173 protein-coding genes, 1 tRNA gene, 4 pseudogenes and 1 riboswitch (1 of these 179 cut by a window edge) are annotated in these 201222 nt (G+C 72.3%); of the genes and pseudogenes, 71 read left to right on the top strand and 107 right to left on the bottom strand.

Annotated elements, in window-relative coordinates; genetic code table 11:
* Positions 1-436, bottom strand: a 436-nt coding sequence (locus IE177_RS25810; protein WP_506005064.1) for a phosphoglucose isomerase-related protein, incomplete at its 3' end; no start/stop codon positions are given.
* A gap of 304 nt (positions 437-740) precedes the next feature.
* On the opposite strand from IE177_RS25810, the gene IE177_RS35630 reads away from it, so the two are divergent.
* Positions 741-902: a hypothetical protein gene (locus IE177_RS35630; RefSeq protein WP_190017814.1), complete on the top strand. Its 162-nt coding sequence runs from the start codon at positions 741-743 to the stop codon at positions 900-902.
* A gap of 215 nt (positions 903-1117) precedes the next feature.
* On the opposite strand, the gene IE177_RS25800 is transcribed toward IE177_RS35630, so the two are convergent.
* From IE177_RS25800 to uvrC, 10 genes are all read right to left on the bottom strand, one after another.
* Complete coding sequence (locus tag IE177_RS25800) at positions 1118-1453, bottom strand: RNA polymerase-binding protein RbpA (RefSeq protein ID WP_003957010.1); 336 nt, start codon at positions 1451-1453, stop codon at positions 1118-1120.
* 215 nt (positions 1454-1668) lie between these two features.
* Positions 1669-1905, bottom strand: a complete 237-nt coding sequence (secG, locus tag IE177_RS25795; RefSeq protein WP_190017813.1) for a preprotein translocase subunit SecG — start codon at positions 1903-1905, stop codon at positions 1669-1671.
* A 108-nt stretch (positions 1906-2013) separates the two neighbouring features.
* Positions 2014-2790 carry a triose-phosphate isomerase gene (tpiA, locus tag IE177_RS25790; RefSeq protein ID WP_190017812.1) on the bottom strand — a complete coding sequence of 259 codons (777 nt, stop codon included), beginning with the start codon at positions 2788-2790 and terminating at the stop codon, positions 2014-2016.
* Between the two features lie 5 nt (positions 2791-2795).
* The gene (locus IE177_RS25785) at positions 2796-4007 is read right to left on the bottom strand and encodes a phosphoglycerate kinase (protein WP_190017811.1); all 1212 of its coding nucleotides are present in this window, start codon (positions 4005-4007) and stop codon (positions 2796-2798) included.
* A 144-nt stretch (positions 4008-4151) separates the two neighbouring features.
* Positions 4152-5159 (bottom strand): type I glyceraldehyde-3-phosphate dehydrogenase, encoded by a 1008-nt coding sequence (gap, locus tag IE177_RS25780; protein ID WP_190017810.1) that lies wholly within the window; start codon positions 5157-5159, stop codon positions 4152-4154.
* Positions 5160-5481: 322 nt separating this feature from the next.
* Entirely contained in the window at positions 5482-8436 is a 2955-nt protein-coding gene (locus tag IE177_RS25775; RefSeq protein WP_190017809.1) for a M14 family metallopeptidase, read from the bottom strand.
* A gap of 153 nt (positions 8437-8589) precedes the next feature.
* Complete coding sequence (whiA, locus tag IE177_RS25770) at positions 8590-9579, bottom strand: DNA-binding protein WhiA (RefSeq protein ID WP_190017808.1); 990 nt, start codon at positions 9577-9579, stop codon at positions 8590-8592.
* The gene (locus IE177_RS25765) at positions 9570-10661 is read right to left on the bottom strand and encodes a gluconeogenesis factor YvcK family protein (protein WP_190017807.1); all 1092 of its coding nucleotides are present in this window, start codon (positions 10659-10661) and stop codon (positions 9570-9572) included. The genes whiA and IE177_RS25765 overlap by 10 nt, the downstream gene beginning before the upstream one ends.
* On the bottom strand, positions 10658-11647 hold the full coding sequence (gene rapZ, locus IE177_RS25760) for an RNase adapter RapZ (RefSeq protein ID WP_190017806.1): 990 nt from the start codon (positions 11645-11647) through the stop codon (positions 10658-10660). The genes IE177_RS25765 and rapZ overlap by 4 nt, the downstream gene beginning before the upstream one ends.
* Positions 11644-13752, bottom strand: coding sequence for an excinuclease ABC subunit UvrC (gene uvrC, locus IE177_RS25755; RefSeq protein WP_190017805.1), 2109 nt, complete (start codon positions 13750-13752; stop codon positions 11644-11646). The genes rapZ and uvrC overlap by 4 nt, the downstream gene beginning before the upstream one ends.
* 532 nt (positions 13753-14284) lie before the next feature.
* Between uvrC and IE177_RS25750 the strand changes: the two genes are divergently transcribed.
* Positions 14285-15232 (top strand): hypothetical protein, encoded by a 948-nt coding sequence (locus IE177_RS25750; RefSeq protein ID WP_190017804.1) that lies wholly within the window; start codon positions 14285-14287, stop codon positions 15230-15232.
* Positions 15233-15271: 39 nt separating this feature from the next.
* Here IE177_RS25750 and IE177_RS25745 read toward each other — a convergent pair whose 3' ends face one another.
* Positions 15272-15694, bottom strand: a complete 423-nt coding sequence (locus tag IE177_RS25745) for a Rieske (2Fe-2S) protein (RefSeq protein ID WP_190017803.1) — start codon at positions 15692-15694, stop codon at positions 15272-15274.
* 280 nt (positions 15695-15974) lie between these two features.
* Between IE177_RS25745 and IE177_RS25740 the strand changes: the two genes are divergently transcribed.
* The gene (locus IE177_RS25740; protein ID WP_190017802.1) at positions 15975-17159 is read left to right on the top strand and encodes a LacI family DNA-binding transcriptional regulator; all 1185 of its coding nucleotides are present in this window, start codon (positions 15975-15977) and stop codon (positions 17157-17159) included.
* Complete coding sequence (locus IE177_RS25735; protein ID WP_190017801.1) at positions 17156-18067, top strand: carbohydrate kinase family protein; 912 nt, start codon at positions 17156-17158, stop codon at positions 18065-18067. The genes IE177_RS25740 and IE177_RS25735 overlap by 4 nt, the downstream gene beginning before the upstream one ends.
* A 185-nt stretch (positions 18068-18252) precedes the next feature.
* Here the strand turns inward: IE177_RS25735 and uvrA are convergent, their stop codons facing one another.
* Positions 18253-21276: an excinuclease ABC subunit UvrA gene (gene uvrA / locus IE177_RS25730; protein WP_190017800.1), complete on the bottom strand. Its 3024-nt coding sequence runs from the start codon at positions 21274-21276 to the stop codon at positions 18253-18255.
* Positions 21277-21500: 224 nt separating this feature from the next.
* On the opposite strand from uvrA, the gene IE177_RS25725 reads away from it, so the two are divergent.
* Together IE177_RS25725 and IE177_RS25720 are read left to right on the top strand one after the other, a co-directional pair.
* Positions 21501-22187: a maleylpyruvate isomerase family mycothiol-dependent enzyme gene (locus IE177_RS25725; RefSeq protein WP_190017799.1), complete on the top strand. Its 687-nt coding sequence runs from the start codon at positions 21501-21503 to the stop codon at positions 22185-22187.
* Between the two features lie 46 nt (positions 22188-22233).
* Positions 22234-22884, top strand: a complete 651-nt coding sequence (locus tag IE177_RS25720) for an MBL fold metallo-hydrolase (RefSeq protein WP_190017798.1) — start codon at positions 22234-22236, stop codon at positions 22882-22884.
* A gap of 409 nt (positions 22885-23293) precedes the next feature.
* Here the strand turns inward: IE177_RS25720 and IE177_RS25715 are convergent, their stop codons facing one another.
* Positions 23294-24154 carry a DUF6551 family protein gene (locus IE177_RS25715; RefSeq protein ID WP_190017797.1) on the bottom strand — a complete coding sequence of 287 codons (861 nt, stop codon included), beginning with the start codon at positions 24152-24154 and terminating at the stop codon, positions 23294-23296.
* 515 nt (positions 24155-24669) lie between these two features.
* On the opposite strand from IE177_RS25715, the gene IE177_RS25710 reads away from it, so the two are divergent.
* Together IE177_RS25710 and IE177_RS25705 are read left to right on the top strand one after the other, a co-directional pair.
* Positions 24670-24945, top strand: coding sequence for a hypothetical protein (locus IE177_RS25710; protein WP_190017826.1), 276 nt, complete (start codon positions 24670-24672; stop codon positions 24943-24945).
* A 260-nt stretch (positions 24946-25205) separates the two neighbouring features.
* The gene (locus tag IE177_RS25705) at positions 25206-26345 is read left to right on the top strand and encodes a PIN domain-containing protein (RefSeq protein ID WP_190017796.1); all 1140 of its coding nucleotides are present in this window, start codon (positions 25206-25208) and stop codon (positions 26343-26345) included.
* 62 nt (positions 26346-26407) lie between these two features.
* On the opposite strand, the gene IE177_RS25700 is transcribed toward IE177_RS25705, so the two are convergent.
* Positions 26408-26662, bottom strand: coding sequence for a hypothetical protein (locus tag IE177_RS25700; RefSeq protein ID WP_190017795.1), 255 nt, complete (start codon positions 26660-26662; stop codon positions 26408-26410).
* Between the two features lie 287 nt (positions 26663-26949).
* Between IE177_RS25700 and IE177_RS25695 the strand changes: the two genes are divergently transcribed.
* Positions 26950-27321, top strand: coding sequence for a hypothetical protein (locus tag IE177_RS25695; RefSeq protein ID WP_190017794.1), 372 nt, complete (start codon positions 26950-26952; stop codon positions 27319-27321).
* A 148-nt stretch (positions 27322-27469) separates the two neighbouring features.
* On the opposite strand, the gene IE177_RS25690 is transcribed toward IE177_RS25695, so the two are convergent.
* Positions 27470-28984, bottom strand: coding sequence for a recombinase family protein (locus IE177_RS25690; protein ID WP_190017793.1), 1515 nt, complete (start codon positions 28982-28984; stop codon positions 27470-27472).
* Positions 28985-29002: 18 nt separating this feature from the next.
* Between IE177_RS25690 and IE177_RS25685 the strand changes: the two are divergent.
* A pseudogene (locus IE177_RS25685) lies at positions 29003-29189 on the top strand (MBL fold metallo-hydrolase); the annotation flags it as partial.
* Between the two features lie 248 nt (positions 29190-29437).
* Here the strand turns inward: IE177_RS25685 and aroQ are convergent.
* Complete coding sequence (gene aroQ, locus IE177_RS25680) at positions 29438-29911, bottom strand: type II 3-dehydroquinate dehydratase (protein WP_190017792.1); 474 nt, start codon at positions 29909-29911, stop codon at positions 29438-29440.
* A 210-nt stretch (positions 29912-30121) separates the two neighbouring features.
* On the opposite strand from aroQ, the gene IE177_RS25675 reads away from it, so the two are divergent.
* Positions 30122-31393 carry an MFS transporter gene (locus IE177_RS25675; RefSeq protein WP_190017824.1) on the top strand — a complete coding sequence of 424 codons (1272 nt, stop codon included), beginning with the start codon at positions 30122-30124 and terminating at the stop codon, positions 31391-31393.
* Here IE177_RS25675 and IE177_RS25670 read toward each other — a convergent pair.
* From IE177_RS25670 to IE177_RS25645, 6 genes are all read right to left on the bottom strand, one after another.
* Complete coding sequence (locus tag IE177_RS25670) at positions 31383-32483, bottom strand: calcium:cation antiporter (protein ID WP_190017791.1); 1101 nt, start codon at positions 32481-32483, stop codon at positions 31383-31385. The genes IE177_RS25675 and IE177_RS25670 overlap by 11 nt on opposite strands.
* Before the next feature lie 134 nt (positions 32484-32617).
* A complete protein-coding gene (locus IE177_RS25665) occupies positions 32618-33607 on the bottom strand; it encodes a TerC family protein (RefSeq protein ID WP_373305178.1) in 990 nt (329 codons plus the stop codon).
* A 236-nt stretch (positions 33608-33843) separates the two neighbouring features.
* On the bottom strand, positions 33844-35817 hold the full coding sequence (locus IE177_RS25660; RefSeq protein WP_190017789.1) for a TerD family protein: 1974 nt from the start codon (positions 35815-35817) through the stop codon (positions 33844-33846).
* Between the two features lie 60 nt (positions 35818-35877).
* Positions 35878-36456, bottom strand: coding sequence for a TerD family protein (locus IE177_RS25655; RefSeq protein ID WP_190017788.1), 579 nt, complete (start codon positions 36454-36456; stop codon positions 35878-35880).
* Between the two features lie 161 nt (positions 36457-36617).
* The gene (uvrB, locus tag IE177_RS25650; protein WP_190017787.1) at positions 36618-38765 is read right to left on the bottom strand and encodes an excinuclease ABC subunit UvrB; all 2148 of its coding nucleotides are present in this window, start codon (positions 38763-38765) and stop codon (positions 36618-36620) included.
* Between the two features lie 40 nt (positions 38766-38805).
* The gene (locus IE177_RS25645; RefSeq protein WP_190017786.1) at positions 38806-39684 is read right to left on the bottom strand and encodes an MHYT domain-containing protein; all 879 of its coding nucleotides are present in this window, start codon (positions 39682-39684) and stop codon (positions 38806-38808) included.
* Between the two features lie 277 nt (positions 39685-39961).
* Here IE177_RS25645 and IE177_RS25640 point away from each other — a divergent pair, with 277 nt between their 5' ends.
* Together IE177_RS25640 and IE177_RS25635 are read left to right on the top strand one after the other, a co-directional pair.
* Entirely contained in the window at positions 39962-40834 is an 873-nt protein-coding gene (locus IE177_RS25640) for a glycerophosphodiester phosphodiesterase (RefSeq protein ID WP_190017785.1), read from the top strand.
* Positions 40835-40874: 40 nt separating this feature from the next.
* A complete protein-coding gene (locus IE177_RS25635; RefSeq protein ID WP_190017784.1) occupies positions 40875-41429 on the top strand; it encodes a methylated-DNA--[protein]-cysteine S-methyltransferase in 555 nt (184 codons plus the stop codon).
* Between the two features lie 15 nt (positions 41430-41444).
* On the opposite strand, the gene IE177_RS25630 is transcribed toward IE177_RS25635, so the two are convergent.
* Positions 41445-41876, bottom strand: a complete 432-nt coding sequence (locus IE177_RS25630) for a VOC family protein (RefSeq protein ID WP_190017783.1) — start codon at positions 41874-41876, stop codon at positions 41445-41447.
* A 98-nt stretch (positions 41877-41974) separates the two neighbouring features.
* Here IE177_RS25630 and IE177_RS25625 point away from each other — a divergent pair, with 98 nt between their 5' ends.
* The 3 genes from IE177_RS25625 to IE177_RS25615 all read left to right on the top strand — a co-directional run bounded on the left by IE177_RS25625 (position 41975) and on the right by IE177_RS25615 (position 45128).
* Complete coding sequence (locus IE177_RS25625; protein WP_190017782.1) at positions 41975-42883, top strand: pseudouridine-5'-phosphate glycosidase; 909 nt, start codon at positions 41975-41977, stop codon at positions 42881-42883.
* Positions 42868-43806: a carbohydrate kinase family protein gene (locus tag IE177_RS25620; protein WP_190017781.1), complete on the top strand. Its 939-nt coding sequence runs from the start codon at positions 42868-42870 to the stop codon at positions 43804-43806. Before IE177_RS25625 ends, IE177_RS25620 begins: the two co-directional genes overlap by 16 nt.
* Before the next feature lie 194 nt (positions 43807-44000).
* The gene (locus IE177_RS25615) at positions 44001-45128 is read left to right on the top strand and encodes a magnesium and cobalt transport protein CorA (RefSeq protein WP_190017780.1); all 1128 of its coding nucleotides are present in this window, start codon (positions 44001-44003) and stop codon (positions 45126-45128) included.
* A gap of 60 nt (positions 45129-45188) precedes the next feature.
* On the opposite strand, the gene IE177_RS25610 is transcribed toward IE177_RS25615, so the two are convergent.
* Complete coding sequence (locus IE177_RS25610) at positions 45189-45830, bottom strand: nucleoside/nucleotide kinase family protein (protein WP_190017779.1); 642 nt, start codon at positions 45828-45830, stop codon at positions 45189-45191.
* A 192-nt stretch (positions 45831-46022) separates the two neighbouring features.
* Here IE177_RS25610 and IE177_RS25605 point away from each other — a divergent pair, with 192 nt between their 5' ends.
* Together IE177_RS25605 and IE177_RS25600 are read left to right on the top strand one after the other, a co-directional pair.
* Positions 46023-46718 carry a DUF2293 domain-containing protein gene (locus tag IE177_RS25605; RefSeq protein ID WP_190017778.1) on the top strand — a complete coding sequence of 232 codons (696 nt, stop codon included), beginning with the start codon at positions 46023-46025 and terminating at the stop codon, positions 46716-46718.
* Positions 46719-46884: 166 nt separating this feature from the next.
* The gene (locus IE177_RS25600; RefSeq protein ID WP_190017777.1) at positions 46885-48372 is read left to right on the top strand and encodes a glutamate synthase subunit beta; all 1488 of its coding nucleotides are present in this window, start codon (positions 46885-46887) and stop codon (positions 48370-48372) included.
* A gap of 104 nt (positions 48373-48476) precedes the next feature.
* Here the strand turns inward: IE177_RS25600 and IE177_RS25595 are convergent, their stop codons facing one another.
* Positions 48477-49010, bottom strand: coding sequence for a carboxymuconolactone decarboxylase family protein (locus IE177_RS25595; protein WP_190017776.1), 534 nt, complete (start codon positions 49008-49010; stop codon positions 48477-48479).
* 46 nt (positions 49011-49056) lie between these two features.
* Between IE177_RS25595 and pdxR the strand changes: the two genes are divergently transcribed.
* Positions 49057-50478 (top strand): MocR-like pyridoxine biosynthesis transcription factor PdxR, encoded by a 1422-nt coding sequence (pdxR, locus tag IE177_RS25590; RefSeq protein WP_190017775.1) that lies wholly within the window; start codon positions 49057-49059, stop codon positions 50476-50478.
* Positions 50479-50640: 162 nt separating this feature from the next.
* Here the strand turns inward: pdxR and IE177_RS25585 are convergent, their stop codons facing one another.
* Entirely contained in the window at positions 50641-50895 is a 255-nt protein-coding gene (locus IE177_RS25585) for a DUF397 domain-containing protein (RefSeq protein WP_190017774.1), read from the bottom strand.
* Positions 50896-51756, bottom strand: coding sequence for a Sco1979 family transcriptional regulator (locus IE177_RS25580; protein WP_190017773.1), 861 nt, complete (start codon positions 51754-51756; stop codon positions 50896-50898).
* Between the two features lie 227 nt (positions 51757-51983).
* On the opposite strand from IE177_RS25580, the pseudogene IE177_RS25575 reads away from it, so the two are divergent.
* The 3 genes and pseudogenes from IE177_RS25575 to IE177_RS25565 form a co-directional block, all read left to right on the top strand.
* A pseudogene (locus IE177_RS25575) lies at positions 51984-52607 on the top strand (ATP-binding protein); the annotation flags it as partial.
* A 326-nt stretch (positions 52608-52933) separates the two neighbouring features.
* Complete coding sequence (locus IE177_RS25570) at positions 52934-53350, top strand: hypothetical protein (RefSeq protein WP_373305177.1); 417 nt, start codon at positions 52934-52936, stop codon at positions 53348-53350.
* A gap of 196 nt (positions 53351-53546) precedes the next feature.
* On the top strand, positions 53547-55490 hold the full coding sequence (locus IE177_RS25565) for an ABC transporter ATP-binding protein (RefSeq protein ID WP_190017771.1): 1944 nt from the start codon (positions 53547-53549) through the stop codon (positions 55488-55490).
* Positions 55491-55502: 12 nt separating this feature from the next.
* Here IE177_RS25565 and IE177_RS25560 read toward each other — a convergent pair whose 3' ends face one another.
* Both IE177_RS25560 and IE177_RS25555 read right to left on the bottom strand, forming a co-directional pair.
* On the bottom strand, positions 55503-55679 hold the full coding sequence (locus IE177_RS25560; RefSeq protein ID WP_190017770.1) for a DUF8839 family protein: 177 nt from the start codon (positions 55677-55679) through the stop codon (positions 55503-55505).
* Positions 55680-55800: 121 nt separating this feature from the next.
* Positions 55801-57777, bottom strand: coding sequence for an FUSC family protein (locus IE177_RS25555; protein ID WP_190017769.1), 1977 nt, complete (start codon positions 57775-57777; stop codon positions 55801-55803).
* Between the two features lie 405 nt (positions 57778-58182).
* On the opposite strand from IE177_RS25555, the gene IE177_RS25550 reads away from it, so the two are divergent.
* Together IE177_RS25550 and IE177_RS25545 are read left to right on the top strand one after the other, a co-directional pair.
* Positions 58183-58602: a RidA family protein gene (locus IE177_RS25550; protein ID WP_190017768.1), complete on the top strand. Its 420-nt coding sequence runs from the start codon at positions 58183-58185 to the stop codon at positions 58600-58602.
* Positions 58599-59054, top strand: a complete 456-nt coding sequence (locus tag IE177_RS25545) for a GNAT family N-acetyltransferase (protein WP_190017767.1) — start codon at positions 58599-58601, stop codon at positions 59052-59054. The genes IE177_RS25550 and IE177_RS25545 overlap by 4 nt, the downstream gene beginning before the upstream one ends.
* 49 nt (positions 59055-59103) lie before the next feature.
* Here the strand turns inward: IE177_RS25545 and IE177_RS25540 are convergent, their stop codons facing one another.
* Positions 59104-59799 carry a uracil-DNA glycosylase gene (locus IE177_RS25540; RefSeq protein WP_190017766.1) on the bottom strand — a complete coding sequence of 232 codons (696 nt, stop codon included), beginning with the start codon at positions 59797-59799 and terminating at the stop codon, positions 59104-59106.
* 94 nt (positions 59800-59893) lie between these two features.
* Between IE177_RS25540 and IE177_RS25535 the strand changes: the two genes are divergently transcribed.
* A complete protein-coding gene (locus tag IE177_RS25535) occupies positions 59894-60622 on the top strand; it encodes an RNA-binding S4 domain-containing protein (RefSeq protein WP_190017765.1) in 729 nt (242 codons plus the stop codon).
* 46 nt (positions 60623-60668) lie between these two features.
* Here IE177_RS25535 and IE177_RS25530 read toward each other — a convergent pair.
* Positions 60669-61096, bottom strand: a pseudogene (locus IE177_RS25530) (hypothetical protein).
* Positions 61097-61279: 183 nt separating this feature from the next.
* Between IE177_RS25530 and IE177_RS25525 the strand changes: the two are divergent.
* A complete protein-coding gene (locus tag IE177_RS25525; protein ID WP_190017764.1) occupies positions 61280-61576 on the top strand; it encodes a DUF6343 family protein in 297 nt (98 codons plus the stop codon).
* A 62-nt stretch (positions 61577-61638) separates the two neighbouring features.
* Here IE177_RS25525 and IE177_RS25520 read toward each other — a convergent pair whose 3' ends face one another.
* From IE177_RS25520 to rpsA, 4 genes are all read right to left on the bottom strand, one after another.
* Positions 61639-62019, bottom strand: coding sequence for a tetratricopeptide repeat protein (locus tag IE177_RS25520; RefSeq protein ID WP_190017763.1), 381 nt, complete (start codon positions 62017-62019; stop codon positions 61639-61641).
* A gap of 50 nt (positions 62020-62069) precedes the next feature.
* Complete coding sequence (gene coaE / locus IE177_RS25515) at positions 62070-62717, bottom strand: dephospho-CoA kinase (protein ID WP_190017762.1); 648 nt, start codon at positions 62715-62717, stop codon at positions 62070-62072.
* A 155-nt stretch (positions 62718-62872) separates the two neighbouring features.
* Positions 62873-63811 (bottom strand): PAC2 family protein, encoded by a 939-nt coding sequence (locus tag IE177_RS25510; RefSeq protein ID WP_190017761.1) that lies wholly within the window; start codon positions 63809-63811, stop codon positions 62873-62875.
* Between the two features lie 179 nt (positions 63812-63990).
* Positions 63991-65484 (bottom strand): 30S ribosomal protein S1, encoded by a 1494-nt coding sequence (gene rpsA / locus IE177_RS25505; protein ID WP_076090117.1) that lies wholly within the window; start codon positions 65482-65484, stop codon positions 63991-63993.
* A 303-nt stretch (positions 65485-65787) separates the two neighbouring features.
* Between rpsA and IE177_RS25500 the strand changes: the two genes are divergently transcribed.
* On the top strand, positions 65788-66687 hold the full coding sequence (locus IE177_RS25500; RefSeq protein WP_190017760.1) for a class I SAM-dependent methyltransferase: 900 nt from the start codon (positions 65788-65790) through the stop codon (positions 66685-66687).
* A 97-nt stretch (positions 66688-66784) separates the two neighbouring features.
* Positions 66785-69307 (top strand): ATP-dependent helicase HrpB, encoded by a 2523-nt coding sequence (gene hrpB, locus IE177_RS25495; protein ID WP_190017759.1) that lies wholly within the window; start codon positions 66785-66787, stop codon positions 69305-69307.
* Between the two features lie 203 nt (positions 69308-69510).
* Here hrpB and IE177_RS25490 read toward each other — a convergent pair whose 3' ends face one another.
* Entirely contained in the window at positions 69511-71277 is a 1767-nt protein-coding gene (locus IE177_RS25490; protein ID WP_190017758.1) for a lytic transglycosylase domain-containing protein, read from the bottom strand.
* A 317-nt stretch (positions 71278-71594) separates the two neighbouring features.
* Here IE177_RS25490 and IE177_RS25485 point away from each other — a divergent pair, with 317 nt between their 5' ends.
* Positions 71595-72473, top strand: coding sequence for a DUF4184 family protein (locus IE177_RS25485; protein WP_190017822.1), 879 nt, complete (start codon positions 71595-71597; stop codon positions 72471-72473).
* Here IE177_RS25485 and IE177_RS25480 read toward each other — a convergent pair.
* Together IE177_RS25480 and polA are read right to left on the bottom strand one after the other, a co-directional pair.
* Entirely contained in the window at positions 72373-72804 is a 432-nt protein-coding gene (locus IE177_RS25480; protein WP_190017757.1) for a hypothetical protein, read from the bottom strand. The genes IE177_RS25485 and IE177_RS25480 overlap by 101 nt on opposite strands.
* Before the next feature lie 350 nt (positions 72805-73154).
* Positions 73155-75881, bottom strand: a complete 2727-nt coding sequence (polA, locus tag IE177_RS25475) for a DNA polymerase I (RefSeq protein WP_190017756.1) — start codon at positions 75879-75881, stop codon at positions 73155-73157.
* Positions 75882-76136: 255 nt separating this feature from the next.
* On the opposite strand from polA, the gene IE177_RS25470 reads away from it, so the two are divergent.
* From IE177_RS25470 to IE177_RS25435, 8 genes are all read left to right on the top strand, one after another.
* Entirely contained in the window at positions 76137-78449 is a 2313-nt protein-coding gene (locus IE177_RS25470; protein WP_190017755.1) for an FdhF/YdeP family oxidoreductase, read from the top strand.
* 53 nt (positions 78450-78502) lie between these two features.
* Entirely contained in the window at positions 78503-78994 is a 492-nt protein-coding gene (locus IE177_RS25465) for a hotdog fold thioesterase (RefSeq protein ID WP_190017754.1), read from the top strand.
* A gap of 82 nt (positions 78995-79076) precedes the next feature.
* A complete protein-coding gene (locus tag IE177_RS25460; protein WP_190017753.1) occupies positions 79077-79493 on the top strand; it encodes a hypothetical protein in 417 nt (138 codons plus the stop codon).
* 571 nt (positions 79494-80064) lie between these two features.
* Complete coding sequence (locus IE177_RS25455) at positions 80065-81303, top strand: branched-chain amino acid ABC transporter substrate-binding protein (protein WP_190017752.1); 1239 nt, start codon at positions 80065-80067, stop codon at positions 81301-81303.
* A 112-nt stretch (positions 81304-81415) separates the two neighbouring features.
* Positions 81416-82348, top strand: coding sequence for a branched-chain amino acid ABC transporter permease (locus IE177_RS25450; protein ID WP_190017751.1), 933 nt, complete (start codon positions 81416-81418; stop codon positions 82346-82348).
* 5 nt (positions 82349-82353) lie between these two features.
* On the top strand, positions 82354-84177 hold the full coding sequence (locus IE177_RS25445; RefSeq protein ID WP_190017750.1) for a branched-chain amino acid ABC transporter permease: 1824 nt from the start codon (positions 82354-82356) through the stop codon (positions 84175-84177).
* A gap of 5 nt (positions 84178-84182) precedes the next feature.
* Positions 84183-85094: an ABC transporter ATP-binding protein gene (locus IE177_RS25440; protein WP_190017749.1), complete on the top strand. Its 912-nt coding sequence runs from the start codon at positions 84183-84185 to the stop codon at positions 85092-85094.
* Positions 85091-85807 (top strand): ABC transporter ATP-binding protein, encoded by a 717-nt coding sequence (locus IE177_RS25435; RefSeq protein ID WP_190017748.1) that lies wholly within the window; start codon positions 85091-85093, stop codon positions 85805-85807. The genes IE177_RS25440 and IE177_RS25435 overlap by 4 nt, the downstream gene beginning before the upstream one ends.
* 114 nt (positions 85808-85921) lie before the next feature.
* Here IE177_RS25435 and IE177_RS25430 read toward each other — a convergent pair whose 3' ends face one another.
* Positions 85922-86581 carry an ANTAR domain-containing response regulator gene (locus IE177_RS25430; RefSeq protein ID WP_190017747.1) on the bottom strand — a complete coding sequence of 220 codons (660 nt, stop codon included), beginning with the start codon at positions 86579-86581 and terminating at the stop codon, positions 85922-85924.
* Positions 86582-86682: 101 nt separating this feature from the next.
* Here IE177_RS25430 and IE177_RS25425 point away from each other — a divergent pair.
* Together IE177_RS25425 and IE177_RS25420 are read left to right on the top strand one after the other, a co-directional pair.
* Positions 86683-86765: transfer RNA gene (locus tag IE177_RS25425), tRNA-Leu, on the top strand.
* Positions 86766-86845: 80 nt separating this feature from the next.
* On the top strand, positions 86846-87634 hold the full coding sequence (locus tag IE177_RS25420) for a helix-turn-helix domain-containing protein (protein ID WP_190017746.1): 789 nt from the start codon (positions 86846-86848) through the stop codon (positions 87632-87634).
* An 11-nt stretch (positions 87635-87645) separates the two neighbouring features.
* Here the strand turns inward: IE177_RS25420 and pyk are convergent, their stop codons facing one another.
* The gene (pyk, locus tag IE177_RS25415; RefSeq protein WP_190017745.1) at positions 87646-89082 is read right to left on the bottom strand and encodes a pyruvate kinase; all 1437 of its coding nucleotides are present in this window, start codon (positions 89080-89082) and stop codon (positions 87646-87648) included.
* 248 nt (positions 89083-89330) lie between these two features.
* Here pyk and IE177_RS25410 point away from each other — a divergent pair, with 248 nt between their 5' ends.
* Positions 89331-91136 carry a bifunctional metallophosphatase/5'-nucleotidase gene (locus IE177_RS25410; RefSeq protein WP_190017744.1) on the top strand — a complete coding sequence of 602 codons (1806 nt, stop codon included), beginning with the start codon at positions 89331-89333 and terminating at the stop codon, positions 91134-91136.
* 74 nt (positions 91137-91210) lie between these two features.
* Here IE177_RS25410 and IE177_RS25405 read toward each other — a convergent pair whose 3' ends face one another.
* From IE177_RS25405 to IE177_RS25390, 4 genes are all read right to left on the bottom strand, one after another.
* Complete coding sequence (locus IE177_RS25405; protein ID WP_190017743.1) at positions 91211-92644, bottom strand: lysine N(6)-hydroxylase/L-ornithine N(5)-oxygenase family protein; 1434 nt, start codon at positions 92642-92644, stop codon at positions 91211-91213.
* Complete coding sequence (locus IE177_RS25400; protein WP_190017742.1) at positions 92641-93996, bottom strand: pyridoxal phosphate-dependent decarboxylase family protein; 1356 nt, start codon at positions 93994-93996, stop codon at positions 92641-92643. The genes IE177_RS25405 and IE177_RS25400 overlap by 4 nt, the downstream gene beginning before the upstream one ends.
* A 279-nt stretch (positions 93997-94275) precedes the next feature.
* Positions 94276-96768 carry an aminopeptidase N gene (pepN, locus tag IE177_RS25395; RefSeq protein WP_190017741.1) on the bottom strand — a complete coding sequence of 831 codons (2493 nt, stop codon included), beginning with the start codon at positions 96766-96768 and terminating at the stop codon, positions 94276-94278.
* 120 nt (positions 96769-96888) lie between these two features.
* A complete protein-coding gene (locus tag IE177_RS25390; RefSeq protein ID WP_190017740.1) occupies positions 96889-97221 on the bottom strand; it encodes a chorismate mutase in 333 nt (110 codons plus the stop codon).
* Between the two features lie 183 nt (positions 97222-97404).
* Here IE177_RS25390 and IE177_RS25385 point away from each other — a divergent pair, with 183 nt between their 5' ends.
* On the top strand, positions 97405-98289 hold the full coding sequence (locus IE177_RS25385; RefSeq protein ID WP_190017739.1) for a hypothetical protein: 885 nt from the start codon (positions 97405-97407) through the stop codon (positions 98287-98289).
* 235 nt (positions 98290-98524) lie between these two features.
* Here IE177_RS25385 and IE177_RS25380 read toward each other — a convergent pair whose 3' ends face one another.
* The 5 genes from IE177_RS25380 to IE177_RS25360 form a co-directional block, all read right to left on the bottom strand.
* Positions 98525-99310: an SDR family oxidoreductase gene (locus tag IE177_RS25380; RefSeq protein WP_190017738.1), complete on the bottom strand. Its 786-nt coding sequence runs from the start codon at positions 99308-99310 to the stop codon at positions 98525-98527.
* Positions 99311-99338: 28 nt separating this feature from the next.
* Positions 99339-100076: a vWA domain-containing protein gene (locus tag IE177_RS25375; protein ID WP_190017737.1), complete on the bottom strand. Its 738-nt coding sequence runs from the start codon at positions 100074-100076 to the stop codon at positions 99339-99341.
* 248 nt (positions 100077-100324) lie between these two features.
* The gene (locus tag IE177_RS25370; RefSeq protein WP_190017736.1) at positions 100325-101788 is read right to left on the bottom strand and encodes a glutamate synthase subunit beta; all 1464 of its coding nucleotides are present in this window, start codon (positions 101786-101788) and stop codon (positions 100325-100327) included.
* Positions 101781-106379: a glutamate synthase large subunit gene (gene gltB, locus IE177_RS25365; RefSeq protein ID WP_190017735.1), complete on the bottom strand. Its 4599-nt coding sequence runs from the start codon at positions 106377-106379 to the stop codon at positions 101781-101783. Before gltB ends, IE177_RS25370 begins: the two co-directional genes overlap by 8 nt.
* Before the next feature lie 385 nt (positions 106380-106764).
* Positions 106765-107496 (bottom strand): VIT1/CCC1 transporter family protein, encoded by a 732-nt coding sequence (locus tag IE177_RS25360; RefSeq protein ID WP_190017734.1) that lies wholly within the window; start codon positions 107494-107496, stop codon positions 106765-106767.
* A 296-nt stretch (positions 107497-107792) separates the two neighbouring features.
* Between IE177_RS25360 and IE177_RS25355 the strand changes: the two are divergent.
* The 7 genes and pseudogenes from IE177_RS25355 to IE177_RS25325 all read left to right on the top strand — a co-directional run.
* Positions 107793-108803, top strand: a pseudogene (locus IE177_RS25355) (ADP-ribosylglycohydrolase family protein); the annotation flags it as partial.
* 449 nt (positions 108804-109252) lie between these two features.
* Entirely contained in the window at positions 109253-110371 is a 1119-nt protein-coding gene (locus IE177_RS25350) for an ADP-ribosylglycohydrolase family protein (RefSeq protein ID WP_190017733.1), read from the top strand.
* 7 nt (positions 110372-110378) lie between these two features.
* Positions 110379-111563 carry an ADP-ribosylglycohydrolase family protein gene (locus IE177_RS25345; protein WP_190017732.1) on the top strand — a complete coding sequence of 395 codons (1185 nt, stop codon included), beginning with the start codon at positions 110379-110381 and terminating at the stop codon, positions 111561-111563.
* Positions 111551-112933, top strand: a complete 1383-nt coding sequence (locus IE177_RS25340) for an ADP-ribosylglycohydrolase family protein (RefSeq protein WP_190017731.1) — start codon at positions 111551-111553, stop codon at positions 112931-112933. The genes IE177_RS25345 and IE177_RS25340 overlap by 13 nt, the downstream gene beginning before the upstream one ends.
* On the top strand, positions 112930-113823 hold the full coding sequence (gene rbsK, locus IE177_RS25335) for a ribokinase (protein ID WP_190017730.1): 894 nt from the start codon (positions 112930-112932) through the stop codon (positions 113821-113823). Before IE177_RS25340 ends, rbsK begins: the two co-directional genes overlap by 4 nt.
* Complete coding sequence (locus tag IE177_RS25330) at positions 113820-115025, top strand: CaiB/BaiF CoA transferase family protein (protein WP_190017729.1); 1206 nt, start codon at positions 113820-113822, stop codon at positions 115023-115025. Before rbsK ends, IE177_RS25330 begins: the two co-directional genes overlap by 4 nt.
* A complete protein-coding gene (locus IE177_RS25325; RefSeq protein WP_190017728.1) occupies positions 115022-115834 on the top strand; it encodes an HpcH/HpaI aldolase/citrate lyase family protein in 813 nt (270 codons plus the stop codon). The genes IE177_RS25330 and IE177_RS25325 overlap by 4 nt, the downstream gene beginning before the upstream one ends.
* 131 nt (positions 115835-115965) lie before the next feature.
* Here IE177_RS25325 and lgt read toward each other — a convergent pair whose 3' ends face one another.
* The 11 genes from lgt to hisI form a co-directional block, all read right to left on the bottom strand.
* Entirely contained in the window at positions 115966-116964 is a 999-nt protein-coding gene (gene lgt, locus IE177_RS25320) for a prolipoprotein diacylglyceryl transferase (protein ID WP_190017727.1), read from the bottom strand.
* 82 nt (positions 116965-117046) lie between these two features.
* Positions 117047-117823: a DsbA family protein gene (locus IE177_RS25315; protein ID WP_190017726.1), complete on the bottom strand. Its 777-nt coding sequence runs from the start codon at positions 117821-117823 to the stop codon at positions 117047-117049.
* A 97-nt stretch (positions 117824-117920) separates the two neighbouring features.
* On the bottom strand, positions 117921-118739 hold the full coding sequence (gene trpA / locus IE177_RS25310) for a tryptophan synthase subunit alpha (RefSeq protein ID WP_190017725.1): 819 nt from the start codon (positions 118737-118739) through the stop codon (positions 117921-117923).
* Positions 118736-120019, bottom strand: coding sequence for a tryptophan synthase subunit beta (trpB, locus tag IE177_RS25305; protein ID WP_190017724.1), 1284 nt, complete (start codon positions 120017-120019; stop codon positions 118736-118738). Before trpB ends, trpA begins: the two co-directional genes overlap by 4 nt.
* A 293-nt stretch (positions 120020-120312) precedes the next feature.
* On the bottom strand, positions 120313-120507 hold the full coding sequence (trpM, locus tag IE177_RS35845; protein ID WP_373305172.1) for a tryptophan biosynthesis modulator TrpM: 195 nt from the start codon (positions 120505-120507) through the stop codon (positions 120313-120315).
* A gap of 21 nt (positions 120508-120528) precedes the next feature.
* Positions 120529-121338: an indole-3-glycerol phosphate synthase TrpC gene (gene trpC, locus IE177_RS25300; RefSeq protein WP_190017723.1), complete on the bottom strand. Its 810-nt coding sequence runs from the start codon at positions 121336-121338 to the stop codon at positions 120529-120531.
* A gap of 149 nt (positions 121339-121487) precedes the next feature.
* Positions 121488-121919, bottom strand: coding sequence for a DUF2752 domain-containing protein (locus tag IE177_RS25295; RefSeq protein ID WP_229816266.1), 432 nt, complete (start codon positions 121917-121919; stop codon positions 121488-121490).
* A 178-nt stretch (positions 121920-122097) separates the two neighbouring features.
* Complete coding sequence (locus IE177_RS25290; protein ID WP_190017721.1) at positions 122098-122355, bottom strand: HGxxPAAW family protein; 258 nt, start codon at positions 122353-122355, stop codon at positions 122098-122100.
* Between the two features lie 184 nt (positions 122356-122539).
* Entirely contained in the window at positions 122540-123178 is a 639-nt protein-coding gene (locus IE177_RS25285; RefSeq protein ID WP_190017720.1) for a TIGR02234 family membrane protein, read from the bottom strand.
* Positions 123179-123245: 67 nt separating this feature from the next.
* Positions 123246-124748: an anthranilate synthase component I gene (locus tag IE177_RS25280; protein WP_190017719.1), complete on the bottom strand. Its 1503-nt coding sequence runs from the start codon at positions 124746-124748 to the stop codon at positions 123246-123248.
* 11 nt (positions 124749-124759) lie between these two features.
* Positions 124760-125161, bottom strand: a complete 402-nt coding sequence (gene hisI, locus IE177_RS25275; protein WP_190017718.1) for a phosphoribosyl-AMP cyclohydrolase — start codon at positions 125159-125161, stop codon at positions 124760-124762.
* A gap of 119 nt (positions 125162-125280) precedes the next feature.
* Between hisI and IE177_RS25270 the strand changes: the two genes are divergently transcribed.
* Positions 125281-125916, top strand: coding sequence for a TIGR03085 family metal-binding protein (locus IE177_RS25270; RefSeq protein ID WP_190017717.1), 636 nt, complete (start codon positions 125281-125283; stop codon positions 125914-125916).
* 13 nt (positions 125917-125929) lie between these two features.
* Positions 125930-126322, top strand: coding sequence for a VOC family protein (locus tag IE177_RS25265; protein ID WP_190017716.1), 393 nt, complete (start codon positions 125930-125932; stop codon positions 126320-126322).
* A gap of 13 nt (positions 126323-126335) precedes the next feature.
* On the opposite strand, the gene IE177_RS25260 is transcribed toward IE177_RS25265, so the two are convergent.
* From IE177_RS25260 to hisD, 10 genes are all read right to left on the bottom strand, one after another.
* Complete coding sequence (locus tag IE177_RS25260; protein ID WP_190017715.1) at positions 126336-127586, bottom strand: MFS transporter; 1251 nt, start codon at positions 127584-127586, stop codon at positions 126336-126338.
* 12 nt (positions 127587-127598) lie between these two features.
* Positions 127599-128186, bottom strand: a complete 588-nt coding sequence (locus IE177_RS25255; RefSeq protein ID WP_190017714.1) for an ArsR/SmtB family transcription factor — start codon at positions 128184-128186, stop codon at positions 127599-127601.
* Positions 128187-128310: 124 nt separating this feature from the next.
* Positions 128311-129066 (bottom strand): imidazole glycerol phosphate synthase subunit HisF, encoded by a 756-nt coding sequence (hisF, locus tag IE177_RS25250; protein ID WP_190017713.1) that lies wholly within the window; start codon positions 129064-129066, stop codon positions 128311-128313.
* 14 nt (positions 129067-129080) lie between these two features.
* The gene (locus IE177_RS25245) at positions 129081-129485 is read right to left on the bottom strand and encodes a RidA family protein (RefSeq protein WP_190017712.1); all 405 of its coding nucleotides are present in this window, start codon (positions 129483-129485) and stop codon (positions 129081-129083) included.
* A 17-nt stretch (positions 129486-129502) separates the two neighbouring features.
* The gene (gene priA / locus IE177_RS25240; RefSeq protein ID WP_190017711.1) at positions 129503-130225 is read right to left on the bottom strand and encodes a bifunctional 1-(5-phosphoribosyl)-5-((5-phosphoribosylamino)methylideneamino)imidazole-4-carboxamide isomerase/phosphoribosylanthranilate isomerase PriA; all 723 of its coding nucleotides are present in this window, start codon (positions 130223-130225) and stop codon (positions 129503-129505) included.
* A gap of 3 nt (positions 130226-130228) precedes the next feature.
* The gene (gene hisH, locus IE177_RS25235; protein ID WP_190017710.1) at positions 130229-130873 is read right to left on the bottom strand and encodes an imidazole glycerol phosphate synthase subunit HisH; all 645 of its coding nucleotides are present in this window, start codon (positions 130871-130873) and stop codon (positions 130229-130231) included.
* Positions 130864-131028, bottom strand: coding sequence for a CG2302 family histidine operon protein (locus IE177_RS25230; protein ID WP_190017709.1), 165 nt, complete (start codon positions 131026-131028; stop codon positions 130864-130866). The genes hisH and IE177_RS25230 overlap by 10 nt, the downstream gene beginning before the upstream one ends.
* Positions 131029-131032: 4 nt before the next feature.
* Positions 131033-131626 (bottom strand): imidazoleglycerol-phosphate dehydratase HisB, encoded by a 594-nt coding sequence (gene hisB, locus IE177_RS25225; RefSeq protein WP_190017708.1) that lies wholly within the window; start codon positions 131624-131626, stop codon positions 131033-131035.
* Entirely contained in the window at positions 131623-132729 is a 1107-nt protein-coding gene (locus IE177_RS25220; RefSeq protein WP_190017707.1) for a histidinol-phosphate transaminase, read from the bottom strand. Before IE177_RS25220 ends, hisB begins: the two co-directional genes overlap by 4 nt.
* Positions 132726-134051, bottom strand: a complete 1326-nt coding sequence (hisD, locus tag IE177_RS25215; protein WP_190017706.1) for a histidinol dehydrogenase — start codon at positions 134049-134051, stop codon at positions 132726-132728. The genes IE177_RS25220 and hisD overlap by 4 nt, the downstream gene beginning before the upstream one ends.
* A gap of 211 nt (positions 134052-134262) precedes the next feature.
* Here hisD and IE177_RS25210 point away from each other — a divergent pair, with 211 nt between their 5' ends.
* The 4 genes from IE177_RS25210 (at position 134263) to ybaK (ending at position 138346) form a co-directional block, all read left to right on the top strand.
* A complete protein-coding gene (locus tag IE177_RS25210; protein ID WP_190017705.1) occupies positions 134263-135840 on the top strand; it encodes an oxidoreductase in 1578 nt (525 codons plus the stop codon).
* A gap of 184 nt (positions 135841-136024) precedes the next feature.
* On the top strand, positions 136025-137077 hold the full coding sequence (locus IE177_RS25205) for a hypothetical protein (protein ID WP_229816261.1): 1053 nt from the start codon (positions 136025-136027) through the stop codon (positions 137075-137077).
* Positions 137078-137088: 11 nt separating this feature from the next.
* A complete protein-coding gene (locus tag IE177_RS25200) occupies positions 137089-137829 on the top strand; it encodes an LON peptidase substrate-binding domain-containing protein (RefSeq protein WP_190017703.1) in 741 nt (246 codons plus the stop codon).
* A gap of 13 nt (positions 137830-137842) precedes the next feature.
* Positions 137843-138346, top strand: coding sequence for a Cys-tRNA(Pro) deacylase (gene ybaK / locus IE177_RS25195; protein ID WP_190017702.1), 504 nt, complete (start codon positions 137843-137845; stop codon positions 138344-138346).
* 428 nt (positions 138347-138774) lie between these two features.
* On the opposite strand, the gene IE177_RS25190 is transcribed toward ybaK, so the two are convergent.
* The 4 genes from IE177_RS25190 to IE177_RS25175 form a co-directional block, all read right to left on the bottom strand.
* Complete coding sequence (locus tag IE177_RS25190; protein WP_190017701.1) at positions 138775-139416, bottom strand: AAA family ATPase; 642 nt, start codon at positions 139414-139416, stop codon at positions 138775-138777.
* Positions 139417-139450: 34 nt separating this feature from the next.
* Positions 139451-140272, bottom strand: coding sequence for an ABC transporter permease (locus IE177_RS25185; RefSeq protein WP_190017700.1), 822 nt, complete (start codon positions 140270-140272; stop codon positions 139451-139453).
* 118 nt (positions 140273-140390) lie between these two features.
* A complete protein-coding gene (locus tag IE177_RS25180) occupies positions 140391-141404 on the bottom strand; it encodes an ABC transporter ATP-binding protein (protein ID WP_190017699.1) in 1014 nt (337 codons plus the stop codon).
* A gap of 82 nt (positions 141405-141486) precedes the next feature.
* Positions 141487-142713, bottom strand: coding sequence for an NYN domain-containing protein (locus IE177_RS25175; RefSeq protein WP_190017698.1), 1227 nt, complete (start codon positions 142711-142713; stop codon positions 141487-141489).
* Positions 142714-142939: 226 nt separating this feature from the next.
* On the opposite strand from IE177_RS25175, the gene IE177_RS25170 reads away from it, so the two are divergent.
* Entirely contained in the window at positions 142940-143116 is a 177-nt protein-coding gene (locus tag IE177_RS25170; protein WP_190017697.1) for a hypothetical protein, read from the top strand.
* A 71-nt stretch (positions 143117-143187) separates the two neighbouring features.
* Here the strand turns inward: IE177_RS25170 and dnaE are convergent, their stop codons facing one another.
* Entirely contained in the window at positions 143188-146727 is a 3540-nt protein-coding gene (dnaE, locus tag IE177_RS25165; protein ID WP_190017696.1) for a DNA polymerase III subunit alpha, read from the bottom strand.
* A 226-nt stretch (positions 146728-146953) separates the two neighbouring features.
* Here dnaE and IE177_RS25160 point away from each other — a divergent pair, with 226 nt between their 5' ends.
* The 4 genes from IE177_RS25160 (at position 146954) to IE177_RS25145 (ending at position 151710) form a co-directional block, all read left to right on the top strand.
* On the top strand, positions 146954-148279 hold the full coding sequence (locus IE177_RS25160; protein WP_190017695.1) for a DUF2252 domain-containing protein: 1326 nt from the start codon (positions 146954-146956) through the stop codon (positions 148277-148279).
* Between the two features lie 67 nt (positions 148280-148346).
* A complete protein-coding gene (locus IE177_RS25155) occupies positions 148347-149030 on the top strand; it encodes a hypothetical protein (protein WP_190017694.1) in 684 nt (227 codons plus the stop codon).
* An 80-nt stretch (positions 149031-149110) separates the two neighbouring features.
* The gene (locus tag IE177_RS25150; RefSeq protein WP_190017693.1) at positions 149111-149929 is read left to right on the top strand and encodes a thioredoxin domain-containing protein; all 819 of its coding nucleotides are present in this window, start codon (positions 149111-149113) and stop codon (positions 149927-149929) included.
* A gap of 110 nt (positions 149930-150039) precedes the next feature.
* The gene (locus IE177_RS25145) at positions 150040-151710 is read left to right on the top strand and encodes an alkaline phosphatase D family protein (RefSeq protein WP_190017692.1); all 1671 of its coding nucleotides are present in this window, start codon (positions 150040-150042) and stop codon (positions 151708-151710) included.
* 4 nt (positions 151711-151714) lie between these two features.
* Here IE177_RS25145 and IE177_RS25140 read toward each other — a convergent pair whose 3' ends face one another.
* A complete protein-coding gene (locus tag IE177_RS25140; RefSeq protein WP_190017691.1) occupies positions 151715-152287 on the bottom strand; it encodes a dienelactone hydrolase family protein in 573 nt (190 codons plus the stop codon).
* Positions 152288-152391: 104 nt separating this feature from the next.
* Here IE177_RS25140 and IE177_RS25135 point away from each other — a divergent pair, with 104 nt between their 5' ends.
* Positions 152392-153498, top strand: a complete 1107-nt coding sequence (locus IE177_RS25135) for a mechanosensitive ion channel family protein (protein ID WP_190017690.1) — start codon at positions 152392-152394, stop codon at positions 153496-153498.
* 56 nt (positions 153499-153554) lie between these two features.
* On the opposite strand, the gene IE177_RS25130 is transcribed toward IE177_RS25135, so the two are convergent.
* From IE177_RS25130 to IE177_RS25110, 5 genes are all read right to left on the bottom strand, one after another.
* On the bottom strand, positions 153555-155141 hold the full coding sequence (locus tag IE177_RS25130) for a Na+/H+ antiporter (protein ID WP_190017689.1): 1587 nt from the start codon (positions 155139-155141) through the stop codon (positions 153555-153557).
* Positions 155142-155241: 100 nt separating this feature from the next.
* Positions 155242-155709 carry a GNAT family N-acetyltransferase gene (locus IE177_RS25125; protein ID WP_190017688.1) on the bottom strand — a complete coding sequence of 156 codons (468 nt, stop codon included), beginning with the start codon at positions 155707-155709 and terminating at the stop codon, positions 155242-155244.
* Positions 155706-156650, bottom strand: a complete 945-nt coding sequence (locus tag IE177_RS25120) for an RluA family pseudouridine synthase (RefSeq protein WP_190017687.1) — start codon at positions 156648-156650, stop codon at positions 155706-155708. Before IE177_RS25120 ends, IE177_RS25125 begins: the two co-directional genes overlap by 4 nt.
* 91 nt (positions 156651-156741) lie before the next feature.
* Positions 156742-157368 carry a signal peptidase II gene (gene lspA / locus IE177_RS25115; RefSeq protein ID WP_190017686.1) on the bottom strand — a complete coding sequence of 209 codons (627 nt, stop codon included), beginning with the start codon at positions 157366-157368 and terminating at the stop codon, positions 156742-156744.
* A 67-nt stretch (positions 157369-157435) separates the two neighbouring features.
* Positions 157436-159136, bottom strand: a complete 1701-nt coding sequence (locus IE177_RS25110; protein WP_308431592.1) for a TraR/DksA C4-type zinc finger protein — start codon at positions 159134-159136, stop codon at positions 157436-157438.
* Positions 159137-159738: 602 nt separating this feature from the next.
* On the opposite strand from IE177_RS25110, the gene ileS reads away from it, so the two are divergent.
* Positions 159739-162882, top strand: coding sequence for an isoleucine--tRNA ligase (gene ileS, locus IE177_RS25105; protein ID WP_190017685.1), 3144 nt, complete (start codon positions 159739-159741; stop codon positions 162880-162882).
* Between the two features lie 179 nt (positions 162883-163061).
* On the opposite strand, the gene IE177_RS25100 is transcribed toward ileS, so the two are convergent.
* From IE177_RS25100 to rsmH, 16 genes are all read right to left on the bottom strand, one after another.
* Positions 163062-164195, bottom strand: a complete 1134-nt coding sequence (locus tag IE177_RS25100; protein WP_190017684.1) for a DivIVA domain-containing protein — start codon at positions 164193-164195, stop codon at positions 163062-163064.
* 52 nt (positions 164196-164247) lie between these two features.
* Entirely contained in the window at positions 164248-164535 is a 288-nt protein-coding gene (locus IE177_RS25095; protein ID WP_190017683.1) for a YggT family protein, read from the bottom strand.
* Between the two features lie 60 nt (positions 164536-164595).
* The gene (locus tag IE177_RS25090) at positions 164596-165237 is read right to left on the bottom strand and encodes a cell division protein SepF (RefSeq protein ID WP_190017682.1); all 642 of its coding nucleotides are present in this window, start codon (positions 165235-165237) and stop codon (positions 164596-164598) included.
* A 127-nt stretch (positions 165238-165364) separates the two neighbouring features.
* Complete coding sequence (locus IE177_RS25085; protein ID WP_190017681.1) at positions 165365-166084, bottom strand: YggS family pyridoxal phosphate-dependent enzyme; 720 nt, start codon at positions 166082-166084, stop codon at positions 165365-165367.
* A gap of 6 nt (positions 166085-166090) precedes the next feature.
* Positions 166091-166819 (bottom strand): peptidoglycan editing factor PgeF, encoded by a 729-nt coding sequence (pgeF, locus tag IE177_RS25080; protein WP_190017680.1) that lies wholly within the window; start codon positions 166817-166819, stop codon positions 166091-166093.
* Complete coding sequence (gene ftsZ / locus IE177_RS25075) at positions 166816-168024, bottom strand: cell division protein FtsZ (protein ID WP_190017679.1); 1209 nt, start codon at positions 168022-168024, stop codon at positions 166816-166818. The genes pgeF and ftsZ overlap by 4 nt, the downstream gene beginning before the upstream one ends.
* Positions 168025-168303: 279 nt before the next feature.
* Positions 168304-169098: a cell division protein FtsQ/DivIB gene (locus tag IE177_RS25070; RefSeq protein ID WP_190017678.1), complete on the bottom strand. Its 795-nt coding sequence runs from the start codon at positions 169096-169098 to the stop codon at positions 168304-168306.
* Between the two features lie 64 nt (positions 169099-169162).
* Positions 169163-170254 carry an undecaprenyldiphospho-muramoylpentapeptide beta-N-acetylglucosaminyltransferase gene (gene murG / locus IE177_RS25065; RefSeq protein WP_190017677.1) on the bottom strand — a complete coding sequence of 364 codons (1092 nt, stop codon included), beginning with the start codon at positions 170252-170254 and terminating at the stop codon, positions 169163-169165.
* A 6-nt stretch (positions 170255-170260) separates the two neighbouring features.
* Positions 170261-171619 (bottom strand): putative lipid II flippase FtsW, encoded by a 1359-nt coding sequence (ftsW, locus tag IE177_RS25060; protein WP_190017676.1) that lies wholly within the window; start codon positions 171617-171619, stop codon positions 170261-170263.
* 68 nt (positions 171620-171687) lie between these two features.
* On the bottom strand, positions 171688-173106 hold the full coding sequence (gene murD / locus IE177_RS25055; RefSeq protein ID WP_190017675.1) for a UDP-N-acetylmuramoyl-L-alanine--D-glutamate ligase: 1419 nt from the start codon (positions 173104-173106) through the stop codon (positions 171688-171690).
* A complete protein-coding gene (mraY, locus tag IE177_RS25050) occupies positions 173088-174158 on the bottom strand; it encodes a phospho-N-acetylmuramoyl-pentapeptide-transferase (RefSeq protein WP_030347870.1) in 1071 nt (356 codons plus the stop codon). The genes murD and mraY overlap by 19 nt, the downstream gene beginning before the upstream one ends.
* A complete protein-coding gene (locus tag IE177_RS25045) occupies positions 174158-175573 on the bottom strand; it encodes a UDP-N-acetylmuramoyl-tripeptide--D-alanyl-D-alanine ligase (protein WP_190017674.1) in 1416 nt (471 codons plus the stop codon). The genes mraY and IE177_RS25045 overlap by 1 nt, the downstream gene beginning before the upstream one ends.
* Positions 175574-175577: 4 nt before the next feature.
* A complete protein-coding gene (locus IE177_RS25040; RefSeq protein WP_190017673.1) occupies positions 175578-177098 on the bottom strand; it encodes a UDP-N-acetylmuramoyl-L-alanyl-D-glutamate--2,6-diaminopimelate ligase in 1521 nt (506 codons plus the stop codon).
* A gap of 166 nt (positions 177099-177264) precedes the next feature.
* Positions 177265-179229 carry a peptidoglycan D,D-transpeptidase FtsI family protein gene (locus tag IE177_RS25035; protein ID WP_308431591.1) on the bottom strand — a complete coding sequence of 655 codons (1965 nt, stop codon included), beginning with the start codon at positions 179227-179229 and terminating at the stop codon, positions 177265-177267.
* A 5-nt stretch (positions 179230-179234) separates the two neighbouring features.
* Positions 179235-179792 (bottom strand): cell division protein FtsL, encoded by a 558-nt coding sequence (gene ftsL, locus IE177_RS25030; RefSeq protein ID WP_190017671.1) that lies wholly within the window; start codon positions 179790-179792, stop codon positions 179235-179237.
* A gap of 42 nt (positions 179793-179834) precedes the next feature.
* Positions 179835-180791, bottom strand: coding sequence for a 16S rRNA (cytosine(1402)-N(4))-methyltransferase RsmH (rsmH, locus tag IE177_RS25025; protein ID WP_190017670.1), 957 nt, complete (start codon positions 180789-180791; stop codon positions 179835-179837).
* A gap of 367 nt (positions 180792-181158) precedes the next feature.
* Here rsmH and IE177_RS25020 point away from each other — a divergent pair, with 367 nt between their 5' ends.
* From IE177_RS25020 to IE177_RS25005, 4 genes are all read left to right on the top strand, one after another.
* Positions 181159-181725: a beta-class carbonic anhydrase gene (locus IE177_RS25020; protein WP_229816260.1), complete on the top strand. Its 567-nt coding sequence runs from the start codon at positions 181159-181161 to the stop codon at positions 181723-181725.
* Between the two features lie 329 nt (positions 181726-182054).
* On the top strand, positions 182055-183131 hold the full coding sequence (locus IE177_RS25015) for an AAA family ATPase (protein WP_373305169.1): 1077 nt from the start codon (positions 182055-182057) through the stop codon (positions 183129-183131).
* Positions 183131-184492: a DUF58 domain-containing protein gene (locus tag IE177_RS25010; protein WP_190017668.1), complete on the top strand. Its 1362-nt coding sequence runs from the start codon at positions 183131-183133 to the stop codon at positions 184490-184492. The genes IE177_RS25015 and IE177_RS25010 overlap by 1 nt, the downstream gene beginning before the upstream one ends.
* A complete protein-coding gene (locus tag IE177_RS25005; protein WP_190017667.1) occupies positions 184489-186873 on the top strand; it encodes a transglutaminase TgpA family protein in 2385 nt (794 codons plus the stop codon). The genes IE177_RS25010 and IE177_RS25005 overlap by 4 nt, the downstream gene beginning before the upstream one ends.
* Positions 186874-186953: 80 nt before the next feature.
* On the opposite strand, the gene IE177_RS25000 is transcribed toward IE177_RS25005, so the two are convergent.
* The 3 genes from IE177_RS25000 to IE177_RS24990 form a co-directional block, all read right to left on the bottom strand.
* A complete protein-coding gene (locus IE177_RS25000; protein ID WP_190017666.1) occupies positions 186954-187337 on the bottom strand; it encodes an SCO2097 family morphological protein in 384 nt (127 codons plus the stop codon).
* 276 nt (positions 187338-187613) lie between these two features.
* Entirely contained in the window at positions 187614-188408 is a 795-nt protein-coding gene (locus IE177_RS24995) for a methyltransferase (protein WP_229816264.1), read from the bottom strand.
* A gap of 195 nt (positions 188409-188603) precedes the next feature.
* Positions 188604-189176 carry an SAV_6107 family HEPN domain-containing protein gene (locus IE177_RS24990; RefSeq protein ID WP_190017664.1) on the bottom strand — a complete coding sequence of 191 codons (573 nt, stop codon included), beginning with the start codon at positions 189174-189176 and terminating at the stop codon, positions 188604-188606.
* A 148-nt stretch (positions 189177-189324) separates the two neighbouring features.
* Here IE177_RS24990 and IE177_RS24985 point away from each other — a divergent pair, with 148 nt between their 5' ends.
* The 4 genes from IE177_RS24985 (at position 189325) to IE177_RS24970 (ending at position 194805) form a co-directional block, all read left to right on the top strand.
* Positions 189325-190176 (top strand): ATP-binding cassette domain-containing protein, encoded by an 852-nt coding sequence (locus tag IE177_RS24985; protein ID WP_190017663.1) that lies wholly within the window; start codon positions 189325-189327, stop codon positions 190174-190176.
* On the top strand, positions 190148-192232 hold the full coding sequence (locus tag IE177_RS24980; protein WP_190017662.1) for a YhgE/Pip domain-containing protein: 2085 nt from the start codon (positions 190148-190150) through the stop codon (positions 192230-192232). Before IE177_RS24985 ends, IE177_RS24980 begins: the two co-directional genes overlap by 29 nt.
* A gap of 47 nt (positions 192233-192279) precedes the next feature.
* Positions 192280-192909 carry a TetR/AcrR family transcriptional regulator gene (locus tag IE177_RS24975; RefSeq protein ID WP_190017661.1) on the top strand — a complete coding sequence of 210 codons (630 nt, stop codon included), beginning with the start codon at positions 192280-192282 and terminating at the stop codon, positions 192907-192909.
* A 387-nt stretch (positions 192910-193296) separates the two neighbouring features.
* Positions 193297-194805 carry a phytoene desaturase family protein gene (locus IE177_RS24970; protein ID WP_190017660.1) on the top strand — a complete coding sequence of 503 codons (1509 nt, stop codon included), beginning with the start codon at positions 193297-193299 and terminating at the stop codon, positions 194803-194805.
* 28 nt (positions 194806-194833) lie between these two features.
* Here IE177_RS24970 and IE177_RS24965 read toward each other — a convergent pair whose 3' ends face one another.
* The 6 genes from IE177_RS24965 to IE177_RS24940 all read right to left on the bottom strand — a co-directional run bounded on the left by IE177_RS24965 (position 194834) and on the right by IE177_RS24940 (position 199683).
* Positions 194834-195736 (bottom strand): SCO2102 family sporulation regulator, encoded by a 903-nt coding sequence (locus tag IE177_RS24965; RefSeq protein ID WP_190017659.1) that lies wholly within the window; start codon positions 195734-195736, stop codon positions 194834-194836.
* A 56-nt stretch (positions 195737-195792) separates the two neighbouring features.
* The gene (metF, locus tag IE177_RS24960; RefSeq protein WP_190017658.1) at positions 195793-196716 is read right to left on the bottom strand and encodes a methylenetetrahydrofolate reductase [NAD(P)H]; all 924 of its coding nucleotides are present in this window, start codon (positions 196714-196716) and stop codon (positions 195793-195795) included.
* A 181-nt stretch (positions 196717-196897) separates the two neighbouring features.
* On the bottom strand, positions 196898-197545 hold the full coding sequence (gene thiE / locus IE177_RS24955) for a thiamine phosphate synthase (protein ID WP_190017657.1): 648 nt from the start codon (positions 197543-197545) through the stop codon (positions 196898-196900).
* A gap of 91 nt (positions 197546-197636) precedes the next feature.
* Positions 197637-198002, bottom strand: coding sequence for an Rv2175c family DNA-binding protein (locus tag IE177_RS24950; RefSeq protein ID WP_190017656.1), 366 nt, complete (start codon positions 198000-198002; stop codon positions 197637-197639).
* A 65-nt stretch (positions 198003-198067) separates the two neighbouring features.
* Positions 198068-199255: an NAD(P)/FAD-dependent oxidoreductase gene (locus IE177_RS24945; protein WP_190017819.1), complete on the bottom strand. Its 1188-nt coding sequence runs from the start codon at positions 199253-199255 to the stop codon at positions 198068-198070.
* 77 nt (positions 199256-199332) lie between these two features.
* Positions 199333-199683 carry an avidin-fold protein gene (locus IE177_RS24940; RefSeq protein ID WP_190017655.1) on the bottom strand — a complete coding sequence of 117 codons (351 nt, stop codon included), beginning with the start codon at positions 199681-199683 and terminating at the stop codon, positions 199333-199335.
* Positions 199684-199736: 53 nt separating this feature from the next.
* Positions 199737-199848, top strand: a riboswitch (TPP riboswitch).
* Between IE177_RS24940 and thiO the strand changes: the two genes are divergently transcribed.
* Both thiO and thiS read left to right on the top strand, forming a co-directional pair.
* Positions 199846-201027, top strand: a complete 1182-nt coding sequence (gene thiO, locus IE177_RS24935; RefSeq protein ID WP_190017654.1) for a glycine oxidase ThiO — start codon at positions 199846-199848, stop codon at positions 201025-201027. Its footprint overlaps the riboswitch before it by 3 nt.
* A protein-coding gene (gene thiS, locus IE177_RS24930) for a sulfur carrier protein ThiS (protein ID WP_190017653.1) crosses the window boundary here: on the top strand, positions 201024-201222 show its 5' portion. Its footprint extends 14 nt past the window's final position; the window shows 199 of its 213 coding nt (coding positions 1-199); its start codon is at positions 201024-201026; the stop codon falls past the right edge of the window. The genes thiO and thiS overlap by 4 nt, the downstream gene beginning before the upstream one ends.

The raw sequence follows: 201222 nt of genomic DNA, 5'->3' as shown, positions 1-201222 counted from the left end.
CGGTGTGACCGGTCCACTCACCCGAACGGACCCGGCCGGCGAAACCGGCCATCTTCTGCAGGACCTCGTGGACCTTCGCCACCACGTCCTCGCCACCGACCTCCACCACCGCGTCCCGCGGGGCCCGCAACGCGGTGTGCAGCACCGCCCGGTCCTCGGTGACGTTGATCCGCTCACCACCGAACATCGCGTCCCGCAGCCCGAACACACCCGTCGCGGCGGCCAGCTCGCGCAGCAGCCGCAGCGTCTCGTCGGTGACCAGGTGCTTGGAGTAGTCGATGTGGAGGTCACCGACCTCGAGGGTGTACCCGGCGGCGCGCTGCGGATCGGCGGCGAACAGGTCCCTCAGATGGGTGCCGGCCAGTTCCTCCCGGTGCTTGGCGAGCGCGGTCCACTCGGGCGTCTGGTTGAGCCTGGTACGGCCGTCTGCGTTCATATCCGACTTCAGCCTTCTTTCCTGCACCTGTGGTGCTGCGTACCTTGCCCCGCTGCCGGTCCCAACCTAATTGATCAGCGTGCGCGAGGAGCGTCCACCGGGTCGTCCACGCGGGCAACAACGGGTACGTCCGGCTTGCGCGCCGGTATCACCACGGTGACGGCGAAGGCGAAGGCGAAGAGGACGGCGGCGAGCAGGGCCGGGCCGTTCGGCCCGTACGGCCTGTACGTACGGGCCGAACGCGCCGCCGAGGAGCGCGCCGAGCGGGGCTCCGGACGTCGAGGAGGTGCGGAAGGCGGAGGCGATGCGGCCCACCATCGCCCCGGAGCCGCGCCGCCACCAGGGCGGCGGCCGCGAGGTACGTGGCCGCGTCGGCGGCGAACGGCATGAAGGCCCCGACCGTCAGCAGCGGCGGCACGAGCGGGGCGGCGAGCCGCCCGCCGGCGGCCCACCGGCGATCTGCTGACCGGTCATCAGCCGTGCGTCGGCCGCGCCCAGCCGCTCGCGGTCCAGTAGAGAGGGCGGCAGGGCCGTGGAGGCGTTGTCCCGACCGCCGCGACGTCTCCCCCTCACGTTCCGCCGATGGGCGAACCGTAGGGGACACCACTGGCAACGGGCCGCCGGCGGCGGTGCGAAACGGCTCCGGCCCGGCGCCCCTGGGCACCCGGCCGGTGAGAACTCCTAGATTTCGCCCCGCAGTTTGGCGAGCGCCTCGGCGAGGATCGCCTCCCCGTCCGCGTCGCTGCGCCGCTCCCGTACGTAGGCGAGGTGGGTCTTGTACGGCTCGGTGCGCGGCGGGTCGGGCGGGTTGTCCCGGTCCTGGCCGGCCGGGAAGCCGCAGCGCGGGCAGTCCCAGGTGTCGGGGACCTGAGCGTCGCTCGCGAAGCTGGGCTGCGTCTCGTGCCCGTTGGAGCACCAGAAGGAGATGCGCAGACGTGGCGCGGACTCGCCGCGCTCGGCCTCGCCCATCGGCCCCGCCCCGACCCGGCTTCCCCGGATCGCGTTGCCACTTGCCACGGTCGTAACTCCCTGCGTGATGGTGCCGCGAAGCGAGTCGGCGTTCCGCTTCGCCGCGAGCGCCTCAGTCTACGTAAGGCCCAACGCGCGTCCAGTGGCCGGAGTTACAACCTCCACACCTAGACGCAAGCCCCATGATAGGCCGCGCTCAGGAGCGCGTACCGAACATGGGGCCTTCCGTACGGAATGTGCGTGAAGCACATGGTGTTCGTGCGTCAGCTGTTCGACTTCATCAGCAGGCCGAGCACGATGATGCACGCGAACCACCCCAGGCCGATCACGATGGTGATCCGGTCGAGGTTGCGCTCGGCGACCGAGGAGCCGCCGACGGAGGACTGCATGCCGCCGCCGAACATGTCGGAGAGGCCGCCGCCCTTCCCCTTGTGCATCAGCACCAGCAGCATCAGCAGCAGGCTGAAGATGATCAGGGCGATCGAGAACCCCAAAACCACGGCTGGACCAACTTCCTCGGACTCGGATGGACGACGGGGGCACAGCAGCTGGGCCGTGCCCCCGCAAGACTACGACGTATCGCCGCTACCGCCTACTCTCAGTGCTGATCACTGGTCGCGGAAGCGCACGATCTTGACGAACTCGTCGGCGTCCAGCGAGGCGCCGCCGACCAGCGCGCCGTCGATGTCGGCCTGCGCCATGATCTCGGCGACGTTGCCCGACTTGACGGAGCCGCCGTACTGGATGCGGATCCTGTCGGCCACGTCCTGCGAGTACAGCTCGGCGAGCTTGGCGCGGATGGCGGCGCAGACCTCCTGCGCGTCCTCGGCGCCGCACACCTTGCCGGTGCCGATGGCCCACACGGGCTCGTACGCGATCACGACGGACTCGGCCTGCTCGGCCGGCAGGTCCTTCAGGCCGCCCTCGACCTGGCCGAGGGTGTGGGAGACGTGGTTGCCCGCCTCGCGGACGTCCAGCTCCTCGCCGACGCACAGGATCGGGGTCAGGCCGTGCTTGTAGGCGGCCTTGACCTTTGCGTTGACGATCTCGTCGGTCTCGTCGTGGTACTGCCGGCGCTCGGAGTGCCCGATCGCCACGAACGTGCACTTCAGCTTGGCCAGCATCGGGCCGGAGATCTCACCGGTGTAGGCGCCGGAGTCGTGCTGCGAGATGTCCTGGGCGCCGTACTTGATCCGGAGCTTGTCGCCGTCGACCAGGGTCTGCACGGAGCGCAGGTCGGTGAAGGGCGGCAGAACGGCGACCTCGACGGCCTCGTAGTCCTTGTCGGCCAGGGCGAAGGCGAGTTTCTGGACGTGCGCGATGGCCTCGAGGTGGTTGAGGTTCATCTTCCAGTTGCCCGCCATCAGCGGCGTGCGGGTGCTCATCGGGGTCAGTCCTCCAGTGCGGCGAGGCCGGGGAGCGTCTTGCCCTCGAGGTATTCGAGGGAGGCGCCGCCACCGGTCGAGATGTGGCCGAATGCGTTCTCGTCGAAGCCGAGCGTACGCACGGCCGCGGCGGAGTCACCGCCGCCGACGACGGTGAAGCCGTCGGTGTCGAGGAGAGCCTGGGCGACCGCCTTGGTGCCCTCGGCGTAGTCGGGGTGCTCGAAGACGCCCATGGGACCGTTCCAGAAGACGGTCGCGGCGTCGGCGAGCTTCGAGGCGTACAGCTCTCGGGTCTTCGGGCCGATGTCCAGGCCCTCCTGGTCGGCGGGGATCTTGTCCGCGTCGACCACGCTGTGCTCGGTCGGCGCCTTGGCCTTCAGGTCCGGGAACTCCCGGGAGACCACGACGTCGACGGGGAGCACCAGCTCCACGCCCTGCTTCTCGGCGCGCTCCAGGTACTCGGTGACGGCCGGGACCTGGTCCTCCTGCAGGAGGGAGATGCCGACCTCGTAGCCCTTGGCCTTGAGGAAGGTGTAGGCCATCCCGCCGCCGATGAGGAGACGGTCGGCCTTGCCGAGCAGCTGGTCGATGACGGCGAGCTTGTCGGAGACCTTGGCGCCGCCGAGCGCGACGACGTAGGGCCGCTTGACGTCGTCGGTGAGCTTCTTCAGGACGCCGACCTCGGTGGCGATGAGGTAGCCGGCGTAGTGGGGCAGGCGGGCCGGGAGGTCGTAGACGGAGGCGTGCCTGCGGTGCACGGCGCCGAAGCCGTCGCCGACGTAGACGTCGGCGAGGGCGGCGAGCTGCTCGGCGAAGGCGCCGCGCTCGGCGTCGTCCTTGGCGGTCTCGCCGGCGTTGAAGCGCAGGTTCTCCAGGACCGCGAACTGGCCGTCGGTGAGGCCAGCGACCGTGTCCTGGGCGGACCGGCCCACGGTGTCGGTCGCGAAGGCCACGGCGGCACCGAGGAGTTCACCCAGGCGGGAGGCGGCCGGAGCCAGGGAGAAGGCGGGGTCCGGGGCGCCCTTGGGGCGGCCCAGGTGCGAGGCGACGACCACCTTGGCGCCCGCGTCCGCGAGGGCCCTGACGGTGGGCAGGACGGCGCGGATACGGCCGTCGTCGGTGATCGTCCCGTCGGCCAGCGGCACGTTGAGGTCGGCGCGGACGAAGACCCGCTTTCCGCTCACGCCGTCGGCGAGAAGTTCGTCGATCGTCTTCATTGAGTGGACTCCTGAGGAGGGCTCTTGATGCCCCTGATCGTATGAGGGCGTGGTCCGTACGCGAGACAGGGCCCGGGCAACGCGACGGTGCGCTGCCCGAGCCCTGCTCTCACTTCAAGGTCCTGCTGCTGTGATCTTCGGCGATCAGAGCTGGTTGCCGACGAAGACCGTGAGGTCGACGAGGCGGTTGGAGTAGCCCCACTCGTTGTCGTACCAGCCGATGACCTTCACGTTCTTGCCCTCCTGGACCATGGTCAGGGAGGAGTCGAAGGTGCAGGACGCCGGGGCGTTGACGATGTCCGAGGAGACGATCGGGTCCTCGGTGTACTCGAGGATGCCCTTGAGCTCGCCCTCGGCGGCCTTCTGGAAGGCGGCGTTGACCTCTTCCTTGGTGACCTCGCGGCCGAGCTCCAGGACGAGGTCGGTGACCGAGCCGGTCGGGACCGGGACGCGCATGGCCATGCCGTCCAGCTTGCCCTTGAGCTGCGGCAGGACCAGCGCGGTGGCCTTGGCGGCACCGGTGGTGGTCGGGATGATGTTCTCGGCGGCGGCACGGGCGCGGCGCAGGTCCTTGTGCGGGAAGTCCAGGATGCGCTGGTCGTTCGTGTACGCGTGCACCGTCGTCATCAGGCCCTTGACGATGCCGAAGTTCTCGTCGAGGACCTTCGCCATCGGCGCCACACAGTTGGTGGTGCAGGAGGCGTTGGAGATGACGTGGTGGTTGGCGGCGTCGTACTTGTCCTGGTTGACGCCCATCACGATGGTGATGTCCTCGTCCTTGGCCGGAGCCGAGATGAGGACCTTCTTGGCGCCGCCGGCGAGGTGCTTGGCGGCGTCGTCCCGCTTGGTGAAGATGCCGGTGGACTCGATGACGATGTCGACGCCGAGCTCACCCCAGGGGATGTCCGCCGGGTTGCGCTCGGAGAGCACCTTGATGGTGTGACCGTCGACGGTGATGGTGTCGGCGGTGTGGGAGACCTCCTGCTTGAGGCGGCCCAGGATCGTGTCGTACTTGAGCAGGTGCGCGGTGGTCGCGGTGTCACCCAGGTCGTTGACAGCCACAACCTCGATGTCCGCCCCCTGCTCCAGCAGGGCGCGGAAGTAGTTACGACCGATGCGGCCGAAGCCGTTGATGCCTACGCGGATCGTCACGAACCGATCTCCTCGTTGGTACGCCGGCCATGCGGTGCCGGCGAGCTCTGTTTGGGATGTCCCCGACCACCACCGACCCTACCTCTCCGAGGGCCCCGCGGTGACATCGAGATGCCGCATACACGGGCAGGCGTTCCGTACCCGCCAGTAGGGGTACGGACCACCTCGGATCGGGGTGCGTTTCCCTCCGTTTTGTTATGGAGTGCCAGTGCCCGGTGGCCTTGATTTCACTCGTTCGTGAGCGGGTCGGCTCACCTGTCGAGTGGCCCCTTCCCGCACTGTTGAGAGGGGGCTGCGCTCACCTGTCGAGTACGGTCCCCCTTCAGCCGTCAAGCGCGCCGAACGCCTTCCTCAGCAGGGCCGTCCGGTCGTCCGCGGACGGCACCTGTTCCAGGCCGAAACCGAGCAGTACGGTGTCGTCGGTCGTGACCGCCGCGTACGTCTGGAACAGGGTTCCGGTGCGCGTCCAGTCCTTCAGGACGGCGGGGCTGCCCTCGGGCGGTCCGGCCGGCCGCCACGCGCCCAGCGACGACTCGAACCCCTCGGTCTCCTTCGCCGTGCCGCCGACCACCAGCGAGGCGTCGTCGGCGAGCACGCCGTGCCCGCCGCTGCCCGGGTCGGTGACGTAGCCGATCGAGACCTCGACGCTCTTCCCGGCGTAGGCGCTCAGGTCGAAGCTCACCTGCCGCCAGCCGTCGGAGCTGCCGGTGAGGCTGTTCCAGGAGCCGGTGCTGCCGCTCGCGGTGCAGGCGGTGCCCGTGAGCGTCAGGTAGTGCCTGAGCCAGGGGTGCTCGCCGATCAGGAACCCCTCCCCGCACTCCGAGGGCACCGCCGTGCTCGAGGCGCCCGACGCCTCCGGCAGCGTCGTCCAGTCGTCGGCGCCCACGGTGTGCGCCTCGACGACCGCGTGGTCGTAGCCGGGTTCGGTGTCCCACAGCAGCCGGGTGCTCAGCGCCGGCTTCTCCGCCGCGCCGACACCGGTCAGGTCGATCGTGCGGGTCAGTCTCTTGTAGGCGTCGTCGGTGTGCACGGCGGCGGCCATGGCGGCGCCGGAGTACGGCCCGTAGGGGTTCACGGTCCCGGCGAACCGGCCCGCGCCCGCGCTCCTGAACTGCGGGTAGGCGGAGACGGGCAGTTCCTCGGAGGTGACGCCGTAGGTGCCGGCCTTGTCCAGCGGGTTGCCGGGGGCGTCGCCGAGGGCGCCGGTGACGCCGGCGAGGCCGCCCGTGCCGGTGAAGCCGGTGGCCCCCTTGGTCGACGTACGGCTGTACGCGCCCAGGTAGTACTGGCTGAAGTCGTCCGACGGGGTGCCGTCGCCGAGGTCGACGTCGCCGCCGGCCAGCTCGCCGGCCTCGATCAGCCTGCCGCCCTCGTTGAGGTAGGCGCGCAGCTGGAGCTGGACCGGGTTGCCCGGGCCGTTCGCGCCGGAGTAGTGCACGACCGTCCGGAAGTGGCCCAGCACGCCGAGCGCGTCCGGGACGCCCTGCCTGGCCACGTCCCACACGATCGCCCGGTGACCGGCCGCCCTGACGGCGTCCGCGTACTTCCGCGCGTGCGCGGCCGCCGTGCCCTCCTCGGCGACGACGAGCGTGTCCGCCCGGGCCCGCTCGGCGACGGTGTAGGTGAAGTGGCTGCTGGAGACCTTCTTCCCGCTCCTCGTCCTCCCGGTGAACCACACCTCGACCCGGTCCCCCGGTCCGCCGCCGCGCACCTCGGCGCGGTACTCGTCGAAGTGGAGGTCGTCGTCACCGCCGTAGGTCTCGCCGCCCTTCCAGCGCCTGAGCGCCTGGTCGCGGGTACGGCCGCCGTTGACCCGGTACTTGAGCTCCTTGTCCCGGACCGCCTTGCGGACGACGGCCGAGACCTCCTGGGACGCGCCCCGGGAGTACGACGTGGAGAACGCGGCCGGGGTGAAGTCGGCCGCGCTCAGACCGACCGTGGAGGCGGGCCTGTCCGGGTGCACGGCCGTCTCGGCGACGGAGAGCGCGAAGGGGACGTTCTTCGCGAACTCCTTCCGGATCAGCTTCTCGTCGTCGGGGAAGTTGAAGACCGAGCGGCAGTTCTCGGCCTTCCAGGCGTCGTCCGGGTCGGCGTCCGACGCGGTCTGACAGGTCGACATCTCAGGCGTGAACATGGCCATCCCGTTGACGTTCGACGCATGTCCGTCCGCCTCGCCGTTGGTGGTGTACAGCTCCGAGGAGACCTGCGGACGGTAGCCGGGGACGGCCGAGTTGCCGGGGGTGCCCGCGAGCGCCTTGTAGAGGACGTCGTCCGGGGTCGGGGTGGCCACCTGCCAGCCGACGCCGTAGAGGAGCAGTTCGGCGGCGGAGTGGTAGTTGATGGCGTACCGGAAGCCGATGCGCTTCTCGAAACCGTCGAGCGCCCTGGTCTCGGGCTCGGACGCGGGACTCGCGCCGCGGTAGGTCTCGCTGGTGGGGCTGGGGGAGGAACCCTCGTCGTCGTAGCCCCACTTGTAGGCGAAGTTGCGGTTGAGGTCGACGCCGTCACCCGTGCCGATGACGCCGTCGCCGTTGACGTCGCGCAGGTTCTTGCGCCAGAGGCGGGTGCCGGAGTCACGGAAGGTGTAGTCGTAGCCGTCGGGGTTGGCCGAGAGCACGAACCACAGTTCCGTGGAGTCGACGATCTTCCTGACGCGCTTGTCGGTCCCGTAGTGGTCCAGGTAGTAGTGCATCAGCCGCCGGGTCATCTCCGGCGTGATCCACTCGCGCGCGTGCTGGTTGGACATGTACAGCACGGACGGCTTGGCGCCGTCCGCCGACTTCTTCGCGTTCCTGGTCAGTCTGAGCGCGAGGATGTCCTGGCCGCCGACGGTGCGGCCGATGGACTCGACCTTGGTGAGACCGGGGTGGGCCCGCGCGGTGCGGAGGATCTCCTCCTTCAGGCCGCCGCTGCCGCTGTAGGGCCGGAACACGCCCTGGGAGGCGGCGCGCAGACGGGCCTCGGCCTTCGCCGGCACGGTGTGCTCGGTGAGGCGGACGCCCTTCTTCTCGAGCTTTCCGGCCTGCTCGTCGGTGAGGTAGACCTCGACGGTGGTCTTCCTGGTCCCGGTCACCCGCTCGGCGAGTTCGTGGCCGTCCTGTCCGGCCTGGAGGAGCAGCGGAACCTGCTTCGGGGTGACCTCCGCGTGGTAGACCTTGACCTGGTCCGGGTCGGACCCGGCCGGTGCTCCGCTTCGCGCCTGGGCGACGGGCGCGAGGCTCGCTCCTCCGACGAGGAGCGCGCCGACGGCGAGGATCGATCTCGCTCTGTGTCTCATGAACCCCCCTACCGGTGGCTCGCCACAGCGGCGAACAGGTTGCCAGGCTCATGTCACTCCATGATCGAGTCAAGGGCGCCTCACGGACACGCGAAAGCCGGTGCGGACCACCCGAACGGGCGTACGCACCGGCGTTTCTGACGTGCTGTCGGGTCAGCCGACCAGGTTGTCCGCCAGCTCCTCGCTGAGGTTGGCCTCCGTGCCCGGGATGCCCAGATCGGAGGCGCGCTTGTCGGCCATCGCCAGCAGACGGCGGATGCGGCCCGCGACCGCGTCCTTCGTCAGCGGCGGGTCGGCGAGCGCGCCCAGCTCCTCCAGGGAGGCCTGCTTGTGCTCCATGCGCAGGCGCCCGGCGGCCGCGAGGTGCTCGGGAACCTCCTCGCCCAGGATCTCCAGCGCCCGCTGCACCCGGGCACCGGCCGCCACGGCCGCGCGGGCCGAGCGGCGCAGGTTGGCGTCGTCGAAGTTGGCGAGCCGGTTGGCGGTGGCCCGCACCTCGCGGCGCATCCGGCGCTCCTCCCAGGCCAGCACCGACTCGTGCGCGCCGAGCCTCGTCAGGAGCGCGCCGATCGCGTCACCGTCGCGGACCACGACCCGGTCCACGGTGCGCACCTCGCGCGCCTTCGCCGCGATCGACAGCCTGCGGGCGGCCCCGACCAGCGCGAGGGCCGCCTCGGGCCCCGGGCAGGTCACCTCCAGCGAGGAGGAACGGCCCGGCTCGGTCAGCGAGCCGTGGGCCAGGAAGGCCCCGCGCCAGGCGGCCTCGGCGTCACAGGTGGCCCCGGACACCACCTGAGGGGGCAGCCCGCGGATCGGCCGGCCCCGGCCGTCCACCAGGCCCGTCTGCCGCGCCAGCTGGTCACCGCCCGCCACCACGCGTACCACGTAGCGCGAGCCGCGGCGCAGCCCGCCGGGTGCCATCACGATCAGCTCGGAGCTGTGGCCGAAGATCTCCAGAATGTCCCGCTTGAGGCGGCGGGCCGCCATCGCGGTGTCCAGCTCCGCCTCGATCACGATGCGCCCGCTCACCAGGTGAAGGCCGCCGGCGAACCGCAGAATGGCGGAGACCTCCGCCTTCCTGCAGCAGGTCCGGGTGACGGGGAGCCGGGAGATCTCGTCCTTCACCGCTGCCGTCATCGCCATGGGCCGATCCTTCCATGCATCCGAAAAATACGGTCGTACGCGGCGGCCAGCAGCTCCGGGTCGTGCCGGGGGCTTCCGTCGGTCCGGGCCACCGGCGCCAGCTCGACCGCGGCTCCCAGCCGCTTGGCGGCCTCGGTGAGCGAGTCGCGGTCGGGCACCGCGGCCTCGTCGGCCAGCACCACGTCCAGGGCGAGTTTAGGGGCGTGTCGCCCCAAAACCTCCAAATGACGCTGCGGGGAGAAGCCCGCGGTTTCTCCTGGCTGCGGGGCGAGGTTCAGGGAGAGGACCTTGCGCGCCTTGGTCACGGTCAGGGCGTCCAGCAGCTCGGGGACGAGCAGGTGCGGGATGACCGACGAGAACCAGGAACCGGGGCCGAGCACCACCCAGTCCGCGTCCAGGACGGCGGCGACGGCCTCCGGGACGGCGGGCGGGTCGTGCGGCACGACGTGCACCGACTGCACCTCGCCCGGGGTCAGGGCGACGGTCGCCTGCCCACGCACGGTGTCGACGTCCTCGGGCCGCATGGGGTCGTGCCCCTTGACCAGTGCCTGCAGCTCCAGCGGCACGGCGGACATGGGCAGCACCCGCCCGTGCGCGCCCAGCAGTTTGCCGACCAGGTCCAGGGCCTGTACGTGGTCGCCCAGCTGCTCCCACAGGGCGACGATCAGCAGGTTGCCGACCGCGTGGTCGTGCAGGTCGCCCTGGGACTGGAAGCGGTGCTGGATGACCCTGGCCCAGGTCTGGCCCCAGTCGTCGTCGCCGCACAGCGCGGCCAGCGCCTTGCGCAGGTCGCCGGGGGGCAGCACGCCCAGTTCGTCGCGCAGTCGCCCGCTGGAACCGCCGTCGTCGGCCACGGTGACGACGGCGGTGAGATCACCGGTGATCCGGCGCAGCGCGGCGAGCGAGGCGGACAGGCCCATGCCCCCGCCGAGCGCGACGACCTTGGGCTGGGCGCCCCTGCGGCGGGCCCGGCCGCCGCGGGCCTCGGCGGGCCGGGCCTCCCGCGCCTCGGCGGCGCGGCTCGAGCGGCCGTCCGGCACCATCCGGCGCAGCCGGCTCAGCCGCCGTGTACGTGCCGTCATTCCCGTCCCATGTCCCGGTGCACGACCACCGTCTCCACGCCCTCGGCCGCGAGGCGCGCGGCGAGCTTCTCCGACATCGCGACCGAGCGGTGCTTGCCGCCGGTGCAGCCGATGGCGATGGTCACGTACCGCTTTCCCTCGCGCCGGTAGCCGGCCGCGACGAGCCGCAGCAGTTCGGCGTAGCGGTCGAGGAACTCCTTGGCGCCGGGCTGGTTGAAGACGTAGGCGGCCACCTCCTCGTTGATGCCGGTGTACGGGCGCAGCTCCGGGACCCAGTGCGGGTTGGGCAGGAACCTCATGTCCGCCACGAGGTCGGCGTCGACCGGCAGACCGTACTTGAAGCCGAAGGACATCACGGTGGCCCGCAGCTCGGGCTCCTCCTCCCCGGCGAACTGGGCGTCCATCTTGGCGCGCAGCTCGTGCACGTTGAGGCTGGAGGTGTCGATCACCAGGTCGGCGTCGCCGCGCAGCTCGCGCAGCAGCTCCCGCTCGGCGGCGATGCCGTCGACGATGCGGCCGTCCCCCTGGAGCGGGTGCGGGCGGCGCACCGACTCGAAGCGGCGGACCAGGGCCTCGTCGGAGGACTCGAGGAAAACGATCCGCCGGGTGACGTGCTTCGCCTCCAGGTCGGCGAGGGATTCGCGCAGGTTGTCGAAGAAGCGGCGGCCGCGTACGTCCACGACGACCGCGATCCGCGCCACGTTGCCCTGGGAACGGGCGCCCAGTTCCACCATGGTGGGGATGAGCGCGGGCGGCAGGTTGTCCACGACGAACCAGCCGAGGTCCTCCAGACACTTGGCGGCCGTCGAACGGCCCGCTCCGGACATGCCGGAGATGATCACCAGCTCGGGGATGGCCGCCTCGTGGGCCCCGGCAGGTGTGACGTCCGTACTCACCTGTGCTCCGCTTTCCTGTACCGGGTGCTGCCGTTCCCCCTCGGCCTGCTGTTCCCGGTCCGCTGTGGGGTGTGCGTCGTGCTCGGTCATGTCTCCTGCCCCCGTCGTTCGTCCGGGAGTCCCGCGGTCACGGGCTCCCCCGAGGAACCCCCCGTCGTCACGGGTTCCTCGTCCTCAATGATCTCTCCGGTCGCCGTGTTCACGGCAGGTGCGGCCGGGGCCGCCCGGGCCAGGGCCGCGGCGATGGTCTCGGCCGTCTTGCGGCCTATACCGGGCACTTCCTGGATCTGCGTGACCGTGGCGGCCCGCAGCCTCTTCACCGAGCCGAAATGCTTGATGAGCGCCTGTTTGCGGGTCTCGCCCAGGCCGGGCACGTCGTCCAGCGGCCCGGTGCGCAGCCGCTTGGCCCGCCTGGTGCGCTGGTAGGTGATCGCGAAGCGGTGCGCCTCGTCCCGGACGCGCTGGAGCATGTAGAGCCCCTCGCTGGTGCGCGGCAGGACCACCGGGTCGTCCTCGCCGGGCACCCAGACCTCCTCCAGACGCTTGGCGAGGCCGCAGACCGCGATGTCGTCGATGCCCAGCTCGTCCAGGGCGCGCCGGGCCGCGGCGACCTGTGGCCGGCCGCCGTCGACCACGACGAGCTGGGGCGGGTAGGCGAACTTCCTGGGACGGCCGTCGTCGTCCTTGAGGGCGCCGTCGATGACGTCCGTGCCGGTGAACGGGGACGCGTTCCCGGCGAGCGCCGCCTCGCCGCCGGTGCCCGCCTGCTCGTCCTCGGCCCACTCCCCCGTCCTCTCCTTCTCTGCGAGGTAGCGGCGGAAGCGGCGGCTGATCACCTCGTGCATGGAGCGGACGTCGTCCTGCCCGGCGAAGCCCTTGATCTGGAAGCGCCGGTACTCGCTCTTGCGCTGCAGGCCGTCCTCGAAGACGACCATGGAGGCGACCACGTCGTCGCCCTGGAGGTGCGAGATGTCGTAGCACTCGATCCGCAGCGGGGCACTGTCCAGGTCCAGGGCCTCGGCGATCTCCTCCAGGGCCCGCGAGCGGGTGGTGAGGTCCGACGCGCGCCTGGTCTTGTGCAGTACGAGGGCCTGCTGGGCGTTGCGCTGCACGGTCTCCATGAGCGCCTTCTTGTCGCCGCGCTGCGGGATGCGCAGCGAGACGTTGGCCCCACGGCGGCCGGCCAGCCACTCCTGGACCGGTTCCACCGGCTCGGGCAGGGCGGGGACCAGCACCTCCTTGGGGACCGCGTCCCCCGACTCCTCGCCGTACAGCTGCTGCAGGGCGTGCTCGACCAGGGCGCCGGTGGTGACGTCCTCGACCTTGTCGGTCACCCAGCCGCGCTGGCCCCGCACCCGGCCGCCGCGCACGTGGAAGATCTGCACGGCCGCCTCCAGCTCGTCCTCGGCGACGGCGACGAGGTCGGCGTCGGTCGCGTCGGTGAGCACGACGGCGTTCTTCTCCATGGCCCTCTTCAGGGCCTCGATGTCGTCCCGCAGCCGGGCGGCCCGCTCGTACTCCATCTCCTCGGCCGCCTCCGTCATCCGGTTCTCCAGACGGCGCAGGTAGGTGCCGGTGCGGCCGGCCATGAAGTCGCTGAACTCCTCGGCCAGCTCCCTGTGGTCCTCGGGGGTGACCCGGCCGACGCATGGGGCGGAGCACTTGCCGATGTAGCCGAGCAGGCAGGGCCGGCCGGTGCGGGCGGCGTTCTTGAAGACGCCGGCCGAGCAGGTGCGCACGGGGAAGACGCGCAGGAGCAGGTCGACGGTGTCCCGGATGGCCCACGCGTGCGCGTACGGGCCGAAGTACCGGACGCCCTTCTTCTTGTGACCGCGCATCACCTGTACGCGCGGGAACTCCTCGTTCATCGTCACCGCGAGGTACGGGTAGCTCTTGTCGTCGCGGTACTTGACGTTGAACCGGGGGTCGTACTCCTTGATCCAGGAGTACTCCAGCTGCAGCGCCTCGACCTCCGTGGACACCACGGTCCATTCCACGGACGCGGCGGTGGTCACCATCGTCCGGGTGCGCGGGTGCAGGTTCGCCAGGTCCTGGAAGTAGTTCGCCAGGCGCTGACGCAGGCTCTTCGCCTTTCCGACGTAGATCACCCGGCGGTGCTCGTCACGGAACCGGTACACCCCGGGACAGTCCGGGATGTCTCCCGGCCTGGGGCGGTAGCTGGAGGGGTCGGCCATGTCTCACACCCTACTGGCGAGCGCCGACACCGCGTCGGGCCTGTGGACAACGCTCGTACCCTCGTGGGCCGCTCCCCGGGGCCCGTGAGCGGCGCCCCCGTACCGAACCGCCGTCCGGCGGCGCCGGCGCTCTCCACGGCTCCCCGCGCCGTCGCGCGGCGGCAGGCCGCCTTCCCGCCGGTCCTCGGCACGCTCGGCAGGCGTGATCCGGCCATGTCGGCCCCGGCCGCCCGCTCCACCCCCACCGCGGACCCGGGGCAACGGCGTCGGTCTGTCCGTATCGCCCGTTCCGGCCGCCCGCGCGAGCGCCCGGTCCGGCCAGGACCGCGCGGCGGCCGGGCCGGGGGTGTTGTCGGGGTCCGGTCAACACGCTTCAATGCACGGGAACCCGGCGCCGTGCCGTCGTACGGACGGGCACGGCAGCCGCAGCGTGCGCAGCCACGGGCGCCACAGCGCTCACGGGGGTGGCCCCGCTCACTCGCACGGACGGTCTGACCAGCCGTAGTGACACCTCACAGAGAGGCCCCTCGGTATGCGGCATGCCACACAGCACGCGGACATCCCCACCGTGGAACTGGACACGGTCCTGCGGGGCGGCCCCTTCCACGTGGCGCTGCGCGCCGCGATCGCCGCCCGGGGACTGCCGCTCCAGCGTGTCCAGCACCACCTGTCGCGGCACGGGGTCAAGGTGGGGGTGACCAGTCTGAGCTACTGGCAGCAGGGCGCCCGCCGTCCGCAGCGTCCGGAGTCGCTGCGCGCCGTACGAGCGCTGGAGGAGATCCTCCGGTTGCCGGACGAGTCGCTGATCCGGCTGCTCGGTGAGGGCGGCGAGCGGGCGGGGGCCGGCGGCGCGGCGAGCCGCTCGTACCGCTCCCTGGTCGAGTCCACGGAGGTCCTGGACGGGCTGCGGGCCGAGCTGGACTGGTTCCTCGACGGGGGGCTGCGGACCCTGGGCCACCATGAGCGGGTCCGGATCGGCGCCCGGCGCGAGCTGGCGGGGCGCGAGGCCCACCACATCGTGCGGGCGCACCACGACGGCGTCGACCGTTTCGTCGCCGTGCACCAGGGTGACCCCGGCAGCAGCCCGCGTGACATGCGGGTACGGGCCCTGGAGAACTGCCGCACCGGTCGTGTCCGCTGGGACCAGGGCACCGGTGTGCTGGTGGCGGAGCTGCTCTTCGGCACCCGGCTCCGCTCCGGCGACACCTTCCTCTTCCGGTACGGCATCGAGGACGGCACGGCCGGGGCATGCCGGGAGTACCTCGACCGTTTCCGCTTCCCCGGCGGCCAGTACGCCCTGCAGGTGCGTTTCGACGCGGCCGCGCTGCCGCTGCGCTGCCACCGCTTCAGCCAGCACTCGGTGGCGGCACCCCGCAGCGGCCGGCAGGAACTGCCCGTCCCACGGCCGCACCACTGCGCCCACGTGGTCGAACCGCGCATACGGCCCGGCATCGTGGGCATCGCCTGGGACTGGGAGTGACCCACTCCTCCTGCCGCCCCGCCGGTCGCGGCCTTCCGGTCAGGCGGCGGGGCCGGCGACGATCCTGCCGTCGGCGGCCTTCACGGACAGCTCCGCCAGGGGCTCGGTGGCCGGGGCCTGCACCACCTCGCCCGTCACGGCGTCGAACCGGCTGCCGTGGCAGGGGCAGATGAGAGTCGTCCCCTCCAGCTTGTTGATCGCGCACTGGGCGTGCGTGCAGACCGTGCTGTACGCCTTGAGGGTGCCGTTCTCGTCGCGGCTGACCACGACGTTGTGCTCCCGGTAGAGCTTGGCGCCGCCCTTCGCGACCTCACTCGCGGCGCCGATGTCGGCCGGCGCGGTCAGGGTGGAGGCCGGGCCGCCCCCCGAAGGCGCGCAGGCGGCCAGGCCGAGCCCGGCGGCCGGGACCGCGACGACCCCTCGAAGAACGGTGCGACGGCTTGGGGACGGGCGGGCGGACATCTGGGCTCCACGGGTCTGAGGGGTGTGCGGGCCGACGATACCGGGACAGACGGACCGCTTCCGGAGCGGGGCGGCCAGGGCGAGGGGTGCACCGCGGAAGGAGGGGCGGACGCGGACGCATGTGACGTAAACGTTTGCGCAAGCGTTTACGCGAGGGCGGCGGATGAGGTAACTTCCCGGCCGTACGGTGACGCCGAGCCGTTCAGGCCGAAGCCGTACAGGCCGAAGCCGTACAGGCCGAAGCAGTTCAGGCGGAAGCAGTTCAGGGAGGGGGAACGCGATGCCCACCATGGCCGACGTCGCCCGGAGCGCCGGAGTCTCCGTGGCGACCGTCTCGCACGTGCTCAACGGCACGCGCCCGGTCCTGCCCCACACCCGCCAGGCCGTGCTGGACGCCGTGGAGGCCCTCGGTTACACGCCCAACGGCCTGGCCCGCTCCCTGGTGACCTCGCGCACCCGCTCCATCGGCCTCGCGGTGTCGGCGATCAGCAATCCGTACTTCACGGAGATCCTCCAGGGCGTCGAGTCCGCCGCTCTGGAAGCGGGATACGGCCTGCTCATCGCCGATCCGCACGACGATCCGCGGCACGAACGCAAGGTCGTACAGCTCCTCCACGAGCGCCGGGTCGACGGCATGATCGTCGCCCCGTCCGCGCACCCCCACGACCTCGTCGGGTACCTGCGCCGCCACGCCGTGCCGACGGTGTTCCTGGACCGGGTGATCGACGCGGGCGTGACGGACGGCGGCATCGCCGACGGTGGTGCGCCGGCCGGTGAGGGCCCTGCTTCCGGGGCCGGAGCGGAGGCCGGGCCCCCGCTGGACGCTCCGTGCTTCGATCAGGCTCCGTGCTTCGATCAGGTCTGCGCGGAGAGCGCCGAACCCACGGCCCGGCTCGTCGCCCACCTCGCGGGACTCGGCCACCGCCGCATCGGCCTGGTCGCGGGCCTGCCCGGCCTGAGCACCACCGGTGAGCGCATCGCCGGCTACCGGGCAGGGCTGGCGGCCGCCGGCCTGGGCCACGACGAGCGGCTCCTCGTGTCCGGCAACTCGGAGGCCGCCGGCGCCGAACGGGCCACGGCCGCCCTGCTGGCCCTGCCCGAGCCGCCCACGGCACTCGTCACCGCCAACAACGCGATGACCATCGGCGCCCTGCGCTCCCTCCGCCGACACGGTCTGGCCGTACCGGACGACATCGCGCTGTGCTGCTTCGACGACTTCGCCTGGGCCGATCTGTTCTCGCCCCGCCTCACCGCCATCGCCCAGCCCAGCAGGGAACTGGGTGCCCGGGCCGTCCGGGTCCTGCTGGACCGTCTGGCCGAGCCGCACCGGCCGGCCCGGACCGTGCGACTGCCGTGCGCGTTCGTGCACCGCACCTCCTGCGGGTGCCCCGAGGGGCCGGTCCCCGGCGAAGACGCCGGACCGGTCGGACCATCCACGCTGCCCGAGAAGGGAACCGCTTCATGATCGTCGTCGCCGGTGAGGCACTGATCGACCTCGTACCGCAGGGCCCCGGCGCCCTCGCGGACCTGAAGCCGGCGCTCGGTGGCGGCCCGTACAACACCGCCGTGGCCCTGGGCCGGCTCGGCTCCCGCACCACGTTCCGCTCCCGGACGTCGTCCGACGCCTTCGGCGAGGCCCTGCTCGACGGGCTGCGGCGGGCCGGCGTCGACGTGTCGGGCGTGGAGCGCGGTGCCGAGCCGACGACCCTCGCGGTGGCGACGGTCGACGCGGGCGGCTCGGCGGCCTACTCCTTCTACGTGGACGGCACCGCCGACCGTCTGTTCTCCGCGTCGGTCCCCCTCCCCGCCGGTACGCGCGCGGTGTCCTTCGGCACCTGCTCGCTCGTCCTGGAACCCGGAGCGAGCGCCTATGAGGAGCTGATGCGGAAGGCGGCCGGGCAGGGGCTGTTCACCGCGCTGGACCCCAATGTCCGGGCGGGACTGATCCCGGACGCGGACGCCTACCGTGCGCGTTTCAGGAGCTGGCTGCCCTCGGTGACGCTGCTGAAGCTCTCCGCCGAGGACGCCGCGTGGCTGGGCGGCACCCCGCGCGAGTGGCTGGCCTCGGGCCCGTCGGCCGTCGTGATCACGCGGGGCGGCGACGGCCTGACCGTGTTCACCCGGGAGGGCGGGGAGTACTCCGTACCGGGTGAACGGGTCGATGTCGTGGACACCATCGGCGCCGGTGACACTGTGAACGCGGCCCTGCTGCACGGGCTGTCCGCTCAGGACGCGCTGTCCGAGAAAGCGCTCGCGGCCCTCGGGGCGGAGGGCTGGACGCGGCTGCTGCGCTTCGCGGCACGCGCGGCGGCGATCACCTGCTCACGGGCGGGGGCCGAACCGCCGTACGCGGCGGAACTGGGTGAGTGGTGAGCGCTCCGCCTCCGCTGTGACGCTGTCGAGGTGCGGCCGGACCGGTGGTGAGGGGATCTGCCCACCTGACGGGCCGGGCCGGCTACCGGTGGAACGAGCGGCGCCCCGCGGGAAGTCCCCACGGGGCGCCGCCTTTCTGACGTTGCGTCAGGCGAGCCGTCGGCATCCGGCGCCTGCCGGTCGCGTCAGGCCTTACGGGCCCGCGTCGTCTTCTTCGCGGGCGCCGTCTTCGTGGCCGCGGCGGCCTTGGCCGTCGAGGTGTTGTTCGCCTTGGCCGTCACCGTCTTCTTCGTGGCCGACCTGGCCGCTGCCGTCTTCTTGGCGGCGCTGCCGCGCGGCGCCTTCACGGGCTCGGCGTCGCTGACGCGGTCGGCGCCGAGGATCTCGCGCAGGAACTTGCCGGTGTGGCTGGCCGGGACCCCGGCGATCTGCTCGGGCGTGCCCTCGGCGACCACCAGACCGCCGCCGGCGCCGCCCTCGGGGCCCATGTCCACGATCCAGTCGGCTGTCTTGACCACGTCGAGGTTGTGCTCGATGACGATGACGGTGTTGCCCTTGTCGACCAGGCCGCCGAGGACCTTCAGCAGCTTGCTGATGTCCTCGAAGTGCAGACCGGTGGTGGGCTCGTCCAGGACGTAGACGGTGCGTCCGGTGGATCGCTTCTGCAGTTCGCTGGCGAGCTTGACCCGCTGGGCCTCGCCGCCGGACAGGGTCGTCGCGGACTGGCCGAGGCGGACGTAGCCGAGGCCGACGTCCTTCAGCGTCCTCAGGTGCCGGGAGATGGCGGGCACGGCCTCGAAGAAGTCGGTGGCCTCCTCGATCGGCATGTTCAGCACGTCGGCGATGGACTTGCCCTTGTAGTGGACCTCCAGGGTCTCCCGGTTGTACCGGGCACCGTGGCAGACCTCGCACGGGACGTAGACGTCCGGGAGGAAGTTCATCTCGATCTTGATCGTGCCGTCGCCCGAGCAGTTCTCGCAGCGGCCGCCCTTGACGTTGAAGGAGAAGCGGCCGGGCTGGTAGCCGCGGACCTTCGCCTCGGTGGTCTCGGCGAAGAGCCTGCGGATGTGGTCGAAGACACCGGTGTAGGTCGCGGGGTTGGACCGCGGGGTGCGGCCGATCGGCGACTGGTCGACGTGGACGACCTTGTCGACGAGGTCGTCGCCGTCCACGCGCGTGTGCCGTCCCGGCACGTTGCGCGCGCCGTTCAGCTCGCGCGCCAGGTGGGTGTAGAGGATGTCGTTGACCAGCGTCGACTTGCCGGATCCGGACACGCCCGTGACCGCCGTGAACACCCCCAGCGGGAAGGACACGTCGATGTCCTGCAGGTTGTTCTCACGGGCGCCGTGCACGGTGAGCTGCCGGGACGGGTCCCGGGGCCGCCGGACGTCCGGGAGCGGGATCGACTTGCGGCCCGCGAGGTACGCGCCGGTCTGCGACTCGGTGTTGGCTAGCAGCTCCTTCAGGGAGCCGCTGTGCACGACCTTGCCGCCGTGCTCACCGGCGCCGGGGCCGATGTCCACGACCCAGTCGGCGACCTTGATGGTGTCCTCGTCGTGCTCCACGACGATGAGCGTGTTGCCCATGTCGCGCAGCCGTACCAGGGTCTCGATCAGTCGGTGGTTGTCCCTCTGGTGGAGGCCGATGGACGGCTCGTCCAGGACGTACAGGACGCCGACGAGGCCGGAGCCGATCTGGGTGGCCAGCCTGATGCGCTGGGCCTCGCCGCCGGAGAGGGTGCCGGCCGCGCGGTTGAGCGAGAGGTAGTCGAGGCCGACGTCGACCAGGAAGCGCAGCCGCTCGTTGACCTCCTTGAGCACCCGCTCGGCGATCTTCTTGTCCCGGGCGTTCAGCTTCAGCCGGCCCAGGAAGTCCGCGCAGTCGCTGATCGACATGGCGGAGACCTCGGCGATGGACTTCTCCATGATCGTCACGGCGAGGACGATCGGCTTCAGGCGGGTGCCCTCGCAGGAAGGGCAGGGCACCTCGCGCATGTACCCCTCGAAGCGCTCACGGCTGGCGTCGCTCTCGGCCTCGCTGTGCCGGCGCTTCACGAAGGGCACCGCGCCCTCGAAAGGCGTGGTGTAGACGCGCTCGCGGCCGTAGCGGTTGCGGTACCGCACCTCGATCTGCGTCTTGTGACCGTGCAGCAGTGCCTTCCGCGCGCGCTGGGGCAGGCCCGCGAAGGGGATGTCGGTGCGGAAACCCAGCGCGTCGGCGAGGGCGCCGATCAGGCGGCCGAAGTAGTCCTTGGTGTGCCCGTGCGACCAGGGGTGGATGGCACCCTCGTCCAGCGACTTGTCCGGGTCGGGGACGATCAGCTCCGGGTCGACCTCCATGCGCGTGCCGATGCCGGTGCACTCGGGGCAGGCGCCGAAGGGGGAGTTGAAGGAGAAGGAGCGGGGCTCCAGCTCCTCGAAGGACAGGTCGTCGTAGGGGCAGTAGAGGTGCTCCGAGAACATGCGCTCGCGCTCGGGGTCGTCCTCGGGGAGGTCGACGAAGTCGAGCACGACCATGCCGCCGGACAGGCCGAGGGCGGTCTCCACGGAGTCCGTGAGGCGGCGCTTGGCGGAGTCCTTCACGGTGAGGCGGTCCACGACCACCTCGATGGTGTGCTTCTCCTGCTTCTTCAGCGTGGGCGGGTCGGACAGCTGGACGGTCTCGCCGTCGACGCGTGCGCGGGAGTAGCCCTTGGTCTGCAGGTCGGCGAAGAGGTCGACGAACTCGCCCTTGCGCTCGCGCACCAGCGGCGACAGCACCTGAAAGCGGCTCCCCTCCGGGAGCTCCAGGACCCTGTCCACGATGGCCTGCGGCGACTGGCGGGAGATCGGGCGGCCGCACTCGGGACAGTGCGGCTTGCCGATGCGCGCGAAGAGCAGACGCAGGTAGTCGTAGACCTCGGTGATGGTGCCGACCGTCGAGCGGGGGTTGCGCGAGGTCGACTTCTGGTCGATGGAGACCGCCGGGGACAGTCCCTCGATGAAGTCCACGTCCGGCTTGTCCATCTGGCCGAGGAACTGCCGGGCGTACGAGGAGAGCGACTCCACGTAGCGGCGCTGGCCCTCGGCGAAGATCGTGTCGAAGGCCAGGGAGGACTTACCCGACCCGGACAGGCCCGTGAAGACGATGAGCGAGTCGCGAGGCAGGTCGAGCGAGACATTCTTCAGATTGTGCTCGCGCGCGCCACGGACGATGAGACGGTCGGCCACGCCGGTCCGCACCTTTCTTGAGAGAAGTGACAGGGGCGAGGCCCCGGTCCTTCTTCAGACTAGGGGGAGCCACTGACAACGCCGGTCGGATTACCCGGTTGCATAACAACCGCCGGCCCTCCAGCATGCCCGACGCCACTCCCGACGATATAGCACGCGCATTCGATTTGCGGGCGAGGTTCGCCACCTTCACCCGAACGTGTCACGCGACTAGGGTCAGCACCATGATTGATCACGCTCATGACCTGGCCCGTGTACGGGAAGCGACCGAACGGCTCCTCACCGCGGTCGCGAAACTGGACAACGCCTCACTCGCCGGGCAGTCACGGCTGCCCGGCTGGAGCCGGGGACACGTCCTCGCCCACCTCGCCCGCAACGCGGACGCGCTCGTGAACGTCCTGCAGGGCCGCCCCATGTACGCGAGCGCCGAGGCGCGGGACGCCGACATCGAGCGCGACGCCCCGCGCCCCCTCGACGTCCACCTCGCCGACCTGCGCGAGAGCGCGGCCCGCCTCCAGGCGGCCGGCGACGTCCCCGCGGACTGGACACGGACGGTGGAGCTGCGCAACGGGATCACCGACTCCGCGTCCCGGCTGCCGTTCCGGCGGTGGGTGGAGGTGGACCTGCACCACGTGGACCTCGGCATCGGATACGAGCTGGAGGACCTGCCGGACGAGTTCACGCTGCGGGAGATCGACTTCCTGGCGCAGCGGTTCTCCGGACATCCCGACGTCCCGCCGACCCGTGTCACCGACGGCACGACCGCGTGGCACACCGGCCGCGGCGCGGACGAGCCCGAGGTCACGGTCAGCGGCCCGCCGGCAGAGCTGCTGGGCTGGCTCGCCGGGCGCCGCGCCCCGGCGGCGCTGGAGGTGGAGGGCAGGACACCGCCGAAGCTGCCGGCGCTGTAGCGCGACGACCACTCCGCCGGGCCGTCCCCGCTATAGGCTGATCACCATGACGTACACGGGAGAGGTCAAGGTCGGCGGACCGGCGGACGTGCACGAGCTGAAAGACCTGATGATCACGAAGATCGCGGTCGGCCCGATGGACAACAACGCCTATCTGCTGCGCTGCCGGGCGACCGACGAGCAGCTTCTGATCGACGCCGCCAACGAGGCGGGGACGCTCCTCGGCATGATCGGTGACGACGGCATCGCGTCCGTCGTCACCACCCACCAGCACGGCGACCACTGGCAGGCGCTCGCCGAGGTCGTCGCCGCCACGGGCGCACGCACCCACGCCGGCCGCGAGGACGCCCCCGGCATCCCCGTGCCGACGGACGTCCTCGTCGACGACGGCGACGTCATCAGGGTGGGACGCGTCGAACTCACCGCCCGCCATCTCGTGGGGCACACACCGGGCTCCATCGCGCTGGTCTACGACGACCCGCACGGCCATCCGCACGTGTTCACCGGCGACTGCCTCTTCCCGGGGGGGCCTGGGCGGACAACACGTCCCCAGGACTTCGAGTCGTTGATGTCGGGCCTGGAGGCGAAGGTCTTCGTACTCCCGGACGAGACCTGGATCTACCCAGGCCACGGCAACGACACCACGCTCGGTGCCGAGCGGCCTCACCTCGGGGAGTGGCACAAGCGGGGCTGGTAGGTCGGCGGCATCGCCGCCCCGGTGCTCTCTAGGGAAATAGCCGCGTCTCGAGCAGTCGGTCGGAGTCAGCAGCCACCGCACAAAAACGGTCAGCCGAAGAGCCCCGCACCCGCCGCGATCGCCGCCTGGACAGCTGCATCGGCACCCGCCGCCGCAGCTGCGGGCAGGGCGGGCGTGACGATGCGTGCGATTCGACGCATGATCCTGCGGCCCCGGGTCGGCTCGGCCCCTTCGCTCTCAAGGGTGTCGATCTCCTCGGCCTCTTCCTGGGAGAGTTCCAGGGTCGACGTCTTCCTGCTCGGTCTTGCTGTACTCGTGCGGCCCGCACACCGGTGGCCGCCACGTGCCATCGATGGTGCGTGCGATCGGGACTACAGCCCCGATCGCACGCACCGTGACTCAACCCACCTCACGCGGCGACGGTGACCGTCTTCGCCTTCCGGCGCTTCGGCGGTCCAAAGGCCGGCCCATGCTTCGGGCCGAACGCGACGGTGTACTCGTACGCGATGTTGTTCGCGAGCGGGATCGAGCGCGACTGTGAGCCGCCGCCGCTGACCGTGTCCTTGATCGCGGAATCCTTCCATACGCCGACCGGCTCCTGCTTGAGGGTCAGCGACAGGGAGGGCAGGTCGATCGTGTCCCAGTTGCGGTGGATCACGATGGCGACCGCCCGCAGCATCATGCCGTCCCAGCTGGTCGGGTCCGAGCCCCAGGCGCCCAGGACCGTCGTAAGCGTCTTGCGCAGGAGACCGTCTGCGGGGTCGCGCATCCCGTGCACCACCTTGAGCGCCTGGATTGCCGAGATGCCGTTCTTCGACGTGCCGCTCGACACATGCAGACCGCAGCTCTCCACGTCCGCGTTGATCGTGACCGCCTCGACCTCCTGCGCGGTGACCGCCACGGCGAAGTTTTCATACGGCTTCACCGCACGGCGGTCGCGGTTCGCGGCTAGGAACAGTTTCGCCTCCTGCTTCTTGGTCAGCCCCTCGTACACCATGCAGTCCCGGAGGAAGTCCGGGCCCTCGATGTCGCGCGCGACCTTGGTGGAGTGCTGACCGTCGAGGAGATAGTCGCCGTCCGGGCGGCGGGAGACCAGCGCGGGGCCGACCACCTCGGGGTCCCAGATCTTCGCCAGGCGGTTGGCCCACTTGGGCTGGAACATGCGCTGCGCGTCGAGGTTCGGGTCAACCCTCAGCTGCGAAACCGGGATGGCCTCGTAGTACTTCTTCACGACCGGCTTGGACCGGATGATCTTGCGCGTGCTGGACACGCATCTCCCTCGGTGTGAGTGGACGTCAGGTGAAGACCACCGTACGCGGAAATATTTCCGCGCGTAGCTTTTTCTCGCGGATAATGAATCCTCGCGGGTGGTGGCGGGGCCGGAGCTCACCCCTTACCGGCAGGGACACCACCTCCTTGACCTGCTGGAACCCTCCTCACAGCCTTTGGCAGCGCCGCGTTGTCCTCGACGGGCGGGTGCTCTGGCCAGCACATCTACGGGTCCAAGATCGTGTGATGGCCTGCCAGAAGGCATGAGAACCGCGGCTTCCGGAGCCAGGGTTTCCACGCCCTCCGCACAGCTCACCAGCCGGTCGGCGCGATCGAGATTGAGGGGATAGCCGACCGCTGCGGATGCCATCACCGACTGCGGCTGGCCCGCCCCGACGCTGGCGGGCATCCTCCATGCATGTCCACTTCACCCATGGAGCGCCCCGTCGTTTACGTCGCTGAGTCCGCCAACTCGGGTCAAAACCTCGGGAGGTCGATGCGGAGCGGGAGGAGTCGGTGATCGCCGAGCGGGTGCTGCACCCACCGGCCGAACAGGACTGGGCCGAGGTCGAGGCCGCCGCCCGGGTGGCTCCGGTGAAGGCGCAGGTGGCAGGGCGAGCGGTGCCGCTGGTTCCGCACCGCGGCGATGACCCGGACGAGACCGGGCTGCCCGATGGCCACCGCAAGATCCTGGCGATCGTTCGGGGCCGCCGATGGTCCGGTGCAGGTCAGGACCAAGCTCGCCGACCGTGGATGGATAGGCACTCGCCGAAAATCCTGCTTCAGAACTGATCTTCAACCGAAGACTTTTGATCACCAGCCGGGATCGTCGGGCCTGCCCCGTACCATCCTGGTCTGCTACGGTTCCGGCTCCGTCGTCCTTGGCCCGGAGTGACGATCAGGGGCGTCAGCGGCTATGCCGCTACAGCGTCCGGACGGCAGGTGTCGCGCAACCCCAGCCGCCGGCGCCCTCATTTCACGTCAAAGCAGCTGCACGCCCGCTCGCCGGCTGGAACCCTTGATCTTGCATCAGCCGGAGGAGGGGGCCAGGCGTGATCATCCTGGATGCATGCACTGTCGAAGGCATGAGCCTTCAGGGAAGCAGCGCCGAACTGCTGCGTGCCCTCCGCGAGATCGGCGTCCAGCGGATAGGCATCCCTTGGCCGGCCATGCAGGAGCTGATCGCTCACAAGACGATGGAGTACAGGGACGCGCACGCCTCCGCATCGAGCGCTCTGAACCAGCTGAACCGCCGTACTCCCTGGGCCGAGCCGCAGAGGCTCCCGGATCTCCAACTGGAGGATGCCCGCGAGCACTGGCGGAACGAGTTCGAGAAGCTCGCCGAGGTCATCCCGGTGAGCCTCGAAGCTCTCCAGGAGAGCATGTTCCGAGAGGCGAACGTCCTGCCGCCATGCAAGACGGCGGGGGCGAAGAAGATGAAGGTCGGAGGTAGGGACGCCGCGATCTGGCTCTCGGCGATCGAGTTCGCCGAACGCAACGAGCAGGAGACGATCTACTTCGTCAGCGGAAACACCAACGACTTCACCCACGGCACCGAATACCCGGAGTTGATGGCACAGGACGTGCTCATGGTCCGCGACCGCTTCGTCCACCTGACTGCGCTCGATGATGTCGTCTCACGATTCGCTCAGCCCTGTGAAGTCGACGCCACCGAGGCAGAGGAAGCTCTCCACCACCCGGAAGCGGCAGCCGCAATCAGTGTCGCCTTGGCGCTCGCCTATCCACGTCAACGCAGCAACAACATGCCCTGGAGCAGCCAGTTCGGGGTCATGGTGGACCCTGCGGACCCCTGGCGGGTGCGTGCGGTCGGGTGGTGGAGGGGATATACGGCGCAGCTGACCGCAGTGGACAAGATCCAGGGCTATCAGATCGGCTGGCACAAGTGGTGCATGGCGACCACTAGTTGGCTTGTCGTCGGCCTCGCGCAGATAGACGGGCGCAAACCGACAGTCGCGGCCAGCACCTGGGAAGTCCGACTGCTTTTCAGCCTCGCCGAGAGGGAAGACGGCACACCGTTCACCATCCTGCGATCTTTTAAGCCCGAAGCCCCTTCGACAGACCGCGACGTCAATACCTTCGGCGCTCTCGTCACGGGTGCGTTGCCGTTTGACGCCGACGCCGACCCATTCGAGGAAGAGATGGCGCGTCTCGAACGGACCTATGTGGATTAGCGCGAGGAGCGAGGACGACTGGGCCGAGCAGCCCTGACTCTGCCCGCGCCCAGCGGTCCCGGTCAGAACAGGGGCAGCGTGTCGATACCGCCCGTGTCTTCCGTCGCCCCGGCGGTACCGAACTCCAGCTGCTGGCCGGGCACGGGCAGGTCCACGATCGCCAGCGACCCCGAGCACGACACCAGCGTGTCGCCGAACTGGGCGCGCCTGTCGGGCGGATCGTACCGCCACAGCCAGCCCTTGCTCGGGCTACCGGCGACCGGGCCGGCCGCGACGGACCGGGTGCGTGCCTTGCAGTGGACGCGGGGCATCTTCACACCGACCAGTGTCCCGGAGCGGCGACGACGCGAGCCGACTACTCAGCCGCTGCACTTGTCGAGCGAGCGAAAGGTCGGCTGCCCAGCAACAGCTCCCTACCGGGGCACTCAGCGCGGTCCGGGTGAAGAACCTCCCGTTCGGGCGCATCGTGAGTTCCGTCCAGACGCCTCTCGCCCTGGAGGAAGCACGGCGCGGAGGAACGCAGCTACCGGCGACGGAGCCCGTGGCACCACGTCAGGAAACCGGGCGTCCTCGTCGGGGTGGCCGCCCCCTCATCACCGATGACTTGCTGCGGCAACTCGCAGAGGTATACCTGGAGGAGACCGCCGAGGAGAAACCGGCCGGCGCCCTAAGACGAGTCGCGGCAAAGTTCGACCGTCCGACGGAGACCATCCGCACGTGGCTCGCCCGAGCATGCAAGGAGGGATGGCTCGCCCCCGCAGTGAAAGGCCGCGCCGGAGGCGAACCCGGGCCCAAGCTGCTCGTGTACCGCATGGCCCACGCCTCCGGCGTAGCCGCCCCCGAGGTGGGAGTGCGCATCCCGAACGACGAGACCGACGCACAGAGGGAAGCACTCGAGCAGCGCATGTACGACTTCGCCTTCGCCGAGGACGCGGGCAAGCTCTGGGAAGACCTCAGAGGGCCCGGCAGCGAATGATCGGCGCTGTTGGCGAGAATCCTCCGGACCGTCCCGTTCGATCACTGCCGTGCGGCTTCACCGCTCAGCGCAGACTCGTTCCGGCGGGTCCGGCCAATTCGCCAACAGGGTCCGAAGATCCTGCCGGGCCCGAACTGCGTCCGCGTGATCAGTCGCCCGTCCGCGCCCAGTGGAGCTGAATGGTGGTCTGGTCGAACCCGGGGCCCCGCCGCGCCACCGGGTGCACCCTCAACCGCAGGCCCAGACCGTCCAGGACCCGCCGCTGCTGCGGCACCTCGAGCGCTTCCCACGTCTCCGCCGACCGTGGCCCCACGAGGCCGTCGAAAGCGTCGAGGTCGAAGGCTGGCCGCAACCGGCGCGCCTCGTTCTGCGCGTCCGTGATCTGCTTCGCCAGCTTCGCCGTGATGCGCCGCAACTGCTCACGGGTGATGATCCCGTCCGCGTAATCGTCCGCCGCCGCCTCCTGGCGTGCCTTCAGCCCCTCTGCCCGCTCCAGGGCGGCCAGGGCCGCCGAGTCATCCCCACGGAAGACCTCGGCCGCCTCGGGCCGCGATAGCACCCCCACGACCAGACGCCCCACGTAGCGGTCGAGCGCTTCCTCGTTCCGGCCGACGCAGCCGCCCGCGTCGCAGACGTACGTCGGCTGCTTCTTGCCCCGGGACGCGTTCCCCCTCAGCGCGACCCGGAGCACCGACCCGCACGGCCCGCACGTGGCCACCTCACCCCACGTCAGCAGGTGCTTCCGCGCCCCCGGCAACTCCCGAACCACGGTCCGCTCGGCGAACAGGTTCCGCAGCTGCGCGTACTGCTCGTCCGTGATGAGCGCCGGCCATGCCGCCTTGTACTCCACGCCCTGGTGCACGCGCAGTCCCACGTTCGCCGGCCGCAGCGCGAGCTTCTTCACGCTGGTCTTGTTCCACAGCGACCCGTCCTCGTTCTGCCCGACAGCCCGGCGCTTGAGCTGCATACCGGCACCGGGGGACGGCACACCGCGCTCGTTCAGGTCAGCCGTGATGCCGATGAGACTGCCGCCAGCCAGCAGGCGGGTGACGATCTCCCGGACAATCCCGGCCTGCACCGGGTCCTCGACGTCACGGAATCCGCTCACCTGGCCTCGCGCGTCGTACTCGTACTGACGCCGCCACCCGTACGCCACGGCGCCGTTCGCCCGGCCCTCCTGGGCGCGCTCCAGGGCGGCCCGGGCCACCCGCTCACTCTTCACCTCGGACTCGGCGGTGTCGGACTCGCCGAGGTTGGCGAGCTGCGACCGGTCCGACGCCTTCGCCATGTTGAACAGGCCGCCCGACTCGAACGCGACCCAGCACCCCGCGTGCCGCAAGTCCTCGATCGCCTGCGCGCGCTCAACACGGCGCCGCCACACGCGCGACGGGTGGTAGCCCGCGACGATTACCCGGACACCGGGTTCCCGGGCAGCCTCAATGGCGTCGGCCATCAGCCGGTCGTATTCGGGGCGTTCCTCGCCCGAGTGGGCGGAGACGTCGTTCTCGATGTACTCGCCGCCGACCTCCCAGCCGTTCTCATCGGAGAACGTGCGCAGGTCGCTCATCTGCCGGCTGACGCCCCGTCGGCGGTCGCGGGGGTCCTCGGAGATCCGCGCGTACAAAAAGACGAGGGTACGGCGCGGGAGCGTCTTAGTGTTCACAGTAGAGAACCCTAGGGATTCCCAGGGGGCGTCGGCAACACCCGCAAGGACCCCGAGGCGTTCGCCAAGCCTCATCCACGACGTGGAGACGAAGATCTTCGGCACGCTGCCGGACGAGACCTGGGTCTACCCGGGCCATGGCAACGACACCACGCTGGGAGCGGAACGGCCGCATCTGCCGGAGTGGCACGCGCGCGGATGGTGAGCGGACCGCGCATGGGGCGCACGTCCAGCGTGCGCGCCCGGCGTGTTCCTCCTCGCGCGCGCCCCGTGTGAACACTTCGCCCGCGCCGGGCCCGTGTGCGCGCTGCCGTACGCCGGTGTCGCGCGGTCAACTGGTGGAAGCCCCGCCGGGATGACGGCTCCCGCGTGGCAGGGCCGCCGGTCTGCCAACCCCGCCCTGGGCCGGCGGCCCAGGGCGGGGCGCACGGACGGAGCGCCGTACGAGGGACCCTAGGGGGTGACCTGTGCCGCCCCCAGCAGAGCGGCGACCCGTTCGACGCCGAACACGTAGCCCTGCACACCACAGCCCGCGATCACGCCGTCGGCGCGCAGTGAGACGTAGGAGTGGTGCCGGAACGTCTCGCGCCGGTGGATGTTGGAGACGTGCACCTCCAGCACGGGCATGCCGTCACAGGTGTTGAGCGCGTCCAGGATGGCCACCGACGTGTGGGAGTAGGCGCCGGGATTGATGACGATCCCGCAGTGGTTCAGCCGTGCCTCGTGGATCCAGTCGACCAGCTCGCCCTCGTGGTTGGACTGCCGGAAGTCCACCGTGCCGCCGTGCCCGGCTGCCGCCTCGGCGCACAGCGCCTCCACGTCGGCCAGCGTGTCCCTGCCGTAGATCTCCGGCTGGCGCTGGCCGAGCAGGTTCAGGTTGGGCCCGTTGAGGATCATGATCGGGGCGTTGGCCAGGGTGCGGGGCACGGTTCCTCCGGTCCGTTCGGGGCGGTGCGTCGGCGACCGCCGCTCACACCCGGTCTATCACGGCGGCCGCGACGGGCGGCCGGCTGTGCGGGCCGTCCCCTCGGCGCGCGCTCCGGCGTCGGTGATCACCACCGCGCGCCCCCGTAACCCCTCCTCACAGCGGGCAGTTGACGCGGCATGCACGCTGTACGCGCCGCCGGCGCCCCGTCCATGCCGCGGCTCGCCGCCGCGTCCCTCGTCGGGACGGCGATCGAGTTCTACGACTTCTTCGTCTACGGCACCGCGGCGGCTCTGGTGCTGGGGCCGCTCTTCTTCCCGACGTTCTCTCCGGTCGCGGGGACGCTGGCGGCGTTCGGGACGTTCGGGGTGGGCTTCGTGGCCCGGCCGCTGGGTTCGGTGCTGTTCGGGCACCTCGGGGACCGGCGCGGACGGCGACCGGTGCTCGTCGTCTCGCTGCTGCTCACCGGAGCCTCGACGGTGGCGGTCGGCTGCGTGCCGTCCTACGGGACGATCGGGGTCGCCGCGCCCGTGCTGCTGCTCGTCCTGCGGTTCCTGCAGGGGCTCGGGCTCGGCGGCGAGTGGGGCGGGGCCGTACTGCTGACCGCCGAGCACGCGCCCGCGAGGCGGCGCGCCCTGTGGTCGAGCTTCCCTCAGGTGGGGCCCGCGGTCGGTTTCGTGCTCGCCAACGGTGTGATGCTCGCGCTGTCGGCGACGCTGTCGGAACCCGCGTTCGCGCGGTGGGGGTGGCGGGTGCCGTTCTGGGCGGCGGGCGCTCTGGCACTGGCCGGGCTGTGGCTGCGCTCCTCGCTCACCGAGAGCCCTCGGTTCCTGGAGATCGACGACCACGCGCGCGTGCCGCTCGTCGAGGTCGTGCGTCACCACGGGCGGCTGCTGCTACTGACCGCCGGGGCGCTGGCTGCGGGGTACGCGGTGTTCTACGCGGTGACGACCTGGTCGCTGGCGTACGCCACGGAGCGGCTCGGGGTCAGTCGCACGGTCATGCTGACCTGCGTCATGGCCGCGGTGGTGGTGAAGGGAGCGCTCACGCCCGTCATGGCGCTGCTCGGCGACCGCTACGGGCGCCGGCCGATGTGCCTGACGGGATGCGCCGCCTGCGCCCTGTGGATGCTCCCGATGGTCGCGCTGCTGGCCACCGGTGAGCCGCTGCTGATGTTCCTCGGCATCCTGGGCGCGCTGCTCGCCTTCGTCACCATGTTCGCGGTGATCGCCGCCTACCTGCCGGAGCTGTACGACGCCCGGGTGCGCTGCACGGGGGCCGCTGTGGGCTACAACCTCGGCGGGATCCTCGGCGGCGCGCTCACCCCGATCGTGGCCACCACGCTCGCGGAGCACGGCGGGCGTGTCCCGTGGGGCGTCGGCGCGTATCTCACGGGTATCTCGCTGCTCAGCCTGGGGTGTTTCGGGCTGCTGCCGGAGACGCGGCCGGCCGCCGCTCCGGCGGCGGAGCCCGTCACGGGTTGATGGCCAGCTCCAGGTAGGCGGCGAACAGCACGAGGTGGACTCCGCCCTGCAGGGGTGTGGCCCGTCCCGGCACCACCGTCAGGGAGCTGACCACCACGGTCAGCGCGAGCAGCAGCATGTGGGTCGATCCGAGGCCGAGGACGAGCGGCCCGGACAGCCACACGGAGGCGAGCGCCACGGCGGGGATGGTCAGGCCGATGCTGGCCATCGCGGAGCCGAGGGCGAGGTTGAGGCTGGTCTGCACCCGGTCGCGGCGGGCCGCCCGCAGGGCGGCGATGGTCTCGGGAAGCAGGACGAGCAGGGCGATGACGACGCCGACGACGGCTTGGTGCAGTCCGGCGGCCTGCACACCCGACTCGATGGTGGGCGACACACCCTTCGCCAGGCCGACCACACCGATCAGCGCCAGTCCGAGCAGGCCGAGACTGGTCCAGGCGGTGCGCGCGGACGGCGGCTCGGCGTGGTTGTCGGCGGCGATGACCTCGCCCTGGCGGGTGATGGGCAGGAAGTAGTCGCGGTGGCGCACGGTCTGGGTGGCCACGAACAGGCCGTAGAGAATCAGCGAGGACAGCGCGGCGAAGGTCAGCTGCACCGTGGAGAACTCGGGCCCGGGTTTGCTGGTGGTGAAGGTCGGCAGGACCAGGCTGAGCGTGGACAGGGTCGCCACGGTCGCCAGGGCGGCGCCGGTGCCCTCGGGGTTGAACACCGCGGTGCCGTGCCGCAGGGACGCGACGAGCAGAGAGAGCCCGACGATGCCGTTGCACGTGATCATCACGGCGGCGAAGACGGTGTCCCTGGCCAGGGTCGAGGTCTTGTCGCCGCCGTCGACCATGAGGGTGACGATCAGGGCCACCTCGATGACCGTGACGGCGATGGCGAGCACCAGGGACCCGAAGGGCTCTCCGACGCGGTGGGCGATCACTTCGGCGTGGTGCACAGCAGCCAGGACCGAACCCGCGAGCACCAGGGTGACCAGGGGGACGACGGCACCGGGCAGGCCACGGCCCCAGGTGAGGACCAGCAGGACGACAGCCAGCGCCGGGACCAGGACCGTCCAGTAGCGGGTGAGCCACCTCGGCCGAGGGATCATGCGGTGATGGTCGCAGAGACGTGCGGGGTTCGCATTCCGTCCTTTTCGGATACCTTCTTCCCTCCGGCGCGGTGGTCCTTACGGCGCGGTGGTCCTTACGGCGCGGTGATCGCCCACCCGCATACCCCGCGTGGTCAGGCGTCGACGTCGTCCTTCGACATGACCTCGCCGCCGCTGGGTGCCGCCTCGGCGGCCGTCTGCCTCCTGGTGGCCGTCAGGCTGGTGATCGTGGTGACGATCAGGACGGCGCAGATCACGCCGAGCGAGACCGGGATGCTGATCTCCGGCACATGGACGCCGGACTCGTGCAGCGCGTGCAGTACCAGCTTGACGCCGATGAAGCCGAGGATGATCGACAGGCCGTAGGACAGGTGGACCAGCTTCTTCAGCAGACCGCCGATGAGGAAGTACAGCTGCCGCAGACCCATGAGGGCGAAGGCGTTGGCGGTGAAGACGATGTACGGGTCCTGGGTCAGGCCGAAGATCGCGGGTATCGAGTCCAGCGCGAACAGCACGTCCGTGGTGCCGATGGCGAGCATCACGACCAGCATCGGGGTCATGACCCGCTTGCCGTTCTGCTGGATCCACAGCTTGGTGCCGTGATACCGGTCGGCCACGCCGAACCTGCGCTCTGTGGCCTTGAGGAGCTTGTTCTCCTCGTACTCCTCGTCCTGGCCGCCGGCGCGGGCCTCCTGGACCAGCTTCCAGGCGGTGTAGATGAGGAAGGCGCCGAAGAGGTAGAACACCCAGGAGAAGCCGGCGATGATCGCGGCTCCCGCGGCGATGAACACGGCCCGCAGGACCAGGGCTATGAGGACGCCGACGAGCAGCACACGCTGCTGGTACTGAGTGGGTACCGCGAACTTCGCCATGATCAGCACGAAGACGAAGAGGTTGTCGACGCTCAGCGACTTCTCGGTGATGAAGCCCGCGAAGAACTCGCCGGCCGGCTGTCCGCCGCCGAAGACCAGAAGTCCCAGGCCGAACAGCCCGGCCAGGGCGATCCAGACGGCGGTCCAGATTCCGGCTTCCTTGACCGACACCTCGTGCGGCTTGCGGCCGATGAAGAAGTCGACGGCGATCAGGGCGGCGAGGCCCACGACGGTGAGGGCCCACAGACCCATGGTCACTTGCACTGCAAACCTCCGGCATCACGTACGGCAAACACATCAGCGTCGTCGCTGCCGGAGGTCTCCTCCACCCGCACGGGGCCGGCGTCCCGGGACCGGAACCGGTCCGTACTGACGGGTGCGCCGCAGTCAGGGAGTACTCCCCTCCGTACGGAAAAGGGTACCCCAATCACCAAGGGAAGGTAAAGGGGTGAGTAAAAGAATGACCAAAGCGCCTGGTCGGCGCCACTTTACTCGCGCTTGGTCCGTGCTCTCGCCACCTCGGCCAGCACCTGCTGGAGGATCTGACTGCCGACCGGCACGAGTGACGGCTCGTACGTCCAGGCATGGCCGACCCAGGGATCGGCGAGGTGGTCGTCGGACACCGGGGTGAGTCGCATCAGCGAACGCCACAGCGGATCGAGCAGGGGGCCGAAGGCCTCCGCGTCCTCGCGGTCCGCGACCATCAGCAGGTGGACGCCGACCGCCGGGCCCTCGTCGGCGAGATAACGCAGCCGGGTCACGGCCCGGTCGTCGAATCCGTGCGGGAAGTCGTTGACGATCAGCAACTGCTGCGCGGTGTCGACGTCGTCCGGCAGCGATGCGGCCGCACCGCCGCGCACTGCCATGTGCGCCAGGTCCACCCGCCGGGTGAGCCTCTCCAGCACCTCCGTCACTCCCGCCGCCCCGGTCGCGGGCGGGGCGGCGAGCACCCCGGCCCCCGTCAGCGGCACCAGCGCCCTGGCTCCGGCGCCGGCCGGGTCCACGACGTGCACGGAGAACTCCCCCACCGGGTGCGCGGCGAGCAGCCGGGCCGCGACCGCGACCGCCGCCTCCATCGCCAGATGCCGCGGCTCGGCGGAGTCGGGAAAGGAGTCGCCGAGCGCCGCCGACGCACCGCTGTCCATCCACAGGCCCCGCTCCAGCGGCAGTCTGACCAGCATCGGGATGCGCAGTGACGGATCCTCGGGCAGGTGGAGGTCGCCCAGCCGCAGGGCCATCGGCGCCTGCTCCGGCACGCGGTAGCCGTGCCAGACGGGGCTGTCCCAGCCGGCGTAGGCGGGCGGGAGCGCGGGCTCGACCACCTCGGATTCGGCGGTGAGCTGGGCGAGGTCGCGGTCCAGGGCCGCGCGCGCCTGGTCGACCAGCTGGGTCCGGCGGGCGTGCGCCGCCTCGCGGGCGGCGTCCGCCGATGCGCCGAGCCGGCCGCGTGGGTCGGCGAGGGCCTGGTCGAGTTCCTTTTCCAGGCGGGTGTCGGCGAAGTCGACGGCACTGCGGTACGCGGCCGTCGTCCGGGCCAGGTCTTCGAACATGCCCCAGACCTGGTTGTACAGGCGCTCCTCCATCGACCAGCCCACGGCGTCCCCCGCGACGGGCTGAGCGGGCCGCCCGTCGGCCGGGGCCGCGGAGGGCGGAGGAGGAGGCGGGGTGCTGTGACGGCGACGCGGGTGCGTGTAGTCGACCGGGCCGGCGGCATCCTGCGGCTGCGGTGCGGGCGCGGGAACCTGGACGTCGTACGGGTTTCCGCCGTCGTGGAGCGAAGGGCGCTGCGGATCGTACGAGAGCGTCGGGCCGGCCGCCCCCGGCACGGAGGACGCGGGCGCCCCCGGAGCGGAGGACGCGGGCGCGGCGGCGTCCTGGGAGGCGGAGGCCTCGGACGGAGCCTGGACCGGGCGGCCCAGGCTCCGGGCCGCCGCCTCCTGGACGGCGGCCGCGAGATCGCCGGCGTCCCGCAGGCCGTGGTCGGCGAGGAGCGCGGGCAGACCGCCCGCGTAGCCCTGGCCCATCGCGCGGACCTTCCAGGCGCCCTGTCTGCGGTACAGCTCCAGGGCGATGACCGCGGTCTCGGCGTCCAGGCCGGTGAGGGTGTAGCAGGCGAGCTCTGTGCCGTCGGCGCCCTCGACCGTGGTGTGCGGAGCGGGAACGGCGCCGAATCCGAGCGGCCCCGCGGAGGGCAGGGCCAGGAACACGTCGACGCGGTGCGCGGTCTCCGGCAGGGCGGCCAGGTCGAGGGCCAGGCGGTGATCGGCGGCGGCCCGCCGGGACACCTCGACGCCGGGCAGTGCGGGGGCGCCGGGGTGGGCCACCCACTGGGGGCCGGGCACGGTGCCGTTCTCGTCGCCGAGCGCGGCACCGGCCACGACCGGCACCCCGGCCGCGATCCGGACCGTCAGCCGGACCTGGGACAGCGCGTGGTTCTGCCCCCGCACCAGCTCGGCCGTCATCGCCGTCGCCCCCCTGCGTCGTTCGTCGTGCGCGCCCGCCCGGGTCCGGGCGGTCCGGTCCTACAGGTGCGGCAGGATCGCCGGCATCAGGTCCTGGAAGGTGCGGCCGTTGGCCGGGGCACCCAGGGCGGTCATCGTCCAGCCCGAGCCCGCCCGGTGCACCTTGGCCATGATCTGGGCGGTGTACTCGCCGCCGCCGGCCAGCGTGTAGCGGGCGAGTTCCTGGCCGTTGGTCTCGTCCACGAGTCGGCAGAACGCGTTCTCCACCTCCTGGAAGGTCTGCCCCGTGAAGGAGTTCACGGTGAAGACGATCTGGTCGATGTGGACGGGAACGCGCTGGAGGTCCACCAGGATCGCCTCGTCGTCCCCGCCCTGACCGATGCCGCCGACGAGGTTGTCGCCGGTGTGGCGCACGGAACCGTCGTCGCTCACCAGGTGGCGGAAGAACACGACGTCGACCGGCGTCTTCTCGGCGAAGAGGACGGCCGAGGCGTCCAGGTCGATCTCGCGCGTGCGGGAACCGAACAGGCCGCGCCGCTTGGCCGCCTGCCAGCCGAGCCCCATGCGGACCGCGGTCAGGGTGGCCCCGTCCTTCTTCTCCAGGCTGATGGCCTGACCCTTGGTCAAGTTGACGGACACGGCTGGTTCCCCTCTCGACGTCCCCTGTTGCCGCCGCGTACTGCGCGGCGGTTGCCTCGAACCCTACGCAGGGGCACCGACAGTGCCGAACCCCGGCCCACGCTTTGTGTCGGTGTTGCAACACTTGGCGCACATCCGGGGTCCGGCACGGGGCGGGAGGCTCAGGCGAGGCCCGCTTCGCGCATCTGGCGCAGCTCCTTCTTCATCTCGGAGACCTCGTCGCGCAGCCGGGCGGCGATCTCGAACTTCAGCTCGGCGGCGGCGGCGCGCATGCGCTCCGTCATCTCCTCGATCTGTCCGGCGAGTTCGGCTGCCGGGCGGTCCGTGGGCACCGCGCCGCCCTTCGCGGATCCGGCGGCCTTGGTGCCCTTGGCACCCTTGGCCGCCTTGTCGCCGAGCGACGGAACGGGCGCCTTGGCTCCCTTGCCGTCCTTGGACTTGCGGTATCCGGACCCGAGGAGCTGTTCGGTGTCGATCTCTTCGCGGGCGATCTGCGCGACGATGTCGTTGATCTTCTTGCGCAGCGGCTGCGGGTCGATGCCGTTGGCCTTGTTGTAGGCGATCTGCTTCTCCCGGCGGCGGTTGGTCTCGTCGATGGCCCTCTCCATCGCCGGGGTGATCTTGTCGGCGTACATGTGGACCTGGCCGGAGACGTTGCGCGCCGCGCGGCCGATGGTCTGGATCAGCGAGGTACCGGAGCGCAGGAAGCCCTCCTTGTCGGCGTCCAGGATCGCCACCAGGGACACCTCGGGCAGGTCGAGGCCCTCACGGAGCAGGTTGATGCCGACCAGGACGTCGTACTCGCCGGAGCGCAGCTCGCGCAGCAGCTCGACGCGGCGCAGGGTGTCGACGTCGCTGTGCAGGTAGCGCACCTGGATGCCGAGTTCCAGGAAGTAGTCGGTGAGGTCCTCGGCCATCTTCTTGGTCAGCGTGGTGACCAGGACGCGCTCGTCCTTCTCGGTGCGCTTGCGGATCTCGTGCACCAGGTCGTCGATCTGGCCCTCGGTGGGCTTGACCACGACCTCGGGGTCGACCAGACCGGTCGGGCGGATGATCTGCTCGACGACGCCGTCGGAGCGTGACAGCTCGTAGGTGCCGGGGGTGGCCGACAGGTAGACGGTCTGTCCGATGCGTTCCTGGAACTCCTCCCACTTCAGGGGGCGGTTGTCCAGGGCGGAGGGCAGGCGGAAGCCGTGGTCCACGAGGGTGCGCTTGCGGGAGGCGTCGCCCTCGTACATCGCGCCGATCTGCGGGACGGTGACGTGCGACTCGTCGATGACGAGCAGGAAGTCGTCCGGGAAGTAGTCCAGCAGCGTGTTGGGCGGGGAGCCGGGCGAGCGGCCGTCGAAGTGCATCGAGTAGTTCTCCACGCCGGAGCAGGTGCCGATCTGGCGGAGCATCTCGATGTCGTACGTGGTGCGCATCCGCAGCCGCTGGGCCTCCAGCAGCCTGCCCTGCTTCTCCAGCTCGGCCAGCCGCTCCCCCAGCTCCTTCTCGATGTCGTTGACGGCCCGCTCCATGCGCTCCGGGCCCGCGACGTAGTGGGAGGCGGGGAAGACGTACAGCTGCTGGTCGTCGCTGATGATCTCGCCGGTGAGCGGATGGAGGGTGGACAGCGCCTCGATCTCGTCGCCGAACATCTCGATGCGGACGGCCAGCTCCTCGTAGACCGGGAAGATCTCGATGGTGTCGCCGCGGACCCGGAAGGTGCCGCGGGAGAAGGCCATGTCGTTGCGGGTGTACTGGATGTCGACGAAGCGCCGCAGCAGCTCGTCCCGGTCCATCTCGTCGCCGACCCGGAGCGGGACCATCCGGTCCACGTACTCCTGCGGGGTGCCGAGGCCGTAGATGCAGGAGACCGAGGCGACCACGACGACGTCACGGCGGGTGAGCAGTGAGTTGGTCGCCGAGTGGCGCAGGCGCTCGACCTCCTCGTTGATCGAGGAGTCCTTCTCGATGTAGGTGTCCGACTGCGGGACGTAGGCCTCGGGCTGGTAGTAGTCGTAGTACGAGACGAAGTACTCGACCGCGTTGTTCGGCAGCAGCTCGCGGAACTCGTTGGCGAGCTGCGCGGCCAGCGTCTTGTTCGGCGCCATCACCAGGGTGGGGCGCTGGAGCTTCTCGATCATCCACGCCGTGGTGGCGGACTTGCCGGTGCCGGTCGCGCCCAGCAGGACGACGTCCTTCTCGCCGGCCTCGATGCGCTTGGCCAGGTCGGTGATGGCCGTCGGCTGGTCGCCGCTGGGCTGGTAGGGGCTGACGACCTCGAAGGGCGCCACCGTGCGTTCGATGTGGGAAACGGGCCGCATGCCATCCACCGTACGACCCCCCACTGACAACGGGTCCGGATCAGCGGTTCTGCGGGGTACGGGAGGGGTGGTGCCGCAGCCGGCGGACCGGCCCGCGGCCCGGGCGGAGAGCGGGGCGGCGCTCGGGGTGGGAGGGGACGTCGGCGGCGGGGACGCCGGCCTTGTGCTCGACGGGCGTGCGGGCCGGCCCGCCCGTGACCATCAGCGGATCGAGGACCACGACCGCGCCCGCGAGGAGCAGGAACGCCAGCGGACCGATCAGCATCGGCACGAGCACCGAGGCCCCCGGGCCGCCGCCGGCGCCGTGCGGGGCGGCGTCGAGGTGGACGCGGAGGGCCGCCATCCCGGTGTAGTGCATGCCGCTGACCGCGAGCCCCATGACCAGGCTCGCGCCCACGCTCCACAGGAAGCCCCGGACCCGGCCGGCGGCCCACAGGGCGGCGGTGGCCGCCACGACCGCTATGGCGACCGAGGCGGCGACGGTGAACGTGTTGTAGGTGAACCCGCCCTGGAAGTGCACGCCCGCCATGCCCAGGTAGTGCATCGAGGCGACACCCAGACCGGTGATCGTCCCGCCGGTGAACAGGGCGGTGCCGGTGGCGCCCCGGTAGCCGACGATGAAGATCCCGATGCCGACCATGACGACGGCGAGGGCGAGGCTCGCGTACGTCGTCGGTGCGTCGTAGTGGAGCGGCGCCCCCTGGATGGTGAAGCCCATCATGGCGACGAAGTGCATCGTCCAGATGCCGGAGCCGATCGCGGCCGCGCCCAGGGCGAGCCAGGCGGGTCTCCGGGCGTGCGTGACCAGCAGGGATCGGGTGGTGCAGCGCAACCCGAGGGCGCCTCCCAGGCAGGCCATCAGGTAGGCGGCCACCGGGGTGACGGCCCCATAGCTGAATCCGTCGACCGTGCCTTGCATCGCGGCTGCCCTTCGCCCTGTTGCGTCCCGGAATATCTGAACAGCGCCCCCGTCCCAGGACCGCGCGGGCGGTCAGGGTTGTCGCTGAGAGTATGACCCCCGCCGGGACGGTCGAACGATTTTCCGGCAAAGAAACACGGCCCTGTCGCAGATGTGCGGCAACGGTGAACGGACCTGGACATCTCCCTCCATTCCGTGGTCGTCGCGCGGGCAGGTGCGGTTGACGCTCCGCTGTCATTCTGTTGCTGTGGGTATTCGCACGACGCGAGGAGTCCGCATGCACACGCGCGTAATGACCGCCACCGCCGTCGCGGTCCTGGGAACGGTGGCGACCATGGTGAGCCCCGCCTCCCGCGCCCTGGCGGGGGAGGTGGCCGTGCCCACGGTGATCGCCCACCGGGGCGCCTCCTCCCACGCCCCGGAGAACACGCTCGCCTCGATCGACAAGGCGGCGCAGCTGGGCTTCTCCTGGGTCGAGAACGACGTCCAGCGCACCAAGGACGGCGAGCTGGTCGTCATCCACGACGACAGCCTGCGGCGCACCACCGACGTGGAGGACGTCTTCCCCGGCCGGGCTCCCTGGAAGGTGAAGGACTTCACGGCCGCCGAGATCGCCCGGCTGGACGCGGGCAGCTGGTTCTCCCCCGCCTACGCGGGCGCCCGCGTGCCGACGCTGAAGGAGTACATGCGCCGGGTCGAGCACAACCACGAGAAGCTGCTTCTGGAGATCAAGAATCCCGAGCTGTACCCCGGCATCGAGCAGGAGACGCTCAAGCTCCTCGGCAACGAGGGCTGGCTGGACCGCGGGCACCTGGGGCGGCTCGTGGTGCAGAGCTTCGACGCCGACAGCGTGCGCACCGTCCATGAGCTGAGGCCCGCGGTCACCACCGCCTACCTCGGCACGCCGACCGTGACGCAGCTGCCTCGGTACGCCCGGTTCACCGATCTGGTCAACCCCTCGTTCACCTCGCTGTCCGCCGGGTACGTCGCGGCCGTGCACGCCTTCGACGGACCGCACGGCAGGCCGCTGAGGATGTTCACCTGGACCGTGGACGACGCGGTCGCCGCGCGCGAGGTCGCCGGTTACGGCGTCGACGGGATCATCACCAACAGGCCCGAGGTGGTGCGGTCGGCGGTGAGCGCGGACTGAGCCGGCGGGCGTTGTCAGCGGCGCGTCGTACCGTGGGCGCATGGACAGCCATGGGCAGGACGGGCAGCGGGTCGTGTGGGCCGTCGTCGGCAGCGACATCGGCCCGCTGATGCTGGCGGCGACACGGGGCGGCCTGGTCAACGTCGTCTTCCACGCCACGGACGCGGTGCGCGACCGGGCCCTGGAGCGGCTGGCGGCCCGCTTCGGCGGTGAACCCGTGGAGGACCCGGACGCGCCGCTGCTGTCCGAGGCGATACGCCAGCTGCGGGCCTACTTCGCGGGCCGGCGGCACTCCTTCGACCTGCCGCTGGACTGGTCGCTGATCTCCGGGTTCAACCGGCAGGTGCTGCGTGAGCTGGCGTCCGGCGTGCCGTACGGCTCCGTGGTGGGGTACGGCGACCTCGCCGGGCAGGTCGGGCAGCCCGGCGGGGCCCAGGCCGTCGGCGCCGCGATGGGCGCCAACCCGCTGCCCGTGGTCGTGCCGTGCCACCGGGTCGTGGAGAGCGACGGCGGCATCGGCGGCTTCGGGGGCGGTCTGGAGACCAAGCGGAAGCTGCTCGCCCTGGAAGGCGTTCTCCCCGAGCCGCTGTTCTGACCGTCCCGGCGCCGGCTACTCGCCGTAGTGCCGCGCCTCGAGGACGTTGCCGTCGGGGTCCCGGAAGTAGAAGTTGCGTCTGGCCTCGCCCCGGGCGCCGAACGAGTCGTGGCCGATGTCGCTCACGGGGACGCCGTGTTCCCGCAGGCGGGCGCGCAGGGCGTCGAACGCTCCGGCCGGCAGGGACAGGCAGACGTGGTTGACGGGGTGGCCCGCGCTGTCGGCCGAGCCGGGCAGCATGCGTGTGCGTTCGGCGGAACTGAGCGGAGCCAGGTCCAGGATGCTCTCCTCGTTGACGCGCACGGACGGGAACGGCGCCTCGCCCGCGGCGAACTCGGCGACCCTCAGCGGTTCCAGACCTACTGACCGCTCGTAGAAGCCAGCGGCGGCGACCGGATCGGCCACCCACAGGACGACGTGGTCGAGTCGCGTGCTGTTGTTCGTCATGCGGCCAAGGCTGGTGGTGTCTCCCACAGGCCGCAAGCGTTTAACGACGGCCGGCGCCCGCCAGGGATGAGGAAGGACCGACGACGGGAGGCGCGCGCGTGGTGCTTGTGGTGTCCGAAGAAGTCCGGGAGGCGATCGAGGCGCGGCGGCCGGTGGTGGCCCTGGAGTCCACGATCATCGCGCACGGCCTGCCGCGCCCGCGCAACCTGCGGGTGGCGCTGGAGCTGGAGGAGGCGGTGCGAAGCGAGGGGGCCGTGCCGGCGACCGTCGCCGTGCTCGACGGGCGCCCCCGGGTGGGCCTGGACAAGCAGCAGCTGGAGCGGGTCGCGAACGAGGAGGGCATCCGCAAGCTGGGCCACCGTGATCTGCCGCTCGCCATGGCGGCCGGGGCCGGCGGGGCGACCACTGTGTCGGCGACGGCGCAGCTGGCCGCGCTCGCGGGCATCCGGGTGTTCGCCACGGGCGGGCTGGGCGGTGTGCACCGTGAGTGGACGGCGACGCAGGACGAGTCGGCCGATCTGCGGCTGCTGGCGCGCACACGGATCACGGTGGTGTGCGCGGGCGTGAAGTCGATCCTGGACGTCCCGGCGACCCTGCAGCGGCTGGAGACCCTCGGCGTGGCCGTCGCCGGGTACGGCACGGACCGCTTCCCCGGCTTCTACCTGTCCGACTCGGGACACCCGGTCGACTGGACACTGAGCACACCGGAGCAGGTCGCCGACGTCATGCGGGCGCAGGAGGCGCTCGGCGGGCCGGAGTCGGCTCTGATCGTCGCCAATCCCGTGCCGGAGGCGGAGCAGCTGGATCCGGGCCTGCACGCGCGCGTGCTCGCCGACGCGCTCAGGGCCTGCGCGGAGCAGGGCGTCACCGGGCAGGCGGTGACCCCGTTCCTGCTGGACCATCTGGTCCGGCACACGGACGGCGCCTCCCTGAGCGCCAACCTGGCGGCGGTCGGCGGGAACGTGCGGCTGGCCGCACGGATCGCGGCGGCGTGGGCCAGGGGGTGACCGCGGGGCGGCGGGACGGGGCGCTGCTGGTCGTCGGCGACGTCGTCACGGACGTGGTCGCACGGCACCGGGGGCCGCTCGCGGCCGGCACCGACACGGCCGCCGTGATCCGGACCCTGCCGGGCGGCGCGGGTGCCAACGTGGCCTGCTGGGCCGCCCACGCGGGCTGCGCGGACGTACGGCTGCTGGGGCGGGTGGGTGCGGACGCGGCCGCGTGGCACGAGCGGGAGCTGGTGGCGTCCGGGGTGCGGCCCCGGCTGGTGGTCGACCCGGAGGCGGCGACCGGCACGGTGGTGTGCCTGGTCGACACGGGCGCGTCGGCCGAGCGCACGTTCCTCACGGACAGCGGGGCGTCCCTGCGGCTGGAACCAGGTGACTGGTCGGACACGTTGCTGGACGGGGTCGCCCGGCTGCACCTGTCGGGTTATCTGCTGTTCACGGAGCCGAGCCGGGCGCTCGCCGAGGTGGCGCTCGCCGCGGCACGCGCGCGTGGTGTGCCGGTCAGCCTTGATCCCGCGTCGGCCGGCTTCCTGGCGGAGCTGGGCGTGACCCGGTTCCTGGCGTTCGCTCAGGCACTGGACGTGCTGCTGCCCAGCCGGGACGAGGCCTGTCTGCTGACAGGGCTGTCCGACGCGGCGGACGCGGCCGCCAAGCTCAGCCGTCTCGTGCCGCTGGTCGTGGCCAAGGCGGGCGCGGAAGGAGCGCTGGTGGCCCGTTCCGGCGCCGTGGCCGCCCGGGTGCCGGCCGCTGCCGCGGTCGCGCGGGACACCACGGGCGCCGGTGACGCCTTCACCGGCGCGTTCCTCGCCGCTCTGGTCGCTGGCGCCGATGCGCGGGAGGCGGCGGCACGCGGGTGCCGGGCGGGGGCGGAGGCGGTGGGCCGGGTGGGCGGAAGGCCGCCGCGTCCGGCCGGCGCGGGCTGAGGCCACCCGGACCGCCCGCGCACACGTGCACGGGAGCCGGCGCTCCGTCGCCGGGCCGAGCCGCGGCCCGGTGCTCCGTCCACAGGCGGGAACAAAGCGGAACGCCCTGTTCCCACAGGCTGATCCGCTCCTCGCCCGCGGCTGGCAGACTTGCCGGGCAAGGCGCGCAAGGAGATCCACGCGAGGAGATCCAGATGACCATGGCTGGGAATCTGCGGAAGGTCACGGGGCTGGGCAGGGTAGGCGGCCTGCGCAGGGTGGCACGGCTGGCCAGGCGGCGGCCGCGCGTGGACCTGAGCCATCCCGCCAGGTCACCGCTGGGCTCGTCGGTGGTGAACTGCGTGACGTACCAGGACGGCGTGCGCGTGCCGGGATGCGCCGACCTGGTGGATGCCGTGCGGCTGGTGCGCAAGAGCGGCGAGGGGTTCGTCTGGCTCGGGCTGCACGAGCCCACGGAGGACGAGTTCGCGGGCGTCGCCGAGCTGCTCGACCTGCATCCGCTGGCGGTGGAGGACGCGGTCGAGGCTCACCAGCGGCCGAAACTGGAGCACTACGGGGACACGCTCTTCGCGGTCTTCAAGACCGTCTGTTATGTGGAGCACGAGCAGCTGACGGCGACGAGTGAGGTGGTGGACACCGGCGAGATCATGGTGTTCGCCGGCCGCGACTTCGTCATCACGGTGCGCCATGGCCGGCACGGCTCACTGGGGCCGCTGCGCGAGGAGCTGGAGGCGGACCAGGGTCAGCTCGCCAAGGGACCGGCGGCGGTGCTGCACGCGATCGCCGACCACGTCGTCGACGACTACCTGAGCGTCACGGACGCGGTGCAGGGCGACATGGACCAGGTCGAGACGGAGGTGTTCTCGGAGAACGGCGCACGGCTCGACCCGGGCCGCATCTACCAGATGAAGCGTGAACTGCTGGAGCTCAAGCGGGCGGTGATGCCGCTGGTCCGGCCGGTGGAGGATCTCGCCACCCGGCCCATCCGGGTCGTGGCCCCGGAGATACAGGCGTACTTCCGGGACGTGCTGGACCACCTGACAAGGGCCAAGGAGCAGATCGCCGCGTTCGACGAACTGCTCAACTCCATCCTGCAGGCGCATCTCGCGCAGGTGACGGTCGCGCAGAACGAGGACATGCGCAAGATCACGGCATGGGCCGCGGTGATCGCCGTGCCGACGATGGTGTGCGGGGTGTACGGCATGAACTTCGACCACATGCCGGAGCTGCACTGGCGGTTCGGCTATCCGGTGGTGATGTCCGTGATGGCGGGGGCGTGCGTGGCGCTGTACCGGGGTTTCCGGCGCAACGGCTGGCTGTGAGAGGCGCCTTCCCCCGGCTCCGGCGGTCGCCGCGCCCGGCTCACCGGGCGGCCTTCCCGATCAGCCGCCCCAGGCGGGATGGCGCGGGTCGTCGGCGCGGACCAGGACGTCCGCCGTTGCGGCCGGGTCCGTCTCGGACTCGTAGCGCTCGAAGGCGGGGAGCGTCCAGTGGTCGGCCTGCGGGGTCCGCCGGCGCAGGGCGCCCGGTGAGAGGAGGACGTGCACGCTGAGGTCGAACGGGAACCAGTGACGCAGCAGGAGGGGGCCGTGCAGCAGCAGGAGCCCGCCGGGGGGCAGCGGGACGTAGGGGCTGCGGGTGGCGCGGTCGGTGGCCGGGTCCCACAGGTCGGGCAGGACCCGGCCGGAGCCTGAGGGGTCGAGCGGGCCGAAGACCTCGCGCCACAGGGCCGCGGTGTCGAACCATTCGCTGTAGTAGGACTCCGCGTCCCGTCGCCCGTGTTCCAGGCGCAGGGAGGCGGGGCGCAGGAAGCCCTCGGTGCCGACCACGAGTGAGGGCCTGCCGCGCACGCGCAGCGCCTGCGCGACACGCTCGGCGAGTTCGCCGGGGCGGGCGGCTGGGGCTCCGTCGAAGCCGGCACGCGTCCAGGCGCCCCCGTCGGCCGGCTCCAGACCGGTCAGCCGGTCCGCGAGCCGTTCGGCGAGCCTGTCCCAGGTGATCGCTTCGAGTCGCACAGGGCCCATGATGCCGAATGCGGCCGAGCGGCCGTCGGGCGCGGGCGGGGACGGGAACAGGAACGGGGACGGAGCCGGGCTCCGGTGCAGCGGCGTGCGCGGGTGCCGTGTGCGGGGCCGCGTGCCGCGTACGGCCTGCGGGGCGCGGGCGTGGGCGGCACGGGCGTGGGAGGCAGGGGCGTGACGGGGAATGTACCGCCTATGGCGCTTCCAGCGACTCCCCCTTCCCCCGGTCGGCTTGTCGTCTTCCAGTCCCGGAAGGGCAAGCGGTGTGCCGCCTGCCGGCGCGGTCCGCTGTCGCTGCTCGTGCTGGAGGACGGAGCACCGCGCTGCCTGGCCTGCGCCGACCTCGGGCACCTGGTGTTCCTGCCGCGCGGTGACACGGCGCTGACCCGCAGGTCGCGGGAGGAGAGCACGCTGTCGGTGGTGGTCGTCCGGTTCAACCGGCGCAAGAGCCGCTACGAACGGCAGGGGGTGCTGGTCGAGGAGGCGGCGCTGGCCCGGGCCGAGGAGCGGTGTCTGGCCGACGCCGAGGCGCGGCGCAGGCGGCGGGCGCGGGACGCGCGGCGCAGGACGGCGGAGGACGAGCGGTTCACGGCGGCGTTCGCGGCCGGGATCCTCCGGCTGTTCCCCGGGTGTCCGGCCGAGCGGGCCGCCGCCATCGCCGCCCACGCGTCCGTCCGGGGCAGCGGGCGGGTCGGGCGCAGCGCGGCCGGGCGGGCGCTGTCCGACGACGCGGTGATCTCGGCGGTCGTGGCAGCCGTACGGCACGTGGACACGCCGTACGACCAGCTGCTGATGGCCGGGGTGCCGCGCCACGAGGCCCGGCGCCGCATCGCCCCCGCCGTGCGCGGCGCGCTGCGGGCATGGCGGGAGCCCGGGGAGGACGTGGGCTGAGGGCGCAGGGGCGGACCCGTGCCGTCCGAGACTCCGGAGAAAGCGCTGTCCACCGCTCTGCGCGGCTGCCGGTGCGGACGTATCGTGGCCGGAAGAGTGCCGCCCGAAGGCGCACGGCCCGTCGTACACCCGGTGCCTGAGGTGCCCGTACGCGAGGAAGACGACCATGGCCGATCCCAAGGGGTTCATGACCACACCGCGCCAGGAGTGGCCGCGGCGGCCCGTCGAGGAGCGGGTGCGGGACTGGGACGAGGTGTACGTCCCGGGCGCACTGCTGCCCATCATCAGCAGGCAGGCCGACCGCTGCATGGACTGCGGCATCCCGTTCTGCCACCAGGCCTGTCCCCTGGGCAATCTCATCCCAGAATGGAACGACCTGGTTTCGCGGGAGGACTGGCGGGCCGCGAGCGACAGACTGCACGCCACCAACAACTTCCCCGAGTTCACCGGCCGGTTGTGCCCCGCGCCCTGCGAGGCGGGGTGTGTGCTGGCGATCAACCAGCCGGCCGTCACCATCAAGAACGTGGAGTGCGCGATCGCCGACCGGGCCTGGGAGGAGGGCTTCACTCCCGCACGGCCTCCCGACCGGCTGTCGGGCAAGACGGTCGCCGTCGTCGGCTCCGGGCCCACGGGACTGGCCGCGGCACAGCAGCTGACCCGGGCGGGGCACACGGTCGCCGTGTTCGAGAAGGACGACCGTATCGGCGGGCTGATGCGGTACGGCATCCCCGAGTTCAAGATGGAGAAGCGGCATCTGGAACGCCGCATCGAGCAGATGCGCGCGGAGGGGACCAGGTTCCGTCCGTCCACGGGAGTCGGGCGGGACGTTCCGGCGGCGGATCTGCGGGCGCGCTACGACGCGGTGGTACTGGCAACGGGTGCGACGGCGTGGCGTGAACTCCCCGTACCGGGGCGGGAGTTGCAGGGCGTACACCAGGCGATGGAGTATCTGCCGCTGGCCAACCGGGTGTGCGAGGGAGATCTGGCGGCCTCGCCGTTGTCGGCGGCCGGCAAGCACGTCGTGATCGTCGGCGGTGGCGACACCGGGGCGGACTGCCTGGGGACGGCGGTGCGCGAGGGGGCGGCGTCGGTGACCCAGCTGGACATCTACGCGCAGCCGGATGCCGAGCGCGACGAGGACACCGAGCCGTGGCCGACCTACCCGAAGATCTACCGCTTGTCGGCCGCGCACGAGGAGGCGCGGGATCTGCGGACGGCGCCGTCGGCGGACGCGGACGCGCGGCTGTTCGCGGCGTCCACGCTCCACCTCACCGGGGACGGCGGCGGCCATGTGCGGTCGCTGCATCTCATGGAGGTCGACGCGCGGCGGCAGCCGGTGCCGGGCACCGAGCGGGAGCTGCCCGCCGATCTCGTGCTGCTCGCGCTCGGGTTCCACGGGCCCGACCGGGAGGACGGGCTGGTCGAGCAGCTGGGGCTGACGCTCGAACCGCGCGGCACGATCGCCCGGGACGACGGCTTCGCGACCAATGTCCCCGGGGTGTTCGCCGCCGGGGACGCGGCACGCGGGCAGTCGCTCATCGTCTGGGCGATCGCGGAGGGCCGGGCGGTCGCCGCGGCCGTGGACCGGTATCTCATGGGCAGTTCGCGGCTGCCGGCCCCGGTCTCCGCGAACGACCGGCCGATGAGGGTGTGAAGGCGGGGGTGTGCGGGTGCGGGTGTGAAGGCGGCGCGCGGCCGGAGCCCCGGACCCGATGACCGGCGGTCCGGGCTGCTCAGGCCCTTCGCGGACGCCTGCCGTCAGCGGCGCCGCTCGTCCGTCCCCGCCACCTTGCCCGTGGCCAGCGCCACCCGGTTCCACGTGTTGATCGCGAGGATCAGTGCGAGGACGTGGCCGAGCTCCTCCTCCGTGAAGTGCGCGGCGGCTTCGGCGTAGAGGGTCTCGGGGACACCTGCGTCGGCGATCAGCGTCACCGCCTCCGTCAGCGCGAGGGCCGCCTGCTCCCTCGGCGTGAAGAAGTGACGGGCCTCGCGCCAGACGGCGACCATGTGGAGCCGGTCCTCGCTCTCGCCGGCCTTGCGGGCGTCGTTGGTGTGCATGTGGAGGCAGTAGGCGCAGCGGTTGAGGTGGGAGGCACGGATCTGGATCAGTTCGACCAGGGCGGGGTCGAGGGCCGAGCGGGCGGCGGCGTCGAAGCCGACGAGGGCGCGGAACACCTTGGGGGCGGCCTTCGCGAAGTCCAGGCGGCTGCGGGCGGCTTCGGCCTCGGTGATCCCGGAGGTGGCGTCAACGGCGTTGTCGATCAGGGCGGTTGCGGTGGTGTTCGTCGTCATGCCTTCAACCTAGGTCCCGGAAAGACCCTCTGTAGGGTGCACTTCCATGACGGATTCATGGGTCAATTCCGCGGAGCGGATCGGGATCGACCTGCACCTGGAACTGTCGGCGCCGGGCGGGCGGCGGGCGGCGCTGATCGGCGCGCTGCGGGAGGCCGTCCGCAGCGGGCGGCTCGTGCCGGGCACCCGGCTGCCGCCGTACCGGTCGCTCGCCGCGGATTTGGGCGTGGCCCGCAACACGGTGGCCGACGCGTACGCGGAACTGGTCGCGGAGGGCTGGCTGACCGCCCGGCAGGGCTCGGGGACGCGGGTCGCGATGGGGGTGGAACCTCTGCGGCGCGCCGTGAGGACACCGGTGAGGACGCCCGCACGCGCGCGTGGGCCGCGGCACGATCTGCGGCAGGGTGCGCCGGACGCGTCGGCGTTCCCGCGGGCGGCCTGGTCGGCCTCGTACCGGCGGGCGCTGCAGGCGGCGCCGAGCGAGGCGTTCGGACCTGGGGACCCGGCCGGACGCCGGGAGTTGCGGGAGGCGCTGGCGGAGTACCTGGCACGCGTGCGCGGGGTGCGTACCGAGCCGGACCGCATCGTCCTCTGCTCGGGGTTCGCTCACGCGCTGCGGCTGCTGTTCGGCGCGGGCGCGGGCGGAGTGCTGCGCGGTCCGCTGGGCGTCGAGTCGTACGGGCTGGGCTTCCACCGGGGACTGCTCGCTACGGCCGGTGTGCCGACGAGGCCGCTGCCGCTGGACGAGGACGGGGCACGGGTGGAGGAGCTGGGGCGGGAGCGGGCGGTGCTGCTCACGCCGGCGCACCAGTTCCCGACCGGAGGCCCGCTGCACCCCGGGCGCCGCGCCTCGGTGATCGACTGGGCCCGGGCACGGGAAGCGGTGGTGCTGGAGGACGACTACGACGGGGAGTTCCGGTACGACCGCCGTCCCGTCGGCGCGCTCCAGGGCCTCGATCCCGAGCGGGTGATCCACCTCGGCTCGGTCAGCAAGAGTCTGTCACCGGCGCTGCGGCTCGGCTGGATGGTCCTGCCGGAGCGGTATGTCGAACCCGTCCTCGCGGCGAAGGGCGAGCGGGAGGCCTGGGCCAGCGTGCCGGACCAGCTCGCACTCGCGGACTTCGTGGTCTCGGGTTCGTACGACCGGCATGTGCGGCGCATGCGGCAGCGGTACCGGCGCCGACGCGACCGGCTGGTGGCCGCGCTCGCCGCGCACGCACCGCACATCCGGGCGACGGGGATCGCGGCCGGGCTGCACGCGGTACTGCGGCTGCCGCCGGGGACGGAGCGGTCCACGGTGAAGGCCGCCGCCTGGCAGGGCATCGCCCTCGACGGCCTCGCCGCGTTCCGGCACCCGCGGTCGTCCATGACGGCGGGTGACGGTCTGGTGGTGGGGTACGCGGCCGCCGCCGAACACGCCTACGAGGCGGCGCTGGAGGCGCTGTGCGGGGTGCTGCCGCCGGAGTGACGGCAGGGGCGGCGGAGGTGGCTCTGCGGGCAAGCGCCGTGAGGGGCCGCCGACGGCGGCCCCTGGCGTTTCCCTGCGGAGCGGTTGTCGCGAGCGGTTGTTGAAGCGTTGACCCACACTCAAAATGCCCGTCGGCTCGGCGCGTCCGCGCCGCCGGCGGGTTCAGGACAGCAGGAAGTCGGCCTCACCCGCCTTGGCGCCCTCGATGAACGCGGTCATCTCGTCCGTGGTGTAGATCAGCGCCGGCCCGTCCGGGTCGGTCGACTGGCGTACGGCGATCCGGCCGTCGGCCAGCTTCATCGCCTCCAGGCAGTTCCCGCCGTTGCCGCCGCTCCAGGGCTTGTGCCACCCCTCGCTGCCCAGCTCCCGCGCGGGCATGCCGTTGTAGACGCGTCCGCGCGGCTTCATGCGATCCATTCACAGCTCCTTGCGGAGATCCCGGAGGATCTCCTTCGTGCGTTGTGCCGTAGCGGCCTGCGCCGCCATGCGGTCCATGACCTCGAGGTGGGTCGCCACCTCGGTGCGCGCGTCCAGGTAGACGGCGCCGGTCAGGTACTCGCTGTAGACCATGTCCGGCAGTTCTGACATGGCAAAGCGGAACAGCACGAAGGGCCCGTACGTCCCCGGGTGGGGCCCGTTGGCGAACGGGGCCACCTGGAGCGTCACATGGGGCAGCTTCGTGGCCTCGAGCAACTTGTCGACCTGCGCGCGCATCACCTCCGGGCCGCCGACCCGGCGGCGCAGGGCGGTCTCGTCCATCACCGCCCAGAAGCGGGGGGCGTCGGGACGGGTGAGCAGGTCCTGGCGTTGCATGCGCAGGGCGACGTGGCGCTCGATGTCGTCCGGGCTGGTCTGGCCGATGGCGCCCGACATCAGCACCCCGCGCGCGTAGTCCTCGGTCTGGAGCAGGCCGGGGACGAAGTGCGGCTCGTAGGAGCGGATGAGGGCGGCGGCACCCTCCAGGCTGACGTACATGGAGAACCAGCCCGGCAGGATGTCGTGGAACCGCTGCCACCAGCCGGGGCGATTGGCGTCCTCGGCCAGCTGGACGAACAGCTCGGCCTCGTCGTCGGGGACGCCGTAAGCCTTCAGCAGGAGTTGCAGGTAGGGGATTTTGAGGGCGACCTCGGCCATTTCCATGCGGCGGACGGTGGCGGGGGCGACGCGCAGGACGCGAGCGGCCTCCTCACGCTTGAGCCCCGCGCGTTCCCGCAGGTCCAGCAGGCGTCGGCCGAGGACCACCTGACCCACCGTCGGCGCGGACCGCGGTTCGCTCACGCTGCCACCTCCACCGAAAGCTCCGCCGAATGTTTCCCGACAGCCCTGCGGCGCCATTCGAAGGTTCATTCGAAGACCGGTCCGGTTCCCCGATGACCCCAATTGGCGCCGCTTGACGTGTTGTTGCGAGCAGTGTGCCACGGCCTTCGACCGAGTCACATGGCACTCTGCAAATTTCAGAGTGACACTTGCCAAGTGTTCACGGCGGGGAGATAGTGGCAAGCGTGATGCCGTCCCCGCCCTTAGGAACAGACGCCGCCGCAGACCGTTCCGGTCTGGGTGCCGATGGGAGTTCCCCCGCTCGAGCATGTTCGGGTGCGGGCGCGGGAGCGACCCCCGCGGCAGGCGCCGCCCGGCGCGGGTTCCGCTTCGAGCTGGCCGCGCATCCGGGTTCCGTCGCGCAGGCCAGACGCCTGGCGCACGCCCGGCTGACCGGCTGGTCGGTGGGCGCGGACACCTGCGACAACGCCGCTCTGGTCGTGTCCGAGCTGGTCACGAACGCGATAGTGCACACCGCGAGCAGCCGTGTCGTGTGCGAGCTGCACGACCACGACGACACCGTGCGCATTGCCGTGCGCGACGAGGGCTGTGCCCCCGGCGAACCTCACACCGCCGCGCAACGGCCCGATGAGGAGCACGGGAGGGGACTGTTCCTGGTCGACGCACTGTGCCGGGCCTGGGGCGCTCAGGAGCACGGCCCCGGACTGCTGGTCTGGGCCGAGCTGGCCCGCCGGACCGACGCGGCCCCCGAAACCGCCGAGCCGCGCAACGACCTGGGCTGGGGCGCCCGCCCCAAGCCGGGCCGCCCGGACGACTCCGGCCAGGACGACCCGGCGGAAGCCCGCCGCCGGCCACCGGAGCAGCACCGGCCCCCCGGTGCGGACCACCCCCCGCACGCGCCTGAGCAGCGCGGACACGCGCACCACGGAGGCCCGGAGCAGCACCGGCGCCCAGCCCCCGAACAGCACCGGCGCGCCGCCCCCGGGCCCCAGCCCCTGCACCGGACGCCGGAGCAGCACGGGCACGCGGGCCGCGGCGACCATGTGAGCCCGGAGCAGCACCGCACCGGGGAGCGGCCGTGACCGGCCCCGGGGCCTTCGACCGGCGCGGCGGGAGCGACTGCGACCGGCACCGGGCGGCCGGATCCCCGCAGTGCGAGGCCGCCGGTCAGGAGCGCGTGGGTCCGGACGGGCCGATCGGCCTGGACACCCTGGTGCGGCTCCAGCGCCGGCGCCCGGCACCGGACGCGACCCGCCGGCTGCCGATGCCGGACGGCATGACGGCCCCGCTCGGCTGTGACGCCGTGGCCGTTCCCGACCGCCTCGGCCCCCTGGTCGTACCGCGGCTCCCCCGGCTGGGCTGTGTGTACGCCGACGGAAGCCGCTGGTGGTGGATCGTTCCGGCGGATTCGGACTACGCCCTGCCCTGGCCGTCGCCCGCCCAGTACGCCCCCGGCGCCCTCGTCACCGGCACCGCCCGGCTCATCCACCGCCCCGAGGGACCGGCACCGTACACCCCGCCCATCCCGTTGTACCTGGCCCTGTGCCGGGTGACGGGAACAACCCCCGACTGGTCGAGTGCCGTGTCGGCCTAGGGACGGCAATTGCCCCGCCGCTTCCCTCCGCACACCCGCCCCGCCGCATCCCTCCCCGCACGCGCCCTGCGCCTCGCGCCGCAGCGCTCGCATGCCCCGCGCCCCTTCCACGCCCCCGCTCGCCTCCGCTCGCGCCCTGCACAGGCACGGGGTGCGCCCGCGATAGTGGCCGTTCCGTCACGGTGGGGAGGTCAGGGTGGGGAAGAGACGGGGGGCGGCCGAGCCCGTGGTGTCGGACTCGGAGCAGTTGCTGTTCGGGGGACTGCTGCGGTACGACACGGGCTGGAACAAGCACTCGGACGCCTTCCTGCAGCTGAACTTCCGCGCGATGGTGGTCCGCCTGCCCGGCATGCTGGTCTCCAGCCTCCGGCTGGCCCGGCAGGCCGACCCACGGGCCGCTCGCACCGTGCTGGCCGCCGAGGTCGGCCGGGGCGCGGCCCAGGCGGTGGGCCTGCTGGCCGTGAACAGCGCGCTCGGCGAGCTGCTCACCGGACCGGACATCGCTCAGCGGCTGCGCTCGGCCGCGCCCGCCCTGATCGTCGTCGCCGCCGTGATGCTGGTGACCGCGCTGCTGCGGGCGGCCACCACCTACGCCACCGGCCGGCTCGAGCCCAAGGTGGAGCGGGTGGCGACCGAGCTGTACCTGGAGCGGGCGGCCAACGTGGAGCTGGCCGCGATCGAGGACCACGCCTTCCACAAGCTGCTGGACACCGCGCGCTACGGCGCCCGGTCGGCCCGGCGCATGATCGGCTTCGGCACCGAGGTGATCAACGCGATGATCTCGCTGATCGCCGCGGCGGGCGTGCTGACCGTGCTGCATCCGGCACTGCTGCCGCTGCTGGTCACCATGACCCTGCCCAGCGCCTGGAGCGCGCTGACCAACGCCCGGCGGCGCTATGAGTCGTTCCACACGTGGGTGCAGCACGCCCGTGCCGGCGAGCTGATCAGCAGCCTGCTCACCGAGCCGGACGCGGCTCCGGAGGTCCGGGTGCACGGGGTGGGCCCGTTCCTGCTGCGGCACTTCCGGGCCATGTCGGAGACGGCGGAGGCGGAACAGGCCCGGCTGGCCCGGCTGGCCGCCCGGACCGGGCTGATCGCGGCGGCCTGGACGGGCCTCGCCACGCTCGCGACGTACGCCACGCTGGGCGCGCTGCTGCTGGCCGACGCGATGGCCCTGTCCGTGGCCGGTACCGCGGTGCTGGCGATCCGGACCGGCTCGGCCAGCCTGGACACGCTCGTGCTGCAGATCAACCAGCTGCACGAGGAGGCCCTGTTCGTGGGCGATCTGGAACGGCTGTACGCCGAGGCGGCCGAGCGCGCCATTCCCACGGGCGGTGAGGCCCTCCCGGAGGACCCGGCGGAGATCCGGTTCGAGAACGTCACGTTCAGCTATCCGGGTGATGCCGCCCGGCCGGCCCTGGACGACGTCACCCTCACGCTCCCCGTGGGCCGGATCATCGCGCTCGTCGGCGAGAACGGCTCGGGCAAGACCACACTGGTCAAGCTGCTCGCGGGCCTGTACACACCGGACCGGGGCCGGATCCTCTGGGACGGCGTGGACACCGCGCGGGCCGACCGGCGGCTGCTGGCCGAGCGCATCGCGATGGTGGCGCAGGACTTCAAACGCTGGCCGTTCACCGCCCGGGTGAACGTGGCCGTGGGCCGCCCCGCCGCGCCGATGACGGAGGAGCGGCTGGCCGCGTCGATCGCCGAGGCCGGCGCCGGGGAGGTGGTCGCGGATCTGCCGCGCGGCCTGGACACCCTGCTGGCCCGGCACTTCAGCGGCGGGCACGAGCTGTCGGGCGGGCAGTGGCAGCGGCTGGGCATCGCCCGGGCCGCCTACCGGCGCGGACAGATCCTGATCGTGGACGAGCCGACCGCCGCGCTGGACGCCCGGGCCGAACTGGAGGTGTTCGAGAAGATCCGGGCACTGGCGGGCAGCGGGCAGACCGTCGTCCTGATCACCCACCGGCTGGCCTCGGTCCGGCATGCCGACGTGGTGCACGTGCTGGAGCACGGGCGGCTGGTGGAGTCCGGCTCCCCGGAGGAGCTGCTGGCGAGGGGCGGCGTCTACGCCGAGCTCTACGCCCTGCAGGCGGATCAGTTCGGTGCGACGGTGCCGGCGCCGAAGCCGGCCTGAGCCGGCCCGGCGTCACTCGACGGCGACGCCCCCGCGGACGATCACCAGGAACGTGTCCGTGGCGAGGTCCATGACGACTTCGGCCGGCAGGCCCTCCAGACGCCGTGCGTGGGCGAACTCCTCCGCGGGCCAGGATCCCCGCGGACCACCGGCGGGAAAGCGTTCGAGCACCGTTCGCCCGTTCACCATCTCGCACCTCCAGAAGCGTTGTACCTGTTGGAGTGAACGCTCCGGAGAGGGAAAAGGCCTCGCTCGGTGACCGGACTGAGACATTGCCGACACGCCTTCGGCGCGGACCGTGAGAGTCCGTTCACGTGGTGACACGAACCGCACGCTCCACATCGACGACGGGCGGCGACAGCGGCAGCACGCCGTGCGCCCGCAGCTCTTCCAGCGCCTCCCGCAACTGTTCACGGTGGCGGGCGGTGAGCCTGCCGGTGTCGTCGAGGTGGACGGCGCAGGCCGTGGTCGTGTCCACGAGCCGTTCCAGGAGGACCGCGACGGCGTCCGTGCCCTCGGTGTGCCTGGCGAGGGCGGGCAGTTCGGCGGCGGCCACGGCGATGGCGGTACGGGCCTCGGCGAGGGTGCGGTAGGCCTCCCGGCGCAGCGCCCACCGCTCTGCGCGGTCGCCGGACGGGCGGAAGCCACCAGGCGGGCCGTACTCACCCGCGAGAGCGGCCGCACCCGAGGAAGCGGACTCGCCCGAGGGAGCGACGGAGTCACCCGACTCGCCGACGACGTGCACGAGGTAGGCGTGTGCGGCGTCACCGGCCACGGTGAGCCGGGACCGCACCCCGCCGCCGCGCTGCCCCGGCATCGGCAGATGCCCGACGATCAGCACCAGCCCGCAGGCCAGCATGGTCTCGCCGATCCGGCTGACGGAGGCTTCGGGCTCTCCCCCGACCATGACCAGCGCGAGCACGAGGACGGTGATGACGGCGGTCAGAGCGCCGAAGTGCCGGGTGGCGAGCGGGACGGCCGCCCCGCACACCGCGACCAGCGCGATCAGCCCCTCCGGCCGCGGCAGCAGCGCGGCGAAGCCGGCGAACACCACGGCGCCCAGCACGGTTCCGGCGGCCCGGCACAGCACACGGGAGGCGAGCGGCCCGAGATCGGGCTTGACGAGGAAGACGGCGGTGGCGGGCAGCCAGTACCAGTGCTGGTGATGCCCGTACCAGCGGGCGTGGTGCAGGGCCTGGGCGATGGCCGCGCTGCCGCCGAAGCAGAGGGCGACCCGCAGCCCGTACTCGCGTCCGCCCGCGCCGAACGCTGCCCGCACCGCGTTCTGCACGCTCCGCCGCCGGGCGAGCAGCCGGTGGTGCGTGCCCTCGGCGCGGTCGAAGGTCGCCGCGGCGCGCAGCAGGGCGTCGTCGAGGGCGCGCAGTGCCGGGGCGGACCGGTGCGGGGCGGGCAGCGGGCCGGCGCCGGTGTTGCCGCGCACGGCGGCGGCGAGTCGCCGGGCACCTTCCGCCGCCCGTGCCGCGACGGGCTCCCCGGCCCAGAAAAGGGCGGTGGCGGCCTCGGCGAGGGGCAGCGCGGCCGCGTACTGGGCGCGCAGCCGGCGCTCCGCGGCGGAACTGGCGTACCGGCGCAGCCGGGGCCCGGCCAGGGCGTCCTGGGCATGGTCGAGGGCGGCGGTGAGCGCGGCCCGCCGGGCGGTGGCGTGCTCGCCGCCCACGGAGTCGACGAGCGCGGCGATCGCGTCGTAGACGCCGGCGACCGCCGCCCGCTCCCCGTCGAAGCGGAAGTCCCCCGCGAGCGAGCCGGGCGTGGGCAGGACGAGCCGGAGCAGGATCAGCCAGCCCGCGCCGGCGAGGAAGGCGAGGGCACGCTGCCAGCCGCTCTCGGCCGCCGGCATGCCGGCACCGACGGCGGCGGCGACCAGCAGCTGGGTGCCCGCGGCGGAGGCGACGGGCCCGACCGCGCTGAGGGCGCCGGCGGCCAGGCCGAGCCCGGTGAGCGCCAGGGTCAGCGGTACGGCGGACATCCCCTGCCCCGCACACGTGCCCACGAGCAGCCCGAGGGCCCCGGCCAGGGCGGGCACGCCGAGCCGCTTGACGGAGGCGCGCCGGCTGCCGGGCCGGTCGTTGATCCCGGCGAGCATCGCGGCGATGGCGGCGATCACCCCGGCGGCCGTCCGTCCGCCGAGCACACCGGCGAGCAGCAGCGGGCCGGCCGCGAGCGCGCCCCGCGTCATCGCGCTCCAGGGCACGGGACCGCGCTGGGCACGGAGGGCGTGGGCGAGCCAGGGGGGTGCGGCGGGCCGGGACACGGGGCTCCTGTTCATTCGGGGGCGGGGTGCCTCCGGACGACAGTGGCCGGGCTGTGTTCCACGGGTCGGTGCCCGCGAGGGGGCTGCGACGTGTGGACACCCACGGTACGGCGCGTTCCCCGGATGAGCGAAACCATCACGTTTCAGTGAGGTGAAAGGTGCCGGGGCGGCCGGTGACCGAAGGAGCGCGGCACCCGGGACGAACGCCTCGCCCCAGCGGTGATCCTTCGGCTCCGGTCGCGGGCCGCAGCGTTGCCGGGCGCCCGCCGGCCGCGAAAACGGGGTGCGCGCGGCCGCACGGGTCGCGGAGGATCGGGAAGCCGTCGTCCCGGCCCCGCCGCCGTGCCCCGACGTCCCGCACCCGTCCCGACGTCCGCACCCGTTTCCGCACCCGTCCTCCCCCGACTTCCAGGAGCCGCCATGATCCGGCGAGTGACCGCGCCCGGGCTCTTCCCGCCGCCCACCTACTCCCACGCCTCCGTCGTCGAGGCCGGCACGAAGCTCGCGTTCCTCGCCGGAGCCGTACCGCTCGACGAGAAGGGGGACGTCGTCGGTCCGGGCGACCCCGTACGGCAGGCCGAGCGGGTGATCGCCAACCTCCGGGAACAGCTGGCCGCCGTCGGCAGCGACCTGGCGCACGTGGTCGTCACGGAGGTGTACGTGGTGAGCGACGAGCCCTCGGTGCTGTCCGCGGTGTGGGACGTCGTCGAGGCGTCCGGGCTGAGCGGGGGCCCCCACTCCTCCACGCTGCTCGGCGTCTCCTGCCTCGGTTACACCGGGCAGCTGGTGGAGATCACGGCCACGGCGATGGTGCCGGAGCGGACGGGGGGCGACCGGTGACGGGTCCGGTCGTGCTGCGCCGGGCCACGGCGGCCGACGCCCGGGCCGCCGCCGACGTCTGGCTGCGGTCCTTCACCGCCGCGCTGCCCACGGTCGTCCGGCCGCACACCGACGACGACGTACGGGCCTACATCCGGGACGTCGTGGTGCCCCTGCGGGAGACGTGGGTGGCGGAGGCCGGCGGGACCGGCGTCGTCGGCCTCATGGTCCTCGACGGCGACCTGCTGTCCCAGCTGTACCTGGACCCCGGGTGGCGGGGTCGGGGCCTCGGCGACCGGTTCGTCGCACTGGCCAAGGAGCGCAGCCCGGGCGGGCTGACGCTGTGGACCTTCCAGGTCAACAGGCCCGCCCACCGCTTCTACGAGCGGCACGGCTTCACCGCCGTCGAGTTCACCGACGGCAGCGGCAACGAGGAGCGGGAACCGGACGTGCGCTACGTCTGGCGGCCCTGAGCGCATCGGCGGCGACGCCCCCGCCCCCGGTCACCGCCCGCTGATCCCGCTACGGCAGTCCGGCCGCGTCCGCCGCCGTGCGCAGCACCTCGCGCAGCATCTCGGCGGTGAGCCTGCCGGTGAAGGTGTTGCGCTGGCTGACGTGGAAGCAGCCGAAGAGGTCGAGGCCGTCGAGGGCGACCCGGGTGCCGTGGGCGAAGGCCGGGCGGGGGCGGGGCACGGACCAGCCCGCCTCGGCGAACGCGGGCAGCGCGGCCTGCCAGCCGAAGGCACCGAGGACCACCGCGGCCCGCAGCGTCGGGCGCAGCAGCGTCAGCTCCTGGACCAGCCAGGGGCGGCACGTGTCGCGTTCGCCCGGGGTGGGCTTGTTGGCGGGCGGGGCACAGTGCACGGGCGCGGTGACGCGGACGCCGTACAGGCTCAGGCCGTCGTCGATGGCGACGGAGGTGGGCTGCGAGGCGAGCCCCACGTCGTACAGCGCCTGGTAGAGCACGTCCCCGGAGCGGTCACCGGTGAACATCCGGCCGGTACGGTTGCCGCCGTGCGCGGCCGGCGCCAGCCCGATGATCACCAGCCGGGCGTCCGCCGGTCCGAAGCCGGGCACCGGCCGCCCCCAGTACGTCCAGTCGGCGAACGCGGCCCGCTTGGTCCGGGCGACCTCCTCCCGCCAGCCGACCAGCCGGGGGCAGGCTCCGCAGTCCGCGACGCGACGGTCGAGCCGGGCGAGGGCACTGCTGTCGTCCATAAGGCAACCGTAGGGGGCGCAGCACGGAACACGGCGGGTGCGGCCCCCGGAAAACACCTCCGGCTCCTGCGTCCCGTGGAGTTAAGGTCGGGACATGGCTTCCGAGGATGCGGACGAGAACGTGACCCGTGGGACGGGCGGGCCCGGTGGGACGAGCTCTGCCCGGGATGCCGGGGGCCCCGGCACCACCGGCGAGCGTCCGCTCGACCCGAAGGTGGCCGCCGCGGTGGCCGCCGCCGAGGCTTCGGGACCGGCCGCCGGCGAAACGGTGCGCATCGACAGCTGGATCTGGGCCGTACGCCTGATCAAGACGCGCTCCCTGGGGGCCGCCGCCTGCCGAGGCGGCCACGTGCACGTCAACGGCGAGCGGGTGAAACCCGCCTACTCCGTGCGGGTCGGCGACGAGGTGCGCCTGCGGAACGAGGGCCGGGAGCGGATCGTGATCGTCAAACGGCTCATCCGCAAGCGGGTCGGCGCGCCCGTGGCCGTCGAGTGCTACATCGACAACTCCCCTCCGCCTCCGCCCCGTGAGGCCTTCGCCCCGGCCGGTCTGCGCGACCGGGGCGCCGGCCGCCCCACCAAACGCGACCGCCGCGACATGGAGCGCCTCCGCGGCCTCACCGGCCCGGCCGGCCCCGGAGCATACGGCGGGTACGCCGGCTTCGCCGGTCCCGGCGGCCCGGGCCCACAGGGTGGGCCGGGTGGACAGGGCGGACCAGGCGGCCCGGACGGCCCCCGGGGATCAGGGGGAACAGGTGGTTCCCGACGGTCCGGTGGTCAAGGCGGTCACCGGGGATCCGGGGGAGGCTCCCGGGGGCACTAGGCCGGCGTCTGCGGCCGGGCGGACGGCATCGCCGGCCCACGTCCCGCTATGCCGTCGGTACGGCTCTCACCCACATGCCGTCCGCTGTCAGACAGGCGTCCAGCTCCAGTCCCGCTTCCGCCAGCGCCGACTCGAACTGCTCCGCGGTCAGAGGCCGGGACAGGAACGTCTGGGTCCAGACCGCGTCCGGGAACAGGTACTCGGCCCGGACCGAGTCGACCCCGTCTCCGACGGGCTCATGTCGGCGGACTCGTCCACCGCCGTGACCGTGAAGCCGCGTTCCAGCAGGGCGTGGGTCATTCGGCCCACTCCGCTGCCCAGCTCCAGGATGTGCGCGCCGGCCGGTACCGCCGCGGTGATGATGTCCGGCTCGTCGCCCACCGGCAGCCGGTCGTACAGCTCGACCGCGCGTCCGTCCGGGGTGATCGCACCGGGTCCGGTGCCCTCGTGTCCCTCACGCATTTCGACCGTCATGCCCGGACAACGGCCCGTCATCGCACGGCCGTTCCCAGCCGGCCGGCGTTCACTCGTTCGAGCTGTCCGGTCCGGAACGGGAACCATTCCTGCCCGGGACGCCGTGCGGCCGGCAGGTGGGCGCCAGTCCGATTGATGCCCGCCCGCATCGGAGAGTACGTTTCAAGGAGGAGCGGTGATCCGATGCGTACGGGCAGTGAGCCGGTGACCGCCCGCAGTGCACTGCGGGCGCGGTTCTGGCTGAGCGTGTGGGGGCTGGTCTGGGCGACGTTCGGCACGGCGGCCTTCGCGCTCGCCGGGCGCCCGGGCTGGGCGGCGGCCTGCGGGGTGCTGTGGCTGGTGGTCACCCTCGACATGGCCCTGATCCTCAGACACATGCGGCAGGGCCCGCACTACCAGCCGGGCCCGGACGTGCCGCCGTACCGGCCGCCGGACCCGGGACCCCCGTACCAGGGACCGCCCAGGCACCGGCATCCGTGATGCAGGGGCGTGAGCAGGGGCGTGACGGGCCGGTCGAGGACGCGACGCGTGCCGGCCGGCCGTCAGTCGTCGAAGTGGGCCGCCTTCAGGTACTGCGGGTTGGGGTCGAGCGCTGCCGCCAGCCGGAAGTGGCGTTTGGCCTGGTCGGGGCGGCCCTGGCGCTCGTAGGTGCGGGCCAGGGCGAAGTGCGCGAACGCGTTGTCCGGCTCGCGCTCCAGCACGATGGTGAACTCCAGCTCGGCGGGTCGCAGTTGTGCCGCCGCGAAGAAGGCGCGGGCGCGCAGCAGGCGGGCGGCGGTGTTCTCCGGGTGCGCGGCGATCACTCCGTCGAGCAGTTTCACCGCGCCCCGCGGGTCCCGTGCGTTGAGCAGGTGCTCGGCGGCACGGAAGTCGATGACATGCGTCTCCGGTGTACGTCCGGCGGAACCGCTGGTCTCGGGCACGGCGGAATCCTTCCCTCGCTCCGCCGCTTCAACGCCCGCGGGCGCGCCCCTTATTCCGCGCTCCCAGCCCGCGGGCCGGCGTCCCCGCTTCCCTCCCGGCCCGCGTGTGCCCGGCGCACGAGGTCGTCCCACACCTCGGCGACACGCTCGCGCAGCGCGTCCAGAGGCACGTCGTTGTCGATGACGACGTCCGCGATGTCGCGGCGCTGCTCGCGGCTCGCCTGTGCCGCCATGCGCGCGCGTGCGTCCTCCTCGGTCATCCCGCGCAGCCGCACCAGCCGGTCGAGCTGGGTCGTGGGGCTCGCGTCGACGACGATCACGACGTCGTAGAGCGGCGCGAGGCCGTTCTCGGTGAGGAGCGGGACGTCGTGGATCACCACGGCGTCTTCGGGGGCGGCGGTCTCCAGCTCGTGGGAGCGGGCGCCCACCAGGGGGTGGACGATCGAGTTCAGGACGGCCAGCCGGTCGGGCCGGGCGAAGACGATGGAGCCGAGCCGGGGCCGGTCGAGGCTGCCGTCGGCGGCGAGGACGTCCTCGCCGAAGGCCTCCACGACGGCGGCGAGGCCGGGGGTGCCGGGCGCCACGACCTCGCGCGCGATGCGGTCCGCGTCGATCAGCACGGCCCCGTGCTCCACCAGCAGCCGCGACACCTCGCTCTTGCCGGCGCCGATGCCGCCGGTCAGGCCCACTTTCAGCATGAGCGGAAGCTTAGGCCCTGTCGCCGGCGGGACTGTCCCCGGCCCGGCGCTCCCTGCTCTGCCACCCGGCCCTTCCCGCTGTGCCCCGCGGCTCCTCCGGCCGTGCCGTCCGGCCCGTCCCGCTGTGCCGCGCGGTGGGCGTTGAGGGGCCTGTCCTAGCTGTCGCCCTCGCGTTCCGCGAGGAACCGCTCGAACTCGCGGCCGATCTCGTCGGCCGACGGGATCTCCACGGGCTCGGCGAGCATGTTGCCGCGGGTCTCGGCGCCCGCCGCGGCGTCGTACTGGTGCTCCAGGCCCTGGACGAGCGCGGTCAGTTCCTCGTCGCCCTCCTGGATCTGCCGTTCGATCTCCGTCTGCGTCCGGTGCGCGTCCGTGCGCAGGGAATGGGCGACGCCGGGCAGCACCAGCCCGGTGGCGGCCGTGATCGCCTCGAGGACGGTCAGGGCGGCGTCCGGGTACGGGGAACGCGCGACGTAGTGCGGGACGTGCGCGGCGACGCCGAGGACGTCGTGCCCGGCCTCCATGAGGCGGTACTCGACCAGCGACTCGGCGCTGCCGGGCACCTGGGCCTCGTCGAAGGGGCTGCGGTGGCCGGGGACGAGGTCGGTGCGGTTGCCGTGCGGGGTGAGGCCCACCGGACGGGTGTGCGGGACGCCCATGGGGATGCCGTGGAAGTTCACGGACATGCGGACGCCGAGGCGCTCCACGATCTGCCGTACGGCCGCCGCGAACCGCTCCCACTCCACGTCCGGTTCGGGACCGGACAGCAGCAGGAAGGGGGCCCCCGTGGCGTCCTGGACGAGGCGGACCTCGATGGCCGGGACCTCGAAGTCGTCCCAGCGGTCCCGCTTGAAGGTCAGCAGGGGCCGGCGGGCCCGGTAGTCGACGAGCCGGTCGTGGTCGAACCGGGCCACGACCTGGTGGGGCAGTGAGTCGAGCAGCCGGTCGACGATCTGGTCGCCGGTCTCGCCCGCGTCGATGTATCCGTCGAAGTGGTAGAGCATGACAAGGCCGGCCGACTCCTGGGCGAGCGCCATGTCGACCACGGCGAGGCCCTTCGGCTCCCATGCGTACAAACCCTGCGGATCAAGCACTGTGACCGCTCCTCCTCGTGTTCGTCATCGACAACACGGCCGGGATCACGGTCATTCCCATGACACGCCGGTGATCACGGATCAGGACGCCGGGCGAGGATGCGTTCCGGACATGCCGAAGGGCCGTACCCCGGAAGGTACGGCCCTCGGCACTATCGGCTAAGCCCAGCGGCCGGCGATCAGCTCTGGCCGCCGGCCAGCTTCTCGCGCAGCGCGGCAAGCGCCTCGTCCGAGGCCAGGGCACCGGAGGTGTCCGCACCCTCGGAGGAGTACGAACCGCCACCCGACGCGGCCGGAGCGGCGGCCTCGCCGCCCTCGGCGGCAGCGGCGGCGTCGGCCTCGCGGGACTTGATGACCTGCTGCTGGTGCTGCTCGAAGCGCTGCTGCGCCTCGGCGTACTGGCGCTCCCACTCCTCGCGCTGCTTCTCGTAGCCCTCGAGCCAGTCGTTGGTCTCGGGGTCGAAGCCCTCGGGGTAGATGTAGTTGCCCTGGTCGTCGTAGGACGCGGCCATGCCGTACAGGGTCGGGTCGAACTCGACCGAGGCCGGGTCGGCACCGAAGGACTCGTTGGCCTGCTTCAGCGAGAGGCTGATGCGACGGCGCTCGAGGTCGATGTCGATGACCTTGACGAAGATCTCGTCGTTGACCTGGACGACCTGCTCCGGGATCTCCACGTGGCGCTCGGCCAGCTCGGAGATGTGGACCAGACCCTCGATGCCCTCGTCCACGCGGACGAACGCACCGAACGGAACCAGCTTCGTGACCTTGCCGGGCACGACCTGGCCGATCTGGTGGGTGCGGGCGAACTGCTGCCACGGGTCTTCCTGGGTCGCCTTCAGCGACAGGGAGACGCGCTCGCGGTCCATGTCGACGTCGAGGACCTCGACCGTGACCTCCTGGCCGACCTCGACGACCTCGGAGGGGTGGTCGATGTGCTTCCAGGACAGCTCGGAGACGTGGACCAGACCGTCGACGCCACCCAGGTCCACGAAGGCACCGAAGTTGACGATCGAGGAGACCACACCGGAGCGGACCTGACCCTTCTGCAGGGTCGTGAGGAACGTCTGGCGGACCTCGGACTGGGTCTGCTCCAGCCAGGCACGGCGGGACAGGACCACGTTGTTGCGGTTCTTGTCCAGCTCGATGATCTTCGCCTCGAGCTCCTTGCCCACGTAGGGCTGGAGGTCGCGGACACGGCGCATCTCGACGAGGGAGGCCGGCAGGAAGCCACGGAGGCCGATGTCGAGGATGAGACCACCCTTGACGACCTCGATGACGGTGCCGGTGACGATGCCGTCCTCTTCCTTGATCTTCTCGATGGTGCCCCAGGCACGCTCGTACTGGGCGCGCTTCTTCGAGAGGATCAGGCGGCCTTCCTTGTCCTCCTTCTGGAGGACCAGGGCCTCGATCTCGTCACCGACGGCGACGACCTCGTTCGGGTCGACGTCGTGCTTGATCGAGAGCTCGCGGCTCGGGATGACACCTTCGGTCTTGTAACCGATGTCGAGCAGGACCTCGTCCCGGTCGACCTTCACGATGACGCCGTCGACGATGTCGCCGTCGTTGAAGTACTTGATCGTCTCGTCGATCGCGGCGAGGAAGGCTTCCTCGTTACCGATGTCGTTGACCGCTACCTGCGGGGTGGTGGCGGTGGTCTCGGTGCTGCTCGTCATGTGGGAAAGGGCTCCGGTACGGACATTGAAGTCGTAGGTACTGCTTACGCCGGGAGCCCGTTTCGCTCTGCAGAAGCCGGACAGCCAAGGAAGCGCCCCACCAGGAACTGGCGATGGCGCCTCGACAACCGAGGGGACATACAACAGATGCGAGCGCAGCCTGCTACGTCTGAGGTGCGCAGGCCCGCAGCGCAACTTGTAGCATACGGGGGCAGCCGGGCAGGGTCAATGCGCGAAGCGCGCACCCGGGGCGCATCGCCGCAATCCCGGCACGGGAATCCTTCCCGAAGGCCGTGCGGGCCCGTGGGATCGCTTCGGCGAGTCGCCCCCCGGCGGGTTGGACGGAAGAGTACGACGAGGGAGCCCATCATCCAAGAGCCGGAACCTTACGAACCCGGAGAGCCCGAGGGGCCCGAACCGGAGGCCACCCGCCGTGACGCCGGTGTGGCGGAGAGCGCACGGGCCAACCGGGGCTGGTGGGACCGCAACGCCGACGAGTACCAGCACGAGCACGGCACGTTCCTCGGCGACGACCGCTTCGTGTGGTGCCCGGAGGGCCTCGACGAGGTGGAGGCGGAGCTGCTGGGCCCGGCGGAGGACCTCAAGGGCAGGGACGTCCTGGAGATCGGCGCCGGCGCGGCGCAGTGCTCGCGCTGGCTGGCCGCCCAGGGGGCCCGCCCGGTGGCTCTGGACCTCTCGCACCGCCAGCTGCAGCACGCGCTGCGGATCGGCGGGCCGTTCCCCCTCGTCTGCGCCGACGCCGGTGCGCTGCCCTTCGCGGACGCGTCCTTCGACCTGGCGTGCTCCGCGTACGGGGCGCTGCCGTTCGTCGCCGACCCGCGGCTGGTGCTGCGCGAGGTGCGGCGCGTGCTGCGGCCCGGGGGACGGTTCGTGTTCTCCGTGACCCACCCGGTCCGCTGGGCGTTCCCGGACGAGCCCGGCCCGGACGGCCTGTCGGTGTCCTCCTCCTACTTCGACCGGACGCCCTACGTCGAGCAGGACGAGGAGGGCCGCGCGGTCTACGTGGAGCACCACCGCACCCTCGGCGACCGGGTCCGGGACATCGCGGCCACGGGCTTCCGGCTGGTGGACCTGGTGGAGCCGGAGTGGCCGGCCTGGAACACCACCGAGTGGGGCGGGTGGTCCCCGCTGCGCGGGAACCTGATCCCGGGTACGGCGATCTTCGTGTGCGAGCGGGACTGAGACCTCCACGCGCGCGTGCGCGCGCGTCGGCCCGGACCCGGAACCGGCGCACACGCGTGCGTGGAGGTCGTTCCGGCCGTCGTACGACACTGGAGGCGTGATCCGTTACGACGCCCTGGACGCGCTGCCCGTGCGCTCCGCCCTGCCCGCCCTGACCGACGCCCTGGAGGGTCGCGGCACCGCCGTGCTCGTGGCGCCGCCCGGCACCGGCAAGACGACGCTGGTGCCGCTCGTGCTGGCGGGGCTGGTCGGCGACGGTCCCGCCCGGCGGGTCGTGGTGGCCGAGCCGCGCCGGATCGCGGCACGGGCGGCGGCCCGGCGGATGGCGTGGCTGCTGGGCGAGAGGCCCGGCGAGAGCGTGGGCTTCACGGTGCGCGGCGAACGGGCCGTGGGACGGCACACGCGCGTGGAGGTCGTCACGACCGGTGTGCTGCTGCAGCGGCTGCAACGCGACCAGGAGCTGGCCGGCGTCGACGTCGTCGTCCTCGACGAGTGCCACGAGCGGCATCTGGACGCCGACACGGTGGCGGCGTTCCTGTGGGACGTACGGCAGGCGCTGCGGCCCGAGCTGCGGCTGGTGGCGGCGTCGGCGACCACGGACGCCGAGGGGTGGGCGCGGCTGCTGGGCGATGCGCCCGTGGTCGAGGCGGCGGGCGTGGCGCACCCGGTGGAGGCGGTGTGGGCGCCCGCGGCGCGCCCGGTACGGCCGCCGCACGGGATGCGGGTGGATCCCGCGCTGCTGGAGCACGTGGCGTCGGTGGTGCTGCGGGCGCTGGCCGAGCGGGAGGGGGACGTGCTCTGCTTCCTGCCCGGCGTGGGCGAGATCGCGCGCGTGGCCGGGCGGCTGGGTCGGCTGGACACCGTGGACGTGCTGCAGGTCCACGGGCGGGCTCCGGCCGCCGTGCAGGACGCGGTGCTGGCCCCCGGGGCGCGGCGCCGGGTGGTGCTGGCGACGTCCGTGGCTGAGTCGTCGCTGACGGTGCCGGGGGTACGGGTGGTGGTGGACTCGGGGCTCGCGCGCGAGCCGCGGGTGGACCACGCGCGGGGGCTGAGCGGGCTGACGACCGTACGGGCGTCGCGGGCGTCCGGGCGGCAGCGGGCGGGGCGGGCCGGGCGTGAGGCGCCCGGTGTGGTGTACCGGTGCTGGTCGCAGGCCGAGGACGTCCGCCTGCCGGCGTTCCCGGCGCCGGAGATCAAGGTGGCCGACCTGACCGCGTTCGCCCTTCAGGCGGCCTGCTGGGGTGATCCGGACGCCTCGGGTCTTGCACTGCTGGACCCGCCGCCGGGCGGGGCGATGGCGGCGGCACGGGACGTCCTGCGTGCCGTGGGCGCGGTGGACGGCGCGGGCCGGGCCACGGAGGTGGGCGTGCGGCTGGCCCGGCTGGGAGTGCACCCCCGGCTGGGGCGCGCGCTGCTGGACACGTCCGGTGAGGGGGCGGAGGCCGTCGCGCTGCTGTCCGAGGAGGCGCCCCGGGAGTACGGCGACGATCTCGACGAGGCGCTGCGGCGGGCCCGGCGCGGCGGCGACGCCTACGCGGGGCGGTGGGCCGCGGAGGTGCGGCGGCTGCGGGCCGTCTCGGCCGGGTCCTCCCGCCCGCACGCCGACGACCGCCGGACGCGGGCGGACGCCCCGGGTGCGGGGGCCGGTTGGGACGGGGGTGCCGGGCTGGTGGCCGCTCTCGCCTTCCCCGAGCGGGTCGCCAGGTCGGACGGCGGGTCGTACCTCATGGTCTCCGGCACCCGGGCGGAACTCGATGAGGGGTCGGCGTTGCGGGGCGCGCCCTGGATCGTCGTCGCCGTCGCCGAGCGGCCGTCCTCGAAGGGGCTCGCGCGGGTGCGGCTCGGGGCGGCCGTCGCGCAGGACGTGGCGCTCGCCGCGGCCGGCACGCTGTTCGAGGAGCGCGAGGAGGTGCACTGGTCCGGCGGGGATGTCGTGGCCCGCCGGGTGGAACGGCTGGGCGCCGTCGAACTGGCCGTACGGCCGCTGGTGGACGCCGACCCGGCCCTCGTGCGCGCCGCCCTGCTCCAGGGGCTCGGGCAGGAAGGGCTCGGGCTGCTGCGCTGGTCGCCGGAGGCGGAGGTGCTGCGGCAGCGGCTGGCGTTCCTGCGGGCGCACCTCGGGGCGCCGTGGCCGGAGGTGTCGGACGGTGCGCTCCACGCGCGCGTGGACGAGTGGCTGGAGCCGGAGCTGAGCCGGGCCCGGCGGCGGGCCGACCTCGCCCGGATCGACGCGGGGCAGGCGCTCGCACGGCTGCTGCCCTGGGCGAGCGGGGACGCCGCGCGCCTGGACGAGCTGGCGCCGGAGCGGATCACCGTGCCGAGCGGGTCCAGGATCCGGATCGACTACCGGGATCCGGAGCGGCCGGTGCTCGCGGTCAAGTTGCAGGAGATGTTCGGGCTGAGCGAGACGCCGGCCGTGGCGGGGGTGCCGCTGCTGGTGCACCTGCTGTCCCCCGCCGGGCGGCCCGCCGCCGTGACGGCCGACCTCGCCTCCTTCTGGGCGGACGGTTACCGGGGCGTCCGGGCGGAGCTGCGCGGGCGCTACCCGAAGCATCCGTGGCCCGAGGACCCGGCGGGTGCCGAGCCCACGCGGCACACCAACGCCCGGCTGAGGCGGTGACCGGGCCGGGTTCCGCGGTCCGGTGCGGTGGCGGGTCCCGCGGGCGGCGGCAGCGGGCCTCCGGGCGCGCGTGACGGGATCCCTGCCGCGGACGCGCATGACGGTTCCTGCCCGGGCCTCCGGGGGGCCCGCGACGAGAAGGGCGCCCTGCCCGCCGGAGCGGGAAGGGCGCCTTTGGTGTCCTGTGCGGCCCGGTTAAGGGCTCAGGAGGAGGCGGACGGGCTCGGCGAGGCGCTCTCGGGGGCGTCGGCGGCAGCCGCGACCTTCAGCTCCACGGTGAGCGTGGCGCCGCCCGTGGTGGTGACGCGCAGCAGGAAGGTGCCGGTGGTGTCGTCGGCGTACAGCTTCGGCAGCGTGAGCAGCCCCTTGCCGTCCGTCCGAAGACCGGTGAGGGTGCGTACGGGCTTGCCGTCGGCGTCCTTGAAGTAGGGGCCCTTGTCGTTCTCGGTGGTGTCGTCGCCGGACTTGATCAGGGTGGCGGTGGCCGCGACCTTGTCCGCGACGGCGCCCTTGTACGTCGCCTTCACCTGGACCTGGTCGGCGAACTCGCCGCCCGGCACGCAGGTCAGCGGGGTGTCGGCGGTGCGGGCCAGGGTGTCGGCGGCGCGCGCGGTGACCGTGGCCGTGTAGCCGACGCCGGCGACCGGGCGGCCGACGACGGCCGCGGTGACCTTGAAGACGCCGGTCTTCTCGCCCGCCTGGAGCGCCGGGGCGAGGGCGACGCCCTTGGCGTCCGTGGCGACGGTGGCCACCTTCTCGCCGCCGGTGAAGGCGGCGTCGGTGTCACCGGTGATGGTGAACCTGATCCTGACCTTGCCGACGGCCTTGCCGGCCTTGGTCTCGGCGCGGGTGCCGATCCGGTCGCCGAAGGTGTCACCCGCCATCGCGGTGAGCTCGGCCGTGCCCGCGTCCTCCAGGTGGTCCACCGTGTCGGTGGGGGTCTGCGGGGGCGTCGGCGGGACGGGCGGCTTCGGCGGGGTCGGGCGCGGGGTCTCGTTGCCGTCGCCGGGATCGTGCGGCTTCGGATCCGGCTTCGGGTCCGGCTTCGGGTCCGGCTTCGGGTCCGGCTTGGGGGCCGGCGAGGTCCGCGGCGGGTGGGACGGCTTCGGGGACTTGCCGGGCGGGGTGCCGTTGTCGCTGCGGTGCGACGGGATGGTGCCGGTGCCGTCGGGCACGGAGTGCGTGCCCTTGCGGTAGTACTCCAGCCAGTTCAGGACGAGGTTCAGGTAGTCCTGCGAGTTGTTGTAGCTGAGGATCGCGCTGTGCAGGCCGGCGTCGCCGGACATGTCCCAGTCGTTGCGGCACAGGTAGTGGCCGGCGGCGAGGGCGGCGTCGTAGACGTTGTTGGGGTCCTTCGCGCCGTCGTCGTTGCCGTCGCGGCCCGCCCAGGCCCACGTCGACGGGATGAACTGCATGGGGCCGACGGCCTGGTCGTACCGGCTGTTGCCGTCGTACGCGCCGTCGTCGGTGTCCGGGATGAGCGCGAAGCCGTTGCCGTCGAGCTGCGGGCCGAGGATCCGCCCGAGCGTGGTGCCGTCGGCGTCGACCCGGCCGCCGCGGGCCTGGCCCGACTCGACCTTGCCGATGGCGGCGAGCAGTTGCCAGGGAAGGTTGCATCCCGGCTTGGTGGTGCGCAGTTCGGCCTCGGCCCTCTTGTAGGCGTCGAGGACGGTCGCCGGGATGCCCGCCTCGGCCTCGCCCCGGGAGACGGGGGTGTCGATGCTCGACGAGGGGCTCGGCTTGGGGCTCTTCAGCGGCGGCAGGTCCGTGAAGTAGGGCGAGTCGCCGGTGGCGTCACCGCCGCCTGCCGCGTCGGGCACGGGCGAGGACGCGCCCGCCGCCGCCTGTCTGCCGTGGTCGTCGCCGGTCGCCCCCGGAGCCTGGGACGCGGAGAGAGCCGCGACCGCCGCCGCGGCCACGGCGGTGGTCGCCGCTCCCTTGCGCAGCCGCCTGCCGAAATGCGCCGCCATAGAGTGAACCCCTCCCGTGGACGCCGTCGCGTCCGTCTCCGTCCGTCTGCCTCGCTCTGGTGTGACGGTTGACCCGCTGCTCTGGTTGCCCCTGTCGCGTCTTTCCCTGTGCGGGAAGTGTGTCCGACCGTGCGTCAGGCACGCGCCGCAGGTGACCCTACGACAACTCGCTTGGTGAACGCACCGCTTGGTGCCCGCGATTCACCGGTTGGCCGACTGTGGTCGTCGTGCGCGTCGTGTACGGCGGTCCCGCATACTGGACGGGCCTGATCACCGGGTGCGGTGGACGGGCCGACTACCTTTCCGGGGGGCCTGCGTTGCCGTTCACGCTCAGCCATGCGGCGGCCGTGCTGCCCGCGATGCGCCGGGACGCCACCGGCCGGGGCCGGCTGGTGCCGGCGGTGCTCACCGCGGGCTCCTTCGCACCCGACCTGACCTACTACGCGGCGAGCGTCGTGCCGGGCGCGATGGAATTCGGCGCGGTCACCCACTCGTTCGCCGGGGTCGCGACCGTCGACGTGCTCATCGCCTGGGCGCTGGCGGGGCTGTGGCTGCTCCTGCGCGAGCCGCTGGTCGCGCTGCTGCCGCGGGCCCGGCAGGGGCGGCCGGCCGCTCTGCTGCGCTGCGGTGTGCCCCGCGCGCGCGTGCGCGCCGTCCCGGCGGCGTGGTGGTACGTGTCCGCGGTGCTGGGTGCGCTGACCCATGTGGTGTGGGACGCGTTCACGCATCACGACCGGTGGGGGACAAGGCTGATTCCGGCCATCGGACGGGTCCACCCGGCGGGCGAGCCGCTGTACTCCTGGCTCCAGTACGCCTCGTCGGTGGCGGGTGCCGTGGTGATCGTTCTCTTCCTGGTCCGTGCGCTGCGGTGTATGCCCGGCGGGGAGCCGGTGGGGGTGCCGGTGCTTTCCGCGCGGGACCGGTGCGGGGCGCTGGTGGTGATCGGGGGCTGCGCGCTGGCCGGGGCGGTGCAGCGGGCGGCGCGGTGGTGGGGGCACCGGGGTGCGTCGGCGGGGCCGTGGGAGCTGGTGCCCACCCTGTGCTTCGGGGTGGGCACCGGGGTGCTGCTGGGGCTGTTCCTGTACGCCGTCGGGGTCAGGGTGTGGCGTCCGGGCCCGGTTCCGGGCGGTCCTGGGGAGGCCGGGGGACCTGTTGGCACGGTCGCGGCGGACCGGGGGCGGCCGGTCTCTCGGTGAGGGACGCGACGAAGACGGTGAGCGTGTGCCGGGGGCGCGCCCGCGGGACCAGGCTGAGCGCCAGGGCGAGATAGCCGCGGGCCAGTTCGGCCCATGGTCGCCGGTCCAGGGCGCGGTCCGCGCGGGCGGTGAGGCCGGCGAGCCGGCGCCGCAGTCCGGTGGCGGCCCTGCGCGCGGCGTCGGCCGGGTCGGCCGGGATGCGGGCGGTGCTTGCGCCGGCCGCGAGGGCCGGGACCGGCGAGGCGGGCATGGCCTGCGCCGAGACGGTGTCCGCCGCCCAGACCCGGGTGACCGCGTCGGGCGTCCGGCGGTGAAGCATGCGTATACCCATGCCCGCAGTGTTGCGGCTGCGGAGGGCGGGGGGCGTCTCGGCGGGGGCCGTGCGAGTGACGGGCCCCGGCCGTGCGTACGACGGGTCCTGCGGGCAGGTGACCGCGGGTGCAGCGGGATCCGGCCGACGGTGCCGTGCGCGTGACGGACCCGGCCGGGGCCGGCACCCCGCCCACGCGGCGGATGCCCGGATGACCGACGGCAGCCCGCCGACGCGGCAGGCACCGGACCGGTTACCCCGGACGGCACCCCGCCGACGCGGCGGACGGTGGCCGCTGCGCCGGTGGGCACCTCGCCGGCGGCCGGGAGGGCACGTCGGGGCGACGGCCCCTCCCGCCCGGCCGGCACGCGTCAGTGCGCCGCCGACTCCCAGTCCGGGCCCACGCCCACCGAGACGTCCAGCGGGGCGCGCAGCCGCACGGCGTTCGCCATCTCGCGGCGGACGATCTCCTCGGCGGCCGCCCGCTCGCCGGGGGCGATCTCCAGGACGATCTCGTCGTGGACCTGGAGGAGCATGCGGGACCCCAGGCCCGCGTCCCGCAGCGCGCTGTCCACCTTGAGCATGGCGATCTTCACGATGTCCGCCGCCGTGCCCTGGATGGGCGCGTTGAGGGCCATGCGCTCGGCGGCCTCGCGGCGCTGGCGGTTGTCGCTGTTGAGGTCGGGGAGGTAGCGACGGCGGCCGAAGAGCGTCGCCGTGTAGCCGGTCGCCCGGGCCTCGTCGACCGCCCGGCGCAGGTAGTCCCGCACGCCGCCGAAGCGCTCGAAGTACGCGTCCATCAGGCCGCGGGCCTCCGCCGCCTCGATGTTCAGCTGCTGGGACAGGCCGAACGCCGACAGACCGTACGCCAGGCCGTACGACATGGCCTTGATCTTGCGGCGCATCTCCGCGTCCACCGCGGTGGGCGCGACGCCGAACACCTGGGCGGCGGCCGTGGTGTGCAGGTCCTCACCGGAGGTGAACGCCTGGATCAGGCCCTCGTCCTCGGAGAGGTGGGCCATCACGCGCAGCTCGATCTGGCTGTAGTCGGCGGTCATCAGCGACTCGAAGCCCTCGCCGACGACGAAGCCCCGGCGGATCGCCCGGCCCTCGTCCGTGCGGACGGGGATGTTCTGCAGGTTCGGGTCCGTGGAGGACAGCCGGCCGGTCGCGGCCACCGTCTGGTTGAAGGTGGTGTGGATACGGCCGTCGCCCGCGATGGTCTTGATCAGGCCCTCGACCGTGACGCGCAGCTTCGCCTGCTCACGGTGCCGGAGCATGATCACAGGCAGTTCGTTGTCGGTCTGGGTGGCGAGCCAGGCCAGGGCGTCGGCGTCGGTGGTGTAGCCGGTCTTCGTCTTCTTCGTCTTCGGCAGGGCCAGCTCGCCGAAGAGGACCTCCTGCAGCTGTTTGGGCGAGCCCAGGTTGAACTCGTGGCCCGCGGCGGCGTGGGCCTCCTTCACGGCCTGCTGCACCGCACCGGCGAACATCTGCTCCATCGCCTCGAGGTGCGTGCGGTCGGCCGCGATGCCGTGCCGCTCCATGCGGGCGAGCAGGACGGAGGTGGGCAGCTCCATGTCCCGCAGCAGGTCGGCGGCGCCGACCTCCGCCAGGCGGCCCTCGAAGGCCTCGCCCAGGTCCAGGACGGCACGGGCCTTGATCATCAGCGCCTCGGCCTCCGCGCCGTCGTCCGCGCCGAAGGCCAGCTGGCCGTCGGCCGCGGCGGCGGGCCCCAGCTCGCGGTGCAGGTACTCCATGGACAGGGCGTCCAGGTCGAAGGAGCGGCGGCCCGGCTTGACCAGGTAGGCGGCGAGCGCGGTGTCCATCGCGACGCCCTCGACGCTCCAGCCGTGCTCGGCGAGGACACGCATGGCGCCCTTGGCGTTGTGGAACACCTTGGCGCGGCCGGCGTCGGCCAGCCAGGCCCCGAACGCGTTCTCGTCGGCCTCGTCCAGCTCGGCGGGATCGAACCACGCGGCCGCTCCCCCGGGCGCCGCCAGAGCCACCTCGGCGACCGAGCCGGCGCCCAGGGCCCAGGTGTCGACGGTGGCGACGCCCACCGTCCCCGTGCCGTGCTCCGTCAGCCAGCCGGCCAGCTCGCCGGTGCCCAGAACCCGTCCGTCGATCTCCACGCCGTCGGCGGCGACCGGCGTGACCTCGGCCTCCTCCACGCCCGGGTCCACGGCGAACAGACGCTCACGCAGGGACGGGTTGCGGATCTCCAGGGTGTCCAGGACCATCGCGACGGCCTTGCGGTCGTAGGCCATCCGCTCCAGGTCCGCGACCGTCCCCGGCAGCTCGACACCGCGCTCCAGCTCGGTCAGCAGGCGGTTGAGCTTCACCGACTCCAGATGGTCGCGCAGGTTCTGCCCGGCCTTGCCCTTGACCTCCTCGACGCGCTCGACCAGCTCCGCGAACGAACCGAACTGGTTGATCCACTTCGCGGCGGTCTTCTCGCCGACGCCCGGGATGCCGGGCAGGTTGTCGGACGGGTCACCCCGCAGGGCGGCGAAGTCCGGGTACTGCGCGGGCGTCAGTCCGTACTTCTCGAAAACCTTCTCCGGAGTGAACCGGGTCAGCTCCGAGACGCCCTTCGTCGGGTACAGGACGGTGGTGTTCTCGGTGACCAGCTGGAAGGAGTCGCGGTCACCGGTGACGATCAGCACTTCAAAACCGTCGGCCTCGGCCCGGGTGGCGAGGGTGGCGATGACGTCGTCCGCCTCGAAGCCCTCCACCGCGAAACGCCGCGCCCCCATCGCGTCCAGCAGCTCGCCGATCAGCTCCACCTGACCCCTGAACTCGTCGGGCGTCTTGGAGCGGTTCGCCTTGTACTCCGTGAACCGCTCCGAGCGCCAGGTCTTGCGCGAGACGTCGAAGGCCACCGCGAAGTGCGTCGGCGCCTCGTCACGCAGCGTGTTGGCCAGCATCGACGCGAAACCGTAGATCGCGTTCGTCGGCTGGCCGGTCGCGGTCGTGAAGTTCTCCGCGGGCAGCGCGAAGAACGCGCGGTAGGCCAGCGAGTGCCCGTCCATGAGCATCAGCCGGGGACGGGTACCGCCGGGGGTCTTGTCGGTCTTCTTCGATGCTGTCTTCGCCACGTCCCCGATCCTGCCACGCCGCACCGACAGTCCCGACCCGGCGACCGCGCCCGCCACGGCCCCCCGCCCGGCGCACCCCGCGTCGGACGGGGCCCCACCTCCCCCGCCCGGTCCGCCCCACCTCCCCCGCCCGGCCCGCCCCGCTTCCCCCGCCGCCCGGCCCGGACCGCTGTCACCGGCCCGTGGGAGGATCGTCGGCGTACTTCTCGCACACGGTCGAGGTACTTCTCACACGCAGTCGAAGGGGAGCGTGCGATGGCGACGAAGCCGCCCAAGGGTGATCCGGTGCAGGACGCGCCGCGGGTCACGGAGCCCCAGCACGCGGCCGCGGGCCTGCCGGCCGTCGGCCACACCCTGCGCGTCGCCCAGCGGCAGATGGGAGTGCGGCGCACCGCGCTGACCCTGCTGCGGGTCAACCAGAAGGACGGCTTCGACTGCCCGGGCTGCGCCTGGCCGGAGCCCGACCACCGGCACAAGGCGGAGTTCTGCGAGAACGGCGCCAAGGCCGTCGCCGAGGAGGCGACACTGCGCCGGGTCACACCCGAGTTCTTCGCCGCGCACCCCGTCGCGGACCTGGCCCGCCGCAGCGGCTACTGGCTGGGCCAGCAGGGCCGCCTCACCCACCCCATGTACCTGCCCGAAGGCGCGGAGCACTACGAGCCGGTCAGCTGGGAACGCGCCTTCGACATCGTCGCCGAGGAGATCGCCGCACTCGGCTCCCCCGACGAGGCCGTCTTCTACACCTCCGGCCGCACCAGCAACGAGGCAGCGTTCCTGTACCAGCTCTTCGCCCGCGAGCTCGGCACGAACAACCTGCCGGACTGCTCCAACATGTGCCACGAGTCCTCGGGCTCCGCACTGTCGGAGACCATCGGCATCGGCAAGGGCAGCGTCCTGCTGGAGGACCTGCACCAGGCCGACCTGATCATCGTCGCCGGGCAGAACCCGGGGACGAACCACCCGCGCATGCTGTCCGCGCTGGAGAAGGCCAAGGCGAACGGCGCACGGATCATCAGCGTCAACCCGCTGCCCGAGGCGGGCCTCGAACGCTTCAAGAACCCGCAGACCCCCAAGGGCATGCTCAAGGGCGCCGCCCTGACCGACCTCTTCCTGCAGATCCGCATCGGCGGCGACCAGGCCCTCTTCCGCCTCCTCAACAAGATGATCCTGCAGACGCCCGGCGCGGTCGACGAGGAGTTCGTACGCGAACACACCCACGGCTTCGAGGAGTTCGCCGAGGCCGCCCGGACCGCCGACTGGGCCGGGACGCTGACGGCGACCGGTCTCGCCCAGGAGGAGATCGAGGAGGCGCTGCGCATGGTGCTCGCCTCGGAACGGACCATCGTCTGCTGGGCCATGGGTCTCACCCAGCACAAGCACTCCGTCCCGACCATCCGCGAGGTGGTCAACTTCCTGCTGCTGCGCGGCAACATCGGCCGCACGGGCGCGGGCGTGTGCCCGGTGCGCGGCCACTCCAACGTGCAGGGCGACCGCACGATGGGCATCTTCGAACGGCCCGCCCCGGCGTTCCTGGACGCCCTGGAGAAGGAGTTCGGGTTCACGCCTCCGCGCGAGCACGGCTTCGACGTCGTACGCGCCATCCGCGCGCTGCGCGACGGCGAGGCCAAGGTGTTCTTCGCCATGGGCGGCAACTTCGTCGCCGCCTCCCCCGACACGGAGGTGACCGAGGCGGCCATGCGACGGGCGCGGCTGACCGTGCACGTGTCGACCAAGCTGAACCGCTCGCACGTGGTCACGGGCGCACGGGCACTGATCCTGCCAACCCTGGGACGCACGGAACGCGATCTGCAGGGCGGCGGCGAGCAGTTCGTGACGGTCGAGGACTCCATGGGCATGGTGCACGCCTCGCGCGGCCGCCTCGCCCCGGCGAGCCCCCGGCTGAAGTCCGAGCCGGCCATCGTCTGCGGCCTCGCCCGCCGCGTGCTCGGCGAGAGGAGCGTCGTGCCGTGGGAGGAGTTCGCACACGACTACGCCGCGATCCGCGACCGCATCGCCCGCGTGATCCCCGGCTTCGAGGACTTCAACGCGCGCGTGGCCCGCCCGGGCGGCTTCACGCTGCCGCACGCCCCCCGCGACGAGCGCCGCTTCCCCACCGCCACCGGCAAGGCCAACTTCACGGCGGCGCCGGTGGAGTACCCCGAACTGCCCGAGGGCCGGCTGCTGCTGCAGACGCTGCGCTCGCACGACCAGTACAACACCACGATCTACGGCCTCGACGACCGCTACCGGGGCATCACCGGCGGGCGCCGGGTGGTGCTGGTGAACCCGCGGGACGCCCGGGCGCTGGGCGTCGCCGACGGGTCGTACGTGGACCTGGTGAGCGAGTGGAGGGACGGGCTGGAGCGGCGGGCGCCCGGGTTCCGGGTCGTGCTCTACCCGACGGCGCCGGGATGCGCGGCGGCCTACTACCCCGAGACGAACGTCCTCGTCCCGCTGGACGCCACCGCCGACACCAGCAACACCCCCGCCAGCAAGTCCGTCGTCGTGCGCCTCGAGGGCTGCGCGGAGGGCGGGGAGAGGCGTCTGGAACAATCGGCGACCGACTGAGCGTTCGCTCAGCCGACGGACAGACAGGTGTACGACCGAACGGAGCCGGGCCGATGGGTGAGCAGCAGCACGTGAAGTTCCCGCAGGAGATCATCGACGAGTACGCGGCGCTCGGCGTGGACCTGCCCGCCCTGTTCTCGGCCGGCCACCTCGGCACGCGGATGGGCGTGCAGATCCTGGAGGCCGCACCCGAGAAGGTCGTCGGCACCATGCCGGTGGAGGGCAACACCCAGCCCTACGGCCTGCTGCACGGCGGCGCCTCCGCGGTGCTCGCGGAGACCCTCGGCTCGGTCGGCTCCATGCTGCACGGCGGCAGCTCCAAGATCGCGGTCGGCGTCGACCTGAACTGCACGCACCACCGCGGGGTCCGCTCGGGCCTGGTGACCGGCGTGGCCACGCCCGTGCACCGGGGCCGGTCGACGGCCACGTACGAGATCGTGATCAGCGACGAGGAGGGCCGCCGGGTGTGCACCGCCCGGCTGACCTGCCTGCTGCGGGACGCCAGGCCGGGCGGCGAGGCACACGCGCGCCCCGACGGCCGCTGAGCGGACCCCGACGCAGGACCCCGACGCAGGACCCCGGCGCAGGACCATTGCCCCTCGCCGCCCCCGCCCCTAGCTTCGGCACATGGGACGGCGAGGAGGCCCCCGGCCGGGGGCGGCGGGACTGCCGATACTGGGGCCGGCACTGGCGGCCCTGCTCTGCGTGACGGGCTGCGACCGGCCCGCGGACCCCCCGCACCCCACCCCCGTTCCCGCGCCCACCCGGGCCACCGCGTCCCCGCCCTCCGACGCGGACCTGTGCACCCGGCTCGTCGCGCACTGGGCGCGCGCCGCCCTCGACAGCGGCACCTACGGCGACTACCAGTCGATGGGCCTGTCCAACGGGCAGTACGACATCCTCAGGGACGTCGTGACCGCCGCGCGGGCCGTGCGGCGACGACAAGGCCTTCCCGCCGCACACGACCTGATCGACCGTCAGGCGGGACAGGCCTGCACCGAGCGCTACCGCCACGGAGCACGGACCGGGGGCCCCTGGACCTGAGCGGCACCGGCCCGCCCGGACCGGACGAGGGCCGCGACGGCCCCTCCCGCGCCCCCGCGGACAAAAGCGGGTTCCCACCGCAAGATCACCAAAAGCATGCACGTGACGCAATGCGGAAAAGTACCGGGGAACGCCGGGCTCCCTTTCCCGGAAGTAACTGAGCGTATATACGCGCGCAATACAGAATCACGGATTCCCCCACGATCCACGCCGCGCACAGGACCCTCGGCACGGCCTGGAAGTCGCCTGCAGCAACAGAGTTAAGTAATCACCAAAACCCCCGAGACACCTGAACGCATCGCGGTGAGTCCTGCAGGTTCTCACCATGCGGACAGGGCGAAACGGCTCGAATTCCGCCGTTCCCCCCACCGCGTACCGCTCTGCATTACCTCGTGTCATAACAAGAGCGTCACAGCCTTGGCCAGACACTCCTCCACGTTCCCCACACACGCCTAGAGTCACGGCCAGTCACCGCGCCGTCGGATTCCCACTCCGACCCGACACACTTCGGACAGGCGCGCGGCTCGACCGTCTCCACGGGGATGCGGTCGTCCAGCGGAAAGGACTGATCGTGCGTCAACGTTCGCTCATCGCCATCACCGCCGCCCTGGCGGCGGGAGCACTCACCCTCACCGCCTGCGGCTCGCGCGACAGCGGCGACAAGGGCTCGGACTCCGGCAACGGCGGCGGCACCACCGTCGTCATCGGCGTCGACGCCCCGCTGACCGGCGACCTGTCCGCACTCGGCCTGGGCATCCGGAACTCGGTGGACCTCGCGGCCAAGCAGGCCAACAAGAAGAACTACGTCAAGGGCGTCACCTTCAAGATCGAGGCCGCCGACGACCAGGCCCAGCCCTCCTCCGGCCAGTCGAACGCCACCAAGTTCGTCGGCAACAAGGACGTCCTCGGCGTCGTCGGCCCGCTCAACTCCTCCGTCGCCCAGTCCATGCAGAAGGTCTTCGACGACGCCAAGCTCGTCGAGGTCTCGCCGGCCAACACCAACCCGGCACTGACCCAGGGCGACGACTGGCAGAAGTCCAAGACGCGGGCCTACAAGTCCTACTTCCGCACCGCCACCACCGACGCCATCCAGGGCCCCTTCGCCGCCCAGTACGTCTACAAGAAGGCCAAGAAGACCAAGGCCTTCATCATCGACGACAAGAAGACCTACGGCGCCGGCCTCGCCGCCACCTTCACCGACGAGTTCAAGAAGCTCGGCGGCAAGATCGTCGGCACCGAGCACATCAACCCCGACACCAAGGACTTCTCCGCGGTCGCCACCAAGGTGAAGAACTCCGGCGCCCAGGTCGTCTACTACGGCGGCGAATACCCCCAGGCCGGCCCCCTCAGCAAGCAGATCAAGGCCGCCGGCGCCAAGGTCCCGCTGGTCGGCGGCGACGGCATCTACGCCGACGACTTCATCAAGCTGGCCGGCGCCAAGGGCGCGGGCGACCTCGCCACCTCCGTCGGCGCACCCGTCGAAACCCTCCCCTCCGCCAAGGAATTCGTCGCCAACTACAAGGCGGCGGGTTACAAGGAGGCCTACGCGGCCTACGGCGGCTACTCCTACGACTCCGCCTGGTCCATCATCGAGGCCGTCAAGAAGGTCGTCGACGACAACGGCGGCAAGCTCCCCGACGACGCCCGCGCCAAGGTCACCGCCGCCATGCAGAACGTCTCCTTCGACGGCGTGACCGGCAAGGTCTCCTTCGACGAGTACGGCGACGCCACCAACAAGCAGCTCACCGTCTACTCCGTCAACGGCAACGCCTGGAAGGCCGTGGACTCCGGCACCTACAACGGCAGCTGACCCACACCCGCACCAGCCGAGCCGCGCGGGGCGCTCATCAACACTGGCGCCCCGCGCGGACTCGCATCCGGTCACATCCGTCGAACTTTCCGAACGTCTCGGAGGACATGCGGTGAACGAACTGCCGCAGCAGCTGGTCAACGGCCTGCTACTAGGATCCATGTACGGGCTGGTCGCCATCGGCTACACAATGGTCTACGGCATCGTCCAGCTCATCAACTTCGCCCACGGCGAGATCTTCATGACCGGCGCCTTCGGCGCACTCACGGTCTACGCATACGTACTTCCCGACGGCACCTCCATGTGGGTGGCCCTGCCGCTGATGCTCATCGGCGCCATCCTCGTCGCCGTCACCGTCGCCGTCGGAGCGGAACGGTTCGCCTACCGCCCCCTGCGCAGCGCCCCCCGCCTCGCCCCCCTCATCACCGCCATCGGCCTCTCCCTGGCCCTGCAGCAGGCGGTATGGGCCTGGTACCCCGGCGCCAAGTCCGCCCGCACCTTCCCCAGCATCCCGGGCGGCCCCTTCGAGATCGGCAACGTCACCATCCAGACCGGTGACATCTTCCTCGTCGCCGCCGCCCCCCTCAGCATGGGCATCCTCGCCTACTTCGTGATGCGCACCCGCACCGGACGCGGCATGCAGGCCACCGCCCAGGACCCCGACACCGCCAAGCTCATGGGCGTCAACACCGACCGCATCATCGTCATCGCGTTCGCCCTCGGCGCCACCTTCGCCGCCGTCGGATCCGTCGCCTACGGCCTCAAGTACGGCCAGATCGACTTCCGCATGGGCTTCATCCTCGGCCTCAAGGCCTTCACCGCGGCCGTCCTCGGCGGCATCGGAAACATCTACGGCGCCATGCTCGGCGGCCTCGTCCTCGGCGTCGCCGAAGCCCTGTCCACCGCCTACATCGCCGACATCCCCGGCATGGACAAGTTCGGCAGCCAGTCCTGGGCAGACGTCTGGGCGTTCGTACTCCTCATCCTCGTGCTCCTCTTCAGGCCACAAGGCCTGCTCGGCGAGCGCGTCGCGGACAGGGCGTGACACCGATGACCACACAGACCACCACAGCGGAAACCCCCAGCACCCCCACCGCCGCACAGACCAGCCTCATCGGCCTGCCCGCACCACTCGGACGGGCACTGGCCACCGCCGGCGGCGCCCTCACCATCATCTCCACCTTCCTCGCCTGGACCTGGACCGCCGCCTTCCCCGGCGACCTCACCGTCTACGGCTACCCCGGCGGCCTCCAGGTCCTCGTCCTCATCGGCGGCGCCCTCACCACCCTCTTCGGCCTCGCCTCCTACGGCATCAAGGGCCTCAGCCTCCTCACCCCCGGCAGCGCCGACAGCGCCGTCAAGACGGCCGCACTCGGCACCTTCGCCACCGCCTGGTACACCGTCATCGCCATCAGCACCGACCTCGGCGGCGTCGTCAACCTCGAACCCGGCGGCTACGTCGTCGCCGCCACCACCCTGGCCGCCCTCATCGGCGCCCTCGCGCTGCCCTTCGAGCGCCCCCAGCCCGAACTCGCCGACCCCGACGACACCGGCTGGGAGAAGTTCCGCCACCAGAGCCGCCAGAACTGGAACACCGTCAAGGCCGCCTTCGCCGCCAAACCCCCCGCCCCCGCGGCCAAGCTCCCGGCCTACGCCGAGATCCTCGTCATCGTCGCCGCCATGGCCCTCGGCCTCACCGTCTTCACCTACGGCATCGGCACCGAGTACGACCAGCTGTTCATCGGCTTCCTCATCACCGCCGGCTTCGGCTTCGCCGCACTCGCCAAGGCCGGGCTCGTGGCCCGGGTCTCGGCGATCACCGCACGCCACCGCAACAGCACCATGGCCGGCGCCTTCATCGCCGCCGCCGCCTTCCCCTTCACCCAGTCCGACGACCAGTACGCGACCATCGGCGTCTACATCCTGATCTTCGCCACCGTCGCCCTCGGCCTCAACATCGTCGTCGGCCTCGCCGGCCTCCTCGACCTCGGCTACGTCGCCTTCCTCGGCGTCGGCGCCTACACCGCCGCCCTGGTCTCCGGCTCCCCCTCCTCCCCCCTGCACGTCCAGTGGCCCTTCTGGGCCTCCGCCCTCCTCGGCGCCGCCGTCGCCATGGTCTTCGGCGTCCTCATCGGCGCCCCCACCCTCCGACTGCGCGGCGACTACCTCGCCATCGTCACCCTCGGCTTCGGCGAGATCTTCCGCATCACCGTCCTCAACATGGACGGCACCTCCGGACCCGACGTCACCAACGGCTCCAACGGCATCTCCTCGGTCCCGAACCTCAACATCCTCGGCTTCGACCTCGGCCAGGAACACCAGATCCTCGGCACCACCGTCGGCCGCTTCGCGAACTACTTCCTGCTGATGCTCCTCATCACGCTCGTCGTGGTCGTCGTCTTCCGGCGCAGCAGCGACTCCCGCATCGGCCGCGCCTGGATCGCCATCCGCGAGGACGAGACCGCCGCCCTCGCCATGGGCATCAACGGCTTCCGCGTCAAGCTCATCGCCTTCGCCCTCGGCGCCTGCCTCGCCGGCCTCGCCGGCTCCGTCCAGGCCCACGTCACCTACACCGTGACCCCCGAGCAGTACCAGTTCGCACACGTCGTCCCACCCAACTCCGCCTTCCTCCTGGCCGCGGTCGTCCTCGGCGGCATGGGCACCATCGCCGGACCCCTCGTCGGCGCCGCCCTCCTCTACCTCATCCCCGCCAAGCTCCAATTCCTGGGCGACTACCAGCTCTTCGCCTTCGGCGTCGCGCTCGTAATCCTGATGCGCTTCCGCCCCGAGGGCCTCATCCCCAACCGGCGCCGGCAGCTCGAGTTCCACGAGGAGACCGAAGCGCCCGCCGTCCTCAGCAAGGCAGGGGCCTGACCACGATGACTACCGACACCACCACCAAGGACGCCGCCCCCGGCGCCACCGCCCCCGGCCAGACCGTCCTCGACGCCCGCGGCGTCACCATGCGCTTCGGCGGACTCACCGCCGTACGCAACGTCGACCTCACCGTCAACAGCGGAGAGATCGTCGGCCTCATCGGCCCCAACGGCGCCGGCAAGACCACCTTCTTCAACTGCCTCACCGGCCTCTACATCCCCACCGAGGGCGAAGTCCGCTACAAGGGCAACGTCCTGCCGCCCAAATCCTTCAAGGTCACCGCCGCCGGCATCGCACGCACCTTCCAGAACATCCGGCTCTTCGCCAACATGACCGTCCTGGAAAACGTCCTCGTCGGCCGCCACACCCGCACCAAGGAAGGCCTCTGGTCCGCACTGCTGCGCGGCCCCGGCTTCCACCGCGCGGAAAAGGCCTCCCGCGAACGGGCCATGGAACTGCTGACGTTCGTGGGCCTCGAGAAGAAGTCCGAACACCTCGCCCGCAACCTCCCCTACGGCGAACAGCGCAAACTCGAGATCGCCCGCGCCCTCGCCAGCGAGCCCGGCCTGCTCCTCCTCGACGAACCCACGGCCGGCATGAACCCCCAGGAAACCCGCGCCACCGAGGAACTCGTCTTCGCCATCCGCGACATGGGCATCGCCGTCCTCGTCATCGAGCACGACATGCGCTTCATCATGAACCTCTGCGACCGGGTGGCCGTCCTCGTCCAGGGCGAGAAGCTGATCGAAGGCGACAGCGCAACCGTCCAGGGCGACGAACGGGTCATCGCCGCCTACCTCGGCGAACCCTTCGAGAACGCGCCCGGCGACGACGAGGTCGCCGAGGTCGAGGCCGCCGAAGCGCACGCCGAGACCACAACGGACGCCGCGCCCGGCAAGGAGAACGACCGATGACCGCACTGCTCGAAGTCGAGGACCTGCGAGTCGCCTACGGCAAGATCGAAGCCGTCAAGGGCATCTCCTTCAAGGTCGAAGCCGGCCAGGTCGTCACCCTCATCGGCACCAACGGCGCCGGCAAGACCACCACCCTGCGCACCCTCTCCGGACTGCTCAAGCCCGTCGGCGGCCAGATCAAATTCAACGGCAAATCGCTGAAGAAGATCCCCGCCCACCAGGTGGTCTCCCTGGGCCTCGCCCACTCCCCCGAAGGCCGCCACATCTTCCCGCGCATGACCATCGAGGACAACCTCCGCCTCGGCGCCTTCCTGCGCAGCGACAGACCCGGCATCGAGAAGGACATCCAGCGCGCCTACGACCTCTTCCCCATCCTCGGGGAACGCAGGAAGCAGGCCGCCGGCACCCTCTCCGGCGGCGAACAGCAGATGCTCGCCATGGGCAGGGCACTCATGTCCCAGCCCAAACTGCTCATGCTCGACGAACCCTCCATGGGCCTGTCACCGATCATGATGCAGAAGATCATGGCGACCATCGCCGAACTGAAGTCCCAGGGCATGACCATCCTGCTCATCGAGCAGAACGCCCAGGCGGCACTCTCCCTCGCCGACCAGGGCCACGTCATGGAAGTCGGCAACATCGTCCTGTCCGGCACCGGCCAGGACCTGCTCCACGACGAGTCCGTCCGCAAGGCCTACCTCGGCGAGGACTGACCCCCACACGCGGCGAGGCCCGCGCCCCCTTCTCCGGGGCACGGGCCTCGCCGTACGACTGCGGCACGAGCGGCACGGGCGGCACAGGCGGCGAAGGCCCGCAAGGACCGACGCTCAGCCCTTCTTCGAGGCCTTCTTCTCCTCGCTGTCCGCGATCACGGCCTCCGCCACCTGCTGCATCGACATACGACGGTCCATCGACGTCTTCTGGATCCACCGGAACGCCGCCGGCTCCGTCAGCCCGTACTCCGTCTGCAGCACGGACTTCGCCCGGTCCACCAGCTTGCGGGTCTCCAGCCGCAGCGTCAGGTCGGCGACCTCCTGCTCCAGCTGCTTCAGCTCCGTGAACCGGGACACGGCCATCTCGATCGCCGGCACCACGTCGCTCTTGCTGAACGGCTTCACCAGATAGGCCATCGCACCGGCGTCCCGCGCCCGCTCCACCAGGTCGCGCTGCGAGAAGGCGGTGAGCATCAGGACCGGCGCGATCGACTCCTCGGCGATCTTCTCCGCCGCGGAGATGCCGTCCAGCTTGGGCATCTTCACGTCCAGGATCACCAGGTCGGGCCGGTGCTCACGGGCCAGCTCGACGGCCTGCTCACCGTCCCCGGCCTCGCCGACGACGGTGTAGCCCTCCTCTTCCAGCATCTCTTTGAGGTCGAGCCGGATCAGGGCCTCGTCCTCGGCGATGACGACACGGGTCGTCAGCGGAGGCACGTGCGACTTGTCGTCGTCGGGCACGTCTACGGGCTGGGGCGACTCGGGGGCGGTCACGGGGGCTCCTTGGTACGGGCCGGGCAGGTTCTGCTGCCTATGCAGCCTACCTAGCGGCGGGGAGCTGTGGTGACCCGGTATGCTTCCGTGCAGCCAGTCCTGCCGGGTTGGTGGAACGGCATACACGGAGGTCTCAAACACCTCTGCCTGAAAGGGCTTGCGGGTTCGAATCCCGCACCCGGCACCTCCGAAGCGGAGGATCACGTTCGCGTGGTTCTCCGCTTTTTGCGCGTGTCGTCAGGGTCGGTGACACAGAGTGGCCGCATGCACCAGCACGGCACAGATTTACGAATGCGTGCCCTGACCCTCCTGCGCGACGGCGCGAGCAACGCAGACGTGGCGCGCAAGCTCAGGGTGCCGCCAGGAACCATCAGCTACTGGAAGCACCAGGACCGGGCGAAGCGCGGTGAGTGTCCTGGCAGGCCCGTCCCCCAATGCCCCCGGTGCCACGGGCGCAAGCTCGATGAGCCTGCATACAGCTACCTGCTGGGCCTCTACCTCGGCGACGGCCACATCATTCAGAACAGGGCGATGCGCTGTCCAAGCCTGTCCGTGGCATGCGATGAAGCATGGCCAGGCCTCATGGAAGCCTGCGCGAGCGCTATGCGCTCCGTGTTTCCGGACAACTCGGTCTGCCGTGTCCGCCGAAAAGGCTGCCGCGAGATCAAGCTGTACTCAAAGCACATATGGTGTCTCTTTCCCCAGCACGGTCCCGGCAAGAAACACGAGCGGCGTATCGCCCTCGAGCCCTGGCAGCAGGAGATCATCGACGAACACCCGTGGGAGTTCGTCCGAGGTCTGCTCCATTCCGACGGGTGCCGCGTCATCAACTGGACGACTCGCATCGTCGCCGGTGAGCGCAAGCGCTATGAATACCCCCGGTACTTCTTCACCAACCTGTCCGACGACATCCGGCGGCTCTACACGGACACGCTCGACAAGCTCGGTATCACGTGGACCCACTGCACGCGCAACGGCAACCCGTACAACATCTCCGTCGCCAAGAAGGCCCACGTGGCCCTTCTCGACGCGCACGTCGGCCCCAAGCACTGATCCCCGGTCCTCTACTTCGGGCTGTCGTCCTCCCCGATGTGGTGGACGCGGACCATGTTCGTCGCGCCGGAGACGCCGGGTGGGGAGCCGGCCGTGATGACGACGACGTCGCCCTTCCGGCAGCGGCCGTACTTCAGCAGCAGTTCGTCGACCTGGTCGACCATCGCGTCCGTGGAGTCCGCCTGCGGGCCCAGGAAGGTTTCCGCACCCCAGGTGAGGCTGAGCTGGGAGCGGGTGGCCGGTTCGGGGGTGAAGGCGAGCAGGGGGATCGGCGAGCGGTAGCGGGACAGGCGGCGGGCGGTGTCGCCGGTCTGGGTGAAGGCGACCAGGAACTTGGCGCCGAGGAAGTCGCCCATCTCGGCGGCGGCGCGGGCGACGGCGCCGCCCTGGGTGCGGGGCTTGTTGCGTTCGGTGAGGGGTGGCAGGCCGGCGGCGAGCATGTTCTCCTCGGCCGCCGTGACGATCCTGGCCATGGTGCGCACGGTCTCGACGGGGTAGGTGCCGACGCTGGTCTCGCCGGAGAGCATGACGGCGTCGGCGCCGTCGAGGACGGCGTTGGCGACGTCGGAGGCCTCGGCTCGGGTGGGCCGTGCGTTGCCGATCATGGAGTCGAGCATCTGGGTGGCGACGATGACCGGTTTGGCGTTGCGTTTGGCGAGCTTGACGGCGCGTTTCTGGACGATGGGCACTTGTTCGAGGGGCATTTCGACGCCGAGGTCGCCGCGGGCGACCATGAGTCCGTCGAAGGCGGCGACGATGCCGTCGAGGTCGGCGACGGCCTGGGGTTTCTCGATTTTGGCGATGACGGGGAGGCGGCGGCCCTCGTCGTCCATGATGCGGTGCACGTCCTTGGCGTCGTCGCCGTTGCGGACGAAGGAGAGGGCGACGATGTCGAAGCCGGTGCGCAGCGCCCAGCGCAGGTCGTCCTCGTCCTTTTTGGAGAGGGCGGGGACGGAGACGGCGACGCCGGGGAGGTTGAGGCCTTTGTGGTCGGAGATGACGCCGCCTTCGAGTACGCGGGTGTGTACTCGGGGGCCGTCGACGGTGGTGACTTCGAGGCAGACCTTGCCGTCGTCGACGAGGATGCGTTCGCCGGGGGTGACGTCGGCGGCGAGGCCGGCGTAGGTGGTGCCGCACTGGTGGCGGTCGCCTTGGGCGCCGTCTTCGACGGTGATGGTGAAGGTGTCGCCGCGTTCGAGGAGTACGGGGCCTTCGTGGAAGCGGCCGAGCCGGATCTTCGGGCCTTGAAGGTCGGCGAGGATGCCGACGCTGCGGCCGGTTTCGTCGGCGGCTTTGCGTACGCGCCGGTAGCGCTCCTCGTGTTCGGCGTGGGTGCCGTGGCTGAGGTTGAAGCGGGCGACGTCCATTCCGGCTTCGACGAGGGCTTTGATCTGGTCGTACGAGTCGGTGGCGGGCCCCAGAGTGCATACGATTTTCGCTCGGCGCATGGTTCGAGCCTAGGCCTTACCGGCGGGTAGAGAATCCGGGCCGCATGTCGTCTCAACAACCTTTGCGTGAAGGGTTGTTGACAAGTGTTGAAGTGTGCGACGGGTCGCTCCTTTGAGCGATTCGGTGGGGTGACGCGTGGGGGTCCGGGGAAGTGGTCACCAGATCGCAACCTTCCGGACCTGTTGCGTTAGGTCATGCCCAGGTCAGAATCTACGCGCGTTGTTGATCTGGCCGAGGAGACCGGGAGATGCCGTTGAACCGCCGGAAGTTCCTGAAGAAGTCCGCCGTCACCGGGGCGGGAGTGGCGATCGCCGGCGGGGCGGCGGCTCCGGCGGCCGAGGCGGCGGAGCGGGCCAGGCCCGGGCACCCCGCGAAGCGGCACTCGCTGACCGTCATGGGCACCACCGACCTGCACGGTCACGTCTTCAACTGGGACTACTTCAAGGACGCGGAGTACTCCGACAAGGCCGGCAACGCGATGGGGCTGGCCCGGATCTCCACCCTGGTCGACCAGGTGCGTGACGAGAAGGGCCGCTGCAACACGCTGCTGCTGGACGCCGGTGACACCATCCAGGGCACGCCGCTGACGTACTACTACGCCAAGGTCGACCCGATCACCGCCAAGGGCGGTCCGGTGCACCCGATGGCGCAGGCTATGAACGCGATCGGCTACGACGCGGCGGCGCTCGGCAACCACGAGTTCAACTACGGCATCGAGACCCTGCGCCGGTTCGAGGAGCAGCTGGACTTCCCGCTGCTCGGCGCCAACGCGGTCGACGCGAAGACGCTTCGGCCCGCCTTCCCGCCGTACTTCATCAAGACGTTCCACGTGCCGGGCGCCAAGCCGGTCAAGGTCGGTGTGCTGGGTCTGACCAACCCGGGTATCGCGATCTGGGACAAGGCCTACGTCCAGGGCAAGCTGAAGTTCGAGGGTCTGGAGGAGCAGGCGGCCAAGTGGGTGCCGCGGCTGAGGTCGCTGGGCGCTGACGTGGTCGTGGTGTCCGCGCACTCGGGTACGTCGGGCACGTCGTCGTACGGGGACCAGGTGCCGTACGTGGAGAACGCGGCCGCCAACGTGGCCCGGCTGGTGCCGGGCATCGACGCGATCCTGGTGGGTCACGCGCATCTGGAGATCCCGGAGCTGAAGGTCGTCAACGAGAAGACCGGGAAGACCGTGGTGCTGTCGGAGCCGCTGTGTTACGCCGAGCGGCTGACCCTGTTCGACATCGAGCTGGTGTTCAGCAAGGGCCGGTGGGAGGTGGAGTCGGTCTCGGCGTCGCTGCGCGACTCCGCCGCGGTGGCCGACGACCCGAAGATCACCAAGTTGCTGTCGGACGAGCACCGGAAGGTCGTCGCGTACGTCAACCAGGTGGTGGGCCGGGCGACGCAGACGCTGACCACGGTCGACGCCCGTTACAAGGACGCTCCGATCATCGACCTGATCACCAAGGTGCAGGAGGACGTGGTCGGGGCGGCGCTGGCGGGGACGGAGTACGCCTCGCTGCCGGTGATCGCCCAGGCCTCGCCGTTCTCCCGGACCTCTCAGATCCCGGCGGGCGATGTGACCATCCGGGACCTGTCGGGTCTGTACGTGTACGACAACACGCTGGTGGCGAAGCTGCTGACGGGTGCGCAGGTGCGGGCGTACCTGGAGTACTCGGCGGAGTACTACGTGCAGACGGCCGTCGGTGCGCCGGTGGACGTGGAGAAGCTGACGAACGCGGGTGGCCGGCCGGACTACAACTACGACTACGTGTCGGGTCTGTCGTACGACATCGACGTGTCTCGGCCGGCCGGTTCGCGGATCAGGAACCTGACGTACAAGGGGGCGGTGCTGGACGACGGGCAGCAGTTCGTGCTGGCGGTGAACAACTACCGGGCCAACGGCGGCGGTGCGTTCCCGCATGTGGCGACGGCCAAGGAGCTGTGGTCGGAGTCGACGGAGATCCGTACCCGGATCGCGGAGTGGGTCACCGCGAAGGGTGTTCTGGACCCGAAGGACTTCGCGTCGGTGGACTGGCGGCTGGTGCGCGAGGGCACGCCGGTGTTCTGAGGGGGTTGAGGGGGGTTGTGTTCACGGCGTCGGCGCTCGCGTGCCGGCGCCGTGGGCGTGTCCGGGGTCGTGCGTCAGGCCTGTCCGACGAGCGGGGTGAGGTGCTGGGGCTGCTGCCTGGCGTGGGGGGTGCGGGTGGCGGGGTCTTCGAGGCCGAAGGTGGTGAAGGCGGTGCGGGCGGGCAGGGGGTACTGCTCCTTGCCGGTGATGGAGTTGAGGATGGTGGCGCTGCGCCAGGCGGCGAGGCCGAGGTCGGGGGCGCCGACGCCGTGGGTGTGGAGTTCGGCGTTCTGGACGTGGACCGAGCCGGTGACCGAGGGGTCGAGGACGAGGCGGAACCGGTCGTCGATGCGGGGGCGTCCGCTGCTGTCGCGGCGCAGGTAGGGGTCGAGTCCGGCGAGGAGGTGGTCGAGGGGGCGTTCGCGGTAGCCGGTGGCGAGGACGACGGCGTCGGTGGTGAGGCGGGTGCGGCTGCCTTGCTGGAGGTGTTCCAGGTGGAGTTCGATGCGGCTGGTGGCGATGCGGCCGGCTGTGCGGACCTGGACGCCGGGGGTGAGGACGGTGTCGGGCCAGCCGCCGTCGAGGGTGCGTCGGTAGAGCTCGTCGTGGATGGCGGCGAGGGTGCCGGCGTCGATGCCTTTGTGGAGTTGCCATTGGGCGGCGACGAGCCGGTCGCGGACGGGTTCGGCGAGGGCGTGGAAGTAGCGGGTGTAGTCGGGTGTGAAGTGTTCGAGGCCGAGTTTGGAGTATTCCATCGGTGCGAATGCTTCGGTGCGGCCGATCCAGTGCAGTTTTTCGTGGCCGGGTGGCCGGTGGCGCAGCAGGTCGAGGAAGATTTCGGCGCCGGACTGTCCGGAGCCGACGACGGTGATGTGTCCGGCGGTGAGGACGGTGTCGCGGTGGTCGAGGTAGTCGGCGGCGTGGATGACGGGGACGGTGGGGGTGTCGGCGAGGGGTTCGAGGGGTGCGGGCACGTGGGGGGCGGTGCCGATGCCGAGGACGATGTTGCGGGTGCGGGTGCGGCCGCGTGCCTGGGTGTTGCCGTGGGTGCCGGTGTCGGTGGCGGTGTCGAGCCGGGTGTAGTCGACTTCGAAGAGGTCCTGTTCCGGGTTCCAGCGGACGGCGTCGACCTGGTGGTTGAAGCGTAGGCCGGGCAGGTTCTGTGCGACCCATCGGCAGTAGGCGTCGTATTCGGCGCGCTGGATGTGGAAGCGCTCGGCGAAGTAGAAGGGGAAGAGCCGTTCGCGGGTTCTGAGGTGGTTGAGGAAGGTCCAGGGGCTGGTGGGGTCGGCGAGGGTGACGAGGTCGGCGAGGAAGGGCACTTGGATGGTGGCGCCGTCGATGAGCAGGCCGGGGTGCCAGTCGAAGCCGGGGCGTTGTTCGTAGAAGACGGCGTCGAGTTCGGCGAGTGGGTGGGCGAGTGCGGCGAGGGAGAGGTTGCACGGTCCGATGCCGATGCCGACGAGGTCGCGTGGGGGTGCGTCGCGGTGGGGTGGGGGGATGGTCACGGGGTTGTTCCTTCTGCGAGTTTCAGCAGTTGGGCCAGGTCGTCCGGCCGGGTGTGGGGGTTGAGGAGGGTGGCTTTGAGCCAGAGGCGGCCGTCCATGCGGGCGCGGCCGAGGACGGCGCGGCCTTCGTGGAGGAGTGTGCGGCGGATGGTGGCCACGGTGGTGTCGTCGGCGTCGGTGGGCCGGAAGAGGACGGTGCTGATGACGGGCCGGTCGTAGAGCTCGAAGCGGGGGTGGTCGTGGATGAGTGCGGCGAGTTCGCGGGCGCGGGCGCAGACCTGGTCGGTCAGGTCGGCGAGGCCGGTGCGGCCGAGGGTTTTGAGGGTGACGGCGATCTTGAGGATGTCGGGGCGGCGGGTGGTGCGCGGGGAGCGGCCGAGCAGGTCGGGGTATCCGGCTTCGGTGTCGTCGTCGGCGTTGAGGTAGTCGGTGTGCTGGTGGAGTGCGGTGAGTTCGCGGGGGCGGGCGACGGCGAGGAGGCCGGCGGCGATGGGCTGCCAGCCGAGTTTGTGCAGGTCGAGGGTGACGGTGTGGGCGGCTTCGAGTCCGGCGAGTTTGTCGCGGTGGCGGTCGCTGAACAGGAGGCCTCCGCCGTAGGCGGCGTCGATGTGGAGGCGGGCGCCGTGGGCGGTGCACAGTCCGGCGATCTCGGGCAGTGGGTCGATGAGGCCGGCGTCGGTGGTGCCGGCGGTGGCGGTGACCAGGTGGGGGCCGGGCTGGGCGGTGAGGGTGTCGTGCAGGGCGGCGGGGTCGAGGATGCCGCGTGGTGCTGGGACGACGGTGGGGTCGGGCAGGCCGAGCAGCCAGGCGGCGCGTGGCAGGGAGTGGTGGGCGTTCTCGCCGCAGATGAGCCGGGTGTGGGGGCCGTGTGTTTCGCGGGCGAGGAGCAGGGCGAGTTGGTTGGATTCGGTGCCGCCGGTGGTGACGAGGGCGTCGGCGAGTCCGGTGGTGTGGGCGAGGGCGCGGGTGACGGCGGCTTCGAGGGCGGTGGCGGCGGGTGCCTGGTCCCAGGAGTCGAGGGAGGGGTTGAGGGCGCTGGCGGCGAGGTCGGCGGCGGTGGCGACGGCGAGTGGTGGGCAGTGCAGGTGGGCTGCGCAGAGGGGGTCGGCGGGGTCGGCGGAGCCTTCGGCGAGGGCGTGTACGAGGGCGTGCAGGGCGTCGGGGTCGCCGGTGTCGGGGAGGGCGTCGCCGAGGGTGTCGGCGATGCGTGCGGCGACGGTGTGCGGGCCGCCGGCGGGTAGTGGTCCGCCGCGTGCGCGGTTGCCGTCGGTGAGTGCGTCGAGGACGGTGGCGAGGAGGGGGCGCAGGGCGTCGGGGCCGTCGGGGCCTGAGGCGAGGGGCGGCGTGCGCATGGGTTTTCCTCCGGGGCGCGGGGGCGGAGGCTTCTGTACGGAGGTTCTTCGGGGACCGTCGCGTACGGGGGCTTCCAGTTTGTACGGGTGGGGGTCCGTTGTCCCGGATGCCTGGTGATCAGTACCCGAAAGTGTGTACTGCCGCGCTCGGAGGGGGTGTTGGGGCGTGGGGGTGGGCCGGTCCGGCGGGGGTGCCCGCTCCGCCGGACGGGGCCGGGTGTCAGGGGTGGCCGGCCGGTCCGTCGCCTGGTCGGCGGGGACCGGCCGTGCCGTGTGTGGTTACGCCTGGGGCGCTTCGCCGCGCACGCGCAGGGCGCGGGTGAGGTCGTCGAGCCGGTCGGCGAGGGTGCGGCGCAGGGCCGGGGTGGGGTCGGCGTCGCGCAGGCATTCTTCGCCGAGGCGCAGGGTTTCGGTGTCGACGGCGTGGGCGGGGAAGGCCCAGTTGCCGGCGGCGACGGCGATGGCGGGGCCGCGCCGGGCGGCGACGGTGACGGCGTCCTGGTAGAAGCGCGGTACGTACTCCTGTACCAGTTCGGCCTGTTCGGGCTGCCAGAAGCCCTGGGCGGTGGCGGTGAAGAGGTAGTTGGAGAGGTCGTCGCCGGTGAACATGGCTTCCCAGGCGGTGCGCTTGGCGTCCGGGTCGGGGAGGGCGGCGCGGCAGCGGGCGGCGCCTTCCTGGCCGCTGGCGCTCGGGTCGCGTTCGAGCTCGGCGGCGATGGCGGCCTCGTCGGTGGCGCCGAGTACGGCGAGCCGGGCGAGGATGCGCCAGCGCAGTTCGGGGTCGAGTTCGGGTCCGCCGGGCACGGTGCCGTCGGCGAGCCAGGCGGCGATGGTGTCGGGGTGGGCGGCGACGCCGATCAGGTGGCGTACGGCGATCAGGCGGAGGCCGGGGTGGTCGCCGTCCTCGGTGCGTCGCAGGAGGTCGCGGCAGAGGGAGGTGAGGGTGGCGAGGGCTGCCGGGCGGTCCGCCGTGTGGAGGTAGCGGTCGGCGATGTGGGTGGAGGCGAAGGCGAGGACGCCCTGGGTGACGGCGAGGTCGGTTTCGTGCGGCAGGTGGGTGCGGGCGATCTCCAGGTAGGCGGTGGGCGGGAGTTCGCCGTCGCGGACGGCGTCGCGCAGGGCGTTCCAGACGACGGCGCGGGTGAGGGGTTCGGGCAGGCCGGACAGGGAGCTGCGGATCGCTTCGAAGGAGCCGGTGTCGAAGCGGATCTTGGCGTAGGTGAGGTCGCCGTCGTTGAGGAGGAGCAGTGCGGGGCGTTTGCCGATGGGGTGGGGGTCGGTCTGCGGTACGTCGAGGTCGAGGCGTCGTCGCAGCTCGAGCCGGCCTTCGTCGGTGACGGCGTGGTCGTAGAGGCCGGCGGTGAGGCGGTGGGGGCGGCTGCCGGTGCGGTCGGCGGTCAGGGTGCAGGTGCCTTCGGCGGCGGTGACGGCGGGGGTGAGGGTGTCGACGCCGGTGGTGCGCAGCCAGTTGTCGGCCCAGGCGTGGACGTCGCGGTCGGTGGCCGAGGCGAGGGAGTCGATGAAGTCGGCGAGGGTGGCGTTGGCGAACTTGTGGCGGGTGAAGTGGGTGTTGATGCCGGCGAGGAAGTCCTTCTCGCCGAGCCAGGTGGCCAGCTGGCGCAGTGCGGAGGCGCCCTTGGCGTAGGAGATGCCGTCGAAGTTGAGCAGGGCGGAGGCCGTGTCGTCGACGGCGTCGGGGGCGACGGGGTGGGTGGTGGGCCGCTGGTCGGCGTCGTAGCCCCAAGCCTTGCGGGTGACGGCGAACTCGGTCCAGGGGTCGGTGAACCGGGTGGCTTCGGCCGTGGTCTGGTAGCCCATGTATTCGGCGAAGGACTCGTTGAGCCAGATGTCGTCCCACCACTTGAGGGTGACGAGGTCGCCGAACCACATGTGGGCCATCTCGTGGGCGATGACCATGGCGCGGGTCTGCCGTTCGGTGTCGGTGACGGCGGAGCGGTAGACGAATTCGTCGCGGAAGGTGACCAGGCCGGGGTTCTCCATGGCGCCCGCGTTGAATTCGGGGACGAAGGCCTGGTCGTAGGAGTCGAAGGGGTACGGCTCCTCGAACTTCTCGTGGTAGCGGTCGAAGCAGGCGCGGGTGATGTCGAGGATTTCGTCGGCGTCGGTGTCGAGGTGGGGTGCGAGGGAGCGGCGGCAGTGGATGGCGAAGGGCAGTCCGCGGTGTTCGGTGCGTACGGAGTGCCAGGGGCCGGCGGCGACGGCGACGAGGTAGGTGGAGATGAGGGGGGTGGTGGCGGCCTGCCAGAGGCCGTCGCCGCGGTGTTCGGTGATTCCGTTGGAGAGGACGGTCCAGCTTTCGGGTGCCTTGACGCGGACGTCGAAGACGGCTTTGAGGTCGGGCTGGTCGAAGGCGGCGAAGACGCGCTGGACGTCGTCCATGAACATCTGGGTGTAGACGTAGGTCTCGCCGTCGCTGGGGTCGGTGAAGCGGTGCATGCCCTCGCCGGTGCGGGAGTAGCGCATGACGGCGTCGACGTGCAGCTCGTGCTCGCCCGCGGTGAGGTTCTTCAGCGGCAGCCGGCCGTCGGTGGCCGACTCGGGGTCGAGGGGCCGGCCGTCGAGCGTGACGCTCCGCAGCTCCACGGGCTTGAGTTCGACGAACGTGTCCCCGTCGGACCGTGCGGTGAACCGGATCACGGTGCGGGAGTCGAAGGTCTCCTCACCGGTGGTGAGGTCCAGGTCGACGGTGTAGCGGTGGACGTCGAGGAACTGTGCTCGGAGCTGCGCCTCATCGCGCGTGAGTACGGACATGCAGGCCATGCTGCCTGATGAGGGCGGTACCGCACAGGGGCGGACCGGTACACGGCGTTTGTCCGGTACGCGCCCCCCGTCCGGTGGTGATCGTGCCGGGCTTCGCCGGGGTGGCCGGGTTCAGTGCCCGTTGGTGTCCTCGGCGATGCGCTCGTGGTGCCGGATCACCTCGGCGATGATGAAGTTCAGGAACTTCTCGGCGAAGGCCGGGTCGAGCTTGGCGCTCTCGGCGAGGCGGCGCAGCCGCTCGATCTGCCGGGCCTCGCGGGCCGGGTCGGCGGGGGGCAGCTGGTGCACGGCCTTGAGTCTGCCGACCTGCTGGGTGGCCTTGAATCGTTCGGCGAGCATGTGGACGACGGCCGCGTCGATGTTGTCGATGCTGTCGCGCAGCCGAGCCAGTTCCTGGCGGACCTCGGGGTCCACGTCGCCGGTGCCGGTGTTGCTGGTGGTCATGGGCGCAACCCTAGGGGGTTGCCGGGCTGTGTCCGTTCGGTGTCCGGGGACTGGATGGCGGGTCGGCGGGGCGGGGAGCACGGGCGCCGCGGCGGGGGACGCGGTCGCCGGCCGGTGCGGGTGGGTGGTCGTCCGGCGTCCTACAGTGGGACCGGGGGTTCCGGCGTCTTCGGGAGTGCGGGCGTGGCGAACGGCGGCCCGGTCGAGCACGGCTTTCCGCATCTGGAGACGGTGCGGGAGGCCGTCACGGCGCTGTACAGGCGCCTGTCCCGGGACACGGTGCAGACGTTCTCGGTGAGCGTGGCCCCGGCGGACGTGGCCTTCTGCGACACCGACGACCTGCATCTGGGTGCGCAGCGCGTGGCCCGTCAGATCGTGCGGCACTTCCGGCTGCCGGACGCCCGGCTGATCGTGGGGTTCCGGGAGATGACGCATGCGGCGAACGTGGAGCTGACGGCGGGTCCCGAGTACTTCGTCGAGCTGAACGACCGTTTCCGTACGCATCGCGGGGACATCGGGGCGGCGCTCGCGCACGAGGTGGCCCACGTCTACCTGCACCGTCTGGGTCTGGCGTTCGGGCGCACGGCGGAGAACGAGATCCTCACGGACACGGTGACGGCGTACCTGGGCGCGGGCTGGCTGCTGCTGGACGCCTACCGGGAGGACGGGGTCTCGTCGCAGAAGCTCGGCTATCTCACCCCGGAGGAGTTCGGTTACGTCCTGGCGAAGCGGGCCCTGCTGTTCGGTGAGGACCCGTCGGTGTGGTTCACGAGCCCGCAGGCGTACGCCGCGTACGTCGAGGGGATGGCCCTGGCCCGCGAGGACGAGCGGCAGCCGCCGCTGACGGGGGCGGGCTGGGCGGGCCGGCGGCGGTACGCCCACGACCGGCGGCACGCCACCGGTGCGCGGCCCGCGGCCGTGTACGCCTTCACGCCCGATCCGTCCGGCGGCCCCCTGCGTGTGTCGTTCCCGTGCCCCACCTGTCACCAGCGGATCAGGGTGCCGGTCGGGGGGCGGGTGCGGGCGCGGTGCGGGTTGTGCCGGTCGGTGCTGGAGTGCGACACGTAGGCCTGCGGCGCTTTCGCAGGGGCCGGGGCCGGTGCGTGGGCCGGGGCCGGTGCGTGGGCCGGGGCCGGTGCGTGGGCCGGGGCCGGTGCGTGGGCACCGGGGGCTCCGCCCCCGGACCCCCGTCCTCGCCCACCCACCACCCGACTCGGTCGGCCGAGAGGCGAAGCACGGGTCCGGCGGGACGGAAAGCGCGCGGCCGGCGGGAGACCGGGGTCGGCGCGCGGCCGGGGTGCTTTCAGGGGTGGCGGCTGCTGACGGCGACGACTTCGCCCGTCATGTAGGAGGAGTAGCCGGACGCCAGGAAGACGATCACGTTGGCCACCTCCCAGGGCTCCGCGTACCGTCCGAAGGCCTCTTTGGTGGTGAGGTCCTCCAGCACTTCGGCGGAGGTGACCTTCACCAGGTGCGGGTGCATGGCGAGGCTGGGGGCGACCGCGTTGACCCGCACGCCGAAGGCGGCGGCCTCGATCGCCGCGCAGCGGGTCAGCGCCATCACGCCGGCCTTGGCGGCGGCGTAGTGGGCCTGTCCGGCCTGGGCGCGCCAGCCGATGACGGAGGCGTTGTTGACGATCACCCCGGTTCCGGACTCCCGCATGACGCGCAGGGCCGCGCGGGTGCACCGGAAGGTGCCGTTCAGCGTGACGTCCAGGACGCGGGTCCACTGTTCGTCGGTCATGTCGACGAGTTCCGAGGTGCCGCCGAGTCCGGCGTTGTTGACGACGATGTCCAGTCGTCCGTGTTCGGTGACGGCCGTGTCGAACAGGGCGCGTACCTGCTCCTCGTCGGTGACGTCGCACGGTACGGCGGCCACGGCGCCCGGGAATTCCCGGGTCAGTTCGGCCTCGTGCTCGGCCAGCCGGCGCTTGTGGGCGTCGCTGATGAGCACCCGCGCGCCTTCCTCCAGGAACCGGCGTGCCGTCGCGCCGCCGATGCCGGCGCCGGCCGCGGCGGTGATGACGGCGGTGCGCCCCTTCAGCAGTCCGTGCCCGGGTAAGTAGGGCGGGATCCCGACGCTTGTCATGGGGTCACGCTAACTCGCCGGACGCGTTTCAGGGCAGGGCGATTTCGGGCCGGACGATGCCTGCGGCACGGGCGGCCGCCAGCCACTTCGGGAACTCGCCGACGAGGCGGTCGTACAGTTCGGCGTCGGGGATCCGCCGTGGGTCCTCGCCGGCGTGGAAGAAGCCGGCGTTGTCCACAACCCGCCTGCCGGGCACCGGCAGTTCGTCGAGTCTGCGCAGGAAGTCGAACTGGCGGCTGCCCGGCTCGCCGAAGCCGACGAACTGCCAGAACAGCGGGAGTCTCGACGCCTTGCACAGGTACCGTTCGGCGGCGGGCCTGCTGACCGGGCCGCCGTCGGTCTGGAAGACGACCAGGGCGGGCTCGGTGGCGCCGCTGTCGAGGTGGTGGTCGATGACGGCGTCCATGGCCAGGTGGTAGCTGGTCCTGCCCATGTGTCCGAGGCCGCGGGCTATCCGTTCGATGCGGCCCTCGTGGTCGTTCAGGGCGATGTCGGTGACCGCGTCGATGCCGGTGGAGAAGAACACGACCGGTACCCGGCCGTCGTCGTCCAGGTGTGCGGACAGGCCCAGTACCCGGTCGGCGAGCGCCTGCACGCTGCCGTCCCGGTAGTAGGGCCGCATCGAGCCGGAGTGGTCGATGACGAGGTAGACGGCGGCGCGCAGTCCGTCGAGGCCGTGCTTGCGCAGGCTCACTCCGGCCGACCGGTAGGGGCCCACGAGTGCGGGCGCCGTCTCCTGCACCTTGCGCAGACTGATCGCGGCCATGGTCCCCCCTCGGCTGTCGGGGGCCAGAGCCTACGTGATCAACGGGTCCCGAGGGATCTTCCCGCATGCGGTGCACGCCGTCGGCCGGCGCAGGGGTTCGCGGCGAGTGCCTGGCGCGGACCGCTGACCCGGCGGGTGCCGGGGGGCGGACGTGCGGCGGCGCCTGCCCAAGAGTCCGGTCGGGGACAGGTGGGCAGGCGCCGTCTGTGTTCCGTACGCCTTTGTACGGGACGTTCTCGGTGGGCCCGTCAGACCGCCAGGGAGCGGTCCGTCGGGCGGATCGGGGCCGGCAGGTCGCTGGCTCCGGTCAGGAAGCGGTCTACGCCGCGGGCGGCCGAGCGGCCCTCCGCGATCGCCCAGACGATCAGCGACTGGCCGCGGCCGGCGTCACCGGCGACGAACACTCCGGGGACGTTCGTCTGGAAGTCGGCGTCGCGGGCGATGTTACCGCGTTCGTCGAGCTCCAGGCCGAACTGCTCGACCAGGCCGTTCTCCCGGTCGGTGCCGGTGAAGCCCATGGCGAGGGTGACGAGCTGGGCCGGGATCTTGCGCTCGGTGCCCGGCTTCCGGTTCAGCTTGCCGTCGGTGAACTCGACCTCGGCCAGGTGCAGCCACTGGACGTTGCCGTCCTCGTCGCCCTCGAAGTGGGTGGTGGAGGCGGAGTAGATCCGCTCGCCGCCCTCCTCGTGGGCCGAGGTGACCTTGTACAGGATGGGGAAGGTCGGCCAGGGCTGGCTGGTGGCGTGCCGCTCGTCGTTGGGGCGGGGCATGATCTCCAGCTGGGTGACGGAGGCCGCGCCCTGGCGGTGGGCGGTGCCCACGCAGTCCGCGCCGGTGTCGCCGCCGCCGATGACGACGACGTGCTTGCCCTCGGCCGAGATCGGGGTGGTGACGTAGTCGCCCTCCTGGACCTTGTTGGCCAGGGGCAGGTACTCCATCGCCTGGTAGACGCCCTTGAGTTCGCGGCCGGGGACCGGGAGGTCACGGGCGGTCGTGGCGCCGGCGGCGATGACGACCGCGTCGTAGCGCTTCTTGAGGTCGCGGGCGCCCAGGTCGCGGCCGATCTCCACGCCGGTGCGGAAGCGGGTGCCCTCCGCGCGCATCTGCTCGATGCGGCGGTTGATGTGGCGCTTCTCCATCTTGAACTCGGGGATGCCGTAGCGCAGGAGGCCTCCGACGCGGTCCGCGCGCTCGTAGACGGCGACCGTGTGGCCGGCCCGGGTCAGCTGCTGGGCGGCGGCCAGGCCCGCCGGGCCCGAGCCGATGACCGCGACCGTCTTGCCGGACAGGCGCTCGGGGATCTGCGGGACGACGTCCCCGGTCTCCCACGCCTTGTCGATGATCGAGACCTCGACGTTCTTGATGGTGACCGGCAGCTGGTTGATGCCGAGCACGCACGCCGACTCGCAGGGGGCCGGGCAGAGGCGGCCGGTGAACTCCGGGAAGTTGTTGGTCGCGTGCAGGCGCTCCTGGGCGGCGGCCCAGTCCTCGCGGTAGGCGTAGTCGTTCCACTCGGGGATCAGGTTCCCCAGCGGGCAGCCGTTGTGGCAGAACGGGATGCCGCAGTCCATGCACCGGCTGGCCTGCTTGCTGATGATCGGCAGCAGGGAGCCGGGGACGTAGACCTCGTTCCAGTCCTTGACGCGCTCACCGACGGGACGGGTCTTGGCGACCTCGCGGCCGTGGTTCAGGAAGCCCTTCGGGTCAGCCATTGATCGCCGCCTCCATCATCTTCTCGGTGATCTCGGTCTCGGAGAGACCGGCTCGCTCGGCGGCGTCCTTGGCGGCGAGCACTGCCTTGTACGTGCTGGGGATGATCTTGCTGAAGCGCTCCACGGCCGTGTCCCAGTCGGCGAGCAGCTTCGCGGCGACGGTCGAGCCGGTCTCCTCGGCGTGGCGGCGCACCACGTCGTGCAGCCACTGCTTGTCCGTGTCGTCCAGCGCTTCGACCGACGCGGCGTTGCCGGCGTTGACGTTGTGGCGGTCGAGGTCGATGACGTAGGCGATGCCGCCGGACATGCCCGCCGCGAAGTTGCGGCCGGTCGGGCCGAGGACGACCGCGTGACCGCCGGTCATGTACTCGCAGCCGTGGTCGCCCACGCCCTCGGAGACGACCAGCGCGCCGGAGTTGCGGACGCAGAACCGCTCGCCGGTGCGGCCGCGCAGGAACAGCTCGCCGCCGGTGGCGCCGTAGCCGATGGTGTTGCCCGCGATGGTGGAGTACTCGGCGAGGTGGTCGGCCGCGCGGTCCGGGCGGACGACGATCCGGCCGCCGGACAGGCCCTTGCCGACGTAGTCGTTGGCGTCGCCCTCCAGGCGGAGGGTGACTCCGCGCGGCAGGAACGCGCCGAAGGACTGGCCGGCGGAGCCGGTGAAGGTGATGTCGATGGTGTCGTCGGGCAGGCCTGCGCCGCCGAACTTCTTCGTCACCTCGTGGCCGAGCATGGTGCCGACCGTGCGGTTGATGTTGCGGATGGCGACCTGGGCGCGCACCGGCTGTGCCTCGGTGGCGTCGTTGGCGGCGAGCGCGTCGGCGGCGAGCTTGATCAGCTCGTTGTCCAGGGCCTTCTCCAGGCCGTGGTCCTGCTCGACGAGCTGGTGGCGCACGGCGCCCTCGGGCAGCTCGGGCACGTGGAAGAGCGGCTCCAGGTTCAGGCCCTGCGCCTTCCAGTGGTCGACGGCGCGCTGGACGTCGAGGACCTCGGCGTGGCCGACGGCCTCCTCGATGGAGCGGAAGCCCAGCTCGGCGAGCAGCTCGCGGACCTCCTCGGCGATGAAGCGGAAGAAGTTCACCACGTGCTCGGCCTTGCCGGCGAAGCGGTCGCGCAGCACCGGGTTCTGGGTGGCGATGCCGACCGGGCAGGTGTCCAGGTGGCAGACGCGCATCATGACGCAGCCGGAGACGACGAGCGGCGCGGTCGCGAAACCGAACTCCTCGGCGCCGAGCAGCGCGGCGATGACCACGTCGCGGCCGGTCTTGAGCTGGCCGTCGGTCTGCACGACGATGCGGTCGCGCAGGCCGTTGAGCAGCAGGGTCTGCTGGGTCTCGGCGAGGCCCAGCTCCCAGGGGCCGCCCGCGTGCTTGAGCGAGGTCAGCGGGGAGGCGCCGGTGCCGCCGTCGTGGCCGGAGATCAGCACCACGTCGGCGTGCGCCTTGGAGACGCCCGCGGCGACCGTGCCGACGCCGACCTCGGAGACCAGCTTGACGTGGATCCGAGCCTGCGGGTTCGCGTTCTTCAGGTCGTGGATGAGCTGGGCGAGGTCCTCGATGGAGTAGATGTCGTGGTGCGGCGGCGGGGAGATGAGGCCCACGCCCGGCGTCGAGTGACGCGTCTTGGCGACCCACGGGTAGACCTTGTGGCCGGGCAGCTGGCCGCCCTCGCCGGGCTTGGCGCCCTGGGCCATCTTGATCTGGATGTCGTCGGCGTTGACCAGGTACTCGGAGGTCACGCCGAAGCGGCCTGAGGCGACCTGCTTGATCGAGGAGCGGCGCGCCGGGTCGTACAGGCGGTCGGGGTCCTCGCCGCCCTCGCCGGTGTTGGACTTGCCGCCCAGCTGGTTCATGGCGATGGCGAGGGTCTCGTGCGCCTCCTTGGAGATGGAGCCGTACGACATGGCGCCGGTGGAGAAGCGCTTGACGATCTCGCTGGCGGGCTCGACCTCGTCGATGGGGATCGGGGCGCGGCCGGAGGTGAAGCCGAACAGGCCGCGCAGCGTCATCAGGCGCTCGGACTGCTCGTTCACGCGGTCGGTGTACTTCTTGAAGATGTCGTAGCGGCCGGTGCGCGTGGAGTGCTGCAGGCGGAAGACCGTCTCGGGGTCGAACAGGTGCGGCTCGCCCTCGCGGCGCCACTGGTACTCGCCGCCGATCTCCAGCGCGCGGTGCGCGGGAGCGATGCCGGAGGCCGGGTAGGCCTTGGCGTGGCGGGCGGCGACCTCCTTGGCGATGACGTCGATGCCGACGCCGCCGATCTTGGTGGCGGTGCCGTTGAAGTACTTCTCGACGAAGTTCTCGTCGAGGCCGACGGCCTCGAAGACCTGGGCGCCGCGGTAGGAGGCGACGGTGGAGATGCCCATCTTGGACATGACCTTGAGCACGCCCTTGCCGAGGGCGTAGATCAGGTTGCGGATGGCCTTCTCGGCCTCGATGTCCGACAGGAAGGTGCCCGCGCGGACCAGGTCCTCGACCGACTCCATGGCCAGGTAGGGGTTGACGGCGGCGGCGCCGTAGCCGATGAGCAGGGCGACGTGGTGGACCTCGCGGACGTCGCCGGCCTCGACCAGCAGGCCCACGTGGGTGCGCTGCTTGGTGCGGATGAGGTGGTGGTGGACGGCCGCGGTGAGCAGCAGCGACGGGATCGGCGCGTGCTCGGCGTCGGAGTGCCGGTCGGACAGGACGATCAGGCGGGCGCCGTTGTCGATGGCGGCGTCGGCCTCGGCGCAGATCTCCTCGATGCGGGCGGCGAGCGACTCGCCGCCGCCGGAGACCCGGTACAGGCCGGAGAGGGTCGCGGCCTTGAAGCCGGGCATGTCGCCGTCGGCGTTGATGTGGATGAGCTTGGCGAGCTCGTCGTTGTCGATGACCGGGAAGGGCAGCACGACGGACCGGCAGGAGGCGGCGGTCGGGTCGAGCAGGTTGCCCTGGGGGCCCAGCGAGCTGCGCAGGGAGGTGACCAGTTCCTCGCGGATCGCGTCGAGCGGCGGGTTGGTGACCTGTGCGAACAGCTGGGTGAAGTAGTCGAAGAGCAGCCGCGGGCGCTCGGACAGGGCGGCGATGGGGCTGTCGGTGCCCATGGAGCCGATCGGCTCGGCGGCGCTGCGGGCCATCGGGGCGAGGATGACGCGCAGCTCCTCCTCGGTGTAGCCGAAGGTCTGCTGGCGGCGGGTGACCGAGGCGTGGGTGTGGACGATGTGCTCGCGCTCGGGCAGGTCGCCGAGCTCGATCTCGCCGGCTTCCAGCCATTCGGCGTAGGGCTGCTCGGCGGCGAGGGACGCCTTGATCTCGTCGTCCTCGATGATGCGGCGCTCGGCGGTGTCGACGAGGAACATCTTGCCGGGCTGCAGGCGGCCCTTGCGGACGACCCTGGCCGGGTCGATGTCGAGGACGCCGACCTCGGAGCCGAGGACGACGAGGCCGTCGTCGGTGACCCAGTAGCGGCCGGGGCGCAGGCCGTTGCGGTCGAGCACGGCGCCGACCTGGGTGCCGTCGGTGAAGGTGACGCAGGCGGGGCCGTCCCAGGGCTCCATCATCGTGGAGTGGTACTGGTAGAAGGCGCGCCGGGCGGGGTCCATGGAGTCGTGGTTCTCCCACGCCTCGGGGATCATCATCAGCACGGAGTGCGGCAGCGAGCGGCCGCCGAGGTGCAGCAGTTCCAGCACCTCGTCGAAGGACGCGGAGTCGGAGGCGTCGGGGGTGCACACCGGGAAGATGCGCTCGATGGCCTTGTCGTCGGGGGCGAACAGGTCCGAGAGCAGCTGGGACTCACGGGCGCGCATCCAGTTGCGGTTGCCCTTGACGGTGTTGATCTCACCGTTGTGCGCGACGAAGCGGTAGGGGTGCGCGAGCGGCCACGAGGGGAAGGTGTTCGTGGAGAACCGGGAGTGCACGAGCGCGATCGCGGAGGCGAAGCGGCGGTCGGACAGGTCCGGGAAGAAGGGCTCGAGCTGGCCGGTGGTCAGCATGCCCTTGTAGACGATCGTGCGGGCGGACAGGGACGGGAAGTAGACGCCCGCCTCCCGCTCGGCGCGCTTGCGCAGCACGAAGGCCTTGCGGTCGAGCGCGATGCCCTCGGTGGTGCCGTCGGCCACGAAGATCTGGCGGAAGACCGGCATGGTGGAGCGGGCGGTGGCGCCCAGCAGCTCGGGGGCGACCGGGACCGCGCGCCAGCCGAGGACGGTGAGGCCCTCCTCGGCCGCGATCGTCTCGATGCGCGAGACGGCGTCCTCGGTCCCCTCCTCCGGCAGGAAGGCGATTCCGGCGGCGTAGGAGCCGGCGGCGGGGAGGTCGAATCCGGCCACCTCACGGAAGAAGGCGTCGGGGACCTGGGAGAGGATGCCGGCGCCGTCGCCCGAGTCGGGCTCGGAGCCGGTGGCACCGCGGTGCTCCAGGTTGCGCAGGACGGTGAGTGCCTGTTCGACCAGCGTGTGGGACGCCTCGCCGGTGAGGGTGGCGACGAAACCGACGCCGCAGGCGTCGTGTTCGTTGCGGGGGTCGTACATACCCTGCGCAGCAGGGCGAGCATCCATGAACGACCAGTTCTGGCCGTTCTCGGAGTGCTGGGACGGCTGGCGCGGCGTACGCATCGGCTCTCCCGTCGTCGTCATGTGGCATGTGGCAAGTGCCGAGGGACGACGTTGGCCCTCTGCGTGGGGTGCAAAATTTCGTGCAGATTACATGATGGATCGGGCGTCGGGAACCGGATACTCCGTTCCAGCATGCGGACACCACGGGGGTCCGTGGCGGGTGCCGCGCGGGGCGGCGAACGTGTGTGGGGGCCGTTGCGGACGAGATCGGTCGGATCGGTGTCCCTCGGCCCGTCAGGGGCGGGAGGGGCCTCGTCGGCCCGCCCCTCGGGGGTGCGGCGGGCGTCGTTGCCCGCAGCGCTTACGGCTCATGCCCGGTGGTCACGCGATCGAAACCAGCGAGTAACGGGTACTTATGCGTCCCGTCGCATAAGTACCGGCGCCGCTATCCTACGGCCGTTCCGAACAGGCTGCCCAGGGCGTACGTCACACCGGCCGCCGCACCGCCGAGGGCGAGCTGCCTGAGGCCGCTGAACCACCAGGTCCGCGCGGTCACCTTGGCCACGACGGCACCGCAGCCGAAGAGCCCGGCGAGGGCGAGGAGCACGGCGGGCCACAGGACGGTCGCGCCGAGCAGGTACGGGAGCACGGGCAGCAGGGCGCCGAGCGCGAACGAGCCGAACGACGAGACGGCGGCGACCAGCGGCGAGGGCAGGTCGCCGGGGTCGATGCCCAGTTCCTCCCGGGCGTGTATCTCCAGCGCCTGCTCGGGATCCCTGGACAGCTGCCGGGCGACCTCGCGGGCCAGCTCGGGCTCGACCCCCCGCGCCACGTAGAGGGCGGCCAGCTCGTCCTCCTCGTCCTGCGGGTGCCTGCGCAGCTCGCGGCGCTCGACGTCCAGCTCGGCCTCGACCAGCTCCCGCTGGGAGGCGACGGAGGTGTACTCGCCGGCCGCCATGGAGAAGGCGCCGGCGGCCAGGCCCGCGAGTCCGGTGATGATGATCGTGTGCTGGCTGACGGAGCCGCCGGCCACGCCGGTCATCAGGGCGAGGTTGGAGACCAGGCCGTCCATGGCGCCGAAGACGGCGGGGCGCAGCCAGCCGCCGTTGACGTCGCGGTGCGTGTGGTTGTCGCGGTGCGCCTCGTGCAGCGTGGCCTCGTTGTCGATGATGGCCATACGGACCCCCCGGGGTAGCTTAGCCAAAGCTAAGTTTGGACGAGTTCTATTTTTTGATATGCCTGAACCTACGCCGCCGGAGCCCCTCCCGCCAGCAAGGAAAGGCTGGGCTAAGCTGCACTTTCGGCCGCGTCGCTCATTTGTGCATGCGAACACTCAGATGCCGAGCGGGTGACTCCGCCCTCCCGGGCGCTGACCCGGACGCCTCCCGTGGGACACATCCCCAAAGGGTCCCCGTGGTCCCGCCGACCGAGGCCGCCGCGGGACCCCGTGGTCCTGCCGAAGGAGGCCGCCAAATGGCATCGATCGCCCGTACTCCCCCGGTCCCGGCCCGCGGGGACGCTCCCGGTCTGCGCGAACGGGCGCGTGGTGCGCTGCTCGGCCTGGCGGTCGGCGACGCACTGGGGGCGCCGGCGGAGAACCTCAGGCCCTCCGAGATCCGGGCGCGCTGGGGCCGCATCACCGGGTACGTCGCCGAGAGACCGTCCGGCACGGACGACACCGAGTACGCGATCTTCTCCGGTCTCCTGCTGGCCCGGCACGGCTCCGCGCTGACCCCGGCGCATGTGCAGGCGGCCTGGCACGCGTGGATCGCGGACCGGGCCGAGGGCCCCTTCCGCGGCGCGGGCTTCAGCGAACGCGGCACCCTGGAGAACCTCCGCCGGGGCCTGGCCGCCCCCATCTCCGCCCAGCACCGGCACGCCTGGAGCGACGGGCTGGCGATGCGCGCGGCGCCCTTCGGGGTCTTCGCCGCCGGGCGCCCCGGGGAGGCGGCCCGCCTGGTGGCGATCGACGGCTCGATCAGCCACGAGGGGGAGGGCATCTACGGCGGCCAGGCGGTCGCGGCGGGCGTGGCGGCGGCGATGGCGGGAGCGGCGGTACCGGTGGTGATCGCCTCCGCCCTCGCCGTCGTCCCGGACGACTCCTGGACGGCCCGCTCCCTGCGGCGCGCGGTGGCCGTGGCCCACCGGGGCGAGCGCGCGGTCCGCTCCGCGGTCGTGGTCGGCGGCTATCCCTGGACCGACCTGGCCCCGGAGGCGGTCGCCCTCGCCTTCGGGGCGTACGCGGCGGCCGACGGCGACTTCCGGGAGGCGGTCCTGACCGCCGTCAACATGGGCCGCGACGCGGACACGACGGCGGCGGTGGCCGGCGCGCTGTCCGGCGCCACCGAGGGGCTCGCCGCGATCCCGGCGGTCTGGGCGTCGGCCATCGGCCCCGCGCGCGGCCGCTGTCTGCCGTCCATGGCCGGCCACCACGTCCTGGACGTGGCGGAACTGCTGGTACCGGGCGAGGGGGGCAAGTGGGGAGCGGACGTCCTGCCGGAACCGGTACGCGCGCTGCTGCTGCCCACCCCCCAGGACACCCCGCCCGTCCCCCTCCTCCCCGCCACCGACCCGCCCCCGCTCCTCGCGGCCGCCTGCGCCCCGCCCGAGCGGCCACCCCACCCCGCCTCAGCGCCGGCCCCGGCCGGCAGCCGCCCGCCCCCCGCCGCCTTCCGCCGCGCGGCCGCGTCCCCCCCGCGCCCGGCCCGCGTCCGCCCACCGGCCGGCGCCGACCCGGCCCCTCCCGCCGCCTCACGGCCCGCCGAGCGGCCCCCGCACCCCGCTTCCGGTCCCGCGTCGGCCGACTCCCCCCGCCACCTCGCCGCCACGTCCCGTCCCGCGGACGCCGGATGGGTGGGGAGTCCCGGGGACGAGGGGCGCGGTCCGCTGGTGGGGGCCGGGAACTCCGGGGACCGGGACGGCGAGGGGACGTCATGACGGCCCGGCGCATCGAGGGCCTCCTCCTCGGGCTCGCCGCGGGCGACGCCGCCGGCTGGCCGGCGGCCCGGCACCGTGCCGCCCGGATGCCCGAGTGGACGCGCCGGCTGACCCGGGAGCTGGACACCTTCGCCGAGCAGAACGCGACGACCACCCTGCCCGTGCCGATCGCCCTCAACCAGCCCCCCGAGCCCCTGCGCCTCGGCCCGTCCGACGACGCCGAGTGGGCGGTGTTCGCCGCGGAGGCGGTCCTGCGCGCCGGTGACGACGACGTCCTCGGCGACCTCAGCCGGGAACGCCGGATGCGGGCCGCGATCGACCTCACCTGGACCGCCGTGGCCTCGGAGGTCGCCGCGGCGACGGAACGCGCCCCGGAGACCGAGTCCGCCGTGCTGCCCCTGCGGGCCCGCATCTCCGTGCGCGCCGGCCTGGGCAACCTCGCCACCGGACTGCGCCCGCCCGCGACCGGCCACGACAACCCCCACTACTTCGACGACGCGGCCTGTGTCCGCGCCTGCGTCCTGGCGGTCGCCCACCCCGGCGACGCCCCGCGCGCCGCCGCCCTCGCCGAGTTCGACGCCCGCTACACCCAGGACGGCGACGGCGTGCACGGCGCCCGCGCGATGGCGGCGGCCCTGGCGCTGGCCCTCGCCGGCGCGGACACCGGCACCTGCGTGGACGCCGCGCTCGCCGAACTGCCCCTGGACACGGAGATCGGCCGCAACACCCGCCACGCGCTCGCGCTCGCCCGGGACAGCGACTGCGCCTTCTCCCTCGTCCCCCTCCTGGAGCACCAGATCGTCGACCACGTCTACAGCTACGGCATCGCCGCCGCCGAGACCGTCCCCGTCGCCCTCGCCCTGGCCGCGGCCGCCCGCGGCCGCATCGCCGAGGCCGTGCCCGCCGCCGCCTGCCTGTCCCGGGTCGCCGACTCCGCCCCCGCCCTGGCCGGCGCGCTCACCGGCGCCCTCGGCGGCGGCGCGGCCGTCCCGCAGTCGTGGCGGGACGCCTGCCGGGTCCTGCCCGGCTGCACCCTGCCCCGGCTCACCGGCACCGACCTGGTGGAACTCGCCGGTCTCCTCGAAGCCGCGCAACCGGCCCGCCCAGGAGGATGATTCGGGCATGACGCCCAAAGGAGAAGAAAACCGGGGGCCGGGTCCGAGCGGTCTCGACGAGCGGATCACCGCGGCCCTGGTCGGCGCCGCCGTCGGTGACGCCCTCGGCGGCCCGGTGGAGGGCTACTCCCCCGAGCAGATCACCGAGCGCCACGGCGGCCGCGTGCACGGCGTCGTCGGCCCCTGGCACGGCGACGCCTGGCGCACCGCCCGCCCCGTCGCCCCGTACCACAAGGGCGACGGCCACGTCACCGACGACACCCTGATGACCCACGCCCTGGTCCGGGTCTACGATCGCGTCCGCGACCACCTCGACGCCTACGCGATCGCCGACCACCTGGTCCCCGACCTGATGACCCATCCGCGCTGGATCCCGGAGCTGGAGAGCGAGGCACTGCCCCTGCACCGGCTCTTCCTCGCCGAGAAGTGGCTGGTGGCCCGGCTCGCGTACGGCCACGCCGACCCCAGGGAGGCGGGCGTCGGCAACATCGTCAACTGCGGCGCCGCGATGTACATGGCTCCCGTCGGTCTGGTCAACGCGGCCCATCCGGCCGCCGCCTACGCCGAGGCGCTGGACGTCGCCGGCGCGCACCAGTCGTCGTACGGCCGTGAGGCGGCCGGTGTCTTCGCCGCGGCCGTCGCCGCCGCCACCGCGCCCGGCGCGACCCCGGACTCGGTCGTGGCCGCCTGCCTGTCCCTGGCCCGGGACGGCACCCGCACCGCGATCGAGAAGGTGTGCGAAGTCGCCGTGCGGTACCGGGACTTCGAGTCGGCGCTCGGCCCGCTGCGCACGGCGGTGGCACCGTACGACACGGTCGGCCCGGACTACCGTGCCCCCTCGCTCGCCGCCCGCCGCCCCTCCCGCCTGCACTCGATCGAGGAGCTCCCCATCGCCCTGGGCATGCTGCTGGTCGCGGGCGGCGACTACCGGCACGCCGTCCTGGGCTCGGTCAACTACGGACGCGACTGCGACTCGATCGCCACGATGGCCGGTGCGCTCGCGGGCGCGCTGGGCTCGCCCGTGCCCGAGGACTGGGCGAAGGCGGTCGCGGACGCGAGCCGCCTGGACCTGTGGGAGCCGGCCCGCACGCTCGCCGCGGTGACCCGCGAGGTATTCGAGCGGGACGTGACCCGGCGGCGCGCCCACGAGCGGGCGTTCGTCGCGCTCGGAGGACGCCCATGCTCCGACTGACCTGGGTGCAGCCGGAGGACCTGCTGGGCCACGAACTGCGCCAGGCCCGCCTGGACGGCCGGGAGCCCTCGGCGATCGAGGCGCGCTGGCGCGCGGCGGGCGGCCCGGACGCCCCGGAGCGTGCGGGAGCGTCCGCCGGCCGCGCCTCCCGCTACCTGCGGCTGCTGGCCGAGGACCTGCTGGACGAACTCGCCGACCTGCCCAGCAGACTGGCCGAGGACGAACCGACGGACCTGACGGCGATCAAGTCCCTGTGCGCGCACTGGCCGCAGCCGTCCGGCGCGCCCCGGCGGGCCGCGGGCCGCCCGGCGCCCGCCCCGGACGCCCTGGAGGCCGCCTGGCTGGGCAGGGCCATCGGCTGCCTGCTCGGCAAGCCCGTGGAGAAGCTCCCCCTGGACGGCATCCGGGCCCTGGCCAGGGCGTCGGGAAACTGGCCCCTCACCGGCTACTTCACCGCCCGGGGCGTCCCCGGGGCCCTCCTCGACCGGTACCCGTGGAACCGCCGCTCGGCCGCCACCTGTCTCGCCGAGAACATCGACGGCATGCCCGAGGACGACGACCTCAACTACCCCCTGCTGAACCTCCTGCTCCTGCGGCGCCACGGAAGGTCGTTCAGCACCGCGGACGTGGCCCGGCTGTGGCTGGACGAACTCCCGCCCGGCCGCACCTTCACAGCCGAGCGCATCGCCCTGCGCAACCTGCTCACCGGCATCGAGCCCCCGCACACCGCCCGCCACCGCAATCCCTTCCGCGAGTGGATCGGCGCGCTGATCCGCGCCGACGTGCACGGCTGGACCAATCCGGGCGATCCGGCCGCCGCCGCCGAACAGGCCCACCGCGACGCCGTCCTGACCCACACCGCGAACGGCGTCTACGCGGCCATGTTCACGGCCGCCGTCATCGCCGCCGCCGCCACGGGGACCGAGGACGTGCACGCCTGCCTGCGGGCCGGCCTCACCGTCGTCCCGCCCCGCTCCCGCCTCGCGCTCGCGCTCGCCCACGCCCTCCGGCTGGCCGGGACGCACGAGCACTTCGACGACGTCGTGGACGAACTCCACGCCGTGCACGCACCCACCCACCACTGGGTCCACGCCGTCCCCAACACCGCCCTGATCGCCGCCGCCCTCGCCCACGCGGACGGCGATCCCACCGGCTCCGTCTGCCGTGCGGTGTCCGGCGGCTGGGACACGGACTCCAACGGCGCCACGGCCGGCAGCGTCGCCGGGCTGCTCGCGGGCTCCCCCGCGGCCCTCCCCGACCGCTGGCGGGCCCCGCTGAAGAACCGGCTGGCCACCACCGTCGCCGACTTCGACGGCGTCGGCTTCGACACCCTCGCCCACCTCACCCATCTGGAGGCGACCCGCCCATGACCCACATCGCCGTCCTCGGCAGCACCAACATGGACCTCGTCACCTACGTCACGAAGGCCCCGCAGCGCGGCGAGACCGTGACGGGGCGCGAGTTCCGCACCATCCCCGGCGGCAAGGGCGCCAACCAGGCGATCGCCGCGGCCCGCGCCGGCGCCACCGTCTCGATGATCGGCGCGGTCGGCAACGACGCCTACGGCACACGGCTGCGCGGCACCCTCGAACACTCCGGTGTGGACACCGACTCCCTGCGCACGGTCGAGGGCCCGTCGGGCACGGCGCACATCGTCGTGGACGACGAGGGCGGCAACTCCATCGTCGTCGTCCCCGGCGCCAACGGCACCGTCGACCACCTCTCCCCCGGCGACGAGGGCGTCATCGCCTCGGCCGACGCCCTGCTGCTCCAGCTGGAGATCCCGCTGGCCGCGGTCGTCGCGGGCGCCCAGGCCGCCCGCCGGCACGGGGTCCGCACGGTCCTCACGCCGTCCCCCGCCCAGGCGCTGCCCCCCGAGCTGCTCGCCGCCGTCGATCTGCTGGTGCCCAACGAGTACGAGGCGGTCACCCTCACCGGCCGCACCGACCCGCGAGAGGCGGCCGCCGCCCTGCTGGAGTCGGTGCCCGAGGTCGTCGTCACCCTGGGCGCGACGGGCAGCCTGTACCTGGCCCGGGGCACCGAACCGCTGGTGGTGCCCGCGCCGAGGGTGACCGCCGTCGACTCAACCGGAGCGGGCGACACCTTCGCCGGCGCGCTCGCGGTGGCCCTCGGCGAGGAGAAGCCGGTGCGGGAGGCGCTGACCTGGGCGGCCGCCGCGGCCGCGCTCTCCGTCCAGCGGGCCGGGGCGTCGGCGTCGATGCCGTACCGCCCGGAGATCGAGGCGCAGTACAGCGCATGACGACGACCGCTCCCGCACCGGGCGCCCTGAACGGTCTGCGGGTCCTGGACCTCGCGACCCTGTTCGCCGGCCCGATGGCCGCGACGCTGCTCGGCGACTTCGGCGCAGATGTGCTCAAGGTCGAGCATCCGCGCAGGCCCGACCCCTCCCGGGGGCACGGCCCGGCCAGGGACGGCGTCGGCCTGTGGTGGAAGGTGCTCGGCCGCAACAAGCGGACCGTCACCCTCGACCTGTCCACGCCCGGCGGACGCGCCGTCCTGCTCCGGCTCGCCGCCGGCGCCGACGTGGTGATCGAGAACTTCCGCCCCGGCACCCTGGAGAAGTGGGACCTCGGCTGGGAGGAGCTGTCCGCGGCCAACCCCCGGCTGGTCCTGGCCCGGGTCACCGCCTTCGGCCAGTTCGGGCCGTACGCGCACCGCCCCGGCTTCGGCACCCTCGCCGAGGCGATGAGCGGCTTCGCCGCGATCACCGGTGAGCCGGACGCGCCCCCGACGCTTCCGCCGTTCGGACTGGCGGACTCGATCGCCGGCCTGGCGACCGCGTACGCCGTGCTGACGGCGCTGGCCGCCCGGGAGCGCACCGGCACGGGCCAGGTGGTCGACATGGCGATCATCGAGCCGATCCTGTCGGTCCTCGGCCCGCAGCCCACCTGGTACGACCAGCTCGGCTACGTGCAGGAACGTACCGGCAACCGGTCCGCGAACAACGCCCCCCGCAACACCTACCGCACCGCCGACGGCGCCTGGGTCGCCGTCTCCACCTCCGCGCAGTCGGTCGCGGAGCGGGTGATGCGGCTGGTGGGCCGCCCGGAGCTGGCCGAGGAGCCGTGGTTCGCCACGGGCGCCGGCCGGGCAGCCCACGCCGGCGTCCTCGACGAGGCGGTCGGCTCCTGGATCGCCGCCCGCACCCGCACCGACGTCCTGGCGGCCTTCGAGAAGGCGGAGGCGGCGGCGGCCCCGGTCCAGGACGTCAGGGACGTCCTGGCCGACCCCCAGTACCAGGCCCTGGACACGGTCACCACCGTCGACGACGCCGAGCTGGGCCCGCTGCGCATGCAGAACGTCCTCTTCCGGCTGTCCGCCACTCCGGGCGCGATCCGCTGGGCCGGCCGGCCGCACGGCGCCGACACGGACGCCGTGCTGACGGAGCTGGGCCTGTGCCCCGCCGACATCGCCGCGCTGCGGGCGGAGGGCGCCCTGTGATCCGGTACCCGCTCACCTGGCTCTACGTCCCCGGCGACCGCCCGCACGTCGTGGCCAAGGCTCTGGCCGCGGGCGCCGACGTGGTGGTGATCGACCTGGAGGACGCGGTCGCCCCGGATCGCAAGGAGTACGCCCGCGCCGCCACGGTTGAGGTGCTGCGCGCGCACCAGCCGGTCCCGGTGCACGTCCGGGTCAACGCCCTGGACGGCCCCTGGGCGGCCGCCGACCTCGCGGCGCTCGCCGCGCTGCCGGGCGTGTCCGGGCTGCGGCTGCCGAAGGTGACGTCGCCCGACCAGATCCGGCAGGTCGCCGTGGCCACGCCGCTTCCCCTGTACGCCCTGCTGGAGTCGGCCCTCGGCATCGAGCACGCCCACGCGATCGCCGGTGCCCACCCGTCCCTCAGGGGCATCTCCCTGGGCGAGGCCGATCTCCGGGCCGACCTGGGCGTCCGGGCCGACGCGGGCCTGGACTGGCCGCGCTCGCGCGTCGTCGTCGCGGCCCGTGCGGCCGGCCTCGCGCCGCCGCCCCAGTCCGTCCACCCCGACATCCGCGACCTGGACGGTCTCGCCGCGTCCTGCGCGCGGGGCCGCGCTCTCGGTTTCCTGGGCCGCGCGGCGATCCACCCCCGGCAGCTGCCGGTCATCGAGCGGGCGTACCTGCCGACGCCGGCGGAGATCGAGCACGCCGAGACGGTCGTGAAGGCGGCGGCGACCGACCAGGGCGCCCAGGCCCTTCCCGACGGCCGCTTCATCGACGCGGCGGTGGTCGCCATGGCCCGGCGCACGCTGTCCCTGGCGCGCCGAAGGTGACGGTTCCGCCCGTCGGGCGCGACGTCCGGCGGCATCGGCCCGGTCGTGTGTGCCGCCGCCGGCCGGTCGTCCGCGCACGCCGAGGGCGCCCGGGGAACCCCGGGCGCCCTCGATGGCCTTCCGGCCGGCCGTCAGCTCTTGCCCGGTGCCGCCTCGGCCTCGTCCTTCGCCTCCTCGGCGCCCGGCCCGGACTTCTCCTTGGCGGCAGCCTCCGTGCCGTCGGCAGGACCGTCGGAACCGGCGTCGCCATGGCTCTCGGGGCCGGCGTCGTCAGGGCCGTCGGAGCCGTCGCCGGAGTGGGCCGGGGTACCGGAGGCGCCCGGCTCGACCACGGCCTCCCGTCCCGGCCGCTTCTTCGACGACACGACGATGTACGTCACGGCCAGCAGGAAGACGACCAGCGCAGTCCAGTCGTTGAGGCGCAGGCCCAGGATGTGGTGGGCGTCGTCCACCCGCATGTACTCGATCCAGCCGCGGCCCACGCAGTAGGCGGCGACGTACAGGGCGAACGCCCGGCCATGGCCCAGCCTGAAGCGGCGGTCGGCCCAGATGACGAGGAAAGCGACGCCCACGCACCACAGGGACTCGTACAGGAAGGTCGGGTGGTAGTAGCCGGGCACCCGGCCGCCGTCGGAGGAGGTGATGTGCAGCGCCCAGGGGACGTGCGTCTCGCGCCCGTACAGCTCCTGGTTGAACCAGTTGCCCCAGCGGCCCATGGCCTGGGCGAGGGCGATGCCGGGCGCGACGGCGTCGGCGTACGCGGGCAGCGGGACGCCCCGGCGCCGGGCGCCGATCCACGCGCCGACCGCGCCGAGCGCGATGGCGCCCCAGATGCCCAGGCCGCCCTCCCACACCTTGAAGGCGTCCACCCAGTCACGGCCGTCGCTGAAGTACAGCTCGTAGTCCGTGATCACGTGGTAGAGCCGACCGCCGACCAGGCCGAACGGCACGGCCCATACCGCGATGTCGGCGACCGTGCCGGGCTGCCCGCCGCGGGCGACCCAGCGCCTGTTGCCGAGCCAGACGGCGATGAAGACGCCGATGATGATGCAGAAGGCGTAGCCGCGCAGCGGGATGGGGCCGAGATAGCGCACCCCGTGCGACGGGCTGGGAATGTAGGCAAGTTCCATGGCAGGTCCGACGCTACCGTGCCGGGCCGCGGAGACGGCAAGCGGACCGGCTACGGGTGCGTAACAGGGGCGTGCGGGACGCCTACCCCTTGCCGGCCTCCTCCACCATCTGCTTGAGCTTGGCCGGGGTCATCGTCCGGTCCTGGTAGATGTTCCTGCCGCCGAACAGGACCGTCGGCGTGCCGCCGTAGCCGCCGGCCTGGAACGCCTTGTGGGACTTGTCGACCCAGCTGTTGTGGGTGCCGTCCTTCACGCACTTGCGGAACGCCGGCGTGTCCAGGCCGTTGACCTTGCCGGCCAGCGCGATCAGCTTGGCGTCGTCGCCGAAGGCGTCGTCCGTCTCCTCGGGCTGGTTCGCGTACAGCACGTCGTGGTAGTCGCGGAACTTCCCGGCGTCCTGGGCGCAGGCCGCGGCGTTGGCCGCGCGCAGGGAGCCGCTGCCGCCGAGGTTGCCGTCGATCAGCCGGACCAGGTGGTAGTCGATCCTGAGCTTCCCGGAGTCGGCCAGCTCGTGGAGCGTCGGCCGGTACGCCGCCTCGAAGGCCCGGCAGGCCGGGCAGCGGAAGTCCTCCCAGACGGTGAGCGTCGACGGGGCGCCGTCCTTGCCGACCGGGATCGCGAGGCTGTCCCTGCCCTGCGCACCCGACGGCGCCACGACCGGGCCCGCCTTGCTGCTCTTCTTGTCCTTGCCGGCGTTCGCGGCGACGACGCCGATCACCGCCGCGAGACCGAGGACGCAGACGACACTGGCGCCGACGATCAGCGCACGCCGTCGCTTCTCCGCCGTCTTCTGCTTCTCGCGCTCGACCACCAGCCGCTCGCGGGCGGTGCGCTTTCCGTCACGGTTCTTCTCGCTCACACCCCCAGAACGAACCGGGGAGGCGCTGCGCGCCTCCCCGGGCCTGAGTCCACTCGTTCGAGTGACCGAGTGTTCTGATAGGGAAAGTGACCTGCGGTTACGCCTGTCCGCGCACGCCCTTGGCCAGGTCGCCGGCGAGCCGGCGGACCGCGTCGAGGCCGCTCGCGGGGTCGGGTGCGTCCAGCATCCGCTTGACGAACGCCGAGCCGACGATGACGCCGTCGGCGAAGCCGGCGACCTCGGCGGCCTGGGCCGCGTCGGAGACGCCGAGGCCCACGCAGACGGGGAGGCCGGTGCCGGTGGCGCGGGTGCGCTCGACCAGGTCCTGGGCCTGCGCGCCGACGGACTCGCGGGTGCCGGTGACGCCCATGAGCGAGGCGGCGTAGACGAAGCCGCTGCCCGCCGCGGTGATCCGGGCGAGGCGTTCGTCCTTGCTGCTGGGAGCGACGACGAAGACGGTGGCGAGACCGTGCTTGTCGGCGTGCTCCCGCCACAGCGCGGACTCCTGGACCGGCAGGTCGGGCAGGATGCAGCCCGCGCCGCCCGCTTCGGCCAGCTCGGCGGTGAAGCGCTCGACGCCGTAGCGGTCGATGGGGTTCCAGTACGTCATGACGAGCACGGGCTTGCCGGTGGCCCGGTGGGCCTCCCTGACCGTGCGCATGACGTCGGCGATCTTCACCCCGCCGCGCAGGGCGATGTCGTCGGCCGTCTGGATGACCGGGCCGTCGAGGACGGGGTCGCTGTGCGGCAGGCCGACCTCGACGACGTCGGCGCCGCCGTCGAACACGGCCTTGATCGCCTCGATGCCGCCGTCCACGGTCGGGAAGCCGGCCGGGAGGTAGGCGATGAGCGCGGACCGGCCCTCCGCCTTGGCGGCGGCCAGGGTGTCCGACAGCAGCTGGATGTTCCCGCTCACTTGGCGTCCCCCTCGATCTCGGCGGTGTCGGCTTCATTGGCGGCGACCTCGGCGTCGGTGTCGTAGAGGCCGAAGTAGCGGGCGGCGGTGTCCATGTCCTTGTCGCCGCGGCCGGACAGGTTGACGACGATCAGGCCGTCCCCGCCGAGCTCCCTGCCGACCTCCAGGGCGCCGGCGAGGGCGTGGGCGCTCTCGATGGCCGGGATGATGCCCTCGGTGCGTGACAGCAGGCGCAGGGCCTGCATCGCGGCGTCGTCGGTGACCGCACGGTACTCGCCGCGGCCGGAGTCCTTCAGGTAGGAGTGCTCGGGGCCGATGCCCGGGTAGTCCAGGCCGGCCGAGATGGAGTACGGCTCGGTGATCTGGCCCTCGTCGTCCTGGAGCACGTAGGACCGGGAGCCGTGCAGGATGCCGGGCTCGCCCGCGGTCAGGGTGGCCGCGTGCTCGCCGGTCTCGATGCCGTGCCCGGCCGGCTCGCAGCCGATGAGCCGGACGCCCTCGTCGGGGATGAAGGCGTGGAAGAGGCCGATGGCGTTGGAGCCGCCGCCGACGCAGGCGACGGCGGCGTCGGGCAGCCGGCCGGCGCGCTCCAGGAGCTGCCGCCGCGCCTCCACGCCGATGACCCGGTGGAAGTCGCGGACCATGGCCGGGAAGGGGTGCGGGCCGGCCACGGTACCGAACAGGTAGTGGGTGCGGTCGACGTTGGCGACCCAGTCGCGGAACGCCTCGTTGATGGCGTCCTTCAGGGTGCGGCTGCCGGACTTCACCGCGACGACCTCGGCGCCGAGCATGCGCATGCGGGCGACGTTGAGGGCCTGCCGCTGGGTGTCGATCTCACCCATGTAGATGGTGCAGTCGAGGCCGAAGAGCGCGCAGGCGGTGGCGGTGGCGACACCGTGCTGGCCGGCGCCGGTCTCGGCGATGACGCGCGTCTTGCCCATCCTCTTGGTGAGCAGGGCCTGGCCGAGCACGTTGTTGATCTTGTGGGAGCCGGTGTGGTTGAGGTCCTCGCGCTTGAGGAACACGCGGGCGCCACCGGCGTGTTCGGCGAACCTCGGCACCTCGGTGAGGGCGCTGGGCCGGCCGGTGTAGTGGACGAGGAGCTCATCGAGCTCGCGCGCGAACTCGGGGTCGGCCTTCGCCTTGTCGTACTCGACGGCGACCTCGTCCACGGCGGCGACGAGGGCCTCCGGGATGAACTTGCCGCCGAACGCGCCGAAGTAGCCCTCGGCGCTGGGCACCTGGCCGGTGGGGTCGGGGATGAAGAACTCGCTGGGCATACGGATACCTCGCAGGGGCTGGGCCCCGGGTTGCCGGACTTGGGGTACGAGTACGCGTGCGCTGCCTTCGGCGGTGATGTCCCACCCGGCCGCCCGCACCGTCGGCAGGGCCGGACAACGGCCCCTGCCACACCACGGCCCGAGCGGATGCCGAGCCGGACCCGGGCGGGTTCCCTGTCAGCCGACCGAGTCGGGTGGTGGGGGGCGAGGGGCGGGGGTCCAGGGGGCGAGGCCCCCTGGGGTGTCAGGGCAGACGGGGAGCGGGTGGGCCGGCGTTCACAGGGAGACTCGGCTCAGCTCACCGCAGGTGACGCGCACGCGACGTGACGCCATCGCATGCCGTTCACCTGCCCGGGTTCGTCGCCGATCACATAGCGGACCCGCCGCCCGTGCACCCGCCGCGCGGGGGCACGGCAGCCGCGGGGCCGGCAGCCGCGGGCGAGGCGGGCATAGGGGTCCCGCGTCGCCGGGGTGATCGGAAGCATCATCTCGAACAGCCTATCGGGGGGTCAGCCCCGCCCGTGCCGCAGAGCGGGGTGCTCGCCCGCCGCGACGAGGTCGGACACGGCGGCCTTGGGGTCGCGCCCGGTCACGAGGGACTCCCCGACCAGGACCGCGTCGGCGCCGGCGTTGGCGTAGGCGATCAGGTCGTGCGGCCCGCGCACCCCGGACTCGGCGACCTTGACGATGCCGTCCGGGATCTCCGGTGCCACCCGCTCGAAGGTGCCGCGGTCGACCTTCAGCGTCTTGAGGTTGCGCGCGTTGACGCCGATGACCCGGGCGCCCGCGTCCACGGCACGCTCGGCCTCCTCCTCGTCGTGCACCTCGACGAGCGGCGTGAGGCCGATGGAGACGGCCCGCTCGATCAGCGACTCCAGGGCCGGCTGGTCGAGGGCGGCGACGATCAGCAGCGCGAGGTCGGCGCCGTACGCCCGGGCCTCCCACAGCTGGTACGACGTGACGATGAAGTCCTTGCGCAGGATGGGGATGTCCACGCGGGAGCGGACGGCCTCCAGGTCGGCCAGCGAGCCGCCGAAACGGCGCTGCTCGGTGAGGACGGAGATGACGGCCGCGCCGCCCGCCTCGTAGTCCGCGGCCAGCCCCGCCGGATCGGCGATCGCGGCCAGCGCGCCCTTGGAGGGGCTGGAGCGCTTGACCTCGCAGATCACCTTGACGCCGTCGCCCCTGAGCGCGGCCACCCCGTCCTTGGCGGCGGGAGCCTTGGCCGCGCGCTCCTTGAGCTCGTCGAGGCTGACGCGTGCCTGCCGCTCCGCGAGGTCGGCACGGACTCCGTCGATGATCTCGTCGAGCACACTCACGCGAGCGGCCCCCTTCCGGACGGTGGTTCCTTCAGGTTCTGAAAACCTCTGGTCACTGCGATGGTATCCGCAGTAAAGCGGTGATCTCGCATCCGGTGGACAGCGGTCCCACGACCTGGACAAACCGCCCGCTCGGCCGCGGAAGCCGGTCAGGGACGGAGCCAACCGCCGAACGGGAGGTTGCGGGCCACGGTGAAGAGCAGGAGCAGGACGCCGATCAGCCACAGGTGGGCCGGCCGGGGGTCGAGCCGCACCGGCCGGCCGCGCAGCGCGCACACCGCGCGCACGGTCCACAGCACCGCGAGACCCGCACCGGCGGCCACGCCCGCCGCGTTGTCGTGCAGCGCGGTGAGGAGGTCGCCGTGGGCGAGGGCGTGCGCGCCGCGCAGTCCGCCGCAACCGGGGCAGTACAGGCCGGTGAGCCGGTACAGGGGGCAGACGGGGTAGTGGCCCGGCTCGTTCGGGTCGACGGCGGCGACGTAGGCGAAGGCGCCGGCGACGGCCGTGAACAGTCCGGCGGGGACGGCGAGGCGCCGCCACACCGGGGCGGGCGGGACGCGGGGCGGAGCCTGGGACGGCACCGGAGGCCGGGCCGTGCGACTGTCGGCGTTCACGGCGGCATTCTGCCCCGCGGCGGCGGCACGCGCGCGGGGAGCGTCCGGCCGGGCGGCGGGCCCGGACCCTACCCCGGTACGCGGCGAGGGGCGGCCCGGCGTCCTCGCGGACGCCGGACCACCCCTCGCGGGAAGCCTTCGGGGCTCAGCCCTCGGCGCCGGCCGGCTCGCGGGTCGCGGCGGGGGCCTTGCGCGGCACGGCGCGCTCCTGCTTCGGCTGGCCGAGGCCCATCGCGCGCATGGCCATGCCCACGACACCACCGAGGAGCACGATCACCATGCCCGCCCAGAAGCCGAGCGGCTGGGCCATCACCATGAAGGCGCCCGCGACGCAGAAACCGATGAAGGCGATGATGACACCGGTCCAGGCGGCCGGGGTGTGGCCGTGGCTGCTGCCCGCCATGACTTGCTCCTCGTTGCTGTGTACGTGTCGTACTACGGGTCCGTACGGTTGCGAGCGTGCCCGTCACTGTCCGAGCCGGAACCGTCCGAGCCGGACGCTCACCGTCCATTGTCCCGTACGCGCGCGCCCGCCGGACGCGGGGGTGGCGTCTGTTGCGCCACATCCGCGGGCGGCGGCGTCCGGGTCAGGCCCCGGTCGGGTCCTCGCCGCGGTCCAGGGCCTTCCACATCTCCTCGGGACGCTCCGGGTCGACCGGCCGGGACCTGCGGCGCGGGCGGTCGGCGCCGCGTTCGTAGCGGCCGGACATGGCGGGCCACAGGCTGCCGTAGCGCAGGGCGAGCAGGCCGGCGAGCAGGATCAGGGCGCCGCCGGCGACCGCGACGTAGGGCCAGCCGGTGTGGGTGAGCGCGCCGACCGTGGCGGAGGTGTCGCCGCTGGCCTGTGCGGCCTTCTCGTCCAGGACGGAGCCGTCGGAGGCGGCCACGAGGGCGGCGGCCACGACGCCGACCCCGGAGAGCGCGAGCAGGCCGGCGACGAGCAGGCGGCCGGCCCTGCGGACGGCGAAGACGGCGACGAGCGCGGCGAGGCCGACTATGGCGAGGGCCGCGGGGACGCCGGTGACGTCGCTGCCCTTCGCGGTCAGCGGGAAGCCGCCGCCGGCGACCGTCGCGGTGCCCTGCGCCCAGCGCTGCCGGGTCGCGAGCAGTGTCACGGCCGCGCCGAGGGCGCCGCACAGGAGGGCCACGGCGAGGCTCCGCCGGCCGGACCGGGCGGGTGCGGCGGCTTCGGAACGGGGATGGGGTACGGCAGTCACGTACTCCACTATCGCCTGAACCCCGGGCGAACGGTCACCCGGGGTTCGTATGAGAAGCGCCCCACTCGGTGTTCCGTCACGCGTCCCGGCGGGCCAGCCGGTTGGCCGTGTGCACCGCCCGCAGCACCGCCGCCGCCTTGTTGCGGCACTCCTGGTCCTCCGCCGCGGGGTCGGAGTCGGCGACGACGCCGGCGCCGGCCTGGACGTAGGCGGTGCCGTCCCGCAGCAGCGCGGTGCGGATGGCGATCGCGGTGTCGGAGTCGCCGGCGAAGTCCAGGTAGCCGACGCAGCCGCCGTACAGGCCGCGCCGGGACGGCTCCAGCTCGTCGATGATCTGCATGGCGCGCGGCTTGGGCGCGCCGGAGAGGGTGCCCGCCGGGAAGCAGGCGGTGAGCACGTCGAAGGCCGTGCGGCCCGCGGCGACCCTGCCGGTGACGGTGGAGACGATGTGCATCACGTGCGAGTACCGCTCGACGGACATGAAGTCGACGACCTCGACCGAGCCGGGCTCGCAGACCCGGCCGAGGTCGTTGCGGCCGAGGTCGACCAGCATCAGGTGCTCGGCGCGCTCCTTGGGGTCGGCGAGCAGTTCGTCGGCGAGGGCCTGGTCCTCCCGCGGGGTGGCCCCGCGGTGCCGGGTGCCCGCGATGGGGTGGACCATCGCGCGTCCGTCCTCGACCTTGACGAGTGCCTCGGGGGAGGATCCGACGACGTCGAACGCGCCGTTCTCGCCGTCGGGGAACCGGAACAGGTACATGTACGGCGAGGGGTTGGTGGCCCTGAGCACCCGGTAGACGTCCAGGGCGCTCGCCGTGCAGGGGGTCTCGAAGCGCTGGGAGGGCACGACCTGGAAGGCCTCGCCGGCGCGGATGCGCTCCTTGATGTCCTCCACGGCCCGCTGGAAGTCCGGCCCGCCCCACAGCGCGCTGTACTCGGGCAGCTCGGAGGGCGGCAGGACGGCCGGGGGCTGGGCCACCGCGCGCGTGAGGTCGGCCTCCATGGCGTCCAGCCGGGCCACGGCGTCGGCATAGGCCTCGTCCACGCCGGTGTCGAGGTCGTTGTGGTTGATCGCGTTGGCGATCAGCAGGACCGAGCCCTCCCAGTGGTCCATGACCGCGAGGTCGCTGGTCAGGAGCATGGTCAGTTCAGGGAGCCGCAGATCGTCCCGTTCGCCGGGGCCGATCCGCTCCAGACGGCGGACGATGTCGTAGCCGAGGTAGCCGACCATGCCGCCGGTGAAGGGCGGCAGGCCCTCCTGGTGGGGGGTGTGCAGGGCCTGGATCGTGGCGCGCAGGGCCTGGAGCGGGTCGCCGTCGGCGGGGACGCCGACCGGCGGGGTGCCGAGCCAGTGGGCCTGGCCGTCGCGGGCGGTCAGCGTGGCCGCGGAGCGGACGCCCACGAAGGAGTACCGGGACCACGAGCGGCCGTTCTCCGCAGACTCCAGCAGGAAGGTGCCGGGGCGTTCGGCGGCGAGCTTGCGGTAGAGCGCGACCGGGGTGTCGCCGTCGGCGAGGAGCTTGCGGGTGACCGGGATGACGCGCCGGTCGGCGGCGAGCTTGCGGAAGGTGTCCAGGTCCATGGCCGCCGGCCTCACTGGTCCGAGCCGGTCGCGCCGGGGCCGGCGTCCTTGACCAGCACGTCCTCGTCGAAGCAGGTGCGGGCGCCGGTGTGGCAGGCGGCGCCCACCTGGTCGACCTTGACGAGCACCGTGTCCGCGTCGCAGTCCAGCGCGACCGACCTCACCCACTGGAAGTGTCCGGAGGTGTCGCCCTTGACCCAGTACTCCCGGCGGCTGCGCGACCAGTAGGTGCAGCGGCCGGTGGTCAGGGTCCGGTGCAGTGCCTCGTCGTCCATCCAGCCGAGCATGAGCACCTCGCCGGTGTCGTACTGCTGGGCGATGGCGGGGAGGAGGCCGTCGGCGCTGCGCTTGAGGCGGGCGGCGATCTCCGGGTCGAGGCTGCTGGGCCGGGGTGTTCCGGTCGTGCTGGTCATGGGTGCCATTGTGCCGCGCCGCACCGGCGGTGGCGGCCGTGTCCACCGGTCGGACGGCGGTGGCGGCCGTGCGGCGGGCCCCGGTGGGCACGGCCGGTGACCGGTCGTAGGCTGACTGCATGTCGACCTTCGCCAAGCGTGAACGGCTTCTGCTCGCCGACCTCTTGGAAACCGTCGGTCCCGACGCCGAGACCCTCTGCGAGGGCTGGCGGACCAGGGACCTGGCGGCGCACGTGATCGTGCGCGAGCGCCGCCCGGACGCGGCGGGAGGCGCGCTGGTCAAGCAGTTGGCGCCGCGCTTGGAGAAGGTGATGGCCGAGTACGCCGCGAGGCCGTACGAGGAGCTGATCCGGCTGATCCGTACCGGCCCGCCGCGTTTCTCGCCGTTCCAGCTCAAGCAGATAGACGAGGCCGCCAACATCGTCGAGTTCTACGTCCACACCGAGGACGTCCGCCGTGCCCAGCCGGACTGGGCCCCGCGGGAGCTGGACCCGGTGTTCCAGGACGCGCTGTGGTCCCGGCTGGAGCGCACCGCGCGGCTGGTGGGCCGGGGGGTGCCGACGGGTGTGGTGCTGCGCCGCCCGGACGGGCAGACGGTGGTGGCGCACCGGGGCACCCCGGTGGTGACGGCGACCGGGGAGCCGTCGGAACTGCTGATGTTCGCGTACGGCCGGCAGAACGCGGCCGAGGTGGAGCTGGACGGCGACGCGGACGCGATCGACAGGCTGCACGAGTCCCGGCAACTGGGCTTCTGAGAGGGCGCGCCCCATGATCAAGGTGGCGATGACCAGTGTGTTCGTGGAGGACGTGGCGCGGGCGCACGCCTTCTACACGGACGTCCTCGGTTTCGAGACCCGCCTGCACATGGATCTGGGGGACGGCACGCTGTTCGTCACGGTCGGGGCCCCGCAGGGGGCCCAGCCGGATCTCCAGCTGCTGCTGGAGCCCGGCCAGGGGCCCATCGCCGATCCCTACCGCAGGGCGCTGTACGAGGCGGGGATCCCGTGCATCGTCTTCTCGGTGGAGGATCTGCCGGCGGAGTACGAGCGGCTGCGCGGCCTGGGCGTCCGCTTCACGCACGCCCCGCGGGAGCAGGGGCCGGTGCTCGCGGCGGTGTTCGACGACACGGTGGGCAATCTGGTGCAGCTGATTCAGCCGTAGGGGTGAGGCGCCGTCAGGCGGGGAGTTCCGCACGGCGCAGGCCGGGGACGGCGAGGGTGACGACCCCGCCGAGGCCGCAGACGGCCGCGCTGACCACGTAGACGGGGCCGAGACCGAAGACGCCGATCGCGGCGGCCGCGAACGGCATGCTCAGCGGCGCGAGGCCGAGACTGACCAGACCGGAGACGGCGGTGACCCGGCCGAGGTAGGCCGGGTCGGCCTGGGTCTGCAGCAGGGCCCCGCACAGGGCGCCGCTGAGGCCGGCGAGCAGGCCCACGAGCAGCGCCACGCCGGCGGCGGCGAGGAGGGCGGGGGCGAAGGCGAGGGCGCCGATGGCCACGGAGCCCACGACGCACGCGCAGCCGGTGACCAGTCCCGCGCGGGGCACCCGGCCGCGCACGGCCAGCAGCAGCGAGGCGGCGCCCGCGCCGGCCCCGAACGCGGCGAGGACCCAGCCCATCCCGGCGGCGCCCCAGCCACGCCGTTCGGCGAGCAGGGTCAGGCCCACGTTCAGCGGGCCGACGAATCCGAGGTCGCCGAGGGCGATGACCAGCATCAGCGGGCCGAGGACCCGGTGGCGGCGGATGTAGCGCAGGCCGGCTTTGAGGTCGGCGAGGGGGGTGCCGCGCGGGGCGTCCGCCGGGTCGGCGGGCAGGTTCCGCAGGCGCACCGAGACCAGCAGCGGCACGGACACGGCGATCAGCAGACCCGCCAGCGCGAAGGCGGTGGGGGATCCGCCGGCCGCCACGCCGAGTCCGCCGAGCGGGGCGCCGGCGACGTTCGCGAACCGGATGGCGAGGCCGCGCATGCCCTGGACGCGGGCCAGTTGGCCCTGGTGGGTGATCCGGGCGGGGAGGGCGCCCACGGCGGGCATGAAGACGGCGTCGACGGTGCCGAAGACCAGTGCGAGCAGGGCGAGCGCCCACAGCCCGGGGCTGGTGAGGAAGAGCAGCGCTGCCACGGCGAGGACGGCGGCGCAGCGCACGGCGTCGCTGCCGATGACGACGCGGCGCGGGCCGAGCCGGTCGGTGAGCACTCCCCCGCCGAGCATCAGCACGGCCCTCGGCACCGCGCTGACGGACATCACGACGCCGGCCTGCGCGGGAGTGCCGGACTGGACGGCGGTCCACGACAGGGCGATGTAGTAGACGCTGTCACCGAGCATCGAGGAGGTGTAGGCGCCGAGCCAGCGCAGGACGTTGGGGTCGCGGTGGGCGGGGCGGTCGAGAGGGAGCGGCGCCTCGGGTATGACGGTGGCGGTCACGGAGGTGTCCTCTCAGACACGGAAGGGGAAGGCGTACGTGTGCAGCGCCACGTGTTCGCGCGCCGTGGTGTCACCGGCGGCCTCGCGGGCCCGCCTCTGCTCGTCGTAGCGATTGAGCAGGTCCTGCATGTCCTTCTTCAGTGCGGCCAGTTCACCGGCGGTGAGCCGCAGCAGGCTCTCGGAGTCGTACGCCGCCTCGTTCCACTCCGGACCCCAGTGGGCGCGCTCGTCGAGGTACCTGCGGTACATCTCGTTGCGCTGTTCCAGGAACATCCGCGAGGCCGCCAGGTGGGCGGCGACCTTCTCGGGGGCGTCACGGAAGTCCTCGTCCCGGATGGCGACGCCCTCGGAGGCCGGCTGCCACCAGCGCTCCCGCGCGTCCGCGCTGCGCGGCTCCGCCTCCTCCACCAGGCCGTGCTCGGCCAGCTTGCGCAGGTGGTAGCTGACCAGGGAGACGGCCTCGTCGACCTGTTCGGCCAGTTGTGAGGCGGTGGCGGCCCCGGCGACGAACAGCAGTCGGTAGAGCTGCATGCGCAGGGGGTGGGCCAACGCTTTGAGCGTGCCCATGTCAGTGATCTGCCGCTGTTCCTTGCTTGCCATGCTCACGACCCTAAATACGAAAGAAAGTTTGCGCAACAGATATTGCGCAACTTCTCTTTCGTATCTGCCCATGAGAGAGCCCCGGCCACCCACCGGACGACCGGGGCCAGGGCTCAGCGCGGTGTCACCGCACCGGGTGCCCCGCGTCCCGCAGCGCCTGCTTCACCTCGCCGATGCGCAGGTCGCCGAAGTGGAACACCGACGCCGCCAGTACGGCGTCCGCGCCCGCGCCGACGGCCGGCGGGAAGTCGGCCAGCTTGCCGGCGCCGCCGGAGGCGATCACGGGCACGGTCACGTGCTTGCGGACGGCGGCGATCATCTCCAGGTCGTAGCCGTCCTTCGTGCCGTCCGCGTCCATGGAGTTCAGCAGGATCTCCCCGGCGCCCAGCTCGGCGGCCCGGTGCGCCCACTCCACGGCGTCGATCCCGGTGCCGCGCCGCCCGCCGTGGGTGGTGACCTCGAAGGCGCCCTCGGCGGTGCGCCGCGCGTCCACCGAGAGCACCAGCACCTGCCGCCCGAACCGCTCGGCGATCTCGCGGATCAGGTCGGGGCGGGCGATGGCCGCGGTGTTCACGCCCACCTTGTCGGCGCCGGCCCGCAGCAGCCTGTCCACGTCCTCGGCCGTGCGGACGCCGCCGCCGACGGTCAGCGGGATGAACACCTGCTCGGCGGTGCGGCGCACCACGTCGTACGTCGTCTCCCGGTCGCCCGAGGAGGCGGTGATGTCCAGGAACGTCAGCTCGTCGGCGCCCTCGGCGTCGTACACCTTGGCCATCTCGACCGGGTCGCCCGCGTCGCGCAGGTTCTGGAAGTTGACGCCCTTGACGACCCGTCCGTTGTCCACGTCCAGGCAGGGGATGACTCGGACCGCCAGGGTCATGAGGTCACGGCTCCTTAGGGGGCCTGCCGGCCCCTGAATGCTTCTAGTTCCACTTCGACCAGGATGCGCGGGTCGACGAAGCCCTCGACGACCAGCAGCGTCGAGACCGGCCGCACCGCGTCGAACAGCTCCTTGTGGGCGCGCCCTACGGCGTCCACGTCCCGCACGTGGGTGAGGTACATCCGGGTCAGGAGCACCGACTCGGGTCCGAGCCCGAACTCCGCGATCGCCTCCAGCGCGCCGGTGAAGGCGACCTTCGCCTGTTCGTAGGGGTCACCCTCCCCGTACAGCACGGTGCCCTTGAAGGACGTCGTCCCGGCGACCAGTACCCGGTCGCCCGCCGCGACGGCACGTGCGAATCCGAAACTCTCTTCCCAGGGACTTCCGCTCTGCACGCGCCGCACGGCTTGGGACGTCATGACACCGCATCCTTATTTCAAGACGTGGCCGCCAGGGCCTCTTCCAGGGTGAACGCCTTCGCGTACAGGGCCTTCCCCACGATGGAGCCCTCGACACCGAGGGGCACCAGCTGGGCGATGGCACGCAGGTCGTCCAGGGACGACACGCCGCCGGAGGCCACGACCGGGCGGTCGGTGGCCGCGCAGACGTTCTTCAGCAGCTCCAGGTTGGGGCCCTGGAGGGTGCCGTCCTTGGCGATGTCGGTGACGACGTAGCGGGCGCAGCCCTCCTTGTTCAGGCGCTCCAGCGTCTCGTAGAGGTCGCCGCCGTCGCGGGTCCAGCCGCGGCCGCGCAGGGTCGTGCCGCGCACGTCCAGGCCGACGGCGATCTTGTCGCCGTGCTCGGCGATGACCTTGGCGACCCACTCGGGGGTCTCCAGGGCGGCGGTGCCGAGGTTGACGCGGGTGCAGCCGGTGGCGAGGGCCGCGGCGAGGGTGTCGTCGTCGCGGATGCCACCGGACAGCTCGACCTTGATGTCCATGGCCTTCGCGACCTCGGCGATCAGCGCGCGGTTGTCACCCGTGCCGAAGGCGGCGTCCAGGTCGACCAGGTGCAGCCACTCGGCGCCGGAGCGCTGCCAGGCGAGGGCGGCCTCCAGCGGGGAGCCGTAGGAGGTCTCGGTCCCGGACTCGCCGTGCACGAGGCGTACGGCCTGGCCGTCGCGGACGTCGACGGCGGGGAGGAGTTCGAGCTTGGCCATGGTCTACAGGGTTCCGATCCAGTTGGTGAGGAGCTGGGAGCCGGCGTCGCCGGACTTCTCGGGGTGGAACTGGGTGGCCCACAGGGCGCCGTTCTCCACGGCCGCCACGAAGGGCCTGCCGTGGGTGGACCAGGTGACCTTGGGAGCCTCGATCACCGGGTTGTTCGTCTCCAGGGCCCAGTCGTGGACGGCGTAGGAGTGCACGAAGTAGAAGCGGGCGTCCGCGTCGAGGCCGGCGAACAGCTGGGAGCCGGCCGGGGCGTCCACGGTGTTCCAGCCCATGTGGGGCACGACGTCGGCCTGGAGCGGCTCGACGGTGCCGGGCCACTCGTCCAGGCCCTCGGCCTGGACGCCGTGCTCGATGCCGCGCGCGAACAGGATCTGCATGCCGACGCAGATGCCCATGACCGGGCGTCCGCCGGACAGCCGGCGGTCGACGACCCAGTCACCGCGGGCGGCCCGCAGGCCCTGCATACAGGCGGCGAAGGCGCCGACGCCCGGCACCAGAAGGCCGTCGGCGTTCATCGCCCGGTCGAAGTCGCGGGTGATCTCGACGTCGGCGCCCACGCGCGCGAGGGCCCGCTCGGCGGACCGGACGTTGCCGAAGCCGTAGTCGAAGACGACGACCTTCTTGCCGCTCAACTCCACACCTCCAGCCGGATGACGCCCGCGACCAGACACATCGCGGCACCGATCGAGAGCAGCACGATCAGGCTGGTGGGCATCTTCTGCTTGACGAAGGAGATGATGCCGCCGACGAGGAAGAGGCCGACGACGATCAGGACGGTGGACAGACCGTTCATGGGTTTACAGCGCGCCCTTCGTCGAGGGGAGGATGCCGGCCGCGCGCGGGTCGCGCTCGGAGGCGTAGCGCAGCGCCCGGGCCAGCGCCTTGAACTGGCACTCCACGATGTGGTGCGCGTTGCGCCCGTAGGGCACGTGCACGTGCAGCGCGATCTGCGCCTGGGCCACGAACGACTCCAGGATGTGCCGGGTCATCGTGGTGTCGTACTCGCCGATCATCGGCGCCATCTTCTCGGGCTCGGTGTGCACGAGGTAGGGGCGGCCGGAGAGGTCGACGGTGACCTGGGCGAGGGACTCGTCCAGCGGAACCGTGCAGTTGCCGAAGCGGTAGATGCCCACCTTGTCGCCGAGGGCCTGCCGGAAGGCGGCGCCGAGCGCGAGGGCGGTGTCCTCGATGGTGTGGTGGGAGTCGATGTGCAGGTCGCCGTCGGTCTTCACGGTCAGGTCGAACAGACCGTGCCGGCCGAGCTGGTCGAGCATGTGGTCGTAGAAGCCGACGCCGGTGGCGATGTCGGTCCGCCCGGTGCCGTCGAGGTCTATCTCGACCAGGACCGAGGTCTCCTTGGTGGTGCGCTCCACGCGTCCTACGCGGCTCATGCCTGGGACTCCTTCTTCAACTCACGGACCGCGTCGAGGAACGCGTCGTTCTCTTCGGGGGTGCCGGCGGACACCCGCAGCCACCCCGGTACGCCGTTGTCCCGGACCAGGACGCCCCGGTCGAGGATCTTCCGCCAGGCCTCGTGGGCGCTGTCGAACCGGCCGAACTGCACGAAGTTGGCGTCGGACTCGACGACCTCGTAGCCGGTCGCGCGCAGCTCGGCGACCAGCCGGTCGCGCTCGGCCTTCAGCTGCTCGACGTAGCCCAGCAGCGTGTCGGTGTGCTCCAGCGCGGCCAGGGCGGTCGCCTGGGTGATCGCCGACAGGTGGTACGGCAGCCGGACGAGCTGCACGGCGTCCACGACCGCCGGGTCGGCGGCGAGGTAGCCGAGGCGCAGTCCCGCGGCGCCGAACGCCTTGGACATCGTCCGGGAGACGACCAGGTGCGGGCGGCCCTCGAGCAGCGGGAGCAGCGACTCGCCGTGGCTGAACTCGATGTAGGCCTCGTCCACGACCACCATGGACGGCTTGGCGGCCTGGGCCGCCTCGTACAGCGCGAGGACCGTCCCGGGCGGTACCGCGTTGCCGGTGGGGTTGTTGGGGGTGGTGACGAAGACGACGTCCGGCCTGTGCTCGGCGATGGCCCGCTCGGCGGCGGCGAGGTCGATCGCGAAGTCCTCGCCCCGCGGACCGGAGATCCAGCCCGTCCCGGTGCCGCGCGCGATGAGGGCGTGCATCGAGTACGACGGCTCGAAGCCGATGGCGGTGCGGCCCGGACCGCCGAAGGTCTGCAGCAGCTGCTGGATGACCTCGTTGGAGCCGTTCGCGGCCCACACGTTCTCGACGCCGAGCGGGTACTTACCGGTCTTCGTCAGGTATCTGGCCAGCTCGGTGCGCAGCTGCACCGCGTCCCGGTCGGGGTAGCGGTTCAGGTCGCGGGCGGCCTCCCGCACCCGCTCCGCGATCCGCTCGACCAGCGGCTCGGGCAGCGGGTAGGGGTTCTCGTTGGTGTTCAGCCGTACGGGGACGTCCAGCTGGGGCGCGCCGTAGGGGGACTTGCCTCGCAGCTCGTCCCGCACGGGGAGATCGTCGATGCCGGTCACTTGCTCTCGGGTACCTTCCAGCCGAACCTGGCCTTGATCGCCGCGCCGTGCGCGGGCAGGTCCTCCGCCTCCGCCAGCGTCACCACGTGGTGGGCGACCTCGGCCAGCGCGTCCTTCGTGTAGTCGACGATGTGGATGCCGCGCAGGAACGACTGCACCGACAGGCCGGAGGAGTGGCAGGCGCAGCCGCCGGTGGGCAGGACGTGGTTGGACCCGGCCGCGTAGTCGCCGAGCGAGACGGGGGCCCAGGGGCCGATGAAGATCGCGCCGGCGTTCCTGACGCGGTCGGCGACCGCGGCGGCGTCGGCGGTCTGGATCTCCAGGTGCTCGGCGCCGTAGGCGTCGACCACCTTCAGGCCCTCCTCGACGCCGTCGACGAGGACGATCGCGGACTGCCTGCCCTTGAGCGCGGGCACGATCCGGTCGTCGATGTGCCGGGTGGCCGCGACCTGCGGCTCCAGCTCCTTCTCCACCGCGTCCGCCAGCTCGACGGAGTCGGTGACCAGTACGGCCGCCGCGAGCGGGTCGTGCTCGGCCTGGCTGATCAGGTCGGAGGCCACGTGCACGGGGTCGGCCGTGGAGTCCGCGAGGATCGCGATCTCGGTCGGGCCGGCCTCCGCGTCGATGCCGATCTTGCCGGTGAAGTAGCGCTTGGCCGCGGCGACCCAGATGTTGCCGGGGCCGGTGACCATGTTGGCGGGCGGGCAGGACTCGGTGCCGTGGGCGAACATCGCGACGGCGGTGGCGCCGCCGGCCGCGTAGACCTCGTCCACGCCGAGCAGCGCGCAGGCCGCGAGGATCGTCGGGTGCGGCAGCCCGTCGAACTCGGCCTGGGCCGGGGAGGCGAGCGCGATCGACTCGACGCCGGCCTCCTGGGCCGGGACCACGTTCATGATCACGGACGACGGGTAGACCGAGCGGCCGCCCGGCGCGTACAGCCCGACGCGCTCGACCGGCACCCACTTCTCGGTCACGGAGCCGCCGGGCACCACCTGCGTCGTGTGCGTCGTACGGCGCTGTTCGCGGTGGACCAGGCGCGCACGGCGGATGGACTCCTCCAGGGCGGCGCGCACCGCCGGGTCGAGGCCTTCGAGGGCGTCGGTGAGCGCCCGGGCCGGGACACGGACGGATTCCAGCCGTACTCCGTCGAACTTCTCGGCGAAGTCGATCAGCGCCGCATCGCCCCGATGATGCACGGCCTCGCAGATCGGACGCACCTTCTCCAGGGCGGCCGAGACGTCGAAGTCGGCTCGGGGCAGCAGGTCGCGCAGGGCGGGGCCCTCGGGAAGGGCGTCGCCGCGCAGATCGATTCGGGAAATCACAGTGCCAATTCTCTCAGACCGGCGCCGTGGGCCGTGGCCGCGTATCAATGGCTGATACAGAACGTGGGCCAAAGGCTGGTACATAGGGTGGCCGGAACCCGGAAGATCGACTTCACCGGTTGTGTTCGGGGCGTCACGCACCGGGCATGAACGCCAGTACGACACAGGTGACACATATGGGGTTGGAACGGGCGAGGGAGAAGGAAGAGCGGTGACCGAGGGGACCGGCGACCGCGCCGGGGACCTGCCGGAGGACCTGACCGCGGCCGAGGCGGGCATGTGGCAGGCCTTCCGCGACGGCAGCGTGTACGACCTGGGCAGCGGGGACTCCGTCGTGGACGATCCGCACGGCGGCCATCCCTGGGGGCCGGAGCGCAGCGTGCGGGCGCGCGTCGTCTGCTGGCTTCTGCTGGACGGCCCGCCCGCCCTCGCTGGCCGGGTGTCCGCGCTGAAGCTCGCCGGTGTGCGGATCACCGGCACGCTGGACCTGTCGGGCGGCACGGTCACGCCGTACGTCGAACTGCGCGGCTGCCGGTTCGACGACGAGGTGCGGCTGCCGGAGGCCCGGTTCACCACCGTGCGCATGGTGGACTGCTCGGTGCCGCGGCTGGAGGCGGCCCGGGTGCACACCGAGGGCGACCTGCACCTGCCACGCTGCCGCTTCCAGTACGGGGTGCGGCTGACCGACGCGCAGATCGGCACCGACCTGCTGCTCAACCAGGTGATCGCGTACCGGGACCGCAGCGGCCGGTCGATCTCGGCGGACGGCATGAGCGTCGGCCAGGACCTGCAGGCGGAACTGCTGGAGTCGCACGGCGAGCTGAGCCTGCGCGGCGCCAAGGTCGGTGTCTCGCTCAGCCTGCGCGGCGCGAAACTCACCAACCCCTACTCCCGGCACGCCCTGAACGCGCCGCAGCTGACGGTCGAACGCACCTTGTACCTGACCCCGGCCGGCGTGGGCAGCGCGCTGCTGAGCGGCACGACGCCGGCGCGCGGGACGCGGATCCAGCGCTTCGAGTGCCGGGGCGGGGTGCGCCTGGACGACGGCCGGTTCGGGGACGCCGTCGACCTGGAGCGGGCGCGCTTCGTCTTCACCGACGACCAGGAGCTGTCGCTGCGCCGGGTGCAGACACCGGAGCTGCGCTTCCTCGGGGACCGGCCGCAGCGCGGCAGGGTGGTGCTGTCCGGAGCGCGGATCGTGACCCTGGTGGACCACGCGGGCAGCTGGCCCGGCCCCGGCAGCCTCCACATGGGCGGGTTCACCTACGAGAACCTGGTCCCGCGCGGTCCGTTCCCGCTGGGCCGGCGGCTGGACTGGGTGGCGGCGGCCACCGCCGAGTACGCCCCGGAGCCGTACGAGCGGCTCGCGGCGGTGCTGCGCGCGGCCGGGGAGGACGAGGACGCCCGCGAGGTGCTGCTCGCCAAGCAGCGCCGGCGTCGCGAGACCCTGCCGCTGGCCGGGAAGCTCTGGGGCTACGCGCAGGACTGGACGGTGGCCTACGGCTACCGGCCGGGCCGGGCCGCGGTGTGGATGGCGGTGCTGTGGGCGGCGGGCACGCTCGCGTTCGCGCACGCGGACCATCCGCCGGTGAACCACGACGGCCATCCGTCCTGGAGCCCGGCGCTGTTCACCCTGGACCTGCTGCTGCCGGTGATCGACCTGGGCCAGGCCGGCCAGTGGCAGCTGCGCGGCGGCTGGCAGTGGCTGGCGGCGGCGCTGATCCTGCTCGGCTGGATCCTGGCGACCACGGTGGCGGCGGGGGCGACCCGGCTCCTGCGGCGCGGCTGACCGGCCACGACGGCTCCTATGTCGCGGCTGACCGGCTACGACGGCTCCTGCGTCGCGGCCGACCGGCCGCACAGCGGGCTCCCGCCGGCCGCACGTCACCTTTTACCCGTCCTTGACCGTCGGCCGTACAACCTTCCGTGACTTGTCCCGGCCCTCTGGCGCAGTCCCGACCTGCGGTCTTTCAATGGTCGACACCATGGCTCTGCTGCCCTCGTTCATCCGCCCCACCCGGATGACCAAACGCGCCACGCGACCGGCCGGCCGACCGGCGGCCGGGGACGATGCCGTGCTCGACGCGCCCGACGACCGCCTCTCCCCCGCGCTGGTCGCGGCCGCCCGCGGCGAGTACGCCGCCGCGGCCGAGCTGCTGGCCGCCACCCGCGCCGCGGGCGCGTGGGAGGAGCGCGACCGGTACGTGCGGCGCCTCGCCGCCTTCGCCCACTCGCGTCCCGAATGGTTCGAGAAGTGGCGCCTCGCCGCCCCGGACGACCCCGGCGTCCTGCTCCTCGGCGCTCAGCTGGCGGTCGACCGCGTCTGGTCGTCGCCCGCCCGCGCGGAGCTGCTGCGCGAGGTGAGCCCGCTCATCACCGCCGCCGCCCGGGCCGACGACCGCGATCCGGTGCCCTGGCGGATCGCGCTGGACCATGCCCGCGGCTCCCGGGCCGGGCACCGGTACTTCGAGGAGCTGTGGGAGGCGGCGGTCCGGCGCGCCCCGCACCACTACGGCTGCCACGTGGCCGCCCTGCAGTACCTGGCCACCTTCTGGCACGGGTCCCACCGCGAGTGCTTCGACTTCGCCGACCGGGCCGCGCAGGACGCCCCGGCCGACTCGCTCGTGCAGGCGCTGCCGGCCCGCGCGGCCTTCGGCTACCTGACCGACGGCTGCGGCCCCGTGCTGCCCCGCGCGCTGCTGGAGGGGGCGGCGGACCGGGCGGCCGAGCTCTCCGCCCGGCTCCCGGCGGCCGACCCGTGGCCCGCCGGGGTCCGCAACAAGCTCCTGTACGTCCTCGTGCGGCTCGGCCGCTGGGAGGACGCCCGCGGCCAGGTGCGCCTGATCGGGCCGTACGCCACGTCCTTCCCCTGGGAGCGGTTCTCGGACGACCCCCTCGGCCATTTCCTGCGCCTGCGCGAACACCTGCTGACGGCCGGTCCCCGGCCCGTCCCGGCCACGCTGATACCGGCGCCCGGGAACGCCGCCGGCGGGCACCGCGGGCACGGCCGCGCCGGGGACCACTAGGCTGGGGCGCCGTGACCACCGCCCGTCTCCCGCTCTTCCCGCTGAACACGGTGCTGTTCCCGGGGCTCGTGCTGCCGCTGAACGTCTTCGAGGAGCGTTACCGCGCCATGATGCGCGAGTTGCTGAAGTCCCCCGAGGACGAACCGCGCCGGTTCGCCGTCGTGGCCATCCGCGACGGCCACGAGGTGGCGCCGAGCGCCCCGGGCATGCCGGACACCACGGCGCGGCCCGAGCGCGGCCCGGCGGCGGGCTTCGGCCCCGACCCCCTCAAGGCCTTCCACGGGGTGGGCTGTGTGGCGGACGCGGCGACCGTCAGGGAACGGGCCGACGGCACGTTCGAGGTGCTGGCGACCGGCACGACCCGGGTGCGGCTGCTGTCCGTGGACGCCTCGGGGCCGTTCCTGACGGCGGAGCTGGAGGAACTGCCGGAGGAGCCCGGCGACGAGGCCGGCGCGCTGGCCGAGGGGGTGCTGCGTTCCTTCCGCCAGTACCAGAAGCGCCTGGCGGGCGCCCGTGAGCGCTCGCTGTCCACCGGCGCCGAGCTGCCGGACGACCCGGGCGTGGTGTCGTACCTGGTGGCGGCGGCGATGGTGCACGACACCCCGACCAAGCAGCGGCTGCTCCAGGCCCCGGACACCGCGTCGCGGCTGCGGGACGAGCTGAAGCTGCTGCGGTCCGAGACGGCCTTCATCCGCAGCCTGCCGTCGCTGCCCGCGTTCGAACTGACGCGAGCGCCCACGAGCCTGAACTGAGGAAGCCCGGTCGATGGCGAAGAAGTCCAAGAAGCAGCAGCAGTCCGGGGGCACGCCGGCCACGGTGGCCCTGACGGCGGCGGGCGTGGAGTTCACGGTCCACGCCTACGACCACGACCCGTCCCACCCCTCCTACGGCGAGGAGGCGGCGCAGGCGATGGGCGTCTCCCCCGACCGGGTCTTCAAGACCCTGGTGGCGGACGTGGACGGCGCCCTGGTCGTCGGTGTGGTACCGGTGGCCGGGTCCCTGGACCTGAAGGCCCTCGCGGCGGCGGTCGGCGGCAAGCGGGCCGCCATGGCCGACCCGGCCCTCGCCGAACGCACCACCGGCTACGTACGCGGCGGCATCTCCCCGCTCGGCCAGCGCAAGAGGCTCCCCACGGTCCTGGACGACTCCGCGCAGGCCCATCCGACGATCTGCGTGTCGGCGGGCCGCCGGGGCCTGGAGGTCGAACTGGCACCGACCGACCTGGCCAAGCTGACCCAGGCACTGCTGGCGCCCATCGGCCGGGTCTGACGGCCTGAGCGCCGCCCGGCGGGGGCCCCGGCCCGCGACCGAGCGGGCGCCGCCCGGAGTGACGCGGAGTGGGGCGGACCGCTCGCGGACGGAGCCGGCCGGACGCGAAGCCGGAGCGCGTGGCCGACGGCCGGACGGCGGTCCGGCGGCCGCCGGGACTTGGTGTGGCGGACCGTACCGCTCGCCACCGCGACGCACACGCCCGCCCGACGGCGTGAACGCGTCCGGCCGTGCCGGCGGGAGGCTGCCGACGCCGGCCGGCGGGCGGAACGGACAGCGCCGACGCGGGATTGCACGAGCCCGCGAGCGCCATCCGCGCGGACCCGGTGGCGGACCGGCCGGGTGTGGCCGGCACGCGGCCCTCGACGCCGACCGGGCGGGCTACAAGCGCACGGGTCCGGCGCCACCTGCATGCTGTGGCGGGGCGGTCACCGCTGCTGTGGGTGCCCCGGCTCGGGGTCCCGGGGGCCGAACAGTGCCGTCAGGCCCATGTGCACCAGGAGTCCGGCGAGTGGCCAGGCGAGCAGCGCGCCCTTGGCCGACAGCTTCAGCGGCGCCGAGAAGGTGACTCCCTTGCCCACGGCCCTCGCGTGCGCGATCACGTCGGACTGGGGACCCAGCCATATGCCCAGCCGCCACGCCAGCAGGGAACCGAGCAGCCCGCCGAGGCCCAGTGCCACCACGAGCGGTACTCCGCCGCGCCGCCGCAGCAGGAACACGACGACCGCGCTGATCAGTCCGAAGCCCAGCCCCAGCAGCGTGAACGTTCCGTCCACGCCGATCGCCTGCTCCCCCTCGGAGTCCTTGAGGTAGACGACCCAGCTCCCGCGGGCCTCGTCCCCGACCAGCGGCACGTGCGGGGCCAGCCACCACCACAGCGCTCCCAGCAGCACCCCGCCGAGCGCCAGCGCCACCGTGATCACGGCGGCCTCCCGCACTTCCGTCTTCATCCCTGGACCGTCCTGTTCGTACCCGCCGACGCCCGGCCCCCCGGCGGGCGGCGGTGCCTGCCGGACCTGGTGCGGGGTGTTGTCGTGCGGCGGCGGAGGCGGAGTCAGCGGTGCGGTCACCCTGTCATCGTGCCAGGTCGTGCCGTGCCCCGCGTCACCGGACCGCGGCCCGGCGGTACGCCCAGGTCGCCACCGCCAGCGAGACCACTCCGACACCCGCGCACACTCCCAGGTCAGCAAGGACGACGGCCCAGTCGGGGTGTGCCCCGAAGGTCCGCGCGTACGCCTCCACCCCGTAGGTCGACGGCAGCAGGTCGCGGGCCAGCCGGACGATCTCCGGCATGCGGTCGGCGGGCAGCACGCCCAGCAGCAGCGCCGCCGACATGCCCAGCTGCCCGAGCAGCGTGGCCAGCTCGGGCCGGGGCGCGAGCAGTCCGCAGGCGGCGCCGAGCCCGGCGAGCGCGGCGCCGGCGAGCGGGACGACGGCCACCAGGATCCACAGGTTGGACAGCGGAAGCCCGAACAGCACGCACCCGAAGACGGCGGTGACCAGGGTCCCCGGCACGGTGAAGGAGGCGTACGCCGCCGCCGCGCCCAGCACCACGGCGGCCGGCGGCACCGGCAGGGTGGCGTAGTGGTCGAGCCCGCCGCTGGCCCGCAGCTGCCCGAAGTACTGGGACAGCAGGTTCAGCGCCACGTACGCGACGACCAGCACGGAGGACCCGGCCACCACGGACTGCGCCTCGCCGCCGGTGTCGACGACGCCGCGCATCATCACCGCGATGCCGACGGACTGGAAGGTGGCCACGAACAGCAGGGGGATGCGGGCCACCCGGGCCCGGGACAGCTGCGCCCGGTAGACGGCCACCAGCGACGGCCACAGGCGCGCGGGCGGCCCCAGCTCGGCCGGCCCCGGTGCCGTCTCCTCCACGGCCCGGGCGCCGCCCGGCAGGACCCCGGCGGGTACGACACTCACGACGAGCTGCTCCTCTTCCCTGCGGCGGGCGTGCACCGCGCTGTCCCTGTGGCGGGCGTGCACCGCGATGTCCCTGCGGCCGGCGTGCACCGCGATACGGATTCCGCGGCCCGCGCGCTCATGCCTTCACCAGACCCTGCCGGGCCGCGCCGCCCAGCGCCAGGTAGACGTCCTCCAGGCTGGGCGTCGCGAGCGTGAAGTCGTCCAGGGCGGCGAAGGCGGCCCCGCCGGTCACCGTGGCGACCACGGCGCGGGCCTCCTCGGGCGCCAGCCGGAGCGTCCAGCGCCGGCCGGACTCCAGCGCCCGCTCGCGCAGGACGGCGACCTCGGGCACCTCAAGCGGCGCCCGCTCGCGCCACACCAGCTCGACCCGCACCTCGTCGGCGACCTGTTCCTTCAGGCCCGCCGGGGTGTCGCAGGCGATGACCCGCCCCTGGTCGAGGACGGCGACCCGGTCCAGCACGGTCTCCGCCTCGATGACGTTGTGGGTGACCAGCAGCACGGTCGTACCGTGTTCGGCGCGCCGCCGGTCCACGGCCGCCCAGACCGCACGCCGGGCCACCGGGTCCATGCCGGTGGTCGGCTCGTCCAGCACGAGCAGCGACCGCCGGCCGACGAGCGCGGCGGCGAAGCAGGCGAGGCGGCGCTGTCCGCCGGACAGCTTCTTCAGCGGCCGGCCGGCGATCGGGGTGAGCCCCAGTTCCTCCAGCACCGCGTCCCGCTCGGCCCGCGCCCGCCGTACGTCCAGGCCACGCAGGCGACCGGTGGTCTCGGCGGCGAGGGAGACGGTCAGCTCGTCCAGGGCGGACGACTCCTGGCCCAGGTAGGCGAGGATCCGGGCGGCCCGCTCGGGATGCCGGACGATGTCGTGCCCGAGGATCTCCACACTGCCGCTGTCCGGCCGCAGCAATCCGGTCAGCTGCCGTACGAGGGTGGACTTGCCGGCGCCGTTCGGCCCCAGCAGCCCGAAGACCTCGCCGCGCCGCACCTCCAGCTCCACGCCGTCGGTCGCCCGCACCTGCGGAGTGCCGGGCGCCCCGCGCCGCCCCCTGACGGCCGGATAGGTCTTGCTGAGCCCACGCACGCGTACGACCTCGTCATGCCGAAGGGCCTGTCCCGCGCGCGTACTCACAAAGGACGAGACTACGGGGTCCGGGGCCTTCGCTCGCCCTTGGGTCCGCTTCCGTGCGCGATCGGCGCACGGTCCTCCCCGCTCACTCCCCCGTCCCCGCGTGCTCGGCGGCGGCCGGAACGTCGACCTCCCGCCAGAAACCCGCCCGGATGGCGTAACGGTCGTGCTCGTCGATCTGGTCGTCCTTGTGGGCCAGCAGCCCGAACCGGGCCGCGTACCGCAGCAGCTCGCCGTCGATGCGGTGCGGGATGCGCGGGTACATCGTGGACAGCCGCTGCAGGTGGCCCTGGTCGCCGAGCCGGGAGATCCACCGGCGGGCGAAGACCTGGCCCACCTCGTAGGGATCGCCGCCGACCGTCGTGATGTCCTCCTCCCGGTCGGCCCACCGCTGCTCGGCCGTCGTGAGCTGGGCCAGCGTCGGCATGGAGGCGACCTCGGGCGGCTCGGCGACCGTGCCGGGGCGGTCCACCCAGCCCTTGTCCGAGGACCAGCGCAGCGTCGCGCTCGCCGGCTGCTGCGCGGGCTGGGCGCCGGCGCCGGGGGCGCGCAGGCCGGCGAGGTCCTTGGGGGTGGGGACGCCCTTGGGGGCGGGGACCCGCTCCTGGACGCCGTTCTCGGCCGCGGCGGCGGCCGGTGGGCGCACGCCCTGTTCGGCGGGCCGCTCGGACGCCGCGGCGAGCGCGGACTCGGGAAGCGGCGCGGAGAGGATCGCGGCGATCTCGGGGCGGGGTGCGGGCGGCGGGGCGCAGACGCCGGTCAGCTCCTTGGCGCGCACGGCCTGGGTGATCCACGTACGGTCCAGCACGCGCCGCTCGTCGGCCTCGGCGACCAGGTCCTCGGACTGGTTGTAGTCGCCGTCGGCGGCCTGCACGGCCCAGAGGTGGACGGCGACGCCGTGCTCCTTGGCGGCCATCATTCCGGGCAGCAGGTCGCCGTCGCCGGTGACGAGGACGATGTCGGAGCAGGCGCGGTTGCGGGCCAGTTCGGTCAGCTCGGCGTGCATGGCCGCGTCCACGCCCTTCTGGGCCCAGCGTCCGTCGCTGCGGGTGAGGGCGCCGAGCCGGACGGTGACCCGGGGCATGACGCGCAGCCGCCGGTGCTCCGGTTGGGGGACCCGGTCGGGGGCGCCGTCGAACCAGTAGATACGCAGCAGCGGGCGCTCGGTCTCCGCCTCCGCGCGTTCCCGCAGGGCCTGGATCAGCGCGGTGTGGTCGACGGTGATCCGGGACCGTGAGGGCTCACCGGCGAGGAGGCTGGCGGCGGCCCCCAGCAGATATCCGGCGTCCACCAGGACGATGCATCGGTCCACGCGACTCACCCTCTTCCCGGGAGGCATTGCTTCGGACTTGCTTCGAGTCTGCCCGACGGCGCGGGGGTTCACGGCCCGAACTCGATCTTCGGCGTGGCGTTTGCGGCTGCCCGCTCGCCCACCATCCCTGTCACACACGGTAATTATCCGACATGCGCCTGATGTCAGCGTATGTGAATCTGGTCCCGGCCCTGGCCCCTAGATCCCCCACAGGAGGCAGATCACCATGGCCAAGAACAAGAACCGCAAGCAGGGTGGCCCGCAGAACCGCGCTTCGCAGCCCGGTCAGGCGCACGAGCGCGCGCAGCGGCCGTCGGAGGAGCACGAGTCCTCGATGGCGGGCGTACCGGGCGGCCCGGCGGATGGTGCTCGTAAGAAGCAGCAGCGCTTCGGCCACAACTAAAGGGCAGTTGAAGCCCAGGCACACAGAAGGGGCGCACCCGCCGTGGGTGCGCCCCTTCGCGTGTCATCCGCTCAGCCCGCCAGGCAGGACGGGCCGAGCAGCACCTTCAGGTCGCCGAAGAGGGCCGGGTCGGGCTTGACCCGGTGCCGGTCCAGGCGCAGCACGGTGGTCTTGCGCGGGCCCTGGAGCCTGATGCGGACCTCGCTGTCGCCCTTGTGGTGGCTGAGGATCTCGCCGAGGCGGCTGACCATCGGCGGGGTGACCCTGGTGGCCGGGATGGTGAGGACCACCGGCGCGTTGGTGCCCGCGTTGGACAGGTCCGGGACCATCAGCTCCATCGCGACCAGCCGGGGCACGTCCTCGCGCTTGTCGAGGCGGCCCTTGACGAACACCACGGCGTCCTCGACCAGTTGGGTCGACACCAGCTGGTAGCTGGCCGGGAAGAACATGCACTCGATGGAGCCGGCCAGGTCCTCGACGGTGGCGATCGCCCAGGCGTTGCCCTGCTTGGTCATCTTGCGCTGCAGGCCGGAGATGATGCCGCCGATGGTGACGACCGCGCCGTCGGCGTGCTCACCGCCGGTGAGCTGCGAGATGCCCGCGTCGGCCTTGTCGGACAGCACGTGCTCCAGGCCGAAGAGGGGGTGGTCGGAGACGTAGAGGCCGAGCATCTCCCGCTCCTGGGCGAGCAGGTACGTCTTGTCCCACTCGTCGTCGCCGAACTGGACGTCGAGTCCGAAGCCGGGCTCGCTGCTGGTCTCCTCGCCCATGCCGCCGAAGAGGTCGAACTGGCCCTCGGCCTCCTTGCGCTTGACCGCGACCACGTTGTCGATCATCGGTTCGTACTGCGCCGTGAGGCCCTTGCGGGTGTGCCCCATCTCGTCGAAGGCGCCGGCCTTGATCAGCGATTCGGTGGTGCGCTTGTTGCAGACCACGGCCTCGACCTTGTCGAGGTAGTCGGGGAAGGAGGCGTACTTGCCCTTGGCCTTGCGGCACTTGATGATCGACTCGACGACGTTGGTGCCGACGTTGCGGACGGCTGAGAGGCCGAAGAGGATCACGTCGTCGCCCTGGGCGGCGAAGTTGGCCTCGGACTCGTTGACGTTCGGCGGGAGCACCCGGATGCCCATGCGGCGGCACTCGTTGAGGTAGACCGCCGACTTGTCCTTGTCGTCCTTGACGGAGGTCAGCAGGGCGGCCATGTACTCGGCGGGGTGGTTCGCCTTCAGGTAGGCGGTCCAGTACGACACCAGGCCGTACGCGGCGGAGTGCGCCTTGTTGAACGCGTAGCCGGCGAAGGGGACCAGCACGTCCCACAGCGCCTGGATCGCCTCGTCGCTGTAGTTGTTCTTGCGGGCGCCGGCCTGGAAGATGACGAAGTTCTTCTCCAGCTCCTCGGGCTTCTTCTTGCCCATCACGCGGCGGAGGATGTCGGCCTCGCCGAGCGAGTAGCCCGCGATGATCTGGGCGGCCTTCTGCACCTGCTCCTGGTAGACGATCAGGCCGTAGGTGACGTCCAGGACCTCCCTGAGCGGCTCCTCCAGCTCGGGGTGGATCGGCGTGATCTCCTGCTGCCCGTTCTTGCGCAGGGCGTAGTTCGTGTGGGAGTTCATGCCCATCGGGCCCGGCCGGTACAGGGCCGACACGGCGGAGATGTCCTCGAAGTTGTCGGGCTTCATCAGCCGCAGCAGCGAGCGCATGGGGCCGCCGTCGAACTGGAAGACGCCGAGGGTGTCACCACGCTGGAGCAGGTCGAAGGTCGTGGGGTCGTCCAGCGGGAGGGACAGCAGGTCGATGTCGAGGCCCTTGTTGGCCTTCACCATCTTGACCGCGTCGTCCATGATCGTCAGGTTGCGCAGGCCGAGGAAGTCCATCTTCAGCAGGCCGAGCGACTCGCAGCTCGGATAGTCCCACTGCGTGATGGTCACGCCGTCGGTGTGCCTGACCCAGACCGGGACGTGCTCGGTGATGGTCTCACTGGACATGATCACGCCGGCGGCGTGCACACCCATCTGCCGGACCAGGCCCTCCACGCCGCGCGCGGTGTCGATGACCTTCTTCACGTCCGGTTCGTTCTCGTACATCCCGCGGACCTCGCCGGCCTCGCTGTAGCGCGGGTGGGTCGGGTCGGTGATGCCGGACAGCGGGATGCCCTTGCCGAGGACGTCGGCGGGCATGGCCTTGGTGATGCGGTCGCCCATCGCGTACGGGTAGCCCAGCACGCGCGCGGAGTCCTTGATCGCGTTCTTGGCCTTGATGGTGCCGTAGGTGCCGATCATGGCGACCTTGTCGGCGCCGTACTTCTCGGTCACGTACCGGATCACCTCGACGCGCCTGCGCTCGTCGAAGTCGATGTCGACATCGGGCATCGAGATGCGCTCGGGGTTGAGGAACCGCTCGAAGATCAGGCCGTGCGGGATCGGGTCGAGGTCGGTGATGCCCATGGCGTAGGCGACGATCGAGCCGGCCGCGGAGCCGCGGCCGGGGCCGACCGCGATGCCCTGCTTCTTGGCCCACATGATGAAGTCGGCGACGACGAGGAAGTAGCCGGGGAAGCCCATCGAGATGATGGTGTCCATCTCGTAGTCGGCCTGCTTCTGCCGGTCCTCGGGGACGCCGCCGGGGTAGCGGCGCTCCATGCCGCGGCGGACCTCCTCCTTGAACCAGGTGACCTCGGTGTACCCCTCGGGGATGTCGAACTTCGGCATGAGGTCGCGCTTCTCGAACATGCCGGTGGTGTCGACCATCTCGGCGACGAGGAGGGTGTTGGCGCAGCCCTCCTGCCAGGCGTCCGAGGAGTCGATGGCGTACATCTCGTCCGTGGACTTCAGGTAGTAGCCGGTGCCGTCGAACTTGAAGCGGTCGGGGTCGGAGAGGTTCTTGCCGGTCTGGATGCACAGCAGGGCGTCGTGGGCGCCGGCCTCGTGCGCGTACGTGTAGTGCGAGTCGTTGGTGACCAGCGGGGGGATGCCGAGCTTCTTGCCGATCTCCAGCAGGCCGTCGCGGACCCGGCGCTCGATCTCGATGCCGTGGTCCATCAGCTCCAGGAAGTACCGGTCCTTGCCGAAGATGTCCTGGTAGTCGGCGGCGGCCTTCAGGGCCTCGTCGAAGTGGCCGAGGCGGAGCCGGGTCTGCACCTCGCCCGAGGGGCAGCCGGTGGAGGCGACGATGCCCTCCGACCACTGGGAGATGGTCTCCTTGTCCATGCGGGGCCACTTCTGCAGCCAGCCCTCGGCGTAGGCGTCGGAGGAGAGCCGGAAGAGGTTGTGCAGACCGGTCCGGTTCACGGCCCACATCGTCTTGTGGGTGTAACCGCCGGAACCGGAGATGTCGTCCCGCTTCTGGTGCGGCTGGCCCCAGAGGATCTTGCGTTTGTTGCGCCGGGACTCGGGGGCGACATACGCCTCGATGCCGATGATCGGGGTGATTCCGGCCTTCTTCGCGGAATGGAAGAAGTCGTACGCCCCGTGCAGGTTGCCGTGGTCGGACATGGCGATGTGCGTCATGCCCATCTCGTTGCAGGCGTTGAACATGTCCTTCAGCCGCGCGGCACCGTCCAGCAGCGAGTACTGGGTGTGGACGTGCAGGTGCGTGAACGGCGGCTTCGACACGGTTCGGCCTCCAACGGAAACTCTCGGCGACAGGCTGGCGGACAGTCTGGGGGTCAGCGTCGAAGTCTATGCCCGGGCAGTGACACGCGCGGGGCATCCCGGCGTACCTTCGTCCGGGAACCGGGCACTCCCGCGTGGCGTCGCCCGTTGAAGACGGCGGAAGCGCTGTCGCACCCGTACACGCACCCATACGCACCACCCGTCCCGCACCAGGAGGCACCCCGCGATGTCGGTCCCCCAGCTCAACGACGAGCAGCGCGGCGAGGAGATCCTCGCCGTCTTCGACACCGCCTTCGGCCGGCTCCTGGCCGCCGACCCGGCCGCGTTCCGGGTGAAGTTCCGGAAGATGGCGGCCTCGGCGTTCGCGTTCTACCGGGGCACGGCGTGCCTCTTCTACCACGACCTCGACGCCGACAAGCGCGGCGGCCCGTACCTGGACGAGCGCACCTCGCGCGTGTGGATCCACGGCGATCTGCACGCGGAGAACTTCGGCACCTACATGGACTCCAACGGGCGCCTGGTCTTCAACGTCAACGACTTCGACGAGGCCTACGTCGGCCCGTTCACCTGGGACCTGAAGCGCTTCGCCGCCTCCATCGCGCTCATCGGCTACGCGAAGGCGCTCAGCGACGAGCAGATCACCGAGTTGGTGACCGTCTACGCCGCGGCCTACCGCGAGCGCGTCCACGCCCTGGCCACGGGCGCCAAGAGCGACGAGGTGCCGCCGTTCACGCTGGACACCGCGCAGGGTCCGCTGCTGGACGCGCTGCGCGACGCCCGCTCGCTGACCCGCTTCGGGCTGCTGGAGTCGATGACCGAGATCCGCGACTTCGAGCGCCGGTTCGCGCCGGGCGGCGGCTCCATCGAGCTGGACGCCGCCACCCGCTACAAGGTGCTGGCCGCCTTCGACGGCTACCTGGAGACGCTGCCGGACTCCTCGCTGGCCCGCCCGGACTCCTACCGGGTGAAGGACGTCGTGGGCCGCCGCGGCATCGGCATCGGCTCGGCGGGCCTGCCGTCGTACAACATCCTGCTGGAGGGCCACAGCGACGCGCTGGAGAACGACGTCGTGATCTACATCAAGCAGGCGCAGACCCCGGCCGTCTCCCGGCACATCACGGACCCGGCCATCGCGGAGTACTTCCAGCACGAGGGCCACCGCACGGTGATCTCCCAGCGCGCCCTGCAGGCGCACGCCGACCCGTGGCTGGGCTGGACCGAGCTGGACGGCGCCGGCCAGCTGGTCGCCGAGGTCTCGCCGTACGCGGTCGACCTGGACTGGGGCGACATCGACGACCCGGAGGAGATCGCGGCCGTCGTCGCCGACCTGGGCCGGGCCACCGCCACCATGCACGCCGCGGCCGACGACACCTCCGGCGAGTCCCTGGTGCCGTTCTCCACCGAGCGGGCCATCGACGCGGCGCTCGCGGCCGACGAGGAGGGCTTCGCCCCGCTCCTGGTGGACTTCGCGCACGCCTACGGCGCACGCGCCCGAGCCGATCACCAGATCTTCCTCGACCTGTTCCGGAACGGCCGGATCCCGGGGCTGTGAGCTTCGGTACTCACAGGCATCCTTTAGGGGTCCCTTACCCGCCCACGTGACAGACTCTCCTCTCGCTATGGACATGTCCGGGACTCAGCTCAGGGCCGTGCGCGCGGCGCTGTTCACGGCCTTCGTCGTGACGCTCAGCACCGCGTCGCACGTCCTGCTGTCCCGGGCCCCGCTGCCGGCGGCCACCGTGGCCGTCGTCACCGCCGCGGTGTTCGTCACCGCGTACGCGCTGGCGGGCCGCGAGCGCGGTTTCGCCCGGATCGCGGCCCTGCTGGTCCCGCTGGAGCTGGCCGCCGACACGGTGTTCACCACCGGCCAGCACGCCTGCTACGGCCCGGCGGGCGGCCCGGTCGCGGGCCCGCTGCGCGCGGTCGGCCTCGACGTGCTGTGCCAGGGCGGCGCCGTCGGCGCCCCGCTGGCCCGGATGACCGGGGCAGCGGGCCACGACGCCGGCGTCCTGGCGCACGCCGGTCCGGCGGCCGCCTGGCTGCTGCTCGCCGCGCACGTCGGCGTCGGCCTGCTGGCCGCGGCCTGGCTGCGCCGGGGCGAGCGGGCCCTGACCCAGTTGCTCCGCGCGGTCGCCGCCGCCACGTTCCGGCCGCTGCTGCTGGCGGTGGCCGCCGGCCGGGTACGGCCGTCCCCGGCCCGCCGGCCGGTGCGCCCGGCCCCGCGGCCCGCCGACGCCCGCGACCGGATCCTCGTGCACTCCCTGGGACGGCGTGGACCGCCGTGCTCCCCCGCCTTCGCGTGAGCGACGGCGTCTGAGCACGACCAGTCCCCCACACGTATCCCGCGTACGACGTGTGCGCGTCCCCTATGGAGATCACCAAGATGAGCAAGCGGAACAGCCAGTCGGCGAAGACGGCGGCCCGGGAGCGGCTGCGGCAGGAGCGCGAGCGGCAGGCCAAGCGTGACAAGGCCAGGCGGCAGGTCATCGTGGCCGGCTCGGTGGTGGCCGTGCTGGCCGCGGCCGGCGGCATCGGCTACGCCGTCGTCCAGGGCAACAAGCCCGCCTACTGGGAGGGCCTGAAGGACGCCAGGGTCACCGCCCCTGCCAACACCACCGGCAAGGACGGCACCACGGTCGTCATCGGCAAGGACACCGCCAAGAAGACGCTGAAGGTCTACGAGGACCCGCGCTGCCCGGTGTGCGCGCAGTTCGAGCAGGCCGTCGGTCCGACCGTGAAGAAGGACGTCGACGACGGCAAGTTCAAGATCCAGTTCGTCGGCGCGACGTTCCTCGACGACAAGTTCGGCGGCGAGGGGTCCAAGAACGCGCTGGGCGCCCTGGGGGCGGCGCTCGACGTCAGCCCGGAGGCGTTCCTCGAGTACAAGAGCGCGCTCTACGCGGCGAAGTGGCACCCCGAGGAGCTGGACGACAAGCTGAGCAACGACGGCTACCTCCTCAAGATCGCCGCCACCGTCCCCGCGCTGAAGAGCAACGCCGGGTTCCAGGACGCCGTGAAGAAGGGCACGTACGACGCCTGGGCGGTGGCCATGTCCAAGGCGTTCGACGAGAACAAGGACGGTGTGCAGGGCACCCCGAGCTTCGTCATGGACGGCAAGAAGCTCGTCGTCGACGCCAAGGGCAACCCGCCGATGTCGGTGGCCGACTTCAACAGGACGGTGGACGCGGCCCTCAAGGGCTGACGGCCGCGCGGGGGCTGACGGGTCCTCGGACTCGGGCCATCTCGTGAAGAGCGGGCGAACTTTCGGAGTTCGCCCGCTCTCGCGCATACCGATCAGTAACCTGATCGTCCGTGACCAGTCGATACAGATCATCCACGGCCTCACAGGGCCTCAACTCCCCCATGCCCCGCCGCCGTACGGTCGTCAAGGCCGCGGCGGCGACGGCTGTCCTGGCCGGCCCGCTCGCCGCCACCCTTCCGGCGCACGCGACCGGCCAGGCCCCCGCCTTCCTGCACGGCGTCGCCTCCGGCGACCCGCTGCCCGACGGCATCCTGCTGTGGACCCGGGTTACCCCCACCCCGGAGGCGACGCCGGGCTCCGGCCTCGGCCCGGACACCGAGGTGAGCTGGGTCGTCGCCAGGGACAAGACGTTCACCAGCGTCGTGGCCAAGGGGTCCACCACCGCCACGGCCGCCTCCGACCACACCGTGAAGGCCGACGTCCGGGGCCTGGAGCCGGCCACCGACTACTGGTTCCGCTTCTCGGCCGGCGGCGCCGACTCCCCGGTCGCGCGCACCCGCACCGCGCCGGCGGCGGACGCGGCGGTGAGCGGTCTGCGCTTCGGCGTGGTCTCCTGCGCCAACTGGGAGGCCGGCTACTTCTCCGCCTACCGCCACCTCGCGGCCCGCAACGACCTGGACGCCTGGCTGCACCTCGGCGACTACGTCTACGAGTACAAGTCCGGCGAGTACGCGGCGCGCGGCAAGGTCGTACGGCCGCACGCGCCGGCGAACGAGATCCTCACCCTCGCCGACTACCGCATCCGGCACGCGAAGTACAAGACGGACCCCGATCTGCGGGCGCTGCACCTGAAGGCGCCGGTCATCGCGATCTGGGACGACCACGAGTTCGCCGACAACGCCTGGTCGGGCGGCGCGGTCAACCACACCGAGGGCGCCGAGGGCGCCTGGGCGTCCCGTCAGGCCGCCGCGAAGCAGGCCTACTTCGAATGGATGCCGGTCCGCCCGGCGATCGCCGGCACCACCTACCGCCGGCTGCGCTTCGGCAAGCTCGCCGACCTGTCCCTGCTGGACCTGCGTTCCTTCCGCTCCCAGCAGGCCGGCACGGCCAGCGGCTCGGTGGACGACCCCGACCGCACGATCACCGGCCGGGCCCAGCTCGACTGGCTGAAGGCGGGGCTGAAGGCCTCCGACACCAAGTGGCGGCTGGTCGGCAACTCGGTGATGATCTCGCCGTTCTCCTTCGGCTCGCTCTCCGCCGATCTGTTCAAGCCGCTGGCCAAGCTGCTCGGGCTGCCGCAGGAGGGGATAGCCGCCAACACCGACCAGTGGGACGGCTACACCGACGACCGCCGCGAGGTGCTGGACCACCTGCGCGCCAACGCCATCGGCAACACCGTCTTCCTGACCGGTGACATCCACATGGCGTGGGCCAACGACGTGCCGGTGGACGCGGGCACCTACCCGCTGTCGGCGTCGGCGGCCACCGAGTTCGTCGTGACCTCGGTGACCTCCGACAACCTCGACGACATCGTCAAGGTCCCCGAGGGCACGGTCTCGGCGGTCGCCGCACCCGTCATCAAGGCCGCCAACCGGCACGTCCACTGGGTGGACACCGACCGGCACGGCTACGGCGTCCTGGACATCACCGCCGACCGCGCGCAGATGGACTACTACGTCCTGTCCGACCGCACCAGCGCCGACGCGACCTCCACCTGGGCGCGTTCGTACCGCACCCGCAGCGGAACACAGAAGATCGAGCGGACCTACGACCCGGTGTGACCGCTCAGCCGAGCGTCTCCAGGAAGCCGAGTGCCACCCGCCAGGTGGCCTCGGCGGCCTCCGCGTCGTAGTCCGGCAGCCCGGGGTCGGTGTAGAGGTGGCCGGCCCCGGCGTAGCGGTAGACCTCCACGTCGGCGCCGGTCCGGCTCATCTGCAGGTACCAGGCGCTGAGCCAGTCGTCCGTCTCGAACGGGTCGGGCTCGGCCACGTGCAGCTGCACCGGCAGCTCCTCCGCCTCCGCGTTCGGCGCGATGTCCGAGGTGCCGTGCAGGAGCAGCAGCCCGCGCGCCCTGTCGTCGCCGAGGGCGAGGGTCTGGGCGACCGAGGCGCCGAGCGAGAACCCGGCGTACACCAGCCCGCGGTCCGAGTACGGCGCCGCCGCCAGCACGGCCCGCTTGAGCAGCTCCTCCTTGCCCAGCTCCTCCTTGTACGCCATGCCCTCCTCGACGGTGCCGAACGTGCGCCCCTCGAAGAGGTCCGGCGTCCACACCTCGTGGCCCGCCGCGCGCAGCCGGTCCGCGGCCTCGCGCACCGCGGGCCGGAGCCCGTAGGTCGAGTGAAAGAGCATGATGTTCATGAGGCCATGGTGCCAGCCGGGTACGACGGCGAGGCCCCGCCCTACCCACGAACGCGCGGAACTCACATGTTCGTCCCCGCGGAGCGGCGGTTAGGAGCGGAGGCATGGAGAACGTACTCCGCCCCCTGATCGTGATCGGCAGCTCGGTCCTGCTCACCCTGGCCATCGGCTGGGTGACCGACCGGCTGCTGCGCAAGGCCGACGAACGCAACCCCGACACCCCGCTGTGGGAGCTGCTGCGGCGGGGCCGCATCCCCTACCAGCTCGTCCTGTGCGCCGCGCTGCTGAGAGGCTCCTACGACCAGGCGCAGCTGCTGGAGAGGCACCAGTCCGCCCTCGGACGCACCCTGACGCTGGTGCTGATCGGCTCCGCCGCCTGGCTGGTGATCCGGATCGCCGCGGCGATCGTCGAGACCTCCTACAGCCGCTACGCCCGCGCCCACCGGGACGCGGCCCGGGTCCGCCGGGTGCGCACGCAGGTCGAGCTGATCATGCGGGTGGTGTCCGCGATCGTCATCGTGGTGGCGATCGCCACGATGCTGCTCACCTTCCCGGCGATGCGCGCCGCCGGCGCCTCGCTGCTGGCCTCCGCCGGCATCCTCGGCATCGTGGCCGGTGTCGCCGCCCAGTCGACCCTGTCCAACATGTTCGCGGGGCTGCAGATCGCCTTCGGGGACATGGTGCGCATCGGCGACACGGTGGTGGTGGACGGCGAGTGGGGCACGGTCGAGGAGATCACCCTGACCTTCCTCACGGTCCGCACCTGGGACGAGCGGCGGATCACCATGCCCGTGTCGTACTTCACGTCCAAGCCGTTCGAGAACTGGTCCCGCGGCACCCCGCAGATGACCGGCATCGTCTACTGGCACCTCGACCACAGCGCGCCGCTGGAGGCGATGCGCGAGAAGCTCCGCGACATCCTGCGCCAGTGCCCCGCCTGGGACGGCCGCGCCTACGGCCTGCAGGTGACGGACACCACGCCGAACACCATCCAGGTGCGCGCCCTGGTCACCGCGAAGGACGCGGACGACATCTGGACGGTACGGGTGACGGTCCGCGAGCAGATGATCGCCTGGCTGTCGGCGGAGCACCCCTACGCGCTCCCCCGGGTCAACACGTCCGACTCGGTCCTCCCCCCGACCCGGGTCCCGTCCCCGGACCGCACGGCCCTGCGCAAGGCCTACGACTTCCCGCGCACGGGCCGGGGCTGACCGCGCCGCCCCGGCGGGCCCCGCCGGGGCGGGGAGGGGGAACGGGCGGAGCGCGCTCAGCGCAGGCTGCGGACGTCGAGATGGCGCAGGACCCGGTCCACGATCTCCGGATCGGCCCCGGGTTCGCTGCGCGCCGCCAGCACCTCGTGCCGCGCGGCGCTCAGCATCTCGCCCTGGATGCGCCGCACCCGCTTCAGCCGCTTGGCCCGCTGGTGCTGCGCCTCGCGCCGTTCCTCCTCCCCCATGTCCGGGCTGATCCGGATCCCGATGTCGAAGGCGCGCCGCAGCATCTGCTCGGACAGTTCCTCCGGCAGGTCCTCCACCTGCTCGATCTCCCGGAGCCTGAGCTTCGCCGCCTTGGCGGCCCGTACCGCCAGGTCCTTCTCGAACTCCTTCTCGCGCTCGGAGTCGGCCCGCACCCCGAGCCGCTTCACCAGCCACGGCAGCGTCAGTCCCTGCAGCACCAGAGTGGCGACGATCACACCGAAGGCGATGAAGATGATCTCGTCCCGGTCGGGGAACGGCGACCCGTCGTCGGTCTTGAGCGGGACCGCCAGCGCCAGCGCCACGGAGGCCACCCCGCGCATACCGGCCCACCACATCACGACGGTCTCCCGCCAGCTCACCGGGATCTCCTCGTCGTAGTCCCGGCGGGCGTGCAGCCGCTTGGTCAGCCAGGTGGCGGGCAGCAGCCAGACGAGCCGTACGACGACCACCACGCCCACGACGGCGGCCGCCCAGCCCAGCATCTCGCCCCACCGGCCCTGGGCCGTGCGGATCGCGTTGTGCAGCTCCAGACCGATGAGCCCGAAGGCGACGCCGGTGACGAGGGTGTCGATGATGTCCCAGAAGGTGTGCCCGGCGAACCGGGCCATCACGTCGTCGGCGCCGGTGGCGTACTCGGCGAGGAAGAGGGCCGTGGTGAGCACGGCGAGCACCCCGGAGCCGTGCAGCTTCTCCGCGAGCACGTAGGAGGCGTAGGGCACCAGCAGCGTCATGCCGATCTGCAGGGTCGGATCGCCCAGCAGGTCCATCAGCCTGTTCGCGCCCCAGCCCAGCGCCAGTCCCACGGCCACCGCGACCACGGCGGACAGCACGAAGTCCAGACCGGCCTGCCAGGGCGAGAACGTGCCGCTCACCGCGGCGGCGATCGCCACGTGGTACAGCACGATGGCGGTGACGTCGTTGAAGAGCCCCTCGCCCTCCAGGATCGACACCAGGCGGCGCGGCAGCCCGAGCTGCCCGGCGACGCTGGTCGCGGCGACCGGGTCGGGCGGGGCGATCAGCGCGCCGAGCGCGACGGCGGCGGCGATCGGCAGCCCGGGCACGATCGCGTTCGCGACGAACGCCACGCACGCCATGGTGACGAACACCAGGGCGACGGCCAGCAGGAAGATCGGGCGCTTGTTGGCCGCGAACTGCCGCCAGGAGGTCCGGCGCACGGCGGCGTAGAGCAGCGGCGGCAGCAGCGCCGGCAGGATCAGCTCCGGCGGGATGTCGACATTGGGCACGAACTCGGCCACGGCCAGGGCGCCGCCCAGCAGCGTCATCAGCACCGGCGCCGGTACCCCGAACCGGTCCCCCAGCGGCACGCTCACCAGGGCCCCGAGCAACAGGACGAACAACAGAGCCAACTGATCCACGGACGGCGCTCCGGCGGGTCGACGATCAAGGGCAGGCTTCCAGCCTGCCATCCGCCCGGCCGGAACGCGTCCCGCTGGGTGTGCTGTCCGGACAGCACACCTAGAGCGTGCGGCGCATGGACCGGTGCGGTATGCCCGCGTCCGGGAACTCGGGGCCGTACACCTCGTAGCCGAGGCGCTCGTAGAAGCCCAGGGCGTGGGTCTGGGCGTGCAGGTCGACGGCGGTGAGGCCGCGCGAGCGGGCCGCGTCCTCGATGGCCCGCACCAGGGCCGCGCCGACCCCGAGCCCGCGCGCCCGACGGGCGACGGCGAGCCGCCCCAGGGAGCCCACCGCCGGGTCGCCGCCCGTCCTGGCGGCCGCCGCCTCGCCGGTCAGCAGTCTCCCGGTGCCGAGCGGCACACCGTCCTCGCGGACGGCCAGCACGTGCACGGCGTCGGCGTCGTGGGCGTCGTACTCGATGTCCTGGGGCACGCCCTGCTCGACCACGAACACCTCCTTGCGCACCGCGAAGCAGGCCTCGCGGTCGGCGGGGTCCTCGGCGCCCCGGACGGTGTACGGCGTGCTCACGCGTAGGTCTCCTCGCGGACCTGGTCGAGGGCCTGGCGCAGGTCCTCGGGGTAGTCGCACTCGAACTCCACCCACTGCCCGTCGCCGGGGTGCTCGAACCCGAGCCGTACGGCGTGCAGCCACTGGCGGGTCAGGCGCAGCCGCTTGGCGAGGGTGGGGTCGGCGCCGTAGGTCAGGTCGCCGACGCAGGGGTGGCGGTGGGCCGACATGTGGACGCGGATCTGGTGGGTGCGTCCGGTCTCCAGCTTCACGTCCAGCAGGGAGGCCGCGCGGAAGGCCTCGATGAGGTCGTAGTGGGTCACCGAGGGCTTGCCGTCCGCCGTGACCGCCCACTTGTAGTCGTGGTTCGGGTGGCGGCCGATGGGGGCGTCGATGGTGCCGCTGGTCGGGTCCGGGTGGCCCTGCACGAGGGTGTGGTAGCGCTTGTCGACCGTGCGCTCCTTGAACTGGCGCTTGAGCGACGTGTACGCGTACTCGGACTTGGCGACCACCATCAGACCGGAGGTGCCGACGTCGAGGCGGTGCACGATGCCCTGGCGCTCGGCGGCGCCGGAGGTGGAGATCCGGTAGCCGGCGGCGGCGAGTCCGCCGATGACGGTGGGTCCGGTCCAGCCCGGCGAGGGGTGCGCGGCCACGCCGACGGGCTTGACGATCACGACCACGTCGTCGTCGTCGTGCACGATCTCCATGCCCTCGACCGGCTCGGCGACCACCTGCACCGGCGCGGGCGCCTGCGGCATCTCGACCTCGAGCCAGGCGCCGCCCTGCACCCGCTCGGACTTGCCGACCACGGTGCCGTCGACCTGGACCTTGCCGGCCGCGGCCAGCTCCGCCGCCTTGGTGCGGGAGAAGCCGAACATGCGGGAGATGGCGGCGTCGACGCGCTCGCCCTCCAGGCCGTCGGGCACGGGCAGGGTACGGATCTCGGGAAGCGTGCTCACCCGTCGAGTATGCCGGACGGCCCGGACGGCCCCGACCGCGCCTGTGGACGGCTCCCGGCGCCGGTGCCCTGCGCGTCCCGGCGGGCCGTGCTCAGTCCCGGTGGACCGTACCGTCCGGGTCCAGGCCCCGGAACGACAGCAGCACGATCAGGATGCCCCCGCAGACGATCGCCGAGTCGGCGAGGTTGAACACCGCGAAACCCTTGGGCGCGATGAAGTCCACGACCTCGCCCTCGAAGATCCCGGGGGCGCGGAAGATGCGGTCGGTGAGGTTGCCGAGCGCCCCGCCGAGCAGCAGGCCCAGCGCGATCGCCCAGGGGAAGCTGTAGAGCTTGCGGGCCAGGCGGATGATCACCAGGATCACGGCGGCGGCGATGAGGGTGAAGATGATCGTGAAGGCCGCGCCGAAGCCGAAGGCGGCGCCCGGGTTGCGGATGGCGTGCAGCTCCAGCCAGTCCCCGACGACCCGGACGGGGGCGTGGTGCTCCAGTTTCGCGACCACGAGCAGCTTGCTGACCAGGTCGACGGCGTAGGCGAACGCGGCCACCGCGAACAGTACGGCGATCCGGCGCCCGCGGCCCGCGCGTCGCCGCGCCGGGTCCTGCCCGCCCGTGCCGGACGCGTCGGGGCCGCCGTCGGGCGCCGCGGCCGCCGTCGTCCGCTCGCCGTCGTCGTCCGGGGTGTCCGGCGTACCGATGATGCGCTCCGCCTCTGCCACGTGAGTCCCTCAACCTAGGTGCCTGACTGAGGACGAGACTACGGCACGGCCGGACGGGCCCCCACGCTCAGGAGCGGCGTTCCTGTTTCTGCTTGCACTCCACGCACAGGGTGGCCCTCGGGAAGGCCTGCATCCGGGCCTTCCCGATGGGATTGCCGCAGTTCTCGCACAGGCCGTAGGTGCCGGCGTCCAGCCGTTCCAGGGCGCGCTCGGTCTGGACGAGCATCTCGCGCGCGTTGGCGGCCAGCGCCAGCTCGTGCTCGCGGGTGATGTTCTTGGTGCCGGTGTCGGCCTGGTCGTCCCCGGCGCCGTCCCCGGAGTCCCGCATCAGGCCCGCCAGGGACGTCTCGGAGGAGGTGATCTCGTCCGTCAGCCGCTTGGCCTCGGCCGACAGCTCCGCGCGGGCCTCCGCGACCTCTTCCGGGGTCCAGGGGTCCTCGCCGGGGCGCACCGCCAGTTCGCCGGCCTCCACCGCGGCGATCCGCGCCTTGGGGACGGCGGTCTGCGCCGCCGTGGCCGTGCCAGGAGTCTTCTTCGCAACCACTGTCGTGGCTCCCGTCTGCTTCGCGGCCCGCGCCGCGCCCGCTTTCTTGGCCGTGCTCTTCGCGGCCGCCTCCGAGGAGACGCCCGCCCCTCCCGCCTTCCCGCCGGCGGCCTCCCCCGCCCCCGGCTCCCCGTCGTGACGGGCTTTCCCGGCCGGGGCCTTCCCGGCCGGCTCCTCGTGGACCACCGCCCCCTTCGCCGCGGCCGCCTCCTCCTCGACCCGCTCGGCGACGGCCCGTTTCCTCCCGGTCACGCCGGCCGGAGCCTTCCCTGCCGTCCCTTCCCGGATCACCGCTCCCTTCGCCGCGGCCGCCTCCTCCTCGACCCGCTCGGCGACGGCCCGCTTTCCGCCCGTCCTCCTCGCCGGCGGTTTCTCCGGTGCCTTCTTCTCCTCCGGCGCCTGCTCGGCGGCGGCCTTCCCGCCCGCCGTCCTCTTCGCGGCCGCCTGCTTGCCGGTGGCGGGCTCCTCGGCCGCCGCCTTCGACGTGCCGGTGCTCCGGGGGGCCGCCCCCCCGGTCCGGGACTTCTTGGCCGGGGTCTTGGCCGCCTTGCCGACGGCCGTCTCCCCGGAGGACTTCTCTCCCACCGGCTCCCTCGCCGGGTCTGCGTCCGCCGTGGGCTCACCCGCCGCGGTCTTCCCCGCCACCGTCTCCTCGGCCGCGGTCCTCCCGGCAGCCGGTTTCCTCACCGCAGTCCTCCTGGCAGCTCGCTCCCGCGCCGGGCCTGCGTCCGCCGTGGGCTCACCCGCCGCGGTCTTCCCCGCCGCCGTTCCCTCGGCCCCGGTCCTCCCGGCCCCGGTCCTCCCGGCAGCCGGCTTCCTCGCCGCGCCGCTGCCCGTCGCCGTCTCGCCGGCCGCGGCCTGCTTCGCGGCCGGCTCATCCGCCGCGGCCTTCCTGGCGGCCGGCTCCCCGGTCACCGTCCTTCCCGACGTCCTCTTCCCCGCCGAGGCACCTGCCACCTGCGCCTTGTCCGCCGCCGCCGGGGCGGCCGCCGTCTTCTTCGCCCTCGTGGTGCCGCTCCTGGCGGCCGTCCTGTCGGCCATCGTCCTCACCGCCGCCGTCCGGCCGGCCGACGCCGTCTTCCCCGGCGCGGCCCGCCCTGTCGAGGTCCCGTCGGCGCGCGGGTGCGTCCTCCCGGCCGTTCCCCCGGCCTCGCCGGCCGAGGCGGCCGCGCCCCTGGACCGGCCGGTCGCCGGCTGCTGTACGGCGGTCTTCTTCGCCACCATGGCCGCGACCCCTTCACATATTGTGATGATGCACGCAAATCGTGCTGGGACGATAAATCGACTTGAGTCCCGCGGCAACGGGGCACACCGCCCGATTCGCCCGCCCGCACCCCCGCGCAGCGGGTCTGCATCCGTTGTGCCCAGCTCCCCGCCGGGTAATCCGCCGGGCCCCGCCTCCCCTGAGCCGGACGCCCGCGCCCTCGCCATTCGGGTCAGCCCGCCCGCCGCGCGGCCCCCGCACCGCCCCGCGGAAAACCGGTCCGCCGCCGTCCGCACGGAGCCGTACACTGGGCGGAGCGAAAAGCGTGGATGGGGACGAGTAGCGGCGTAGGCAGCCCAGAGCGACCCGGGGACGGTGTGAGCCCGGGGGCGAGCGCGACGTGAAGATCACCCCGGAGCCGCCGGAGGAAACCCGCAGCCAGCAGGCTGGGGCGAGTAGAACCGGCTTCGCGATCCCAATGAGGGGGCTCACCGGCGCACAGCGAGCGGCGGGGGGCCAAGGAGGGTGGTACCGCGGGAGCGCGCCGCACACGGCGTAGACAGGAACGAAGGCTCTCGTCCCTCCGACGGAAGGCAGCAAGTCCGTTGGAGGATGCTCGCAGATGACAGCGCCGACGTACCGCCAGGTGCCCGCCCAGGTCGACCTGCCCGCGCTCGAGCACGCAGTGCTCGACTTCTGGCGCGAGCAGAAGATCTTCGCCAAGAGCCTGGAGCAGTCCGAGGGACGCCCCGAGTGGGTGTTCTACGAGGGCCCGCCCACCGCGAACGGCATGCCCGGCGCCCACCACATCGAGGCACGCGTCTTCAAGGACGTCTTCCCGCGCTTCCGCACCATGCGCGGCTACCACGTGGCCCGCAAGGCCGGCTGGGACTGCCACGGCCTGCCCGTCGAGCTGGCCGTCGAGAAGGAGCTGGGCTTCTCCGGCAAGCAGGACATCGAGGCGTACGGCATCGCCGAGTTCAACGCCAGGTGCCGCGAGTCGGTGACCCGCCACACGGACGCCTTCGCCGAGCTGACGACCCGCATGGGCTACTGGGTCGACCTGGACGACGCGTACCGGACCATGGACCCGGAGTACGTCGAGTCGGTCTGGTGGTCGCTGAAGGAGATCTTCACCAAGGGCCTGCTGGTCCAGGACCACCGTGTCGCCCCCTGGTGCCCGCGCTGCGGCACCGGCCTGTCCGACCACGAGCTGGCGCAGGGCTACGAGACGGTCGTGGACCCGTCCGTGTACGTCCGTTTCCCCCTCACCTCCGGCCCGCTGGCCGGCGAGGCCGCGCTGCTGGTGTGGACGACGACCCCCTGGACCCTGGTGTCCAACACGGCGGTCGCCGCGCATCCCGAGGTCACCTACGTCGTCGCCACCGACGGCGAGGAGAAGCTCGTCGTCGCCGCCCCGCTCGTCGAGAAGGCACTCGGCGAGGGCTGGGTGACCACCGGCCAGACGTTCACCGGCGCCGAGATGGAGCGCTGGACGTACCGGCGCCCCTTCGAGCTCGTGGAGTTCACCGAGCCGGCGCACTACGTGGTGAACGCCGAGTACGTGACCACCGAGGACGGTACGGGTCTGGTCCACCAGTCCCCCGCCTTCGGTGAGGACGACCTCAAGGTCTGCCGCTCCTACGGCCTGCCCGTGGTCAACCCGGTCCGCCCGGACGGCACCTTCGAGGAGGACGTGCCGCTGGTCGGCGGCGTCTTCTTCAAGAAGGCGGACGAGAAGCTCACCGAGGACCTGGCGCAGCGCGGCCTCCTCCTCAAGCACCTGCCGTACGAGCACAGCTACCCGCACTGCTGGCGCTGCCACACCGCGCTGCTCTACTACGCGCAGCCCTCCTGGTACATCCGGACGACGGCGATCAAGGACCGCCTCATCCAGGAGAACGAGAAGACCAACTGGTTCCCGGAGACGGTCAAGCACGGCCGCTTCGGCGACTGGCTGAACAACAACATCGACTGGGCGCTGTCCCGCAACCGCTACTGGGGCACCCCGCTGCCGATCTGGCGCTGTGAGGACGACCATCTCACCTGCGTCGGCTCCCGGGCGGAGCTGACCGAGCTGACCGGCGCCGACCAGTCGGACCTCGACCCGCACCGGCCGTACATCGACGAGGTCACCTTCGCCTGCCGTCACGACGGCTGCGGGAAGACCGCCACGCGCGTGCCGGAGGTCATCGACGCCTGGTACGACTCGGGTTCGATGCCGTTCGCGCAGTGGGGCTACCCGTACAAGAACAAGGAGCTGTTCGAGAGCCGGTACCCGGCCCAGTTCATCTCCGAGGCGATCGACCAGACCCGCGGCTGGTTCTACACGCTGATGGCCGTCGGCACCCTGGTCTTCGACAAGTCGTCGTACGAGAACGTCGTCTGCCTCGGTCACATCCTCGCCGAGGACGGCCGCAAGATGTCCAAGCACCTGGGCAACATCCTGCAGCCGATCCCGCTCATGGACCAGCACGGCGCGGACGCGGTGCGCTGGTTCATGGCGGCCGGCGGTTCCCCGTGGGCGGCCCGCCGCGTCGGACACGGCACCATCCAGGAGGTCGTCCGCAAGACGCTGCTGACGTACTGGAACACGGTCGCCTTCCAGGCGCTGTACGCCCGTACGTCGAACTGGGCGCCCGGCGCCGCCGACCCGGCCCCGGCCGAGCGCCCGCTGATCGACCGCTGGCTGCTGTCCGAACTGCACGCGCTCACCGACCAGGTCACCCAGGCGCTGGAGGCGTACGACACCCAGCGCGCCGGCAAGCTGCTGTCCGCGTTCGTCGACGACCTGTCGAACTGGTACGTCCGCCGCTCGCGCCGCCGCTTCTGGCAGGGCGACAAGGCCGCGCTGCGCACCCTGCACGAGGTGCTGGAGACCGTCACGAAGCTGATGGCGCCCATCACCCCGTTCATCGCGGAGCGGGTGTGGCAGGACCTGGTGGTGCCGGTGACCCCGGGCGCGCCGGAGTCGGTGCACCTGGCCTCCTGGCCCGAGGCGGACCTCGCGGCGATCGACCCGGAGCTGTCGCGGCAGATGGTCCTGGTACGGCGGCTGGTGGAGCTGGGCCGGGCCACGCGCGCCGAGTCGGGCGTCAAGACCCGGCAGCCGCTGTCGCGGGCGCTGGTCGCGGCGGCCGGTTTCGGCTCCCTCGACCCCGAGCTGCACACGCAGATCACGGAGGAGCTGAACGTCTCCTCCCTGGCCTCGCTGTCCGAGGTGGGCGGCTCCCTGGTGGACACGACCGCCAAGGCCAACTTCCGTGCGCTGGGCAAGCGGTTCGGCAAGCGGGTGCAGGACGTGGCCAAGGCGGTCGCCGCCGCGGACGCCGCCGCGCTGTCCCTCGCGCTGCGTGAGGGCACGGCGTCCGTCGAGGTCGACGGAGAGACGATCGCCCTCGCCCCGGACGAGGTGATCATCACCGAGACCCCGCGCGAGGGCTGGTCGGTGGCCTCCGACTCCGGCGCCACCGTCGCGCTCGACCTGGAGATCACCGAGGAGCTGCGGCAGGCCGGTCTGGCCCGCGACGCGATCCGGCTGATCCAGGAGGCCCGCAAGAACAGCGGCCTGGACGTGGCCGACCGGATCGCGCTCCGCTGGACCTCCACGGACGCCGCGGTCGTCGCGGCCCTGACCGAGCACGCGGAACTGATCGCCGACGAGGTCCTGTCGACCGACTTCGCCCAGGGTGAGGCCGACGGCGGCTACGGCGAGCCGTTCACCGACGAGGGACTGTCCCTCACGTTCCGGCTGCGCAAGGCGTAACCCACCGGTGCGGAAAGGCCGGCCCCCGCGGGGGCCGGCCTTTCCGCGTCACAGGTGCCGCGCCGACCCGGCACTGACACCGCAACGCGCGTAAAAAGGGCGGGCCCCCGGACCGAAGTCCGGGGGCCCGCCCTTTTGGACGCTGCCGACGCCGTTGTCGTACCGGTCTCAGTGACCCGTCAGTTGTCGTCCTCGTCGATCAGGAACCCGCGCATCGGCGAGGGCGCCTGGCCCATCGGGGACGGACCCTGCGGACGGACCGGAGCCATCGGCTGGGTCATGGCCGGGGTCATCTGCTGCTGGCCGCCGTAGGACGGGGCCGCCGGGGCAGGTGAGCCGCCCATGCCCTGGTTGCCGCCGTAGGACGGTGCGCTCGCGCCGGCCGGTGCCATGGAGGGCGACGGGGACGGCGGCAGGGACGCGGTGGCCGGGGTGCGCGGCGGGGCCAGGGAGTCGTCGGCCTGGGTCTCCAGCTGGCGCAGCTGGGACTCGAGGTACGACTTCAGGCGCGTGCGGTACTCGCGCTCGAAGCCGCGCAGGTCCTCGACCTTGCGCTCCAGCGTGGCGCGCGCGGACTCCAGGGAGCCCATGGCGACGCGGTGCTTCTCCTGCGCGTCCCGCTCCAGGGCGTCGGCCTTGGCACGGGCGTCACGCTCCAGACCCTCGGCGCGGCTGCGGGCCTCGCCGACGATCTTGTTGGCCTCGGAACGGGCCTCGGCGATCGCCTGGTCGGCGGTCTGCTGGGCCAGCGAGAGGACACGGGCGGCGCTGTCGCCACCGGGGCCCTGACCGGGGCCGCCCATCGGACCGCCCATGGGGCCGCCCATCGGACCGCCCATCGGACCGCCCATCTGCTGCTGCATGGGCGGCTGACCGCCCATCGGGCCCTGACCCATCGGACCCTGGCCCATCGGGCCCTGAGGGCCGCCCTGACCGCCCTGACCGCCGGGGCCGGCGGGCAGCTGCGGGGCACCGCTCGGCAGCTGGGGCGGACCACCCATGGGGCCACCCATCTGCTGCTGCGGCGGGCCCGATATTCCGGCGGGCACCGGAGCGCCGGGACCTCGCATGCCCTGCTGCTGAGGATGCTGCTGGTCCTGCTCCGGAGGCTTGCGCATGTTCTGCTGGTTCTGGGCAGCAGCGCGCGTGGCCGCGGCCAGCTTGGCGCGCAGGTCCTCGTTCTCGCGGAGCAGACGGGTCAGTTCGGCTTCGACCTCGTCGAGGAAGGCATCGACCTCGTCCTCGTCATAGCCTTCTCGGAGGCGGACGGTCGTGAACTGCTTGTTCCGCACGTCCTCGGGGGTCAACGGCATCTCTTCACCTCAACGTAGTCATCGGCAGTCGGCAAGACCGTATCGTCCACATTCATCTCGCAAGGTTAGTGAGCGAGATGAGGATGTAGACGATGATCATCAGTACGAAGAAGGACAGGTCGAGCGCCACGCCCCCGAGACGCAGCGGCGGGATGAACCGCCGCAGAAGCTTCAGCGGTGGATCGGTGACAGTGTAGGTGGCCTCCAGTACGACCACCATCGCCTTGCCGGGTTGCCACGAGCGGGCGAACTGGAAGACGTAGTCCATGACCAGCCGGAAGATCAGCACGACGAGGAACACCATCAGCGCGATGTAGATCACCTGCGCGAACACGCTCATGGCCTGCGTTTCCCTCTCCCCTGTTCCGTGCTCTCACGTACTTTGATCCGGTCCTGCGTCTCAGCTCTGGTTGAAGAACCCGCCCTCTGCGATGCGGGCCTTGTCCTCCGCCGTGACATCGACGTTAGCAGGAGACAACAGGAACACCTTCTGCGTCACCCGCTCGATGCTGCCGTGAAGACCAAACACCAAACCGGCCGCAAAGTCGACAAGTCGCTTCGCGTCTGTGTCATCCATCTCAGTCAGATTCATGATCACCGGGGTGCCCTCACGGAAGTGTTCCCCGATGGTACGGGCTTCGTTGTAGGTCCGTGGGTGAAGTGTGGTGATCCGGTACGGCTCTCGTTCCGACACGACCTTGGGCATGATCACCGGCGCGTTCTTCTCCAGGGACTGACGTTCTTGTGTGATGGACGCCACGGGCGCGATCCGCGCCGGGCGCCCCGATTCCGCGACGAGCGAAGCCGAACGGGACACCGGTTCGCGCGGCGCGGGCGGCTGCACGATTCGCACCTCTTCGTCCCTTTGGGACTGGTGTGCGCCGTGCGACTGGTGCGACGGCTCGTGCCGCCGGTGGTCTCGCTCGGGCTCCGGGTCCAGCTCGGGCTCGAAGTCGTCATCGGGGTCGAATCCCCGGCCGTCGTACCCATCGTCCTCCACGAGGCCGAGGTAGACCGCCATCTTGCGCATCGCGCCGGCCATGCTCTGAGTCCTCCGCTCTGTGGTGGATCGGCTGACGACTGCCAAGTGCCCGCGATCCACGTGGTCGTTGTGCCCGTCTTGGCGGCACTGACCATATTTTCTGCTGTGGTCCGACTTCCTGGCGACGTTACCCGAGCCTGGGGCGGACTCCGAGTACCGCAGTGCCGACGCGCACATGTGTCGCTCCGGCCGCCACGGCCTGTTCGAGGTCCGCACTCATCCCTGCGGACACCATGGTCGCAGCCGGATGGGCTCGGCGCAGGTCGGTCGACAAATCCATGAGCCGTCCGAACGCCGCCTGTTCGCGTCCCGCGTACTCGCCGGTCAGCGGGGCGACGGTCATCAGACCGTCGAGCCGCAGCCCGGGCGACCCGGCGACGAGGGCGGCCAACTCTTCGATTCCGCCGGGAGCGACGCCCCCGCGCTCGCCCCTGCCGCTCGCGTCCGCGTCGAGGGCGACCTGGACGAGGCAGCCCACCTCGCGTTCCGCGCGCACGGCCTCCTTCGACAGAGCCGTGACGAGCCGGGCCCGGTCGACGGACTGGACGACGCCGGCGTAACCGACCACGGAACGCACCTTGTTGGTCTGCAACTGGCCGACGAAGTGCCAGGTCAGCGGCAGATCGGCGCAGGCGGCCGCCTTGGGCGCCGCGTCCTGGTCGCGGTTCTCGGCGACGTGGCGCACACCGAGCTCCGACAGGATCCGCACATCACTCGCCGGGTAGGTCTTGGTGACCACGATCAGGGTCACCTCCGCCCGCTCGCGCCCGGCCGCCGCGCACGCGGCGGTGATGCGTTCCTCCACCTTCGCCAGATTCGCGGCGAGTTCGGTTCTACGGTCCGTCATGCCCCATCAGTCCAGCCAGACATAGCCCGCGAGCCGCCCGGTGGTGCGGTCGCGGCGGTAGGAGAAGTGGTCGCCCGACTCCAGCGTGCACACCGGCGACTGCGCCCGGTCGCACACCCCGAGCCGGTCGAGCTGCGCGTGCACGCCGGCGCTCACGTCGACCGCCGGTGTGCCCCAGCCGGTCACGGCGTGCGCCGCCGGTTCGACGGCGGCCACCTCGGCGCGCATCGGCTCCGGCACCTCGTAGCACCGGCCGCACACGGCCGGGCCGGTGCGGGCGACGATCCGGTCCGGCTCGGCGCCCAGTTCGGCCATGGCCCGTACGGCGGCGGGGACGACCCCCGCCACCATGCCGGGCCGGCCCGCGTGGGCCGCGGCGGCGACCCCGGCGACGGGGTCGGCCAGCAGGACGGGGACGCAGTCGGCCGTGAGGACGGCGAGGGCGAGTCCGCGGCGGGTGGTGACGATCGCGTCCACCTCCGGTACCGGGCGATCCCCCCACGGCTCGTCGACCACGGCGACGCCGGCGCCGTGCACCTGGTTCATCCAGACGACCCGGCCGGGGTCCAGGCTCAGCGACTTCGCCGCCAGTTCCCGGTTGCCGCGCACCGCCTCGGGCGTGTCGCCGACCGCGCCGCCGAGGTTGAGCTCCTCATACGGAGCGGCGCTCACCCCGCCCCACCGGTCGGTGAAGGCGAAGTGCGCGCCGCTCACGCTCTCGCGCTGTCCTATCACTTGAGGAAGTCCGGGACGTCCAGTTCCTCGGCCCCGCTGTCCGCGTAGGTGCGGGGCGCCGGCGTGACCGGCGGGGCGACCGGGATCTCGGCCACCGGCTCGGGCGCCGGCTCCGGCTCCTCCTTCGGCTTCACGCTGCCGAGCGAGCCGAAGGACGGCCGGCTGGGCTCGGCCGGGCGGGCCGGGGCGGGCTCCTCGCGGCGGCTCGGGGCCGGCGCGGAGGTGGAGCCGATGACGTTCTCCCGGCGGGCCGGCGGCTGGCCGCCGTCGAAGCCGGCCGCGATCACGGTGACCCGGACCTCGTCGCCGAGGGCGTCGTCGATGACCGCGCCGAAGATGATGTTGGCCTCGGGGTGGGCGGCCTCGCTGACCAGCTGGGCGGCCTCGTTGATCTCGAACAGACCGAGGTCGGAGCCACCGGAGATGGAGAGCAGCACGCCGCGGGCGCCGTCGATGGACGCCTCCAGCAGCGGCGAGGAGATCGCCATCTCGGCCGCGGCCACCGCGCGGTCGTCGCCGCGGGCCGAGCCGATGCCCATCAGGGCCGAACCGGCCTCGGACATGACCGACTTGACGTCGGCGAAGTCCAGGTTGATCAGACCGGGGGTGGTGATGAGGTCGGTGATGCCCTGGACACCGGAGAGCAGGACCTGGTCGGCGGACTTGAAGGCGTCCAGGACCGAGACCTGGCGGTCCGAGATGGACAGCAGCCGGTCGTTGGGGATGACGATGAGGGTGTCGACCTCTTCGCGCAGTTCGGCGATGCCGTCCTCGGCCTGGTTGGCGCGGCGCCGTCCCTCGAAGGTGAACGGGCGCGTGACCACACCGATGGTGAGGGCGCCGAGCGAACGCGCGATGTTGGCCACGACGGGTGCGCCGCCGGTGCCGGTGCCGCCGCCTTCTCCGGCCGTCACGAAGACCATGTCGGCCCCCTTGAGGACCTCCTCGATCTCCTCGCGGTGGTCCTCGGCCGCCTTGCGGCCGACGGCCGGGTTGGCGCCGGCGCCGAGTCCACGGGTGAGTTCGCGGCCGACGTCGAGTTTGACGTCGGCGTCGCTCATCAACAGCGCCTGTGCGTCGGTGTTGATGGCGATGAACTCGACACCCTTGAGACCGACCTCGATCATCCGGTTGATGGCATTGACACCACCGCCGCCGACACCGATGACCTTGATGACTGCGAGGTAGTTCTGCGGTGCTGCCACGTCGAAGGCCTCTCGCCTCGAATTACGTTGCCGTCACCGTGCGGTACCCCGCACCGGGACGGCAGATGCCGAATGGGACGGTCCGTAGCGCCGACCCGAACCCTAACCCTGAAGTTTAGGGTTACCAGTGTGTCTGTTCCCTGGAGTCTTCTGAACAGGACACTAAGTCGACAAGTGGCGCCCGTTCAACGAACACGCCGAACCTCCCGTTTTTCTTTTCACCCTATGTGATCAGCCATAGCGGTGCCCAACCAGGGTGCTGGCCTGCGCAGATGTGCGTCAACTTCCCGCTGACACAGGGGCGGTGGGCACGCTGACGTCGAAGTGCCGCGCCCCGGGAGCTGCTTTCATGAGTGCGGTGAGGGTCCGCGCCTTGGCGCGGCCGTTCTCGCCGCTCCCCCACGTGACCGTACGGCCGTCGCCCAACTCCAGCGAGATGGCGTCGAAGGAGCGGACCCGGACGGCCCGCGTGTCGTCGGCGACGGCGGACGGCAGGTCACCGGCGACCCTGACCGCCTCTCGCACCAGCCGGCCCGTGCCGAAGCGCCGGAGGCCGGCCGCCCCCGGACCCGTGCGGGAGGCGGACAGCTCCAGCAGCGGAACGCCTTTCACCGCTTGGGGAACCGTGGCGAAACGGACGCCTTCGTCGTCGACTTCGACGAAGTCCCCGTCTTTCCGGACCAGGAGAACCGGAGTCCGCTCGACCACTTTCAGGCCGATTCCGTGCGGCCAGGCACGGACCACGTCGACGGTGTCGATCCGGGCCAGTTTGCGGCGGAGCCGGGCCTCGACGGCGTCGGTGTCGACGGAAACCATCGGGTCCCCCACGGGCACAGCCGCCGCCGCGCGCACCTCCGCGGGGGTCAGCACGCGGGTGCCGGACACCGAGACGTGGTCGACGCGCAGCCAGTGGGAGCCGTACAACACCCAGACGGAACCGGCCCCGAGGAGCACGAGCAGGGTCGCCGAAACGACGATCGTACGAAGACGCCGTCCGAGGAGCCTGCGGACGAGCGGCGGGCCGGACGACCCCTGCTGGCGTTCACCGCGCTCGGCGGTAGTCGGTCCGGCCACCCGCGTTCCTTTCGAGGCTCGGTCCACCTGGGGGCGCTCAGACCCCCGGGCTCACCCGCCGATGCTAGCGGCGGCGGGAGGCGATCGCCTCGTACACCATGCCGACGAGCAGGTCGTCGGCGTCCCGGCGGCCGAACTCGCTTGCCGCGCGGGACATCTCGTACAGCCGGTGCGGGTCGGCGAGCACGGGCAGGACGTGCTGCTGCACCCACTCGGGCGTGAGATCCGCGTCGTCGACCAGGAGGCCGCCGCCGGCCTTGACCACCGGCTGGGCGTTCAGCCGCTGTTCGCCGTTGCCGATGGGCAGCGGGACGTAGGCGGCCGGGAGTCCGACGGCGGAGAGCTCGGCGACGGTCATCGCGCCGGCGCGGCAGAGCATCATGTCGGCCGCGGCGTAGGCGAGATCCATCCGGTCCAGGTAACTCACCGGGATGTAGGGGGGCATCCCCGGCATCTGGTGCACCTGCGGCAGCTCGTTCTTCGGGCCGACCGCGTGCAGGATCTGGATGCCGGCCTGCTGCAGCCACGGCGCGACCTGCTGGACCACCTCGTTCAGGCGCCGGGCGCCCTGGGAGCCGCCGGAGACGAGCAGCGTGGGCAGGTTCGGGTCGAGGCCGAAGCGGGCGCGTGCCTCCGGGCGGGCGGCGGCGCGGTCCAGGGTGGCGATGGAGCGGCGCAGCGGGATGCCGATGTAGCGGGCGTCGCGCAGCTTGCTGTCCGGGGTGGAGACGGCGACCCGGGCCGCGTACCGCGAGCCGATCTTGTTGGCGAGACCCGGGCGGGCGTTGGCCTCGTGGATCACGATGGGCACACCGAGGCGCTTGGCGGCCAGGTAGCCGGGCAGGGCGACGTAACCGCCGAAGCCGACCACGGCGTCCGCCTTGGTGCGCTCCAGGATCTGCTCGGCGGCCTTGATCGTGCCGCGCAGCCGGCCCGGGACGGTGATCAGCTCGGGCGTGGGCTTGCGCGGCAGCGGTACCGCCGGGATCAGCGCCAGCTCGTAGCCGCGTTCCGGGACGAGCCGGGTCTCCAGGCCGCGCTCCGTGCCCAGGGCCGTGATCCCCACGGTCGGGTCCTGCCTGCGCAGGGCGTCCGCGAGGGCGAGCGCGGGCTCGATGTGGCCGGCGGTCCCCCCACCGGCGAGTACGACATGCACCGAAATTCACCGCTCTCCGGACGAGCGCGCCGCCGAGGCACGCCGTCGCATCGTGTTCCATCTCCGAGGCCCCCGCTGACCGCCGGAGCCTCCCGCCCGCTTTCTACCAAAGCGGGGTTGCCGCATCGCAAGCGCCGCCCGCACAGCGGGCTCGTCACGTGCGAAGGCGATCAGCAGCCCGATGGCGAACATGGTCGGCAGCAGGGCGGACCCTCCGTAGGAGAACAGCGGGAGGGGGACACCGGCGATCGGCAGCAGGCCGAGCACCGCACCGATGTTGATCACCGCCTGGGCGGTGATCCAGGTCGTCACGCCTCCCGCGGCGTACCTCACGAAGGGGTCCTCCGTGCGTCCGGCCACGCGGATACCCGCATAGCCTAGAGCCGCGAACAGGGCGAGCACCGACAGCGTCCCCGCCAGACCCAGCTCCTCGCCGGTGACGGCGAAGATGAAGTCGGTGTGCGCCTCGGGGAGTTGTCCCCATTTCTCCACACTCGCCCCCAGGCCGGAACCGAAGATTCCACCGGAGGCCAGGGCGTAGATCCCGTGCACGGCCTGCCAGCAGTCGGCGACCCCGGACTTGGGCTCGGTGGCGCCGATGCAGGCGAGCCGCGCCATCCGGTTGGGGCTGGTCTTGATGAGGACCAGACCGATCAGCCCGGCGACCGACAGCACGCCGGCGAACAGCCGGGTCGGCGCGCCCGCGAGCCACAGCAGGCCGAACAGGATCGCCGTGAGGATGATCGCGGTACCCATGTCGCCGCCGAGCATGATCAGCCCGAGCAGCAGGAAGGCGACCGGGACCAGCGGCACCAGCATGTGCTTCCACTGGGTCAGCAGCTTGCGCTCCTGCTTGCGGGCGATCAGGTCCGCGCCCCAGAGCACCAGGGCGAGCTTGCCGAACTCGCTGGGCTGGATCTGGAAGGAGCCGCCGAGGGAGATCCAGTTCTGGTTGCCGTTGACCGCCATCCCTATCCCGGGCACCTGCACCAGGACCATCAGGAAGACGGCGCCGGCGAGGATGGGGTAGGCCAGCGCCCGGTGCAGCTTCACCGGCATGCGGGAGGCGACGAACAGCAGCACGCCGCCGATGACCGCGGCGAGGAACTGCTTGCGGAAGAAGTAGGACCCGGGCAGCGAGAGTTGCAGCGCGGTGATCTGGGAGGCCGAGTAGACCATCACCAGGCCGAGGACGGTGATCAGCACGCTGCCGCCGAGGATCAGGTAGTAGGCGGTCAGCGGCCGGTCCCAGGCCTTGCGGGCGCGCGCGTAGAGCCGCTGGACGGGGTTGTCGCGCGGCGGGCGGGCGGCGGGACGGCCGGGCGCCCGCCGCGCGGGCGGCCGGCCGGTACGGCTACCGGGCATCGGCGCCTCCACTGAACGTCGGCCGTCCCACGCGTCCCTCCCTAGATCCGCCCGGCAGGCGGCCGGGGTCAGGCTCCGAGTTCGCGGACCGCCGCCGCGAACGCGTCACCGCGCTGGTTGTAGTTGGTGAACATGTCCATGGAGGCACAGGCCGGGGCCAGCAGCACGGTGTCGCCGGGCCGAGCCAGCCGCTTCGCTTCCGTCACCGCCTGGAGCATCGCCCCAGTGTCGGTCCGGTCGAGGTCGACCACGGGTACTTCCGGGGCGTGTCGCGCGAGGGCCTCGCGGATCAGCGCCCGGTCGGCGCCGATCAGGACGGCACCGCGAAGCCGCTTCGCCGACCTGGCGACCAGTTCGTCGAAGGTCGCGCCCTTCGCCAGACCGCCCGCAATCCATACGATCGGTTCATATGCCGCCAACGACGCTTCCGCGGCATGGGTGTTGGTCGCCTTGGAGTCGTCGACGTACGCCACCCCGTCGATGTCGGCCACGTGCGCGATGCGGTGCGCGTCGGGGCGGAAGGCCCGCAGGCCGTCACGCACGGCGGTGGCGGGCACCCCGAAGGCGCGCGCGAGGCCCGCCGCGGCGAGGGCGTTGGCGACGTTGTGCGGGGCGGGCGGGTTGACGTCGGAGACCTCGGCCAGCTCCTGCGCGTTCCTGTGCCGGTCCGCCACGAAGGCGCGGTCGACCAGGATGCCCTCCACGACTCCGAGTTGGGAGGGCGCGGGGGTGCCGAGGGTGAACCCGACGGCGCGGCAGCCCTCTTCCACGTCCGCCTCGCGCACCAGGTCCTCGGTGAGCTTGTCGGCCACGTTGTACACGCAGGCGACCCGGTTGCCGTGGTAGATCCGGCCCTTGTCGGCGGCGTACGCCTCCATGGAGCCGTGCCAGTCCAGGTGGTCGGGCGCGAGGTTGAGGACGGTGGCGGAGTGGGCGCGCAGCGAGGGCGCCCAGTGGAGCTGGTAGCTGGAGAGCTCGACGGCGAGGACGTCGTACCGCTCCTCGCCGAGGACGACGTCCAGCAGCGAGACGCCGATGTTGCCGACGGCGGCCGTGCGCAGGCCCGCCGCCCTCAGGATGGAGGCGAGCATCTGCACGGTGGTCGTCTTGCCGTTGGTGCCGGTGACGGCCAGCCAGGGCGCCGCGTCGGGGCCCCGCAGGCGCCACGCCAGTTCCACGTCGCCCCAGACGGGCACGCCCGCCCGTCCGGCCGCCAGGAACAGCGGCTTGTCCGGCTTCCAGCCGGGCGTGGTGACGATCAGCTCGGTGCCCTCGGGCAGGGAGTCGCCGTCACCGAGGCGCACGGTGACGCCCAGGGCCTCCAGCTCGGCCGCCTGCGTCCGGGCCCGCTCGTCGTCGCCGTCGTTGACGACGGTGACCTTCGCGCCGAGGCCGTGCAGGACCTTGGCGGCCGGGATCCCGGAGACGCCGAGCCCGGCGACGGTGACGTTCTTCCCCTGCCAGTCGGTCACTTGTCCGCTGCCCATCCCGCGTAGAAGAGGCCCAGTCCGACGATCACACAGATGCCCTGGATGATCCAGAAGCGGACCACCACCAGGACTTCGGACCAGCCCTTGAGTTCGAAGTGGTGCTGGAGCGGCGCCATCCGGAAGACGCGCTTGCCGGTGAGCCGGAACGAACCGACCTGGATGACGACCGACATGGTGATGAGGACGAACAGGCCGCCCATGATGGCCACCAGCAGCTCCGTGCGGGAGAGGATGGCCAGGCCGGTGAGGACGCCGCCGAGGGCGAGCGAACCGGTGTCGCCCATGAAGATCTTGGCGGGCGAGGTGTTCCACCACAGGAAGCCGAGGCACGCGCCCATCAGCGCGGATGCGACGACCGCGAGGTCGAGCGGGTCGCGCACCTCGTAGCAGGCGCCCGGGTTGGTCAGGGTGCCCGCGTTGGCGCAGGACTCCTGGAACTGCCAGACGCCGATGAACGTGTAGGCGCCGAAGACGAGCACGGAGGCGCCGGTGGCGAGGCCGTCCAGGCCGTCGGTGAGGTTCACGCCGTTCGACATGGCGAGGATCATGAACAGCGCCCAGACGACGAACAGCACCGGGCCGATCGACCAGCCGAAGTCGGTGATGAACGACAGCTTCGTGGACGCCGGGGTGTTGCCGCGCGCGTCGGAGAACTGCAGGGACAGCACCGCGAACGCGATGCCGACGATCAGCTGGCCGGCCATCTTCGCCTTGGCCCGCAGGCCCAGCGAACGCCGCTTGACGATCTTGATGTAGTCGTCGAGGAAGCCCACCAGGCCCATGCCGAACATCAGGCCCAGCACCAGCAGACCGGAGTAGGTGGGCGGGTAGCCGGTGATGAGCTTGCTCAGGAAGTACGCCGCGATCGTCGCCAGGATGAAGGCGATGCCGCCCATGGTCGGCGTGCCGCGCTTGCTGGCGTGCTCGCGCGGGCCGTCGTCACGGATGTACTGGCCGTAGCCCTTGCGGGCCAGGAGCTTGATCAGCAGCGGGGTGCCGACCAGCGTCAGGAAGAGGCCGATGACACCCGAGAACAGGATCTGCTTCATCATCGGGCATCGACCCCGCCCTCGGCACCGGCCTCGAGGAGCGCCTGGGCAACGCTCTCCAGCCCCACCGAACGGGACGCCTTCACGAGCACGACGTCCCCCGGGCGCAACTCGCTGCGCAACAGGTCGACCGCCGCCTGTGCGTCGGACACGTGCACCGACTCCTCACCCCACGAACCCTCGTTATATGCGCCCAGTTGCAGCCAGGAGGCCTCAACCCCCCCGACGGCGACGAGCTTGCTGACGTTGAGCCGGACGGCGAGCCGTCCGACGGCGTCGTGCTCGGCGAGCGCCTCGTCCCCCAACTCGGCCATCTTGCCGAGCACCGCCCACGTGCGGCGCCCCTGGCCCATGGCCGCGAGCGCCCTGAGGGCGGCCCGCATGGACTCGGGGTTGGCGTTGTAGGCGTCGTTGACGATGGTCACGCCGTCCGGGCGCTCGGTGACCTCCATGCGCCAGCGGGAGAGGGAGCCCGCCTCGGAGAGCGCCAGGGCGATCTCTTCCGCGGACATGCCCAGCTCATGGGCGACGGCGGCCGCGGCGAGCGCGTTCGACACGTGGTGCTCACCGTACAGGCGCATGGTCACATCGCATGCACCGGAGGGTGTGTGAAGCCTGAAGGCGGGCTGTCCGCTGTCCGTGAGTCGTACGTTCTCGGCCCGTACGTCCGCTTCGGCCGACTCTCCGAAAAGGACCACCTTCGCCTTGGTACGGGAGGCCATGGCCCGTACCAACGGGTCGTCGGCGTTCAGCACGGCGGCGCCGCCGTCCTCGGCGGAGGGCAGTGCCTCGACCAGTTCCCCCTTCGCCTGGGCGATCTGCTCGCGGCCGCCGAACTCGCCGATGTGGGCGGTGCCGACGTTGAGCACCAGGCCGATCCTCGGCGGGGTCAGCTCGGCGAGGTAGCGGATGTGGCCGATGCCGCGGGCGCCCATCTCCAGCACGAGGAACTTCGTCTCCTCGGTGGCGGACAGGGCCGTCAGCGGCAGCCCGATCTCGTTGTTGAGCGAGCCCGGCGTGAACACCGTGGGCGCCTTGCGCCGGAGCACCTGGGCGATCAGGTCCTTGGTGCTGGTCTTGCCCGCGGAGCCGGTCAGGGCGACGAGGGTCGCGCCGAGCCGGCGTACGACGTGCCGGGCGAGGGCGCCCAGAGCGCTCTGGACGTCCTCGACCACGATCGCGGGCACGCCGACCGGCCGGGAGGCCAGTACGGCGACCGCTCCCGCCTCGACGACCTGTGCGGCGTAGTCGTGGCCGTCCACGCGTTCACCGACGAACGCGGCGAACAGGCTGCCGGGCCCCGCCTCGCGGGAGTCCCGGACGACCGGTCCGGTCACCTGCACGGAAGGGTCCGGTATGTCGTGCGTCTGCCCGCCGACGACTGCTGCGATCTCGGCGAGGGAGAGGGCGATCACAAGTTCATCCCTGAGTCTTCTGGATAGCTTCGCGAAGCACCTGGCGGTCGTCGAAGGGACGGACCACGCCGGCGATGTCCTGGCCCTGCTCGTGCCCCTTGCCCGCGACCAGCACGGTGTCGCCGGGAGCGGCGCGGCCCACCGCGGCGGCGATCGCGGCGGCCCGGTCCTCGAACAGGAGCACCTCGCCCCGCTCGTGGGCGGGCACGGAGGCCGCGCCCTGGAGCATGGTCGCGAGGATCGCCAGGGGGTCCTCGGAGCGGGGATTGTCGGAGGTCAGTACGGCCGTGTCGGCGAGCCGGGCCACGGCGGCGCCCATCGGGGCGCGCTTGGTCCGGTCACGGTCGCCGCCGCAGCCCAGGACGACGTGCACACGGCCCTTGGTGACCTTGCGCAGGGCCTTGAGCACCGACTCGACCGCGTCGGTCTTGTGGGCGTAGTCGACGACTGCGAGGTAGGGCTGCCCGGCGTCCACGCGCTCCAGGCGGCCCGGGACGCCCGGCACGGCCGCGATGCCGTCGGCGGCGGCCTGCGGGTCGAGGCCGGCCACGGCGAGGGCGACGACGGCGGCGAGCGTGTTCGCCACGTTGAAGGGACCCGGCAGCGGCGACTTGGCGTGCAGGCGTTCACCGTTCGGGCCGTGGACGGTGAACGTCGAGTCCATCGGGCCGACCTGGACGTCCTCGGCGCGCCAGTCGGCGTCCGGGTGGCCCTCGGCGGAGAACGTGACGACCGGGACGGTCGCCTCGGTGGCGAGCCGGCGGCCGTACTCGTCGTCGGCGTTGACGACGCCGAGCCTGCTGCGCTCCGGCGTGAACAGCTGCGCCTTGGCCCGGAAGTAGTCCTCCATGTCGGAGTGGAACTCCATGTGCTCCGGGCTGAGGTTGGTGAAGACGGCGATGTCGAAGACGCAGCCGTCGACCCGGCCGAGGACCAGGGCGTGGCTGGAGACCTCCATGGCGACGGCCTCGACACCGCGTTCGCGCATGACGGCGAACAGGGCCTGCAGGTCGGTGGCCTCCGGGGTGGTGCGCTCGGACTTGATGCGCTCCTCGCCGACGCGCATCTCGACGGTGCCGATGAGTCCCGTGGTGCGGGTGGTCTTCAGGCCGCCCTCGACCAGGTAGGCGGTCGTCGTCTTGCCCGAGGTGCCCGTGATGCCGATCTGGAGCAGATCGCGGCCCGGGTGGCCGTAGATCGTCGTCGCCAGTGCGCCCATCCGCGCGCGCGGGTCGTCGACGACCAGCACGGGCAGCCCGGTCGCGGCGGCGCGGTCGGCACCGGACGGGTCGGTGAGCACGGCGGCCGCTCCCAGGCCGGCGGCCTGGGTGACGAAGTCGGCGCCGTGCAGGCGGGCGCCCGGGAGGGCGGCGTACAGGTCGCCGGGGCGGACGGCGCGCGAGTCGTGGGTGATCCCCGTGACCGCGGCGGAGCCGGCCGGAGCGGCGGTACCCAGCTGATCGGCCAGTTCCGCGAGGGGCGTGGCGGAGACCTGAACCGGTCGCGGCGGTCCCGGATATGTCACGGAAGCGCCCTTCTGGGTGGTTTGGGACTGATCAGCGTGTGGCACGGCGGTGAGCGTACCGGGCGCACCCGCTCCGGAGCGAAGTGAGGCCCTGGGGGCGCCTTGGTTCCCGGGGTCGGGGGTGATCGTTGTCACGAGTTCGTTCCTGGTGTTTCCGAGGTGCTGATCAGGGCTTGTAGTCGACGGGCAGGTTCGCGGCCCTCGCCCCGGTCGGGGGGACCTGGAGGGTCTTCAGGGCGAACTCCATCACCTGCTTGTAGATGGGGCCACAGATCTGGCCGCCGAAGTAGCTGCCCTCGGTGGCGTTCTGGATGGCGCAGTAGACGGTGACGCGCGGGTTGTCCGCGGGTGCGAATCCGGCGAACGAAGAGGTGTAGCCGCGGTACCTGCCGGTGGCCGGATCCACGCGGTTCGCCGTGCCGGTCTTGCCCGCGACCCGGTACCCCGGGATGCGGGCCTTGATGCCGGTGCCCTGCTCGTCGTCCACCACGGACTCCAGCATCTGGGCGAGGGCCCTGGCGGTCTTCGGGCTGACCACCCGGGTCTGCTTGGGCTTCGGGGCCGGGGTGAAGCGCCCGTCGGCGCCCTTGGTGCCGCGCACCAGGGACGGCTCGACGCGGACGCCGCCGTTGGCGATGGTCGAGTACACGGAGGCGGCCTGCATGGCGTTGATGGAGAACCCCTGGCCGAAAGGGATCGTGTACTGCTGCGAGGTGGACCACTTGTGCGGCGGTGCGAGGATGCCGCGGGTCTCGCCCGGGAAGCCGAGGCCGGTGTAGTCGCCGATGCCGAACTTGCGCAGGTACGAGTAGAGGACCTTGTTCGCCTCGGGCTGCGTCCGGCCGAGTTCGCCGGTGGCCAGGATGGTGCCGATGTTGCTGGACTTGGCGAGCACGCCGTTGAGCGTGAGGTACCAGGTGGCGTGGTCGATGTCGTCCTGGAAGAGGCGGTCGCCGCGGTGCAGCCGGTTGGGGACGACGACGTGCGTGAGCGGGGTCGCCGCGCCGCGCTCGAGGACGGCGGCCATCGACATCACCTTCGCCGTGGAGCCGGGCTCGTAGGCGTCCTGGAGGGAGGCGTTGCCCATGGCGTCGCCGTCGGCGTCCGACAGGTCATTGGGGTCGAAGCCGGGCGAGTTGGCCATGGCCAGGATCTGGCCGGTGCGGGTGTCCTGGACGATGACGTAACCGCGGTCCGCCTTGGACTTCCTCACCTGCTCGGTGATGGCGTTCTGCGCGGCCCACTGGATGTCGCGGTCGATGGTGAGCTCGACGTCGGAGCCGGGCACGGCGGGCGTCTCGGTGGACCCCGCCGTGGGGACCTCCCGGCCGCCGGACTGGGCGTAGCGGACCTTGCCGGCCTTGCCGGAGAGCTGCTCGTCCAGCTGCTGCTCGATGCCGCCGCCGCCCCGGCCGTCGGCGTTGACCCAGCCCAGTATCCCGGCGGCGAGGTCGCGGTTGGGGTACACCCGCTGGCTGCTCGGGTCGGCGAAGACGCCGCCGAGCACGTTCACGGTGGTGCGGTCCGTCCCGGCCTTCTTGGCGAGCGCGCTCTTGAGGTCCTTGATCTGCTTCCAGACCTGCGGGGTCTTCCGGGTGGCGAGCCGGGCGTAGCGGGAGTCCGGGTTCCGGGGCCGCAGCTTCTTGACGAGCGTGGCCTGGTCCTCGCCGAGGATCGGCGCGAGCAGCGCGGCGGCCTGTTCCGGACCGTCGTCGATCTTCAGCTCCTTGGCGCTGAACATCGTCGGGTCGGCCGTGATGTCGTACGCGTCCTCGCTGACGGCGAGGGCCACACCGTTGCGGTCGGTGATCCCGCCGCGCTCGGCGGCCAGGGTGTGCACCACGTAGCGGTTCTGCTCGGCCCGTGCCGCGTAGGCGCTCGCGTCGACCGCCTGGACCTGGAGCAGCCGTACGACGAAGGCCAGCAGCACCAGGGTCAGGGCGAGGCTGACCATGCGCAGCCGGGGCCGGGGGCTGCCCAGCCGGAGCGGCGGCGGGGGCATGGGCCGGGCCCCGCGCGGCCGGCCGGCCGGACGGGCGCCGGGCCCGGGCTGCCGCCGGACGGCCCCCCGCGGCCGGGGAGGCTTGGCGGGCCCGGGCACGCGGCGGCGCGGGGGTTCCCTGTCGGTCACTTCCGTCACCTGCCGGGGGTCGGGGTGGAGGCGGGCTGGGGGGTGGCGGACTGCGCGTCCTGGACCGTCGCCGGGGCGGAGGCGGCCGGGGTGTCCTGCGGCTGGGGCGCGGCGGCGGTGGGTGCGGGGTCCGCGGACGGGCCGACGGCCGGGGTCATCGCCTCCGGGGCCAGGGGGTCGGTGAGGGCGGCCGGTTCGGCGGCGGCGGGGCTGGGGACGCCCCTGACCTTGCCGTCGGGGCCGAGGAAGGCCGGGTCGCCGCCGGGGACCATGCCGAGTTCGCGGGCGCGGCGCTGGAGGGCGTCGGGGGCCGAGTAGGCGTCGATGTCGCGCTGAAGAGCCTGCTCCTCGTCGGTGAGGTTCTTCGTCCGCTTGCGCAGGTCGGCGAGTTTGAACGAGCCTTCGCTGAGCGCGGAGTTCAGCACCAGCAGCCCGATGAGGCCACCCCCGAGGAGCAGGACGACGAGCAGGACGAACGGGGTGCGGGCCGCCCGGGCGCGGCCGGCCGGGAAGAGCCGCGCGAGCCGGGCCGCCCTCCCCTTCAGCTCGGGTTTCCTACTCACCGCTCCCCCCGTGGGGTGGGGCGACCGACCGGCCCGTCCCGCTCACTCGGCATCCTCCCTGATGCGCTCGGCACCCCGCAGTCGCGCCGGCGCGGCCCGGCGGTTCTCGGCGACCTCTTCCTCGGTGGGAAGTTCGGCACCTCGGGTGAGCAGCTTGAGCCGCGGCTGGTAGCGCTCGGGCACGACCGGCAGCCCGGGCGGCGCGGTGGACGCGGCCCCGGCCGCGAACACCTGTTTGACCAGGCGGTCTTCGAGCGAGTGGTACGACAGCACGGCGATGCGCCCGCCGACGTCGAGGGCCTTCACCGCGGCCGGGATCGCCCGCTCCAGGACGGACAGTTCGCCGTTGACCTCGATGCGCAGCGCCTGGAAGGTTCGCTTGGCCGGATTGCCCCCGGTGCGCTTGGCGGCCTGCGGCAGGGCGTCGCGGATCAGCTCCACGAGCCGGGCGCTGTTGGTGAACGGCTCCTTCTCCCGCTCGCGGACGACCGCGGACACGATCCGCTTGGCCTGCTTCTCCTCGCCGTAGGCGCGCAGGATGCGCACCAGTTCGCCCGCCGGGTAGGTGTTGAGGACCTCGGCGGCGCTGATGCCGGCCGTCTGGTCCATGCGCATGTCCAGGGGCGCGTCCTGGGCGTAGGCGAAGCCGCGATCGGCCTCGTCCAGCTGCATGGAGGAGACGCCGAGGTCGAACAGCACGCCCTGCACGCGCGCGACGCGGAGCCGGTGCAGGACGTCGGGCAGCTCGTCGTAGACGGCGTGCACGAGGGTGGCGCGGTCGCCGAACGGCGCCAGCCGCTCACCCGACAGGCGCAGCGCCTCCTTGTCCCGGTCGAGGGCGATCAGCCGCGCCTCGGGGAACCGGCTCAGCAGCGCCTCGCTGTGGCCGCCGAGACCGAGGGTGCAGTCGACGACCACCGCCCCCGGCCGCTCCAGGGCGGGCGCCAGCAGATCCAGGCACCGCTGGAGCATCACCGGGACGTGTCGACTGTGGCTCAAGGGGGCCTCTCGTTTCCGGCGCGGGCCGCACGCACCGCCGGGTCCCCGCCCGCTCCGTGAAGGGGAGGCCCGCCGGCGCCGGAAGCGTCAGCCGACCGGGAGCGGGAGGAGGCCGAGCCGTACGTACGCGCCGCGCACGTGGGGAGACGGTTCCGGGCGGGTGCCGGGGTCTCCGGGGTCTTCACCAGCAGGGAGAGCCGCGCCTCCCGCTTCGCGTCACTTTAGTCCACCCTGTCTCGCGGTCAATCAACCGGCCTGCGCGTCGCCCGACAGAGCGGTTCCCGGGCATTCGCCGGCCGTGTGGAGTCGCTCACAACAAGCCACGATGGCGTTCTTTGTCCGCTCTCACAGCAGGACCGGAACGCGGATGACCAGTACGGTCTTGGGTATGACGACTTCCGCAGCAGCTCCCGCCGGGTCCGAAGGCGCCATAACGGACGGCACCGTCACGGACCGCCTCGTCGACGCCAATGAGCGCTACGCCGCCGCGTTCACCGACCCGGGCATGGACGCCCGCCCGGTGCTCCGTGTCGCGGTCGTGGCCTGTATGGACGCCCGCCTCGACCTGCACAAGGCCCTCGGCCTTCAGCTCGGCGACTGTCACACCATCCGCAACGCGGGCGGAGTGGTGACCGACGACGTGATCCGCTCCCTGACCATCAGCCAGCGGGCCCTCGGCACCCGCAGCGTCGTGCTGATCCACCACACCGGGTGCGGCATGGAGTCCATCACCGAGGACTTCCGGCACGACCTGGAGCTGGAGGTCGGCCAGCGCCCCGCCTGGGCCGTGGAGGCCTTCCGGGACGTCGACCAGGACGTGCGGCAGTCGATGGCGCGCGTGCGCACCTCGCCGTTCCTGCTGCACACCGAGGACGTGCGCGGTTTCGTCTTCGACGTCAGGACCGGCCGGCTGCGCGAGATCGACCCCGCCTGACCCGGCTCGCCGGCCGGCTCCCGGGCCGCTGCCCGCGCGGCGCGGACACTCCCGCGCCGCGCGGGCGTTTCGCCGTACGGCGGCGGGCGCCGCGACCGTACGGCTGCGGGCGTTTCGTCCTACGGTTGTCGAATCGGCGGTCGAAACGGCCGTAAGACCGACATCGTGCGGGCAGTTGTCCGCAGGCGAGTGACACGAATCGGTAACGGCAGCAAGAATGCGGGGTGTGACGTCACGCGGAACCGATTCCGCGTGGTGTCCGTGTTTGGGGTGGGCCGGTTTCGCAACGCAGAGCGGCGGCCCGGAAGAACGGGCCGAGGAGGGCCGGGGTGACGACCTATGACGATCGTGCCAGCCATGGGGGTGTTCCCGCCCGGGCGTATGCGCGGGTGGGGGATGACCTGACCGCCACCGTGGAGCGGGTGCGCGCCTCGGTGGAGGGCGTGATCGAGGGCAAGCCGGAGGTCGTCCGTCTCGCGCTGACCGTGCTGCTCGCCGAGGGCCACCTGCTGATCGAGGACGTCCCCGGGGTCGGCAAGACCATGCTGGCCAAGGCGCTGGCGCGGTCCATCGACTGCTCGGTGCGGCGCATCCAGTTCACGCCCGACCTGCTGCCCTCGGACATCACCGGCGTGTCGATCTGGGACCAGCAGCGCAAGGACTTCGAGTTCAAGCCGGGCGCCATCTTCGCGCAGATCGTGATCGGCGACGAGATCAACCGCGCCTCGCCCAAGACCCAGTCGGCCCTGCTGGAGTCCATGGAGGAGCGGCAGGTCACCATCGACGGCAAGACCTACGAACTGCCCAGCCCCTTCATGGTGGTGGCCACGCAGAACCCGGTCGAGATGGAGGGCACCTATCCGCTGCCCGAGGCCCAGCGCGACCGTTTCATGGCCCGCGTGTCCGTCGGTTACCCGAGCGTCGAGGCCGAGCTGCAGATGCTCGACATCCACGGCGGGACCAGCCCGCTGGAGAACCTGCGGCCGGTGGCGCACGCGCACGAGATCGTGAAGCTGATCGAGGCGGTGCGCGGGGTGCACGTCTCCGAGGCGGTGCGGCGCTACGCGGTCGAGCTGGTCGCGGCCACGCGCAGCCACCCCGACCTCAGACTCGGCGCCTCGCCGCGCGCGACGCTGCACCTGCTGCGCGCGGCGAAGGCGTCCGCGGCCCTCGCCGGCCGGGAGTACGCGCTGCCGGACGACGTCCAGGCCCTGGCCGCCGCCGTCCTCGCCCACCGTCTGCTGCCGACCGCGCAGGCCCAGCTGAACCGGCGCACCGCCGAGCAGGTGGTGCTGGAGATCCTGCAGCACACGCCGGTGCCGGCGGCACCCGGGCAGCAGAACGGCTTCGGGGGGCTCGGCCGGGGTGTGCCCGCCTATCCCCAGCAGCCCCCCCGGAGTCTGTGATGAACGACGGGGGGACGGGAGGGGCGGAGGCCGACCGAGGGGAGGCGGGCGGTGTCCGCACGGCCCTCGCGGGGCTCACCACCCGCGGCCGGTCCTTCCTGGCGGCGGGGATCGCCGCCGCCGTGTGCGCGTACGTCCTGGGGCAGAGCGATCTGCTGCGGGTCGGTCTGCTGCTGGCCGCGCTGCCGCTGATCTGCTCGACGGTGCTGTACCGCACGCGCTACCGGGTGGCCGGCAGCCGCCGCCTCGCCCCCGCGCGCGTCCCGGCCGGCAGCGAGGCCCGGGTGCACCTGCGCGTGGACAACGTCTCCCGGCTGCCCACCGGCCTGCTGATGCTGCAGGACCGGGTGCCCTACGTCCTCGGGCCGCGGCCCCGGTTCGTGCTGGACCGGGTGGAGGCGGGCGGCCGCCGCGAGGTGTCCTACCGGGTCCGCTCCGACCTGCGCGGCCGTTACCCGCTGGGCCCGCTGCAGCTGCGGCTCACGGACCCCTTCGGGATGTGCGAGCTGACCCGCTCCTTCTCCACGTACGACACGCTGACCGTCATCCCGCGCGTGGAGCCGCTGCCACCGGTCCGGTTCAGCGGCGAGGCCAAGGGCTACGGCGACGGGCGCCGGCGCTCGCTGGCCCTCGCGGGCGAGGACGACGTGATCCCCCGCGGGTACCGCTACGGCGACGACCTGCGCCGGGTGCACTGGCGCTCCACCGCGCGCTACGGCGAGCTGATGGTGCGCCGCGAGGAGCAGCCCCGGCGCTCCCGCTGCACCGTGCTGCTGGACACCCGGGGCGGCGCCTACGAGGGCGCGGGACCCGACTCGGCGTTCGAGTGGGCGGTCTCGGGCGCCGCCTCGGTCCTGGTGCACATGCTCGAACGCGGCTTCTCGGTCCGCCTGCTGACGGACGGTGGCAGCTCGGTGCCCGGTGAGGGCGCCGAGGGGTTCGCGGGCTCCGGGCAGGAGACCGCGGACGCGGCCGGGCTGATGATGGACACCCTCGCGGTGGTCGACCACTCCGACGGCACCGGCCTGTCCCGGGCCTACGACGTGCTGCGCGGCGGCAACGAGGGGCTGCTGATCGCCTTCCTCGGCGACCTGGACGAGGAGCAGGCCACGACGGTCGCCAAGATGAGCCGGCGCAGCGGCGGTGCCGTCGCCTTCGTCCTGGACCCGGACACCTGGGTGCGGGAGGCGGCCGACGTGCCCCGGCCGGGCGACCGGCACGCGGAGCGGCTGCGCATGCTGCGCGAGGCGGGCTGGACGGCGCTGAGCGTGCCGCGCGGCGCACCGCTGAACGATCTGTGGCGGCAGGCGGACCGGGAGCGCTCGGGTCTGGCCGCGGTGAACGGGGAGGCACTGGGATGAGCGGACGGGCACGACTGGCCCTGTGTTCCGCCGCGGCCACGCTGATGGCGTCGTGCGCGCTGCTGCCGCTGGTGGCGGAGCCGACCTGGCTGCTGCTCCTGGCGCCGCTCGTGGCCGTGCAGACCGGGGTGGGCGCGGCGGCCCGGCGGGTGCCGCTGGGCAGGCCGCTGACGGTGGCGGCGCAGGCGCTGGTCACCCTGGTGCTGCTCACCCTGGTCTTCGCCCGGGAGCACGCGGTCGCCGGTGTGATCCCCGGCCCGGACGCCTTCCGGTACCTGGCCGACCTGTTCCAGCAGGGCTCGGACGACGTCAACCGGTACGCGATACCCGCGCCGCTCACCGACGGCATCGAGCTGATGCTGATCGGCGGTGTGCTGCTGATCGGACTGCTGGTCGACACGCTCGCGGTGACCTTCCGCAGCGCGGCGCCCGCCGGGCTGCCCCTGCTCGCGCTGTACTCGGTGGCCGCGGGGCTGTCCGACGGCGCGGCCGACTGGCTGTGGTTCCTGGTCGCGGCGGCCGGCTACCTGATGCTGCTGCTCGCGGAGGGCCGGGACCGGCTCGCCCAGTGGGGCCGGGTCTTCGGCGCGGCGCCCGGCTCCCCCGGCGCCGTGGACTCCCCGGCGGGGGCGCCCGTGCGCACCGGACGCCGGATCGGCGCGGTCGCGCTCGGCGTCGCTCTGGTGGTGCCGCTGGCGCTGCCCGCGATGCAGGGCGGACTGCTGGACGTCGCCGGCGCGGGGGTGGGTCCGGGGAACGGCGACGGGGGCACGGTCTCCGCGGTCAACCCGCTGGTGTCGCTGCGCGACGATCTGAACACGGACGACGACCGGCAGGTGCTGACCCTGAAGACCAGCACGACCGACTTCTCGGACCTGTACCTGCGGATCGTCTCGCTCGACGACTTCGACGGCACCACCTGGAAACCGGCCCAGCGGCACATCGTCGGGGTCCCGGAGGTGTTCCCCACGCCGGCCGGGCTGGGGACGGACGTCAAGCGCGCGAAGGTCCGCACGACGGTCACGGCGGCGAACTGGTACGCCCAGAACTGGCTGCCGATGCCCTACCCGCCGAGCTCGGTGCAGGTCAGCGGCCGCTGGCGGTACGAGCCGATCGGCATGACGCTCGTCGGGGACCACGGCCAGAGCACCCGGGGCGCCACCTACCAGGTGACCAGCCTGGCCGTGCGGCCGACCGCGCGGCAGCTGGCCGCCGCGCCGGAGCCGGCGGCGGCCCTGCTGCGTGAGTACACCAAGGTGCCCTCCGCGCTGCCGAGCGTGGTGGCCCGCACCGCCCGGCGGATCACCTCGGGGGCCACGAGCCACTACCAGCAGGCCGTCGAGCTGCAGGACTACTTCGCGGTCAACGGCGGGTTCCAGTACGACACCAGCGTGAAGGTCGGCCAGGGCCCCGGCGCCATCGCGACGTTCCTGAAGAAGAAGCAGGGCTTCTGCGTCCACTTCTCGTTCACGATGGCGGCGATGGCCCGCACGCTCGGCATCCCGGCCCGGGTGGCGGTCGGCTTCGCGCCCGGAACCCCGCAGGCCGACGGCACGGTCGCGGTGAGCCAGCGGGACGCGCACGCCTGGCCCGAGCTGTACTTCGAGGGCGTGGGCTGGACCCGCTTCGAGCCGACGCCCACCCGTGGCACCACGCCGTCGTACACCCTCCCCGACACGCCCGGCACCTCGCAGCCGGATCCGGCGCTGCCGTCCAGGAACGCGTCCTCGGCGCCCTCGGCGGCCGCCTCGCCGAGCGAGAGCTGCACCGGCGAGCCGCGCAAGCCGGACGCCTGCGACAGCCCCTCGGCCGCGGTGGCCCCGCACAGCGGGGGCGGCGGCTCGGGCCCGTGGTGGTACCTGCTGACCGGGCTCGCCGTCCTCGCGACGCTGGCCGTTCCGCTGTCGCCGCTGCTGTGGCGGACCAGGGTGCGCTCGCTGCGGCTTGGTGCGCACGGGCGGACCGCGCAGGACGCGGCGGCGCACACCCTGGCCGTCTGGCAGGAGCTGACCGACAGCGCCTGGGACCACGGCATCGCACCCGACGACTCGCTGACCCCGCGCCGGGCCGCCGCCCGGGTCGTCCGGCTCGGCCGGCTGGACCAGGCGGCCGAGGCCGCGGTGCACCGGGTGGCGGACGCGGTGGAACAGGTGCTCTACGCGCCCCGGCCGAGCCCGGCGGCTGGTGCGGCGGCGGACGTGCGCCGGGTGATCGCGGCGCTGCGCGGCACGGCGAGCGCCCGGACGCGGCTGCGGGCCCTGTTCCTGCCCCGCTCGGCCGTCCGTGTGCTGTGGGCGGTGTCGGCCCGCTGGTCGGCGCTGACCAGGCGGGTCGCGGCGGCCCGGCCGGCGCTGCGCCGGCCGTCGGGACAGCGGGGCTGAGACACGCCTGAGGGGTGGCCGCCGGCGGGCGGTCACCCCTCAGGTACGTCTGTTGTCGTCGGCGGTGGACCGCGGTGCGGTCAGTGGCCCTGTTCGTCCCGGCGGCGCTGCCAGCGCTGCTCGATCCGGTCCATCATGGAGCGCTTCGGCTGTACTTGGCGGCGAGCGGCGCCCGCGGGCTGTTCGCCCGGCTTGGGCGTCTTGCGCCATCCGGTGACGGCGAGGACGGCACAGCCCAGCATGACGAGGAAACCCACCACGCTGACCCAGATCAGCTGAGCGACCATTCCGGCCATGAGGAGCGCGATACCCACGAGGAAGCCTGCGACCGCCTGGTAGACCCGCCGCCGGGTGTACGTACGCAGCCCGCTTCCCTCGAGCGCCGACGCGAACTTGGGATCTTCGGCGTACAGCGCTCGCTCCATCTGCTCGAGCATGCGCTGCTCGTGCTCCGAGAGCGGCACGGAGTCCTCCTCATCGTGCAGTCGCCGGGGCGACCCGGGGGGTCCCTTCAGGATAGGCAGGGAATCGCCCCCGTGAAACCCGCCCCTCTACGCCAACTGGCCAACTGGAACCCGCCACGGCGGACCCGGCTCGCTGAGGCTTCCATTCCCCGGCGGCCGACCCGTCATGCCGGGTGGTGTACCTCGATCATACGGCGCAAACCCCTCGATCGGGGGTCTTGTGGCGTACTCCATCCGCCGCCGATCCGCTGATCAGCGGCGGGTGCGGCACCGCGCTCAGGCCTCGCCCGCCCCCGGCGTCTCGCCGAGCACGTGCAGCTGGGTCGCGACGGAGTGGAACGCGGGCAGCTCGGCCGCGGCGGCCTCCAGCTCCAGCAGCGCGTCGAGGGCGCCGGGTTCGGTGTCCACCAGGACGCCGGGCACGAGGTCGGCGAAGACCCGCACGCCGTGCACGGCGCCGACCCGCAGCCCGGCGCCCTCCACCAGCGCGGTGAGCTGGTCGGCGGTGAAGCGGCGGGGTACCGGGTCACCGGATCCCCAGCGGCCGTCGGGGTCCCGCAGTGCCTGCCCGGCCTCCTTGAAGTGACCGGCGAGGGCGCGGGCGAGCACGGCGCCGCCGAGGCCGGCCGCGAGCAGGCTGAGGACGCCTTCCGGGCGCAGCGCGGCGACGGCGTTGCGGATGCCCTCGGCCGGGTCGTCCACGTACTCCAGGACGCCGTGGCAGAGCACGACGTCGTAGCCGCCGCGCTCGGCCACGTCGAACAGGCCGTGGGCGTCGCCCTGCACGCCCTTGACCCGGTCGGCGACGCCGGCCTCGGCGGCGCGGCGCTCCAGCGCGAACAACGCGTTGGGGCTGGGGTCGACCACGGTGACGCGGTGGCCGAGGCCGGCGAGGGGCACGGCGAAGTTGCCGCTGCCGCCACCGGTGTCGAGGATGTCCAGCGCGTCCCGGCCGGTGGCCTTGGTCCGGCGGTCGAGGGCGTCCTGGAGGACCTCCCAGACCACGGCGGTGCGCAGGGAGGCGCGGGGGCGCGGCTGTGTCGTCCGGTGGTCGGAGACGGGCGGGCGCATCGGGTCCGGCACGGCAGTTGACTCCTCGGCGCGGCACCGCCTGTGGCCGGCGGCGTGAACGGGATGCCTCCCCCGGCCCGGTGCGGGAGGAGGGAAGGCTTCAGGCGCTTCCCACCCTATTGCCTCCCGCGCCCGGCCCCCTCATCGCGGCAGTGCGTGACACCGGGCCGTCCCGCACTGCGGACCAACCCGTGGTCAGCCCGCGTCCGGGAGGCCTCCCGGCGCCTGCGGGCGGCCGGGGCCGTCCGGTTCGCCGGTGTCCCGGCGGGGCTGCGGCAGGACCGGCTGGAGGACCAGCATCCGCTCCACGATGCGGAGGAACATCGCCACGTCGCGTATGAGGTCGTCGGCCTGGCGCCGGCCGGCCGCGCCCTGGATGCCCGCCTCGGCGCGGGCGCGGCGGGCGGCGCCGGACGCGAACAGCGCGCTCCACTCGGTCAGCTCGGGGGCGATCTCCGGGAGCACCTCCCAGGCGCTGCGGATGCGGGCCCGGCGGCGTGGGGAGGTCTCGGGGCGGCCGCGGGCGGCGAGCACGGCGGCGGCGGTGCGCAGGGCGGCGAGGTGGGCCGTGGCGTAGCGCTCGTTCGGTGCCTGGAGGGCGGTGGCCTCCTCCAGGCCGGCGCGGGCTTTGCCGAGCAGGTCGAGGGCGGCGGGCGGGGCCGTGGCCCGGCGGAGCACGGGGTGCACGTCGCTCGCCGGGCCGGTCAGTGAGGGGGCAGGGCCGGTGGCGCGGCGCCGGTGTGCGGCGGCTGCGGACGGGTTGGCCATGACGAACCTCCTGTCGTCTGGGTGACGGCACGGGTGCCGTATGTGCCCATCGTGAGGTATGGCACTGACAATCCGTTCTGACCTGCGCCTTTGCCTCGACCGTAGGTTCGGGCGTATTTTTGCACTGACCAGTCAGTTCAAAAACGGCATGCAGGCAGGGGGGCCAGTGGACGGCGTTCACGTCACGGCCGAAGGCCTTGGACTCGAGGGGCCGCGGGGGTGGGCCTTCCGCGGCGTCACCCTCGACGCGGGCCCCGGCTCGCTGATCGCGCTCGAAGGACCGTCCGGCTCCGGCCGCACGTGTCTGCTGCTCGCGCTCACGGGACGGATGAAGCCCACTGAAGGGGTGGCCACCGTCGGCGGGTTCAAACTCCCCCGCCACCTGGCGGCCGCCCGCCGCCTCAGCGCGGTGGCCAACGTGGCCGGTGTCACCGACCTGGAGCCGGCCCTGACCGTCGGCGAGCACCTTCGCGAACGGGCCCTGCTCCAGCGCCGCTTCGGCGATTCCCTGCGCGAGGTGCTGCGGCCCCGCGACCAGCGCGCGGGGGAGGCCCGGGAACGCGTGGACGCGGCCCTGTCCGCCGCCGGACTCGACCTGGAAGCGCTGCCCAAGGGCTCCCGGACGGTCGTGCGCGACCTGGAGCGGATCCAGGAACTGCGCCTGTCGGTCGCCCTGGCGCTCGTGGGACGGCCACGGCTGCTGGGCGTGGACGACATCGACGTGAAGCTCTCGGACGCCGAACGCGCCGAGGTCTGGGACCTGTTGCGGTCCCTCACGCACGCGGGGACGACGGTCGCCGCCGTGTGCCGCACCGCCCCCGAGGGCTGCGTCACCGTGTCGACGGCCCGGCAGGAGGCCGGAAGGGCCGGCGCGGAAGCCGGGAAGGCCGGCGCGGAAGCCGGGAAGGCCGGCGCGGAAGCCGGCGCCGAGGCGCGGACTCCCGCGTCCGAAGGGAAGGAGGAAGCCGGCGATGCGCTCACCGAGGCTGGCCGCGCTTGAGCTGAGGCGTTTCGGGCGCGGGCGGCTGCCGCGCGCCGCCCTGGTGGCGCTGCTCGTGCTCCCCCTGCTCTACGGCGCCCTGTACCTGTGGTCGTTCTGGGACCCGTACGGCCGTCTGGACCGCGTCCCGGTGGCCCTGGTCAACGACGACGAGGGCGCGACGGCGGGCGGCCGGAGGATCACCGCCGGCGACGACATAGTCGACGGGCTGCGCGACAGCCGGACCTTCGAGTGGCACGAGGTGAGCGACGAGGAGGCCCGCGAGGGCGTCGAGGACGGCACCTACTACCTGTCGCTGACCCTGCCGGCCGATCTCAGCAGGCGGATCGCGTCCAGTTCGGGTGACTCCCCCGAGACCGGCGCCCTCCAGGTGCGCACCAACGACGCGAACAACTACATCGTCGGCCAGATCTCCCGCACCGTCTTCCACGAGGTGCGCTCCGCCGCGTCCACCAAGGCGTCCCGGGGCTTCCTGGACAAGATCTTCGTCTCCTTCTCCGACATCCACGACAAGACCGTCACGGCCGCCAAGGGCGCCGACAAGCTCGACAAGGGCCTCGGGAAGGCGGAGAAGGGCTCCAAGGACCTGGCCGACGGACTGGGGGACGCCAAGTCCGGCAGCGGCAAGCTGGCCAAGGGGCTGAAGAAGCTCGACAAGGGGGCCGGTGAACTGCAGGACGGTTCGCGGCAGGTCGCCGACGGCACGCAGGAACTCGCCGACAAGGTCAACGGCGTCTACGCCAAGGCCGGACCGTTCCTGAAGAGCAACGGGAAGACCATCGGCGACACGGCCCGGCTGGTCTCCGACTCGGCCAAGGCGGTCCAGGACAACCTCGACGTCCTGGTGAAGCGCGCGCCGGCCGCCGCGAAGATCGCGCACGCCTCCTCCGCCGTCCTCGACAAGATCTACCGGGTGCGCTGCGAGGAGGCGACCGTCCCCGACCCGGCCTGCCCGGATCTGAAGCGGGCCAAGACGGCGGCGGCCGACGTGGCCACCGTCGCCGACGACGTCAACACGCTGATCACGGACCAGGACGGCGACCTCAAGACGATGCGGGACAACCTCGGCACGCTGCGCAAGCAGGCCGACGCCCTCGCCGAGCGCGCCCCGCACCTGTCCAAGGACGTCGACGACGCCGTCAAGAAGATCAACAAGCTGAACAACGGCGCGCACAAGGTCGCCTCCGGCGCCAAGAAGCTGCACACCGGGCTCGGCACCGCCCGGACCGGCGCGGTCAAGCTGGACAAGGGCATCGGCACCGCCGAGTCGGGCGCCCAGACGCTGAACGGCGGCCTCTACAAGCTGTCCGACGGCTCCGGCAGACTGGCCGGCGGCCTGCACGACGGCGCGAAGAAGATCCCCGACTACGACAAGCAGGACCGCGACCGGCGCACCGGCGTGATGTCCGACCCCGTCCAGCTCGCCTCCCACGACCTGCACAAGGCGCCCAACTACGGCACCGGCTTCGCCCCCTACTTCATCCCGCTGTCGCTGTGGGTGGGCGCGATGGTGGGCTACATGCTGATCCCGCCGCTCAACCGGCGTGCCCTGTCGGCCGGCTCCTCCGCGTGGCGGATCGCGCTCGCCGGCTGGCTGCCGGTGGCCGCGGTGGGCGTGCTGCAGGTGACCGCCCTGATGGCCGTACTGCGCTGGGCGGTCGGGCTGCACATGCTGCGGGCGGCCGGCACGGTGGGCTTCCTGTTCCTGGTCACGGCCTGCTTCGCGGCCATCGTGCAGTGGCTGAACGCCCGCTTCGGCGCGGCCGGCCGGATCCTGGTCCTGGCGCTGCTGATGCTCCAGCTGACCTCGGCGGGCGGCACGTACCCGGTGCAGACCAGCCCGGCCTTCTTCAACGCGATCCACCCGTTCCTGCCGATGAGCTACATCGTGGACGCGCTGCGCCGGCTGATCACGGGCGGCGGGCTCGGCCCGGTCTGGCAGGCGTGCGGTGTGCTCGCCCTGTTCACCGCGGGCGCCCTGGCACTGACCGCGCTCGCGGCCCGGCGCCGCCAGGTGTGGACGCTGGACCGGCTGCACCCGGAGCTGAGCCTGTGATCGCCCAAGGGCCTCGGCACACGCGCGCACCTGTGACAATCGGGGCCATGGAAAGCAGCAGCGCCAGGTCCGGCGGCAGCACGCGCCGTGAGGCCACCCGGCAGAAGCTCTACGAGGCGGCCGTCACGCTCATCGCCGAGCAGGGCTTCTCCGCGACGACGGTGGACGAGATCGCCGAGCGGGCCGGGGTCGCGAAGGGCACGGTCTACTACAACTTCGCGAGCAAGTCGGTCCTCTTCGAGGAGCTGCTGCGGCACGGCGTGGGCCTGCTCACCGCCTCGCTGAGGGAGGCGGCCGAGCGGACGGACCGCGAGGGCGGCGGCAAGGTGGACGCCCTCGACGCGATGATCCGCGCCGGCCTGGTCTTCATCGACCGCTATCCGGCCTTCACGCAGCTGTACGTGGCCGAGCTGTGGCGCACCAACCGGGCCTGGCAGTCCACGCTGATGGTGGTCCGGCAGGAAGCCGTCGCGGTCGTCGAGGGGGTGCTGCGCGAGGGCGTGGCGGACGGCGAGTTCAGCGACGAGATCGATGTCCAGCTGACGGCGGCCGCACTGGTCGGCATGGTCCTGGTGGCCGCGCTGGACTGGAAGTCGTTCCAGCCCGAACGGTCCCTGGACGACGTCCACGCGGCCCTCTCCCGTCTGCTCCAGGGGCGCGTCAGCGGCAGGGGCTGAGCGCGCGGGGAAGGCGCCGGCCCGCTGCCGGACCGGCGCCTTCCCCCTCCCCGAACCCCCCGTACTCCCCCGTACTCCCCCGTACTCCCCCGTACGGTCTTCCCCCGATGGCGCCCCGCGGGCGGTCGCCCACCGGGCCCCGTCTCGCTTCCGCCGACGGATCGGCGGAAGGAGCGGCCGGGGCGCGGACGCCGTTCCGCCGCCCCGTGCCGGCGGTGCCGTGCCGCGCCCCCTTGCCGTGCCTCCACTCTCCCGTGCGCACGGGCCGGGTCCCATCCGCGCGCGTACTCATCCCGGGGCCTAGGTACGGATACTCAGCCGTCCGCACGCGTACCCGGGCACGGCCCGGCGCCCTGAGCGCCGGTGGCGGTCGATAGGGTCGCGGGCATGGCACGGATTGCGGTGATCGGCGCCGGGATGGGCGCGATGGCGGCCGCTGCCCGGCTGGCCGTCGCGGGCCACCGGGTGGTGGTGTACGAGCGCACACGGACGTACGGCGGCGCGGTGCGCCGGTTCGAACGGGACGGGTTCGCCTTCGACACCGGACCGGGTCTGCTGACGCTGCCCGCGGTCTACCGCGACCTGTTCGTCAAGACCGGCAGACAACCGCTGGAGGAGTGCGTCGGCCTGGTCCAGGTCGACCCGTCCTCGCGGCACGTCTTCGCGGACGGCACCGAGGTGTCGCTGCCGAACGCCTCGCGCGCCGGAGTCGTCGCGGCCCTGGACGAGGCGCTGGGCGAGGGAGCGGGCGAGCGCTGGGGCGACTTCCTGGTGCGGGCGCGCGAGGCCTGGGACCGCACCCGCCGGCCCCTGCTGGAGGAACCGCTGTGGTCCGACTGGCGGGTGCTGGAGGAGAAGGAGCCGTATCCGGGCGTCCCGCACAAGCGGCTGTGGCGCACCCGGCGGGCGGTCAAGCTGCACGAGATCGGCTCCTGGGAGCTGCGCGACGCCCGGCTGGCGCAGCTGCTGGAGGGCTGCGCGCTCGCGTACGGCCTGGATCCCGGGATCGCACCGGCGAGCGCGGCCGTGCTGCCGTACATGGAGCACGCCTTCGGCACCTGGCACGTGCGCGGCGGGATCCGGGAGCTGGCCCGCGCGGTCTACGAACGGTGCCTGGAGCGCCGGGTCGAGTTCGTCTTCGGCGCCGAGGTCATCCGGATCGTCGAGGAGGACGGCCGGGCGGCGGGTGTCGAACTGGCCGGGGGCACGGCCGCCGGGGCGGACTTCGTCGTCGGCACCGGGCCGTGGCGGCTCGGCGGCCTGGTCGCGGGGAGGGAGCTGTACGGCGCGCGGGACGTGCCGGCGGAGCGCGAGGACCGCTACCCGGGCCGGGTGGTGGTGTGCCTGGCGCTGCGCGGCGCGCGCGAGCCGGGCGCCGCGCACCGCACGGTGGTGCACGCGGCCGACGGCGAGGGCGACCTCGATCTGTTCCGGCACGGGGTGCTGCCCGACCTGCCCACGGTCCTGGTGGACCGGCCGGACGACCCGGCCCTGCGCCCCGACGGGGAGCACGAGTCGGTGGTGCTGACGGCGACGGTGCCGTCGGCGACCGAGTACGACTGGGCCGCGCCGGGGACCGCCGGCGCCTTCGCCGACCGGATGGTGGCCGCCGCCGAACGGGCCGTGCCCGGGCTGCGCGAGCGGGTGCTGTGGCGCGAGGTGCGCACGCCCCTGGACACCGAGCGGGAGACGGGGGCCACGGGCGGCGCGGTGCCGCCGCCCGCCCTGGCCGCGCCGGAGGGTGTGCTGCACCCGGCCAACACCACCTCGCTGCCGGGCCTGTTCACGGCCGGCGGCTGGTCGCACCCCGGCGGCGGCCTGCCGCACGCGGGCATGTCGGGGGCGCTGGTGGCCGGGCTGATCGTGGAGGGCCCCGGGTTCCGCGGCTCGCAGTGAGCGGGGCGGGCGCCGGGGGCCGGGGACCTCAGAAGCGGTACTGCTCGTCGTACCCGGCGCCCTGCTGCGTCTGCCCGCCCGCCTGGTACGGGTACGGCTGCTCCTGCGGGAGTTCGCCGCCGTAGGTCTCGTCGGTGCGCTGCTGCGGTACCCACAGCCCGCCGGCCGGGGTCTCGCCGTAGCCGCCGGTGGCGTACGGGTCCTGGGCGTAGCCCTGCTGGCCGTACTGCTGGGCGTAGCCCGGGTCGTACGGGGCGCCGCCGTAGGACTGGCTGCCGATGTACGGGTCGGAGTAGTTGGCGTAGCCCTGCTGCTGGCCGGCGTCGTAGCCGTAGCCCTGCTGCCCGTAGCCGGAGTAGTCGTAGGCGTGGCTCTGCTGCTGGGCGGTGTGCGCGTAGGCGGTGTCGCCGTAGACGCCGTAGCTGCCGGTGTCGTCGGGCAGGGGCTGCGGCTCGTAGACGGCGGTGGAATCGGCGGAGCGGGCCGGGGTGAACACGTCGTCGCGGTCGTAGTCGTCGTACTCGCCCGTGTCGTGGGCGCCGGGTGCGGCGTGGCCGGTGTCCCCGTCGTCGCCCGCACCGGCGTGCTCCGGGCCGGAGACCTCCAGGACCGGGTCGTGCCGGTCCGCCCTGCCGCGGCGGCGCTTGCTGCCGCCGGCGGCCGGGGCCCCTTCCTCGGGCCGCTTGACCGCCCAGCCGGCGGCGAAGCCGCGGCGGAACGACAGGGTGACGTAGGTCTGCCCGATCGCGAAGGCGATCGCGCCCAGCCCGATCACGATGACGGAGGGCATCAGCACACCGAGCACGACGCCGAGGAAGCCGGCGAAGGCGAGCAGCCGCCAGCGCAGCCGCGCCTTGTACTGCAGCAGCACCTCGCCCAGCAGCCACAGCGCGACGCCGCCGAACGCGATGTAGAGGACCGTCCAGCCCATGTACGCCCCTCTCCCAGTGGCCGCTACGCAGTGTGTCGTATCGCGGTACGGCCGGTCTAGGCCCGCGGGGGGTGGTGCAGGCCCAGGTTCTCGTAGATTTCCAGCGTCGCCGTGGAGTTGTTGAGCGTGATGAAGTGCAGTCCGGGCACTCCCTCGGACAGCAGCCGCGCGCAGAACTCCGTGGCGAACTCGATACCGATGGAGCGTACCGCCGCCGGATCGTCCTTCGCTGTGAGGATCCGCTCTTTCAGGGCGTCCGGGAACAGCGCGGTGCTCAGCTTGGGCACCCGTTCGAGCATCTTCACGCTGGTGACCGGCAGGATCTCGGGGATCACGGGGGTCTCGCAGCCCGCGGCCGCGACCCGGTCGCGCAGCCGCAGGTACGACTCCGGCTGGAAGAACATCTGCGTGATGGCGTAGTCGGCGCCCGCACGGCACTTGTCGACGAAGTGCCGGACGTCGGTGTCCCAGTCGGTGGAGCGCGGGTGCATCTCGGGGAACGCGGCGACGCCGACGCAGAAGTCGCCCGACTCCTTGATGAGCCGGACGAGTTCGGCCGCGTAGGCCAGGCCCCGGGGGTGCGGCACCCACTCGCCCATCGGGTCGCCGGGCGGGTCGCCGCGGACGGCCAGCATGTTGCGGATGCCCGCGTCCGCGTACTGGCCGATGATGTTGCGCAGTTCGGCCACGGAGTGGTCGACCGCGGTGAGGTGGGCGACCGGGGTGAGCGTCGTGTCGACGACGATCTGCTGGGTCTCCCGGACCGTGGTGGTGCGCGTGGTGCCGCCGGCACCGTAGGTGACGGACACGAAGTCCGGCGCGACGGCCTCGACCCTGCGGAGCGCGTTCCACAGGTTCCGCTCGCCCTGGGGGGTCTTCGGCGCGTAGAACTCGAACGAGTACGTCGTCTTGCCGGTGGCGAGGATGTCGCGCACGGTGCGTGCGCGATCAGTCCTGGTGGATGCGGTTCCGAGGGCCATACTCGCAGGTTAGCCAGGGGCGGACGGCACCCCAACCGGAGGCCGGGCATTTGTCCGGATTGTCGGTTCTCTGTCCACCCCTTGGACAAAAACCTGGACAGCGGCCCGTCGGCGGCCTCCCGGAGACGACCACTGGGCCGCGTCCGCATGCCGCGTCGTTCGCCCGCGGGGGCGGCTTCGCTCAGAGCTGCCGCAGCCGCTTGGCGAACTCCGCGGCGGCCGCTCCCGGGTCGTCCGCCCCGGTGATCGCGCGGACCACGACCACGCGGCGGGCGCCGGCGTCCAGCACCTCGTCCAGGTTGCCCAGGTCGATGCCGCCGATGGCGAACCAGGGGCGGTTCGTACCGAGGCCCGCCGTGTGGCGGACCAGGCCGAGGCCGGGTGCGGGCCGGCCGGGCTTGGTGGGGGTGGGCCAGCACGGGCCGGTGCAGAAGTAGTCGACGCCCTCCTGGACGGCGGCGGCGGCCGCCTCGGCCTCGGAGTGCGTGGAGCGGCCGATCAGGACGCCGTCGCCGAGGACGGCACGGGCCGCGGGGACCGGCAGGTCGCCCTGGCCGAGGTGCAGCACGTCGGCGCGGGCCGCGTGGGCGACGTCCGCCCGGTCGTTCACCGCGAGCAGCTTGCCGTGCCGGGCGCAGGCGTCGGCGAACACCCGCAGGTGCTCCAGCTCCTCGGCGGCCTCCATGCCCTTGTCGCGCAGCTGCACGACGTCGACTCCGCCGGCCAGGACCGCGTCCAGGAACTCGGGGAGGTCGCCCTGGCTCCTGCGGGCGTCCGTGCACAGGTACAGACGGGCGTCGGCGAGTGCGGCGCGGGCGGTGTCGGACATGCGTAGGTCCCCCCGGATGGTCGGCGTACCTGGTGGCTGCGCCGGGTGGCGTGCGGGCCGGGCCGCACGCCACCCGCTGGTGCGGGTCGGCTCAGACGGCGAGCGCCTGGGCCCGGCGCTTCACCTCCGTGCCGCGATTCTCGCTCAGGGCCTGCGCGGGGGTGCCGGGCAGGGTCGGGTCGGGGGTGAAGAGCCATTCGATCATCTCTTCGACCGTGAAACCGTCGTCCCGCAGCAGGGTCAGGGTCCCGGACAGGCCCTTGGTCACCTTGTCCCCGTCGATGAAGGCGGCGGGGACGTGCAGTGCCTTGTTCTCACCACGGCGTACGGCGATGAGCTGGCCCTCCTTGACCAGCTGCCGCACCCGTGTCACCTCGACGCCGAGCTGTTCGGCGATGTCGGGGAGGGTGAGCCAGGCGGGGACGAGAGCATCGATCTTCGCGTCAATCTCGGTCACGGTCCCTAGGGTAGGCGCTCGGCGGGCGGGGTCGCGATGCGCCGGGTCGCTCGCCGCGGCGCCGGTCAGCCGGCCGTGGCCGACTTCAGGGGCCGGGCCGGGTCCGTCAGCGCCTCGGCGTCCATCGTCCGGCCCGCCTCGATCAGCCGGCGGCCCTGGGCCAGGTCACGGGGCCGGCCCACCGCCAGCAGGGCCGCCAGCCGGCCCTCGCGCAGCCAGCACGCCGTCCAGGCGGGGCCCGCCGGATCGCCGCGCCAGACCAGGCGGTCGGCCGGACCGTGGTGGCCGGCGTACTGCACGAAGCGGCCGAACTGCTCGGACCAGAAGTACGGCACCGGGTCGTAGACCGAAGGGGTCACGCCAATGATGTTCGCGGCGACGGTGCGCGGGCCCTGGAGGGCGTTGTCCCAGTGGTGGACGAGCAGGCGTTCGCCGTAGCGCGCCGAGGGGAAGGACGCGCAGTCCCCGACGGCGTACACGCCGGGCACGGAGGCGCGCAGGCGGCCGTCGGCGACGACCTCGCCGTGCGCGCCGAGTTCGATGCCGGAGCCGGCCAGCCAGCCGGTGGCGGGCCGGGCGCCGATGCCGACGACGACCGCGTCCGCGGGCAGCCGGGAGCCGTCGGCGAGCACGACCGCGCCCGGTTCGACGCGCTCCACGCGCGCGCCGGTGCGCAGTTCGGCGCCGGCGTCGGCGTACCAGGCGGCCATGGGCGCGGCCACCTCGGCGGGCAGGGCGCCCGCGAGCGGCCGGCCGGCGGCCTCGACGACGGTGACCGCGCAGCCCGCCTCGCGGGCGGCGGTGGCGAACTCCGCGCCGATCCAGCCGGCGCCGACGACCACGATGTCGTGCTGCCGGGCGAGCACGGGCCGCAGCCGTTCGGCGTCGTCCAGGGTGCGCAGCAGGTGCACCCCGGGCACGCCCTCGGTGCCGGGCAGCGTGACGGGTTCGGCGCCGGTGGCGAGGACCAGGTCGTCGTAGGCCACCGGGCCCGCCTCGGTGTCCAGCACGCGTTCGGCGGGGCGCACGCCCCGCGCCTCGCAGCCGAGCCGCAGGTCGACGTCGAGCGCCTCGAAGTCCACGTCGAAGGCGGAGCCCTCGGCCGTGCCCAGCAGCACGGCCTTCGACAGCGGCGGCCGGTCGTACGGCTGGTGCGGCTCGGCGCCGATGACCGTCACGCCGCCGGTGAAGCCCTGCTCCCGCAGGGCGACCGCGGTCTGCACCCCGGCCATGCCGGCTCCCACGACGACCACGCGCCGCCCGGACGGCCTGCCCTCTCCCGCTGACTGCTCGCTCACCCGGCCACCATAGTCAACTGACGGAACGTCATTCAGGGGGCGTGCTCGGTGAGCTGTTCCACGACGCTCGTGCCGCTGCCGGGGCGGGACTCCCACTCCCAGCTCTCCTCCAGCCGCACCCGCCCGTCGGGCAGCTCCACGACCGTGGAGACGCAGTGTCCGGAGGCGGTCGTGCCGTCGGTCCTGAGCTGCACGTACCGGAAGTCCAGCCGGTCCCCGTCGCGGGTGCCGACCAGGTGGCCGCGCAGGACGTCGCCGCCCGCGTACTCGGCCCAGACCTCGCCGTCCTTCTCGTGGTACGCGAACCGGGTGTGCGTGCCCACCTGGCCCGGTGCCTGGTCCGCGACCGGGGCGAGGATCAGTCCGTCGAGCGAGCGGGGCATGGCGCGGGTCTCCCTTACGGGCGGTGAGCGGAGCGGGCTAGGGTGGCCACCGTACAAGCACTCGCGGGAGCCCGGACGCACCGGGCTGAGAGGGAGGCTGGCGGCCTCCGACCGTACGAACCTGATCCGGGTCATGCCGGCGAAGGGAGGGGCTGGACGCCCATGTCGTCACGTACGTCCGACGTCCTCGTCATCGGGGGCGGGATCATCGGCCTGGTCACGGCCTGGCGCGCCGCGCAGCGCGGGCTGGCGGCGGCCGTGGTGGACCCCGAGCCCGGCGGTGGCGCCGCGCGGGTCGCGGCCGGGATGCTGGCCGCGGTCACCGAACTGCACTACGGCGAGGAGACACTGCTCGCCCTGAACCTCGAATCGGCCCGCCGCTACCCCGCCTTCGCGGCCGAGCTGACCGAGGCGACCGGCCACGACCTCGGCTACCGCCGCTGCGGCACCCTCGCGGTCGCGCTCGACGCCGACGACCGCGCCCACCTGCGCGACCTGCACGCCCTGCAGCAGCGCTCGGGCCTGGAGTCCGAATGGCTGGCGGGCCGGGAGTGCCGCCGCCTGGAGCCGATGCTGGCACCCGGGGTGCGCGGCGGGCTGCGGGTCGACGGCGACCACCAGATCGACCCGCGACGGCTGGCGGCCGCCCTGGTCGCCGCGTGCGAGCGCGCCGGAGTGGTGTTCCACCGGTCGCCGGCGGAGCGGCTCGACGTCGTCCGGGACCGGGCCGCCGGGGTCACGACGGCGGACGGCACCGGGCTGCGCGCGGGGCAGGTCGTCCTCGCGGCCGGCAGCAGGAGCGGGTGCCTCGCGGGGGTGCCGGACGCGGTGCTGCCGCCGGTGCGGCCGGTCAAGGGCCAGGTGCTGCGGCTGACCGTGCCCCGCCGGTACGCGCCGTTCCTGAGCAGGACCGTGCGGGCCGTGGTCCGCGGCAGCCACGTCTACCTGGTGCCCCGGGAGAACGGCGAACTCGTCGTCGGCGCGACCAGCGAGGAGCTGGGCTGGGACACCACGGTCACGGCCGGCGGTGTCTACGAGCTGCTGCGCGACGCCCACGAGCTGATGCCGGGCATCACCGAACTGCCGCTGACCGAGACCTGCGCCGGGCTGCGCCCCGGTTCCCCCGACAACGCGCCGCTGCTCGGCCCGTCCGGCCTGGACGGGCTGCAGCTGGCCACCGGGCACCACCGCAACGGGGTGCTGCTCACCCCGGTCACCGGCGACGTGCTGGCGCACGCGCTGGTCACCGGTGAACTGCCCGAGGAAGCCCGCCCGTTCACGCCGCTGCGGTTCGGCCCCGTACCGCAGGCCCGGCCCGCGTCCCGCATGGAGCAGCCCGCATGACCCCTGCCGTCACCATCTCCGTCAACGGGGAGCGCCGGGAGATCGCCCCGGGCACCGCCCTCGACTCCCTCGTCGAGACCCTCACCGCGGCGCCCTCCGGGGTGGCCGCCGCCGTCAACGAGACCGTGGTCCCGCGCACGCGGTGGGCGGCCACCGCGCTCGCCGAGGGCGACCGCGTCGAAGTCCTCACCGCCG

Source organism: Streptomyces lucensis JCM 4490 (assembly GCF_014650035.1).
Lineage (GTDB): Bacteria > Actinomycetota > Actinomycetes > Streptomycetales > Streptomycetaceae > Streptomyces > Streptomyces lucensis.
This window is presented reverse-complemented; position numbering and strand designations above follow the sequence as displayed.

Coding starts and splice junctions, on each gene's coding strand:
- priA (WP_190017711.1), bottom strand. CDS start 130,225: ATGGCCAAGCTCGAACTCCTCCCCGCCGTCGACGTCCGCGACGGCCAG.
- IE177_RS25140 (WP_190017691.1), bottom strand. CDS start 152,287: ATGAACATCATGCTCTTTCACTCGACCTACGGGCTCCGGCCCGCGGTG.
- IE177_RS25245 (WP_190017712.1), bottom strand. CDS start 129,485: ATGACGTCCCAAGCCGTGCGGCGCGTGCAGAGCGGAAGTCCCTGGGAA.
- murD (WP_190017675.1), bottom strand. CDS start 173,106: ATGGGCAGCGGACAAGTGACCGACTGGCAGGGGAAGAACGTCACCGTC.
- IE177_RS25540 (WP_190017766.1), bottom strand. CDS start 59,799: ATGGACGACAGCAGTGCCCTCGCCCGGCTCGACCGTCGCGTCGCGGAC.
- IE177_RS25420 (WP_190017746.1), top strand. CDS start 86,846: ATGCACCAGCACGGCACAGATTTACGAATGCGTGCCCTGACCCTCCTG.
- IE177_RS24940 (WP_190017655.1), bottom strand. CDS start 199,683: ATGCCCCGCTCGCTCGACGGACTGATCCTCGCCCCGGTCGCGGACCAG.
- IE177_RS25255 (WP_190017714.1), bottom strand. CDS start 128,186: ATGGCAAGCAAGGAACAGCGGCAGATCACTGACATGGGCACGCTCAAA.
- IE177_RS25205 (WP_229816261.1), top strand. CDS start 136,025: ATGGTCGACACCATGGCTCTGCTGCCCTCGTTCATCCGCCCCACCCGG.
- hisB (WP_190017708.1), bottom strand. CDS start 131,626: ATGAGCCGCGTAGGACGCGTGGAGCGCACCACCAAGGAGACCTCGGTC.
- lgt (WP_190017727.1), bottom strand. CDS start 116,964: ATGGAACTTGCCTACATTCCCAGCCCGTCGCACGGGGTGCGCTATCTC.
- IE177_RS25605 (WP_190017778.1), top strand. CDS start 46,023: ATGGCGCTTCCAGCGACTCCCCCTTCCCCCGGTCGGCTTGTCGTCTTC.
- IE177_RS25785 (WP_190017811.1), bottom strand. CDS start 4,007: ATGAAGACGATCGACGAACTTCTCGCCGACGGCGTGAGCGGAAAGCGG.
- pepN (WP_190017741.1), bottom strand. CDS start 96,768: ATGTCCGTACTCACGCGCGATGAGGCGCAGCTCCGAGCACAGTTCCTC.
- IE177_RS25555 (WP_190017769.1), bottom strand. CDS start 57,777: ATGAACAGGAGCCCCGTGTCCCGGCCCGCCGCACCCCCCTGGCTCGCC.
- IE177_RS25440 (WP_190017749.1), top strand. CDS start 84,183: ATGACTACCGACACCACCACCAAGGACGCCGCCCCCGGCGCCACCGCC.
- IE177_RS25670 (WP_190017791.1), bottom strand. CDS start 32,483: ATGATCCCTCGGCCGAGGTGGCTCACCCGCTACTGGACGGTCCTGGTC.
- IE177_RS25615 (WP_190017780.1), top strand. CDS start 44,001: ATGACCATGGCTGGGAATCTGCGGAAGGTCACGGGGCTGGGCAGGGTA.
- trpB (WP_190017724.1), bottom strand. CDS start 120,019: ATGCCCAGCGAGTTCTTCATCCCCGACCCCACCGGCCAGGTGCCCAGC.
- hisF (WP_190017713.1), bottom strand. CDS start 129,066: ATGACCCTGGCGGTCCGAGTCATCCCCTGCCTGGACGTGGACAACGGA.
- IE177_RS25170 (WP_190017697.1), top strand. CDS start 142,940: ATGGCCAAGAACAAGAACCGCAAGCAGGGTGGCCCGCAGAACCGCGCT.
- IE177_RS25020 (WP_229816260.1), top strand. CDS start 181,159: ATGACCAGTACGGTCTTGGGTATGACGACTTCCGCAGCAGCTCCCGCC.
- IE177_RS25155 (WP_190017694.1), top strand. CDS start 148,347: ATGGACATGTCCGGGACTCAGCTCAGGGCCGTGCGCGCGGCGCTGTTC.
- IE177_RS24990 (WP_190017664.1), bottom strand. CDS start 189,176: ATGGCCAACCCGTCCGCAGCCGCCGCACACCGGCGCCGCGCCACCGGC.
- IE177_RS25725 (WP_190017799.1), top strand. CDS start 21,501: ATGATTGATCACGCTCATGACCTGGCCCGTGTACGGGAAGCGACCGAA.
- IE177_RS25370 (WP_190017736.1), bottom strand. CDS start 101,788: ATGGCTGACCCGAAGGGCTTCCTGAACCACGGCCGCGAGGTCGCCAAG.
- IE177_RS35630 (WP_190017814.1), top strand. CDS start 741: ATGCGGCCCACCATCGCCCCGGAGCCGCGCCGCCACCAGGGCGGCGGC.
- IE177_RS25445 (WP_190017750.1), top strand. CDS start 82,354: ATGACCACACAGACCACCACAGCGGAAACCCCCAGCACCCCCACCGCC.
- IE177_RS25010 (WP_190017668.1), top strand. CDS start 183,131: ATGAACGACGGGGGGACGGGAGGGGCGGAGGCCGACCGAGGGGAGGCG.
- IE177_RS25280 (WP_190017719.1), bottom strand. CDS start 124,748: ATGGACCTGGACACCTTCCGCAAGCTCGCCGCCGACCGGCGCGTCATC.
- IE177_RS25525 (WP_190017764.1), top strand. CDS start 61,280: ATGCGTACGGGCAGTGAGCCGGTGACCGCCCGCAGTGCACTGCGGGCG.
- tpiA (WP_190017812.1), bottom strand. CDS start 2,790: ATGAGCACCCGCACGCCGCTGATGGCGGGCAACTGGAAGATGAACCTC.
- IE177_RS25345 (WP_190017732.1), top strand. CDS start 110,379: ATGACGCCCAAAGGAGAAGAAAACCGGGGGCCGGGTCCGAGCGGTCTC.
- IE177_RS25470 (WP_190017755.1), top strand. CDS start 76,137: ATGGCGACGAAGCCGCCCAAGGGTGATCCGGTGCAGGACGCGCCGCGG.
- IE177_RS24995 (WP_229816264.1), bottom strand. CDS start 188,408: ATGCGCCCGCCCGTCTCCGACCACCGGACGACACAGCCGCGCCCCCGC.
- whiA (WP_190017808.1), bottom strand. CDS start 9,579: ATGGCGATGACGGCAGCGGTGAAGGACGAGATCTCCCGGCTCCCCGTC.
- mraY (WP_030347870.1), bottom strand. CDS start 174,158: ATGAAGCAGATCCTGTTCTCGGGTGTCATCGGCCTCTTCCTGACGCTG.
- IE177_RS25585 (WP_190017774.1), bottom strand. CDS start 50,895: ATGGATCGCATGAAGCCGCGCGGACGCGTCTACAACGGCATGCCCGCG.
- IE177_RS25595 (WP_190017776.1), bottom strand. CDS start 49,010: ATGACGACGAACACCACCGCAACCGCCCTGATCGACAACGCCGTTGAC.
- IE177_RS24980 (WP_190017662.1), top strand. CDS start 190,148: ATGCGCTCACCGAGGCTGGCCGCGCTTGAGCTGAGGCGTTTCGGGCGC.
- IE177_RS25480 (WP_190017757.1), bottom strand. CDS start 72,804: ATGGGTATACGCATGCTTCACCGCCGGACGCCCGACGCGGTCACCCGG.
- IE177_RS25435 (WP_190017748.1), top strand. CDS start 85,091: ATGACCGCACTGCTCGAAGTCGAGGACCTGCGAGTCGCCTACGGCAAG.
- rpsA (WP_076090117.1), bottom strand. CDS start 65,484: ATGACGAGCAGCACCGAGACCACCGCCACCACCCCGCAGGTAGCGGTC.
- IE177_RS25150 (WP_190017693.1), top strand. CDS start 149,111: ATGAGCAAGCGGAACAGCCAGTCGGCGAAGACGGCGGCCCGGGAGCGG.
- IE177_RS25740 (WP_190017802.1), top strand. CDS start 15,975: ATGCCCACCATGGCCGACGTCGCCCGGAGCGCCGGAGTCTCCGTGGCG.
- IE177_RS25360 (WP_190017734.1), bottom strand. CDS start 107,496: ATGGCCATCATCGACAACGAGGCCACGCTGCACGAGGCGCACCGCGAC.
- gltB (WP_190017735.1), bottom strand. CDS start 106,379: ATGCGTACGCCGCGCCAGCCGTCCCAGCACTCCGAGAACGGCCAGAAC.
- pyk (WP_190017745.1), bottom strand. CDS start 89,082: ATGCGCCGAGCGAAAATCGTATGCACTCTGGGGCCCGCCACCGACTCG.
- rbsK (WP_190017730.1), top strand. CDS start 112,930: ATGACCCACATCGCCGTCCTCGGCAGCACCAACATGGACCTCGTCACC.
- IE177_RS25005 (WP_190017667.1), top strand. CDS start 184,489: ATGAGCGGACGGGCACGACTGGCCCTGTGTTCCGCCGCGGCCACGCTG.
- IE177_RS25380 (WP_190017738.1), bottom strand. CDS start 99,310: ATGACAAGCGTCGGGATCCCGCCCTACTTACCCGGGCACGGACTGCTG.
- IE177_RS25090 (WP_190017682.1), bottom strand. CDS start 165,237: ATGGCCGGCGCGATGCGCAAGATGGCGGTCTACCTCGGCCTCGTGGAG.
- IE177_RS24965 (WP_190017659.1), bottom strand. CDS start 195,736: ATGGGCTGGACGGTCCTCTACATCGCGTTCGGCGGCGTCGCGCTGTGG.
- IE177_RS25400 (WP_190017742.1), bottom strand. CDS start 93,996: ATGCGCACGCCGCCCCTCGCCTCAGGCCCCGACGGCCCCGACGCCCTG.
- IE177_RS25465 (WP_190017754.1), top strand. CDS start 78,503: ATGGGTGAGCAGCAGCACGTGAAGTTCCCGCAGGAGATCATCGACGAG.
- IE177_RS25350 (WP_190017733.1), top strand. CDS start 109,253: ATGACGGCCCGGCGCATCGAGGGCCTCCTCCTCGGGCTCGCCGCGGGC.
- trpM (WP_373305172.1), bottom strand. CDS start 120,507: ATGATGCTTCCGATCACCCCGGCGACGCGGGACCCCTATGCCCGCCTC.
- IE177_RS25600 (WP_190017777.1), top strand. CDS start 46,885: ATGGCCGATCCCAAGGGGTTCATGACCACACCGCGCCAGGAGTGGCCG.
- ileS (WP_190017685.1), top strand. CDS start 159,739: ATGACAGCGCCGACGTACCGCCAGGTGCCCGCCCAGGTCGACCTGCCC.
- IE177_RS25375 (WP_190017737.1), bottom strand. CDS start 100,076: ATGGCCGCGATCAGTCTGCGCAAGGTGCAGGAGACGGCGCCCGCACTC.
- IE177_RS25490 (WP_190017758.1), bottom strand. CDS start 71,277: ATGGCGGCGCATTTCGGCAGGCGGCTGCGCAAGGGAGCGGCGACCACC.
- IE177_RS25290 (WP_190017721.1), bottom strand. CDS start 122,355: ATGGCGGGCAGCAGCCACGGCCACACCCCGGCCGCCTGGACCGGTGTC.
- IE177_RS25765 (WP_190017807.1), bottom strand. CDS start 10,661: ATGACGGCACGTACACGGCGGCTGAGCCGGCTGCGCCGGATGGTGCCG.
- IE177_RS25635 (WP_190017784.1), top strand. CDS start 40,875: ATGGACAGCCATGGGCAGGACGGGCAGCGGGTCGTGTGGGCCGTCGTC.
- IE177_RS25460 (WP_190017753.1), top strand. CDS start 79,077: ATGGGACGGCGAGGAGGCCCCCGGCCGGGGGCGGCGGGACTGCCGATA.
- rapZ (WP_190017806.1), bottom strand. CDS start 11,647: ATGACCGAGCACGACGCACACCCCACAGCGGACCGGGAACAGCAGGCC.
- IE177_RS25645 (WP_190017786.1), bottom strand. CDS start 39,684: ATGCAAGGCACGGTCGACGGATTCAGCTATGGGGCCGTCACCCCGGTG.
- IE177_RS25660 (WP_190017789.1), bottom strand. CDS start 35,817: ATGACGGCCGAGCTGGTGCGGGGGCAGAACCACGCGCTGTCCCAGGTC.
- IE177_RS25135 (WP_190017690.1), top strand. CDS start 152,392: ATGGAGAACGTACTCCGCCCCCTGATCGTGATCGGCAGCTCGGTCCTG.
- IE177_RS25720 (WP_190017798.1), top strand. CDS start 22,234: ATGACGTACACGGGAGAGGTCAAGGTCGGCGGACCGGCGGACGTGCAC.
- thiO (WP_190017654.1), top strand. CDS start 199,846: ATGTCGTCACGTACGTCCGACGTCCTCGTCATCGGGGGCGGGATCATC.
- uvrC (WP_190017805.1), bottom strand. CDS start 13,752: ATGGCCGACCCCTCCAGCTACCGCCCCAGGCCGGGAGACATCCCGGAC.
- IE177_RS25390 (WP_190017740.1), bottom strand. CDS start 97,221: ATGACCACCAGCAACACCGGCACCGGCGACGTGGACCCCGAGGTCCGC.
- ybaK (WP_190017702.1), top strand. CDS start 137,843: ATGGCGAAGAAGTCCAAGAAGCAGCAGCAGTCCGGGGGCACGCCGGCC.
- IE177_RS24985 (WP_190017663.1), top strand. CDS start 189,325: ATGCAGGCAGGGGGGCCAGTGGACGGCGTTCACGTCACGGCCGAAGGC.
- IE177_RS25410 (WP_190017744.1), top strand. CDS start 89,331: ATGCCGTTGAACCGCCGGAAGTTCCTGAAGAAGTCCGCCGTCACCGGG.
- IE177_RS25535 (WP_190017765.1), top strand. CDS start 59,894: ATGGCTTCCGAGGATGCGGACGAGAACGTGACCCGTGGGACGGGCGGG.
- uvrB (WP_190017787.1), bottom strand. CDS start 38,765: ATGCGGCCCGTTTCCCACATCGAACGCACGGTGGCGCCCTTCGAGGTC.
- IE177_RS25110 (WP_308431592.1), bottom strand. CDS start 159,136: ATGGTGGCGAAGAAGACCGCCGTACAGCAGCCGGCGACCGGCCGGTCC.
- IE177_RS25230 (WP_190017709.1), bottom strand. CDS start 131,028: ATGAACGGTCTGTCCACCGTCCTGATCGTCGTCGGCCTCTTCCTCGTC.
- IE177_RS25100 (WP_190017684.1), bottom strand. CDS start 164,195: ATGCCGTTGACCCCCGAGGACGTGCGGAACAAGCAGTTCACGACCGTC.
- IE177_RS25630 (WP_190017783.1), bottom strand. CDS start 41,876: ATGACGAACAACAGCACGCGACTCGACCACGTCGTCCTGTGGGTGGCC.
- coaE (WP_190017762.1), bottom strand. CDS start 62,717: ATGCTGAAAGTGGGCCTGACCGGCGGCATCGGCGCCGGCAAGAGCGAG.
- ftsW (WP_190017676.1), bottom strand. CDS start 171,619: ATGCCCGGTAGCCGTACCGGCCGGCCGCCCGCGCGGCGGGCGCCCGGC.
- IE177_RS25340 (WP_190017731.1), top strand. CDS start 111,551: ATGCTCCGACTGACCTGGGTGCAGCCGGAGGACCTGCTGGGCCACGAA.
- IE177_RS25550 (WP_190017768.1), top strand. CDS start 58,183: ATGATCCGGCGAGTGACCGCGCCCGGGCTCTTCCCGCCGCCCACCTAC.
- IE177_RS24970 (WP_190017660.1), top strand. CDS start 193,297: ATGGCACGGATTGCGGTGATCGGCGCCGGGATGGGCGCGATGGCGGCC.
- IE177_RS25675 (WP_190017824.1), top strand. CDS start 30,122: ATGCCGCGGCTCGCCGCCGCGTCCCTCGTCGGGACGGCGATCGAGTTC.
- IE177_RS25095 (WP_190017683.1), bottom strand. CDS start 164,535: ATGAGCGTGTTCGCGCAGGTGATCTACATCGCGCTGATGGTGTTCCTC.
- IE177_RS24975 (WP_190017661.1), top strand. CDS start 192,280: ATGGAAAGCAGCAGCGCCAGGTCCGGCGGCAGCACGCGCCGTGAGGCC.
- hisI (WP_190017718.1), bottom strand. CDS start 125,161: ATGACCAGCACGACCGGAACACCCCGGCCCAGCAGCCTCGACCCGGAG.
- IE177_RS25085 (WP_190017681.1), bottom strand. CDS start 166,084: ATGACGGACCGTAGAACCGAACTCGCCGCGAATCTGGCGAAGGTGGAG.
- IE177_RS25270 (WP_190017717.1), top strand. CDS start 125,281: ATGTCGACCTTCGCCAAGCGTGAACGGCTTCTGCTCGCCGACCTCTTG.
- pdxR (WP_190017775.1), top strand. CDS start 49,057: ATGACGGATTCATGGGTCAATTCCGCGGAGCGGATCGGGATCGACCTG.
- IE177_RS25330 (WP_190017729.1), top strand. CDS start 113,820: ATGACGACGACCGCTCCCGCACCGGGCGCCCTGAACGGTCTGCGGGTC.
- IE177_RS25665 (WP_373305178.1), bottom strand. CDS start 33,607: ATGGGTCTGTGGGCCCTCACCGTCGTGGGCCTCGCCGCCCTGATCGCC.
- IE177_RS25775 (WP_190017809.1), bottom strand. CDS start 8,436: ATGAGACACAGAGCGAGATCGATCCTCGCCGTCGGCGCGCTCCTCGTC.
- IE177_RS25560 (WP_190017770.1), bottom strand. CDS start 55,679: ATGGTGAACGGGCGAACGGTGCTCGAACGCTTTCCCGCCGGTGGTCCG.
- IE177_RS25640 (WP_190017785.1), top strand. CDS start 39,962: ATGCACACGCGCGTAATGACCGCCACCGCCGTCGCGGTCCTGGGAACG.
- IE177_RS25265 (WP_190017716.1), top strand. CDS start 125,930: ATGATCAAGGTGGCGATGACCAGTGTGTTCGTGGAGGACGTGGCGCGG.
- IE177_RS25745 (WP_190017803.1), bottom strand. CDS start 15,694: ATGTCCGCCCGCCCGTCCCCAAGCCGTCGCACCGTTCTTCGAGGGGTC.
- IE177_RS25160 (WP_190017695.1), top strand. CDS start 146,954: ATGTCGGTCCCCCAGCTCAACGACGAGCAGCGCGGCGAGGAGATCCTC.
- IE177_RS25735 (WP_190017801.1), top strand. CDS start 17,156: ATGATCGTCGTCGCCGGTGAGGCACTGATCGACCTCGTACCGCAGGGC.
- metF (WP_190017658.1), bottom strand. CDS start 196,716: ATGGCCCTCGGAACCGCATCCACCAGGACTGATCGCGCACGCACCGTG.
- IE177_RS25610 (WP_190017779.1), bottom strand. CDS start 45,830: ATGGGCCCTGTGCGACTCGAAGCGATCACCTGGGACAGGCTCGCCGAA.
- thiE (WP_190017657.1), bottom strand. CDS start 197,545: ATGTCCGACACCGCCCGCGCCGCACTCGCCGACGCCCGTCTGTACCTG.
- IE177_RS25750 (WP_190017804.1), top strand. CDS start 14,285: ATGCGGCATGCCACACAGCACGCGGACATCCCCACCGTGGAACTGGAC.